Genomic DNA, 226,936 nt, shown 5'->3' with positions numbered 1-226,936 from the left:
CCCGCGCTGGTGCTGGCCCACTTTGCACCGCTGTTACCCAAGCAGGGGCGCGGCTTGCTGGCCGTGCTCTCGGCCAAGGTGGGCAGCATTGGCGACAACCGCCTGGGCGGCTGGTACAGCTACCGCGCCAGCAAGGCCGCGCTCAACATGCTGGTCAAAACGGCGTCCATCGAAGTGGCCCGCACCCACCCGCAGGCCGTGCTGGTGGCGCTGCACCCAGGCACCGTCAACTCAGCGTTGTCGGCCCCTTTCAATGGCGCAGAAATAGGCCGCCCGGCGGCGGATGCGGCGGGCGACATGCTGCGGGTGCTGGATGGGATCGCGCCCGAGGAGACGGGCAGCTTCTACGCCTACAGTGGCGCGCCACTCCCCTGGTAAGCGTGCCGCGCGGTGCTATGGTTTTGATACTGCTTGCGTACCAGCAGTAAGCGCTGGTAGGCCTTTTGCTCAAAGGCACGCCATGTGCCACTGTCCGTGCGCGACCGCCGTATTGCTGCATGCAGAATGCCGCATGCATTCAACCCCATCGCCCGACACAACACTGGTTGCCTCCCACACCACGGCCGCAGCCGCGTCTGTGGCGCAGTGGGTAGAGCGCCACTACGGCCTGTCCGTGCAGCAGTGCTACCTGATCCGCCGCAACCTCAATGACAACTACGCTGTGCGAACAGCGGGCGGCAGCCGTTACGTGGCAAGGCTCTGCGCCATCCGACCGCGCGGTCCGTTCAATGTGGATTTTGAGGTCGCACTGCTGGCGCATCTGGAAGCGCAGGGCGTGGGTGTGGCCTCTCCGGTGTTGGCTGCGAACGGCACGACCAGCGTGACCCTGTCGTTCCCGGAGGGCCCTCGAGTGCTGGTCCTCTTCCGTCACTGCGATGGCGCAGTGCCCGATACCCCCGAAGACCTGCACCTGACCGGCGCCACGCTGGCCCAGATTCACAGCGCCGCGCAAAGCTACACCGGCCCCGTAAGCCTGTACGTGCTGGACGGCCACCATCTGGCAGGCCGCACGCTGGACTACCTTGCCGCCCATCCCGAGCTGGCCCCATCCGTTCTGGATGTCTACCGTGAACTGACCCATCGCCTGCTGGGCCAGTTGGCGGATGTTGAAGACACCTTGACCCGCGTGATGTGCCACGGCGACACGCATGGGTTCAACAACCATGTGTACACCGATGCCGAGGGAGTGCGCCGGGCCGCCTTCTTCGACTTTGACGACGCCGGGCCGGGGTTCCTGGCCTATGACCTGTGTGTGTGGCTGTGGTCGAACCTGCCGCGCAAAGCCCCCATGGAGCCTGACGAAGCCTTGCTCCATCGTTGGCAGCAGTACCTGGCTGGCTACAGCGCAGGCGGCGGCCACGTCACCGATGCCGACCTCGCCGCCTTGCCGCTCTTTGTGCAGTTGCGGCACCTGTGGAACATGGGGGAGGGCGTGGCGCGCATCCACCACTGGGGTGCCAACATGATGTCGGCCGACTGGATCAAGAAGCAGCCGGAGGTGATGGCCGCCTGGGCCCGGCTGGATTTGCCCGATTGATGGGGCTTGTTCAGGCCCCTGTGGGTTGCGCAGGCACCCAGGCTCAGGTCATATGACGCGGGGCTGTGGGGTGCGTCAGCTGCTGCGCATCGCTGGGGTCCTGCTCCAGGCTGTAAGGCACTGAGACAAAGGCCACGCTCAACACAAAAAACAGCGTGGCGGATACGGCCCGGGCGATGGGGAGCACAAAGTTCTTGAGGTCGGTGTTCATGGTGTTTCCTGCTGCGGCAATAGGTGGAGAAGGGTCGGGGGTCACATGCCGCCTTGACCCTTGCCGCCATGTTGCCGGTGCCAGGCTGAACGGGTGCTGAACACGTGCTGAAAACGTGGCGAGCGGCGCTTGCTCATCACCTACTTGTAGTTCTCCCGCCGCTCCCCAAACTTTCTCACCCGCTTGCGCCACGCCCTGTAGCTGCCCGGCGCCAGGTGGGTGCGCATCAGTGCCTTGACTTCATCGTGGTGCAGGCCGTGGGCGGCGCGGATCTGCGCAAAGCTCACGTGGTCGCTCAGCGCCATCTGGATGATCTCGCCCACGGTAGCAGCGTCAAGTGAGGCGTGTGGCGGGTTCACGGCGTGCGGTGTCGTCATGTTCATCAGGGTGCTGGCGTTGTTGCGAGGGTAGTGCGCCCGCCTTCACCTTGCGCTGCGGTGGCCCTTTCTCCGTTGCCATGCTCGCCCTCCACAGGCGTCGGTGCGGGCGTTCAGCGGTCTACCGCCAGCCCCTCGGCCAGCGCCTCAAACACCACCCGAATCCGCCGTGATGTGCGCAGCTCGCGGTGCGACACCAGCCAGACGGGAAAGCGCACCGGCGCCACATCGTCCAGCACGCGGACGATGCCCGGCGTTTCGCGGGCGATCTCGTCCATCATGGCGCCGATGCCCATGCCCTGGCGCACCAGCGCCCAGTGGGTCACGGTGTGGTCTGCGTAGCAGGTGAAGTTGTCTTCGCTCAGGTTCAAGCCGTAGTGACGCAGGTAGGCAAGGTACCGGCCAGCGCGGTCTGAACCCACAAACTCCGCATTCACCGCGTCCTCCGCGCTGCGCGGGTGGCCGTGGGTCTGCACCCAGCTCTCCGATGCGTAAAAGCACGCCCGGGCCTCGCGCACCAGGCGGGCGATCAGTTCGGGCTGCTCGGGCTGCACGTGGCGGATGGCAATGTCGGCCTCGCGGCGTTGCAGGTCGCTCAGCGCGTTGGACGAGATCACTTCCACGGCAATGCCGGGCGCCTGCGCTCGCAGGCGTTGCAGGATGGGCGGCAGCAAGTGCGTCGCCACTACGTCGGTGGCCGACACCGACACCACGCCCCCCACTGCTTGCGACCGCCCGCTGGCAGCCAGGCCCAGGGCCTCTGCCGCAGTGCCCATGGCGCGGGCATGTTCCAGCAGATCCAAGCCGGTGGGCGTGAGCACCATGGCTTTGCCCACGCGCTCAAACAGGGTCACGCCCATCTGCTGCTCAATGGCGGCCACCTGCCGGCTCAGGGTGGGCTGGGTCAGGCCCAGCTTGCGTGCGGCGGCCGACAGCGAGCCGGTCTGCGCCGTTTGCAAGAACGCCTTCAGTTGGTTCCAGTCGAGGTTATCCATGCGTAAACGTATATCTTCACTGCAATTTATCGCAGTTTCCTGCGCTTCAATGCATGGATAGCATCTGTGTGTTGCTCATTGCACCTCTGTACTTCGCTGCTTCAGCACTTCACCCGGTCTGCACACCATGTCGTCTTCTGCCATTGCTCCCGCCTCCCGCGCATTGCCCTCCGCCGCCAACCCGTCGGCTGCGTCCGCCAAGGCACGGTTCTGGGACCGCATTGCACCCAAGTACGCCACCGACCCCATTGCCGACCTCGCTGGGTACGAGGCCACGCTGCAGCGCGTGCAGGGCCTGCTGTCGCCCCAGCATGACGTGCTGGAGATTGGCTGCGGCACCGGCAGCACGGCACTGCGCCTGGCGCCCTTCACCCGCAGCCTGCTGGCCACCGATGTGTCGTCGCAGATGATCGCCATCGCCCACCAGCGGCTGGCCGCGCAGCCGTCGCCCGCCTTGCGTTTTGCTGTGGCCGACGCCGAGGCCATGGCCCCGGGGCCCGAGGTGTACGACGCAGTGCTGGCCTTCAACGTGCTGCACCTGATGACCGACCTGGACGACGCGCTCAGGCAGCTGGCAAAGGTGCTGCGCCCGGGTGGTTTGCTGATCTCCAAGACCGCTTGCGTTGCCGAGATGAACCCGCTGATCCCCTACCTGGCCGTGCCCCTGATGCGCGCCATTGGCAAGGCCCCGCCGGTGCTGTGCTTTGACGAGCAGCGGCTGCGCTCGGCCATGGTGCAGCAGGGCCTGCAAATCGTCTGCACCGAGCGGCACGGCACGCGCGGCAAGGACATTCGCGCCTTCATCGTGGCCCGCAAGCCGGGCTGAGTTTTACCCACCCCCTGCACACAGGCTGGCGGCTTTGCAAGGCCGCCGGGCGGAGCTTTGCCTACGCATGCGCTAGCGGTCCCCTGCGCTTATCCCATGGACTGCAGAAGGGCGCCCTGACATTCGCCCTGCGGCGGCCCCGCCGTCATCACCTACCTGATTGCCCACACGGCCTCGCCCGCTCCCCCACCACCTCCCATCACTACCACCCACACCATGAACCATCGCAACCACCCCCTGTCTCTCACATCCGCCGCTGGCCTCGTCGCAGCCGTGGCATTCCTCACCGGCTGCGCGTCCACCCTCGACCAGGCGGGCCTGGAGCAGCGTACGGGGCAAGCCATTGGCCGCACGGCAGGCCAGTTCACCATCACCGACCGGCAAGAGGAAACCGGCGGCCGCATCAACTACACCGTCAACACCCGCGACGGCGCCAGCTACCGGTGCTACGTGTACGGAGTAACGGGCTTTCAGAAGGCCATGACCTTCGGCCAGACACCCCATTCCGACGCCATCTGCACCGCCATGGTGGGCAGCGCGGGCAACGGCGGCGCCCAGGCACCGGCAGCAGCCGCCCAGCCACAGGGCCGCGGTGCGGCCAAGGAATGCAATGCACTGCTGCGCACGGCAGGGCGTTGCTGAATGGCACCGTACCGCTTTGGCCTGCGGGCCGCACCCCTGTCTGCAACGGGCCTTGCACCATGATGCGATGGCACTGGGCCAGCCTGCTGCTGGCAGTCTGCTTGAGCGGTTGCGCCAGCTTGCCCGGCGCCACCACCGACACGGTGGACGGGCGCACGGTCGAATACGTGCAGGCGGGGCAGGGCACACCCGTGGTGGTGTTTGAGAACGGGCTGGGCGCCCGGCTGGACTGGTGGGCCAAGGTCTGGCCCGACACCGTGGCAGAAACCCGCGCGCTGGCCTACCACCGCGCGGGCTATGGCCGCAGCGATGCGTCGCCCCAGCCGCGCGATGGGGCGCAGGTGGTGCAAGAGCTGCGGGCCTTGCTCCGGGCCCGCCAGCTGCCGCCGCCCTACGTGCTGGTCGGCCACTCGCTGGGCGGCCTGTACATGCAGCTGTATGCGCGCCAATACCCCGCCGAGGTGGCCGCGCTGGTGCTGGTGGACTCCACCCACCCCGAGCAGATGCGAGGCGCGGGCAACCCCGACCTGTGGCCGACCTGGCTGAAAGTGGCCTTCCGCCTGGGCACCTCTGACGTGGTCAAACAAGAGCTGGCAGCGCTGGACGCCACCGGGCAGCGCGTTGCCAGCCTGCCGGTGGACCCATCGGTGCCCGTGTTTGTGCTCAGCGCACTGCAAACCCCGGGGGCTTCATCTGCGCTGGCCGAAGACGTGCGCCAAAAGCGCGCCGACTTCGCCCACCTGTACCCCGGCTCTACCCAGGTGTGGGTGGACAGCGGCCACGGCATTCCGCTGGAGAAGCCCGAGGCCGTGGTCAGCGCGATTCGCGCCGCACTGCAGGCAGCCCGCGCGCCTCGCTGAAAGCGGTGGCGGCCACGCCAGTGGCAATTTCATCGTGGGGTGGCGATCAAACTGCGTGCCAGAATGACCCGATGAGCACCACCACCTCCTCCTTCCAGTCCAACGCCGACGGCACCCGGGTCACCACCTACACCTGGGCCGAAACCCCGGGCCAACCAGTGGGCGTCGTGCAAATCTCCCACGGTCTTGCCGAGCATGGCGAGCGCTACGACCGCTTTGCGCGGGCCCTCATCGCCGCAGGCTTCATCGTCCACGCCGTAGACCATCGCGGCCACGGGCGCACAGCAGGTGGCAAGCTGGGTGACCTTGGCAGCGCAGGCTTCGGCGGTCTCATTGCCGATGTGGCCCAGTTCGGCGCACTGCTGCGTGCACAGCATGGGCCGCAGCAGCTCCCGCTCTTTCTGTTCGGCCACTCCATGGGCTCGTTCGCAGCGCAGGCGGCCATCCTCGACCATTCAGCCACCTGGTCCGGCGTCATCCTGTCAGGCTCCACCGCCCTCGACCTGTTCGCCGCCGCCATGGCCAACGCACCCTCTGACGCGCCCGCTGGGCTCGCCGCATTCAACGCAGGCTTTGAGCAACGCACCGGTTACGAATGGCTGTCGCGCGACGCTGCCGAGGTCGATGCCTACGTGGCCGACCCGTGGTGCGGCTGGGAGGTGCCGCCCGACGTGATCCCCTCTCTCTTCGCCCCCGCACCCCGCCTGGCTGACCCCGCACAACTCGCGCGCATCCGCAGCGACCTGCCCATCCTCATCGCATCCGGCGACGCAGACCCGCTGGCCGCGGGCGGGGTGTTGTTGGAGCAACTGGGGCAGCGGTATCGCGATGCCGGTGTGGCCGATGTGGCGGTCAAGCTGTACCCGGCCGCGCGGCATGAGATCTTGAATGAGACGAATCGGGATGAGGTGACGGAGGATGTTGTGGCGTGGCTGCGGGCGCATACGGGTCTGGCGTAGTCGGTACCCGATCCCTGTGAAATAGGCAGGTGTTGGGCAAGTAACCAGGGGGTAATGTCTGGCTGCTCCCGACCCAAAGCAGAAGATCACGTTTGCATCTTGAGCCGCCGGTAAGTAGCGGCGGCCAGCCGTTCGCGGCCTAACCGTCACATCAGGATGGGAGGATAGTGCGGCCTCGGTACTGTTTGAACCGGAAACGATGTACGTCGTACGAGTTCGGCGGGCGGCGAAGCAAACCGAGGCAACTTATCCATTAAAAATCGTGATGGCGCACAACACTCGGTAGACGCCATCGATTCACAGCTTCGCAAGATCGAAGGGCAGAGCCTTGGGTATAAAGCGGCTCGTTTCTTCGATCTGTTGGGGCGGTGATTTACGCGACCTGCAGTGTCGGATAGTTTGTATAGCCCTTGGCGCCACCTGTGTAGAACGTGTTGGAGTCAGGCGCGTTCAGCGGTGCCTTGGCCCTGATGCGTGCGGGCAGGTCCGGGTTAGCCAGGAAGGCGGTGCCAAAGGCCACAGCGTCAAGCTTACCTTCGGCAATCGCTGCCTCTGCCTCATCAGCGCTGTAACCCATATTGCCCACCAGCACACCCTTGAACTTTTCACGCGCCACGGGCATGACATCGGCCTTCTGCACGCCGAAGAAATCGGCGCGCATCACATGCAGGTAGGCCAGCTTGAAGGCATTGAGCCTATCGGCCAGGAAGCCGATGAGGGCCAGCGGGTAGCTGTCCTTCATGCTGTTGAAGCTGTTGAGGGGCGATAGGCGCAGACCCACACGTTCGGAACCGATCGCCTGGGTCACGGCAGTGAGTACCTCGAACAGCAAACGTGCACGGTTTTCCAGCGATCCGCCGTAAGCATCGGTGCGCTGGTTGGGCGTGTCGCGCAGAAACTGGTCAATCAGGTAGCCGTTGGCGCCGTGTACTTCCACACCATCAAAGCCGGCGGCAATGGCGTTGCGTGCGCCTTGAGCAAACGCAGCCACGATGCCGGGAATCTCTTGGGCGGTCAGGGCGCGGGGCACCGCGTGCGGCACCTTGCCTTGGGGCGTGTGGATCTCACCCTCAATGGCGATGGCGCTGCTGGAGACAATGGGGGCGCCATCGGCAGCGCCAGGGTAGGCTGCGCGGCCAGCGTGCCAGATCTGCATGAAGATGCGTCCGCCCTTGGCGTGCACCGCGTCGGCCACCTGCCTCCAGGCTGCAATCTGCGCGTCGTTGTAGATGCCAGGCTCATTGACGAAGGCCGATGTACCGGGCGCCACCATGGTGCATTCGGAAATCAGCAGGCCGCCGGTGGCACGCTGGCTGTAGTACTCGGCCATCAGCGCGTTGGGCATGTGGCCAGCGTCGGCGCGGGCGCGTGTCAGTGGTGCCAGAAGGATGCGGTTGGGCAGGGTGAGAGAACCTACTTGAAGTGGATTGAATAGCATCCGAATGAGAATCCAGGTTACTGGTTACTGGTTACTGGTTACTGGTTACTGGTTACTGAACAGAAAGCAGTGGTGAAGGTAACAGTTTCCCAATACTCAGACATTCGTAAGGTCACTGAAGACGGCTTTGGCACGGCTGGTGCTTTTGCACCCAACGCACGATGTAGTGGACACGGGTTGGGAAGGCTTTGCTACCGACAGTTTCGCGGCGGTCTACGGCCGTGCTGGCACCAAACGCCTTTGGTCATCCACCGCGTCGCAACTCCCTGACCCCCCGGCCCAGCTTGCGGCGCAACAGGGTGCGCAGGGTCACTCCATCCGAGTATCCGACCTGTGCGGCGACCTGATCGACGCTGGCGCTCCCGGTGCGCAAGAGATGGACGGCATGCTCCACGCGCAAGTCCTGGAAATACGACAGGGGTGTCTTGCCCAAAACGCTTTGCAGCCGCCGCGCCAAGGTGCGCTCGCTTGTGCCCGCGGCGCTGGCCGCCTCGGCCAGCGAGAAACCTTGCGCGAGCCGACGTCTGGCCCAGCACTCGAAGCGCTCTACCATCGGGTCGGCATGCGCAAGGTGGTCGGGAATCACGAACTCGGCTTGCGAACTGCGTGTCTCGACCAGCAGATAGCGTGCCACCAGGGCCGCCAGCGCCGGACTGCGCCCGCGGATGATGCGCAAGGCCAAGTCGACGTGGGCCAAAGCGGCACCCGCGGTGGTGAAGCGTGTCGAGTTCACGATCATGCGTGACTCGTCCAGCGTGACGTTCGGATAGCGCTGCCGAAACATCGGCCCCAGCCACCATGACGTCGTCGCACGATGCCCATCAAGCAGGCCACTCTCTGCAAGCAAGAAACTACCGGAGCAAGCGGCACCAAGGTGCGCGCCAGCGGTGGACCACTGCTGTAGAGCCGCGACCGCATCGGGCACATCGGGGCGTGTGAGCCGAGCCGAGAGCGTGTCAGGCATCTTGTCGCCAAACGCGGGCACGAGCACGACGTCAGGTTCGGGCACACCACGCGCAGTGACCACGGGCACCGTCAAGCCTTGCGCAGTTCGGATGCGACGCCGCACACCCACCAGCGTGAGCTCTATGTGCCCGGGAGCCTGTGGCAGCGAGCCCGCCATCGCATTGGCCAAGCCTATTGTGTCAGTGAGCGCCGCAAGCCCCAGATCAAACACGCCATCACAAATAAGGAGGTGGAGTTTCATGGCAACAATGATACCAATGTTGTCATTATTGCCACTTGAGATGTTTGTCATGAGGCCCTAGACTGCAGTCTCGTCGATCCCTTCATCCACTTTTCCATTTACCCAAAGGAATACAGCATGACCAAGCTCGCCTTGTTTGTTCGCCTCGAAGCTAAACCCGGCCAGGAGGCTGCGCTTGCCGACTTCCTGGCCAGCGCACTGCCGCTCGCCAACGCCGAGTCCGGCACCACTGCCTGGTTCGCATTGAAGTTTGGCCCTTCGACATTCGGTGTGTTCGATGCCTTCGCCGATGAGGCAGGTCGCCAGGCACATCTGAACGGCCAGATCGCCGCGGCCTTGATGGCCAACGCCGCGACCTTGCTGAGTTCTCCGCCCAATATCGAGAAGGTCGAACTGCTTGCAGCCAAACTGCCTGCATGACAACCCGGCCTTGACCCCATCAGGTCACGCTGCAGGATGGGTGTCACACGGCCCTGCGCGGTGCTACCCCTCGATTGACCGGTGGGGATCAAGGCATGGCCCAGGCTGCTCGTGGCGAAGGACTCAGTCCAGCGTTCGTAGCCGCTAACAAAACCATGTCACCGTCAAACACCTGATCGGCGTTTGACGCTGCATGGCGCGTAACAAAAACAATGAGGTCAGCGCAGCACTGTTGCCGCAGGAACTGGGCTTTGACAGCGGCATGACCTGCTGGCGGCGACTGCGCGATTGGCACGCAGCAGGTGTGTGGCACGAGTTTCACCTGACGGAAGCTGCTCGATGCACTGCGCAGGTCGAGAAGCTGGACTTCATCCGATTCAGCATATTCGGAGCCAGGGTACTCAGCCCCGCCCGGAGGACTGTACACCGACCCCAAACCGATGGATTGGGTCAAGCTGGGCAGCAAGCGTCACATCATCACGGAAACCCGAGGTATCGCCGTGATGCTCTGCGTCACCGGGTACAGTTTTCTCATCTGGTGACTCCAGTCGTACCTCGCAGCGTGTCCTGCGTGAAGTACGCCGCGGCTTTTTTGCGATGTCGCGCTCCATGCGAAGGCGAGCATTCTTAGCACGCAATTGGAGTATCTTCATCTGCTCGGGCGAGCGCCTGATGCTCTTGTCCCTACAGCCCGCACCGTCCAATTCTCCCTTGGCTGACACACGTACCCAGTTGCCCAGGCTGGCTTTAGGAATGCCCAGTACCTTGGCCATCACCACAATCGCCTAACCGGAGCGGACCTGCCGAACGGCCGCGTGATTGAACTCTGTCGTGTACTGCGCACGCACCTGCCGCGCAGACTCCTAATAGGTCTCCATCAGGCTCCGGAAAATTAATCGCCACTGTTAATGGCGCTCACCGTTACATGGGTCCGCACGCCAGCGCTCCGAACAGAGTTTTGCTGAATTGCAGGCCTCAGTAACTCCCCGACACTTTCCAAGGGATAGAACTCCGGGTATTGTTTAATCTGCAGGAGTTCGAACTTGTCCTCTGCGATAAAGATTTTTCAAGGCCGCTTCGGACGGGTCGCCCTTCTTGACATGGACGCCCCGCTGGTCGCGCACGCCCATCATCATTGCCATATTCTCATCAAGGCAGGAGGGGCTGACAGCGCCTTTATTGTCCGGGGGGAACGTGCGCCTATCACGGACGAGTTGGCCGTTCTGGTCAACGCTTGGGAGCCACACGCTTACGAGCATGTCGCGCCGACCGATGCGCACACGCTGATACTGGCGCTCTACATCGAGCCAGGCTGGCTCGCAGATCTGCAGCGCTCACTTGCTCTTTCAGCCCATCCACGATTTTTTCCGCAGCGCTGCGTACGCTTAAGTCCCGCAACCCGCAAGATGGTGGAGGAGTTCGTCCTGGAGCTTTGGTGGGACGACGAGGTTTCGCCTTCTCGGCTCGAAGACCTTTTGTTCAACCTCATCATTGCCGTGGTGGAGAGCTATACCGGCTGGCGTGACCTCTCCACCTTGCTGAAGAGTCGGCCGCCCGTCGCCATGGATCCGCGCGTACGCCGGGCAATTGCAATCATGCGTCAGGACGTTGCGCGAGAGCTTGATGTGGACATGCTGGCGACTTCGACAGGTCTGTCGCGGGCACACTTTTTCACGCTCTTTCAGCGCGATACGCAAGTCACCCCTCTGGTCTACGCCAACGTCTTGCGCTTTGAAGCAGCAATTCAACGGCTGACGAAGACGCAGGATGCCGTTGGAGACGTGTCTCACGAGTTGGGCTTTTCTGCGCCCAGCCATTTTTCGCGCTTCTTCCGCTCCCACCTGGGCATCACACCCACCGACTACCGTCGCAAAGTGAATCTTTTCGATCCCCCCTCCGACCGGCGCGTGGAAGAAATTTAGGTTCTATCGAAAAGTCACCAGACTATTTGGATAGTTACCCGACTGGCGGATCAATGGGTGGACTCAAGCGATAACGCTGAGCCGTCTCGTTTCCTGACACTGGCGCTGTAGAAAAAAAGCAGCTGCCAGACAGCTCAGGAGACAAAATTGCATGCAGACCCTTCACTCGCAGAGGCGGCCCGCCGGGCCTGGGTTGGTCAGCGTATCGAGCGCCTGGAAGATGACGCACTGTTGAACGGCAGAGGCGCTTTCGCAGATGACATCGGCGTTCGCCCCGGCACGCTCGAGGCTGCGGTTCTACGCTCTCCTCACCCCCATGCACGGCTGCTTAGGGTCGACGCAACCAAGGCTCTGGCACTTCCTGGCGTGCGCGCAGTTTTGACCGGAGAGGATGTCAAGGCGTGGGCACAGCCTTTCGTGGTGGGAGTGAAGCAACCCATGCAGCACTGGGTTCTCGCCGTGGACCGTGTGCGTCACGTCGGCGAGCCGGTCGCCGTGGTGGTGGCAGAAGACCGCTACATCGCTGAAGATGCGCTAGACCTCGTTCAAGTCGAGTATGAGCCACTGCCCGTGGTCTTGGAGATTGAACAAGCGCTCTCGGAGGCGTCTACGGTGCTGCATGAAGCCGTGGGCTCCAACGTCGTCTCGGACAGGGCGTTCCGATATGGCGACCCAGAGTCGGCGTTCAACGCGCCTGGTGTTCGCACCGTCGGCACCACGGTTCATTACCCTAGAAACACATGCGCTCCGATGGAGTGTGGTGTTGTCATCGCCGAGCACCTGCCGGGCGATGAGGGCTATGACGTCCTCTCCAATTTCATGGGACCGTTCTCCTTGCATGCGGTCATGGCGATGGCGTTGAAGGTGGCGGGCAACAAGCTGCGCCACCGCGTACCGCGCGACTCGGGCGGTAGCTTCGGCGTAAAGCAGGCTGTTTTCCCCTACGTCGTCATGATGTGCCTGGCATCCCGCAAGGCCGGCGCACCGGTGAAATGGGTGGAAGACCGGCTTGAACATTTGAGTGCGGCAACCTCCGCCACCGCACGGCTGACCCACATTGAAGCCGCGGTGACGCCAGAGGGGCGGATCCTGGCGCTCCGGTACGACCAGGCCGACGAGGTCGGGGCCTATCTGCGTGCGCCTGAGCCCGCCACGTTCTATCGTATGCACGGAGCGCTCACGGGTCCGTATGCCATCGACAACCTGTCCGTGCGAAACCGCGTTGTCGTCACAAACAAAACACCCACTGGGCTCGTTCGCGGCTTTGGTGGGCCCCAGGTGTACTACGCCTTGGAGCGACTGATGGACCGCGTCGCGGTGGCGCTCGCCATCGACCCGGTCGAACTGCGCCTTCGCAACTTCGTGCCATCCGATGCCTTTCCCTACACCGCTGCTGCAGGCGCGGTGCTTGACTCGGGTGACTACACACGCCTTGCGATGATGGCCATTGCCGAAGCGGATGTTCATCAGCTGCGAGAGCGACAAGCAGCCGCCCGTGCGGCGGGAAAGCTGTACGGGATTGGAGTGGCGGCCATCGTCGAGCCATCGGTGTCCAACATGGGCTACATCAGCACTGTTCTCACGCCCGAGCAGCGGGCCAAGGCAGGCCCGAAGAACGGCGCGATTGCCAGTGCCACGGTCGCCATCGACCTGCTGGGCGGGATAAACGTTACCATCGCGTCCGCCCCTGCAGGCCAAGGCCACATGACGGTGTGCGCTCAGGTGGTGGCCGACGTGTTTGGTCTCGAGCCGTCACAGGTGGTGGTTAATGTCGAGTTTGACACCGCCAAGGATGCCTGGAGTGTGGCTGCAGGCAACTACAGCAGCCGCTTTGCAGGCGCCGTTGCCGGAACCGTGCATCTGGCAGCTCAACGCCTTCGCGACAAGGTCTCTCGCATTGCGGCGGCAGGCTGGGGATGTCCCGCTGGAGATGTGTGCTTCGAAGGCGGACAGGTCTTCAATCGTGAGCAGCCATCGCAGAGGCAGCCGTTCACCCGCATTGCCGCCAGCCCGCACTGGGCACCGGGGCTACTGCCTTATGGCGTGGAGCCTGGTCTGCGGGAGACCGCGTTCTGGACGCCGGAAACCCTGCGTGCTCCTGACGCGCAGGACCGTGTCAACACCTCTGCCGCCTATGGATTCGTCTTCGACGTCTGCGGACTCGAAATCGATCCCAATACGGGTGCTGTCGTGGTCGACCGCTACATCACTGCGCACGACGCCGGCCGACTCCTGAATCCGGCACTGGCCGACGGCCAGATCCGTGGTGCCTTCACGCAGGGGCTGGGTGCTGCGTTGCTCGAAGAGTTCCGCTACGGTGCAGACGGCAGTTTTCAGAGCGGGACGCTGGCCGACTACCTGATGCCAACGGCCTGCGAGACGCCTGACCCGGTCATCGTCCACCTGGAGACGCCAAGCCCTTTTACCCCATTAGGCGCCAAAGGTTTGGGCGAAGGCAACAACATGAGCACGCCCGTTTGCATTGCCAACGCATTCAGCGACGCGCTGCGGCCCTTGGGCGATGTGGAGGATGTGAGGCTTCCGCTGACACCTGCTCGTGTTCTTGAGCACCTTCAAACGCCTGACCCAGAGTCGACGAATCCGCTGGCTCGCAAAGCGGCGCCAGCACCCGCTGCAGCTGGCGAGGGGTTATCGCTGTCCGCTCAGGGCACGGTGGAAATTGCCGCCACGCCTGAGCGTGTGTTCGCGGTGCTGCTGGACCCGGTTGCACTTGCTAAGGTCATTCCTGGCTGCCACGAATTGAAGACCGACGGGGAGGGTCGATATCGCGCAGACGTGACCGTCGGCATTGGACTCATCAAAGCCAGGTACGAGGCCCTCATCAAGCTGTCGGACATCCAACCGCCGCACAGCCTGCGTTTGGCAGGCAGTGGCAGCTCAAGCCTTGGCACAGGTGCGGGGGATGGCCTGGTTCGACTGGAAGCAACACCCACAGGCACCCTTCTGCACTACGACTACAGAGCGCAAGTCGGTGGAAAGGTCGCCATGGTGGGCAGCCGGATGCTTGAGAGCGCCGCCAGAGTCATCGTCGCTCAACTCTTCGAGTCGCTGGGTCGCCAGGCTTCGGGCGCGGGTGATGCAAACGTCTCATGGTGGCGTCGCCTGCTGATTCGCCTGGGAGTCACGAAATGAAACCACCACTCTTCGACTATGTCCGTGCCGACAGCGCTGAAGCTGCAGCGAAACTTCTGGAACGTTTCGGCGAAGGTGCCCGGATTCTTGCTGGCGGACAGTCGCTGATGGCTGTGCTGAACATGCGGCTTGCGCAGCCCTCTTTGCTGATTGACATCTCGCGCTGCGAATCCCTCTCGATGATTGAGGTCCGCTCCAGGGAAGTGAGGGTCGGTGCGGCAGTGACCCAGGCGCAGCTTCAGGCCCACCCGGATGTCCCCCCGCTGTTGAAGCTGGCCTTTCCCTACATTTCCCACTTTCAGATTCGAAATCGGGGAACGGTCTGTGGCTCGATTGCTCACGCAGACCCATCGGCCGAGCTGCCACTGTGCCTGCTCGCACTCAAGGGGGTTGTCCATCTGCTCAGCTCTCGTGGACGTCGCGACGTGCCTGCCTCCGAGTTCTTCACCGGGCTACTGAGCACCGCCCGCGCCAACAATGAACTGATTGAAGCGGTGAGCTTTCCGCGTCCGGCGGGCGGGCAAGGGTTTGGCTTTGCCGAACACTCGCGCCGCCATGGTGACTTCGCCCTTTGCGCAGTGGCTGTGGTGTCAGATGCAAAAGAACTGCGAGTGACCGTGGGAGGGCTTGGTGACAGACCTCACGCCGAAGTCATTCCTCAACTTGAGGGCGATGCACTTGACAAGGCGTTGAACGAGCTCGCCTGGTCTCTTGATGTGCGCGACGACCCGGCCACCCCAGCAGCGACGCGGCGCCATCTGTTACGTCGCCTGGCTGTCCAGGCCATCCAGCAAGCACGGAGACAAACATGAATACCCCAATTCTCGACAAGGGAGGTTTGCACCTGGTGCAGCTCACCCTGAATGGGCGGAGCCGCTCGGGCCGCGCACAACCTCGAACCCTGCTGAGTGATTTTCTACGCCACGAACTGGGCGCAACAGGCACGCACGTGGGATGCGAGCACGGGGTCTGTGGCGCCTGCACGGTCCGGATCGATGGCGTGGCAAGCCGCTCCTGCCTGACGCTTGCGGTGCAAGTCGAAGGTCGTCGTGTTGACACGGTCGAAGACTCGGAGAACCAAGATGATTACCTCGTTCGCCTCAAGGCTGCGTTCAAGCGACACCACGCGCTGCAGTGCGGCTTTTGCACCGCAGGAATTCTGATGTCCAGCGCAGATTGGTTGAAGCGTCAGCACGACGCTGGCCACCAACCCAGTGAGCATGAAGTACGCGACATGCTCAGCGGCCACATTTGCCGCTGCACGGGATACACCCCCATCGTAAACGCCGTCCTGGAGGTGTCCCGTGCTTGACCTTGGAAGAACCTTTTTGCAGAGCGTTGACCGCTCTGCCAACACGACAGCACTTGTCGACGGCTCAGTTCGGCTCACCTGGGGTGAGTGGGCCCGCGCCATCGGCGGCGTCCAGCGTGGCCTGGCAGCCCTGGGATTGCGTCATGGGGACCATGTCCTCAGTGTGCTGCAAAACCGGTACGAAGCGGCCACCTTGCACTGGGCCTGTCAGTTCTCTGGCCTCGTGATGACGCCACTGAACTGGCGCGCCAAGCCCGAGGAGGTTGACTACGTGCTGCGTGACTCCGAGGCACGTCTTCTGGTGTTCGAGGCTGCGTCGGAAGAGTCGCTGGAGAGCTCCGTTCTCGGCAAGACCGTCACGCGCATAGCCGTGGGCACCGTGCGTAGTGAGGCGCCCCGCTTTGATGACTTGCTCAAAGAACACCGAGACCCCACACCTTTGGCCCGCGCCGAAGACCTCTCCTTGATGCTCTACACGTCGGGAACAACGGGCGCGCCCAAAGGCGTCCCACGGCGCCAGCGTACAGAGAGGGTGGCGGCACTCGCCCATGTGGCTCAAAACCGCTACGCGTACGGCGAACGCACCCTTGGCGTGATGCCGCTGTACCACACCATGGGCGTGCGTTCTCTGCTGACGATGGCCCTTGTCGATGGGCGCTTTGTCTGCATGCCCCGATTTGATGCCGCCACGGCGCTGAGAGCCATCGAATCGGAGCGGGTGAGTCATCTGTACCTCGTGCCCACGCTGTACCACGACCTCCTTGCGCACCCAGAGTTCAAGCGAACTGACACCCACTCGGTGCGCAAGCTGGGCTTTGCCGGTGCTCCCATGCACGATGCGCTGCTGCTGCGGCTTCAGCAAGCGTTCCAGCCCGAACTCTTCGTCAACCACTACGGCAGCAGCGAGATCTACACATTCTCAATCAATCAGGACGCCGTGGGTAAGCCCGGCTCTGCGGGACGGGCAGGCATCAACACACGACTGCGTGTCATCAAGCTCGATGCCAAGAGCCCGGAAGACTTGGCAGCGCCTCTCGAAGAAGGCCAGATTGTGGCCGAGCTCCTCAGCGACGAAGCGTTCGAGGGTTATCACAAGCGCCCCGAAGCGAACGCGCGGAGCCTGCGTGACGGCTGGTACTTCACGGGCGACACGGGTTACCTCGACGCAGAGGGTGACCTCTTCGTGACCGGTCGCGTCGACGACATGATCATCAGCGGCGGCGAAAACATCTCACCCGTGGACATCGAGTCGGTGCTCTCTTTGCACCCCAGTGTCGATGAGGTGGCAGTAGCTGGCCTGAAGGACGAGCGATGGGGGCAGCGGGTGGTGGCGTTCGTGAAGACCCATGACGCCGTGGGGGCTGATGCCCTGGATGCCCACTGCCGCGCTTCTGACCTCGTGAACTTCAAGCGCCCTCGCGAGTACGTATTCGTTCGCGAAATCCCCAAATCCCCTGTCGGAAAGGTCCTGCGCCGCAAGTTGGTAGCAGGCGAATTTGAAGCAGCGCGACCTCCGCTGCCTCAGGTGCCACCCGCTTGATGCGCGTCCATCAATCCATTCACTTCTTCAAACCCTCTTCAACCAGTCGTAAAGGAAATCATGCAACTCAATGACCTCAACCATCCTGCGCTCACCCTGAGCTCCACCCTGGACGGCTACCGCGTGGAGATAGACCCATCGCGTGAACGCGCTGACATCGTTCTGTGCCGTCCCCCGTTCAACGTGATCTCCATGACACAGCGAGAGCAGCTGCGCATCACATTTGAAGCGCTGGATGCCAACGACAGCGTGCGCGTTATCGTCCTTCGCTCGGAAGGAGAGCACTTCTCCAGCGGCGGCAACATCAAGGGCTTCCTGGAGGCCTCTCCCGAGCACGTTAGCAAGCTCGCATGGAACGTTGCAGCACCCGCCCGCTGCAGCAAGCCTGTCGTGACCGCTGCCCGTGGCTACTGCTTTGGTGTGGGCTTTGAACTCTCCCTGGCGTGCGACTTCCGTCTCGTAACACCCACCACGCTGTATGCGCTGCCCGAGCAAAAGTTGGGCCAGATTCCTGGCTCCGGCGGCTCTGCACGTCTGCAGAAGATGGTTGGTATCACGCGCACGAAGGACATCGTGATGCGCAGTCGTCGCTTCACGGGCCCGCAGGCCTACGACTGGGGTGTAGCGACCGAGTGTGTGCCCGATGCGGAGCTGGAAGCAGCAACCGACGCACTGGTCGACGAGCTGCGTGGTTTCTCCCCACTTGCCCAACGCACTGCAAAGAAGCTGCTCAACGACACCGAGGACTCGCCCCTGTCGATTGCCATCGAACTGGAAGGCCACTGCTATTCGCGCCTGCGTAGCTCTGACGACTTCAGAGAAGGTGTCGAAGCATTCCATGACAAGCGTCGTGCGCGCTTCACGGGCACCTGAGTTTCCTGAATTCGTTCCCCAGCTTCCCCCTGCCGCTTGACCACCAATAACCCAACGAGGAGACATACGTGAAAACCAGAAACACTGCCATCGCCCTGGCGATTGCCTGTATTGCAAGCAGCGCTGCTGCGCAGAATCAGCCCATCCGCATCGGTGTCGTGACCCCACTGTCCGGTACCTATGCAGGCATTGGCCAGCAGGTGAGATGGGGCCTGGACCTTGCCGCGCGCCAAATCAACGCCGCCGGCGGAGTGGCCGGTCGACAGCTAGAGCTGATCTATGAAGACGAAGAAGCCAACCCGGCTGTTGCTGTGCAAAAGGCAGAGAAGCTCTTCCAGGTCAACAAGGTCGACTTCCTGACCGGCACGGTCAATAGCGGCGCCACCCTTGCTGTGGGTCAGGTAGCAGAGCGCAACAACCGCCTCATTGCAACCACCGTTTCATTCGCCGACTCGATCACTGGTGACAAGTGTTCACCCAATGTGTTCCGCGTGAACGCACGGGCAGGTATGCAGTCTGCTGCACTGGCCGACTGGATAGCTCGCACACGGCCCAATGCCAACGTCTTTTATCTCGGACCCGACTACGAAATGGGCCGTAGCACGGTGGCGGCATTCAAATCTGCTGCCGAAGCCAAGGGCGCAAAATCCGTGGGCGAGGTGTTTGCTCCGCTGGACAACAAGGACTACTCCCCGTTCTTCGGTCAGATGCGTTCGTCGCGTCCTGCCGTGATTTACACCTCGGTTGCAGGTAACGACACGGTGCGCCTGTTCTCCCAGATGGCTGAGTTCGGAATCAACCGCAACGTTCAGGTGGTTGGGGCCTCCGGCACCGTGACCTCGCAAAACCTGCCCGCCATCGGCAAGAACGCGGACGGCTTTGTGACCGGCGTGGGCTATGCAACGAGCATCGACAGCGCCGAGAACCGCAAGTTTGTAGCCGACTTCGAAGCCGCCAACAAGAGCGCACCGGACCTCTACGGCGCCGACAGCTATGGCGTGTTGTTCTTCTACAAGGCAGCGGTCGAGAAGGCAGGCAGCACCGACACCGACAAGGTGCGGGCCGCCATGCGTGGGCTGCAGTGGAGCACCCCTCAAGGCACAAAGACCATGCGTGCCGGTGACCACCAGGCCATGCAGGACATGTACGCGATGCGTGTGACCAACGGCAAGTTCGAGCTGGTGGGCCAGGTCAAGGCCGACGCGGCCATCGGCGCCGACGTCTGCACGCGATTCTGAAGCCACGACCGAGTCCAACACCATGAGCAACGCTATGGAATGGCTGCAGTTCGTACTGGCACCACAGATGATTAACGGCCTGTCCATTGGCGTGGCCGTGGTGTTGATGGCATTGGGCCTGACCATCATCTTCGGTCTGCTGGATGTCATCAACATGGCCCATGGCGAGTTCTACGCCATAGGAGCCTACCTTGCCGTCGCCTTGTTGGCGACGGGCATGTCGTTCTGGTGGGCTTTGGTCCTGACGCCGCTGCTGATGGCGGTGTTGGGCTTCGTCACCGAGAGAGGACTAATCCAGCGGGTGTTTCACAGCAAGGACCGTCACACGCTGACCCTGCTCCTTACCTTCGGCGTGGCGGTGGTGCTGGAAGACGCGCTCAAGATTGCGTTCGGCGCCAACCCCCTTCGCCTGGAGGCGCCCATCAGCGGCGCCACCGAGATGCTGGGATTGTTCTTTCCCAACTACCGTCTGTTTGTCATGCTGTTCGGGGGGGCGCTCATCGCTGGGGTGTGGCTGCTGGTCTTTCGCACCTCGCTGGGTGCGATCGTTCGCGCGGCCGCATATGACCGGAACATGAGCGCCTCGCTGGGTGTTCCGGTACAGCTCGTCTACGCGGGCACCTTTGCCTTTGGGGTGGCCCTGGCTGGTATCGCTGGCGTTTTGCTGGCCCCCATCTACTCGGTGTTTCCGACCATGGGCAAGGACTTCGTCCTGATCGCCTTCAGCGTGGTCATCATCGGCGGCATGGGTTCCATCAAGGGTGCTTTGCTGGCAGGCCTGTTGCTCACGCAGGTGCAGTCCATCTCCAGCCTTTACATCTCCCCGGTGTGGAGCGACCCCCTGCTGTTCGGCATCATGGTCCTCGTGTTGATGTGGCGCCCGCAAGGCTTGTTCGGAAAACTTGGGAGCGCCTGAAATGAGCACACCAGCATCTTCTTCGACGATTGGCCCACGTGGCGGCGCTTTGGCCACGGCGAGCAGCGAGCGGCCGCGCCGCTCTGCTGCCACCTGGCTTGCCATCCTGTTCTTCGCCGGTGCGCTGCTGTTTGGTGGCATCGCGCTGGCCCTGGGGGACGTCTTCTACCTGCGCCTGGCAACGGAAGCGCTGATTTTTGGAGGTCTGGCCCTGTCCGTGGACCTTCTGCTGGGCAGGGTTGGCCTGCTGCCGTTGGGACAAGCGCTGTTCTTTGGGCTAGGGGCATACGTCTCTGCGTTGGTGCTCAAGAACTGGAGCGATTCGTTCTGGCTGGCTTTGGGCGTCACCCTGGCTTTCAGTGCTGTGGCCGGTCTGATTGGTGGGCTGATTGCCATTCGCGCCAAGGGTGTCTACTTCGCACTCATCAGCTTCGGCCTCGCCCAGGTTCTGTCCAAAGTGGTCTACAACACCCGCGAGCTCGGTGCCTCAGACGGCATCATCGGCGTGCCCTCGGCCAACATCATGTGGGGCGTCAACTCGGCCACGCCATCGGGCTTCTTCCTGGTGGTGCTCGCCTTCATAGGTGCGCTCTACCTGGTGTTGCGCTATCTCATGGACACACCTGTGGGTCGCCAGCTCGACGCCATCCGAACCAACGAGCACCGAGTCTCCTTTCTTGGTGAGGACCCCTGGCGTTACAAGCTGGGGGCTTTCGTTGCAGCCGCGTGCATTGCCGGTTGCAGTGGTGCGCTCTATCCCATGCTGCGCGGCTTCGTCTCGCCTGAACTGATGTTCTTCCAGGTTTCTGGCAACGCGGTGATCAACGTCATCGTCGGTGGCACCGGCACACTTATCGGCCCGCTCTATGGGTCTGCCATCCTCACTGGCCTGCGCTCCGTGGTGGGCTCCTTCACCACGCATCACCACATCGTCATCGGCGTGTTGTTCGTGTTGGTGGTGATTCTCATGCCGCGCGGCCTCATCGGTTACGCGACACCCGCCCTACAACGCTGGCTAGATGCTCGACGCAACCAGAAGGAGAACCGTTGATGAACCCCATTCTGTCGGTCAAAGGCATCAGCGTTCAGTTCGGCGCCCTCAAGGCAGTTCAAGATGTGAGCTTTGAGGCTCAGCCGGGAAAAATCACGGCCGTGATTGGCCCCAACGGGGCTGGCAAAAGCAGCCTGTTCAACCTCATCAGCGGAGCCATACGTCCCTCTTCGGGGTCGGTGCGTTTCGATGGGGAGGATGTGACGGGCCGTGCGCCCCACCAACTTCTCAGATACGGCCTGTCCCGCTCGTTCCAGATTACCAATCTGTTCTTTGAGCTTCCGGTACGCGAGAACCTGCGCCTGGCAGCGCAGTTCCTTGAGCAGGGGCGCGGCCTGTTTCGCCCACTGGCCCGCAGCCAGACTGCTGCTGCGCGCGTGGACGAACTCCTTGGGCAGTTCGACCTTCGTAACAAGGCAGATGAGCTCGCTGGCTATCTGTCGCATGGAGAGCAACGTCGACTGGAAATTGCGGTTTCTCTGGCATCACGCCCGCGCATGCTGCTCCTCGACGAACCAACCCAGGGAATGAGCCACGGCGACACCCGCGAGACCGAATCACTGATTCGGGGGCTCTCCCACAACCATGGTCTTTCCATTTTGCTGGTCGAGCACGACGTGGACCTGGTGATGCAGTTGTCAGACTTTGTGGTGGTGATGCACCAGGGTCAGAAGCTCGCCGAGGGCACTCCGGCACAGGTGCGTGCCAATCCTGCGGTTCAGGCCGCCTACTTCGGGGAGAAGCTCTGATGTTGGAACTCAAAGGCGTTCACACCCATTATGGGCTGAGCCACGTTTTGCAAGGTATAGACCTGCAGGTGGGCCATGGTGAAGTGGTTGGCCTGTTTGGCCGCAACGGGGTGGGTAAAACCACGGTGATCAAGACGATTGCCGGCTGGGTCTCGCCCTCTAGTGGAGATGTCATCTTTAACGGCGAATCAATTAACGGCGTCGGCGCAGACCAAATCTGCCGCCGAGGCATTGGCCTTGTGCCTGAGGACAGGCGCATCTTTCCTGGTCTGACCGTTGAAGAAAATCTGCATCTGGGTCAGATGCAGTGCCCGTCGCGCAGCCGCTTGGACGCGCGCAGGCGAATGGAGGAAATCTACCAGCGGTTTCCGCGCCTTGCGGAGCGTCGGCGTCAGATGGGGACCACCTTGTCGGGCGGCGAACAACAGATGCTTGCTATTGCGCGGGTGCTCGTTGGTGAGCCAAAGCTGCTGCTCATCGATGAGCCCACGGAGGGTCTGGCGCCCATGATTGTGGATGAGTTGTTCACCTTGATTGGCAACTTGGCGAGCGAGGGGATTCCCATCGTCCTTGTGGAGCAGAACGTCCATCGTGCCATCGGCTTGGTCAACCGTTTCTATATGCTAGAGCGCGGCTCGGTAGTACTCGATGGTGGCGCGAATCAAGCGGACCGCTCTGCGCTAATGGAACGACTGGCAGTCTGAGCTCAAAGCCCATTGGGCTGCCGATCACTCCAGAGATGGCGTCAAGACAATGGGGAGGCATCCCTAGCGTCTCCGAACGGCGCGCCCCCTGCGCGCTGCCCCCGCCACCTGGCAGGCCCTCCGATACGCCCGCAGCGTCATCTCCGCCCGCTGCATCACCGTGTCTTCCACCGTGGCCGCGCCTCCGGCCAGGTCATCCGCCTGGGCCTGCAGCAACTCCGCCGGGCTCATGCCCGATGCCTCGCCCGTCAGCAGCGCAATCCCTTCGCTCACATGCCCCATGGTGTAGACGTGGAACAGCCCGCGCTCCACCGCGTCCAGCACGCTGCGGTCCAGCATCAGGTGGCGCTGGTTGCGGGCGGGGATCAGCACGCCTTGGGTGCCGTCCAGGCCCGCAGCCTGGCAGGCCTGGAACCAGCCTTCGATCTTTTCGTTGATGCCGCCCACGGGCAGCACTTCGCCGTGTTGGTTCAATGCGCCCGTCACCGCAATGCCCTGGCGCAGGGGCAGGCCTGACAGGCTGGACAGCAGCGCGTACAGCTCGGCGCACGAGGCCGAGTCGCCTTCCACGCCGCTGTATTCCTGCTCGAACACGATGGATGCATTGAGCGCCAGGGGCGCTACATGGCTGAACAGGGCGGTGAGGTAGCTGTGCAGGATGAGCACGCCCTTGTCGTGGATGGGGCCGGACATATCGACCTCGCGCTCGATGTTGAGCAGGCCCTCTTGCCCGGCGAAGGTGCGCGCGGTGATGCGTACCGGAAAGCCAAAGCGGTAGTCGCCCAGGTCGATCTGCGTCATGGCGTTGATCTGGCCGGTGATGGAGCCCTGCAGCGTGATCAGGCGCTCGCCTTCGGTGATGGATTCGTGCAGTTCTTCTTCGGGCTGGTTGTGGCGCAGGGTGCGGGCGGCCAGGGCGGCTTGCACGTCGGCGGCTTGCACCAGGGTGCCTGCGCGGGCCTGGCACAGCGCGGCGCTTTCGATGGCGAGTGCTTCGGTGTGGGCAAAGCGGGCGCTTTGGCGGCCTTGGTCGTCGGCCTCGCGGTGCGATTGCTCCAGCAGCAGGGCCACGGCGTCGGCGGCAAAGTGGGGCAGGCCGCGCTTTTTGCAGCAATGCGCGACCAGGATGGCCGAGGACTGGTGGGTGCCGGGGGTGGCGATGAACCGGTCTGAGAAGTCCACCTTCACACGAAAGCGGCGCGCGGCGTCGGGGTCGGCCTCTTGCAGGGCGTAGTACTCCTCCACCGATCCGATCAGCACGATCTTCACATCCACGTCCACCGGCTCGGGCTGCAGTGCCACGGCGCCGCCGGGTGCATGTGCGGGGCCGCCGCCACCGCTGCCGTCTTCGATCTGCAGGCGCCCGCAGCGCAGAAAGCGGCGCAGGCGCGGCCACAGGCCTTCTTCGGCGGCCAGGTCGTGCAGGTGCAGCAGGATGAAGCCGCCATGCGCCTTGAGCAGGCTGCCAGCCTGGATGCTGGCGTGGTCGGCCTGCACGGTGTCGGCGTCTGCGCCGTGTTCGATGCTGCCAAACAGGGTGCGGGCCGTGGGGTTGTCTTCCACCACCACCGGGGCGCTGGTGCGGCCGTGGTTGTCCACCACCACGTTCACCTGGCAGCGGGCCAGCAGGTCGTCCAGCGCGTCCTTGCGGTCGTCTTCGGCGTCCTGGCCTTGTTCAGCGTCACCTGGCTCGAACAGGTCGATGTGGTCCAGCACGGCGCGTTCCACCTGGTCCAGCCACTGCGTGAGCTTGACGGCGTCCTTGATCTGCTTGCGCAGGCCCTGGCGGATGCCGTGCAGGGCGTGCTCCACCAGGGGCTTGATGGTCTGGCGGCGCAGGGCGGCCAGGGCGTCGTCGCGCGTGCGCTCCAGCGGGCGGGTGGCTTCGAGAAATTTGGCGATCTCTGCGCGCAGCTCCAGCTCTGCGGCGTCGATTTCGGCGCGGCGCTCGCGGGGCAGGGCGCGCGCCTCGCCTTCGGTCAGCGGCTGGCCCTTGGGGCCGGTGAGGGTGAACACCATGTGCCCGGCCTCGCGGCTCAGGCGGAACTGGCGGGCCTCGGCAAATGCGTCCAGCGCTGCAAAGGCTTCGCTCTCTTGCGTTTGCCAGGTCTTCTCGATGCGCTCGGCCTCGGCCTTGAAGTCGGGGCTGGTCAGGCGCTTGGGGATCTCGGCCTGCAGGCTGCGTGCCATGTCGGCCAGACCCTGGCGCAGCAGGCGGCCCTCGCCTGCGGGCAGGCGCAGCGCGCGGGGGCGGTCGGGCTGGTCAAAGTGGTGCAGGTAGCACAGGTCGGGCGGCACCGCGCGTTTTGCGGCCTCGGCCTGCATGGCCTGGCGCAGCAGCGACGCCCGCCCGCTGCCCACTTCGCCCAGCACAAACAGGTGGTAGTCCGGCTGCTGCATCGCCAGACCAAATTGCGCAGCGGCCTGGGCACGCTCCTGCCCGATCCAGGGCAGGGGCAGGTCTTGCAGCTCGGCGGTGCTGGCAAAGCCCAGCGTGGCGGGGTCAATGGTCAGACGCAACTGGTGGGGGGCAAGGGCAAAAGCGGGCATTGATGTGGGTGTGGGAAGGGGCGGTGCGGAGTGCGTGGCAGGCAGCCGTGCAGCACCTGGCGACCAAAATATGAGCCAAAACGGGCAGATGCGCTAGTGCAATATGCCCTGGGTGCTATCAATAATGTAGTGATTGACCATGGGCGCGCAGGCCGCTCCGTGCCATTCGCTTTTGCGTTCGCATGCGTAATGGCATGGGCATGCGCATCAGTGCGCCACCGGGCATACCCCGGCAGGTGCACCACCGGCCAGCGCGTGGCTGCGCGCATCGGCCAGCGCGGCGGCGGTGGGGGCCTCGGTGGGCCAGCCCGCCAGGTGCTGTTGGGCCACGCGGCTCAGCGCAGTGATCCAGTGGTGGTTGTCGTTCAGGCAGGGGATGTAGTGAAACTCCTTGCCGCCCGCGTGCAAGAAGGCCTCGCGTACTTCCATGTTGATTTCTTCCAGCGTCTCCAGGCAGTCGCTGGTGAAGCCGGGGCACACCACGTCCACCCGCCGCGTGCCTGCTTTGCCCAGCGCCTCGATGGTGGGCTGGGTGTAGGGCTCCAGCCACTTGGCCTTGCCAAAGCGCGACTGGAAGGTGATGCGGTAGCGCTCCTCGCGCAGGCCCAGGCGCTCTGCCAGCAGGCGGCCGGTCTTGCGGGCCTCGCAGTGGTAGGGGTCGCCCAGGTGCAGCGTGCGCTCGGGCACACCATGAAAGCTCATCACCAGCTGGTCGGGCTGGCCGTGGTGCTTCCAGTGCGTCTCGATGGTGCGGGCCAGGGCGTCGATGTAGCCGGGGGCGTCGTGGTAGTGGTTCACAAACCGCAGCTCGGGCACGTTGCGCGTGGCGGCGGCCCAGGTGTAGACCGCGTCAAACACGCTGGCCGTGGTGGTGGCGGAGTATTGCGGGTACAGCGGCAGGATGAGGATGCGCGTGGCGCCATCGGCCTTGAGGGCATCGAGCTGGCTGGCGATGGAGGGGTTGCCGTAGCGCATGGCGTGGCGCACCAGCACCGCGTGGCCTGCCTCGCCCAGCCAGCCGCGCAGCAGCGTGGCCTGCTTGGCTGTCCAGTGCGCCAGGGGCGAGCCCTCGGGCGTCCAGATGCTGGCGTATTTGGCGGCCGACTTGGCCGGGCGGGTGCGCAGGATGATGCCGTGCAGGATGGGCATCCACAGCAGCTTGGGGATCTCCACCACGCGGTGGTCACCCAGAAACTGCGCCAGATACCGGCGCACGGCCGGGGCCGTGGGTTCGTCGGGCGTGCCCAGGTTGCACAGCAGCACGGCAGTGCGGTCGGCCTGGCCGTGGGTGAAAGGGGGTTCGGGGTGGAAGGAAGGCATGCGGCATTTTCACCCACGCGCCGAGCCAGTGCGGGCTGGGAGCCTATTTGCGGCGCGGCACACCACCGCCTGTGAGATCAGCACCGGGCATGCCGTCTTGATGCGTTTGCAGCCCCTTTTCGGGGTGCATCGGGTATTCCCTGATGTGATTATGAAACCGGTTTCATAAACTGGCGCCACTTTGGAATAACGACTGTCCACCGTGAATTACCAGTTCCAGTTCGATGCCGTGTTTGCCGCGTGGCCCTTGCTGCTCAAGGGCACGTGGATCACCGTGCAGCTGTCGCTCACCGCCACTTTGCTGGGGCTGGTGGTGGCCATCTTTTGCGCCTGGGGCAAGACCGGCGGGCCGGGCTGGCTGCGGTTTTTGATCAACGCGTACATCGAGGTCATCCGCAACACGCCGTTTCTGGTGCAGCTGTTTTTCTTCTTCTTTGCGCTGCCATCCATCGGCCTGCGCTGGTCGCCCTACACCGCGGCGCTCACCGCCATGGTGGTGAACCTGGGGGCCTATGCGGCCGAGATCGTGCGGGCGGGCATTGAGTCCATCCCCAAGGGGCAGATCGAGGCGGGCAAGGCGCTCAACCTCAAGCCGTGGGAGATCTTTCGGTTTGTGATCCTCAAGCCAGCGCTCAAGGCCATCTACCCGGCGCTCACCAGCCAGTTCATCCTGCTGATGCTCAGCTCGGCCGTGGTGTCGGTGATCTCGGCAGACGACCTGACCTCGGTGGCGGCCAACCTGCAGTCGCAGACCTTCCGCAGTTTTGAGATCTACATCGTGGTGACGGCCATCTACCTGGCGCTGGCGCTTTCGTTCTCGGCGCTGTTCAAGCTGATCTATCAGCGCGTCCTTAACTACCCCGACCGTCGCTAAGGAGACCGACCATGCGTACCTTCGGACTCTCCGAGTTTTTATTCATCGTGCAGGCCGCGCAGTGGACGCTGGCGCTGTCGGCCATTGCCTTCGTCGGCGGTGCGCTGCTGGGGCTGGTGGTGGCGCTGTCGCGCACCTCAGAGAATGCGGCGGCGCGCAATGCGGCGCGCGTGTTCATCCAGGTGTTCCAGGGCACGCCGCTGCTGCTGCAGCTGTTCCTAATCTTTTTTGGCGCGCCGGTGCTGGGGTTTGACATCAACCCCTGGGTGGCAGCGGGCGTGGCGCTGGTGCTCAACAGCGCGGCCTTTCTGGCTGAAATCTGGCGCGGGTGCATCGAGGCGGTGCCACGCGGCCAGTGGGAAGCCGCCCAGGCGCTGAACCTCAAGTACGTGGCCCGCATGCGGTTTGTGGTGCTGCCCCAGGCTTTCAAGATTGCACTACCGCCCACGGTGGGCTACATGGTGCAGATCATCAAGGGCACGTCGCTGGCCGCCATCATCGGCTTCACGGAGATCACGCGGGCGGGGCAGATCATCAACAACGCCACGTTTCAGCCGCTGCATGTGTTCACCACCGTGGCCGCGCTGTACTTCGTGATCTGCTGGCCGCTGTCGCTGCTGGCCGCACGCATGGAGCGCAAGCGCGCCCGTGCTCTGGCGCGCTGACCCACGCGCCGCAACCCTCTTTTTTCTTTCTGTTCTCGTTCACACCAACCACCAGGAGACATGCGATGACTTTTTCTTTGCAACGCCGCACCGCTACCGCCGCTTTGGCCGCCTTGGGCCTGGGTGCCGCCCTCACCGCGTTTGCGCCGCTGGCCTCGGCACAGTCTGTGGCCGACATCAAGAAGAAGGGCGAGATCACCATCGGCATGCTGGTGGACTTTCCGCCCTACGGCACCACCAACGCACAAAACCAGCCCGACGGCTATGACGCCGACGTGGCCAAGCTGCTGGCCAAAGACCTGGGCGTGAAGGCCAACATCGTGCCCGTCACCGGCCCCAACCGCATCCCGTTTTTGCTGACCAACAAGGTTGATGTGCTGGTGGCCTCGCTCGCCATCACGCCCGAGCGCTCCAAGCAGGTGCAGTTCTCGCAGCCCTACGCGGCCGCGACCATCGTGCTGTACGGCAAGACCGGCGCCAACATCAAGAGCGCTGCCGATCTGAAAACCGTGCGCGTGGGCGTGGCCCGTGCCAGCACCCAGGACGTGGCCGTGACCAAGGCCGCGCCCGAGGGCACCGAAATCCGCCGCTTTGACGACGACGCGTCGGCCATGCAGGCGCTGATCTCGGGCCAGGTCGATGCGATTGGCTGCTCGGTCACGGTGGCGGCGCAGATCGCCAAGCGCGTGCCCGCCAACACGTTCGAGAACAAGTTCAACCTGCTGCAGCAGGCCATGGGCATCGCCCTGCGCCCCGGCCAGGACGAGCTGACCAAGGCCGTGAACGACTTTGTGGCACGCAACACTGCCAATGGCGAGCTGAACAAGCTGTACCAGAAGTGGCTGGGCGCTGACCTGCCCAAGCTGCAGTAAGCCTGCCTGAACGATAAGGAGCCATTGATGAGCGACGCAGTCACGACCGCCCCCGGCACACCGCCGATCATCCGCATGGAAGGGGTCAACAAGTGGTACGACAGCTTCCAGGTGCTCACCGACATCAACCTGTCGGTGCGGCAAGGGGAGCGCATCGTGATCTGCGGGCCATCGGGTTCGGGCAAGTCCACGCTGATTCGCTGCATCAACCGGCTGGAGACGGTGCAAAAGGGCCGCATCGAGGTCGATGGCATCGACCTGACCGCAGGCGGCAAGAATGTGGACGCCGTGCGTGCCGAAGTGGGCATGGTGTTCCAGCAGTTCAACCTGTTCCCGCACCTGACCATTCTGGAAAACTGCACGCTGGCCCCCATGCGTTCACGCGGCATGAGCAAGGCCCAGGCCGAAGAAGTGGCCATGAAGTACCTGACCCGCGTGCGCATTCCCGAGCAGGCGCACAAGCACCCCAGCCAGTTGTCGGGCGGGCAGCAGCAGCGCGTGGCCATTGCGCGGGCGCTGTGCATGGCGCCCAAGGTGATGCTGTTTGACGAGCCCACATCGGCGCTCGACCCCGAGATGGTCAAGGAGGTGCTGGACACCATGATCAGCCTGGCCGAAGACGGCATGACCATGCTGTGCGTGACGCACGAAATGGGCTTTGCCCGCAGCGTGGCCGACCGCGTGATCTTCATGGCCGACGGCAAGATCCTGGAGCAGGCGCCGCCCCAGCAGTTCTTCGGCCAGCCGCAGCACGACAAGACGCGGCAGTTCCTGGGCCAGATCCTGACTTCCCACCACGCACATTGAGACCTGGCAGGTCGTGCGGTTGATGGCCTTTGCCCCGTGGGGGCGCGGCCTGAAAGAAACACATGAAGGTATTGATTTCCCTGTCCTCCTTCGGCGCGGCCGAAACCGGACGCCACGGCCAGCTGTGGTGCACCGAACTGGCCCAGCAAGCGGGCGCGGACGGCGTGGAGGTGCGTGGCGAGCTGCTGCGCGACGCAGCCACCGAGCTGCCCGCACTGGCAGGCCGGGCAGCGGTGTACTCCAGCCCCGAAGGCTTGTGGACCGCGCAGGGCGAGCTGGATGAAGCAGCCCTGGCGCGCGGCGTGCAGGCCGCCCAGGTGCTGCGTGCACCGCGCCTGAAGATGTCGATTGGTGGCTTTGGCGCAACCCTGCCGACATCGCATGCCTCGCTGCAACGCCTCCAGGCCCTGCTGCAGGCCGCCCCGCAGGTGGAGCTGGTGATCGAGAACGACCAGACCGCCACCGCCGGCACGCTGGCCGCCATGCAGGCATTTTTTGCAGCCCAGGCACAGGCGGGGCTCGGCCTGGGCATGACCTTTGACATGGGCAACTGGCACTGGCAGGGCGAATGCCCGCTGCAGGCCGCGCAGGCCCTGGCACCCTATGTGCGCTATGTGCACTGCAAGGGCGTGCAGCGCCTGCCCGCCAAGTGGGTGGCGGTGCCACTGGCCGAATCGGTGGCGCCCTGGCGCGCCGTGTTGCGTGCCTTGCCAGCCGATGTGCCGCATGCCATTGAATACCCGCTGGTGGGTGACGACCTGGTGGCGGTCACGCGCGAGCAAGTGGCCTTCATCCGCGCCGCACGGGAGGCTGCATGACCACCCCGGCTTTTGACGTGGCACTGTTTGGCGAGGCCATGCTGCTGCTGGTGGCCAACGAGCCCGGTCCGCTGGAGAACGCCACCGGCTTTCACAAGCGCACAGCCGGGGCCGAGACCAATGTGGCCATTGGCCTGGCGCGCCTGGGCCTGAAGGTGGGCTGGGCCAGCCGCCTGGGCACCGACTCCATGGGCCGCGCGCTGCTGGCCGCCATGCAGGGCGAAGGCATCGATTGCTCGCACGTGGTGTGTGATGCCATGCAGCGCACGGGCTTCCAGTTCAAGGAGCGCGTGATCGATGGCCGCGACCCGCAGGTCGAATACCACCGCAAGGGCTCCGCCGCCAGCCAGATGGGCCCCGCCGATGTGGACGAGCCCTGGCTTCGGTCTGCACGCCACCTGCATGCCACGGGCGTTTTTGCCGCCATCTCCGACACCAGCCTGCAGGCCGCCATCCGCACGCTGGAGGTGATGCGTGCTGCAGGCCGCACCATCTCGTTCGACCCCAACCTGCGCCCCACGCTGTGGTCGTCGCCCGAGACCATGCGCCACTGGATCAACACCCTGGCCACCTATGCCGACTGGGTGCTGCCGGGCATGGAAGAGGGCGTGTTTTTGACCGGAGAAACCACCCCTGAGGGTGTGGCGCGGTTCTACCGTGAGCGGGGCGCCAAGCTGGTGGTGGTCAAGCTCGGGCCCGAGGGCGCGTACTACGACAGCGACGTGGCCGGCACCGGCCGCGTGCCCGGCGTGCCCGTGGCCCAGGTGGTGGACACCGTGGGCGCGGGCGACGGCTTTGCGGTGGGCGTGATCAGCGCCTTGCTGGAAGGCCTGCCGGTGCCCGCCGCCGTGCGCCGTGGCGCCTGGATTGGTGCCCGCGCCGTGCAGGTGCTGGGCGACACCGAGGGGCTGCCCACCCGCGCCCAGCTGCAGGAGGCGGGCCTGTGAGCCTGGCGCTACCTTCAGCAAACGGCAGCACAAGCCCAGCGCGCAAACAGGTGCTGGTGTTTCGCGAGCTGCCGCTCGACCAGCTCGCGCGGTTGACAGCCGTGCACGACGTGACAGTGGCCGACCCGCGCAAGCCCGACGAGCGCGCGCGGTTTGACGCAGCGCTGGCGCAGGCGCACGGGCTCATCGGCTCCAGCTTTCCCATCGATGCTGCCGTGCTGGCGCGTGCGCCCTGGCTGCAGGTGGTGTCCAGCATTTCGGTGGGCGTGGACAACTACGCGCTGGACGTGCTGCAGGCGCGCGGCATCATGCTGTGCCACACCCCCGGAGTGCTCGACGAAACGGTGGCAGACTCGGTGTTTGCCCTCCTCATGGCCACCAGCCGCAGGCTGGTGGAGCTGTCGCAGCTGGTGCGCGAGGGCCGGTGGACAAAGAATATTGGAGAAGACCTGTTTGGCAGCGATGTGCATGGCAAGACGCTGGGCCTGCTCGGATTTGGCCGCATTGGCCAGGCCGTGGCGCGCCGCGCCGCACTGGGGTTTGGCATGCCCGTGATGTACCACGCCCGCCGCCCGGTGGACTTGGCGACCCAGGCCCCTGAGTTGCAGGGCAAGGCCATCCACACGCCGCTGCCCGCGTTGCTGGCGCAGTCGGACTTTGTGGTGGCCATGCTGCCCTTGTCGGACAGCACACGGGGCATGGTCAATGCCGAGCTGTTTGCGGCCATGAAGCCCGGCGCCATCTTCATCAACGGCGGCCGGGGTGCCACCGTGGTGGAACAAGACCTGTTGCGCGCATTGGACCATGGCCCCCTGCGTGCAGCGGGGCTCGATGTGTTTGCCACCGAGCCGCTGCCGCTGGCGTCGCCCCTGCGCACCCACCCACGCGTGACCCCGCTGCCGCACATCGGCTCGGCCACGCACGACACGCGCCATGCCATGGCGGCGCTGGCCACCACCAACCTGCTGCAGGCCCTGGCGGGCGAACGGCCCGCCGCCGTGTACAACCCCGTACCCGCATGAGCCCGCCGACACCCGCACCCTCCGCCACGCCGCGCGTCCGCCCCACCATCGCCGATGTGGCGGCCGAGGCCGGTGTGTCCAAGGCCACGGTGTCGCGCTACTTCAACCACCGTGAACGCCTGCTCAGCCCCGACATTGCAGCGCGGGTCGAGGCGGCCATCGCCAAGCTGGCCTATGTGCCCAGCCCCATGGCCCAGGCGCTGAGCCATGGCCGCTCGCGGCTCATTGGCCTGGTGGTGGCCGACATCACCAACCCCTATTCGGTGGCCGTGTTGCGGGGCGCCGAGAAAGCCTGCCAGGACGCTGGCTACCTGGTCATGCTGTTCAACCTGGGCAACGACCGCGAACGCGAGCGCGCGGCCATCGATGCGCTGGCCAGCTACCAGGTGGACGGTTTCATCCTCAACACGCTGGGGCAGGGTGAAGGACAGGCGGATGTGAACACCTTGCACGGCAAGCCCGCCGTGCTGGTGGACCGGCGCCACGCCGGGCTGGCGGCAGACTTCGTCTCGCTGGACAACCACGGCGCCATGCGCGAAGCCTGTGCCCACCTGCAGCAGCAAGGCTGGCAGCGCCTGCTCTACATCACCCAGCCCTTGTTGGGCGTGAGCTCCCGCATCGAGCGCACGGAGGCCTTCCGTGCGCTGGTGTCCTCCAAGCGCTCGGCGGTGCGCGGCGCGGTGCTGGAGCTGGCGGCGGAGCAGGGCGATGAGGTGCTGGACCAGGCACTCACCGATCTGCTGCGGCAGGCCCGGCCCGGCGAGCGCTGCGCGGTGGTGGCGGGCAATTCGGTGGTCACGCTGCGGGTGGCTGCAGCCGTCTCGCGCATGGGGTGGACTTTTGGACAACAGCTGGGCTTTGTGGGCTTTGACGACCCTGAATGGGCGTCGCTGATCCGGCCCGGCCTGAGCGCCGTGGCACAGCCCACCGATGCCATCGGGCAACGCGCGGCGCAGTGCCTGCTGGAGCGCATCAACGGCCTGGAAGGCCCTGCACGCGAGAGCCTGCTGCCGGGCCTGTTGGTGGTGCGCGGATCTTCGTTGGGGCCTGCGGGCGCTTTATCCACAGACTGAACGCGCTGCATCCCCGGGGACCCTCTGCACGAATCTCGCTGGCCAAGTGGGCGCAGCGGATCGGGAGGGGCTGCAAGGCGCAAAACGCAGCAATAGCCGTAGCTATTGCGAGTATTTGCAACGCGGCAGACCGCCCGAGCCCGCTGATGCACACGGCGCGCTGATTTGTGCAGAGGGTCCCTAGGGCCTGCGGTATGCTTTGCGGCCCTCGCCCTGGTGCATCGCCGGGTCTCTTTTTTCGCCTTCATCCTTCAGGTGCGCCCTGTGCCAAATCCCTCTCTGGACACCTCCCGCATCCGTGCGATCTCCATCGATCTGGACGACACGCTCTGGCCCATCTGGCCCACCATCACGCGGGCTGAGAGTGTGCTGCTGGACTGGCTGACCCACCACGCGCCTGCCACGGCGGCACTCTTCTCGGACACCGAGGCGCTGCGCGCCATCCGCAACCAGATGGTGACCCTGCGCCCCGACCTGAAGGGCGACCTGAGCGCGCTGCGGCGCGAGTCCATCCGGCTGGCGCTGACGCAGGCCGGTGACGAGCCCGCGCTGGCCGAACCGGCGTTTGATTTGTTCTTTGCCGAGCGCCAGCGGGTGGAGCTGTTTGACGATGCGCACGACACGCTGGCTTTCTTGTCAGCGCGCTACCCGGTGGTGGCGGTGTCCAACGGCAATGCCGATATTCACCGCATCGGCATCGGCCACTACTTTCGCCACAGCATCAGCGCGTCGGACTTTGGCATCGCCAAACCCGATGTGCGCATCTTCCATGCGGCCGCCACGGCCGTGGATGTGTTGCCCCACGAGGTGCTGCACGTGGGCGACGACGCCACGCTGGATGCGCAGGGCGCACTGAATGCAGGCATGCAGGCGGTGTGGATCAACAGTGCCAACCACTCCTGGCCGCACGACGACACACCGCCCCATGCCACGGTGGACAGCCTTACCGCGCTGTGCCGGCTGTTGGCCTGACCGGTTTCGCTGGGTTCGGTTTCTTGCCTCAGGTCAAGGTTTGGGCGCGCGGCGGTTGAAGCCGCTGCCCGATCAAGTCACACTCCATCGTCGCTCAGCGACCCCTCCCACCATGCCCCGTACTCCCCCCCCGTTGCCCGCCATCCGCACCATCGGCGTGATGCAGCCCATGACCTGGCTGGTGCTGGCCTGGCGCGACATGGCACGGGCGGGCTGGATCAGTTTTGCGCATGGCCTGGCGCTCACACTGTTTGGGGCCGCCATCTTTGCAGTGGCACACCACCGCTTCTGGCTGCTGGCGGGGGCTCTGTCGGGCTTTCTGGTGGTGGCGCCGGTGCTGGCCACCAGCCTGTATGCGCTGAGCCGCGCGCTGGAGCGTGGCGAAGCCGCCAACCTGGGCGTGGTGCTCAAGACCTGGCTCAACTGGCAGAACAGCCATGTGAACAAATGGGGCAGCGACTACTGGTGCATGCTGCAGTTCGGGGCCCTGCTGGCGCTGGCCGCCTCGGGCTGGGTCATGACATCTGCGGCGCTCATCACGCTGCTGGCGCCCGTGCCCATCGAGACGCCGCTCGACTTTCTGCGCCACGTGGTCATGGCGCGTGACGGCTGGTTGTTTGAAATCTGGCTGGCGCTGGGCAGCCTGATGGCCGCGCCCATTTTTGCGTCCAGCGTGGTGGCCATGCCCCTGCTGCTGGACCGCCGCGCCACGCTGCTGCAGGCGGTGCTCACCGGCTGGCAGGCGGTCATCACCAACCCGCTGCCGATGGCGTTCTGGGCCGCGATCATCCTGGGCTTTACCTTGCTGGGCCTGGGCTCCCTGCTGCTGGGCCTGATCGCTGTGATGCCCATGCTGGGCCACGCCAGCTGGCACGCGTACCGCGACCTGGTGGATGCATCCAGCCTGCCCGAGCGTGACCTGGTGGCCCCTGCTGTACCGGCGGCCCCTGTGCGTCGGCCTGGAGGGACATCGTGATTTTTGGATTTACCGAGGCGCAGATCTCGGGCTTCTTCCTCACCTACGGGGTGGGGGCGTTCATCGCCTACATGCTGTTCATCATCGGGCAGCTCGCGTGGGAATCGAAGGCCGGACGCTTTGGCACCTTCGTGCTCTTCCTGGGCCTTGGCGTGGGTTTTCTGGGTTTCCTGGCCAAGGTGGTGATTCAGTGGTGGCTGGAGCGGTAGCGGGCCACACGGCCCGTTGCTCAACGCCAGGCGCACCCAACCGCGATCTGTCCGGGGTCTGGCACTGAGACCTGCGCATTCATTTCTTTTCGTTGTGTTTTGTTTCCTGTAGAAACTAATTGCAATGGCAGGAGGTGGTTGTGATGCTGCGTAACTCCCTGATCGTCGCCCTGCTGGGGCTGCTGGCCGAGGCGGCGGAAGCCCTGTCCCTGGGCGCGCCGCAAGGCAAGGTGTGGCTGGGGCAGCCCATCGACCTGGGCTTCGAAGTCCAGCTGGACCCTGGCATGTCGGTAGACGCCTTGTGCCCGCAAGTGCGGCTGGTGTCCGGCGATGTGGCTGTGCCGGCGGGCCGTGTCCAGTTGAGCGTGCGGCCGGGCGACCAAGAGCGCAACCCGGTGCTGCGGGTGCAGTCCTCCCACTTGGCCGACGAGCCGGTGCTGACAGCCCAGGTCTCCGTGCATTGCACGGGCCGGGTGACGCGCGAATACACCTTTCTGGCCGATCTTCCCGCCACCGTTGCGGCCGGGCTGAAGCCAGTGGCGATTCCCTGGGAGGTGCCGTTGGCGGATGCCTCCCCCTCACGGGCGGCTGGGGTGGCTGCCGGAGAAGCGTCGTCTGTACCCGCAATGGGCCCCTCGCGGCCGCGCAAGGCGTCGGCCGCCAGCCGGGTAGAGCGCAAGGGCACGAAACTGGCCGCAAAGTCTGCCGGGGCTCCCGTTGCGCGCAGCCGGTCCGCTGACACAGCGGCAGTGGCTTCCGCGACCAGCACTGCGCAGACGGCGCCTCAGGAGCCAGCCAGCACCGCGCCCAGCATGGCGCCTGAGGCCGCAGCAGCGCCCCCCGCACAGGCGTCGGCATCGTCCACCGCCTCGGTGGCTCCAGCAGCGGCATCTGTTGCGCCTGGACCTTCCAAGCCCCGGCTGGTGATGGAGCCGTTGACGGCGCTGGTCACGCCGCCCGCTTCGGGCGAAGGGGCTCCGTCCGGCGGCGCAACATTGATGCCGGTGGCGGCTTCGGCTGCGGAGGTCAACGCGCCGGACGGCGCGGGATCCCCCGGGGCGCGCATGCAGGCCTTGCAGGTGGAAGTGGATCGCATGCGCGCGCAGGCCGAGCAAGACCATCAGGCCACGCTCGCATTGCTGGCCCGTGTGGAACAGCTGAATGCAGGGCATTTCCCGGCGTCCTTGGTGTATGGGCTTCTGGCTATGCTGGCCTTGACGGTCGGGGCAGCAGGCTGGCTGCTGGCGCGCATGCGACACGCCATGGATGCATCGAACGAAGAGTGGCGCAACACCCTGACGGCCTATGTGGTGCAGTCTTCCTTGCCCGCAGCGGGAGACGCCGAGGCCGAGCGCCGCACAGCAGTGCTACCTGCCGATGACCGGCCTGCTGGGTTGCCCGGACTACAAGGAGTGGGTGCCCTGCCCGCGTAGGGACGGTCAGCGGAACAATCGCTCAGGAGGTGGTGCGCAGCGCAGATCAACGCGGCCAGGACCGCAGCCCCAGATCCTGCGCCAGGCGGCGATAGTCGGCCAGGCTGCGTTGCACATAGTCGTCCAGGGCCGTGCCACTGAGCGCAAAGGGGTACAGCCCATGGCGGGCGCACAGGGCGCCGTATCCGGGTGCCGCCTGGGCTTCCTGCAGGGCGGTCGTCCAGGCGTGGGCAGCCGCGTCCGGCACGCTGGCTGCCATGTAGAGGCCGCGTACGGTGGTCCATTGCAGGTCAATGCCCTGCTCGCGTGCCGTGGGCAGGGCGGCCAGTGTGCCGGGCAGCCGCGCGGGTGCCAGCACCGCGAGGATGCGCACCGGCAGGCCTTCTGCAGCGGCCCGGGTGGCCTCGGCCGCGTCGCCGGTGAAGATGTCGATGTGGCGGCCGCCCAGCGCCTTGAGCGCTTCGCCACCGCCCTCAAACGACACAAAACGCATGCGCTTGTGGTCTTGCCCTGCTGCGCGCACCAGCAGCGCGGCCTTGACCCAGTCCTGGCTGCCCAGCGTGCCGCCGGCACCAAACACCACGCGGCCCGAATCTTTTTGCAAGGCGGTGACCACGTCCTGCAAGCGCTGGTAGGGGGCGTCGCGGTGCACAGCCACCACGCCGTAGTCGTTGCCCAGCGTCGCTATCCAGCGCACGGCGCTCACCGGGTGTGGGCCGAAGCGGCCCTGCGCCATGTTGAGCAGTGAGCCGCTGGAGAACGCCACCAGCGTGCCCGGCCCCCCCAGGCGGCCCGTGGCCACCTGGTCAAACGCCACCGCGCCAATACCGCCGGGCAGGTAACGGGTGCGCAGCGGCTTACGGCCAGGGCGCACGGCCTGCAGCGCTTGCGAGGCCAGACCACAGGTCAGGTCGAAGCCGCCGCCGGGGCGTGAGGGCGCAATGCACTCCGCCGGTTCACGGGATGCGTCCGCCGCTGCCGGGAAGGGAGCCAGGCCCGCGCCAGCGCTGGCGGCGGCTGCGAGCGTCTGCAGCAACTGGCGGCGGCTGCAAGGCGCGGTCAGCAGGCGGTGCGTGGTGGGCAAGGGCTGCGGCATGGGGTGTGGAGTTTCAGTGGTTCAGCGGGCTGCGTCAGGCGCGGGGCCACCAGAGTATCGCCAGAAGCCCTGGCCCTTCGGCGCGCGCCTGCAGCCGCAGGCTGCCCCGGTGCCGCTCGGCAATCGACCGCGCAATGGCCAGCCCCAGGCCGGAGCCGCCCGCCGTGGCCTGCGAGCCGCGCCGGTAGCGTTGGCCTAGTGCGTCGCGCTCCTCGGCGGGCAGACCGGGGCCGTTGTCCTCCACGCAGATGCTCCAGCCCAGGCTGTCACCCGCGGCCGACACGGTGACGGTGCCCTGCGCGGGGGTGTAGGCGATGGCATTGGCTGCCAGATTGGTCAGGGCCTCGCGCAGCAGGCCACTGTCGCCCACGGCCTCGATGCCAGCGGAGGGCGTGTGGATGCCAAAGTCGATCTGCTTGGCGCGCGCCTGGGGCAGCAGCTCCAGCGCCACCGTGCGCAGCAGCGCGGCCAGGTCAAAGGGCGTCAGCTCCACCGCCGCTGTGTCGCTGCGGCCCAGCGCCAGCAGTTGCTGGGTGCTGCGCGTGGCGCGGGCGATCTCGCCTCCGATGGCTGCCAGCGTGTGCTGCACCTGCGTGGTGTCGCCCTCGCGGCGTGCGTAGTCGATCTGCATCTGCAGCGTGGTGAGGTGGGTGCGCAGCTGGTGCGAAGCATCGTCCAGAAATTGCCGCTGCTGCGCCACCAGGTCTTGCGTGCGCGCCATCTGCTGGTTGACCGCGTCCACCAGCGGGCGGATGTCAGCGGGCAGGTCGTTGGATGCGAGCGGGGTCATGTCGTCGCCGCTGCGGGCCTGCACCTCGCGCGCCAGCCGCGCCAGCGGGCGCAGCGCCACAGCCAGCAGTGCCGCAGTGCCCAGCACCATCAGGGCCAGAACCAGCGCATCGCGCTGCACCGCGCGGCGTACAAAGCGGGCTGTGAAGTCCTCGCGCGACCGCGTGCTTTCGGCCACCTGCACCAGCACGGTGGATGCCGGCTCCGCACGGTCCAGCGCGCGGCGGTAGGCGGCCAGCCGCACGGACTCTCCAAAGTAGGTGGCGTCATAAAAACGCGGTACGCCGGGCTCCAGCGCGCCAGCAGGAAGGGGCAGGTCGGCATTGCCCAGCTCCACCAGCCCGTCGGACGACGCCACGCGAAAGTACACATTGCCGCTGGCCGTGAGTTCAAAGAATTCCAGCATGCTGTACGGCAGCTCGGCCGACAGGCCGCCCGAGGCGGTGGAGATGTTGGCGTCGATGGACTTGAGTGCCCCGAGCAGCGAGCGGTCGTAGGCCGCGTTGGCGGCCTCCAGCGCATCGTGCCGGGTCATCCACAGCTCCACGCCCGTCACCAGGGCCAGCAGCGGCAGCAGCAGCATGGCCAGCAGCCGCCACAGGCTGGCGCGGCGCAGTCGTGCGGTCAGGCCCATCGTTCAGTCTGCCTCCAGCGCATAGCCCAGGCCGCGCAGCGTGGTGATGCGCACACCGCTGCCATCCAGCCGCTTGCGCAGGCGGTGCACAAACACCTCGACGGCTTCGGGGTGCACATCGTCATCGTCGGTGAACACGCGGTCCAGGATCTGCTGCTTGGAAAACGGCTCACCACTGCGCTGCACCAGCACGCGCAGCACGGCGTGTTCGCGCGGGGACAGGGCCAGGGGCTCGCCGCGCAGGGTGAACTGCTTGCGGGCGCTGTCGTACACCAGCGCACCGCAGGCCTGGCGCTGGTGCTCGTTGCCGCGCGCGCGGCGCACCAGGGCGTGCAGGCGTGCCTCCAGCTCGGCCAGCTCAAAGGGTTTGGCCAGAAAGTCGTCGGCCCCCGCGTTGAGCGAGCGCACGCGCTCGTCCAGCGAATCACGTGCCGTCAGGATCAACGCGGGCAGGCGTTGGTCGCGGTCGCGCAGGCGTTGCAGCACGGCCTGCCCGTCCAGCCCGGGCAGGCCCAGGTCCAGCACCAGTGCGTCGTAGTTGTCGTGCTGCTGCAGCGCGCGGTCGGCCAGGCGGCCATCGTTCACCCATTCGACCTGGATGCCCGCATGCTCCAGCGCGCGGCTCAGCCAGGTGCCCAGGTTGTGGTCGTCTTCGGCCAGAAGGATGCGCATGGAGGGATGCTACCGTTTGTGCGGATGACGCAGGGCTTGCCTTCAGCATTGAGCCATTCAACGCGGAGCGGTCACGGCGCGCAAGCGCCAGCAGTCAGCTTGCGAGCACGCACTGCCCGGGCCAGGCAGCCGTGCAAGGGTCGCCCCGCCGCACTGGCTGCGTCCCCCTTCCCGACCCGCGCAGCGGGGCGAGAGAAAGGGGGAAGACGCGAAGCGGCTCAGGGGGTTAGTCTGGCTTCACCTTCGCGCGCAGCAGCACTTTCTTCCAGCGCTCTTGTTCGGACGCAATGAACTGCGCGAACTGCGCGGGCGTGCCGCCAATGGCCTCGGCAGCATCCGCGTTCAGGCGCTCCAGCGAGCCGGGGGCCTTGACGGCCTTGGCGGTTTCGGCCGCCAGCTTGTCGAGGTTGGCCGGGGCCAGGTTGGCGGGCGCCAGCATGCCGTACCACTGCGTCATCTCAAAGCCCGGAAAACCCTGTTCGGCCACCGTGGCCACGTCGGGTAGCTGGGGCAGGCGCTTGGCCGAGCCGGTGGCAATGCAGCGCACCTTGCCGGCCTTGATGAAGGGCAGCAGGGCGGCGGCGCCCACGGCGGCTGCATCAAGGCGGCCCGAGAGCAGGTCGGTCATCATGGGGCCGGTGCCACGGTAGGGCACGTGCAGCATGAAGATATCGGCGGTCATCTTGAGGTATTCAAACGCCAGGTGGCCCGCGCTGCCGTTGCCCGCCGAGCCATAGCTGAGCTTGGCCGGGTTCTTCTTGGCGTAGGCGATGAACTCCTTGAGGTTCTTGGCGGGCACGTCGGGGTGCACCACGTACAGGCTGGGCACCTTGGCCAGCAGGCTCACGGGCTTGAAGTCCTTGTTGGCGTCGTAGGGCAGCTTGTCGAAGATGAAGGGGTTGACGGCCAGTGTGCCGATGTGGCCCAGGATCAGCGTGTGCTGGTCGTCAGAGCGTGCCACTTCACCCATGGCGATGTTGCCTGCGGCGCCCGGCTTGTTGTCCACATACACGCTCTGGCCCAGCGTCTTGCCCAACTCGGCAGCGGTGGAGCGGGCCACGATCTCCGAGCTGCCGCCCGGCGCGAACGGCACCACAAACCGCACCGACTTGGACGGCCAGGCTGCCTGGGCCGAGGCACCAGCGGGCAGCAGGCCGCCCAGGGCCAGTGTGCCGCTGGCTCCCAGCAGATGGCGGCGGGTGGGGGACCAGAGGGCGGGGTGTTCGTGTGAAAGCATGGGGGGTGTCTCCGTTAAAACAAAAGGCCGAAAGGCCAGCGCGCCCAAAGGCGAACAAGGCGCATGCGGCATGCGAGTGGCGCCATGGTGCCTGGGTCGTGCTTTCGGAATGCTGTCAACGGGCTTGGTAGTTACCCGGGGGTGGTCTGCTGGCCCGGGTGGTGTTGTGTCAGCCCGCTGCCGCGCAGGCCGCCACGGCGGTGCCGCTGAGCACCGCGCCTTCCAGCGTCGCCGGGTAGGGGCCCTCGACATAGTCGCCGCAGGCCGTCAGCCCCGGCAGCACCTGCATGGCGGGCCGCCGCAGGCCGGGGGTGCATGCAAACGTGGCGCGCTTTTCGACCACGGTCTGCACAGGGCGCAGGCCCGGCAGGCCCAGCTGTGCAGCGGCTTGCTGCAGCACCTGTTGCTCGATGAGCGCCCGGTCGCCATCGCTGGCGCTCACCACAAAGGCCAGCAACCCCTGCTGGCCGTCGAGTTGGCCCCGGTCGAACACGAACTGCGCCGGGTGCTCTGCCGTGTTGCGCAGCGCCAGCATGGGCAGGGGGAGTTGTGCGCCGCTGGCATGGGCGTAAACGGTGGTGATGGCCTCAAACCGCAAGGCACTGGCGGTGGCGCTCCAGCGGGCGGCAGCGGCCAGGCCCGCCGTGCTGGCAAGGCCCTCGACCAGGCGCGCGGACTCCCACGAGGGGCAGGCCAGGGTGATGTGGTCGAAGGAGTCGGCTGCTTCGGCGCCCTGCGCTGTACCGACGGCGCCCACAGCCCCCACCAATTGCCAGCGCCCGCTGGCCAGGGGCACAAGCCGCTGGATGCGTTGGCCGGTGATCACCTGGCCGCCTTGCTGCACCAGCCAGCGCACCGCAGCCTCGGGGAACAGCGCGCCCAGGTCGGTGCGGGGCAGCAGCAGGTTGGAGCCACCGCGTCCGCTGAACAGGCTGTCCTGCAGCACCCGCAAAAACACCTGGCCGCTGGCCTCGCGTGCGGGGGTGTTGAGTGCCGACACGCACAGCGGGTCGATGAACTCGGCCATCAGCCGGGGCGTGAGCGGGGCACACAGGTCTGCCACCGAGGTGTGGGGCGCGCAGCGAAAGCCGCGCAGCTGCCAGGCCGTGGCCGTGCGCAGCAGGGCGACCTTGTCTTGCCAGCCCCAGCCTTTGGCGCGCGCGATGCCCAGCAGCGCATCCAGCGGCGGGGGCAGGTCGGGCAGTTGCAGGCCCTGGCCATCGGGAAACTGCAGGGTCAGCGGCAGGCGCAGCAGCGCGGTGGCAGGGTCCATGCCCACCAGGCGCATCAGGCGCAGGCTCTCGGTGTAGGCACCGATCAGGATGTGCTGGCCGTTGTCCAGCGTGGCCACTGTGCCATCGGGCAGCACGCCCGGCACGGTGCGGGCGCGGCCGCCCACCGTGCGCGCGGCCTCGAACACGGTGACCTGGCGGCCGGCCTGCCGGTGGGCGATGGCTGCAGCCATGCCGGCCCAGCCAGCCCCGATGACGGCGACTTTCTGCGGTGCCACGCCGGGCTACATCCTGCCCAGGGCTTGCATCTTCCAGGCCAGCCAGAACTTGCGCAGCGGCGTGAGGCGGATGCGCTGGTGCAGCACCTGGAAGTTTTCGTGCTCGATCTCGCGCAGCAGGGTGCGGTAGATGCTGGCCATCATCAGGCCGGGTTTTTGGGTGCGGCGGTCCGCGTCGGGCAGCATTGCAAAGGCCTCGTCGTACAGCCGGTGCGCACGCTCGGCCTGAAAACGCATAAGTGCGGTGAACCGGTCGGAGTACTGGCGCTTCAAGATCTCGTGCGCCTTCACATCGAACTGCTGCAGCTCGCTGACCGGCAGGTAAATGCGGCCCAGCATGGCGTCTTCGCCCACGTCGCGGATGATGTTGGTGAGCTGGAACGCCAGGCCCAGCCGGTGGGCGTATTCGGTGGTGCGCGGGTCGGTCTGGCCGAAGATGCGCGCCGCGACTTCGCCCACGACGCCCGCCACCAGGTGGCAGTAGCCCTGGAGGCCTGCAAAGTCGAGGTAGCGCGTCTGCTCCAGGTCCATCTGGCAGCCGTCGATCACGGCCTGCAGGTGGCGCTGTTCGATGCCGTAGTCGGCCGCCAGCGGCATCAGCGCCAGCATCACGGGGTGCGTGGGCTGGCCCGCGTAGGCCTTGCTCACTTCGGCCTGCCACCAGGCCAGCTTGGTGCGGGCGACGCCAGGGTCGCTCACTTCATCGACCACATCGTCCACTTCGCGGCAAAACGCATAGAACGCCGTGATGGCCGCGCGGCGCGGGGCAGGCAGAAAGAGAAAGGCGTAATAGAAGCTGCTGCCCGAGGCCACGGCTTTTTGCTGTACGTACTGCTGCGGTGTCATGGGGCGAGATTGTCCCATGGCGCACCGGGGCGGTCCGGTTGTCGGGGTTTGAGGTGTTTTCGGGCGGATGCGCTAGTGCAGCATGCCCTGGTTGCTATTCAAATAATAGCTTTATGGAGGTGTTGCGGAGGCGGCGGGTGCAGGGGCAGGCGCCTCGGGTTGCGACATCTCGCGCATCAGCGCATCCAGGTCGTCGCCCTGGATCGACATCTCGGGCAGCGTGGCGGGCGTGCTGCGCAGCCACTGCGTGGTGGCGGGCACGGCCATCACCAAGGCGATCACGCCAGCCAGGCAGAGCAGGTAGGGCGCCAGTGCACGCGCCACCGCGCCCATGGCGGGCCGGGGCGCCACCTGGGCGCGGGACAGCACCAGCGCGTAGCCCAGCGGCGGCAGCAGGAACCCCGCCTGCAGCACCAGCAAGGTGAGCGCGGCCACCCAGGCCGCGTCGTCCACCAGTGCCAGCAAAGGGGGCATGACGATGGGAATGATCAGAAAGATCAGCTCGAACGCATCGAGCACAAACGCCGAGCCCAGCAGCACGGCCAGCACCACCCCCATGGCCAGCAGGGGCTGGCCCTGCAGGGCACGCATCCATTCGGCCACCAGCACATCGGTGCCGTAGGCGCGCAGCACCAGCGAGAACGTGACCGCGGCCACCAGCAGCGCAAACAGCGCACCGGTGAGCGCCATGGCGTCGTCCAGCACCTGCGCCAGCCGCCGCAGCGTGAGCTGGCGCGACGCCACGCCCCACACCAGCAGCAGCACCCCGGCGGTGGCGGCGGCCTCCACCGCCCGCACGCGGCCGGTGGTGACCAGTGCCAGCAGGGCCACGATGAGCATGGGCACCACGCCCAGCGTCCAGCGCTCGCTGCGAGAAAGGGGCGCAGGTGCTGACGATGCGGCCCTTTGATCTGCGATGCCGCCAGAGCGGCGCTGGGCCAGCCACCAGGTCACGCCCATCCACAGCACCAGCAGCAAGGCGCCCGGCGCCAGGGCGGCCTGCAGCACATCCTGGGTATTGATGATGCGGGTGCCCGCGCGGGTGCTGGCCAGCCCCAGCTGCGTGGCCAGGGTCAGGCCCTCGGTGTGGGCGCGCAGCATGGCATCACCCAGCAGCAACAGCACCAGCGACGGCGGCACGATGATGCCCAGCGTGCTGGCCACGGCGACCAGGGCGGTGCGGCGGGCAGGCGGCATGCCTTCGTGGGCCCAGGCCTGCCCGGCGGTGTGCGACAGGGTCACCAGGCTGGCCCCCACCGATCCGTTCATGGGCGCCATGAGCATGCCCACGCCCAGGCCAGCCATATCGGGCGCGGCCCGTTGCCCCACCACGCGCGCCAGCAGCTTGCGCAGCCCGCTGTACAGGCCGTTGACCAGTGCCAGGTGGTTGAGCAGCGCACCCACCACGGCGTACAGCACCAGCGCTTGCAGCAGGTCATGTTCGAGCAGGCCCACCACGCGCTCCGGCAGGCTGCGCAGCACGGCGCCATCAAACGCGCCCAGCGCCAGGCCCGCCACCGCGCCCAGGGTGCTGACGCCCAGCAAAACGGCGTAGGTGGCCCAGCCGGTGGTCATCATCAGCACCAGGGCCAGCACCAGCAGCAACAGGCCGATGGCGTTCATGGGATGAGACTCATGCAGGGTCCGCCGGTGCGCCAGTGGGCGTGCTCAGGGTGTGCACGGCCCGCCACAAGTCGGCCAGTGCTTGCAGGGCCAGCAGCACGGCCAGCAGCAGCAAGGCCAGCTTGATGGCGAAGTAGCCGGGGTTGGCGGTTTCAGGAAAGCTCTCCAGCCCCCGCACCGACCGCCATACCGTAGGCGCGGCGGTGATGCACACAAACGCCGCCCAGGGCAGCACGGCCAGGGGTGCGCCCAGCAGGCGCATGGCGCGCACCGGGCCCCTGCCCGCATGGGCGAGGTCGGGGCGGCTGACCAGGTGGGCGCCGCGCCGGTCGGCATGGCGCAGGGCCACGGCCACATACAGCGCAAACAGCACCTGCGCGAGGTCGTTGGCCTGGCTGGACCCCGCGCCCCACCCGTCGCGCAACGGCCATTGCAAAAACAGCAGCAGCACGACCAGCAGCGCCAGCGGCATCACCAGTGTGCCCAGGCGGTTGAGCCAGCGCTCCAGTGGCAAGGGGGTGGGCAGGTCAGGCGGCAAATGCATGCAGATGGAGGGGCGGCGGAATGAGCTGCGAAACAGGCTGCAAAACGGGCCGCTGGGCGGCTCGGTTCAGCATTCGACCACATTCACCGCCAGCCCGCCGCGCGATGTCTCCTTGTATTTCACCTTCATGTCCGCACCGGTCTGCATCATGGTCTTGATGACCTTGTCGAGCGAGACCACGTGCTGCCCGTCCCCGCGCAGCGCCATGCGGGCGGCGTTGATGGCCTTGATCGCGCCCATGGCGTTGCGCTCGATGCAGGGGATCTGCACCAGACCGCCCACGGGGTCGCAGGTCATGCCCAGGTTGTGCTCCATGCCGATCTCGGCCGCGTTCTCCACCTGCTCGGGCGTGCCGCCCATCACGGCGGCCAGCGCGCCAGCGGCCATGGAGCAGGCCACGCCCACTTCGCCCTGGCAGCCCACCTCGGCGCCGGAGAGCGATGCGTTCTCCTTGTAGATGATGCCAATGGCACCTGCGGTGAGCAAAAAGGTGGCAATGCCGTCGTCGTTGGCCGGGATGGGGCCCTGCAGAAAGTTGACGTAGTAGTGCAGCACGGCCGGGATCACGCCTGCCGCACCGTTGGTGGGCGCCGTCACCACGCGGCCGCCAGCGGCGTTTTCTTCGTTCACGGCCATGGCGTACAGGTTCACCCAGTCCAGCATGGAGAGCGGGTCGCGCAGGGCGGCCTCAGGCGAGCGGCTCAGGCTCTTGTGCAGCTCGGCCGCACGCCGGCGCACATGCATGGGGCCGGGCAGCGTACCGGTGCTGGCGCAGCCGCGCTGCACGGCGCCCGCCATGGTCTGCCAGATGGCCAGCAGCTTGCGCCGCACCTCGGCCGGGCTGCGCCAGTGCTGTTCGTTGGCGGCCATGAGCTGGGCCATGCTCAGGCCCGTAGTGCGGCACTGCGCCAGCAGCCCGGCCCCGGTGCGGAACGGGTGTGGCAGGCCCTGGCCATGGCCTGCTATATCGGCGCCAGCGCTGGCGGGCGTGTTGAGCACGCGCTGGCCTGCTGCATCGATCACAAAGCCGCCGCCCACCGAGTAGTACTCACGCATGGCGATGTCGTTGCCCTGCGCATCCAGTGCATGGAACGCCATGCCGTTGGGGTGCAGCGGCAGGCTTTTACGGCGAAACAGCAGGTGGTCCTTTTCGACAAACGGCACGGCATGCTCGCCCAGCAACGCCAGCGTGCCGCTCTGGCGGATCTGTGCGATGGTGGGGGCGATCTGGTCGGGGTCGATGTGGTCTGGCTCGTGCCCGGCCAGACCGAGCAGCACGGCGCGGTCGGTGCCGTGGCCCACGCCGGTGGCTGAGAGGGAGCCGAACAGCTCCACGCTCACCTGGTGCACCGCCGCCAGGCCGACGGTGTCGCGCGCATGGCAGGCAAACTGCCGGGCGGCAATCATGGGCCCCACGGTGTGGGAGCTGGACGGCCCGATGCCGATCTTGAAGAGGTCGAAAACGCTGACGGACATAGTTGGGGGGTGACCCTGGGCTCAGAGAACCAGTGTTAAAGGTGCCCCTGCGCTTGTGGCGCGCGGGCACGGGCCGGCAGGGTGGGGGTGTTGGCCGCCGCCCTGCCACGGTGGCCGCGAGGCTAACCGGGTGCGGTGGCCGGGGCATGCTCGCTATCCCTGCCCCTGCCGGGTCAAGGGCGAGAGGCATCCCAATAAATTGCTATCAATTAAGTAGCTATTGGTGCATATGAATTATGCGCTACAGGCCGTTTTGGCACTGCGTGGTGCGCTGGCAGGCCAATGTGTGAGCCCGCCTTGTGGCCCATGAATCTTTCTTACATCACCAGCGCGCGGCCCAGCATCACGCACCAGTCCCAGCCACGGAGCTTGGGCCGGGTGTGCAGGCTGCCCCCTTTGAGGGCCTCGACCTTGTCGAGGATGCGCAGGCCGCCTTGCACCACCAGCCGCAGCTCCCAGCCGGCGCGGCCGGGCAGGCGGTCCACCAAGGGGGCGCCGCTTTGCATCGTGGTGCGCGCCCAGTGGGCGCAGTCGGCAATCAGGCGGGCGTTCTCGCGGGTGCTTTGCAGCGCCAGCAGCTCGGACTGGCAGGCGCCATACGCTACGCAGTCGGAGCGCGGCAGGTAGTGGCGGCCCCGGGGAATGTCCACGGACAGGTCCTGCCAGAAGTTGATGAGCTGCAGCGCCGTGCAGATGGCGTCGCTCTGGCGCAGCGCCTCGGCGTCGTGCACGCCATACAGGTGCAGCAGCAGCCGGCCCACGGGGTTGGCCGAGCGGCGGCAGTAGTCCAGCAGCTCGTCGCGGTCGGCGTAGCCCTCGCCGTCACGGGTTTTTTCGACGTCCTGGGCAAACGCACTCAGCAGGTCTTCCAGCAGTGGCATGGGCAGCTGGTGGCTGCGCAACACGCCTTGCAGCGGCAAAAACACGCTGGCCCAGCGGGGCGAGGGCGCCTGGCCCTGGGCAATCGCGCGCAGATCGGCCAGGTAGGCCGCCAGGTCAGCCAGCCGGGCGGCGGGCAGGGCATCGCCTTCGTCGGCAATGTCGTCGGCCGTGCGCGCAAAGCCGTAGATGGCGGCAATCGGCTGGCGCAGGCGGGGCGGGCACAGCAGGGATGCGACGGGGAAGTTTTCGTAATGGGTGACAGGAGGCGCCACCGCATCAGTCGCAGTGGGCTGTGGCGCGGAGGCTGCGCCGGGGTGGGGAGAGGGGCTGGGACGGTCGTTCACACCCCGGATTGTCGCTTGACAAGCTCAAGGGCTTCTCATAGATTACTAACCGGTCAGTCAGTAATCATAAAAACCAATCCAGTGGGGGACAAGGCGGCTGGCCCCTGCATCTGTTCACAAGCGCCCTGCATGGCTGCGGGTGGCGGGTGCCTGGTGTACTGTCGCTGCGCGGGCACTCCGGCCTGCGTCTTGCTTGCTGATCCTTGTGGCCCCTTCTTTTTTCACCGGATTTCCCATGCGCACATCCTCCGCCCTGCGGCCCTCTTCACGGCATTCCAGGCTTTTGCTGGTGCTGGCCACCGCTACCGTGCTGGCCGCCTGTTCGCGTCCCGCACCGCCTGAGGAGCCCGTGCGCTTCGTCAAGCTGATGACGGTGGGCGTGGGCGCGCTGCAGTCCAGCCTGGAGTATTCGGGCGAGGTGCGCGCGCGGGTGGAGTCGCGCCTGGGCTTTCGCGTGGCGGGCAAGATCGTTCAGCGCCAGGCCGAGCTGGGCCAGCGCGTGAAGGCCGGGCAGGTGCTGGCGCAACTGGACCCCAAGGACTACCAACTGGCGGCTGACGCCGCGCGTGCGCAACTGGCATCGGCCACCACGCAGCGTGATCTGGCGGCGGCGGACCTCAAGCGTTACCAGGCGCTCAAGGACCAGAACTTCATCAGTGGTGCCGAGCTGGAACGCCGTGAGGCCACGCTCAAAGCGGCCCAGGCCACGCTGGACCAGGCGCGCGCCCAGCTGTCGTCGCAGGGCAACCAGGCGGCCTACACCACGCTGGTGGCCGACGTGTCGGGCGTGGTGACGGGCATCGATGCCGAGCCGGGCCAGGTGGTGTCGGCCGGTGCGCCGGTGGTGCGCATTGCGCAAGACGGCCCGCGCGACGTGGTGTTTGCTGTGCCCGAGGACAAGGTGGCGCAGATCACGACGGGCTCCGAGGTGGCTGTGCGCGGCTGGTCTGGCGGCGCGACCCTGACGGGCCGCGTGCGCGAAGTGGCTGCGAGCGCCGACGCTGCGACCCGCACCTTCCAGGTCAAGGTGGCCATTGACGCTGCGGACGCCCCAGCGCTGGGCGCCACCGTGTACGCCACGCCCAAGGCACTGAGCCATGCCGGCGTTGCCGCCATCAAGCTGCCCACGAGCGCGCTGCGTCAGGAGGGTCAGTCCACCGCCGTGTGGGTGTACGACCCCGCGACCAGCACCGTCAAGTCGCAGGTGGTGCAGATCGCCACGGCCGACGGCAACGATGCCGTGGTGGCAGGGGGCCTGACCCCCGGCATGCGGGTGGTGGCCACTGGCGTGCATGTGCTGTCTCCCGGCCAAAAAGTGACGGTATACCAGCCAAAAGTGGCCCAGGCGCCAGTGAATAAAGCACAGACAGCTCCTGAATCTGTAGCAATGCCGGCGGTGCCATCGGCTCCGGCGGCCGCTGCTGCACCCGCCACCGCCACGGCCTCTGTCGCCAACTGAGGCCCGCCATGACGCAAATCCAACCCAAAGAGGGGTTCAACCTCTCCAAATGGGCGCTCGACCATCCTGCGCTCACCCGCTACCTCATGGTGGTGTTGATGCTGCTGGGCTTTGCCGCCTACTTCCAGCTGGGGCAGGACGAAGACCCTCCGTTCACCTTCCGTGCCATGGTGGTGCGCACCTACTGGCCCGGTGCCACGGCCCAGCAGGTGGCCGAGCAGGTCACCGACAAGATCGAGCGCACGCTGCAGGAAGTGCCGTACGCCGACAAGATCCGCAGCTATTCCAAGCCCGGCGAGTCGCAGATCATTTTCCAGATCAAGGACTCCTCCAAGCCCGGCGACGTGGCCAACGTCTGGTACAGCGTGCGCAAGAAGGTGGGCGACATGCGCTACACCTTGCCCCAGGGCATTCAGGGCCCGTTCTTCAATGACGACTTTGGTGATGTGTATGGCGTGATCTACGCGCTGGAGTCCGAGGGATTCAGCTACGCAGAGCTCAAGCAGTTTGCCGATGACGCGCGCCAGCAGCTGCTGCGCGTGCCCGATGTGGCGAAGGTCGAGCTGTTTGGCGTGCAGGACGAAAAGCTCTTCATCGAGATCTCGCAAAAGCGCCTGTCGCAACTGGGCCTGGACATGAACCAGGTGCTGGCCCAGCTGGGCCAGCAGAACGCAGTGGAAAGCGCGGGCACCATCCAGACGCCGCAAGACCAGGTGCAGGTGCGCGTGCAGGGCCAGTTCAACGCCATCGAGGACCTGCGCGCGATGCCGATCCGTGGCCCCTCGGGCGCGCAACTGCGGCTGGGCGATATCGCTGAAGTGCAGCGCGGCTATGTGGACCCACCGGGCGTGAAGGTGCGCCACCAGGGGCGCGAGGTGATTGCGCTGGGCGTCTCCATGTCCAAGGGCGGCGACATCATTGCGCTGGGCAAGGCCCTGCACACCACCACCGACCGCATCGCTGGCACGTTGCCGGCGGGCGTGAAACTGGTCAACGTGCAAGACCAGCCCAAGGCGGTGTCCACCTCGGTGAACGAGTTTGTCAAGGTGCTGATCGAGGCCGTGGTCATCGTGCTGGCGGTGAGCTTCATCAGCCTGGGCGTCCACAAGCGGCCCGGCAACAACCCGCTGTGGAAGCGCTGGTACATCGACCCCCGCCCGGGGCTGGTGGTGGGCATCACGATCCCGCTGGTGCTGGCCGTCACGTTCCTGGCCATGTGGTACTGGGGCATCGGGCTGCACAAGATTTCGCTGGGCTCGCTCATCATCGCGCTGGGCCTGCTGGTGGACGACGCCATCATTGCGGTGGAGATGATGGTGCTCAAGCTCGAAGAGGGTTATGACAAGGTGCGCGCCGCCACCTTTGCCTACGAGATCACGGCTATGCCCATGCTCACGGGCACGCTGATTACGGCGGCGGGCTTCTTGCCCATCGGCCTGGCCAAGTCCACCACGGGTGAATACACCTTTGCCATCTTTGCCGTGACGGTGATTGCGCTGGTGCTCAGCTGGTTCGTGTCGGTCTACTTCGTTCCTTACCTCGGCACGCTGCTGCTCAAGGTGCCGCCTCACGTCTTGGCCGCTCAGGCCAACAAGGGCATCACGGACGACCCGCACGAGGTTTTTGACAGCCCGTTCTACCGCAGCTTCCGCCGTCTGGTGGACTGGTGCGTGCAGCACCGCTGGCTGACCATTGGCGCCACGGTGCTGACCTTTGCCCTGGGCATTGTCGGCATGGGCAAGGTGCAGCAGCAGTTCTTCCCTGATTCCAGCCGGCCTGAGATTCTGGTGGACATCTGGTTCCCCGAAGGCACGTCGTTCGCAGGCAACGAGGCCGTCACCAAGCGCGTGGAGCAGCGCCTGCTGTCCGAGCCAGGCGTGAACACGGTGAGCACCTGGGTAGGCTCTGGCGTGCCGCGTTTTTATCTGCCGCTCGATCAGGTGTTCCCGCAGAGCAACGTGTCGCAGTTCATCGTGGTGCCCCAAGACCTGAAGGTGCGCGAATCGCTGCGTGTGAAGCTGCCTGCGCTGCTGGCGCAGGAGTTCCCGGAAGTGCGCGGGCGCGTCAAGCTGCTGCCCAACGGGCCGCCCGTGCCTTATCCCGTTCAGTTCCGCGTGGTAGGCCCTGATCCGCTGGTGCTGCGCGAGCGTGCGGACGAGGTCAAGGCCCAGCTGCGCCAGAACCCCAACATGCGCGGGGTGAACGACAACTGGAACGAGTCCGTGAAGGTGCTGCGCCTGGAAGTCGACCAGGCCAAGGCACGCGCCCTGGGCGTGACCAGCCAGTCCATCGCACAGGCGTCCAAGACCATTCTGTCGGGCACGCAGGTCGGCCAGTACCGCGAGGGCGACAAGCTCATCGACATCCTGCTGCGCCAGCCGCTGGATGAGCGCAACGCCATCACTGACATTGCCAACGCCTATCTGCCCACGGCCTCGGGCAAGTCGATCCCGCTCACGCAGATCGCCAAGCCTGTGTTCACCTGGGAGCCCGGCGTGATGTGGCGCGAAAATCGCGACTACGCCATCACCGTGCAGGGCGACGTGACCGAGGGCCTGCAGGGCGCCACGGTGACGGCGGCGCTGCTGCCATCCCTCAAGGAGATTGAGGCCAAGTGGCGGTCGGCGGGCCAGACGGGCTACCGCATCGAGGTGGCGGGCGCCGTGGAGGAAAGCTCCAAGGGCTCGGCGTCCATCGCGGCGGGTCTTCCCATCATGCTGTTCATCACCTTCACGCTGCTCATGCTGCAACTGCACAGCTTCAGCCGTGCCATGCTGGTGTTCCTGACCGGGCCGCTGGGGCTGGCGGGTGTGGCGGCAGCGCTGTTGCTGCTCAATCGTCCCTTTGGTTTTGTGGCGCTGCTGGGGGTGATCGCGCTCATGGGCATGATCCAGCGCAATTCGGTGATCCTGATCGATCAGATCGAGCAGGACCGCGCCCGGGGCGTGCCCGCCTGGGATGCCATTGTGGAATCGGCCGTGCGCCGTTTGCGCCCCATCGTGCTCACCGCCGCTGCCGCCGTGCTGGCCATGATCCCGCTGTCGCGCAGCGTGTTCTGGGGGCCGATGGCCGTTGCCATCATGGGCGGGCTGGTGGTGGCCACGGTGCTCACGCTGCTGGCACTGCCTGCAATGTATGCGGCCTGGTTCCGTGTCAAACGACCTGCGCCAGAGGTTCCTGGTGCTGCTTGACCGACAGGGCGTCCGCATCAGGTAAAATAGAAGGTTGACCGATTTCACACAGGCGGCAGCTGAGGTTGCCGCCTGTTTGTTTGTAGAACCGCGCGGGTGGCGAAATTGGTAGACGCACCAGGTTTAGGTCCTGACGCCAGCAATGGTGTGGGGGTTCGAGTCCCCCCCCGCGCACCACCCATGTGAGACTTTGCGGAACACGGCGCTGCTGCGCTGCAGCCAGCACGATCCACATTCATAAGAGGAATAGCCATGGCCGTTACTGTTGAAACCCTTGAGAAGCTCGAGCGCAAGATCACGCTGAGCGTGCCCGTCACCCTGATCCAGTCCGAAGTGGACACGCGCCTCAAGCGCCTGGCCCGTACGGTCAAGATGGACGGTTTCCGTCCCGGCAAGGTGCCCATGAACGTGGTGGCCCAGCGTTATGGCTACTCGGTGCAGTACGAAGTGCTGAACGACAAGGTGGGTGAGGCCTTTGCTGTGGCTGCGAATGAAGCCAACCTGCGTGTTGCTGGCCAGCCCCGCATCACTGAAAAGGAAGGCGCTCCCGAAGGCCAGGTGACTTTTGATGCCATCTTCGAAGTGTTCCCCGAAGTCAAGATCGCTGACCTGTCGGACGCCGAAGTTGAAAAACTGTCGTCCGAAGTGACCGACAGCGCCATCGACAAGACCATCGACATCCTGCGCAAGCAGCGCCGCAGCTTCGCCCAGCGCGCCATTGACGCCGCTGCGCAAGACGGTGACCGCGTGACCGTGGACTTCGAAGGCAAGATCGACGGCGAACCCTTTGACGGCGGCAAGGCCGAAGACTTCCAGTTCCTGGTCGGCGAAGGCCAGATGCTCAAGGAGTTCGAAGACGCGGTGCGTGGCATGAAGTCCGGCGAAAGCAAGACTTTCCCCTTGGCGTTCCCTGCCGAATACCACGGCAAGGACGTCGCTGGCAAGACCGCCGACTTCCTGGTGACCATCAAGAAGATTGAAGCGGCCCACCTGCCCGAAGTGAATGATGCTCTGGCCAAGTCGCTGGGCATTGCCGACGGTTCCGTGGATGGCCTGCGCGCCGACATCAAGAAGAACCTGGAGCGCGAAGTCAAGTTCCGCTTGCTGGCTCGCAACAAGGCCGCCGTGATGGACGCCCTGGTGTCCAAGGCCGAGTTGGACCTGCCCAATTCCAGTATCCAGGCTGAAATCGCCCGCCTGATGGAAGGTGCCCGCGCTGAACTCAAGCAACGCGGTATCAAGGACGCCGACAAGGCCGAGATCCCTGAAGACGTGTTCCGTCCCCAGGCAGAGCGCCGTGTGCGCCTGGGCCTTGTGCTGGCCGAGCTGGTGCGCGCCAATGAGCTGCAGGCCAAGCCCGAGCAGCTCAAGGCCCACATCGACGAGCTGGCCGCCAGCTACGAGAAGCCCGAAGACGTGGTGCGTTGGTACTTCGGCGACCGCCAGCGTCTGGCCGAAGTCGAAGCCGTTGTCATCGAAAACAACGTGACCGAATTCGTGCTGTCCAAGGCCAAGGTGGTCGAAAAAGCCATTTCCTTCGACGACCTGATGGCGCAGCAGGGCTGATAGGCCCTCGGGCCGGGTGGTCTGCCTCGTGCAACTACCCGGTTCTGGTTGTCAAGACACACCAGGGGCTTGTGCTTTCGTGCACAAGCCCCAATTCATTTCTGGGTACAGTACCTGCTTGACTGGAGAAATACATGAGCGCATTGGAAACACAAGGCCTGGGCATGGTCCCCATGGTCATCGAGCAGTCGGGCCGTGGCGAACGGTCCTATGACATCTACTCGCGCCTGCTCAAGGAGCGCGTGATTTTTCTGGTGGGCCCGGTCAATGACCAGACCGCCAACCTGGTGGTGGCACAGCTGCTGTTCCTGGAAAGTGAAAACCCGGACAAGGACATCTCGTTCTACATCAACTCGCCCGGTGGTTCGGTGAGCGCCGGTATGGCGATTTTTGACACCATGAACTTCATCAAGCCCGATGTCTCGACCCTGTGCACGGGCATGGCGGCCAGCATGGGTGCGTTCCTGCTGGCGGCGGGCGCCAAGGGCAAGCGTTTTGCGCTGCCCAACTCCAAGGTCATGATCCATCAGCCATTGGGCGGCATGCAGGGCCAAGCCACCGAGATCGAGATCCACGCCCGCGAGATCCTCAAGACCCGCGAGCAGCTCAACAAGATCCTTGCTGAGCGCACCGGACAGCCGCTGGAGAAGATCCAGCGCGACACCGAGCGTGACTATTTCCTCTCGGCCGACGAGGCCAAGGACTATGGTTTGGTCGATCAAGTGATCAGCCAACGCGCCTGATCGCCCGAGGGCGACGAAGCGGCGTTTTCCCGAGGGGAAGACGCCGTTTTTTATTTGGTTATCATCCCGACAACTTTCCGAAACAAGCAAGGCATTGCCCCCATGGCCGAGAAAAAAGGCTCTTCCAGCGAAAAAACCCTTTACTGCTCTTTTTGCGGCAAAAGCCAGCATGAAGTGAAGAAGCTGATCGCCGGTCCGTCGGTCTTTATCTGCGACGAGTGCATTGACCTGTGCAACGAGATCATCCGCGACGAACTGCCTGCTGGGGACTTGGCCCGCGAAGGCCGCAGTGACCTGCCCACGCCGGTCGAGATCAAGGCCAATCTGGACAACTATGTGATTGGCCAGGATGTTGCCAAGCGCACGCTGGCGGTGGCGGTGTACAACCACTACAAGCGCCTGCGCCATAAGGACAAGGCCCACAAGGACGATGTGGAGCTGTCCAAAAGCAACATCCTGCTGATCGGCCCTACGGGTTCGGGCAAGACATTGCTGGCGCAGACCCTGGCACGCATGCTGGATGTTCCCTTTGTGATGGCCGACGCCACCACGCTGACCGAAGCCGGCTATGTGGGCGAGGATGTGGAAAACATCGTCCAGAAGCTGCTGCAAAGTTGCAACTACGAAGTCGAGCGCGCCCAGCGCGGTATTGTCTATATCGATGAAATCGACAAGATTTCGCGCAAATCCGACAACCCCAGCATCACGCGCGATGTGTCGGGCGAGGGCGTGCAGCAGGCGCTGCTCAAGCTCATCGAGGGCACCATGGCCAGTGTGCCGCCCCAGGGCGGGCGCAAGCACCCGAACCAGGACTTCCTGCAGATCGACACAACCAACATCCTGTTCATCTGCGGTGGCGCGTTTGCAGGGCTGGAAAAGGTCATCGAGAACCGGACCGAGGCCTCAGGCATCGGCTTTGGCGCATCGGTCAAAAGCAAGAAGCAGCGCTCTCTGACCGAAGTGTTCACCGAGATCGAGCCCGAAGACCTGATCAAGTTCGGGCTGATTCCTGAACTGGTGGGCCGTATGCCTGTGGTGACTGCCTTGGCTGAACTGAGTGAAGATGCGTTGGTGCAGATCCTGACCGAGCCGAAGAACGCGCTGGTCAAGCAGTACAGCAAGCTCCTGGCCATGGAAGGCGTGGACTTGGAAATTCGCCCGGCTGCCCTGAAAGCCATTGCCCGCAAGGCGCTGGCCCGCAAGACGGGCGCGCGAGGTCTGCGTTCCATCCTGGAGCAATCGCTGATCGGCACGATGTTCGACCTGCCCAACACCAGCAACGTCGAAAAGGTGGTGGTGGACGAATCCACCATCGAAGAAAACAAGCCGCCGCTGCTCGTGTACCGCGAAGCGGCCAAGAAGGCCTGAGAAGACCGGAGCGGGCGCCATGTTGTCGCCCTTTGAACCATCAACCCTTGCGCCAGTACGGCTGCGTGCAAGGGTTGAAAATCCCCACATGTGGACCCACTTCCACAGAGCACTTTGAGGATTTCCATGTCCGGACATACCCCCCTGCCAGCCACCCCTATTGACCTGCCGCTGTTGCCTTTGCGCGATGTGGTGGTGTTCCCTCACATGGTGATCCCGCTTTTCGTGGGCCGCCCCAAGAGCATCAAGGCCCTTGAGATGGCCATGGAGGCTGATCGCCGCATCATGTTGGTGGCCCAAAAAGCTGCCGCCAAGGATGAGCCCTCGGTGGCCGACATGTTCGATGTGGGCTGTGTCTCCACCATCTTGCAGATGCTTAAGCTGCCCGACGGCACCGTGAAGGTGCTGGTGGAAGGCCAGCAGCGCGCTCTGGTGGCTTCCATTGAAGATGCCGAGACGCATTTCATGGCCACCGTGACACCGGTGGAGGCAACCCCCGACGCCAATAAGCCAAGTGAAATCGAGGCCCTGCGTCGCGCAGTGATGCAGCAGTTTGACCAGTACGTCAAACTCAACAAGAAGATCCCGCCCGAGATCCTGACTTCCATCTCCAGCATTGACGATCCAGGTCGACTGGCAGACACCATTGCTGCACACCTGCCTCTCAAGCTCGAGAACAAGCAGGTGGTGCTGGATCTTTCGGATGTAAAGGCGCGCCTCGAAAACCTGTTCGAGCAGCTCGATCGCGAAGTGGACATCCTGAACGTCGACAAAAAGATCCGTGGCCGCGTGAAGCGCCAGATGGAGAAGAACCAGCGTGACTTCTATCTGAACGAGCAAGTCAAGGCCATCCAGAAGGAACTGGGTGAGGGCGACGAAGGCGCCGACATCGAGGAGATCGAGAAAAAGATCAAGCTCGCCAAGATGCCGGCGGAGGCCCGCAAGAAGGCTGACGCCGAACTCAAGAAGCTCAAGCTGATGTCGCCCATGTCGGCCGAGGCGACGGTGGTGCGCAACTACATCGACGTGCTCACCGCGCTGCCTTGGAGCAAGAAGACCAAGATCAAGCACGACCTTGTGAATGCCGAGGGCGTCCTCAACGAAGACCATTACGGCCTCGACAAGGTCAAGGACCGCATCCTTGAATACCTCGCGGTACAGCAGCGCGTGGACAAAGTGAAAGCGCCCATCCTGTGCCTGGTGGGCCCTCCTGGCGTGGGCAAGACCTCGCTGGGGCAATCGATCGCCAAGGCCACCGGCCGCAAGTACGTGCGCATGGCCCTGGGCGGCATGCGCGACGAGGCCGAGATCCGCGGGCATCGCCGCACCTACATCGGTGCGCTGCCGGGCAAGGTGCTGCAGAGCCTGTCCAAGGTGGGCACGCGCAATCCGCTGTTCCTGCTGGACGAGATCGACAAGCTGGGTACTGACTTTCGGGGCGATCCGTCGAGCGCTCTGTTGGAGGTGCTGGACCCTGAGCAGAACCACACCTTTGGCGACCACTACGTCGAGGTGGACTTCGACCTGAGCGATGTGATGTTCGTCGCCACATCGAATTCGATGAACATTCCGCCGGCACTGCTCGACCGCATGGAAGTGATTCGCCTGTCGGGCTACACCGAAGACGAGAAAACCAGCATCGCCATGAAGTACTTGCTGCCCAAGCAGCTCAAGAACAATGGCGTGAAGGACGAAGAACTGCTCATCACCGAGCCTGCAGTGCGCGACATGGTGCGTTACTACACCCGTGAAGCGGGTGTGCGTTCGCTCGAGCGCGAGTTGTCCAAAATTTGCCGCAAGGTGGTCAAGGGCCTGCAGCTCAAGAAACTGGAGCCGCAGGTGGTGGTCACGGCTGACAACCTGCCGGACTTTTTGGGCGTGCGCAAGTACACCTATGGCCGTGCGGAGTTGCAAAACCAGGTGGGACAGGTAGTAGGCCTGGCGTGGACCGAGGTGGGTGGCGATCTGTTGACCATCGAGGCGGCCATCATGCCGGGCAAGGGTGTGATTACGCGCACGGGTTCGCTGGGTGATGTGATGAAGGAATCCGTGGAGGCTGCCCGTACGGTGGTGCGCAGCCGCGCGCGCATGCTGGGTATCAAGGATGAAACGTTCGAAAAGCGCGACATCCACATTCACGTGCCAGACGGTGCCACCCCCAAGGACGGCCCCAGCGCGGGGGCTGCGATGACTACCGCGTTTGTTTCTGCGCTCACGGGTATCCCTGTGCGCGGCGATGTGGCCATGACAGGCGAGATCACGCTGCGTGGCGAGGTGACGGCCATAGGTGGCCTTAAGGAAAAGCTGCTGGCCGCATTGCGCGGTGGCATCAAGACCGTGCTGATCCCTGAAGAGAACGTGAAGGACCTCGCCGAGATTCCGGACAACGTGAAGAGCGGCCTGGAGATCGTGCCCGTGCGGTGGATCGACAAGGTGCTGGAAGTTGCTTTGGAGAGCAAGCCCGTGCCGCTGACGGATGAAGAGGTTGCAGTGGCTGCTGCGGTGCCTGTGTCGACGGACAAGGCAGCGGTGTCGTCCGCCACGGCCGATGGATTGAAACATTGACGCAATTTTTTTGGGAACTCCCAAAAAATGCGCTACAATTCATTCCATCGCAGCAAACGTTGTACAATGTAAGGCTTCGGTAAATGCGGGAATAGCTCAGTTGGTAGAGCGCAACCTTGCCAAGGTTGAGGTCGAGAGTTCGAGACTCTTTTCCCGCTCCAATTTCCAAAAAAAGGGAAGCAGTTGCTTCCCTTTTTTGTCAGAGGAATGAGAGTTCCTGGCGCGGTAGCAAAGCGGTTATGCCCCGGATTGCAAATCCGGTTAGTCCGGTTCGACTCCGGACCGCGCCTCCAGATATGGTCTGCAGCAGTAAAGCGATGAAAGCCTCTGGGCCGAGACGCTCGCAGGGATCGTGTCGATGGATGGTAGTTGGATGGAAATTTTTTGGCTTGCAATCGAATACGGCCAAAAATAGTTATATAATTTGAGGCTTGCTGATAAGCACTAACGGAAACGTTAGGGAAATCAGAAAATGCGGGAATAGCTCAGTTGGTAGAGCGCAACCTTGCCAAGGTTGAGGTCGAGAGTTCGAGACTCTTTTCCCGCTCCATATTTGAAAAGGGAAGCTTAGGCTTCCCTTTTTTCTTGGTGGTTCGGAGCGTGCTGTTGTCAAACAGCGGTCCCGACCAGAGATGCGACAGGGCATTGCGCGCACGCGCTGCCCGGGTTACGCTGCAACGCAGGTATGCGCTCAGCAGCCGGCGCCCCGATGGTGAAATTGGTAGACACTGCGGACTTAAAATCCGCCGCTTTCCTGAAAAGGGGCGTGCCGGTTCGACCCCGGCTCGGGGCACCACTACGATTCAATCATGTCAAGTTACAACGCTCCCTTCGAAATCCACGTCCACGGACAGGTTCTCTTGCGCGCTGATGTCAGTTTTGACCAGCTCCAGGAGGCGCTCAAACCCCTGTGGAAGTACGCTGGAGCCCGTTCGCTGGCCGATGGCGCGGCCAGTGCCTATGAGGAAGAACCTGGCATCAAGTACGACGCGCAGGAGCACTTGCTGCAGATGTGCTGGACGGTACGGGGTGACGAGGATTTCCGCCAGTCGCTCGACGAGATGTGCATGAGCCTCAATGAGCTGGCGGAGCAAGGCGCGGCCATCGAGGTCACCTTCTACGACACCGACTTTGATGAAGACGAAGAAGAGCAGGGTGCCGAGTCGCGCGATGACTTCGTGATGCTTTTCGTCGGCCCCACGCCCGCTGCCATCATGCAGGTGCAGCGTGATCTGCTGGTGCAAGACGTGGTGAACATGATGGAGCGCCACTTTGATGGCGCCGAGTTAGGGGGGGTGGTCGCAGAGATCGACAAGCTGTTCAGTCAGCGTTTTGATGCCCTGGTGAACTCCCTGGAGATCGGCAAGCCCCCGCGTGGCCCCGGCGGCCCAGGTGGTGGTCACGGCGGTGGTGGTGGCCGTCGTCCGCGCCACTTGCACTGACCTGCGTGGGCGTGCTGCGCTGAGTGGTGGCGCACGCCTTTCCGTGCATCTCCCTCAGATATCTCCCAGGCATTGGATCAATTCTCCAAACGCTTCGATGCCTCTGTGTGGTCGCGCCACTCCATGCCCTGCGCGTCGCTGCCTTGTTGCCTATGAGCACTGATCTTCCGTATCTGCGTTCTTACCCCGCTTCGTTGCAGGACCAGGCGCGCGATCTGCTGGCACAGGGAAAGCTCGGGACGGTCCTGCTGCGCAAGTATCCGCAGGCGCATGCCGTGCGCAGCGACAGGGCACTCTACGACTATGCGCAGGAGCTCAAGGCACGCTACCTGCGCAACGCGGGCACGGTCAACAAGGTGCTGTTCGACAACAAGATCCACGTGGTGCGCCACGCGCTGGGCTTGCACACGGCGGTGTCGCGTGTGCAGGGCAACCGGCTGGCGGCCAAGCATGAGATTCGCATTGCCGCGATGTTCAAGCAGGCGCCCGAAGAGTTCCTGCGCATGATCGTTGTCCACGAGCTGGCCCACCTGCGCGAGAAGGACCACGACAAAGCCTTCTACCAGCTCTGCACCCACATGGAGCCGCAGTACCACCAGTACGAGTTCGACCTGCGCCTGTACCTCACCCACGTGGAGCTGGCAGGCACCCGGCTATGGGGCAGCGACGCGTCCTGATCGCACAGAGCCGCTACACCCAGTTGCTTCATAAATGATAGCAACTGGCGCATATGGATCATTCGCCAGAAGCAGATAGAGACTGAATCAGGGAACTGAAACGCTCCGGCACTGGCTGGGGGGCAGGTCCAGCCACCGATGGGCTGCTGCCTCCAGCATGGACACCGGGCCCGTGGTGAGCAATTGCACCGATGGGTTGCTCTGGAGGGGCGGCGGTTGATTGCCCGGGTTCGGTGGCTCGGGCACAGCGAGCAGGCCTGCGGTCTCCAGCAGCCGCCGCGTCTGGCGCGCCACGGGCTCTCCAGTCTCAATGAACTGGACGTCAGGCCCCACCAGTGCGCGCAACTCGTGGGCCACAAAGATGTAGTGGGTGCAGCCCAGCACCAGGGTGTCCATCTGCCCGGGGCCTGTGCCAAAACTGCCCATCGCCTGAAGATATCGTTCGCACAGTGCGCCAGTCTCCGTGGCACCGACAGGACTGCCGGGGGCGGCGGGTGGCAGGGCCACGCTGCGCTCGATGGCGTGCGCCAGACCATCGCAGGGCTGCACTACAAAGTGGGCCTGGTCAGCCAGTGAGGCCATGAGCTTGCCGAACTTGGCGCTGGTCAATGTGCCACGTGTGCCGATGACACCCACATGCCCTGTTTTCGTCACTGCAAGAGCGGGCTTGACGGCTGGCTCCAGCCCCACGAGGGGCAACTCCGGGTGGCTGCTTCGCACCTCATTAATGGCAGCCGCAGTGGCCGTGTTACACGCCACCACCAGGGCCTTGATGTGGTGCTGCTCGCACAGGTACTGGGTGATGGCATGGGTGCGGGCGGCCACATAGGCGTCGCCACGCTCGCCGTAGGGGGCGTGGCCGCTGTCGGCCAGGTACACGAAGCGCTCGTGGGGCATGGCGGCCAGCAGGGCACGCAGCACGCTCAGTCCGCCGACGCCGCTGTCAAATACACCGATAGGAGAAGAGGCCGACTGCATCAGGGAGCCCATGGTTGGACAAAAGGCTGGATTGTAGGAAATGAGCGTATGTCTGTAGCGTGTGCACCGGGGGCGCTGCGCTGGGACAAGACCATGGATTTTGACCATGAGTTCGGTGTTGTGCCGCCACATACGTCGCTGCAGAGCACAAGAGAAACCGGAGGGATCAGCGCGCGGGTGCGTTGGCCTTGCCGTTGCCACTGGGCGTTGCTTCTGCAACTTTCGGGTGCGACAGCAGGTAGTAGCGTTTGACCACGGCCTTTTGACCCTCTTGGCCCCCGGCGACCAGCTCGCTGCCGATGCTCACCAGCACGCCGGTGGCCTGGTTGAGTTGTGCGGCAAACGCGCACAGATACCAGGCAGCCTCTTCGCTCGCCAACTGTGCGGTATCGGTCTGCAGGATGTCGATGCCGTGCTCGCGCCCATACAGGCGCGTGAGCGCGCTGCCCGTGGCGAACGATTTGCGCTTCGGGTCTTTCAGGTCGGGCACGCGTTCAACGGCCTCCCATGCCCAGCGACGGCTTTCGGGCCACCACGTGCCCAGCAGCTCCGCATCGAACACCGTGCGCTTGCCGCCACGGAGCACGGTGAAGGTCTTGTGGAAAAAGTCCAGCGTGCGCAGTTGGCTGCCCGCCAGGTGCTGGCTGTTCAGCAGCTGTTGGCGTTCGATGTGGGATGCGAGGCTGGCGTCCAGCAGCGCTGCGTCGCGGGCGGGCAGTGCACCGCCAAAGGCGGTCTGTGCGTCGCGCTGCGGAACCATGGGCGGGTTGGCGCTGGCGGACAGGGGCAGGGCGCCGATCAGTGTGGCCAGCAGCAGGGCGTAGAGGGGCTGTCGAAGGGTCTGTGCAAACCCGTGGTTCAAAAGCATGGTTGGGGGTGGCAAACGCCGGAGAAGAGGAGTCGGGTCGAGCCCGTATTTTTGCCGAACCGGATGCAGGGATGTGCGTCGGGGCGGCCACAAAAAAACCGCCCGAAGGCGGTTCCTTGTCATTGCACCTTGTGGTGTGGCAGGCACCTCGCGGGCCCTGCCACACCCACGCGCATCAGGCGGCGGCGACGCCGATGCCCTTGAACTCGCCCGAGGCGATGCGCTTTTGCCACTCGGCCGGGCCCGTGATGTGGGCGCTGGTGCCACCGGCGTCCACGGCCACGGTCACGGGCATGTCCACCACGTCAAACTCGTAGATGGCTTCCATGCCCAGGTCTTCAAAGCCCACGACCTTGGCGGTCTTGATGGCCTTGGAGACCAGGTAGGCGGCACCGCCCACGGCCATCAGGTAGGCGCTCTGGTGCTTCTTGATGGCCTCGATGGCGACCGGGCCGCGCTCGGCCTTGCCCACCATGGCGATCAGGCCGGTCTGGGCCAGCATCATCTCGGTGAAGCCGTCCATGCGCGTGGCGGTAGTGGGGCCTGCAGGGCCCACGGCCTCGCCCTTGACGGGGTCCACAGGGCCCACGTAGTAGATGACGCGGTTGGTGAAGTTCACAGGCAGTTTCTCGCCCTTGGCCAGCATGTCCTGGATGCGCTTGTGCGCAGCATCGCGGCCGGTCAGCATCTTGCCGTTGAGCAGCAGCGTGTCGCCGGGCTTCCAGCTGGCCACTTCTTCCTTGGTCAGCGTGTCGAGGTTGACCTTCTTGCTCTTGTTGTAGTCCGGCGCCCAGTCCACGTTGGGCCACAGGTCCAGGCTGGGGGGCGTGAGGTACACGGGGCCCGAGCCATCCATCACAAAGTGCGCATGGCGTGTGGCGGCGCAGTTGGGGATCATCGCAATCGGCTTGCTGGCTGCGTGTGTGGGGTACATCTTGATCTTGACGTCCAGCACCGTGGTCAGGCCACCCAGGCCTTGCGCGCCAATGCCCAGCGCGTTGACCTTTTCAAACAGCTCCAGGCGCAGCTCTTCGACCTTGTCGAGCGCGGGGCCGCCGGTCTTGGCGGCTTCGGCCTTGGCCTGCAGTTCGTACATGTCCAGGTCGTCCATCAGGCTTTCCTTGGCCATGAGCACGGCCTTTTCGGCCGTACCGCCAATGCCGATGCCCAGCATGCCGGGTGGGCACCAGCCAGCGCCCATGGTGGGCACGGTCTTGAGCACCCAGTCCACCACGTTGTCGCCGGGGTTGAGCATGTACATCTTGGACTTGTTCTCCGAGCCGCCGCCCTTGGCTGCCACGGTGACGTCCACGGTGTTGCCGGGCACGATCTCGGTGAAGATCACGGCGGGGGTGTTGTCCTTGGTGTTCTTGCGGGCGAACTGCGGGTCGGCCACGACCGACGCACGCAGCGTGTTGTCGGGGTGGTTGTAGCCCCGGCGTACGCCTTCGTTGATGGCGTCGTCCAGGCTGCCGGTGAAGCCTTCCCAGCGCACATCCATGCCCACTTTCAGGAACACGTTGACGATGCCGGTGTCCTGGCAGATGGGGCGCTGGCCGGTGGCGCTCATCTTGCTGTTGGTCAGAATCTGGGCGATCGCGTCCTTGGCCGCCGGGCTCTTTTCGCGCTCGTAGGCGCGGGCCAGGTGGGCGATGTAGTCGGTGGGGTGGTAGTAGCTGATGTACTGCAGCGCGCCGGCAATGGATTCGATCAGGTCTTCTTGGCGAATGGTCGTCGTGGTCATGGCGGTGGGGGTTTGAGGGAAAACGCGAACCTTGAATTATCCCCCGCCGGGCTTGCGCGGTCCTGTCAGGGGCCATGGGGGGGGCAGGCGGGTGCTGGCGCGCCGTGGCCTAGGGTGGGTATGCTGCGGTCTGGTGTTTCGTTCCACCCCCCATTCGCTCGCTGAGCGGCAAGGCCCACCCGTGAAAACTTCCACCCCCGCCCCGACCGCAGTCCGCACCGAAAAAGACACCTTCGGCCCCATCGACGTGCCCGCCGATCGGCTTTGGGGCGCGCAGACGCAGCGCTCGCTGCACCACTTCGCGATCTCGGGCGAGCGCATGGCGCCTGAGCTGATCCGCGCGCTGGCCCAGGTCAAGCGGGCCAGTGCCTACGTGAACCATGCGCTGGGCCTGCTCGACGCGGCCAAGACCACGGCCATCGTGGCGGCGGCGGACGAGGTGATTGGTGGTGGCCACCTGCAGGAGTTTCCGCTGGTGGTGTGGCAGACCGGATCGGGCACGCAGACCAACATGAACATGAACGAGGTGCTGGCCAACCGCGCGAGCGAGCTGCTGGGGGGCCCGCGCGGCGAAGCGCGGCTGGTGCACCCCAACGACGAGGTGAATAAGAGCCAGTCGAGCAACGACGTGTTCCCCACCGCCATGCACCTGGCGGCGGTGGACGCGCTGATGCACCGCCTGCTGCCCGCGCTGCACGGCCTGCGCACCACGCTGGCGGCCAAGGCGAAGGCGTTCGACGGCATCGTGAAGATTGGGCGCACGCACCTGCAGGACGCCACGCCCCTCACGCTGGGCCAGGAGATCTCGGGCTGGGTGGCGCAACTGCAGCATGGCGAGCAGCATGTGCGCGCCGCGCTGCCCCACCTGGGCGAGCTGGCCCTGGGGGGCACGGCGGTGGGCACGGGGCTCAATGCCCCCACAGGCTATGCGCAGGCCGTGGCCAAGGAGCTGGCCGACCTGACCGGCCTGCCGCTGGTCACCGCCCCCAACAAGTTCGAGGCCCTGGCCAGCTGCGATGCGCTGGTGCATGCCCATGGCGCGCTCAAGACCCTGGCGGCCAGCCTGATGAAGATTGCCAACGACGTGCGCTGGCTGGCCAGCGGCCCGCGCAGTGGGCTGGGCGAGATCACCATCCCCGAGAACGAGCCGGGCTCGTCCATCATGCCGGGCAAGGTCAACCCCACGCAGTGCGAGGCGCTGACCATGCTATGCGCGCAGGTGCTGGGCAACGATGTGGCCATCAACATCGGCGGGGCCTCCGGCAACTTCGAGCTGAACGTGTTCCGCCCGATGGTGATCCACAACTTCTTGCAGAGCGTGCGCTTGCTGGCCGATGGCATGGCCAGCTTCAACGAGCACTGCGCCGTGGGCATCGAGCCCAACCAGGCGCGCATCAACGACCTGGTGGAGCAGTCGCTGATGCTGGTGACGGCACTGAATCCCCACATCGGCTACGACAAGGCGGCCTTCATTGCCAAGAAGGCGCACAAGGAGGGCACCAGCCTGCGCGCCGCCGCCGTGGCCTCGGGGCATGTGACGGGCGAGCAGTTTGACCAGTGGGTGGTGCCTGCGCAGATGGTGGGGCGCTGAGTCTGCAGGGCTGTTTGGTGGGATTACCGTGGCGTTTTTGAGCCAAATGCACCGGTAGCGCTAGTGCTGCATGCCTGAGTAGCTATTGAATTGATAGTTGTCGGCCCCGGGGGTGTCGCTGGCAGCCTGCCCGTCAGGCCGCTGGCGGGCCCTCGTGGTTCGGGTCCAGCGCAAAGCCTACGCCATACACCGAGCGGATCCAGTCGCTGCCGTCCGTGCTGGCGGCCTTGAGCTTCTTGCGCAGGTTCTTGATGTGGCTGTCGATGGCGCGCTCGTTCACGTCCAGCGTGTCGTCGTAGGCCTGGTCCAGCAGCTGGGCCCGCGAGAAGATGCGCCCCTTCTGGCGCGCCAGCACCTGCAGCAATTTGAACTCGCGCCGCGTGAGGCCCAGCGGCGTGCCATGCAGCATGGCCTGCCAGTGCGACTCGTCCAGCATCAAGGCGGCAAGTGGTGTGCTGGCGGAGGAAACCTCCTGCGCTGCGGCGGTGCGGCGCAGCACGGCCTTGACACGGGCCACCACCTCGCGCGGCGAAAACGGCTTGCAGATGTAGTCGTCCGCGCCCAGCTCCAGCCCGATGAGGCGGTCCACCTCTTCCACCCTGGCGGTGAGCATGATGATGGGGTGCTGCGTGTGGCGCCGCGCCTGGCGCAATATCTCCAGCCCGTCGATGCCGGGCAGCATGATGTCCAGCAGCGTGAGGTCGGGCGGCGTGGTGAGCATGCTCGCCAGCGCGGCGCGGCCCTCGGCCTGGTGCTCCACCGCATAGCCCGCGTGGCGCAGGTAATCCACCACGATGGCGGCGATGTCGGGTTCGTCTTCGACGACAAGGATGCGTGGGCTCATGGTGCCGGGTTGTCCAGAAGGGGCAAGTTCAGTGTGATGCGCAGCCCGCCCAGGGGCGAGGCCTCGGCCGTCAGCGTGCCGCCGTGGGCGAGCACGATGGCGCGGCAGATCGCCAGGCCCAGGCCTGATCCGCCGTGGTCGCGGTTGCGCGAGGTTTCAGCGCGGTACAGGCGCTCAAAGATACGGGGCAGCTCGTGCGCGGGCACGCCGGGCGCGCTGTCGTCCAGCTGCACCTGCAGCTGGGGGGCTCCATCGACCGGTGGCAGCAGGCGCGCCGCAATGCGCAGCAGGCCGCCCGCGTCGGTGTAGCGCAGGCTGTTTTCCAGCAGGTTCAAAAACACCTGGTGCAGCTGCTGCGCGTCGCCGCGCACCAGGGGGGCCGGCTGGGCGGCGCCTGGTGCGGCCAGGGCGTCCAGGCCGCTGGTGTCCACATCGATGCCCGCCTGCGCCAGGCGGGGGCGCATGGAGGCCAGCGCTTCGTTCAGCAGCGACAGCGGGTGCACGGGCACCTGGGCCGAGGGTGCGCTGGTGCCCTCCGCATCCAGGCTGGCGCGCAGGTCGCCCACCAGCTGGATCAGGCGCATCACCTGCTGGTGCAGGCGCAGCGCGGTCTTGTCGTCAAAGGGGCGGATGCCATCCTGCACAGCCTCGATCTCGGCGCGCATGGCGGCCAGGGGGGTGCGCAGCTCGTGGGCCACGTCGCCCAGCCATTGGCGGCGGCTGGCTTCGATGCTGCCCAGTTGTTCGGCCATGGTGTTGAAGGTGCGGGCCAGCTGGGCCAGTTCGTCATTGCCGTGCACGGGCACGCGGGTGTGCAGGTGGCCCTGCGCAATGCCGCGTGCGCCGGTGGCCAGGGCCTCGACCGGGGCCAGCCAGCGCCGTGCCAGCCAGCCCGACAGGACCAGCGCCAGCGCCAGGCCGACCAGGCCTGTCCACGCCACAAAGCCCAGGTGCTGGGCCAGAAAGGCCTGGTCGGCCTCGCTGCGCACGCCCTGCGGGGGCGCCAGCACCAGGTGCCCGATGGTCTGGCCACCGGCGCCACGCAACGCCAGGCGTGCGCCCCCCGGCTGGGGCGGTGTGCCTGCGACCAGCTGATCTTGTGCATCGAGCAGGCCCAGGCGGGGGTAGATGTCATCCGGGTGGCGCTGGGGTGGCGCTGGGCCCCGGTCCAGGGGCCGCAGGTCGCCGGGTGGGGGTGGGGGCGGGCTGTTGCCAAGGTCAGCGCCACGGCCACTGTCACTGGCATTGGCATTGGCATTGGCATTGGAAGGAGGGGGGTTGGCCGTGCCAGGAGGCTCCGACGAGAGGCCGGGCGGCGAGCCGCTGGGGGGGCGGGCGCCACCCGGCCCGCGTGGACCGCCGCCCGGGTGGGTCAGCCGTCCCCACAGGGACGACTGCCCCCGCAGGCTGTCCCAGCCGCCTGCCTGGGTGTGGTGGGCCTGCAGGCGCTCGGCCAGCCAGTCCATGCGGGCCAGCTCGATCTCGGCCACATACGGCCCCAGGCCCCGCTGCAGGCCCAGGCGCGAGAACCCCACAAAGATCAGCAACAACGCCAGCAGCAGGGCGGCCAGGGCGATGAAGGCTTTGCGGTGCAGCGTCAGATGGGGCACGGGGACGAGGGAGCGCAGGGGCGGCATGGTGGGTCAGCGGGCGGGGGGCGGGCCACCTGCGCCGGGGCCACCGGGCCCGCCAGCGGGCATGGCCACCAGGGTGCCGTCCATTGTGCGGCAAGTGCCTGCGAGGCTCTTGCCGTCGGGCATGGTCAGCGTGACGGAGGCGCCTTCGGTCTTGCCCTTGCAGGCGGCGTAGGCCTCAGGTGGCGGGGCGGGCGGCGTGCCGCGGGATGGCTGGGCGTGGCTGGGGAACGCTGCGGCGATGGATGCCAGGGCCAGTGCGGCCAAAAGGGTGTGGATCTTGAACATCGGGCGTCTTTCTGGTGATCGAAACAACAGGGTGAATGGAAGCAACGAGGGGCTCAGACCGCGATCGAAATCGTGATGCTGGCCGAGTAGCCGCCACCGGTGTTGGCCTGCATGGTGGTCATCTCCAGCGTGGTGCCATCGCTGAAGACGTTGTCCGTGGCAAACGACATGGAGGCCAGGTTGCGCACGCTGGCGCTGTAGCCCGAATTGCTGCTGTAGATGCTGCTGAGCAGTGCGGTGGGGAACGCCAGTTGCGTGGTCTTGATCTTGTTGGCGGCCTTGGTGGCCGATGCCAGCGTGGGGTAGATCTCCAGGTGCATGTGCGGCATGCGGCCCGCATAGCAGCCCGGAACGATGGTGGTGAAGGTCACGGTGCCGTTGGCGTCCGTGGCCTGCACGCCGCGCAGGTAGTTGTCGGCGATGTTGTTGGAGGTGTAGACCGAGTAGTTGCCGTCTTGCGTGCAGTGCCACAGGTAGATGGCGTAGCCCGACAGCGCCGCGCAGCTGGCGCTGGTGTTCGTCAGCGTGATGGTGATGGACAGCGGCACGCCGCTGACCTGGGTGGACGAACCCACTGAACTGCGGATGTCCGAGCGCACGATGCCGCTGAGCGCGAGCACGTTGTACGTGTTGTTGCTGGCCGTGGAGCCGTCGGCAGGGTAGGGCCCTGCGGTCTCCTCGGGGACTACGGAGCAGGTGGTGGTTGTGCCGGTGCCTGTTCCGGTGCCAGTGCCCGATCCGGTACCGCTGCCGGTGCCAGACCCGGAGTCCGTGCTGCTGCCAGAGTCGGTGCTGGTGCTGTCACTGCCGCCGCCGCACCCCCACAGGGAGGCGACGCCCAGCGAGCCGAGCGCGCTCAATGCCAGGCGGCGGCTGGTGGCGGTGTGTGTGGACGGGGAGGCTGCCGCAGCGGGTGCTGGCGCCGTCGCTGCGGTCGGGGAGAGAGAGGACAGAGGGGGCATGGATTTCTCCTTCGGGTGGGTCTGCACCGCACTGTGCCTACCGATTGAGGAGAAATCTGGGAGCGCCCAGGGCGCTGAATACCGAAGGGTGCTTACTTCAAATTTGATAGCTGCCAGCGCATATGCAACCGGCGCTATCGGCACTTTTGACGGATATTCTGGTCCCAGGGGCTCCCCCGGCGTTGCCGGGGAGCGTGGGGACCGTCGCCGTGCTCAGTGGCGGTCCGACGAGTGCGACATCAGCCGGTCGGTCAGCGCAATGGCCAGGGCGCTGAGCAGGAACACCACATGGATGATGGTTTGCCACATCAGCACCTTGAGGTCGTAGTTGGCGGCGTTGATGAAGGTCTTGAGCAGGTGGATGGAGCTGATGCCGATGATGGCGGTGGCCAGCTTGACCTTGAGCACCGAGGCGTTCACATGGCTCAGCCACTCGGGCTGGTCGGGGTGGTCTTCGAGGTGCAGGCGCGAGACAAAGGTCTCGTAGCCGCCGACGATCACCATGATCAGTAGGTTGGAGATCATCACCACGTCGATCAGCGCCAGCACCACCAGCATGATGATGGTCTCGTTGAGCGCGGTGACCTGGAAATCACTCTTGTAGCCAATGCTGGACACCAGGCTCTGCAGGGCCGCCGTGTTGCCAAACGCGGCTTCGATCAGGTGCACCAGTTCCACCCAGAAATGGAACACATACACCGCCTGCGCCAGGATCAGGCCCAGATACAGGGGCAGTTGCAGCCACCGGCTGGCGAAGATCATGGAAGGCAGGGGGCGCAGTGGCGCTGGGGGCTTGTGTTGGGGAGAGGACATGGCACTCGCAAAGGGTTGCAGGAGGCGCGATTTTAGGGGGGCAGCATGTCCCTGCGGTGGCAGGTGGGTCTGCGCAGCCGGTGGCCCGGCCCTTGGCGACAGGCGGGCCGCAATGGCGTACTCTGTAAGCTTCGCGCCAGTCAGTGGCCTGTAAGTGCCGCGCCCGACAGTACCGCCCAATTCCAATTCCCATTAGATCCAGGAGACAACACCATGAGTGCGCCCACATCCGCCATCGAGTCCGTGCTGGTTGAGAACCGCGTGTTCCCGCCCTCGGACGCCATCGTCAAAGCCGCGCGCGTGTCCGGCATGGCTGGGTATGACGCACTGTGTGCCGAGGCCGAGAAGGACTTCGAGGGCTTCTGGGCGCGCCAGGCACGCGGCAACTTGCAGTGGACCAAGCCTTTCACCCGCACGCTGGACAAGTCCAACGCGCCGTTCTTCCAGTGGTTTGCCGATGGCGAACTCAATGCCTCGGCCAACTGCCTGGACCGCCACATCGGCACAGCCACCGAGAACAAGACGGCCATCATCTTTGAAGCCGACGATGGCACGGTCACCAAGATCACCTACAAGGAATTGCTGGCCCGCGTGAGCCAGTTTGCCAACGCGCTCAAGGCCCATGGCGTGGCCAAGGGCGACCGCGTGCTGATCTACATGCCCATGACCATTGAAGGCGTGATTGCCATGCAGGCCTGCGCCCGCATTGGCGCCACGCACAGCGTGGTGTTTGGCGGCTTCAGTGCCAAGGCCGTGCACGAGCGCATCATCGACGCCGGTGCCGTGGCCGTGATCACCGCTAACTACCAAATGCGCGGCGGCAAGGAGCTGCCGCTCAAGGCCATCATTGATGAAGCCCTGGCCATGGGCGGTTGCGACACCATCCGCAACGTGTTTGTCTACCAGCGCACGGCCACGGCCTGCAACATGGTGGCGGGGCGCGACAAGACCTTTGCCGAAGCACTGGCAGGCCAAAGCACCGAATGCGCCCCGGTGGCCGTGGGTGCCGAGCACCCGCTGTTCATCCTGTACACCAGCGGCTCCACCGGCAAGCCCAAGGGCGTGCAGCACAGCACCGGCGGCTATCTGCTGTGGGCCAAGATGACCATGGACTGGACGTTCGACCTGCGCGCCGATGATGTGTTCTGGTGCACGGCCGACATTGGCTGGATCACCGGCCACACCTACGTGGCCTACGGCCCGCTGGCGGCAGGCGCCACACAGATCATCTTTGAAGGCATCCCCACCTTCCCGAACGCAGGCCGCTTCTGGCAGATGATCGAGCGCCACAAGTGCACCATCTTCTACACCGCCCCCACGGCCATCCGCTCGCTCATCAAGGCCGCCGAGTCCGACGAGGCGGTGCACCCTGCGCGCTCCAACCTGTCGAGCCTGCGCATACTGGGCAGCGTGGGTGAGCCCATCAACCCCGAAGCCTGGATGTGGTACCACAAGAACGTGGGTGGCGAGCGTTGCCCTATCGTGGACACCTTCTGGCAGACCGAAACCGGCGGCCATGTCATCACCCCGCTGCCTGGCGCTACGCCGCTGGTGCCCGGCAGCTGCACGCTGCCTTTGCCCGGCATCACGGCCGCCATCGTGGACGAGGTGGGCAACGACGTGCCTAATGGCGCCGGTGGCATCCTGGTCATCAAGCGCCCCTGGCCCAGCATGATCCGCACCATCTGGAACGACCCCGAGCGTTTCAAGAAAAGCTACTTCCCCGAAGAACTCAAGGGCTACTACCTGGCCGGTGACGGCGCGGTGCGCAGTGCCGACCGGGGCTACTTCCGCATCACCGGCCGCATTGACGACGTGCTGAACGTGTCCGGTCACCGCATGGGCACGATGGAGATCGAATCCGCCCTGGTCGCCAAGACGGATCTGGTGGCCGAGGCCGCCGTGGTGGGCCGCCCTGACGATGTGACCGGCGAGGCCATCTGCGCGTTTGTGGTGCTCAAGCGCTCGCGCCCCACCGGCGAGGAAGCCAAGCAGATCGCCAACGAACTGCGCAACTGGGTGGCCAAGGAGATTGGCCCCATTGCCAAGCCCAAGGACATCCGCTTTGGCGACAACCTGCCCAAGACCCGCAGCGGCAAGATCATGCGCCGCCTGCTGCGCAGCATTGCCAAGGGCGAGGCCATCACCCAGGACACCAGCACGCTGGAAAACCCCGCAATCCTTGATCAATTGGCCAAGGCCAATTGATCCAGAAGGCACCGTGCAACGGCGCCAGCGCGCAGCGCTTGCCGGATTTGGGGGCACTCATATCGCGCAGCGATGTGACGTGGCCCCAAAACCCGTTGATCATCACCCCGGTATGTGATCGAAACAGCGGGCCCGCTCACCCGGCGGGCTCGCAGCGCGCTTTGTAGGACGCAATCTCCAATTACTCCTCTGGAGCGTGTGAATCCCTGCGCATGCGTTACAACGACAGCATGGCGTGGCCGGTCATCGTGGCCGGGCGCCGCTGACCGGAGATTTCACATGCAACTGCGTTCCTTCGTTTTGCTGCTGACCGTGCTGGCCATCGCCGCACTGGCTGCCCTGAACTGGCCCACGCTGGCGGCTCCCTCCCTCGTATCGCTGGGCGTGGTGTCGTTTGAGGCACCCCTTGGCCTGCTGATGCTGGCCCTCACCACGTTGTTGGGCATCTTCTTTTTGGCGTACGTGTTGTCGCTGCAGGGATCGGTGCTGCTCGAAACCCGTCGCCACACCAAAGCGCTGCAGGCGCAACGCGAGCTGGCCGACAAGGCCGAGGCGTCTCGCTTCACGGAGCTGCGTGCCTTTCTGGAGGCCCAGCACAGCCAAGCCCATGCAGCCGTGCTGGCGCGTCTGGACCACCTGGAAGCCCGGCTCGCCGCGCGCGCCGAGGAATCTGACAACACCACGGCGGCTTATGTCGGGCAGCTGGAGCAGCAGCTGCGCTCCCGCCATGCGCTGGGGACGCCTGTCGTTTAGTCCCGCGCTACTGCAGGAACCGGCGCAGGTTCCTGCGCTCTTGGTTCCACCGCTGCAAAGCGTCCACGCACAAAAAAGCCGCGTCACATGGTGCGCGGCTTTTTTCATGGGTTTGACCCGTCCTACCCGGCGTTGACACATGGACCTTTCAAAAAGGGCATGTGTCATGGAATCAAGTGTCAAACGCACGCAGCGCGACTACACGCTGGCCTTTAAGTTGGCGGTGGTGGAGCAGGTGGAAAAAGGCGAGCTCACGTACAAACAGGCGCAGCAGCGCTACGGTATCCAGGGCCGCTCGACGGTTCTGGTCTGGCTGCGCAAGCACGGTCGCCTGGGCTGGAGTCCTGCGGCATCATCTGCAGCCATGCCGATAGACAAGAAGAACACTGGGGCTCTCACGCCCGAGCAGCAGATCAAGGCCCTGCAGGTGCAGCTCGCACAGGCGCAGGAGAAGGCCAGGCTATTCGAAGCCGTCATCGACGTGCTGCGCAAGGACTACGGGGTGCGCGTCGTAAAAAAGCCTTTGGGCAAGTCCTCGCGCAAAACCTTGTCACAGGGTTGAGCGTGAAGAGGGCTTGCCAGCACATGGGCCATAGCCGGCAGGCGTATTACCAGGGCAGGCGCCGCCAGGCCGATCGCCTCGCGAACGCGCAGGCGGTGGTGGAGTTGGTGCGCGAGCAGCGCATGCGTCGGCCACGCATCGGCACGCGTAAGCTGCACTACCTGCTGCAGGAGCCGCTGCAGCGCTGAGGCATCGACTTGGGCCGCGATGCAATGTTCGACGTCCTGCGCAACGCCAGGCTGCTGGTGGCGCCCCGGCGGGCGTACCACAAGACGACCGACAGCCACCACCGCTTCAGGCGCCACCCCAACCTGCTCAAAGCCGGGCCACAGCAGGTTCGCGCCAGCGCCAGCGAACAGGTCTGGGTAGCAGACATCACCTACTTGCCCACACACGGCAAGTTTGTTTACCTGAGCCTGGTCACGGATGCTTATTCCAGAAAGATCGTCGGCTGGCACGTGCATGAGAGCCTGCAGACCGAGGAGGTGGCGCAGGCCATGAAGATGGCGCTATTGGGGCGACAGAGCAGTCGGCAGCTGGTGCACCACTCCGACAGGGGTATCCAGTACTGCTCGACGTATTACCAGGCCCTGCACAAGCGCCATGGCGTGATCTGCTCGATGACGGACGGCTACGACTGCTACCAGAACGCGCTGGCCGAGCGGGTCAACGGCATTCTGAAGACCGAGCTCTTGTTGCAGCGCCCTGCGGATCTCGCCCAGGCCAGACGCATGGTCGAGCAGTCGGTGCGCATTTACAACTGCGAGCGGCCACACCTATCGCTGAAAATGCAAACGCCCGATGCGGTGCATCGGGCGTCGTTGGCCGGATAGTCCGGCTGGAGTTTTAAACCGTCCTGGGTGTCAACGCTATTCAGGACGGGTCAGTTCTATCGGGCATCAAACCCGGAACCCTTGGGCTGCAGCCAACTACTTCTGCGTCAGCACCCAGGCAGCCAGCTTCTTCGCTTCGGCGTCACTCACTTGCGCATTGGCGGGCATGGGTACTGGGCCCCACACGCCAGAGCCACCCTTGACGATCTTGGCAGCCAGCTTGTCCACGGCGTCCTTCTGACCAGCGTATTTGGCTGCTACGTCCTTGTAGGCAGGCCCCACCAGTTTCTTGTCCACTGCGTGGCAAGCCATGCAGTTCTTGGAGGTGGCCAAGGCCAGGTCGGCCATCGCGGGTGCCGCAACCGACAGCGTCAAGGCGAGTGTGATCAGGGAACGCTTCATGGTGGGAATTCCTGTGGTTGAGTTACAGTGCTTTTAATGCGATTGTAGTGACTTGGGTTGACACGCAGTTGTCCCTGGTCAATCCCGCTTTTCGCGGCATTCTTTGGAGAGAGCGATGTATCTGCTGGGTCTGTCCCTTCTCATGCTGGCACTGAAATATTTCGAGATCGGCCCCGTGGCCACGTGGTCGTGGTGGTGGGTGCTGGCACCCTTCGCGGCCACAGCGCTGTGGTGGGCCTGGGCTGATTCCACTGGCTACACCAAGCGCAAGGCCATGGAGAAGATGGACCAGCGCAAAAAGGACCGCATCAACAAACACAAGGAAGCCTTGGGCATTCGCCCACGCAAGCCGCGCTGACACTGGCCCTGGCCCCGCTGCAAGGGGCTCATGGTGGTTTGCGCGATGACTTGTTCTCGTCGTCTATTCAACAAAAAGCCCGCAGTACATCGCGTACTGCGGGCTTTTTGTTGTGAACCGACCACCAGGATAAAGACGTCCGCCGGAGCCTCAACCGTCTTCTCGCCACCCGCCGGTGCGCCGCCTCAGCGCGATCAATAGGCGTCCAGCACGGCTCCTTTGCTCGCGCTGGACGCGTTGAACGCAAACTTGGCTTGCACGCCCCGGGTGTAGCGCGGTGCAGGTGCCGTCCAGGCGGCGCGGCGCTTGGCGATTTCTGCCTCGGGCACGTTCAGCTCCAGCAGCAGCTGGCGTGCGTCGATGGTGATGCTGTCGCCCTCGTTGACGAAAGCAATCGTGCCTCCGGCTGCGGCCTCGGGCGCCACGTGGCCGACCACCATGCCCCAGGTGCCGCCGGAGAAGCGGCCGTCGGTGATCAGGCCCACGCTCTCACCCAAGCCTGCGCCGATCAGCGCACCGGTGGGGGCCAGCATTTCTGGCATGCCGGGGCCGCCCTTGGGGCCCAGGTACCGCAGCACCATCACGTCACCGGCCTTGATCTTGCCCGCCAGGATGGCTTCCAATGCCGATTGTTCGTCGTCAAACACGCGGGCCGGGCCGGTGATGACGGGGTTCTTCAGACCCGTGATCTTCGCCACCGCGCCTTCGGGGCTCAGGTTGCCCTTGAGGATGGCCAGGTGGCCTTGCGCGTACATAGGCTTGTCGATAGGACGAATCACGTCCTGGTCGGCGCGGGGCTCGTCCGGCACGTCCTTCAGCACCTCGGCGATCGTCTTGCCTTCGATGGTGAGGCAGTCGCCATGCAGCAGGCCCGCATTGAGCAAGATCTTCATGACCTGAGGGATGCCCCCTGCGCGGTGTAGATCCACCGCCAGGTACTTGCCGCTGGGCTTGAGGTCGCACAACACAGGCGTCTTCACGCGCACGCGCTCGAAGTCGTCGATGCTCCACTCCACGCCTGCCGCATGGGCAATCGCCAGGAAGTGCAGCACCGCGTTGGTCGAGCCGCCCGTGGCCATGATCACGGCCACGGCGTTCTCGATGGACTTCTTGGTCACGATGTCGCGGGGCTTCAGGTCCTTCTTGATGGCCTCGATCAGCACCTTGGCCGACTCCTTGGCCGAGTTCATCTTCTCGTCGTGCGGGTTGGCCATGGTGGACGAATAGGGCAGGCTGATGCCCAGGGCCTCGAACGCGCTGGACATGGTGTTGGCGGTGTACATGCCGCCACACGAGCCGGTGCCGGGAATGGCGCGTTTTTCGATCTCCTTGAGGTCGAAGTCGCTGAGCTTGCCCGCAGCGTTTTCGCCCACGGCCTCGAACACGCTCACGATGTTCAGGTCCTTGCCCTGGTAGTGGCCGGGCAGGATGGTGCCGCCATACACATAGATGGCAGGCACATTGGCGCGCAGCATGCCCATCAGGCCACCGGGCATGTTCTTGTCGCAGCCGCCCACCACCAGCACGCCGTCCATCCACTGGCCGCCCACGCAGGTTTCGATGCAGTCGCTGATGACTTCGCGGCTCACCAGGCTGTATTTCATGCCCTCGGTGCCCATGGCCATGCCGTCGCTGATGGTGGGGGTGCCGAACACCTGGGCGTTGCCGCCCGCTTCTTCGATGCCAGCAATCGCCGCATCCGCCAGCTTCTGCAGGCCGCTGTTGCAGGGCGTGATGGTGCTGTGGCCGTTGGCCACGCCCACCATGGGTTTGACGAAGTCGCCTTCCTCGTAGCCCATGGCGTAGTACATGGAGCGGTTGGGTGCGCGCGACTTGCCCTGGGTGATGTTGGCGCTGCGGCGGTTGATGGGTGCGGAGGGCTTGCTGGAGTCGGTCATCGTGGGGCGTCCTGGTCTCGGGGTTGGGGGGCTGGAGCGGAATGGATCATTCTGCCAGCGCCGTCGCAGCGCGTGGGGGCTGCCCCCGCAATCCCCAACGCCACCGCCCCGGGCGGGCCTGTGGGGCTGGGCGATAATTGACAGGTTTGCCCCCGGCACGGCTCAAGAGGTTGTTGCACGGGCGCGCGAGGGGCCTTTATGAGTCCGGCCCGCTTCCTTTTCAGCGATTTTCCAGAAGCCAGCACGATGCCCATCTACCGTTCCAAAACCTCCACCGCCGGTCGCAACATGGCAGGCGCGCGTTCCCTGTGGCGCGCCACCGGCATGAAAGACGATGACTTCAGCAAGCCGATCATCGCGGTGGTCAATTCGTTCACCCAGTTCGTGCCCGGCCACGTGCACCTGAAGGACCTGGGCCAGTTGGTGGCCCGCGAGATCGAAGCCGCCGGCGGCGTGGCCAAGGAGTTCAACACCATTGCCGTGGACGACGGCATTGCCATGGGCCACGACGGCATGCTGTATTCGCTGCCCAGCCGCGACATCATTGCCGACTCGGTCGAATACATGGTCAACGCGCACTGCGCCGATGCCATGGTCTGCATCTCCAACTGCGACAAGATCACCCCCGGCATGCTGATGGCCGCCATGCGCCTGAACATTCCGGTGATCTTCGTTTCGGGTGGCCCGATGGAAGCGGGCAAGACCCGCCTGGCCAACCCGGTCACCAAGGTCATGGAGTTCAAGAAGCTCGACCTGGTGGACGCGATGGTGATTGCCGCCGACACCAACTACTCCGACGCCGATGTGGCTGAGGTCGAGCGCTCGGCTTGCCCCACATGCGGTTCGTGCTCAGGCATGTTCACCGCCAATTCCATGAACTGCCTGACCGAGGCGCTGGGCCTGTCGCTGCCCGGCAATGGCACGGTGGTGGCCACCCATGCCGACCGCGAGCAGCTCTTCAAGCGCGCCGGCCGCCGCATCGTGGACCTGGCCAAGCAGTACTACGAGCAGGACGACGAACGCGTGCTGCCCCGCTCGGTGGGCTTCAAGGCGTTTGAAAACGCCATGACGCTGGACATCGCCATGGGTGGCTCCACCAACACCATCCTGCACCTGCTGGCGATTGCCAAAGAGGCCGAGATCCCCTTCACCATGGCCGACATCGACCGCCTCTCGCGCGTCGTGCCGCAGCTGTGCAAGGTGGCGCCCAACACCAACAAGTACCACATTGAAGACGTGCACCGCGCGGGCGGCATCATGGCCATCCTGGGCGAGCTGGACCGCGCGGGCAAGCTGCACACCGATGTGCCCACCGTGCACGCTCCTACGCTCAAAGACGCGCTGGACCAATGGGACATCGTGCGCACGCAGGACGACGCCGTGCGCACTTTCTACATGGCGGGCCCCGCAGGCATCCCCACGCAGGTGGCGTTCAGCCAGAACACCCGCTGGCCCAGCCTGGACCTGGACCGCGCAGAGGGTTGCATCCGCTCGTACGACCACGCCTTCAGCAAGGAAGGCGGCCTGGCCGTGCTGACCGGCAACATCGCGGTGGACGGCTGCGTGGTCAAGTCGGCCGGTGTGGACGAAAGCATCTTGGTGTTTGAAGGCACGGCCCACGTGACCGAGTCGCAGGACGAGGCCGTGGCCAATATCCTGGCCGACAAGGTCAAGGCCGGTGATGTGGTGATCGTGCGTTACGAAGGCCCCAAGGGCGGCCCCGGCATGCAGGAGATGCTCTACCCCACCAGCTACATCAAGTCCAAGGGCCTGGGCAAGGCCTGCGCGCTGCTGACGGATGGGCGCTTCTCGGGCGGCACCTCGGGCCTCTCGATCGGTCACTGCTCGCCCGAAGCCGCTGCGGGCGGTGCCATCGGCCTGGTGCAGAACGGCGACCGCATCCGCATCGACATCCCCAACCGCACGATCAATGTGCTGGTGAGCGATGAAGAACTGGCCAAGCGCCGCGAAGCGCAAAACGCCAAGGGCTGGAAGCCTGCCCAGCCACGCCCGCGCAAGGTGTCGGCCGCGCTCAAGGCCTATGCCAAGCTGGTGATGTCTGCCGACAAGGGCGCCGTGCGCGACTTGTCGCTGCTGGACGACTGAGGGGCAGCCTTGCAGGGCCAGGAGCCCTGCCGCCGCACCGAAGCCGCGCCTGGAGGGCGCGGCTTTTTTGTTTTTGCTCCACTTTTGATAGATGTCGGCACATGACGGACTAGCGCTTGCTCGGCTTTTTTCTCAGAAACGTGGTGTATAGCTCCAGCGGATCGCCCTGGCGCGGCTGCGGTCGCCCGGTGGTCCTGCTCGGGGCAGGCAGCCCTGGGTGCGGGGTCATCCCCAGCGCGGGCACAATACCCGCCACCATGTTGACCTATCCCCACATCGACCCCGTCGCCCTGCAGATCGGCCCACTGGCTGTGCACTGGTATGGCCTGACCTATCTTGCGGCCTTTGGCCTGTTCATGTTGCTGGGCATCCGGCGCTTGCGGCACCCGCCCTTTGCCTCCATCACGGGGCCCGGCGCCTGGACGCGCAAGGATGTGGAAGACATCCTCTTTCTGGGGGTGGCTGGCGTGGTCATTGGCGGGCGGCTGGGCTACTGCCTGTTCTACAAGCCGGGCTACTACCTGAGCCACCCGCTGGAAATTTTTGCCGTGTGGCAGGGCGGCATGGCCTTCCATGGCGGGCTGCTGGGTGTGGTGGTCTCCATGCTGTGGTTTGCCCATTCGCGCCGGCGCCCCTGGCTGCAGGTGGCTGACTTTGTGGCGCCCTGCGTGCCCACGGGGTTGGCGGCAGGGCGTGTGGGCAACTTCATCAATGGTGAACTGTGGGGCCGCTTTGCCAGCCCCGATCTGCCCTGGGGCATGGTGTTTGCGCACAGCGGCTCCATGCAGCCGCGCCATCCGTCGCAGGTCTACCAGTTCCTGATGGAAGGATTACTGCTGTTCATCCTGTTGTGGCTGTATGCCCGCAAGGAGCGTCGCCCCGGCCAGGTGGCGGCCGCTTTCCTGTTCGGCTACGGTGTGTTCCGCTTCATTGCCGAATATTTCCGCGAGCCCGATGCCTTCCTGGGCATCCTGTCGCTGGGCATGAGCATGGGGCAATGGCTGTGTGTGCCCATGATCGTGGGTGGCGCAGCGATGTGGCTGTGGGCGCAGCGGCAGCCGGTGGGGGCGCTGGTTTCGAGATAAAACGGGCGATAGCGCCGGTGTTTCATGCCCGAGCAGCTATCAAATTGGTAGTGATTGGACCGAGTGGCGGGTAAGCAGGCGGTCAATGCCGCGCATCACCCCGCCGCGCCATCGTCCACAGGGCGGCCCCCACGATGAGTGCACCGCCCACCCAGCCCGTGACGCTGAGCTGCTCGCCCAGCCAGAACACCGCAAACAGTGCGCCAAAGGCGGGCTCGCTGCTGGTCAGCAAGCCCACCCGCGTGGGCGAGCTGTGGCGCAGTACCCAGTTCTGGGCCACAAACGCAAACACCGTGCAGCCCGCCACTAGGTAGACGCAGGCCCACCAGAAAGCGCTGGCTTGGGTGAGCGACGGCAGCGGGGGCAGCTTGCCCGGCAAAGCCAGCGCCAGCAGCAGGCAGCCCACCCCGATCACGCCCGACTGCACCGCTGTGAGGGCCAGCACGGGCGCGTTGCGGCGGCGGGTGAGCCGCGTGGTCTGGCACACGGTGATCGCGCGCAGCGCGGCGGCCGCCAGCATCAGCGCGTCGCCCCAACCCCACTGGCCGGTGTAACCCCCGCTGAGCAGGGCTGCGCCGAGCAGCGAGACGGCGGCAAAACCAAACATCGCACGCTCGGGCCGCTGGCGCAGCAGCCACCACTCGGCAAACGGTGTGAACACCACGCACAGGCTGATCAAAAACGCTGCATTGCTGGCCTGCGTGAGCGCCAGGCCAAAGGTCTCGCACAGAAAGATGCTCAGCATCAGCCCACCCAGCGGCAGGCCGGCCACCAACGCATCGCGCCGCTCGGGCGCAGTGGCGCGCAGCAAGGCCGGGAGCAGCACCACAAAGGTCAGGAGGAAGCGCACGGCCAAAAAACCCAGCACCGGGTAGAACACCAGGGCCCCCTTGGCCACGCCATAGCTGGTGCCCCACACCACGGCGACCAGCAGCAAGGCCAGGTCAGAAAGGCGCGGGGCCAGCGGGGAAGGGGCGGACAGGGGCAGGGTGTGTGACATGGGGCGCAGATTGGGGGGGAGGCTGTGGGGCGCCGCGCGTGGCGGCGATGGGCTGGGGAAATTATCAATTTGCGTCCATGCATTGATAATCGCTGCCAAAGAACTGCACTTGTTCCTCATGCGCATCAATCAGCCTCTGGACAGCCTCCCCGACATGGCGGTGTTTGCGCGTGTGGTGGATGCGGGCAGCTTCTCGGCCGCCGCGCGGCAGCTGGGCATCACCCCGTCGGCGGTTAGCCGCCAGGTGGCTCGGCTGGAAGGGGCGCTGCGCGTGCGCCTGCTGGAGCGCACCACCCGCAAGCTGCGGCTGACCGACGCGGGCACGGCGGTCTACAGCCGTTGTCAGGACATGGTGTCTGCCGCCCGCGAGGTGTGGGCGCTGAGTGACACGCACTCTGCCGCGCCCTCCGGCATGGTGCGCATGAGCATGGCCAAGGCGGTGGGGCGCCAACTGGTGCACCCGCTGGTGCTGCCGTTTTTGCAGAAATACCCCCAGGTCGATGTGCAGCTGTTGATCACCGACCGCACGGTGGATCTGTTCGAGGAGCCCATCGACCTGGCCCTGCGCGTGACCGACACCCCGCCCCCGGGACTGGCCGGACGGCCGCTGGCCACGTTGCGCCATTTGGTTTGCGCCAGCCCGCATTACCTGGCTGAGCGGGGCCACCCCCAGCACCCGCGCGACCTGGAGCACCACGCCTGCATCACCCTGGGCGAGGACGAGCGCGACCGGCACTGGCGCTTCGAGCGCGCAGGCGAATCCGCCACGGTGGCCGTGCGCGGCCGCTATGTGGCCAACCACAGCGAGGTGCGGCTTGAGGCCGCGCTGAGCCACCTGGGCATTGCCAGCCTGCCGGGCTTTACTGCGCGCGCTGCGTTGGCGCGGGGTGACCTGGTGACCGTGTTGCCCGATTGGGAGCACAAGACCTCGTACGCGGGCACGGCCTGGGTGCTGTACCCGTCCCACCGGTTTCTGCCGGCCAAGCTGCGGGTGTGGATCGACCACCTGGTGGAAGGTTTTGCGGGCGTGGAGTGAAGCGGGGGAGGGACGCGAGGGCAGGGCGACCGTGCGGTGGGCGCAGCGGGTGCTGCGCCCTCGGCCGCTCATCTGGCCCTGGGCTGATCACCCAACGACGGTGCCTTGGGTCCAGCAGCAAAGTTCGCCACCCTTGCTGCTATGTGGCACGCAGCGTTGCGCAACCACCGCAGCAGCCGTCTTTTGTGTAACCAAAGTCTGCAAATCAGGGTTTACACCTTGTCATTTTGCGTAATTATGAGAAATTACGTACATGGCGAGGCAATCGCCACTGTTGTCAGCTGATAGAGGGGTGTTACAGGCATTCGGCCTGCGCAATCCACTAGGAGTTGGCTGCTGATGCCTCGCGGGTTGGTGCCCTGGAGCCTTGTTGTACATGCGTCCTGTCCCGAATTCACTGCACGACGAAGTCGCCTCCCGGCTGCGGGAGCAGATTTTTGCGGGCGCCTTGCCGCCCGGCAGCTTTCTGGACGAGGCTGCCTTGTGCGAGCGGCTGGAGATCTCGCGCACCCCGCTGCGCGAAGCGCTCAAGGTGCTGGTGGCCGAGGGGCTGCTGCGCCATGAGCCGCGCCGGGGTTGTTTTGTGGCCGAGGTCACCGAGAGCGATCTGGACAACATCTTTCCCGTCATCGCTTTGCTGGAGGGGCGTGCCGCACACGAGGCCACGCGCAAGGCCGTGGCGGCCGACATTGCCGCGCTGGAGCTGCTGCACGAGCGCCTGCAACAGTGCGCGGCCGACGGGCGCATGACCGACTACTACGAAGCCAACTACGCCATCCACGAGGCCTTCATCACGCTGGCGGACAACCGCTGGCTGGCCCAGGTGATTGGCGACCTGCGCAAGATCCTGCGGCTGGCACGCCACAAGACGCTGCATGCCCCCGGGCGCATGCAGCAAAGCCTGGCAGAGCATCTGGCCGTGTTTGCCGCGCTCAAGGCGCGCGACTGCGACGCGGCCGAGGAGGCCATGCGCACCCATCTGTTGCGCCAGCGCGATGCGCTGCGCGATGTAGCCCGCAACCAGCAATCGAGGTTGACCCCATGATCAACAGCACTCCCGAATGGATCACCCGCAGCGTGTCACGCCTGCGCACTGCCGCGCCTGCCGCCGACAAGGCGGGGGACAAGACCGCCGACAAGTCTGCCAAGGCCTCACTCGACAAAACCGTGACCGATGTGGTCGCCAAGGTCGCGGTGCCGCGTTCTACCAACGAGCGCCTGCAGGCCACCCTGCGGCGCGGCCAGGAGGCGTTGTCGCCCCGCGCATTGCGCCGTCTGCTGGCCGACCTGCAGGAGGTGGTGGCGCCCCAGGTGAGCGAGATCGAGGGCGGCCGCCGCGCCCAGGCCGTGGCCGACTGGTATGCGAAGGCCGAGCCCGAGGAAAGGCGCGACATGTGGCTGCTGATGTGCGAGCAGTTCGCACCGGATGCCACGCGCTTCAAGTCGGCCCGCCAGCGCTACGAAGCGGCGGCCGGCACGGCCGAAGAAGGGCAGGCCGAGATCAGCCTGCGCCGTGCGCTGGTATCACCCCGCACGCGGTTGCTGCAGCGGTTTTCGGCGTTCCCCGAGGGCATGCGTTTTCTGGTGGACATGCGCGCAGAAATCCTGCCGCTGCTCAAGGCCGACAAGCGCCTGCTGCCGCTCGATGCCGAGCTGGAGCACCTGTTTTCGACCTGGTTCGACGTGGCCTTCCTGGAGCTGCGCCGGCTGTCGTGGGACTCGCCCGCCTCGCTGCTCGAAAAGCTCATCAAGTACGAGGCCGTGCACGACATCCGCAGCTGGGCCGACCTGAAGAACCGCCTGGACAGCGACCGCCGCTGCTATGGCTTCTTCCACCCGCGCCTGCCCAACGAGCCGCTGATCTTTGTGGAGGTGGCGCTGGTGGACAAGATCTCGTCCAGCATCACGCCGCTGCTGGACGAGGCCGCTGCGCCCGTGGACATCACACGGGCCACCACTGCCATCTTCTATTCCATCAGCAACACGCAAACAGGCCTGCGCGGCGTGAGCTTTGGCGACTCGCTCATCAAGCATGTGGTGGAAACGCTCACGGCCGAGTTCCCGCGCCTGCGCACCTTTGCCACGTTGTCGCCCATCCCGGGTTTCCGCGCTTGGCTGGGCAAACATGCAGGGGCCATGCTGGACCGCCTGGACGACAAGCGCCGCAGCGAGCTGGGCCGCGCGGTGGGCTTCGAGCCGCCGCAGGCCACGCATTTGCTCGGGGCGGTGGACAAGGCGCTGGAGCTGGACGCCAAATCCCCCGTGCGCCAGATGCTGCTGGAATGCGCCGCGTACTATCTGGGCCGCGAGTTGCAAGAGGGTAAACCGGCAGACCCCGTGGCCCGCTTCCACCTGGGCAACGGCGCGCGGGTAGAGCGCCTGAACTGGGCGGGTGACCCGTCCAGCAAGGGGCAGAAACAATCGTACGGGCTCATGGTGAACTATCTGTACGACTTGAAGCGCATCGACAAGCATCGCAGCTTGCTTGCGCAGGGCAAGGTGCCAGTGTCGGGGGACATCGACAGCCTTTGCCGCGACTGACGGGGCGGCCGGCAAGATGCCGGGCGGACCAGTGACCGCGTATTTTTACAACGACAGGAGACAAGGAATGACTGATTTGCGAATCCAACGCCGGGGTGTATTGCTCGGCGCGGCGGCTGCAGGCCTGGGCCTGGCCAGCAGCAACAGCTGGGCCCAAAGCACCTGGCCCAGCAAGCCCGTGACGGTGGTGGTGCCGTTCCCCGCCGGTGGCGGCACCGATGCGTTTGCCCGGCCGCTGGCTGCGCAGTTTTCCAAAAGCACAGGCAAGACGCTGGTGATCGACAACCGGGGGGGCGCCGGGGGCACGCTGGGTGCCAGCATTGCGTCCAAGGCGGCGCCCGATGGCTACACGCTGTTCATGGGCGCCGTGCACCACGCGATTGCCCCTGCGATGTACCCCAAGCTCGACTACGACATCGAGAAAGACTTCATTCCCCTGGCGCTGCTGGCCAACGTGCCCCAGGTGTTGGTGGTCAATCCCAAGACGCCGTCCACCAACTTCAAGCAGTTTCTGGACTACATCAAGCGCAACCCTGCCAAGCTCAACTACGGTTCGGCCGGAGCAGGCACCTCGCACCATCTGGCGGGTGAGCTGTTCAAGCAGCAGACGGGCACCTTCATCACCCACATCCCCTACCGGGGCGCGGGCCCCGCGCTGCAGGATCTCATTGGCGGCAACGTGGACATGATGTTCGACGGTCTGGGCTCGTCAGCCAATCACATCAAGAGCGGCCGTATCAAGGCGCTGATGGTGTCCGGCGCCAAGCGCAACCCCGCATTCCCCGACGTGCCCTGCGCCTCCGAAGTGGGCCTGCCCGACTACACCGTGACCACCTGGTACGGCCTGTGGGCGCCCAAAGGCACAGCCGCCGACGTGCAGGCCCGCATCGTGGACGAGATCAAGCGCCTGGGCACCGCCGATGAACTCAAGGCCGTCTGGGCCAGCAACGGCGCGGACTACGGCGGCATGACGCAGCAGCAGTTTGGCGCGTTTGTGAGCAGCGAGGTCAAGCGCTGGGCGGCGGTGGTGAAGGCGTCTGGCGCAAAGCTTGATTAACCCCCAAGACGGTGCGAACAAACCCGCCATGCCCGATCGCTCCGCAAAAGCGCACACCGTAGTTGTTGCAAATGCTCGCCGTAGCCGGTGCTATGGCTGCGCTTTGCGCCATCTCCCGAGGGGGACGCCATCCGTGGCCTGGCAAAGCCAGTTCCACGGTGGCGCTGGCGATGGCATGGCGGGGTGAGAAGGTCGTGGGCGGTATGTGAAGGAAATGGATACCAGGATGCCGGGTGAAGTGTTGATGAATGCCGGTGAGGGCGGAGTGGTGCATGTCACCCTGCGCCACACCGGGCGGCTGAACGCCATGTCGCGGCCCATGTGGCGGCAGTTGCGTGCGGTGTTTGAAGACGTGCAGCGCTCTGCCGATGCGCGCTGTGTGCTCATCGCGGGCGAGGGCGGAGCGTTCTGTGCGGGCGGAGACATTTCGGAGTACCCCGGCTTCCGTTTTGACGCGGCAGCGCTGCGCGACTTTCATGAAAACGACGTGTGGGGCGGGCTCAATGCCATGCTCCAGTGCGACGTGCCCATCGTGGCCCAGATCAGCGGCGCCTGCATGGGCGCCGGCGTGGAGATTGCCAGCTGCTGCGACATCCGGGTGGCGGGCAATGGCGCGCGCTTTGGCGCACCGATTGCCAAGCTGGGCTTTCCGATGGCCCCGCGCGAGGCGCAGCTGGTGGCAGGTGCAGTGGGCGACGTGACCGCACGCCAGATGCTGCTGGAGGCCGCCACCTTCAGCGCCCCCGACATGCTGGCACGCGGCTTTTTGAGCCGCGTGGTGGCCGACGACATGGTGGCCACCGAAGCCCTGGGCAGTGCCCAGCGCATTGCCGCGCTGGCGCCCCAGGCCGCCCGCATGAACAAACAGACGTTTCGGGCGTTGAAAGCGCCTGTAGCGCTACAAAATCATGCCTTGTCTGCTATTGAAAACATAGTAAATGGCCCTGCCGACCCCTATGCCTACGCCGCCAGCGCCGAGCACCGCGAAGGGATCTCTGCCTTTCTGGACAAGCGCGCGCCGGTGTTCTGACTGGCGCCTCCGTCCCCGCTTTCTCCCATTCAGTCAGTCCCAACCTCTCAACCCAGCCACCCAGCCCATTGAAGTCTGAGCCATGAGCCAACACAACCTCTTCAGCGCCCTGCGCGCCTCGTTCCCGTCCGACCTGGACAGCACTGCCGTTGAGACCACGGCGGCAGACGGCACCCCGCTGTTCTACACCTGGCGCGATCTGGACCGCGCCAGCGCCCGCATCGCCAACCTGCTTGCGTCGCTCAAGCTGCCCGAAGGCAGCCGCGTGGCCGTGCAGGTCGAAAAGTCGGTCGAAGCCATGGCGCTGTACCTGGCCACGCTGCGTGCGGGCTACGTCTTTTTGCCGCTCAACACCGCCTACCAAAGCGCCGAGATCGAATACTTCATCGGCAACGCCGAGCCGGCCGTGGTGGTGTGCTCGCCCGGCAACTTTGGCTGGGTCAGCAAGATTGCCTTCACCCTGGGCACGCAGCATGTCTTCACCCTGGGTGACGACCGTACCGGCAGCCTGCTGGAGCGTGCAGCGCACCACGGCGACGAGCACCAGGCCGTGTCCCGCAGCGCCGACGACCTGGCCGCCATCCTGTACACCAGCGGCACCACCGGCCGCAGCAAGGGTGCCATGCTCACGCACGGCAACATGCTGAGCAACGCTGTGATGCTCAAGGACTACTGGGGTTGGACGGCTACCGGAGGGCCTGACGGCCGGGGCGATGTGCTCATCCACGCACTGCCCATCTTCCACGTCCACGGCCTGTTCGTCGCCATCCACGGTGCGCTCATCAACGGCAGCAAGATGATCTGGATGGCCAAGTTCGACCCCAAGGCCGTCATCGCCGCCATGCCCCGCGCAACAGTGTTCATGGGCGTGCCCACGCTGTACGTCCGCATGCTGGCCGAGCCGGGCTTGAATAAGGATGCCGTGAAGAACATGCGCCTGTTCATTGCAGGCTCTGCACCGCTGCTGATCGAAACCTTCAAGGAATGGCAGCAGCGCACCGGTCACACCATCCTGGAGCGCTACGGCATGAGCGAAACCATCATGCTCACCAGCAACCCCTACAGCGCCGACCAGCGCTACAACGGCCAGGACGAACGCCGTGGCGGCACTGTGGGCTTCCCCCTGCCGGGCGTGAGCCTGCGCGTGCAGGGCGATGACGGCAAAGACCTGCCCGTGGGCGAGATCGGCGGTATCCAGGTCAAGGGCCCCAACGTGTTCAAAGGCTACTGGCGCATGCCCGAGAAGACGGCGGAAGAGTTCACGAAGGATGGCTACTTCAAGACCGGCGACGTGGGCAAGGTCGATGAGCGCGGCTACGTGCACATCGTGGGCCGCAGCAAAGACCTGATCATCAGCGGCGGCTACAACGTCTACCCCGCAGAGATCGAGGGCTACATCAACGACATGACCGGCGTGGCCGAAAGCGCCCTGGTCGGCGTGCCACACCCTGACTTTGGCGAAGTGGGCGTGGCCGTGGTCATTGCCAAGCCCGGAGCCCAACTGGATGCCGATGCCATCGTGGCTCAACTCAAGTCACAGCTGGCCAACTTCAAGATTCCGAAGAAATGCTTTGTAGTGGCGGAGCTGCCGCGCAACACCATGGGCAAGGTGCAGAAGAATCTGCTGCGGGATCAGTACAAGGGGTTGTTTGCCTGAGCAATTGCGCAGCGCAATGCGCACAAAGACAAAAAGGGGCAAGTTGCCCCTTTTTTGTTGGCGGACGCAGACGCAAACTCAGGCGCTGCGTTTGCTCTTATTTTGATAACTTAAGGCGCTTTCCAATCAAGCGTCATCAGCATATTTGGGGCTGCTTTAGCAGGAGGTGGTCGCTTCAGCGCAGCACCAGCACCGGAATGTGCGAATGCGTCAGCACATGCTGCGTTTCGCTGCCGAGCAGCAAACGCTTGAGGCCCTTGCGGCCATGCGAGGCCATCACGATCAGGTCGCACTTGTGCTTCTTGGCGGCCGCAATCACGGCTTCGGCCACCAGATCGGACTTGGCGACGACAGCCTTCACGGTCACGCCTTGCGCGCCGCCCTGGGCTTTCACGCCGTCGACCATGGCCTGTGCGGCATCGCCCCACTGGGCTTCGATGCGTTTGACGTCGTTCATGTCCACCGGCATGCCGCCTTCAAAGTAGCTGCGGGGGTAGCGGGGCACCACCTTGAGGGCGACCACGGTGGCGCCTGACAGGGCGGCCAGGGACAGGCCATGTTCCACCGCTTTGTCCGACAGAGGGGATCCGTCTGTAGCGATCAGGATGCGTTTGTACATAAAAGGGCTCCTCAAAGTGATGGAACAAGCTTAGGATGAATCATGTTCCGGGGCTTGATCCAGGTCAATGTAGTTGTCATGCCCCACAGATAGGCTTGAACCATGTCCATGTTTCAACCCGGTGCGCCGGCTTCCTCTGCGGTGCATCCTTCTGACAGCGTGGCAGATCCGTTGCCGCCGCAGCGGGTAGAGCTGCTGGATGACCCCCAGGAATGGCTGGCGTTTGGCCGTCCCTGCACCCCTGCAGGCAGCCCGTTGCCAAGTGGTGCCGCTGACCTTGTCACGGCCGACGCCGCAGCCACCGCGTGGGACTCCCATGTGGTGCTGGAGGGCATGCACTGCGCGGCCTGTGCCCTCACGATCGAAGACGCCCTGCGGGCCGTGCCGGGCGTGTTGCAGGCCGATGTGAGCGCCGCCACGCGCCGGGCCCGCGTGGTGTGGCAGCCTGGCCAAGTGAAGCCGTCGCAGTGGATGGAAGCCGTACGCCACGCGGGTTACCGCGCCATGCCCGCCATGGATGCGTTTGCGCGCGACCAGCGCCTGCGCGAGAGCCGCCGCGCGCTGTGGCGCTGGCTGGTGGCGGGCTTTTGCATGATGCAGGTGATGATGTATGCGTGGCCCGCCTACGTGGCACAGCCGGGCGACCTGTCGGGCGAGATGGAGCAGCTGTTGCGCTGGGCCTCCTGGGTCATCACGCTGCCCATGGTGGTGTTTTCCTGTGGTCCATTTTTTACCAGCGCGCTGCGCGACATTCGCCTGCGCCGCGTCAGCATGGACCTGCCCGTGGCGTTGGGCATGGCCATCACGTTCGTGGTCAGCACCGCTGGCACTTTTGACCCTGCAGGCATCTTTGGCAAGGAGGTGTACTACGACTCCTTGACCATGTTCGTGTTCTTCCTGCTCACCGGCCGCTGGCTGGAGCTGCGCCTGCGGGATCGCACGGCGGGTGCGCTGGAGGCCGTGATGAACCGCCTGCCCGACAGTGTGGAGCGGCGCGCGGCGGATGGCAGCTTCATCCGCGTGGCCACGCGGCGCATTGCGGTGGGGGACACCATCCGTGTGCTGCCCGGCGAGGCGTTTCCCGCCGACGGCCGCATCACGGCAGGCAGCACCCACGCCGATGAGGCTCTTCTGACGGGCGAATCCACACCCGTTGCACGCCCTGTCGGCAGCACCGTGACGGCGGGCAGCTACAACCTGCAGGCGCCGGTCGAGGTGCTGGTGGAAGGCACAGGTGGGCAAACCCGCTTTGCGCAAATCGTGGCGCTGATGGAAAGCGCTTCACTGCAAAAGCCCCGGCTGGCGCAGCTGGCGGACCGCATCGCGCGGCCTTTCCTGGTCGCCGTGTTGCTGGCGGCGGCGCTGGCGGCTGCCTATTGGTGGCCGTCGGACCCCGGGCATGCGCTGATGGTGGCGGTGGCCGTGCTCATCGTCACCTGCCCGTGCGCGCTGTCGCTGGCCACCCCGGTGGCCATGCTCACGGCGGCAGGCACGCTGGCGCGCCACGGCGTGCTGGTGCGCAATCTGCAGGGGCTGGAGGCGCTGGCCCAGGTGGACACCATGGTGTTTGACAAGACCGGTACGCTGACCCGCGACGGCATGGCGCTGCAAGCGGTACATCCTGCGGGCGGTTGCAGCGCAGAAGAGGCACTGGACTTGGCCGCAGCGCTCGCGCGCCAGTCCATGCACCCGGCTTCGCGGGCCTTGGCTGCGGCGGCTTCTGCACAGCAGCTGCCGTTGGGGCGTTGGCAGGTGACGGGTCTGCAAGAGGATGCAGGGCAGGGGCTGACTGCTACCGTGGAGGACACCACCGGGGCAGCAATTGCTCGCACGATCCGCCTGGGCTCTGCCCGCCATGCGGGTGTTGCCAACGATGCAGGCGGTGCTGCGCTGCAGGTCGTGCTCTCTGAGCAATCGGCAGATGGAGTCTTGCGCGAACTGGCCCGCTTCGATCTGGTGGAAGACCTGCGGGCTGAGGCTTCGGCCGTGGTGCACGCCCTGCAGCAGGACGGTGTGGCCGTGCAATTGCTGTCGGGTGACCGTCGAGGCGCGGTGCAACGGGTGGCCACGCAGGCGGGCATTGCCCAGGCCCAGGGCGAGTGCACTCCGCAGGGCAAGCTGGCCGCGCTGCAGGCACTGCAGTCGCAAGGACACCACGTGGCCATGGTGGGCGATGGCCTCAATGACGGCCCGGTGCTTGCGGGGGCCCATGTTTCTTTTGCCTTTGGCCGTGCCGTGCCGCTGGCGCAGTCCCGGGCGGACTTTGTGGTGTTGGGCGACAGCCTGGCGCTGGTGCCGCAAACCGTGCTGCTGGCGCGCCGCACCCTGCGCGTGGTGCGGCAGAACCTGTGGTGGGCCGCTGCCTACAATGCGCTGTGTGTGCCGCTGGCAGTACTGGGCTGGATGCCGGCCTGGCTGGCCGGGCTGGGCATGGCGCTGAGTTCGCTGCTGGTGGTGCTCAACGCAGCGCGCCTGGCGCGCGACCTGCCTTCCTTGCCAGGCTCGCACAGCGCGCCGTTGCCAACAGCTGCTTTGCCTGCGCGCCCCGACATCACGGCTGGCGGCACGTCGCAGCCGCCCCTTGATCTTTCGAAGACCCCACTGGAGCCCGTCTGATGGACATCCTTTATTTGCTGATTCCTTTGTCCGTCATGCTGGTGCTCCTGATTCTGGGAGGCCTGTGGTGGGCGGTGTACCAAGGCCAGTTCGAAAGCGTCGAACAAGAGGGGGAGCGCATTCTCCGAGACGGTTGACTTGTGTCAATGCCCGATAGCCGCGACTGCAACAAACTCTTACTGCAATACAAAGAGGTGCCCGATGGATTTTCCAAAAACAAATGCTGCGCACTACAACGACACTGTCGTGCGGCAGTTCTCTATCCTGGCCGTGGTGGTGGGGGTGGTCGGCATGCTGGTGGGCGTCATCATCGCCGCCCAGTTGGCCTGGCCAGAACTCAACTTTGGCATTCCGTGGCTGAGTTATGGCCGCTTGCGACCTTTGCACACCAATGCGGTGATCTTTGGTTTTGGCGGTAGCGCGCTGTTTGCTACCAGCTACTACGTGGTGCAGCGCACCTGCCAGGTCCGGCTTTTTGCGGGTCCTCTGGCCGCATTCACCTTCTGGGGCTGGGTGCTGGTCATTGCGGCTGCGGTAGTCAGCCTGCCCATGGGCTACACCCAGGGCAAGGAATACGCTGAACTCGAATGGCCCATCGACATCCTGATCACGCTGGTGTGGGTGTCCTATGCCATCGTGTTCTTCGGCACCATTGGAACCCGCAAGGTCAAGCATATCTATGTGGCCAACTGGTTCTTTGGTGCGTTCATCCTGGCCGTGGCGCTGCTGCACCTGGTGAACAGCGCCGCCATCCCTGCGGGCATGATGAAAAGCTACTCGGCCTACGCTGGTGTGCAGGACGCCATGGTGCAGTGGTGGTACGGCCACAATGCCGTGGGCTTCTTCCTGACCGCTGGCTTCCTGGGCATGATGTACTACTTCATCCCCAAGCAGGCGGGCCGTCCGGTGTACTCGTATCGCCTGTCGATCGTGCACTTCTGGGCGCTGATCTTCACCTACATGTGGGCCGGCCCACACCACCTGCACTACACCGCGCTGCCTGACTGGACGCAATCGGTGGGCATGGTGTTCTCGCTCATCCTGCTGGCACCCAGCTGGGGCGGCATGATCAACGGCATCATGACCCTGTCGGGTGCATGGCACAAGCTGCGTGACGACCCCATACTGCGCTTCCTGATCGTGTCGCTGTCGTTCTACGGCATGTCCACGTTCGAGGGCCCGATGATGTCCATCAAGACCGTCAACGCCCTGAGCCACTACACCGACTGGACCATCGGCCACGTGCACTCCGGCGCCCTGGGCTGGGTGGGCCTGATCTCGATGGGTTCGCTGTACTACCTGGTGCCCCGTCTGTTCGGCAAGGACAAGATGCACTCCGTCAAGGCGATCGAGCTGCACTTCTGGATGGCCACCATCGGCATCGTGCTGTACATCGCTGCCATGTGGATTGCCGGCGTGATGCAAGGCCTGATGTGGCGCGCGGTCAACCCCGACGGCACGCTCACCTACACCTTCGTGGAAAGCGTGAAGGCGACCTATCCCTTCTACGTGATCCGCGTGGCCGGTGGTCTGCTGTACTTGGGCGGCATGCTGGTCATGGCCTGGAACGTGTGGCTGACTGCCATCTCGGGCCGTTCGGTCAAGGTGGCCATTCCTGCAGTGAACACGGCCCACGCCTGAGTCCGAAGGAGATCATTCATGTCTAACAACAACACATCTGCTTCGACCGGTTTCACCCATGAAAAGGTGGAGACCAACAACTTTCTGATGATCGTGCTGATCCTGATCGTGATCGCCATTGGCGGTCTGGTCGAGATCGTGCCCCTGTTCTTCCAGAAGTCCACGACCGAGGCGGTCAAGGGTGTCGAGCCTTACAACGCTTTGCAGCTGGCAGGCCGCGACATCTACATCCGCGAGGGTTGCTACAACTGCCACTCGCAGATGATCCGCCCCTTCCGCGCAGAGACGCTGCGCTATGGCCACTACTCGGTGGCGGGCGAGTTTGTGTATGACCATCCCTTCCAGTGGGGCAGCAAGCGCACGGGGCCTGACCTGCACCGCGTGGGTGGCAAGTACAGCGACGAATGGCATCGCATCCACCTGAACAACCCCCGCGATGTGGTGCCCGAGTCCAACATGCCCGCGTACCCCTGGCTCGAAAAGAACCAGGTGGACCCTGCAGTGATGGCGCCCCGCATGAAGGCCCTGCGCACCGTGGGCGTGCCTTACACCGACGAGCAGATCACTGCTGCGGCGGGCGAGGTCAAGGGCAAGACGGAGCAGGACGCGCTCATCGCCTACCTGCAAGTCATGGGCCGTGCGCTCAAGTAAGCAAAGGAGATATCCCATGGACATCACCACCATGCGCATCGTCGCCACCCTGGCATCGATGGCCTGCTTCATTGGCATCTGGGTCTGGGCCTACCGAGGCCGCAACAAGGCCCGGTTCGACGAGGCAGCCCAGCTGCCTTTCGAGACAGATTGACCTTCACCAGAACGAGAACACCCCATGAGTGACTTCACCAGCAATTTCTGGTCGGTCTTTGTGACCACGCTGACCCTGGTCGGCATCATCGCCTGCGGCATCCTGCTTTGGATGGCAGGCCGCAAGAAGGTGGTTGCCACCTCCGACAACACCACCGGCCACGTCTGGGACGAGGACCTGGTCGAAATGAACAACCCCCTGCCGCGCTGGTGGGTGTGGCTGTTCGTCATCACCATCGTCTTTGGCCTGGGCTACCTGGCTGCCTACCCAGGTCTGGGCAGCTTTACCGGCAAGCTCAACTGGACGCAAAAGGGGGAGTACGAAGCCGAAATGGCCAAGGCCAAGACGGAGCTGGAGCCCCTGTATGCCCGCTTTGTATCCATGAAGCCCGAAGACGTGGCCAAGGACCCGCAGGCCCATGCCATTGGCGAGCGCTTGTTCATGAACAACTGCGCGCAGTGCCACGGCTCGGATGCACGCGGCAGCAAGGGCTTCCCGAACCTGACGGACAACGACTGGCTGCATGGCGGCACACCCGAAAAGATCCGCGAGACGCTGGAGAAGGGCCGCATCGGCAACATGCCTCCCATGGCAGCGGCCGTGGGCACCCCAGAAGACGTGCGCAACCTGTCGCATTACGTGTTGAGCCTGTCGGGTAGCCCGCACGACTCGCTGCGTGCATCGCTGGGCAAGTCCAAATTTGCGGCGTGCGCGGCCTGCCACGGTATGGATGGCAAGGGCAACCAGGCACTGGGTGCACCCAATCTGACCGACGATATCTGGCTGCATGGCTGGGGCGAGGCTGCCATCACGGCCATGATCAACAACGGAAAGGTCAACCAGATGCCTGCACAGGCCGAGAAGTTGACCGAGGCGCAGATCGGCGTACTCTCTGCCTATGTGTGGGGCCTGTCGAACAAGCAGGTGGCTGCACGTTGATATGTCCACCGGGCGGTGTGCTTGAGGCGCTGCCCGGGTTTTCTTTTCAGAGTAAGCCTGTCCTCCGTTCATAAAGCGACACCATGAGCACACCCAGCGAGCCTGCTCGCAAGGTCATCCCGATTACGCCAGTCACCACCGATGCGTCCTCTGCGGGCGAGATCATCTCGCTGTACGAAGCGCAAAAGAAGATCTACCCGCGCTCGATCAGCGGATTGTTTGCGCGCTGGCGTTGGGGCATGGTGCTTTTGACGCAGCTGGTGTTTTACGGGCTGCCGTGGTTTGAATGGGGCCAGCGCCAGATGGTGCTGTTTGATCTGGGAGCTCGCAGGTTCTACATCTTTGGCCTGGTGCTCTATCCGCAGGATTTCATCTATCTCACCGGTCTTCTGATCATTTCGGCGCTGTCGCTGTTCCTTTTCACCGCCGTGGCAGGGCGCCTGTGGTGTGGCTTTGCCTGTCCGCAGACGGTGTACACCGAAATGTTCATGTGGATCGAGCACAAGATCGAAGGCGATCGCAGTGCCCGCCTCCGCCTGGACAACGGTCCCTGGACGTTCGAGAAGATCCGCAAAAAGTTTCTCAAGCAGGTGGTGTGGATCGCCGTGGCCCTGTGGACTGGGTTCACTTTCGTAGGGTACTTCGTGCCCATCCGCGAACTGGGCAGCGAGCTGCTGGCGTTTGAAGGCGGCTGGCAGATTTTCTGGGTGCTGTTCTACGGTTTTGCCACCTACGGCAACGCAGGCTTCATGCGCGAGCAGGTCTGCAAGTACATGTGCCCCTATGCGCGCTTTCAGAGCGCAATGTTTGATAAAGACACGCTCATCGTCACCTACGACCCTGAGCGTGGCGAGCAGCGCGGCCCGCGCAAGAAGAACATTGACTACAAGGCCCAGGGGCTTGGCGACTGCATTGACTGCTCGCTGTGTGTGCAGGTCTGTCCGGTGGGCATCGATATCCGCAAGGGCTTGCAATATGAGTGCATTGGTTGCGGGTTGTGTGTGGACGCCTGCAATACGGTGATGGACAAGATGCAGTACCCGCGTGGCCTGATCCGCTATTCCACCCAGAACGGCGTGGCCAAGCGCTGGACGCAGTCCCAGATGCTGCGTCGCGTGTTGCGTCCCCGTGTGCTGATCTACACCGCCGTGCTGGTAGCACTGTGCGTTGCCATGCTGGCCAGCCTGGTGGTGCGCACGCCGCTGAAGGTGGATGTCGTGCGTGACCGGGCCGCGCTCTCGCGCATTGTGGCGGGGGGCAAACTGGAGAATATTTACCGGCTGCAGATCATGAATGCCACGGAGGGCGAACAGCGCTACCGCATCAGTGCGCGTGGACTGGAGGGGCTGGAGGTGGCCTCCGAGGCCGAAGTGGATATTGGCGCAGCAGAGTCGCGCTGGGTGGCCGTGCGTTTGCAGATTCCGTATGGCTCCGCCACGTCGGGCTCGCATGCGGTTCAGTTTGACGTGCAGGCCGTAGGGGCAGCTGCCCACGTGACGGAAAAATCCGTGTTTCTTGTGCCGCGTTGAGCGGCATCCCGGTGGGGCCTTTCAGGGCCGCACTTTGACCGATATTGTTGAGGAGTAGAGCACCATGTCTTCAAACCCTGCCATCGCGACACCGGCAGTTCCCGTGCCCTGGTGGAAGTTCGGCCATGTGTGGCTGGTGATTGCCGGGCCTGCCATCGTGATCGTGGCTGGCTTTGTGACGCTATGGCTGGCGATTTCTCGGCCTGACCCGGTGGTGGCCGAGGATTACTACCGCCAGGGCATTGAGATCAACAAGACCTTGGTGGCGCCGGAGAAAAGCCTGGCACCGGCACTCAAGGCCCGCAACCATGCGGCCACCCCCGTGCAAGACCAACCACGCTGACAACCCGCCGGTCGCTGCCCCCAGCGACCCCAGGCAGCACCAGGAGACAGAACCGATATGTGGACGCAACGCCTGATGTGGATTGCATGGCCCGCCTTCTTGATGGCGGGCGTGCTGGAGATGCTGGTTTTTGCCATGGTGGACCCCCAGGACCTGCACTGGTTCGGCCAGCCCCTGGCGCTGTCACGGCAAGGGGTGTACACCCTCGCATTTTTTGTGTTTTGGGCCATCACCATGGCCACGAGCGCATTGACGACACTGCTGTCCATGTCTCCGTTCGAGGTCAACCGGTGCCCGGTGCCCGATGGGGAGCGCCCCGACGATTGCCGCAAGACTTCGTCCTGCCCCTGAACCCTTTTCGCCTGCTTGTCTGGGCATGCAATGCATGCCGTTTCGCAAGAGATGGTTGTACTTTGTGCGGAACTGACCCTTCCGCGTGGAAGTGGCTCGGTGTCAGTGTCGTCAGTGGCAGGTCTGCTGGCTGTTCACGATGCGTCGCAGGGCATCGGTGTCGAGAATGCGCACATGGCGCTGTTTGACTTCCACGATCCCTTCTTCCACAAACTTGGAGAAGGTCCGGCTGACCGTTTCGAGTTTGAGACCGAGGTAGCTGCCGATTTCTTCGCGCGTCATGCGCAACACCAGTTCCGACTGCGAGAAGCCCCGTGCATGCAGGCGCTGCACCAGGTTCAGCAAAAAGGCGGCCAGGCGTTCCTCGGCACGCATGCTGCCCAGCAGCAACATCACGCCGTGCTCGCGCACGATCTCGCGACTCATGATTTTGTGTACGTGGTGCTGCAGGGCTGTGACTTCGCGTGACAGCTCTTCAATGCGGTCGAAGGGCATGACACACACTTCGGCGTCTTCAAGTGCCACCGCATCACAGGTATGGTGGTCATTGACGATGCCGTCGAGCCCGATGATCTCGCCCGCCATCTGAAAGCCCGTGACCTGGTCGCGACCGTCTTCCGTGGCCACGCAGGTCTTGAAGAACCCGGTGCGGATGGCATAAAGGGACGTGAAGGACTCGCCATTGCGAAACAGCGTGCCTCCGCGTTTGACTTTGCGACGGACGGCAACCACCTCGTCAATGCGCTGGAGCTGCTCTTCGTTCAAGCCCACGGGCATGCACAGCTCGCGGAGGTTGCAGTTGGAGCAGGCGACTTTGATGGTGAGCGGGTTCATAGGCACATGGACTTGGGTTGTTGGTCGAGCATATCGTGCTTGCCGTACACGAACCTGAATACAGGGCGCGGGCGAGCGGCTGACCTTCATCAAATTGTCGCCGTATCGCTTGTTGGTTCACTTGATGCAGGTCAAGGACATGTCCCGGAGCCTACGGCACAGTCAAGGTGTACGCAAGGAAATTTCCCCATGACTGCTGTTTCGCCAGATCTTCTGCGCCGCTTTGACGTGCCAGGGCCCCGTTATACGTCCTATCCAACGGCCGACCGATTTGTGGAGGCCTTCGGTCAGGAAGATTATGTGCTGGCGCTGCAACAGCGCCGTTCGGGCACGCTGGCCAAGGCCATGCCGCTGTCCCTGTACGTGCACATCCCGTTTTGCGAATCCCTGTGCTACTACTGCGCCTGCAACAAGATCATCACCAAACACCATGACCGCGCCGAGGTCTACTTGCGCTACCTGAGCCGCGAGATCGACCTGCACACCGCGCACTGTGGCGTAGGACAGGTGGTGAGTCAATTGCACCTGGGCGGTGGCACGCCCACCTTCCTCTCAGATGCGGGCTTGCGGGAGCTGATGGCCATGCTCAAGCGCAGCTTCACGCTGGCGCCCGGGGGCGAATACTCGATCGAAGTGGATCCGCGCACGGTCAACTCCGAGCGTCTGGCGCTCCTGGCTGAATTGGGCTTTAACCGCCTGAGTTTTGGCGTGCAGGACTTTGATGCCGAAGTGCAAAAGGCCGTGCACCGCATTCAGCCTGCGGAGCAGGTTTTTGCACTGGTGGAGTCCGCCCGCTCGCTGGGCTTTGATTCGGTGAACGTGGACCTGATCTACGGCCTGCCGCGCCAGACGCCAGAGTCTTTTGACCGCACGCTGGCGCAGGTGGCGCAGCTGCGGCCTGACCGCATTGCGTTGTATGCCTATGCACACTTGCCGGAGCGTTTCAAGCCACAGCGTCGCATCATCTCCGCCGAATTGCCCACGGGCGCGAGCAAGCTGTCCATGCTCTCGCGCTCACTCGATGCGTTCATGGACGCTGGGTATGTCTATGTGGGTATGGACCACTTTGCTCTGCCTACCGACGCACTGGCTGTGGCCAAGCGCCAGGGACGCTTGCACCGCAACTTCCAGGGCTACAGCACGCAGCCAGACTGCGACCTGATTGGGCTGGGCGTATCGGCCATCGGCCGGGTCGGGGCGACTTACAGCCAGAACTCCAAGACACTGGACGAGTACTACGACTTCCTGGACCAGGGGCGGCTGCCTGTGGTCCGCGGGCTGGCCCTGACCCGCGACGACCTGGTGCGCCGCGCGGCCATCATGGCCCTGATGTGCCAGGGCGAGCTGCTGTTCGAGCCGATGGAGCAGGCGTGGTTGATCGATTTCCGCCAGTATTTCGCGGCGGAGTTGGCCCAATTGGAGGGCATGCAGGAGCAAGGGCTGGTGCGCGTTGGGCCAGAGGGCATTGAAGTGACTGCGACCGGTTGGTTCTTCGTGCGGGGCATCGCCATGGTTTTTGACCGCTATCTGCAGGCAGACCGCAACCGCGCCCGGTTTTCGCGCATCATCTGATACCTATGCTTGCCACGGTCGGCTGGACTGCTCTGCTCATGGGACTCGCTGGCGGGTCCCACTGCCTGGCCATGTGCTCCGCGCCCTGTGGAGCGCTCGTGGGGCAGGGCGGCGCGCCACTGGCGGAGGGCAGTGCCGAGCGGGTGGTGCGCTGGGCGCCGCGTGGCGGCGTGCTGCAGCGCACCGTGGCCTTTCATGCGGGGCGCCTGGTGGGCTATGCCAGCGCCGGTGCATTGGCGGCCTTGGCCATGGACAGTCTGGCATGGCTGACCCAGCAGACCACCGCGCTGCGTCCCGCCTGGACGCTGATGCACGTGGCGGTGATGGCCTGGGGGCTCATGATGATGGTGCAGTCGCGGCAGCCTGCCTGGGTGGAGCAGGCGGGCCGCTCCGTGTGGGCGCGTGTTCGTCCGCTGGTCGGGGCTCCGGGCGGAGTGATGGCGGCCGGGGTTCTGTGGGCCCTGATGCCTTGTGGACTGCTCTATTCGGCCCTGTTGGTCGCGGCGCTCAGCGGGGGGGCGCTGGAGGGGGTCCTCACCATGGCTCTGTTTGCCGTGGGCAGCGGGGTGTGGCTGGTGGGCGGCCCCTGGGCTTGGAGCAGCCTTCGCAACCGGCTGAACCTCGCGCGGGCGCAGTGGGGCACGAGGGCCGCAGGCGCCATGCTGTGCGCGGTAGCTGCCTGGGCGCTGTGGATGGATCTCATTTACAAGCCGTCGCTCTGGTGCCGCTGAGCGCGAGGCGCTGATCCGTCCACATCACCCCAGTCGCCCCGCGGCTGGAAGGTGGGCGATGCCTTTGTCGCGGGGACTGGGGTGGTCCAGCCAGGCCCGCTTTCAGTCAAGTGTTGCCGGATCGCTGCGCGGCCTGTCGGTTCTTCGCCACGTCACTGGAACTGGTGATAATCTGCGTAACTATTGGTGGCATTGATGTCGCCATGTATCGTGCGCCTGACGTGAACTCATCCATCCTCATCGACATCAGCCAACTGCGTGTCGGCATGTACATCCAGCTCGACGTGGGCTGGATGCATCATCCGTTCCCGACCAGCAGTTTCCGGGTGGCGTCGTCGGATCAGATCACCACCTTGCGGGAGCTGGGACTGACCGAGGTGCGTTACGTCCCCAAGAAGAGCGATCCTGAACTCCAGGAGCTGGTGCCGGCCGCCTGGAGCGTGCCTGAAATGACAGTGCCGCCGCCCAACGGCCTGGATGCGCCTGGGCCTGGCACGACCACTGTCGTGGACCCCGAGGCACAGCGTCGCCGCGAGCTGCTGGAAGCGCAAAACCGGGCCTTGGCTGCCTGCAACCAGCGTTTCTCGGAAGCCACGCGGCAGTACCAGTCCATGGAGCGCACGGTGTCAGAGCACCCGGACCAGGCCAGGGCCAAGGGGGAGGCGCTGGTCTCTGGATGCGTGACCGAACTGCTGGAAAACGGCGACTCCGTCATCCGGCTGCTGTCCGAGGGCGTGGGCGAGCGCAACGGGTTGCATCCGATCAATGTGATGGTGATTTCGCTGCTGCTGGGTCGGTCCCTGGGCATGAAGAGCGAGGAGCTGCACGATCTGGGTGTGGCAGCATTGATCCACGACATTGGCAAGCTCAAGCTTCCGCCCAATCTGCGCCAGCCCACCCCGTCCATGATCCCCATGGAGCGCACGCGCTACGAGACCCACGTGGTGGAATCCGTGGCCTTGGCCAAACGCATGGGGTTTGCCGATGCGGTGCTGACTGCAGTGGCCCGGCACCACGAGATGTGTGACGGTAGCGGGTTTCCCCAACGCTTGAAGGGGCCTGACCTGGGGCGCATGAGCCAGGTCCTGGCACTGGTCAATCAATACGACCGGATGTGCAACCCGGCCATGGGTGTGACGGCGCTGACCCCGCATGAGGCGCTATCCGTCATCTTTGCCCAGCTCAAGGCGCGGTTTGATTCCGTGGTCCTGGGGGCTTTCATTCGCATGATGGGGGTCTACCCGCCCGGCTCCATCGTGCAATTGGTCAATGACCGGTATGCCATCGTGGCCTCGGTCAACTCGTCGCGGCCGTTGCGGCCCAAGGTCATCGTGCACGACCCACGGGTGCCCAAGGAAGAGGCGCCGATCCTGGATCTGGAAACGGTCCCTGAATTGGGCATACGGCGCAGCCTCAAGCCCGCGCAGCTTCCGCGTGACGCGCTGGACTACCTGTCTCCCCGGCAGCGGATCTGTTACTTTTTTGAGCGAGCGGTTAGTCCCGGCCCTGACGAGGCTGCGGCGTGAACGATCTCCCATCGCTCGGGTGGCTGGACGGCCTGCAGGAGGCCGTGTGGCTCTTGGATGAGGCCAGCCAACACATCCTGCAAGCCAACGCAGGCGCCGAGCGCCTCACTGGATTGTCTGCCGTCGCCATGCGGGGGCGGTCTGTGCTGGACTTGGCCAGTACGCCCCAGGAGTTGGCGTTCTGGTCTGAGCCTGTCGATGTGATTGCGCAGGGCGTGACTGCCCATACGAGTTTGCTGCGTGCTGATGGCAGCCTGGTGCCGGTGCAGCGTTGTGTCCGGCGTGTGCCATGGGGAGAGGGGGGTAGCACGGTGCTGCTGCTGACCATGCTGGACCGCAGCCTTCAGGAGACCACCGAGCGTGAGCTGGAGACACTGTTGTCCGAGCTGCGTGCCACGCTGGACTCCGCCGCTGATGGCATGCTGGTGTGTGGACTGGATCGCCGTGTGCGCGCATTCAACCAGCGCCTGGCCCAGCTGTGGAACCTGCCGCGCCAGTTGCTGGTGGAGCGCGACGATGCGGCGGTGTACGCCTTCATGGCAGACCAGGTGTCGGACCCCCGTTTCTATGCCGAGCGCCTGGCAGCCATCGACCGCGAACCCATGCAGGAGAGCACCGACATCGTCGAGCTGCGCAACGGCGTGGTACTGGAGATGCGCACGGTGCCGCAGTTCAGCCAGGGCCGCGCAGTGGGCCGTGTGTATTCGTTCCGGGACATCACTCGCCAAACCGAGACTCAGGCGAGCCTGCGCTTGGCCGCGCGCGTGTTTGAGTCCAGCCTGGATGCGATCTTCATCGCCGACAGCCAGCACCGCATCATGCGGATGAACCCCGGGTGTGAGCGGCTGGTCGGCCCTACGGCCAAGGGTTTTGAAGGCTGCGTGGCTGCCTCGCTGTTTGGCGGGGGCTCGGATGCCTCCTTCATGGGGCAGGTACTGCAGGGCTGGGCCAAGGATGGCTTCTGGGAGGGCGAGTTGTGGCTGCCCCGTGACAACGGTGCTTACTGCGCGGTGCAACTGTCGTGGGTGGCCTTGCGTGATGATGAGGGGCGGCTGGTGCAGAGCATCGGTTTCATGCGGGACCTCACGCTGCAGCATGCCGCGCAAAAGCGCATTGAAGAGCTGGCCTACAGCGACGCGCTGACAGGTCTTCCCAACCGCCTGCTGCTCTCGCAGCGCGTGGATACCGCCATCCAAGGGGCGCGCCAGAGCGACACCGGCTTCGCGATCCTGTTCCTGGACATGGACCGCTTCAAGATCATCAATGACTCCCTGGGGCACCCTTTTGGAGACCGGGTGCTGCAGTTGGTGGCCGAGCGTCTGCAGACCTGCTTGCGGCAAACCGACATGCTGTGCCGTCTGGGCGGGGATGAATTTGTCATCTACCTGCATGGGGGTGATGCATCGGTGGCCGAAAGTGTGGCGCGCCGGATTCTGGACGACATGCTCAAGCCCTTCATGCTTGACAGCATGGGCTTCTCGATCCAGTGCAGTATCGGCATTGCGCTGTACCCGCAGGATGGCGCCACGCTAGATGACCTCATCAAGCAGTCCGACACCGCGATGTATAGGGTCAAGGAGCGTGGTCGCGGCAGCTATGGCTTTTACCAGCCGCAGATGAACGCCAACCTGCTCGCGCGCATGCAGATGGAGCACGCCATGCGCCAGGCACTGGGTCTGCAGCGCATGGCCGTGCACTACCAGCCCCAGGTCAATATGGCGACCGGTCGCATCACCGGGGCCGAGGCGCTGCTGCGCTGGACGGATGCAGAGTTCGGCGCCGTGTCGCCTGCCGTGTTCATTCCCTTGGCTGAAGAGTCGGGTTACATCGTGACGCTGGGCGCCTGGGTGATGGAGCAAGCGGTGCGCGAGGCCGCCCTGTGGATGCACAGCGGCACGCCCATCATGATTTCCGTGAACGTGTCTGCGCTGGAGTTTCGCCAGCCCGATTTTGTGGACCGCATCACGCGCCTGCTGGCGGTGCATCAGCTGCCGCCGACGTTGCTGGAGCTGGAACTGACAGAAACCATCCTGCTCCAGGACGCACAGGAGATGGAGCAGCGCCTGCGCGTGCTGGCCGACCTGGGCATTGGCCTGGCGATCGACGATTTCGGCACCGGCTATTCGAGCCTGGCCTATCTCAAGAAACTACCCATTCACAAGCTGAAGATCGACCAGTCCTTTGTGCGCGGCCTGCCCGACGACGACGGCGACCGTGCCATTGTCAGCGCCATCATCAGCATGGGCCGTGCCATGCACATCGAAGTGGTGGCCGAAGGGGTGGAGACTGAAACCCAGCAGGCGGTGCTGCAGCAAATGCAGTGCGAGCACTACCAGGGTTTTTTGTGTGCACCGGGTCTGCCGGCAGACCAGTTCCGAGCCATGCTGAGCCAACCCCTGCCGCTGAAGGCCCAGGGGCGTCACCGACCGCTGAGCACCTGAAGCTCCAGCGCTCAGCGACCGGAGGCTGCGGCTCGGCAGACGGCCGAGAGTTCGCCTCTGTGTCGGCCTTATGCGGCCGAAACGCCCTTCCACAGCATGTAGGCCGCCAGGCCAAACAGCAACGAGGCAAACACGCGCTTGAGCTGCTTGACGGGAAGATTGTGCGCCGCCTTGGCTCCCAGCGGGGCCGTCAGCACGCTGCAGCTGGCAATCACCCCCAGTGCCGGCAGCCAGATGTAGCCCAGCGATGCCGGTGGCAAGCCGCTCACGTTCTGTCCGCCAATGGCGTAGCCGATCACGTTGGCCAGCGCGATGGGAAAACCCAGAGCGGCGCTGGTGGCCACCGCGTTGTGGATGGGCACATTGCACCAGGTCATGAAGGGCACGCTGACAAAGCCGCCACCCGCGCCGACCAGACCCGACAGAAAGCCGATCACGCCGCCTGCCGCCACCTGGCCTGCGCCACCCGGCATCTGGCGCGTGGGCGCGGGCTTCTTGTCCAGAAACATCTGCGTGGCAGAAAAGCTCACAAACAGCGCGAAGAAGATCGCCAAAAACGAGCCCTTGAGCAGTGCAAACACACCCAGGCTGGCGACGAAACCACCCAGCACAATGCCGGGCGCGAGGCGCTGGACTACGTCCCACCGCACGGCGCCGCGCCGGTGATGGGCACGCACGCTGGAGATGGAGGTGAACATGATGGTGGCCATGGAGGTGGCAATCGCCATCTTCACCGCCAAGTCCGGCGCCACCTGACGAGCGCCCAGGATGTAGGTCAGGAACGGCACCAGCAGCATGCCGCCTCCAATGCCCAAGAGCCCCGCCAGAAAACCTGTGGCCAGGCCGAGCACACCGAGTTCAACAATCAGCAAGGGATCGAGCATGGCGGGATATCAGGCAACAAAGGACAACAGAGCACGCGGAGAGCCGCGAAAAATGCCCTGTCACGGACGCAGCAGCAAGTGCTTGCAATGACAGGGCATGGGGAAGAGGGTGTCTGCGAATACCACCGAACTCTCATCCTGAACCGGGGGTTCAGGTGGGCGAGGGCAGCCTGGCGTTGGGTTCATCTGACGCGAGATGATCACGCTCACCGGACGATGTACCAAGCCCGAGCTCAATGAGCATTGGTTCAAGGAAATATAAAGCCCGACAGCTTCGCAGACACGCCAATTGTAGGTGCTGCCAGCGGGCGCTGCGCGCTCGGGGTGATGTAAAGCCCGCAAGCGGCTGTGACGGACGGGCAAGAGGAGCGGTGTGCCTCAGCACACCAAGGACTAGAGAAGGCGTCCGTCGTCGCCCAGAGCGTCGTCCAGACGCTGTACCAGGCTTTGCAGGCGCTGTTGGTCGGTATCCGGCAGCAGGCTTTCCTGGTGTCCCACCACGGGAGCGCTGGCACTGGCAGATGGACTTGCCACGGGCTGTGCTGCAGCCGCAAGGTCTGCGGCTTCGCGGTCGGCGATCTCGAAGGCCAGGTTCAGCGCGGCCAGTACGGCGATACGTTCCCGCGCCCGGACCTTGCCCGCATCGCGGATGCGCGTCATCGCGGTGTCCACGCGCTCCACGGCGTCCAGCAGGCGGCTTTCGTGGCCCTCGGGGCAGGTCAGCAGATAGCTTTGCTGCAGGATCTGCACCTCGATTTGCTTCATTCGGCTTCTTTCGTGAGCGGCGCGGCGGCGGGCAGGCGTTCGAGCAGGGCATCCACCCGGGCGCGTGCTGCGCTCAAGCGGGATTTGAGCGAGTCGCGCTCCTGCGTCAGTGCCGCAACTTGATCAGCCAGCAGGGCATTGGTGCGCTGCAACTCCGCATGTCGCAGCAGCAGGCGCTCCACGCGCTCGGCGATCTGGTCGGTGGGGGACGGTATTGCCATACAGCCTTGGATTGTAGGCGGTGTGACGCCGAGCGGTCCCTGGCCCCAAGCTGCGTTGGTGTGCAATGCGCAACAGATACAAGTGCATTGTCGGCCGCGTGGGTGCCATGCGGAGTTGCCCGCTTGATCTGGCGCTCTGGGAGCAGCTTGTAAACGGTCGTAAAATCCCGACGTTGGTGCTCGCGGTGTGGTTCACATGCCGCAGTTCAACGGGAAGCAGGGAGGCGCCGTACCACCGGTACCCGCCCAGCCTGCGCTGCCCCCGCAACGGTCAGCGGACGAATCACCTGATTCTCTCTCCATCCATAAGCCACTGGGCGCCTTGAACAAGCGCCTGGGAAGGCATTGGGGGGGTGTTCCGCCAGCCCGGATACCGGCCAACACGGTGGCTGCGTGCGCCCTTTTTTTGGCGCTGCGCGGCTGTATCACCCACATGCTGGCGGGAGGCCGGCCCGGGTTGTTTGTTGACCTTGATCCCCATGAAAATCCGTACCCTTCGTGCGCGCCCTGTGGCGTCGTTGCGCCTGCCCGCCCCACGCCTGGCGCTGCTGTCACTGTTGGCTGGCAGCGCCTGCGGCGCTTTCGCACAGACCGCCCCGGCCACCGGCGAGCTGCTGGCGCAAAACCTGCGCGCACCGTCGTTGTCTGAAACGGTGGTGGCAGCCACGCGCACGCCGCAGCCGCTGGCCGACCTGGTGGCCGACATCTCCATCGTGGACCGCGAAACCATCGAAAGCAGTGGCGCCACCGGTCTGGCCGACTTGCTGGCCCGTCTGCCCGGTGTGGAGTTTTCGCGCAACGGTGGCCCTGGCACCACCACTGGCGTGTTTCTGCGTGGCGCGGAATCGCGCTTTACTGCGGTGTACATCGATGGGGTGCGCATCGACTCGCAATCCACCGGTGGCGCGCCCTGGGAGAGCATTCCGCTGGGCCTCATCGACCGCATTGAAGTGCTGCGCGGTCCGGCGGGTGCTGTCTATGGCTCGGACGCCCTGGGCGGCGTGGTGCAGATTTTCACCAAGCGCGGTGAAAACGGCACGGCGCCTTACGTGGGCGTGGGCGTGGGCAACCACAACACTACCAAGCTCGAGGCAGGGATCAGTGGTGCCAGCGGCACGCTGGACTACGCCCTGGGACTGGCGCGTGATGACAGCAAGGGCTTCAACGCGCGCCCCATCGCTGGACAGAACCCCGACCGTGACGGCTACCGCAGCACGGCAGGCCACGCGCGGGTAGGCCTGCAGGTGAACGCAGTGCATCGCCTCGAAGGCACCCTGATGCTGAACGACACCAACAGCGGCTACGACAGCGGCCTGGGCAAGGACGACCGTAACCTGCACACCATGCACGCGTTGGGCCTCAACTGGATCGCGCAGTGGAGCAGTGCCTACAAGACGCGCTTTTCCATCACCGACTCGCGCGACGAATACGAAACCCGCCCCTCGCCGTACCTGAGCGACACGCGCCTGCGCGGCTACTACTTCCAGAATGAATGGCGCCAGGGCGCGCACCTGGTCACGGCGGCCCTGGAGCGCCGTGAAGATCGGCTGGAGAACAAACCCATCGACGCCAAACGCTCGCAAGACGCGCTGGCGCTGGGCTATGGCTACAACGCTGCAGGCCACACGGTGCAGCTCAACCTGCGCCACGACTCGGACAGCGAGTTCGGTGGCAAGAGCACTGGCAGCGTGGCCTACGGCTACGCCATCACCCCGCAGTGGCGCGCCACGGCGTCGGTGGGCACGGCCTTCCGTGCGCCCACGCTGTACCACCGCTTCAGCGAATATGGCGTGGCCACGCTGCGCCCCGAAAGCAGCCGCAATGCCGAAGTGGCGCTGCGCTACGCCCAGGGCAACAGCACCTTCTCTGCCACGCTGTTCCGCAACCGTGTCAGCAACCTGATTTCGTTCTCTGGCCCAGGCACGTGCCTGTCGGACTTTGGCTGCTACGCCAACACGGCCCGCGCCGAATACAAGGGCGTGACGTTTGCGGGCTCGCACCGCGTGGGCGACGTGCAATTGCATGGCTCCATTGACCTGCAACGCCCGCGTGATCTGGACACTGGCAAGCAGCTGGCGCGCCGCGCCAAGCAACACGCCACCTTCGGCGCCGACACCCGCCTGGCGGGTTGGACCGTGGGCGCCGAAGTGCAGGCATCAGGCCGCCGCTTCGACACCGTGGCCAACACCAACGTGCTGGGCGGCTACGCGCTGGTCAACCTGTATGCCAGCACCCGCCTTGCACGCGACTACACGCTGCTGGCCCGCATCGACAACCTGGCCGACAAGGACTACCAGCTGGCCCGCACCTACGCCACCGCAGGCCGCACGGTGTACGTCGGTGTGAAGTGGGCGCCGCAGTGACCCTGGCGACGACCGCTGCTGCCCGCTGCCCCGCGTTGCTGATTGCAGCCCCGGCTTCCGGGCAGGGCAAGACCACCGTCACTGCCGCCCTGGCGCGCCTGCATGCGCGCCAGGGCCGGCGGGTGCGGGTGTTCAAGTGCGGGCCGGATTTCCTGGACCCGCACTGGCACCAGCTGGCCAGTGGTGCGCCGGTGCACCAGCTCGATTTGTGGATGAACGGTGAGGCCGACTGCGCGCAGCGCCTGCACGACGCTGCGCGCGAGTCGGACCTGATCCTCATCGAAGGCGTGATGGGTCTGTTTGACGGCAACCCCAGCGCAGCCGACCTGGCCCGGCACTTTGCGGTGCCGGTGCTGGCGGTGGTCGATGCCTCCGCCATGGCGGGCACGTTTGGCGCGCTGGCCTATGGCCTGCGCCACTACCGCCCGGGCCTGCCCTGGGCCGGTGTGCTGGCCAACCGCGTCGGCAGTGCTCGCCATGCCGACATGTTGCGTGACGGCTTGCACGATGTGGATGACTGGATGGGGGCGCTGATGCGGGTGCAGCCTGCTACGGCCTCTGCTGCAGGCAAGGCTGGCGCCGCGCTGCTGCCCGAGCGCCACCTGGGCCTGGTGGCCGCGCACGAGCTGGAAGACAGCCAACAGCGGCTGGACGCAGCGGCCGATGCCCTGGCCGCTACCCCCCTGGGCCAGATGACGCTGGAGGATATGCAGCGCTGGGCTGTGGACTTTCCGGCGCCCGCCTCGAAGATTGCTGCGCCATCGCTGCTCGCGGGCCGCACCGTGGCCGTGGGGCGTGACGCGGCGTTCTGTTTTACCTACGCCGCCAATGTGCAATGCCTGGAACAAATGGGCGCCCGCGTGGCGTTCTTCTCGCCCCTGCAAGACACGGCGTTGCCGGACTGCGATGCCGTGTGGCTGCCCGGCGGTTACCCCGAGCTGCACACCGCGCAGATCGCTGCCAACACCGGCATGTTGGCCAGCCTGCGCGCCCATGTGGCCGCGGGCAAACCCCTGTGGGCCGAGTGCGGCGGCATGATGGCGCTGTTCGATTCCATCACGCTGGCCGATGGCAGCGCGGCTCCGCTGTGGGGCCTGCTGCCGGGCCGCGTGACCATGCAAAAGCGCCTGGCGGCCCTGGGGCCGCAGCAGCTGACCGTGGCAGGACATACGCTGCGCGGCCACACCTTCCACTATTCGACCAGCGACAGCAGCGCTCCCGTGGTGTCCCGCACGGCGCGGCCCCACGAGGCGGTTGCGCCGGATGCGGGTGAGGCTCTGTACCAGCAGGGCAGCATCCATGCCAGCTATTTCCATGCGTGGTTCCCGTCCAGCCCCGAGGCGGTTGCGCATCTGCTGGGCGGCCAGAGCAAAGCATGACATCCGCGTCACACCCCATCACTACCGAGCTCATCCTGGGCGGTCAGAAAAGCGGCAAATCCCGCCGTGCTGAGCTGCTGGCACGCGACTGGCTGGCCCGGTCCGCCGACCACCGCGCCGTGCTGATCGCCACCGGGCAGGCCTGGGACGACGAGATGCGCGAGCGCATCGCCCGCCACCAGCGCGACCGCGCCGAGCGCGTGCCAGGTTTGCAGACGGTGGAAGAGCCGCGCGATGTGGCCGCTGCCGTTGTGCGGCACAGCGCGCCGCAAACCCTGGTGGTGGTGGATTGCCTCACGCTGTGGCTCACCCACTGGACCATGCCCCTGGGGTTCGAAACCATGGATTTGGAGCAAAAACAGGCGCAAGCGCTAGAGTGGAATGCCCAGGCTGCTATGTTTTTGGAAGCAATTCGGCAGTCCCCCGGGCCCGTTGTTCTGGTGGGCAACGAAATTGGCCTGGGGGTCATCCCGATGGGGCGCGAGGTGCGCGCCTTTGTTGATGCGCTGGGCATGCTCAACCAGCAGGTTGCGCAGGTGTGTCCACGGGTCACGTTGATGGCTGCCGGTCTGCCTCTCACTTTGAAAGAACCCTGCTGATGAAACCAACCCCCGTGCGCCGCATCCTGTGGGTCATCGCCATCCTGGTGCTGCTGGGCCTGCTGATGGCCGGCCTCGCGCGTGCGCAGCCGGTGCACATCCGGGACGACCGGGGCCGCGAGGTCTCGCTGCCCCGGCCCCCTCAGCGCATCGTCAGCCTGTTGCCCTCGTTGACCGAAAGCGTGTGCGAACTGGAGCAATGCCACCGTTTGGTGGGTGTGGACCGCTACTCCAACTGGCCGGAGGCTGTGATTGCCAAGCTGCCCAAGGTGGGGGGCGGGCTGGACCCGAGCATCGAGGCCGTCGTGGCACTCAAGCCCGATGTGGTGCTGATGTCCGTCAGCTCGCGCGCCAGTGACCGGCTGGAGGCGCTGGGCCTCACCGTGGTGCAGCTGGAGCCCAAGACGCATGCCGACGTGCGCCGCGTGCTGGGCACTGTCAGCGACCTGCTGGGCGTGCCCCGCGCGCAAGGCTCCGACCGCCTCTGGCGTGTGATCGACGCGGGCGTGCTGGCGGCTGCACAGTCCCTGCCGCCCAAGGCCAAAAATGTGCGTGTGTACTTCGAGGTGAGCCGTGGGCCCTATGCAGCGGGCGAGGCGTCGTTCATTGGCGAATCGCTCACCCGGCTGGGCGTGCGCAACGTGGTGCCAGCGTCGCTGGGGCCGTTTCCGCGCCTGAACCCCGAGTTCGTGGTGCGCGCCAACCCCGACATCATCATGATCGGCAACCGCAGCATGCAGGCCATGGTGCCGTACCCCGGCTGGGCTTCCATGCGTGCCATCCGCGAGAACCGGCTGTGCGTGTTTGGCCCCGGCGATTCCGATGTGGTGGTGCGCCCTGGGCCGCGCATGGCCGAGGCAGCCCGCATCATGGCGCGGTGTCTGGTGGACAAAGCGTCATGACCAGCATTCCGACCGACTGGCCCACGGGTTCCGCCAGCCGCCGCGCCGCATGGTGTGCCGCCTGGCTGTTGCTCGCCAGCGCGTTGCTGGCGGTGTGTGGCGCCAGCGTGGGCAGCACGGGCTTTGACAGCGTGCTGCGCATGCACGGCGACCCTGTGGCCTGGCAGATCGTGTGGGACATCCGCCTGCCGCGCACGGCGGGTGCGTGGCTGGCGGGGGCGCTGCTGGGCCTGTCGGGCGCGGTGGCGCAGGGGTTGTTTCGCAACCCGCTGGCCGATCCGTACCTGCTGGGCAGCGCCTCGGGCGCAGCGCTGGGTGGGGCTGTCGCCATGGCGCTCTTCGGGGTGTCGCCGGTGGCGGCGCAGTGGATGGCCCGCATCGGCATCACGGGCATGGCATTTTTGGGCGCGGCGGGGGCGGTGGTGCTCACGCTGCTGCTCGCCAAGGGCGTGCAGCACACGCTGCGCTTGTTGCTGGCGGGGGTGATTGTGGGCGTGGTGCTGGGTGCGCTGCGTGACCTGGTGGAACTGGCCTCGCCCGACATCCTGCAGGCCATGCAGGCCTTTACGCTGGGCAGCACGGCTTTTGTGGGCTGGGCGGCCTGCTTGCTCATGGCCGTGGCCTGGGCGCTGTGCTCGGTGGTTGCCTGGATGCTGGCACGTGCGCTGGACGGCCTCACGCTGGGCGAGGCCACGGCCGCCAGCCTGGGCCTGCCACTCATGCCCATGCGTGTGGGGCTGGTGGCTGCCATGGCGCTGGCCACAGGCACGGCGGTGGCGCAGACGGGGCTCATCGCCTTTGTGGGGCTGGCGGCTCCGCACCTGGTGCGTTCCATCGTGCGCGTGACACACGAACGGCACATCGTGCTCTCCAGCCTGATGGGCGCGGTGCTGCTCATGGCGGCCGACATCCTGGCGCGCTGGCTGCTGGCGCCGCAGGAGCTGCCCGTGGGCGTGCTCACGGCGGCCCTGGGCGGCACCTATCTGCTGTGGCTCATGCACCGGCGCACCTCGCAAGGGGGTGCACTATGAAATCAATAGCTATCAGTGCAAATGGAATAAGCGCCAGCATCGGGAATCGCTCGATATTGCAGGGCATTGACCTGCAATTGCCCGCCGGGCGCTGGACGAGCATCGTCGGCCCCAACGGCGCGGGCAAGTCCACCCTGCTCAAGGTGCTGGCGGGCCTGCTGCCGCGTGTGGCGGTGCAGGGCGACGTGTTGTTGCTCGGCCGCCCGCTGGTGCAGATTCCTGCGCGCGAACGCGCCCGCCAGCTCGCCTGGCTGGGGCAGAACGAAGGCTCGGCCGACGACCTGACCAGTTATGACGTGGCCATGCTCGGCCGCCTGCCGCACCAGGCCTGGCTGGCGCCGCCGGGTGCGGCCGACCATGCAGCGGTGGAGCAGGCGCTGCGCACCACGCAGGCCTGGGACTGGCGCCACCGCCCGCTGTCGCAGCTGTCGGGCGGCGAACGCCAGCGCGTGCTGCTGGCCCGCGCTCTGGCGGTGCAGGCGCAGGTGCTGCTGATGGACGAGCCCCTGGCCAACCTGGACCCGCCGCACCAGACCGACTGGCTGCACACCATGCGTGCACTGGTCGATGCGGGGGGCACGGTGGTCAGCGTGCTGCACGAGGTGTCGCTGGCACTGCAATCCGACGACATGGTGGTGATGGCACAGGGCCGCGTGCTGCACCAGGGCGCCTGCGATGCACCCGCCACGCACGCGGCGCTGGAGAGCGTGTTTGACCACCGCATCCACGTGCGGCATCTGGATGGCATGTGGATGGCGCTGCCATCGATGCAGCGCAAGCACAGCCAATGAAACAACACATGGATTGAGGGAGTGGAAGCATGAACATCGAATCGGGTTTCTCGCAGGTCGCGCAGTCGTTGCTGTGGCCGGTGCTGGTGCTGGTGGGGCTGGCGTTTGTCTACGCGTTGTGGTCGGGCGGCGCCACGCTCATGGAGGCGTGGCAGCGCTGGCGCCAGCCGCAGTACCGTTCGCTGCGCGTGGCCCCTGGCTTGTCGATGGAAGAGCTGGAGCTGCAACTGGTGCGCCAGGTGGAACCCGTGCGCCTGCTCAGCCGCCTGTCGCCCATGCTGGGGCTGATCGCCACGATGATCCCACTCGGCCCCGCGCTGCAGAGCGTGGCGGCGGGCAACGGCCAGCAGGCCCTCGCCGTTTTCAGCGGCGCCTTTGCGGGCGTGGTGCTGGCGCTGGCCGCCGCGTCGGTGGGCCTGGTGGTGTACTCGGTGCGCCGCCGCTGGCTGCTGGCCGAGCTGCTGGTGGTGCGCAAGGAGCGCGGGGTGGCGCAATGAGCGCCGCGCCGGGCCGCCCCAAGCAAGCTGCACAACGCAGCGCGCAGCGCGGAGGTGTCTCATGAGCCTTCGCCACTTGAACGTCCTGGCCGAGGACGACGACGATCCGATGCTGTCGGCCGTGAACCTGGTGGATGTGTTCCTGGTGCTGGTGGTGGCGCTGCTCACGGCCGTGGCCGTGCAGACCCAGACCAGTGCCAATGAAAGCGTCACCATCATCCGCAACCCCGGCCAGCCCGATATGGAAGTGGTCGTGCGCGAGCAGGGCAAGGAAGTGCGCTTCAAGGGCGCTGGCAGCGCAGCGCAAGGGCAGGGCGTGCGCGCGGGCGTGGCCTACAAGCTGGAAGACGGCAATATCGTCTACATCCCTGAAACGGGCGCTGCTCCTGCCAGCGCTTCGGCCGGTGGCGCGGGTGGCTCCGCCACGCCGGCACCCGCCAAGCCATGACGGCGCTGATCCTGCGCGCGGCACTGTGGTGCCTGCTGCTGGCTGCGCCGCTGGTGCAGGCCGCACAGTCTGCGCCCGTGTTGCTCTGGCTCACGTCCGACATCACCACCGCCCCGCGCACGGCCATGGTGCAGCGCCTGGCCTCCGACGCGGGCCTGGGCTTTGTGCACATCGACTACCCGCTGGCCGGCCCGGCGGTACTGGACGCGGCCCAGGCCCAGACGCTGGAGCGCGCACTGGCAGGCGCCGCCATGGTGTGGGTGGATGCGCCGCATGCCAGCGTGGAGGCGCGCTTGCGCCGCATGGTCGGCGCGCAGCTCGATGCCCGCGCCGCACGCGCCCCGGGCCGCGTGGTCTGGGTGCCTGCGGGCACGCCTGCTGTGGACCTGTCTGCGCTGGAGGCTCCTGCCCGCATGGTGGCTTACCTGCAAGCGGGCGGCCCGCGCAATCTCAAGAACGCCATCGCCCTGGCGCGCGCCACGGTGGCGGGTGTTGCGATGCCGACTTTGCCCGCGCCCGACATCCTGCCCCCCCGGGGCATCTACCACCCCGACGCGCCCCGCCTGCTGCCCAACGCCCCCGCGCTGGAGGCCTGGCGCCAGGGCCAGCCCGCGCTGCGCAGCCTGCCCGCCGTGGCCGTGCTGGTGCACCGCCACCACTTCATCGACGGCAGCACGGAGTGGCTCGATGCCTGGCTGCGCACCTTCCGCCAGCAGGGTCTGTTCGCTTATGCGGCCTTTGGTCAGCAGGTCACGGCGCAGACCCTGGCCGAGGTGCTGGAGCTGCCCCCCGAAAGCGGCACCGGCCCGGGCCGCCTGCATGCCTCTGCCCTGGTGCTGCACCAGCTCGTGCCTCAGGCCGCCGCGCTGCAGCCGCTGCTGGCCCGCTGGGGCGTGCCGCTGCTCGGCACGCAGCCCTACCGTGCGGGTGATGCCGCTGCGTGGGAGGCCAGCGACACGGGGCTGTCGCTGTCCGATGTGCCGTTTTACCTGGCGCAGCCCGAGGCGGCGGGCGCCATCGATCCGGTCCTGGTCGCCGCCCACGGCGCCGAGGGGCAAGACTTTCGCCTCATCGAGCGCCAGGCCCAGGCCGTGGCCGCCAAGGCGCGGCGGCTGATCGCACTGCAGACGAAACCCGCCGCCGACAAGCGCCTGGTGGCCATGGTCTACAACTACCCGCCGGGTGGCACCAACTTCGGCGCCTCATTCCTCAACGTGCCGCGCAGCCTGGAGCAGGTCTCCGGCGGGCTGGCGCAGGCAGGCTACCGCACGCAGCAGGTGCCCGAGCAGGGCTGGATCGATGGGCTCAAGCCGCTGCTCGCCGCCTATTACCCCGGTGCTGATGCGCGCGCGCTGCTGCAAAACGGACAGGCCGCCGCGCTGCCACTGGCGCGTTATGAGCAGCACCTGGCCACGCTGCCGAAGGCCGTGCGCGAGCGTATGAACGCGCACTGGGGCGCGCCCGAAAAGAGCCGCTACGTGGTCGAGTGGCAGGGCGAAAAGGTGTTCGCCATCCCGCGCCTGCAGGTGGGCAAGCTCTCGGTATTGCCCCAACCCCCGCGCGAGGAAACACTGCGCCTGGGCCAGAACCCGTTCATGCACAAGAGCAAGGCGCCGCTGTCGCACCATTACCTGGCGGTGTACCTGTGGGCGCAGCTGGAGGCCGATGCGTTGATCCACTTCGGCACCCACGGCACGCAGGAGTGGGCCGGTGGCAAGGCGCGTGCGCTGGATGTGCACGACGACGCGCTGCTGCCCCTGGGCGACCTGCCCGTGGTCTACCCCTACATCGTGGACAACCTGGGCGAGGCCCTCACGGCCAAGCGCCGGGGCCGCGCCGTGCTGGTGAGCCACCGCACGCCGGTGTTTGCCCCGGCGGGCTTCGAGGCGCGCATGGCCCACATGCACGAGGTGATGCACGAGTGGGAAACGGTGGACGAAGGCCCCACGCGCCGCGCGCTCGAAAAGCAGCTGGTGGCGCAGTTTGTAGAACACCAGTTGCACCGCGACCTGGGCTGGAGCGCCGAGCGCATCGCGGCTGACTTCCACGGCTTTCTTGAAATCCTGCACCCCTACCTGGACCAGCTCGCGCAAAGCTCGCAGCCCAAGGGCCTGGCCGTGTTCGGCCGCGTGCCCGCGCCCGAGCAGCGGCGCGAGACCATCCTGCAGGCGCTGCGCAAGCCACTGATCGAGGCGCTGGGTGAGGACATCGATGAGGCCTTTCTCATCAAACACGATGCGGTGCTGGCTGCACGCCCCGCGCGCTGGCTGGAAGTGGCCTTGAAGGATGCGCAGGCCGCCAGCGTGCTGGACCTGCGCCCCGCGCTGCCTGACACGGCGCCCGCACAGGACGGCCTGGTGCGCGCCGAAGACCATGTGCCCAACCGCGCCGCGCGCCAACCCATCGACACGCCCGCGCTGCTGCAACTGGCCCAGCGCGCGCAGGAGCTGGAGCGCTTGCTGGCCACCGAAGGCGAAATGCCCGGCCTGCTCGCGGGGCTGGAGGGCCGCTTCCTGCCCGCAGCCTACGGTGGCGACCCCATCCGCAACCCCGAGAGCCTGCCCACGGGCCGCAACCTCACGGGGCTGGACCCGAGCCGCTTGCCCACGCGCCAGGCCTATGCCGTGGCGCAGACGCTGTTCAACGACTGGTTCAAGGACTACCAGGCGCGCCATGGCGGCCAGGCGCCAGAGCGCATGGCGCTGTCGCTGTGGGCGGGTGAAACATTGCGCCACCAGGGCATCATGGAAGCGCAGGCGCTGGTGGCGCTGGGCGTGCGCCCGGTGTGGGATGACTCGGGCCGCCCGGTGCGCGTCGAGACCATTGCCGCAGAAGAGCTCAAACGCCCGCGCGTTGATGTGCTCATGAGCATCACCGGCTCGTACCGTGATCAGTTTCCCGCGCTGATGGCGCTGCTGGACCGTGCGGTGGCCCAGGCCGCCACGGCCGAGCCCGGCAACGTGATCGCTCGCAATACTGCGCAGATCGGCCAGGAGCTGCGCAAGCAGGGCGTGCCCCGCGCGCAGGCCGAGCAACTGGCGCGCGTGCGCTCGTTCGGCAATGCGGTGGGCGACTATGGCACCGGCCTGTCGGACGCGGTGCAAAGCGACGGCCTGCAAACCAACGATGCGCGCCTGGGCCAGATGTTCCTCGAACGCATGAGCCAGCCTTATCTGGAGGGCGAACCGGTGACCGGCGTGGCGGGTGGTGTGGCGGCCCAGGCATTGGGTGCCCACCTGCGCCGTACCGATGCCGCCATCCTGTCGCGCAGCTCGCACCTGTATGCCATGGTCAGCTCGGACGACCCGTTCCAGTACCTGGGCGGCCTGTCGGCCGCAGCCCGCGTGGCGGGGCGAGCACAGGGGCTGGAGCTGCATGTGGCCCAGCTGCAGGATGCAGGCGAGCCCACCACCGAGACCGCGCAGCGCGCCATTGCGCTGGAGATGCAGTCGCGCTACCTGCACCCTGGCTGGCTCCAGGCGCAGAAGGCCGAGGGCTATTCGGGCACGCTGCAGGTGCTCAAGGCCGTGCAGTTCGCCTGGGGCTGGCAGGCCGTGACGCCCGACACGGTGCGCAGCGATCATTGGCAAAGCTTTTATGACGTGCTGGTGCGCGACAAGCACCAGCTGGGCCTGCCCGAGTGGCTCAAAGAGCATCCGCAGGCCTATGCCCAGTCGCTGGAGCGCCTGGTGCAGGCGCAGCGCCAGGGCTATTGGCAGGCCGATGCCGACACCCAAAAACAACTGGCGCAGATGTACCAGGAGCTGACGCGTGCCGCGCCTCTGGCGGCCGAGCTGCCCAGCGTGCGCCGCTGGGTGGAGCGAGCGGCTCGTGGTGAGTCCGTAGAGCTGACACCGCCTGCAGGCATGGCCATTGCCGCGCCGCTGTCGCCAGCCCTTGCAGCGCCACAGCCCGCGCCCCCCACCGCTGACCTGCCCGCGCCGCCCGCCCAGGCAGAAGCACCACCTTCCGCACCCGCCGTGCCTACCATGGGCGTATTGCTGGAGCGGCAGCCCGAGCCAGCCCCTTCTGACAGCGCCACCGAGCCCAGCCCCGTGGAGCGCATGGCCGGCATCGTGGCCCTGCTGGTCATGGCCCTGGTGGCGATGGCGGGTGCCGCGTGGCAGGCGCGCCGTCCGTCCTCGCTGTCTTCCCCGTTGCAACCCGCCGGCGTGTGATGCCTGGCCTCTCTGAAAGAATCGACACCATGCAGATCGAAACCCCGCCCACCGAAAAACGCTACGAAAAGCCCGAGGGCGAACGCCGGGGCCTTGTTATCGTCAACACCGGCGACGGCAAGGGCAAAAGCACGGCCGCCTTTGGCCTGGCGCTGCGCGCCCATGGCCGGGGCAAAGCTGTGAAGATCTTCCAGTTCATGAAGGTGCCCACCGCGCGTTTTGGCGAGCACCGCATGTTCGAGCAGATCGGCCTGCCCATCGAAGGCCTGGGCGACGGCTTCAGCTGGAAGAGCAAGGACCTGGAGCACTCGGCCCAGCTCGCGCGCGACGGCTGGGAAAAGGCGCGCGCCGCCATCCTGTCGGGCGCGCATTTTCTGGTGGTGCTGGACGAGATCACCTACCCGCTGATCTACGGCTGGCTGCCGCTCGACGGCGTGTTGCAGACCCTGCGCGATCGGCCCAAGGACGTGCACGTGTGCCTCACCGGCCGCCGCTGTCCCCCCGAGATCATCGAGCTGGCCGACACCGTGACCGAGATGCAGCTGATCAAGCACGCGTTCAAGGCGGGCATTCCCGCGCAGCGCGGCATCGAAGACTGAGCCACTGTGTCCGAGCACTGGTCCTTGCTACTGCTCCCTGGCCTGGGCTGGCCTGCGGCAGCGGTGTGGATGGGCGTGCCGCTGCTGGCACTGGCCATTGACTGGTGGTTGGGGGAGCCGCCCGCCCGCTGGCACCCGGTGGTGTGGATGGGCACGGCCTTGCACTGGGGGGGCGAGCGGGTGGCCCCGCTGACGCCTGTGGCACAGGACTTTCGGCGTTTTTGGTTGGGGGCGCTAGTGTGGATTGCCTTGGCTGCTATTGTTTTGATAGTTTCCTGGTGGTTGCAGCACCTGGCGTTGACGCTGATGGGTTGGCTTGCCCTCGGCATGCTGGCGCTGCTGCTCAAGCCCCTGCTGGCCTGGCGCATGCTGCACGACGAGGTGCTGGCGGTGGAGGTGGCGCTGGGCCAGTCGCTGCCCGCCGGGCGCGCGCAACTGGCCCGGCTGGTGAGCCGGGACGTGAGCGCTCTCACCGCCGTGCAGGTGCGCGAGTCGGCCATCGAGTCGCTGGCCGAGAACCTCAACGATTCCGTGGTGGCGCCGCTGTTCTGGTTTGCGCTGCTGGGTCTGCCGGGGGCTGCGCTGTACCGCATGGCCAATACGGCCGACGCCATGTGGGGCTACCCCGGCATGCGCAGCGGGCGCTACTGGCAATGGGCGGGCAAGTGGGCCGCGCGGGCGGACGATGTGCTGTCTTGGGTGCCGGCCCGCATCACCGCCTTGTTGCTGGCGGTGGTCGCCAGGGGACTGCCGTTTTCCACGCTGGCCCGCCAGGCGCGCAAGACGCCATCGCCCAACAGCGGCTGGCCCATGGCGGCCATGGCACTGGCGTTGAACGTGCGCCTGGCCAAGCCCGGGGTGTACACACTGCACAGCAAGGGCCGCCGGGCGGGGCCGCTCGATACGCGGCGCGCTGCACGCCTGGGCACGCAGGTGGTGCTGGCCATGGTGCCCGTGGTGGCGGGCCTGCAGTTGCTGGTGCTGGTGGTGTTTGCTTGGGCGCATGCATGAGCTCGCCGCGTCGTTTCTCTGTGCCCACGCCGTTGCACGGTGGCCCGGACGCCGCGGGCGTTCCGGTGTTTGATTTCTCGACCAACAGCAACGCCTGCGGGCCATGCCCCGAGGCGCTGCACGCCGTGCAGGCGGCCGACGCCACGCGCTACCCCGACCCGGCCTACACGGCGCTGCGCGAGGCCCTCGGCGCCTTCCATGGCGTGGTGCCGGGGCGCATCGTGCTGGCGGCCAGTGCCAGCGAGTTCATCCACCGCATCACCGCGCTGGCCGCACAGCAGGGCGCGGTGCAGGTAGCTGTGCCGCCACACAGCTATGGCGACTACGCCCAGGCCGCGCAGGTGCGCGGGCTGGAGGTGCTGCGGGGCGGCGGCGCCGCAGCGGGCCTGCAATGGGCGTGCGAGCCCTCCAGCCCCCTGGGTGTGGAAGATTCCTCGTTGCGCGGTTGGCGACAAAGCGATGCCGACGTTGCCTGGCGTGTGCTCGACTGCGCGTATGTCCCCCTGCGGCTCGGCGCGGAGGGCGCATGGGCTGGCGCGCCGTCGCCGCTCATGCCCTCGGCCTGCTGGCAGCTCTGGACCCCCAACAAGGCCCTGGGGCTGACGGGTGTACGTGCCGCCTATGCGATTGCGCCGCCAGACTGTGAAGAGCAGGCGCTGGGGCTGACGGCCCTGGCGTCTTCCTGGCCTGTGGGTGCCCACGGCGTGGCACTGCTGCAGGCGTGGACGCAGGCCACCGTGCAGCAATGGCTGGTGCACAGCCTGCGTACTCTGGGCGATTGGAAGGCGCGCCAGCAGACGCTGTGCACCGACCTGGGCTGGGCTGTGCACGCGGGCAGCCTGGCCAACTATTTCTGCGTGCAGCCTGCTACCCACACGTTGCAGAGCGATCTGGCTGCGCTGCGCGCCCGTGGCATCAAGCTGCGCGATGCGGCGTCGTTCGGCCTGCCCGGCACCGTGCGCCTTGGGGTGCTGGCCCCCGCCGCACAAGATGCGCTGCGGGCCGCATGGCAGGCCGTCTTGGGCCCTGCGGGCCGTACCATCCCGCATTCCATCGGATCGAGGGAGACCTTGTGAGAACCATCACCGTCAATCGCTACGTCACGCCGCTGCGTGAAGGTGGCTCCATGCCCGCCATCGTCGAGGGCGACGACCTGGGCACCTACGTGCTCAAGTTCCGTGGCGCAGGGCAGGGCGTGCGCGCCCTGCTGGCTGAAATGATTGCGGGTGGCATCGCCCGTGCGCTGGGCCTGCCCGTGCCCGAGATCGTGCTGGCCCAGCTCGACCCCGCCCTGGCGCAGACCGAGCCCGACCCTGAGATCCAGGACCTGGTGCGCGCCAGCGGTGGCCTGAACGTGGGGCTGGATTACCTGTCGGGCGCGCTCAATTTCGACCCGGCGGTGGATGTCGTTTCGGATGATTTCGCATCACGCCTCGTGTGGTTCGACGCGCTGGTGGGCAATGTGGACCGCACTGCGCGCAACACCAATCTGCTGATGTGGCACCGCCAGCCCTGGCTCATCGACCACGGTGCGGCACTGACCTTTCACCACGCCTGGAACGGCACGGTGGCCTTGCCCGCCAAACCTTTTGCGCCCATTGCCGACCATGTGCTGCTGGCCCGGGCCACGCTGCTCGCGCAGGTGGATGCCGAGCTGGCCGCCCGCCTTACGCCCGAGGTGGTGGCGGGCATCCTGGCCGAGGTGCCCGACGAGTTTTTGGTGCTGGCCGGTGCAGATCACGAAGAAGGCCTGCTGACCGCTGCCCTTACCCACCGCCAGGCCTATGTGGACTACTTCTGCGCCCGCCTGGCCGGGCGCGCCACCTGGGTGAATCCACTGAAGGAGGCCGCCGATGCACGTGCCTGAGGTGTATGACTACGCCATCGTGCGCGTGGTGCCGCGCGTGGAGCGCGAAGAGTTCATCAACGCGGGCGTGATCCTGTCGTGCCAGCGCACCGGCTTTCTCCAGGCTGCCATCGCGCTCGATGAAGCGCGCCTGCTGGCCATGGACCCGCACGCCGACATCGATACCGTGCGCCGCCATCTGGCCGCCATCGTGGCCATCTGTGCGGGCGACGAAGGCTGTGGCCCCATTGCGCGCCTGCCGTACCGCCAGCGCTTTCACTGGCTCACCGCCAAACGCAGCGCCATCATCCAGACCTCTCCCGTGCACACGGGCCGCTGCACCGATGCGGCTGCAGCACTTGAACACATCATGGACCGCATGGTCCGCCCACTGCCGTGACTTTCTCCACCTCTTCCCCACGAGCCCGCTGCGTGATGGTGCTGGGCACCACCAGCGGCGCCGGCAAAAGCTGGCTCACCACTGCACTGTGCCGCTACTACAGCAACCTGGGCCTCAAGGTGGCGCCGTTTAAGGCGCAGAACATGAGCAACAACGCGCGCGTGGTCTCCGGTCCAAGCGGTAGCGTGGGCGAGATCGGCAGCGCCCAGTATTTCCAGGCGCTGGCTGCGCGTGCCGAGCCTGAAGTGCGCATGAACCCGCTGCTGCTCAAGCCCGAGGCCGACACGCACAGCCAGGTGGTGTTGATGGGGCAGGTGAGCGCAGAACTCACTGCCATGCCCTGGCGCGGCCGCAGCGAAAAGGTGTGGCCGAAGATCGCCGCAGCCCTCGATGCACTGCGCGCCGAAAACGATGTGGTCGTGATCGAGGGCGCAGGCTCGCCCGCAGAGATCAACCTGCACGCGAGCGACATCGTGAACATGCGCGTGGCCCGCCATGCCAATGCACGCTGCCTGCTGGTGACGGACATCGACCGGGGCGGTGCGTTCGCCCACCTGTACGGCACCTGGGCGCTGCTGCCCGAGGACGAGCGCGCGCTGATCCGTGGCTTTGTGCTCAACAAGTTTCGCGGTGATGCCAGCCTGCTGGCGCCTGCGCCGCAGATGCTGCAAGACCTCACGGGTGTGCCCACCGTGGCCACCATCCCCATGCAATGGCGCCACGGCCTGCCCGAGGAGGACGGCGTGTTTGATGACCGCACCTTGTCAGCGGGCGCGGTCCACACCACCGTGGCCGTCATCGCCTACCCGCGCATCAGCAACCTGGACGAGTTCCAGCCGCTCAAGAACGTGCCCGGCGTGCGCCTGATCTGGGCGCGCAGCCCGGCCGACCTGGCGGGGCTCAAGCCCACCGACTGGGTGGTGCTGCCGGGCTCCAAGTCCACCGCTGCCGACCTGGCCTGGCTGCGCGCGCAAGGGCTTGACCAGGCCATTGCCCATCACGCGGGGCAGGGCGGCACGGTGCTGGGCGTGTGTGGCGGCCTGCAGATGCTGGGCGAGGCGCTGATTGATACGGCGGGCATCGACGGCAATGCGCCAGGCCTGGGCCTGCTGTCGCTGGTCACCACCTTCGAGGTCGCCAAGACCGTGCAACGCACGCAGGCGCAGTTTGGTGCCATGCAGGGCGCCTGGGCTGCGTTGGCCGGCGTACCCGCCACCGGCTACGAAATCCACCACGGCCAGACGGCCCAGCACCCGGCCATGGCCGCCAAGGGTGATGTGGCGCGCGAGGTCATCCCCGGCATCGCCTGGCAGAACCCGGCGGGCAATGTGCTGGGCGTGTACCTGCACGGCTTGTTCGAGGATGCTGCGGTGCTGCACGCGCTGTTTGGCGCGCAGGTGCCCACGCTGGACAGCGTTTTTGACGGACTCGCAGGCTTCCTGGGCACCAGCTTCACACCGGGCGTGCTGGATGCGCTGGTGGCGCCTTAGCACGCCGGATACCGTGGCGCCATTCAGCCTCTCACACCCGTTCGCAGTGGCAGGCGAGGGTGGTGTACGGAAAGCGCACGGTGTCCTGCCCGCGCAGCGAGGGGTGTCGGGCTATCAAAGCCTCGATCTGGGCACGCACCGCAGCGCGTTCAGCATCTGGCAGGGCCGCGATAAAACTGATCGACATGAAACGGTCCACGATGACCTGCTGGGGTGGCCCCACATGCTCGTGGGTCAGCCGGGTCTCGACCAATGGGCCGAAACCGGGGTGTGGAAAGGGTTTGCGCCAGTCGCCCTTGTAGAAGCGCGGGGCATCGCCCTCGTAGGGCGTGATGATGGTGGTGAGCTCGGCCACCCAGTCCACCGACTCATCGCGCACGTTCCACACCAGTCCCAGCTTGCTGCCCGGCCGCAGCACGCGGTGAAATTCGTCCAGGGCTTCGCGGGTGGCAAACCAGTGGAAGGCCTGTGCACAGACCACGGCATCCAGCGTGCCGGACGGCAGTGGAATGGCCTGTGCCGTGCCCGCCACGGCGCGCACCGTGGGCAGTTGCAAGGCTTCGATCTTGGCGCGCATAGCGTCCACGGGCTCCACGCCCACCACCGTGGCCCCGGTGGTTGCGAGCAGCGCGGTGAACTTGCCGGTGCCCGCACCCACATCGGCCACCTCGCGGCCGGGACCCAGGCCCAAGGCCTGTGCCAGCCAGGCCGACAGCGCCGCCGGGTAGTCCGGCCTGCCGCGCGCGTAGGCCTGCGCTTCTTTTTCAAAACCTTGCCGTGCCGCTTTGTGTACGGCGTTCTTTGTGTTTTCCATCACCATGACCTCACCTTTCGTACTTCCATCCGTTGCTGACCTGCATGATGCCGCGTTGGCCAACCGCCTGCAGCACGTCATTGACCACAAGACCAAGCCCCTGGGCTCGCTGGGCCTGCTGGAGCGCCTGGCGCTGCGCCTTGGTGTGATCCTGGGCACCGAATCCCCCGTGCTGCATGCCCCCCAGATGCTGGTGTGCGCGGGCGACCATGGCCTGGCCGCGCGGGGTGTCTCGGCGTTCCCGAGCGATGTGACCTGGCAGATGGTGGAGAACTTTTTGGCGGGTGGCGCGGCCGTGAGCGTGCTGGCTCGCCAGCATGGCCTGGGCCTCACGGTGGTGGACTGTGGCGTGGCCAAGCCCATTGCTGCGCGCGATGCAGCACCCGGCCAGCCGCGCCTGTTGCTGCGCAAGGTGGCACCGGGTACGCAAGACGCCTCCGTCGGCCCGGCCATGAGCGCCGAGCAATGTGCCCAGGCGCTGGCCAACGGGGTGGAGGTGGTGCGTGGGCTGCCGGGCAACGCCTTGCTGCTGGGCGAGATGGGCATTGCCAACACCTCGGTGGCATCGCTGCTGCTGGCGCGCCTGGCGGGGTTGCCGCTGGCCGAGGTGACGGGCGCGGGCACCGGGCTGGATGCTGCAGGCATCGAACGCAAGCGTGCGGTGCTGCAGCAGGCGCTGGACGCCAATGCGGGCGCCACCAGTCCGTTGGAGGCCCTGGCTGCCCTGGGGGGCTACGAGGTGGCCACGCTGGTGGGCGCAGTGCTGCAGGCAGCGGCCGAGCGGCGCGTGATTGTGGTGGACGGTTTCATCACCAGCGCGGCCGTGCTGGTGGCCAGCCGCATTGCGCCGCAGGTGCTGCAGCGCTGCGTGTTTGCCCACCGTTCGGGCGAACGGGGCCACAGCCTGATGTTGGCGCAGATGCAGGCCGAGCCCTTGCTGGACCTGGGCCTGCGCCTGGGCGAGGGGTCGGGCGCGGCGCTGGCCTGGCCGTTGCTGCAATCGGCCTGCGCCGTGCTGCGCGAGATGGCGAGTTTTGAATCGGCTGGCGTGGCGACGCAGACGGCCTGAGCCGCCCTGCTTGGGCAGGCTCTAGCCCACCACGGTCTGGTTGCGGCCTTCTTCCTTGGCGCGGTACAGCGCGGCGTCGGCGCGGGAGAGCATGGCGTCCAGGGTCTCGTGTGACCCGGACCAGCTGGTCAGCCCGATGCTCACCTCGCAGTCCAGCGGGTGCCCCGAGGCCAGCGTGGCGTGGATGCGCTGGGCCACGGCCAGGGCCGCTTGCGCGTCGGCTCCCGGCAGCAGCACCAGAAATTCCTCGCCCCCGTAGCGGCCCAGGCGGTCGGCGCGGCGCAGCACCTGGCGGGTGCGCTCGGCAAAGTGCACCAACACCGCATCGCCGTGCTGGTGGCCGCGCGTGTCGTTCACCGCCTTGAAGTTGTCCAGGTCCACCATCATGATGGACGGACCGCCGCCGTAGCGCTGCGCGCGCTCCAGCTCGTCCTCGCAGCGCTGCAGCAAGGCACGGCGGTTGAGGGTTTGGGTCAGCGAGTCATAGGTGGCCAGGTGCTCCAGCTCGGTGCGCAAGCGGTCTGTGGCCATCAGCACCGCGCCGATGGACAACATCAACACGGTGAGCGCATAGGCACCGATGTACAGGGTCTGGAACAGCGAGGGCTCCATCAGGTCGTTGCCCGCGTGCCCAGCCAGGATGGAACCCAGCCTGACCCCCAGTACCAGCATGTGCAGGCCCAGCATCACCTCCACCAGCCGCACCGGGAAGTTGCGCCCCCCGTGGCGCAGCATGAAGCGCAGTTGCGCGGCGTACAGCGCCCCCATCACCACGGTGAAAAACCCCACCCGCACGGCATAGTTGGGCCACCCGTAGGTCAGCCAGGCAAACACCACCGTGGTGCCTGCCATCACCCAGTTCCAGGTGCGCCAGGTGGCGGGCTGGCCCATGAACTGGCGGGTGCCCATGTAATAAGTGACCGAGCCCAGCACCAGCAGCTGGTTGGCCAGCACCAGGCCCAGCCAGTCGGGGATGGCGCCACGCGCGCCAAACAGCACGGTGGACAGCAGCCACAGCAATGGCGCCGCCGCCCATCCGCCCACGCCCCGGATGCTGGGCGGGTAGTGCCGCCGCATGAACAGCAGCACCAGGGCCATGACGGCAGACATGAAGCCCGCCAGGGCGATCATGGAGCGCGGGTCGAGGTTCGTCATGCGGCAGGCAAGAGGAGGGGGAGGGACGTGCCGACGTAATAAATTGTTTCAAAGGCGAAGCCAGTATAGCCACGCACCCGCACGGCTCAGCGCTGTTTCGGTGCATGGTTTGCCCGAGGTTGGACCAGGGGCAGCGCGGGTGTGGACCGGTATGGGGCGGCAATGTGCGCCGTGTTGGTGCATTTTGTATGCAAAGTTCATAAAACATTGTGTACAAAGTTGGCATGGGCCTTGCGTAGGGCATACGCCATGCAAAGCACCCACCCTGCGCCCACCTCCGCCGCCATTGAAATCGTGGCGCTGACCAAACGCTACGCCCAAGGCAAGCCCGCCGTGGATGCGATCAACCTGCGCATTGCCAGCGGCAGCTACTGCTGCCTGCTGGGGCCTTCGGGCTGCGGCAAGAGCACCACGTTGCGCATGATCGCTGGGCACGAATCGGTGACGAGCGGCGACATCCTGCTGGAGAACCGCAACATCACCGACCTGCCCGCCGCTGCACGCGGCACGGCCATGATGTTCCAGAGCTTTGCGCTGTTCCCGCACCTCTCGGCGCTGGACAACGTGGCCTTCAGCCTGAAGATGAAAGGCGTGGCCAAGGCCGAACGCCAGGCCAAGGCGCGCGACCTGCTGGAGCGCGTGGCCCTGGGGCACCTGGCCGAGCGCAAGCCCGCAGAACTCTCCGGCGGGCAGCAGCAGCGTGTGGCGCTGGCGCGTGCGCTCATCACACAGCCGCGTGTGCTGCTGCTCGACGAGCCGCTGTCCGCGCTCGACCCCTTCCTGCGCATCCAGATGCGCGCTGAGCTGCGCCGCTGGCAAAAAGAGCTGGGCCTGACCTTCATCCATGTGACCCACAGCCAGGAAGAGGCCATGGCCTTGGCCGACACCATGGTGGTGATGAACCACGGCGTGATCGAGCAGGTGGGCAGCCCGCACGAGGTCTACAACCGGCCCGCCAGCGAATTCGTGGCGCGCTTCATGGGTGGGCACAACGTGATTGACACGCCCGAAGGCAAGGTGGGCGTGCGCACCGACCACTTGCAGATCGCCCCCGCCCACGCCGAGCTGCCCTGGGGTGCCCAGCGCATGCAGGCCGTGGTGACCGACGTGGAGTACCAGGGCACTTACGTGCTGCTCGGCCTGCAAAAGCAGGGCGTGGCCTTGTCGGCCAACGCCACGGCGGCGTATTCGGTGATGGTGTCTGAAGCCGCCTTTGCTGCGCAGCCCTACCAGGTGGGGCAGGGCGTGCAACTGCACTGGACGCTTGACCAGGCACACCCGCTCTCCCAGCCTGCTGTCGCATCACTGGCGGTGCCCGCTCCCGCAGTGGCCGTCGCCGCCTGACCGCGCCGCCGCTTTACCTCTTTTTCCACCCGTCCCCTTCCGCAACCCAAGGAGTTTTCCCATGTCCGATGCTTCCCGTGCTGATTCCCCTGTTGTTGTCTCCGATGCCACTGGAGTGGCGCGCCGCTCGCTGCTCAAGGGCACGGCGGGCATCCTGGCCGCTGGCATGTTCCCGGCCGTGCATTCGCAAGAGAAGATCGTGCTGCGCTACCTGGGCACGGCGGTGAACCAGGACAAGGCGATTGCCGAGAAGTTCAAGGCCGACACCGGCATCGAGATCCAGTACGTGGCCGTGACCACCGACGACGTGACCAAGCGCGCCGTGACTGCGCCCAACAGCTTTGACCTGATCGACACCGAGTATTTCTCGCTCAAAAAGATCGTGCCCACGGGCAACCTCAAGGGCATTGATACCAAGCGCATCAAGAACGCCGACAAGATCACCACGCTGTTCACCACCGGCCAGGTGGCCGGCAAAGCCGTGGGTGACCAGGGCACCGCGCCCAAGAAGGTGATCTACCTGGAAGGTGAAAAGTCCAAGAAGTTTGCGACGGCGCCCACGCAGTTCATGAGCCTGATCCCCACCGTGTACAACGCTGACACGCTGGGCATCCGCCCTGATCTGATCAAGCGCCCCATCAACTCCTGGGCCGAGCTGCTCAACCCCGAGTTCAAGGGCAAGACCGCCATCCTGAACATCCCCTCCATCGGCATCATGGACGCCGCCATGGTGGTCGAGGCCATGGGCATCTACAAGTACCCCGACAAGGGCAACATGACCAAGAAGGAGATCGACCTCACGATCAAGACCCTGATCGAAGCCAAGAAGCAGGGCCAGTTCCGCGCGCTGTGGAAGGACTTCAACGAGTCGGTGAACCTGATGGCATCGGGCGAGGTGGTGATCCAGTCGATGTGGAGCCCGGCTGTGACGGCCGTGCGCACCAAGGGCATCGCCTGCAACTTCCAGCCCCTGAAGGAAGGCTATCGCGCCTGGGCCGCCGGCTTTGGCCTGCCCGCCACGCTGAGCGGCCGCAAGCTCGATGGCGCGTACGAGTTCATCAACTGGTTCCTCGACGGCTGGGCCGGTGCCTACCTGAACCGCCAGGGCTACTACAGCGCCGTGCTGGAGACCGCCAAGTCCAAGATGGAAGCCTACGAGTGGGCTTACTGGATGGAAGGCAAGCCCGCCACGCAGGACATCAAGAGCCCCAATGGCGACGTGCTGGCAAAGGCAGGTGCAGTGCGCGACGGCGGCAGTTATGAGTCGCGCATGGGCGGCATCGCTTGCTGGAACGCGCTGATGGACGAGAACAACTACATGGTCCAAAAGTGGAATGAGTTTGTAGCGGCGTAGAGGTTGCACCCCCTGAGGCGCTGCGCGCCTTCACCCCTCTCTCGACCCGCTGCGCGGTTCGGGAGGGGGACGCTCCCGGCGCGGCGGGGCGGCCCTTGCGCGGGAGCACTGGCATTGGGCCGCGACGGTTTCAACAGCTGGCTGCGAAGCACAGCCCGCTAGATATTTGATTGCAAACACCATGAGCACGACCACCACACCGTCCTTACCTGCTGCAGCTGTCCCCGGCCGCAGCATTGCCGCCTGGTGGCAGGCTGCGCCGTTCACGCTGGTGTTCGCGCTGTTTTTCCTGATTCCGCTGGCGCTGATCGTGATGGTCAGCTTCTGGGACTTCAACGAATACGAGCTGCTGCCAGGCTTCACGTTCAAGAACTACGTGTCGATCTTCGCGGGTTGTGGCGATGCGTCGGAGGGCCTGTGTGTCACGCTCAAGACGTACTACTCCACGCTCAAGTTCAGTTTTCTCGTGTGGCTGATCACGCTGGTGATTGGCTTCACTGTGGCCTACTTCCTGGCCTTCCATGTGCGCTCGTCGGGCATGCAGACCCTGCTGTTCGTGCTGTGCACCATCCCGTTCTGGACGTCGAATGTGATCCGCATGATCTCGTGGGTGCCGCTGCTGGGGCGCAATGGTTTGGTCAACCAGACCTTGATGGGCATGAACCTCATCGAGACACCTGTGGAGTGGCTGCTGTTCTCGGACTTCTCGGTGGTGCTGGCGTTCGTGCACCTGTACACCATGTTCATGATCGTGCCCATCTTCAACAGCATGATGCGCATCGACCGCAGCCTCATCGAGGCGGCCAGCGACAGCGGGGCTAGTGGCTGGCAGACGCTGTGGAACGTGATCGTGCCGCTGTCGCGCACCGGCATCATCATCGGCTCGATCTTTGTGATCACCATCGTCATGGGCGACTTCGTGACCATCGGCGTGATGGGCGGGCAGCAGATCGCATCGATTGGCAAGATCATCCAGGTGCAGACGTCTTACCTGCAGTTCCCGCTGGCGGCGGCCAATGCCGTGATCCTGCTGGCCGTGGTGCTGATGATCATCTGGGGCCTCACGCGCCTCGTCGACATTCGCAAGGAGCTGTGAGATGAAAGTCCGTGAATCTCGTCCCGCCAGCTTCTGGCCCCTGGCCATCTTCTTTGCGCTGTTCGTGCTGTTCATGTACGGGCCCATGTTCGTCATCTTCATCCTGAGCTTCCAGGGCCCCGAGGGTGGGCTCACTTTCCCCATGCGCGGTGTGTCGCTGCACTGGTTCTCCAAGCTGGCCGAAGGGCTGGGCGTGGTGGACATTGGCGCGGCGCTGTGGCGCTCGCTCGGCCTGGGCGTGGCGGTGATGCTGTGCACGGTGGTGTTGTCGGTGCTGGCCGGTCTGGCGTTTCGCAAGCGGCTGGCTGGGGGCAACACGCTGTTCTTCATCGTGGTGGCCAGCCTCATCATGCCGTCCATCATCGTCTCGCTGGGCATTGGGCTGGAGTTCCGGCTCATCGACAACGGCATCAAGGCGGCGCTGGAATGGCTGGGCATGGAGAGTGCGCTGGAGGGCTATGGCACGTCGCTCGGCCTTTTCACCTCGGCCCTGGGCGCCCATCTGACCTGGACGCTGCCGTTCGGCCTGCTCATCATGTTTGCGGTGTTCAACCGTTTCAACCCCGCGTACGAAGAAGCCGCACGCGACCTGGGCGCCACGCCCTGGCAGGGCTTTGCGCATGTGGTGCTGCCGCTGATTGCGCCCTCGGTCGTGGGCATTGGCATGTTCGGTTTCACGCTCAGCTGGGACGAGATCGCCCGCACCTCGCAGGCCATTGGCGACGTGAACACGCTGCCGCTGGAGCTGCAGGGCCTGACCAGCACGGTGACCACGCCGTCCATCTACGCGCTGGGCACGCTGACCACCGTGGTGTCGTTCGTCGTCATGGGCATCACGCTGGCGCTGGTGTGGGCATTGGGCTGCAGGCGCAAGGGCCGTTCGGGGTAAAAACGGCACCCTTATGACGACCACCCTCCCCAAGCCCCGGCGCGCGCGCGCTGCGGTCACCGAACCGCCCGTGCAGCCCGACACGACCGGCCAGCTCAGCGACAACGACATGTACGACCGCATGGTGTCGGCCATCCTCGACCACCGTCTGCCGCCCGGCACCAAACTGGTGGAGGACAAGCTGGCGGCTGCCTTTGGCGTGTCCCGCACCCGCGTGCGGCCTGTGCTGGTGCGGCTGGCCAACGAGCAGGTGGTCACGCTCACGCCCAACCGGGGCGCATCCATCGCCCAGCCCACGCCGCAGGAGGCGCTGGAAGTGTTCGAGGCCCGCCGCCTGCTGGAGCCGCGCCTGGTGGAGCTGTTCATCGCCAACGCCACCGACGCTGACATTGCCGCGCTGCGCACCTGCATCGACGACGAAGAGGCCGCCCGCGCCAGTGGCGACATGCGGCGTGCCATCCGCCTGTCGGGCGACTTTCACCTGCACATCGCGCAGGCAGCAGGGCACCAGACGCTCGGGCGCATCCTGCGCGAGCTGGTGTCGCGCACCTCGCTCATCCTGATGACCTACAGCCCCAGCCACGCCCAAACCCGCGAAGAGGCTACAGCCTGCGGCTGCCGCGAACACCGGGCGCTGATCGACGCCATCCGCCTGCGCGACGCGCGCGAGGCGCCCCGGCTGATGCTGACCCACCTGGCGCGGATCGAGTCGCAGCTGGAGTTCACGCCGCCTGCGGCAGAGGCGCCCGATCTGGCGCGGTTGCTGGGCGGGGTCTGACGGTTTTTTCACACGCTTGCCCATGCGCCAACTGCTCGTCATCAACCCCAACATGTCGGCCCATGTCAGTGCCTTGCTGCAGCGGCATGTGCAGGGGGCTGCGGGTTCGTATGTGGCGGTGCGCACGGCCACGGCCCGCTTTGGCGCACCGTACATCGCGTGCGAGGCGAGCTACGCCGTGGCGGCCCACGCCGCGCTCGATGTGTGGGCGCATGAGATCGCACAGCCGCAGACCGCGCCCGACGCGGTGCTGATCGGCTGCTTTGGCGACCCCGGCCTGATGGCGCTGCGCGAGAGCAGTCCGGTGCCCGTCACCGGCCTGGCCGAAGCGTCATTCATCGAGGCTGCGCGCCACGGCCGCTTTGCCATCGTCACCGGCGGCGAGCGCTGGGGCCCCATGCTGCAGCGCCTGGCCCAGGCGCTGGGCCACGCCCACGCACTGGCAGGCATTCACACCGTGGCGCCCACCGGTGCGCAACTGGCGGCTGACCCCGAAGCAGCCCGCGCCTTGCTGGCCCAGGCCTGCCGGGATGTGGTGCGGCAGATGGGGGTGCAGGCCGTCATCCTGGGTGGGGCGGGGCTTGCAGGCATGGCTGCTGCCGTGCAGCCGCAGGTGACTGTGCCCGTGATCGACAGCGTGGTGGCCGGTGCCACCTGGGCGCTGCGCGCGCACCCCGTGCCGCCGGAGCGCAAGGTGGCGGGGTTTGATGTGGCCTGGGTGGGGGTGTCGCAGGAAATGGCGGCGTTGGGCACCCGCTGCGTTGCCTGACCCGGCCTTGCAGGCTGGCGGTTGCGCAAGGGCTCGAAATCTCTGCCAGAGCGCAGGTTTTGAGTGTTTTTGGCTGGATGCGCTAGAAGAATATGCGCTGGTTGCTATGAAATTTGAAGCGCTGTGCTTTCTGCGCGTTAGGGCGCCAGCGTCTTCGGCCGGTAGTCGCAATACTCGCTCACCACACATTCCCAGCAGCGCGGCTTGCGCGCCTGGCACACATAGCGGCCCAGCAGGATGAGCCAGTGGTGCGAGTCCACCGCATAGGCGGCGGGCACGCGCTTCATCAGCTGCAGCTCCACCGCCAGCGGGTTCTTGCCCGGTGCCAGGCCTGTGCGGTTGCTCACGCGAAAGATGTGCGTGTCCACCGCCATCGTGGGCTGGCCAAAGGCCACGTTCAGCACCACGTTGGCCGTCTTGCGGCCCACGCCGGGCAGGGCCTCCAGCGCCTCGCGCGTGCGGGGCACCACACTGCCGTGCTGCTCCACCAGGATGCGGCAGGTCTCCATCAGGTTCTTGGCCTTGGTGCGGTACAGGCCGATGGTCTTGATGTAGCCCTCCAGCCCCTCCAGTCCCAAATCCAGGATGGCCTGGGGCGTGCCTGCCACGGGGAACAGCTTGCGCGTGGCCTTGTTCACACCCACGTCAGTGGCCTGGGCCGACAGCAGCACGGCGGCCAGCAGCTCGAACGGGGTGGTGTATTCCAGCTCCGTGTTGGGCATCGGGTTGGCCGCCTTGAGGGTGGCGAAGAAGGGCTCGATCTGGGCGGTTTTCATCATCATCGTTGGCGGGGTGGGGCAGGGGGCTGGCTTCTTTTGGCGGGCGTGGCCGGTGGCGCATTGTCCCGCAGCTGCGCCTGCAGGAACTCCAGGAACATGCGCACGGCAGCGGGCAGGGTGCGGCCGCTCAGGGTCTGCAGCTCGGCGGCGCGGGCGCTCATGCCGGGCTCGCGGATCTGGGCGGCATGCATTTCGCCGCGCTGCACCCGATCGCGCACCGTCACCTCGCCCGAGATGGACAGGCCGCCGCCATGCAGCACAAAGTGCATCAGCGTCTCGAAGTGGTTGCACACCAGCGCGGGCTCAAAGACCAGGCCCCGCTGGCTGCAGCCAATGTCGAACAGCTGGCGCACGGTGTTGTCGCGCTCGGGCAGGGCGATGGGGTAGGCGTGCATCTGCGCCAGCGTGACGGAGTGGGCGCGTGCCAGCGCGTGGTCAGGCCGCATGATGGCAATGACGGGCGCGGCCTGGCGGTGCTGCACGGTGATGTCCCGCTCGGCGGAGCGGCTGTAAGTCAGGCCAATGTCCGCATCACCGTTGAGCACCGCCACGGTCACAGCTGCGGGGCTGGCCACGCGCAGGTGAAACTGGATGCCGGGGTACTGCAGGCGGAACTGCGCCATCACGCGGGGCAGGAACTCGATGGCAAAACCCGCAGAGCTGCAGATGCGCACCAGCCCCGTGCGCAGGCCCTGCAGCGCCTGGATGTCGGAGACCACGCGGTCGGCCTCCAGCGCGCCGCGCCGGGCATGGGCGGCCAGCAGCTCGCCCGCCGCGCTGGGCGCCATGCCGCGCGGGCGCCGGTCAAACAGCGGCACGCCCAGCAGGTCTTCGAGGGCGGCGACTTGGCGGCTCACGGCCGAAGGCGACACATTGAGGCGCGCGGCGGCCTCGCTGACCGAGCCGCTGCGCACCACCTCCAGAAAGTAGCGCAGCGCCGTGTCCTGCAAGCGGCTGGAAAGCATCGGGGGCCTTTCGGGATGTGAATTGCGTAAAACGCAAAGATAACCCCAGAAATCGTTGATTGTCGAAACGCAGCGGGCTGCTTATGCTGACTCACCAATGACACATTCACCGGCCCCAGCCCCCATGCCTTCTGCAAACAGCGTCACCCCGGGTGGGACCCCCAGCCCCATCGTGGACTACACGGCCACCGAACTGTCGCGCGCCATCCATGCACGGGAGGTCTCCTGCACCGAGGTGCTGGACGCCTACCTGGCCCAGGTGGACCGGCTGAACCCCGTGGTGAATGCATTGGTGGCGATGGCGGACCGCAACGCCCTGCGCACGCAGGCGTCAGAGCGCGATGCGCAACTGGCGCGTGACGAGAGCCTGGGCCCGCTGCATGGGTTTCCGCAGGCGCCCAAGGACATCATGCCCGCCGCAGGCATGGTCACCACGCGGGGCTCGCCCATCTTTGCCGGGCAGGTGTCGGCCACCGACGCCGTGGTGTTCGAGCGCATGCGCGCAGGCGGCGCACTGTTCATCGGCCGCAGCAACTCGCCGGAGTTTGGCCTGGGCGGCCACACCTACAACCCCGTTTATGGCACCACACGCAACGCCTGCAACCCGTCTGTGTCGGCGGGGGGCAGCAGCGGCGGCGCAGCCGTGGCGGTGGCATTGCACATGCTGCCCGTGGCCGATGGCTCGGACATGATGGGCTCGCTGCGCACGCCCGCGGCGTTCAACAACGTATACGGCCTGCGCACCTCGTTCGGCCTGGTGCCGCACGGGCCGACGGAGGAAGTGTTCTTCCAGCAGTTCAGCGTGGCCGGGCCCATGGCGCGCAACATCCCGGACCTGGCGCTGCTGCTGTCGGTGCAGGCGGGTTTTGATGCGCGCCTGCCGCTCACGCGCCGGCACGAGGATGTGGCCCTGCTGGGCCAGCCGCTGGAGCGCGACTGGCGCGGTGCCCGCATCGGCTGGCTGGGTGACCTGGGTGGCCATTTGCCCACCGAGCCTGGCGTGCTGGCCACCTGCGAGCAGGCGCTGGAGCACTTTCGCACCGTGGGCTGCGCAGTGGAGGCCGTGGTGCCCGCGTTCGACCTGAAGCAGCTGTGGAACGCCTGGATCGACCTGCGCAGCTTCAGCGTGGCAGGGGCCAATGCGGCCCTGTATCGCAACCCGGCCACGCATGCACTGCTGAAGTCCGAGGCGGTGTGGGAGATCGAGCGTGGCATGCGCCTCACGGCCTTGCAGGTGTACGACGCGGCCCGCGTGCGCAGCGCGTGGTACCAGGTGCTGCGCGGCCTGTTCGAGCAATTCGATTTTCTTGTGTTGCCCGCTGCGCAGGTCTTCCCGTTCGATGCCGGGCTGGACTGGCCCCACGAGGTCGGTGGCCGCACCATGGACACCTATCACCGCTGGATGGAGACCGTGGTGCCCGCCACCATGGCCGGCCTGCCCGCGCTGGCAGCCCCCGCAGGCTTTGGCCCCGGCGGCCTGCCTGCGGGGCTGCAGATCATCGGCCCGGCACAGTCTGACGCCGCCGTGCTGCAGATCGGCCATGCCTACGACCAGGCCAGTGGGTACGCGCGTCAGCGCAGCCCCTTGCTGGGGTGACCTGGGCCTCGCTGCGCGCCATTCCGTCTCCCACCGTGAACCCCCGCTACCCCCCGCTTTTGTCAACGTGCTTTCTGGAGAGCTTCACCATGCTGCGTTCCCGCTTCGTATCGAGTCTTCTGCTCTGCGCCCTGGTGCTGGGCACGCCCGGCCTGGCGCAGGCACAGACTTACCCCGACCGGCCCATCAAGCTGGTCGTGCCTTTTGCCCCAGGCGGAGCCACCGACATCCTGGGACGTTTGCTGGCTACGGCCCTGGGGGAGCGCCTGGGGCAGCCCGTGGTGGTCGAGAACCGGCCCGGCGCGGGCACCGTGGTGGCGGCGTCCATGGTGGCCAAGGCGCCCGCTGACGGGTACACGCTGCTGCTCGGGTCCAACACCACGCTCACCATGAACCCGGCCATCCGCACCAACCTGCCGTACGACCCCATCAAGAGCTTCACGCCCCTGGCCCTGGTGGCCGACATGGGGCTGCTGCTGGTGGCCCACAACGACACCCCGGGGCAGTCGCTCAAGGACATCGTGGCCCAGGCCAAGGCCGCGCCGGACAAGTTCTCGTACGGCTCCTATGGCACGGGCTCGTCGGTGCACTTTGGCGCCGAGATGCTCAAGACCACTGCAGGGTTTCCGATGATGCATGTGCCTTTCAACGGCAGCTCGCCCAGTCTCACGGCGCTGATGGGCGGGCAGGTGCAACTGGCGGTGGACACCGTGGTGGCATCCACCCCGCTCATCAAGTCCGGCAAGATCAAGGCGATTGCGGCGCTCAGCCCGCAGCGCCTGGCCTTGCTGCCCAACGTGCCCACGGTGGCCGAAAGCGGCTACCCCGGCTTTGACATGGGTTCCTGGTTTGCTTTTGTGGGGCCCGCAGGGCTGCCCGCACCCGTGCAGAAAAAGCTGGAAAAGGCCCTGGCCGAGACCATGGCCTCGGCGGAGTTCAAGAAGAAGATGGTGGACATCGGCCTGACGCCGCTGGGTGGCAATGGCGACGCGCTGCGCGCGCGCATTGAGCGCGAGCTGCCACTGATGCGTGCCGTGGCGGCACGGGCGGATATCCGGGTGGATTGACGGTCGGCGCTGAAAAGGGCTACCCGGCCCGTCAGCGCAACCCCATGGGATTCAGCGCGTCCGCTTGACCGGAATACACAGCCAGCACGGAAAGCGCCCCGTGGCCGGGTCCACCGCAAAGTCCTCGTCGTAGATCTCCAGCGCAGCGCGGGGCTCCCATTCCCAGCCGTCGGGGATCTGGCCCGGCGTGCCCATTTGCGCCCAGGCGGCGGCAATCTCGGGTCCCGTGCCCACAAAGTGCATGCAGGCGTAGTCGCCGCCTTCGTAGTCCATCACCTGCACATCGGGCCCGGTGCGCAGGCCCACGCCAATCTGCACCGCTGCGTCATAGCGGCACTGCTCGGGCGGCGTGCAGCCCGGGTCGTCGTGGCTGAAGCCATAGAACTTGGGGCGCGGATCATTCAGCCGATGGGCGGCACACCAGCTGCCAAAACGCTCCCACAACTCGGTCAGGCCCGGGTGGCCGTAGGCGCCGGTGTGGCGCATGGTGGCAAGGCGCATGCGGGGCAGGGTGCGGAGGGTCAGGGTCATGGCGGGCAGGGCAGTGGCGGTGGACGGAAAACCCAGTTTAGAGCCTCTTGGAAAGACACCGCATGAATCCTGCGTCGCAATTGGCGACAATGCAGAGTTTGTTGCCAACCACTTCTGTCCACGCCATGCAATTTGCCGACCGCCTGAACAACGTAGAAACCTCCGCCATCCGCGAGCTTTTCAAGCTGCTGGGCAAGCCCGGCATCATCAGCTTTGCGGGTGGCTTTCCGGACAGCGCGATGTTTGACGTGGAAGGCATCCGCGCAGCCAGCAACGCCGCCCTGGCCGAAGAGCCCGGCGCCGCATTGCAATATGGCGCCACCGAGGGCTACAACCCGCTGCGCGAGCAACTGGCCGCCTTCATGACCAGCAAGGGCGCCGGGGATGTCGCGGCCGACCACCTCATCGTCACCACCGGCAGCCAGCAGGCGCTGGATCTGCTGGGCAAGACCCTCATCAGCCCCGGCGACAAGGTGATTGTGGAAGGCCCGACCTTCCTCGCCACCATCCAGTGCTTTCGCCTGTACGGCGCCGAACTCATCAGCGCGCCCATCGATGGCAACGGCGTGAAGACCGACGAGCTGGAAAAGCTGATCGCCGAGCACAAGCCGAAATTCGTTTACCTGATCCCCACCTTCGGCAACCCCAGCGGCGCCATGCTGAGCCTGGAGCGCCGCAAGGCCGTGCTGCAGATGGCGGTGAAGCACAACACCCTGATCGTCGAGGACGACCCCTACGGCGACCTGTACTTTGGTGACGCGCCACCCCCCAGCCTGCTCAACCTGTCGGCCACCGTGCCCGGCAGCCGCGAGCTGCTGGTGCACTGCGGCAGCTTGAGCAAGGTGCTGTCGCCCGGCCTGCGCGTGGGCTGGATGATTGCCCCGGCCGAGTTGCTGGGCAAGGCCACCATGTGCAAGCAGTTCAGCGATGCACACACCAGCACCTTTGCCCAGGCCACGGCCGCGCAGTACCTCAAGGCCGGCCGCATGCCTGGCACGCTGGCCCATGTGCGCAAGGTGTATGCCGAGCGCGCCCAGGCCATGGGCGATGCCCTGCGCAAGGAGCTGGGCGATGCCATCGAATTTGTGCAGCCCCAGGGCGGCCTGTTCGTGTGGGCGCGCCTCACGGGGGCAGGCGGCAAAGTGGCCGATGGCAACGTGCTGGCCAAGCGTGCGATTGAAAAGGGCGTGGCCTTTGTGCCCGGCACGCCGTTCTTCTGCGCCAACCCGGACCACGCCACCTTCCGCCTGTCGTTTGCCACGGCCGATGTGGACAAGATCCGCGAAGGCGTCGCGCGCCTGGGCCAGGCGATCTGACGCCTCCATGTCTGACACCAACGATCTCGCCAACGTTCTCCAGCGTCTCGAAAGCCTGGAGATCAAGGCCAGCTTTACCGAAGACCTGCTGGACCAGCTGAACATGACCATCTACCAGCAGCAGCAACTGATCGATCGGTTGACGCACGAGGTCATCCAGCTGCGCCAGCAGGCGCCCGAAGGCGGCTCGAACGGCCCGCGGAACCTGCGCGACGAGCTGCCGCCGCATTACTGATCTAGAGATCTAGGCTTTCACGGACCGCCAGGCTGCGTCCGCCAGTTCTGTGCGGTAGGTGGTGGGCGACGGCAAACCGCCCTGGGCCACATTGCCCGACAGCCAGGCCCTGCAATAGCTCTGCACCGGCCCCATCACCAGCGATGGCATCAGCTCGCACGGCAGGTCGCGCAGCGCGCCCGACCGGCGGTGCGGCTCGAACCAGGCCACCAGCGCCTGGTTGCGGCGCCGTGCGGCCTCGGCCAGGTCGGGCGTGCGCGGGCCCGCTGCCACTGCGCTGCGCGCCTGGAACATGAACCGCGCCCGTTCGGGCTGCGCCACCACCCAATCCAGGTAGCCCGTGACCAGGGCCAATACGCCCGCCTCCACGCCCTGGGCGGCATCGAGGTGCGCCTGCAGGCTGCGCGACTGGTCGTGAAAGATCTCGAAGAACAGCGCTGCCACGATGCCGTCGCGGTTGCCAAAGTGGTGATAGATGCTGCCCACGCTGGCCCCGCAGCGCGCCCGCACGCCGTCGATGGTGACTGCATCCACGCCGCCTTCGGCCGCGCAGGCCAGGGCGGCGTTCAGGATGTCCTGGCGGCGGTCAGTGGTTGCTTCGGCAGGGGATGAGGTGGGGGGCGGGGAATTGCGGCTTGCCATGGAATGGGATTCTAGAATAAAGTTCTAGAAAATACTTCTAGTCCGCGATCCTTCCATGCATTCCTCTCCCATTGCCGCCCGTGCTGCCGCTGCCTCCATGCCCGGCACTGCCTTGTACCCGCACCTGCTTGCCCCGCTCGATCTGGGCTTCACCACCCTCAAGAACCGTGTGCTCATGGGCTCCATGCACACCGGGCTGGAGGACGGGCGTGACCTGTCTCGCATGGCGGCGTACTTCCGCGAGCGGGCAGAGGGGGATGTGGGCCTGATCGTGACGGGTGGCTTTGCGCCCAACATCGCGGGCTGGGCCAAACCGTTTGCGGGCACGCTCGCGACCTCGGGCGCGGCCAAGCGCCACCGCGTGGTGACCGAGGCCGTGCACGAGGCGGGCGGCAAGATCGCACTGCAAATCCTGCACACGGGCCGCTATGCCTACCACCCGCTGGCGGTGGCGCCATCGCGGCTGCAGTCGCCGATTTCGCCGTTCACGCCGTTCGCGCTGTCGGCGAGCGGGGTGGAGCGCCAGATCCGCGCCTTCGTGCGCTGCGCGGTGAAGGCGCGCGAGGCGGGCTACGACGGCGTGGAGGTGATGGGCTCGGAGGGCTATTTCATCAACCAGTTTCTGTCGCAAGCCACCAACCTGCGGCGCGATGCCTGGGGCGGCGACTACAGCCACCGCATGCGGCTGCCGGTAGAGATTCTGGCCCGCATGCGCGAGGCCGTGGGGCCGGACTTCATCATCATCTACCGCCTGTCCATGATTGACCTGGTGCCCGGCGGCAGCGCGTGGGACGAGATCGTCACCCTGGGCAAGGCCGTGGCCACGGGCGGGGCGAACATCGTCAACACCGGCATTGGCTGGCACGAGGCGCGGGTGCCCACCATTGCCACCAGCGTGCCGCGCGCAGCGTTTGCCTGGGTCACGCAAAAGATGAAGGCCGAGTTTGCAGCGGCAGGCATCACCACGCCGCTGGTCACGTCCAACCGCATCAACACGCCCGAGGTGGCCGAGCAGGTGCTGGCCGATGGCTGCGCCGACATGGTGTCCATGGCGCGGCCCCTGCTGGCCGATGCGGCGTTTGTGAAGAAGGCTGCGCAAGGCCGGGCCGACCGCATCAACACCTGCATCGCCTGCAACCAGGCCTGCCTGGACCATGTGTTCCAGAACAAGACCAGCAGCTGCCTCGTCAACCCGCGTGCTTGCCATGAGACGGAGCTGGTCTATCGCCCGATTGCCACGCCCGCATCGCGCAAGCGCATCGCCGTGGTGGGCGCGGGGCCTGCAGGCCTCACCGCCGCCACGGTGGCTGCTGAGCGTGGCCACGAGGTCCACCTGTTCGACGCGGCGCCCGCCATCGGCGGCCAGCTCAACATGGCCAAGGTGATTCCGGGCAAGGAAGAGTTCCACGAAATGCTGCGCTACCTGGCCACGCGCGTGGAGGACACAGGCGTGCAACTGCACCTGAACGAGCGCGTGTTGGCCGCCGACCTGGCGGGCTTTGACGAGGTCATCGTCGCTACCGGTGTGGAGCCGCGCGACCCGAAGATCCCCGGCCAGGACCACCCCAAGGTGCTGAGCTACATCGATGTGCTGCGCCACGGCAAGCCGGTGGGCGAGCGCGTGGCCATCATCGGCGCGGGCGGCATCGGCTTTGATGTGGCCGAGTTCCTCACGCACGGCGAGCACCCCTCCACCACGCTCGATTTGCCCGCCTGGAAGGCCGAATGGGGCATCACCGACCCGGCCGAGGCGCGCGGTGGCCTGGCCGCCGGCGGCCCGCGCGTGACGCCCCCTGCACGGCAGGTGACGCTGCTGCAGCGCAAGAAGGGCAAGCTGGGCGGCGGCCTGGGCAAGACCACGGGCTGGATCCACCGCACCGTGCTGAAGATGAAAGCGGTGGAGATGGTGGGTGGCGTGAACTACGAGCGCATTGCCGACGAAGGGCTGCTGGTCTCGTACGGCGAAAAGCGCGAAGACCCGACCTGGATCCCTTGCGACACCGTGGTCCTGTGCGCGGGCCAGGTGCCGTTGCGCAGCCTGGCGCAGGAACTGGAGGCCCAGGGCCGCAAGCCCCACCTCATCGGTGGTGCGCTGGAGGCCGGCGAGCTGGACGCCAAGCGCGCCATCGACCAGGCGGCGCGGCTGGCAGCCCGGCTGTAGGTCGGTGCGTACATCGCCTGCAGGGGCTCACAGGGTTTCACAGGGCCTGTCAGGCGTGTTGTTGAGGTTTTTTTGGCTGGTAGCGCTAGTGGAATATGCCTGAGTAGCTATATTTTTGATAGTGAATATAGGATGGCGACTGCCGTGATGGGTCACGGAGGCTGTGCTGTCCTTGTCCCTCAGGCGGACAGATTCAGGGCGTTGAACACCCGCAGCGCTGCCCACGCGTCGTTGGCCGCGTAGACCAGCTGGGCCTCGCTCAGCCGGGCGTTGGCCCAGTTGGAGGTGGCGGCTTTTTTGGACTTGATGAAGCGCCGGTTGAACAGCACCGCCACAGCCCCTTTCACGCCCATGTCCTTGCGGTAGCCGCGTTGGCGGAACACGGTGTTCAGCTCCAGCACATCGGCTGGTTGCACGCCCAGCTTGTGCTGGATGCGCTTGGTGTCGTCACCCAGCCCAAAGCCCGCCTTGGTCACACCCTGCAGGGCCAGCAGCTCGGCCACGCGCGCTCGGCAGCCGGGGTCGTGCAGCTGGAACACCCAGGCCCGCTCCAGCGTAGCCAGTTGCACGATGTGCGGCCCGTCCGACGGCTCATCGCGCACAAAGGTGGGTTTGGATTCGGTGTCAAAACCCCAGGCACTGGCGCTGGCCAGCGCCTGGCAAGCCTGGTCGGCCTGTGCAGGCGTGGCGACCAGCGCAATGCGGTCCATGCCCAGGCGTTCAAAGGGTTCCAGCAGCGCGATCTGGTCTTTGTCTGGCGTGGGGCGCTGGGTGGTGCGCGCCGAGGGGTGGCGGGGCGCGGAGGGCGGCTGGCGCCGCGAAGGAGGAGAGGCCGTCATGCGGGCCATTGTGCCGTGTGGGTGTCCCTTCAGCGTTTGCCGGTTTTGCGCAATCGGGGGGCTTCCTCCATCTGGCCCAGGGCTTGCTCACAAGCCGCCACCGACTGGGCCTGCCGCCCCGCCAGCCAGCCTGCGCCAAACCAGGCCTTCAGGTCGCCGGACTCTGCAAGCTCGCGGTACAGCGCTGCCGCCACACGCTCGTCATTGAGGCGGCCCAATGCCGACAGCGCTGGCTGCAGGCTGTCCAGAAACCGGGCGCTGTGTGCATCCAGCGCGGGCGCCACAAACTCGGTGAGGTAGCGCAGGCGTTTGAGGCGTTTGCGCAGCCGGTGCTGTGCCTGGGGCGTGCGCGTGGCAAAACCCCGTGCGCCTTTTTGCACCTGGGCATGCAGTGCGCGCAGGCGCTGCTGCAGCAGGCGGCGCGTGGCACGGGCGTCCAGGCCTGCTGCGGCGTCGCCCGTGGCGTCCAGCCCTGGGGTGGTACAGGCCATCAGATACACCAGCGCTCCCTGAAAGGCCGCATAGCGCACGGTCTGTTGTGCGGCCTGGGCCACCAGCGCGGTGTTGTCGCCCTGGTGGGTGGACAGGGGCGGCGCTCCGGCGGCCTGCAGTTCGGCACCGATGCGTTGCATCACCTGGCTGCGGTCCCGCAGGTGGCCGAGCTGCTGGAACACATGGACCAGGGGCGGCTCCCAGGCGGGGTCAAAGTTGCCTGGGGCCAGCGGCGCCAGCTCGCGCAGGGCGGTGCGCAGGCGGCGGATGCCGATGCGTAGCTGGTGCAGCTGCTCCTCATCACTCGCACCTTCGGCAATGTCGCTGGCGGGGCCCAGGATCTGCTGCAGGCACTGCGCCACCACGGCGCGTTGCAGGGCCTGCCCGGCGGGCAGTTGCTGGTACAGGGGGGACCGGGGTCGGGCCTTGCGGGGCGAACCGCCGCCGGAAGGGCCGTCAGATGGAATGGGAATGCCCGATGGACTGCCAGCTGCTGCCAGCAGGCGCTCGCCCCGTTCGGCCTTGGACACGGTGCTCAGATACAGCCCGTGCCGCGTGGCCCACTGCGCGGCGAGCGCTGCCAGGCCCGCCACCGGCCCGGCCTTGAGTTCCAGCTCCAGCTCGCAAATGAGGGCCTCGGCCTGCTGGGCTGTGCCCCGGTGGGCCACCACCCGGCCGGTGTCCAGCGCCAGCTCGACCACCGTTCCCTGGCGGGTGATATCGCGTGTCAGCCGGTCCATCTCGGTGCCATAGGTTTCGACGAGGGGGCCACCAGCGGCTTGCAGGGCCTGCTGCAGCCGGGCGCCTGCCACGGTGCCACTGTGCAACTGGGGCAGGGGCCCGGGCGCGATGCCTTCTATGGCGGGGCCGCGTGCGACGTTGTGCTCCTGCCGGTCCAGCGAGCCATCGCCCAGCGCCTTGACGGTTTGCACCCACTGGTCACCCTCGCGCCGCAGGCGAAACGCAATGCCGCGTGACGCCAGTGCGCCGTCGGGCGTGTCGAAGTAGCGGGCCTCCATGCGGATGGCGACACACCGGCCCCGGCGCACTGCCGCTTGCACGGCAGCCAGACGGTCGGGCGGGATGCAGAACTTGAATTCGATTTCCATGGTGGCGGCATTATCCCGTGGTATCCCCATCGCAGGGCCGCGCCGGATGAAGGGCGTGCAGAGGTTATTCGCAAATAATGGAAAATCAATGATTCAAGTGAGGGTGTATTGATTATGAAGGGCGATTGAAGGAGGATATCAAACTCATGCCCAGTGGTTTTCCTTGATTATCCCGGATGGAGGTGATGATTTTGAATGCCGAGGCCTGAACCCGGTCTGGCAGGCGGACAAAATTATTTTCTTGCACCAAGGTGTCGCCATTGAGAAACGACCAGAGGATGAACCGGAGCGCCTGGGCTGTCTGGTCGGGGTTCTGCGTGACCTTGGGGAACACCACAAACGTGCCCATGGTGATGGGCCAGGCCGATTTACCGGGCCGCTGCGTCAAGGTGCTGTGGAAAACTCCGGTGGCCGACCAATCGCTGTTGGCCAGTGCCGCCTTGAAGGCATCGATGGAGGGTTTGACATAACTGCCGTCGGCATTTTTCATCTGCACGGTGGTCAGGCCGTATTCGGCCACATAGCCGTGGTCCACATACCCGATGGCGCCCACCGTGTCGCGCACGCCCTTGGCCACGCCGTCGCTGCCCTTGAAGGCCAGCACACCCACAGGCCAGGCGATGCTGGTTTTGGCGCCGTACGATGATTTCCATTGTGGGCTCACCTTGCCCAGGTAGTCTGCAAAGTTGTAGGTGGTGCCCGACCCGTCGGCCCGCACCACCACCTTGATCGGCAGGTCGGGCAGGGAGACATCGGGGTTCAGTGCGGCGATCTCTGCCGCGTTCCAGCGGGTAATCTCGCCCATGAAGATGCGGCTGAGAGCCTCACCCGTCAGGCGCAGCTGGGTGTTTTGCACCTTGGGCAGGTTGACGATGGGGCTGATGCCGGTGATGGCCACGGGCAGCGCCAGCAGGCCGTGCTCCAGCAAGTCCTTCTCTGCGGGGTACACGTCCGTCGCGCCAAAACCGACGGCCTGTTGCTGGATTTTTTTCATGCCCGCGCTGGAACCCACCGGGTCGTAGTCCACCGCGCTGCCAGTGGCCTTGGCATAGGCCTTGGCCCAGCTGCGGTAGATGGGCGCCGCCGCCGACGAACCAGCGCCCGTCACGGTCTGTGCGCTCGCCAGGCCCGCCTGCACGAGGGCCACGGTCACCAGCAAAAGAAAGTAAATATATTTCATGTGTTTTATGTAATGGTTTTTATGAATAACGATATGCCATGCACGATTTCAGGTGCAGTGAAATCCACGCGTGTTCATTGAGAGGACAGGCAGATTTCGGTGCCGATCCTAGCAAAATGACAGCGATTTGAAGCATTGGCCTGAACGGCGAAGGTTTCTCGCGGAGTCACTAATCTGTCATTTGAAACAATTAGTATCTTTCGCATTCCATCGGGGGCTTGGTGCACGGCGGGTGGTTGGCTTACCCCCCGCAGCAACACGCGTTCGCTCCCACAAGGCGGCGGCGCCCTGGTGGACCTTCACGAAAGATTCAGATGCTTCAAAAAATGAAAATTGGTACCCGCCTGGCCCTGGCCTTTGCCGTGCTGCTGTTGCTGATATCGGCCCTGGCGGCCGGTGGCATCAGCGGGGCCAAGCGGTTGACCGAGCGCAGCGCTGCCCTGTATGGCGACCGTACCGTGCCCATGGGCGTGCTGGCCGAGATCAGCCACCTGACGCAGCGCAACCGCGTGCTGGTGATGGACATGCTGATGGACCCCGGCACCAGCAACCTGGAGGCCAGCCACGCGGCCCTGACCGCCAATGTCGAGCGCATCCAGGCCCTGTGGAAGGAGTACGCCGCCAAGCCCCTGGGGGCCGAGGAGCAGGCCCTGGCGCAGGCCTTTGCCGATGCCAACGCCACCTATCTGGACAAGGGCCTGATCCCGGCGTCGGCCGCGCTGGTGGCCGGCAAGTACGACGATGGCTCGGAGCTGTACATCACCCAGATCCGCCCCAATGCGCTCAAGGTGCAGGACGCCATCGAGCGCCTGGTGGCGCTGCAGATCAACGTGGCTGCGGCAGAGTTTGCAGGGGCGCGCGCCATGAGCGACACCATCCACTGGTGGATGCTGGCCGCCACCGCCCTCGCATTGCTGGCAGGTGCTGCGATGGCCTGGGTCATCACCCGTTCGATCTCGCGGCCGCTACGCCAGGCCGTGGTGCTGGCACGCACCGTGGCCGGGGGCGACCTGACGGCGCAGATCGATGTGCGTGGCAACGACGAGACCGCCGAGCTGCTGGGGGCCCTGCGTGAGATGAACCACCAGCTGGTGCGCGTGATCACCGAGGTGCGCGCCAGCACCGAGACGGTCGCCCACGAGGCCGTGGTGATGGCGGGCGGCACCGAAGACCTGGCACGCCGCACCGAGGTGCAGGCATCCAATCTGCAGGAGACGGCCGCGTCGATGGAGCAGTTGACCATCACGGTGCAGCACAACACCGACAACGCCCAGCGTGCCACCGCCCTGGCGCAGGAGGCCAGCAGCGTGGCCAACGAAGGCGGCAGCGTGATGCGCGATGTGATCGCCACCATGCAGGAGATCAAGACGCAGTCGCAAAAGATCACGGACATCATCAAGGTGATCGACGACATCGCCTTCCAGACCAATCTGCTGGCGTTGAATGCGGCGGTGGAGGCCGCGCGTGCGGGTGAACAGGGCCGGGGCTTTGCGGTGGTGGCTGGCGAGGTGCGGGGCCTGTCGCAGCGCAGCAGCATGGCGGCCCGGGAGATTCGCGGCCTGATCTCGGCCAGCGTGCAGGGTGTGGAGCGCGGGTCCACCCTGGTGGGGCAGGCGGGCGAGCGTGTGGCCAACACCGTGCACCATGTGAACCAGGTGGTGTCGCTCATCACCGCCATCAAGGATGCCGGGCAGGAGCAGGCCCGGGGCATTGCCCAGATCGGAGAGGCCGTGCGCCAGCTGGACGCGGCCACGCAGCAGAACGCTGCGCTGGTGGATGACAGTTCGTCTGCCTCGACCGGCATGAAGAATCAGGTAAGGCGCCTGCTGGAGGTGATTCACCAGTTCCGCCTGTCGCCGGATATGCCCCTGCCTGCTGCAGGCGCACCCTTGCTGGAAACGGCAGGGTTGCCCCCTGCTGTGGCTCTGGAGGGCGGGGCTGGCAGTCGCGCGCAACTGGCCATCTCGGCCCGCTAGACCGGCGGCGGCGTGGTCTCGGCATCGCGTGGCCTATGCCGCCAATGACCGAGGCATTGCCACCCACCACGCCAAGACCTGCGCCATGAACCGCACCGACGTATTGATCGCGATTGCCGAGGTGGCGCGCAGTGGTGGCGCTGCCGCCCCCGAAGACGCCATCTCCCAGCTGGCGATGCTAATTGATGATCTGGAGCTGTCCTGCAGCGGCTCGGAGCAGGTGATGGAGATGCTGCTGCGCATCGCCGCCTGCCTGTGGAACCTGCAGCAGGAACGCATGCGCCTTTGAACAGGTGCCTTGGCATGCTGCATGGCCCTGATCTCTCACCGATCAGGGCGACTGAATGATCACTCGTCCAGCGTCTCGAGCGAAGCCACCTGGTTGCGCCCCCGGTGCTTGGCCAGGTACAGCGCCTGGTCGGCACGGTCGAGCATGTCGCGCAGGCTGCGATCGCTCTGGCGGAAGGTGCCCACACCCAGGCTGGTGGTGACTCGGTAGCTGTGGCCTGCATCGTCCGTCAGCTCCAAGGCGCGAATGCTGTGCAGCATGCGCGTGGCCACCTCCAGGCCCTCGGCCAGTGTGGTCAGGGGCAACAGCACGCCAAACTCTTCGCCGCCCAGCCGGCCCACGGCATCGCTGGCGCGCAACTGGCCCTTGATGGCCTGCGCAAATGCCATCAGCGCCCGGTCGCCTTCCAGGTGGCCAAAACGGTCGTTGATGGCCTTGAAGTGGTCCAGGTCCAGCATCAGCAAGGTCAGCGGCTCGCCGTTGCTGCGTGAATGGGCATAGGCCGACTCGGCGCATTCCAGAAACGCGCGGCGGTTGGCAATGCCCGTCAGCATGTCGGTGGTGGCCAGGCGCTGCAGCTCGCGCTCCAGGTTCTTGCGCTGCGTGACGTCGCGGTAGATGCCTTCGACCCCCGCAAAATTGCCTGCATGGTCGTACAGCGCATGGCTGCTGATGGAGATGTCGATCACCGTGCCATCGCGCCGCACCATCTGGCCCGGAAAGTCCGACACCTCACCGTGTTCCATGATCGCGGCCTTGAACGCGTCGCGGTCTTTGCTTTGGGGGTAGTACGACTCGGCCGTGCGGCCTTCGATTTCGTGGGGCTCGTAGCCCAGCACCCGGCGCACGCCCGGGCCCACATGCTGCACGGTGCCCTGCGCATCGGTGCGGTAGTACACGTCCTGCATGTTCTCGAACAGGCGCCGGAAGTTCTGCTCGCTCTCGCGCAGCTGGGCCTCGATCTCGCTCTGGTGTGTCATGTCCATGCCGCACATGAGCACGGCGGGTGCACCGTCCCATTCAATGGCCACACTGCTGATCAGCACCATGCGCAAGTTGCCGCGCTCGGTGCGGATACGGAACTCGGAGGATTTGTTGGGCCGCCCGGCCTGCTCGGGCACGGCTACTTGCTGGATACGGTTGGTGGAGCGCACCTGGTCCAGGGGGTGCACAAAGTCGCCAGACAGCCGCCCGATCAGGCTGTCGATACTGGGCGCCTCCAGCAACTCCATGCTGGCGGCGTTGGCAAAGCAGATGGCGCCCTGTTGTGTGACGAGCACAGCCGCTGGCAACAGGTGCAGCAGGCGCAGGTCGTGGTTCATGGGCTGGTGGTAACCAAAAGTAATGCACCATTGTGGCACCTCGATGCGCAGGTGTGAAACGGCACCTGTCGCAGGCGGTACTATCGCCCATGAGAAAAACTTTCCAACTCCACGTTGAAGGCAAGAACCGCGATCGCGTTCTGGATGCCGTCAAGCACGAAATCCGCAAGTACATCAAGCGCGAACGGCGCCGCGACCTGCCCGAAGGCGCCGATTTCTGGGACTTTGACTGCCAGTTTGGCCGCACCAAGGAAGACGCCGCCGTGGCGCACCTGGCCGCCTTGACCGGGCTGATCAACGGCGTAGCCGCCGAGGGCGGCGCCCAGTTCTATGTGGAAATTCTGGCCAAGCCCGGCAAGCGCACACCCCGTCTGGCTGGTGAGGCTTCACACACCGGGCCAGATGGCCTGGACGTGGACGACGAAGAAGGCGCGTAAGCCCTAGCGCTGGGTGGATGCCACCCCGCTCACCCTCAGTCACGCACTGCAGGCCCCTTTCAGGGGCCTTTTTTGTGGGCAGCGGGGGCATCGGCTGCCTGCGCCGCTGCTGCGCGCAGCTTGTCCTTTTTGCTGGGGCGTTTGCCTTTGATGCCGCCGGTGCCCCCGGGGTCGGTGGATGGTGCGGGCGCGGGAGCCTCGGTGGGTTCAAAGCCCGCAATCTGCTCGCGTGGGATGGTGAGGTGCTGGCGTTTTTCGATCAGCCGGAAATGCGCCTCGGTATCGGCGGTCACAAAGCTCACGGCCATGCCGCTCTCGCCCGCCCGGCCGGTGCGGCCGATGCGGTGCACATAGTCCACGGCCGATCGGGGCAGGTCGTAGTTCACCACGGCAGGCAACTGCGCAATGTCGATGCCGCGTGCTGCGAGGTCGGTGGTCACGACCACCTGCCAGCGCTCATCCTTGAACTCCCGCAGCACCTGGTTGCGCGCGCCCTGGCTCAGGCCGCCGTGGAAGGGAGATGCAAAAATGCCCGCCTTGTACAGCTTCTCGGCCACATGCTCGGCCGCGTATTGCGTGGCCACAAACACCAGCACGCGCGACCAGTTGTGCTCCTTGACCAGGTGGCGCAGCAACTGGGTGCGGCGGCTGGCGTCCACCGCAATGGCGCGTTGTTCGATGGCGGGCTCGTTACCCGGCGTGTGGGGCACCTCCACGCGCACCGGCTGCTTCAGCAGGCCATCGGCCAGCGCCTGCACTGCGGCTGGGAATGTGGCCGAGAAAAACAGGTTCTGCCGCCGGGCTGGCAACAGCGCCAGCACGCGCTGCAGTTCCTCGGCAAAGCCCAGGTCCAGCATCCGGTCTGCTTCGTCCAGCACGAGGTGTGCCACGGCCGACAGGCGCAGCGCGTTGTGGTCCACCAGGTCCAGCAGGCGGCCCGGCGTGGCCACCACAATGTCGGCGCCGCCGCGCAGGCCCAGCATCTGCGGATTGATCGACACGCCGCCGAACACGATGGCGATCTTGAGCGGTTGCTGAAGGTGCTGCGCCAGGCTGCGCAGCACTTCTCCCACCTGCGCTGCCAGTTCACGGGTGGGCACCAGCACCAGGGCGCGCACCCGGCGCGGGCCGCCAGTGGCGCTGAGCTGCAGCTGCTGCAGCAAGGGCAGGGCAAATGCCGCCGTCTTGCCCGAGCCCGTCTGTGCGGCACCCAGCAGATCTACCCCCTGCAGGATGGCCGGAATGGCGCCCGCCTGAATGGGCGTGGGCGCCACAAAGCCCGCCTGGGCGGCGGCATGGACAAGGGCGGGGGACAGACCGAGGGAGGCAAAAGGCATGGAAAGGCGCTGGGAATGCGTTGAGGAGGGCACGCAAGGCAGCGCGGACAAAGCAGTAATGGCCCGCATTGTCGCCGCGTTTGCCCGATGCCCTCTTGCCCGGTGCCTTCTCACAGGCCAGCAATGCGCGCCTTGCACCTGCAAGATTGCAGGGAATGCGAGTGCTCGGCCCCAGCGTTGGGCAACCGATAATCGGGCCGCCCCGTTTTTCGTTGACAGTTTTCCCGGACCCGAACCCCATGGCTTTGCCCCTAGATACCTCCGCCATCACCCACGGCATCCAGCTGGCGGTGGCGCCCGTGTTTTTGCTCACTGCGGTGTCCGGCATGATCGGCGCGGTGGCCGGCCGCCTGGCCCGGATCATCGACCGGGCGCGTGTGGTGGAAGACCGCGCGCGCGTCAATGCCGAACCCGAATTTCTGGCCCGTGCCTACAAGGAGCTGGCGGACTTGCGTTTGCGTGGACGGCTGGCCAACGGTTGTATTGCGCTGCTGACGTTTTGTGCCTTCCTCATTGGCACGACCATCATCCTGCTGTTCCTGGGCGAAACCACCGACTTTCAGTCCAGCCGCCTTGCGGTGGGCGGGTTTCTGGCGGGCGTTGCGTGCTTTTTGCTGGCGCTGGTGTGTTTTCTGACCGAGACGCTGCTGGCCACGCGCCTGCTCGACTTTCACATGCTGCAGCAAGAGGTGGAAGGGAAGAAACCATGAAGTCTCTGGCAGACCTGGGCGGCCTGGTGTATTCCACCGAGGCGGGCCGCATGTGCCCCACCTGCCGCCAGCCGGTGGCGCAGTGCACCTGCAAGCAGAACAAGCCCCTGCCCACGGGTGATGGCATCGTGCGCGTATCGCGCGAGACCAAAGGGCGCGGCGGCAAGGCGGTCACCCTGGTCAAAGGCGTGCTGGTGGACGAGACTGCGCTGGAGCAGCTGGGCAAGCAGCTCAAGGCCGCCTGTGGCAGCGGCGGCACGGTGAAGGACGGCGTGATCGAGGTGCAGGGCGACCATGTGGAGCGCGTGATGGCCGCGCTGCAGAAGCTGGGCCACAAGGTCAAGCGCGCGGGCGGCTGAGCGAGGCGAGGGAATGGACGCAGACAAACTGCAGCGCCTGGTCACCACCGAGATGCCGTACGGCAAGCACAAAGGCACGCTGCTGGCCGACCTGCCGGGCAATTACCTCAACTGGTTTGCGCGCGAAGGGTTTCCCAAGGGCGAGCTGGGCCAGTTGCTGGCGCTGATGCACGAGATCGATCACAACGGGCTGTCGGACCTGCTGCGGCCCTTGCGTGGGCGTTGATTTTTCCCCTGTGCCTGCGCCGCATCCGGCGCCGGCCACAGGCCGCTGGAGCGCCACAGCATGGTGATGATCATGGCCAAGGCAATCAGCAGCGGGCGCATCACGCCCGCATCCAGCAGCCCGTGCGTTGCAGTCTGCAGGGGGCCCACCACATAGCGCAGCAGCTCTGGAAGAGCTGCGAGCAGTACGGCTCCCAGGATCACCCCGGGGATATGCCCCATGCCGCCAAACACCACCATCGCGACGATGAGCACAGACTCCTGCAGGCTGAAGGCCTCGGGGGACACAAAGCCCTGAAAAGCCGCAAACATGGCGCCAGTCACTCCGCCAAAGCTGGCGCCCACGCCGAAGGCCAGCAGCTTGAGGTTGCGGGTATTGATGCCCATGGACCGCGCTGCGGTTTCGTCGTCGCGGATGGCCATCCATGCGCGGCCGATGCGGGAGTGCTGAAGGCGCTGGCAGACAACGATGGTGAGCGTCACGAGCGCCAGGAACAGGTAGTAGTACAGCGTGACCGACGCCACCTCATGGCCCGCCACCACCAGGGGGCGGCCCAGGTCCACCCCCAGAATGTGCACCGGGTCAATCAAGCCCAGACCCTGGGCGCCCTGGGTGATGTTGACGGGGTGGCTCATGTTGATGACCAGCAGGCGCACGATTTCGCCAAAGCCCAGGGTGACCACGGCCAGGTAGTCCCCCCGCAGCTTGAGGGTAGGGGCTCCCAGCAGCATGCCGAGGAGGGCCGCGCATGCTGCGCCCAGAGGGATGGTCACCCACCAGGGGGCGTGCAACCCCTGCGGGAACAGCGCAGCGATCCACGCAAAGTGGTCGGTCAGGTGGGGTGAGGTCAGCAGGGCAAACAGGTAGGCACCCAGTGCGTAGAAGGCCACATACCCCAGGTCCAGCAGGCCTGCATAACCCACCACCACGTTCAGGTCCAGTGCCAGCATGACGTACAGCAGGCTGACGTCAGCAACGCGCACCCAGTGGTGGCCGAAGGGTTGCAGTACCAGGGGCAGCAGGAGCACTGCGAGGACCAGGCCTGCTTGCGTGCTACGCCGTTCGAAGATCGTGCTCATGGGTGATGCCGTGGCTGGGGCGGTGGATGGGACGCTGCATGAAGCGCCAGTGGTTGTGCAGTGCCAGCGGCACCTCGGTGCCTTCGTAGGCCGCGCAGTCGGCGTAGCCGTGGGCTTCGTACAGGCGGTGTGCTGCCTGCATGAAAAGGGCGGTGTCCAGGCAAATGCGGGTGTAGCCCGCCTGACAGGCATCTGCGTACAGCTTGCGCAGTGCCGACGAACCGAGATGCAGGCCCCGGTAGGCGGGGCGGACGTACAGGCGCTTGACTTCGACGGTGCCTGCGCCCAAGGGCCGCAGGCCACACATGCCTGCGGCTACGCCATTCACGGCGATCAGGTAGTACGCGCTGTTTGGCCGGTTTCCGGTCTGTGAGACCTTCAATCCGGGCAGGTCCTCCGGTGGCAGCGACAAGCCGGCACGCGGGGAGAGGGCCGGAAAGCACCGGGCTATTTCGCCATGCACCCAGCGCAGATATTCAGCCTGCAAACCCATCAGCGACTTTCGGGTTTCGCAGGTGCTGGCGGAGTCGGCGCGAAGGAATGACGGGTTCGGCATGGCGTGGATGTGTGGAAGTGCAAGAAGGTTAGACTGGATCGAATCAGCCAAAAAGTGGCTTTTATTCCTTTTATTACGGAATAAAAAGATTGAATCGGCCGTGCTCAACCGGAGTAAACAACGCAGATGGACAAGCTCAGTGGCATGTTGGCCTTTGTGAAAACAGCAGAGCTGGGCAGCTTTGTGGCCGCCGGACGGGCGCTGGAGATATCGGCGTCTGCGGTGGGCAAGGGCGTGGCGCGGTTGGAGCAGGAGGTGGGCGTGCGCCTATTGCAGCGCAGCACCCGGCGCATCCAGCTGACGGCAGAGGGGCGCCTGTTCCATGAGCGCTGCCGGCGCGTGCTGGACGACCTGGACGACGCGCAGGCCATGCTGTCGCTCTCGCGGGAGACCCCACGGGGAAAGCTGCGGGTGAGTGCGCCCATCGTGGGCTACCACTTCCTGATCCCCTTGGTGCCGGAGTTTCTGGCGCGCTACCCCGAGGTGGAGCTGGACATCACGTTCAGCGACCGAGCGATCGACTTGATCGACGAAGGCATTGACGTGGCGATTCGCAGTGGCGACCTGCGCGATTCACGCCTGGTGTCGCGGCCCTTGCAGACCTTTCGGCTGCTGCTGTGCGCTGCGCCCAGCTACCTGGAGCGCCACGGCACGCCCGCTGCACTGCGCGACCTGGAGCGGCATGCCTGCGTGCGCTTTCGCCACCCGGATTCCGGCAAGCTGCTCGACTGGCCGTGGCGCGAGGACCTGGCCAGCGACGAACCACGCCTTCGCACGGTGCTGGCCTGCAACAACATCGAAGCCGTTCTGGGTGCCACCCTGCGGGGGATCGGTATTGCCTGTATGCCCGACTTTCTGGTGCGCAATGCCCTGGCTGAGGGGCGACTGGTGAGCGTGCTAGAGCCGCACCTGGGCCCGGCCCGCCAGTTCCGGGCACTGTGGCCCTCCAGCCGCCATCTGTCGCCCAAGGTGCGCGTGTGGGTGGATTACCTGGGCGCGCAGTTGTCCAGCCCGCCATAATCGCGGCCATACCAACAACCACACCGAGGGAATGCACATGAAGGGCAATATCGCTGCGATCGTTCTGGTCGTGCTGGGCGTGTTTTTTCTGCTGACCAACCTGGGACTGATCAGCATCAGCCTTCGCGAGCTGCTGCGGGTGTGGTGGCCTGTGGCACTGATAGCAGTGGGTCTGGCGCTGTTCTTCACGCCGGGCAACAAGGGCAAATAAGCCAGAAGCGGGCGCTGGCGACCGCGTTGCCAGTCGGCAGTCTTCAACCTCGCTGGGTTTCTCCGCTGTCCTGGTGGCGGGCGCCGTGCCCATCGCGCCCATCGTGCCCATGGTCCTCGTCGCGGGGCTGCACAAAACCGGGGTCGTTCGCAAAGTAGCCCCGGAACAGGTTGCGTGCAATGCCATGGGCCGCCACCTGCAGGTCGCGCGCCACCTCGGGTGCAAACAGGCGGCTGGTGTGTTGTTGCCACAGCCCCACCCAGGCCGCAAAGTGGGCAGGGGTGACGCCCTCCAGCGCCATGTGTTTGCCGAAGACATCGCCCTTGAAGCTGCGGGTGCCCAGCGCGACGGTGCTCCAGAAGTCCACCAGCCGCTGCAGGTGGGCGTCCCACTGGCCGTGCAGTGCCTTTTCAAACACCGGGCCCAACAGCGGGTCGCGCCGCACATCCCCATAAAAGCCGTGCACCAGCTGCGTGATGCTCTCCACGCTGGGGGCGATCTGGCTGGTGGGCTGTGTGTGGGTGGCTTCGTCGGTCATGGCGGCAGTGTGCCCGCTCACTGGCAACCGCAGGCTGACGTGGCACAAGCTTGGGCGGGAGCAGCGCTGGCTTCGAACCGCGGAAACAGCACGTTGTTTTCCAGGTGGATGTGGTTGATGAGGTCGTCGCCCAGCTGGGCAATGCCTGCGTAGAGCGCGCGCCAGGTGTTGCATGCGCCTTGGGGGGGCGTGGCGTCATTCGTCAGCGCGTTGAGCTTGTCCAGCGCTTCGCCATGGTCCACGTGTTCGGCGCGCATCATGCCGATGGGCTGACCCACAAAGGGATTGCCGCCGTTCTTGAGCATGGGGAACAGCACCTGTTCTTCCTTGAGCATGTGCGACAGCAGCTCTTCGTGCATGGCCTCCAGGTGGTCGGCCAGGCCGGCCGGCACCTGCGGGTGGTCGCGGTGCACAGCCTCCACGCGGCGGGCCATGCGGATCAGCTCGGGCAACTGCTGGCGGTGCACCTCGTGGTAGCGCGCCAGGATGTGGTCGATGAGCGCACTGGGCGACGCTGCCTCGGGCACGGCGTCGCTGCGCTGCAGGGCCGCCAGCTCGGCCAGCACGGCGTCGGCGTCCAGCCCCTTGTCGGCGGCCGCCTTGGCCAGACTCACCTGGCCGCCGCAGCAAAAGTCCAGCTTCAGGCGCCGAAACACCGCCGTGGCGCCCGGCAACTGCACGGCGATCTGGCCGATCTGCTGCTCGGCGCTCAGTGGCAGCGGGGTGGTGGGGGCTGTGGCGTGCAGGGTGTCGATGCGGGCGTTCATGGTGGTCCTTTAAAGATTCATATCGTGTGAATATTTTAGCGAATAAAATTCAGGCTGTATGCATCTTTTTGATTGATCTGCGGCAAACCCATGCGACTGACCCAATGGACCGACTACACGCTGCGCGTGCTGATGTACTGCGCTGCCACCGAGGGGCGGGCGCAGCCCGTCACCATCACGGAGGTGGCCGAGGGCTACGGCATCTCGCGCAGCCACCTGATGAAGATCGTGCAGCAGCTGTCAGCCCAGGGTCTGCTGGAGACCACGCGCGGGCGGGGTGGTGGCATGCGACTGATGGTGCCGGCCTCGTCCATCCACATTGGCGCGGTGGTGCGTGCCACCGAGACGGACTTCAACCTGGTGGAGTGTTTTGACCCCGCCTCCAACCAGTGCCGCCTGAGCAGCCACTGTCGGCTGAAAGGGGTGCTGGGCCAGGCCATGCAGGCCTATCTAGCGGTGCTGGATGGCGTGACGCTGGCGGACCTGCTGGCGCCCACGTCACCGCAGGGTGTGGCGCTGCAGGCCACGGTGGCGGCCCCGCGTCCAGGCAGTGCCCGCCGCAAGACCGCGTTGGTGCCCGGATTGCCCGATGTACCTGGTTTTGAATAAAAACGGCGTGATGCGCCGGTGCTACATGCCTGGATAGCTATAAAATTGATAGTATCCTGTTGCGCCCTTTAGGTATTGAGGCGCCACGCCGCTCAGCGCAGCACTTCGAGCAGGCGGTCCAGCCCGCCCTGGTTGATGGCCACCTTGGCCTGTGCACGCACGGCGGGCTTGGCGTGGTAGGCCACGGACAGGCCGGCAACGCCCATCATGGGCAGGTCGTTGGCGCCATCGCCCACGGCAATCGCCTGCTGCGGCGAAATGCCCATCAGCGAGGCCACTTCCAGCAGCGTGCGGCGCTTTTCGGCTCCGTCGCAGATGTCGCCCCAGGCCTGGTCCACCATGCGGCCCGTCAGCTGGCCGTTCTGCACTTCCAGCATGTTGGAGCGCGCAAAGTCGATGCCCAGGCCCGCCTTCACGCGGTCGGCAAAGAAGGTGAAGCCGCCCGAGACCAGCAACGTGGTCAGGCCTGCGGCCTTGGCGGCGGTGATCAGCTCTTTGGCGCCGGGGTTGAAGCGCAGGCGCTCGGTGAACACCTGCTCCATGTGCTGCACCGTCACGCCCTTGAGCAGTGCCACGCGCTGGCGCAGGCTCTCCTTGTAGTCGGTGATCACGCCCTGCATGGCCGCCTCGGTGATGGCGGCCACCTCGGCCTTGCGGCCGGCGGCATCGGCGATCTCGTCCACGCACTCGATGTTGATGAGGGTGGAGTCCATGTCAAAAGCGATGAGCTTGTAGGCAGACAGGGACAGCGGAGGCTCGATGCCCTGGATGACGAGGCCAGGGGCGAATTCGGTTGCGTGGGTCATGGCAGAAAAAGGGGGAACAAATGCGGGGTAAGAACCCGCAATGGTATCCCTGGCAGGCTTTTGTTCCCGCCGTGCCCGCCATGCTCGCTCCAGGCGCTACCCCGGGGACTGGGCGACAGGGGCCGCGCCCCGCGCTGGGGCTCTCGTCAGATCCTGTGCCTCAGCGAGGATGCGGCAGGTTCTGGCCGCCGCCTTTGAGGGCCTTGGTGGCCGTGTTGGGCTGGGGCGGCTCGTTCATCTTGACCAGGAACATGCGCACAAAAAATGCGGCCATGCAGATCATGAACCCGATGCCGATGATGCTCATCAGGCCGTAGTCGGTAGAAAACAGATCGTTCAGCAGCTTCATGGAGACCCTCCTTGTGGTGGTGTTCACCACTATCGGATGGTCCCTGCGGCGGCTGCTTGTGCTGTGTCAAAGACTGCGGCGTGCGGGCAAGATGCAGGTCAAACCAAGGCGGGATAGCGGCCAGTGCCTTCGGGCCAGGGCGTGAGCACTTCAAACCCGTCGGCCGTCACGGCCACCATGTGTTCCCACTGGGCAGAGAGCGAGCGGTCGCGGGTGACCACGGTCCAGCCGTCGGCCAGCTCCTGCGTATCGCGCTTGCCGGCGTTGATCATGGGCTCGATGGTGAAGACCATGCCTTCCTCCAGCCGCAGGCCCTGGCCGCGCTGCCCGTAGTGCAGCACCTGGGGCTCGTCATGGTAGATCTGCCCGATGCCGTGACCGCAGTATTCGCGCACCACGCTGAACCGCTCGCGGTGGGCCACCGTCTGTATGGCATGGCCCACATCGCCCAGCGTGGCGCCGGGGCGCACCTGGGCAATGCCCGCGCACATGGCTTCGTAGGTGGTGTCCACCAGGCGGCGTGCCAGCGGGCTGGGTTCGCCCACAAAGTACATGCGGCTGGTGTCGCCAAACCAGCCATCCTTGATGATGGCCACATCGATGTTGATGATGTCGCCCGCCTTGAGCACCTGCCCGGGCGACGGAATGCCGTGGCAGATCACGTGGTTGACCGAGGTGCACACCGTTTTGGGATACCCCAGATAGCCCACGTTGGCGGGGGTGACCTGCAGTTCGTTCACGATGTAGTCGTGGCAGAGCCGGTCCAGTGCCTCGGTGCTGACGCCGGGCTGCACGTGCGGCGTGATCATGTGTAGCACGCGGGCGGCCAGGCGGCCGGCCTCACGCGCCTGGGCGATTTCGGCGGGGGAGCGCAGGGTGACGCGGGACGATTTCATTGAACACGCCGCCCACTGTGGCCCGGCTTGGCGGCCACGGAGGCCGCCACCGTGTCCAGATCGAAGCCCCCGGCCTGTTCGGCGCGGATCAGCAGCTGGCAGATGTCGCTGTGGTCGAGGTTGGGATGCAGCTCGGCCAGCATGCCGATGCGCATCCAGTGTTCTGCCTGTGCGTTGATGGAGCGAGACAGGGCGTTGCTGGCAACGCGCAGGTTCTCGTGCATTTGGTCTGAAATTTTGACAATACCCATGCAGCGAATTGTATGCGAAACATATACGTTTCGTATCGCTGCGTGTCTGCAGTCCCTGTGGTGCGCGTTGGCAACACTGCGCTGATGCCCGGCAGCGTTACTGCGGAGGGCGCTTCAGATAGAGCTGGTCCGACCAGGTGGCCAGCCACTCGGGCTTGAAGGCCACAAAAATCGCGGTGAGCATGCCCGTCACAAACCCGTCGCCCCAGGCCATGAGCCAGCGGGCCACCAGAGACAGTTCGTTGCCCACACCGGGCAACAGGTGCCCGGTCCATTGCGACAGCACACCGGCAGCAAACACGCAGGCCACGGTGCCCAGAAACGCGCGGCCCAGCACGTACACAAATGGCTGCGTACCGACAAAGCGCCGGACCAGCGCGCCCAGCGCCAGGGCCAGCGTGGCGGGCACCACGCCCAGCCAGATGGCGGCGCCCAGCGCATCGGCCCAGTCCAGGGCGGGTGAAAGCAGGCCCGCAATGGCGCCCACCGCCAGCAGCACCGGGATGGCCAGCGGCCAGCCCAGCATCAGCACCACCAGACACGCGCCCGACCACTGCAGTTGCAGCGGCATCGCATGCAGGGTGGGCAGGGCCCACAGCCAGGGCAGAAACACCAGCGTGGCCAGCAACGGCGTCCACAGCGGGGACGCTGCACCGTGGGACTCATGCACCAGCGGCTTGCGGCTGGCCAGCAGGCGCCAGGGCCGCGTGGCCAAGGCGGCCGTCAGCGCCACCAGCGCGAGAAGAGACTCCAGCCACATTGTTTGCTTCTCTTTTGATAGCTGTCAGCGCATGATTCACTAGCGCTTGCAGCCTCTTTGGCTTGTAAAACGCTATGCAGCCACCACGGGTTGCCCCAGGCTGCGCAGAATGTCCCGCACCATCTGCGCGCGGTCCTTGGGCTCCTTCAGTTCGCGCTCGATGCGCAGCTTTTCGTTGCCCGCCAGCTTGATGTGCTTGTTCTTCTGGATCAGCTCGATGATGCGCATCGGGTCAATCGGCGGTTGGGGCTTGAAGGTGATGTTGATGACGCCCGGAGCGGCATCGACCTTCACCACGCCGTAGGGCTGGCTCAGCACGCGCAGGCGGTGCACGTCGATCAGCGTCTGCGCCTGCGGCGGCAGCTTGCCGAAGCGGTCCACGATCTCTTCGAGCAGGCCGTCGATCTGGTCGGGCGTCTTGGCGGTGGCCAGCTTTTTGTAGAACGACAGGCGCAGGTGCACGTCGCCGCAGTAGTCGTCGGGCAGCAGGGCGGGGGCGTGCAGGTTGATGTCGGTGGTGACGCTCAGCGGGCTGAGCAGGTCCGGCTCCTTGCCGGCCTTGAGCGCCTTGACGGCTTCATTGAGCATCTCGTTGTACAGCTGGAAGCCCACCTCCAGCATGTTGCCGCTCTGGTTTTCGCCCAGCACCTCGCCGGCGCCGCGGATCTCGAGGTCGTGCATGGCCAGGTAGAAGCCGCTGCCCAGTTCTTCCATCTGCTGGATCGCATCGAGCCGCTGCGCGGCCTGCTTGGTCAGGCCCTCGGTGTCGGGCACCATGAGGTAGGCATACGCCTGGTGGTGGCTGCGGCCCACGCGCCCGCGCAGCTGGTGCAGCTGCGCGAGGCCGAACTTGTCGGCGCGGCTCATGATGATGGTGTTGGCCGTGGGCACGTCGATGCCGGTCTCGATGATGGTCGAGCACAGCAGGATGTTGTAGCGCTGGGCGACGAAGTCGCGCATCACGCGCTCCAGTTCGCGCTCGGGCATCTGGCCGTGGGCCACGGCGATGCGGGCCTCGGGCAGTATTTCTTCGAGCTTCTGGCGGCGGTTCTCGATGGTCTCCACCTCGTTGTGCAGGAAGTACACCTGCCCGCCGCGCTTCAGTTCGCGCAGCACCGCCTCGCGGATCACGCCCGTGCCCTCGTTGCGCACGAAGGTCTTGATCGCCAGGCGCCGCTGCGGGGCGGTGGCGATGACCGACAGGTCGCGCAGGCCTTCGAGCGCCATGCCCAGCGTGCGCGGGATGGGCGTGGCCGTGAGCGTGAGCACGTCCACCTCGGCGCGCAGGGCCTTCATCTGCTCCTTGTGGCGCACGCCGAAGCGGTGCTCCTCGTCGATGATGAGCAGGCCCAGGTTGTGGAACTTGGTGGACTCAGACAGCAGCTTGTGCGTGCCCACCACGATGTCCACCGTGCCGTCGCCGATGCCCTTGATGGCGGCGGTGATCTCCTTGCCCGAGCGAAAGCGCGACACCTCGGCCACCTTCACCGGCCACTTGCTGAAGCGGTCTACCAGCGTCTGGTAGTGCTGCTCGGCCAGCAGCGTGGTGGGCGCGAGGAAGGCCACCTGCTTGCCGCCCGTGACGGCCACGAAGGCCGCGCGCAGCGCCACCTCGGTCTTGCCGAAGCCCACGTCGCCGCAGACCAGGCGGTCCATGGGGCGCGGGCTGATCATGTCCTGGATGACGGCGTGGATGGCGGCGTTCTGGTCGGCCGTTTCTTCAAAGCCGAAGTCGTTGGCAAAGGTCTCGTAGTCCTGCGGGCTGTAGCGGAAGGCGTGGCCTTCGCGCGCCGCGCGGCGGGCATAGATGTTGAGCAGCTCGGCCGCGCTGTCGCGCACCTGCTCGGCGGCCTTGCGCTTGGCCTTTTCCCACTGGCCACTGCCCAGCTTGTGCAGCGGCGCCTCGTCGGCGCTCACGCCGGTGTAGCGGCTGATCAGCTGCAGCTGGCTCACGGGCACGTAGAGCACGGCCTTGTCGGCGTATTCCAGATGCAGGAACTCCTGCATGGCGGGCGTGCCGTCGGGGTTCTTGTTGCCCACGTCCATGTTGACCAGGCCCCGGTAGCGGCCGATGCCGTGGGCGCTGTGCACCACGGGGTCGCCCACGTTGAGCTCGGCCAGGTCCTTGATCAGCGCCTCGACGTCGCTCACCTGCTCCTGCTTCTTGCGCCGGCGTGTGGTGGGGCCGGCGGCGAAGAGTTCGGTCTCGGTGACGAAGTCGATGCCGTCCTCGATCCAGCTGAAGCCCACGGTGAGGCCGGCGGTGGCGATGCCCACCTTCTCGTCGTCCGCGCCCTGGAACTCGGCCAGCGAGTCGAAGGCCGGCGGGTTCACCCCGCTGGCGCGCAGAAAGTCGAGCAGGCTCTCGCGGCGGCCATCGCTTTCAGCCAGCAGCAGCACGCGGTGTTGCGTGTTGCGGATGTGGGCGTGCAGCCGGGCCAGCGGGTCTTCGGCACCACGCACCACCGACAGGTCGCCCAGCTTCTGGAAGTGCGGGTTGTCGGCAATGTCCTCCACGCCGGGGCGGATGGACAGCTGGGCATGCTCCTTGGCGCGCGTGTAGAACTGGTCGGCCGACAGGAACAGCGCCTCGGGTGGCAGCACCGGGCGCTCGGGGTCGCCCTGCACCAGGCGAAAGCGGTCTTTCGTGTCCTGCCAGAAGCGCTGGAAGGCGGGCTCCAGGTCGCCGTGCAGCACTACGGTGGCTTCGCCGCCCAGGTAGTCGAACACGGTGGCGGTCTCGTCAAAGAACAGCGGCAGGTAGTACTCGATGCCGGCCGTGGCCACACCCGCGCCCATGTCCTTGTAGATGCGGCTTTTGGTCGGGTCGCCCTCGAGCATCTCGCGCCAGCGGCTCCTGAACTTGGCGCGCGCGTCGTCGTCCATGGGGAACTCGCGCCCGGGCAGCAGGCGCACCTCGGGCACGGGGTACAGGCTGCGCTGGCTGTCGGGGTCGAAGGTGCGGATGCTGTCGATCTCGTCGTCGAAGAGGTCCACGCGGAAGGGCACGAGCGAGCCCATGGGGAACAAGTCGATCAGCCCGCCGCGCACGGCGTATTCGCCAGGGCTCACGACCTGAGATACATGCGAGTAACCGGCCAGCGTGAGCTGGGCCTTGAACTTGGCCTCGTCGAGCTTTTGTTTGACCTTGAAGTGGAAGGTATAGCCCGCCAGGAAGGACGGCGGCGCAAGGCGGTACAGCGCCGTGGTGGCAGGCACCAGCACCACATCGGCCTCACCTTGCGAGATACGCCACAGCGTAGCCAGCCGCTCGCTGATCAGGTCTTGGTGCGGGCTGAACGTGTCGTAGGGCAGCGTTTCCCAGTCGGGAAACAGCGCGCAGCGCAGGCCGGGCGCAAAAAAGGCCATCTCGTCGATGAGCCGCTGCGCGTCGGTGGCGTCGGCCGTGACGATGGCGGTAGTGTGGCCAGAGGCCTTGTCGCGCTCGGCCAAGCGGGCTAGCAGCAGGGAGTCGGCACTGCCCACGGGGCGGGGCAGGGCAAAGCGTTTTCCGGGGGAGAGTTTGGGGAGTTCCATGCGGACGGTGTCGTCAGTGGGCCCGCCGCATCCCCAGGGGCGCGAAACACGCACGGGCTGGATCGGGGGCAACGGGAGATTTTAGAATGAGCGCTCCATGACTGCTCCTCTGTTGCACCCTTCGCTCACCCCCTTGTCGGCCCAAGGGCGTTTTTGGGCCTTGGTGCCCTGTGCAGGGGTCGGGTCGCGGGCCGTGCCGGCAGGCGCAGGCATGGCCCCTTCAGCACAGCCTGTGCAGGCATCGACCGTGGCGGCTTTTTCGCCCACCTCAGCGCTGTCTGCCAATGCACCCGTGGCGGTTGCCCCGTTGCCCAAGCAATACCACCTGGTGGCAGGCCATCCGATGGTGCTGCACACACTGGCTGCGTTTGCCGGAGTCGGGCGCTTGCTGGGTACGCTGGTGGCCGTGGCGCCGGGGGATCACTTTCTGGATGCCCATGCCCATCCCGCATTTTTTGTGGTGGAGTGTGGTGGCCCCACGCGTGCCGACACGGTGCTGGGTGGCCTCAAGGCGCTGCTGGATCGTGGTGCCCAGCCTGGCGACTGGGTGCTGGTGCATGACGCAGCGCGCTGCCTCGTGACCTCAGAGCAGATCGATGCGCTCATCGACCAATGCGCGGGCGACAGTGTGGGTGGCCTGTTGGCGCACAAGCTGGCCGACACGCTCAAGACTTCCATCGACGGCCCGGGGGGCGTGCGCGTGGCCTCCACCGTGGACCGCAGCGACAAGTGGCTGGCGCAGACGCCGCAGATGTTCCGCATCGGCCCGCTGATGGAGGCCATCGACAAGGTGGGCTCCAACGTGACCGATGAAGCCAGTGCGATGGAGGCCCTGGGTTTTCACCCCCGGCTGGTGCCCGGCGGGGCACAGAATTTCAAGGTCACTTACCCGGACGATTTCGCGCTGGCGGCTGCGGTGCTGGCCCAGCGTGCGCACAGCACCACGCTGGAGCGCTTTGGCGGGGAGCGGGGGCAGGTGAGTACGGCCCCTGGCAAGAAGAATCTTTTTTAGTCCGCTGCGCATGGCGCTGCCGGCATCACTGGCGCGCTGGCTGCGTTGCTCATCGGGGGAAACCGTCCGACGTTCCCCGCGACTCCTCACACAAACCTTCACAAAGGCAGACAAATGAATTTCAGGATTGGAGAAGGCTGGGACGTACATGCGCTGGTACCCGGCCGCCGCCTGGTGATTGGTGGGGTGGAGATCCCTCACCCGACAGGCCTGCTGGGCCACTCGGACGCCGACGTACTGCTGCACGCCATCACTGACGCGCTGCTGGGCGCGGCGGCACTGGGAGACATTGGCCGCCATTTCCCCGACACCGATGCCGCGTTCCGGGGCGCAGACTCGGGCGTGCTGCTGGCCGAGGCGGCGCGGCGGGTGCGCGCAGCGGGCTTTGAGATCGGCAACATCGACAGTACGGTTGTCGCCCAGGCCCCACGCCTGGCGGCGCACATCCCCGGCATGCGGGCCGCCATCGCCCGCGCGGTGGGTGTGGCAGAGGACCAGGTCAATGTGAAAGCCAAGACGGCCGAGCGCCTGGGCCCGGTAGGGCAGGGGCTGGCCATGGAGGCTCGGGCCATAGCGCTGGTCTACCGGGCGTAAGCCGCTGGGGATTGGCCCGGCCTTTGCCGCAGGGTCTTGCAGCGCTCAGCTGCTGCTGCGCTCCACGATGGAAAAGCCGATGTCCACCACGGGCTGGGCGACTGCCTTGCCCTCGGCCCGGTCGGCAATCCACTGAGCTGCTGTCTGGCCCATGCGTGTGCCGTCGATGCGCACGGTGGAAAGAGCCGGGCTGACGGTCGCGGCAAAGTCGATGTCGCCAAACCCCATCACAGCGAGTTGCTGAGGCACTGCGATTGCGCGGGCCCTGGCTTCGGTGAGCACGCCCAGGGCGAGCATGTCGGAGCTGCAGAACACTGCGTCGATATCGGGCACGTCGGCCAGCAGGGCTGCGAGCCCGGCACGGCCATCGGCGTGGGTGGTGGGTGATTTACCCAGTCGCACGGCGGGCGGGCGCAGACCCAGGTGCGCGGCGGCGTCGGCAAAGCCCTGAGCGCGCCGCGCCGCGCGCTCGTCTCCGCCACTGAGCAGCGCCAGCCGTCGCCGTCCCCTGGCGAACAGGTGCTCGCACACGGCGGCGCCCAGCGCTTCGTGGCGCAGGCCGACCAGCATGTCGATGGGGGTGTCCGTGAAGTCCCAGGTTTCCACCACCGGAATGCCCGAGGCCATCAGCAACCGCCGCCCCTCGGGTGAGTGCATGACCCCCGTGAGCACGATCCCGTCGGGCCGCCGGCCCACGATGGCGCGCAGCAACTCGTCTTCGCGTGAACGGGCATAGCCCACCTGGCCCACCATGACCTGAAAGCCGCTTAGTTCCAGCGCATCGGTGAGGGCCTGCACCATTTCACCAAACAGTGGCCCCGTGAGCGTGGGGACCAGTGCCGTCACCACATGGCTGCGCGCCGAACGCAACCCGCCTGCCACCAGGTTGGGCACATAGCCCAAGGCGGAAACGGCTTCCTGAACCCGTTGCCGTGTGCGCTCAGACACCTGCTGCGGCGTGTTGATGGCGCGCGACACGGTAATCATCGACACGCCTGCCCGTTCGGCCACCTCGCGCAGCGTGACCGCCGAGCGGTCGCGGCCGGAGGGTGGGGCAGTGCGGGCCGGATCTGGAGCTTGCATGGTGGTGGAGTCTAAAGGGCGCGTGACTTCGGGCTGGCACCGTGCACGCTCCTGTGCGACGGCACTCCAGTGAAATTCGTCAATATAAGGGTTTTTACTATGTTGTCTGATGATGTTAACGTTAACATTTGCATAAATCGCAGAAATTTCCCCTTTTAGAGCAGAAATTCTGTGACTTGTACGACCTTCGAGGACCTCTTACCCAACGCCCGCTTTTCACCATGACCCCGCAAGAACTCAAAACCATCATGGGCTCCGGCCTGCTCTCGTTCCCCATCACCGACTTCGACGAGCAGGGCAACTTCCGCCCCAAGACCTACATCGAGCGCCTGGAGTGGCTCGCCCCCTATGGCGCCAGCGCCCTGTTCGCCGCCGGTGGCACGGGTGAGTACTTCTCGCTCTCGGGCCCCGAATACAGCGAGGTCATCAAGACGGCCGTGGATACCTGCCGGGGCAAGGTGCCGATCATTGCCGGGGCCGGTGGCCCCACCCGCACGGCCATTGCCCATGCCCAGGAGGCCGAGCGCCTGGGCGCCCATGGCATCCTGCTGTTGCCGCATTACCTGACCGAAGCTGGCCAGGAAGGCCTGATCGCCCATGTGGAGCAGGTCTGCAAGAGCGTGAAGTTCGGTGTGATCGTCTACAACCGCGACCGCACCAAGCTCACGGCCGAGTCCCTGTCCATCCTGGCCGAGCGTTGTCCGAACCTGGTGGGGTTCAAGGACGGTGTGGGCAACATCGAGACCATGTCTTCCATCTACATGAAGATGGGGGACCGCTTTTCGTACCTGGGCGGTCTGCCCACGGCGGAGGTGTATGCCGCTGCCTACAAGGCGCTGGGCACGCCGGTGTATTCGTCGGCGGTGTTCAACTTCATCCCCAAGACGGCGATGGAGTTCTACAAGGCGGTGGCCAGCGATGACACGGCCACGCAGCACCGGCTGCTCAAGTCGTTCTTCATGCCGTACCTGGCCATCCGCAACCGGGTGGAGGGCTATGGCGTGTCGATCATCAAGGCGGGGGCACGCATCGTGGGCCATGACGGCGGGCCGGTGCGGGCGCCGCTGACGGACCTCAAGCCCCATGAGATGGAAGAACTCAAGGCACTGATTGACAAGCTCGGGCCGCAGTGAACGCGGCCGACTGATTCCTTCCTTTTCTCATCCACCCCCGAGGCCCCGCAGAGGGCCTGCCATCACTACTTTCGGAGACACCCTCATGTTCGTTGCCAAGAAACTGTTGCTTGCTGCTGCCGCCTGTGGCCTTGTCTTTGCCGCATCTTCGCAGACCGCCGCGCCCGCCGCCGCCACCTGGCCCGATAAGCCCGTGACCATCGTCGTGCCGTTCCCGGCCGGTGGTTCCACCGACATGGTGGCCCGCGCCATGGCCCAGCACATGGGCGACAAGCTGGGCCAGAACTTCGTGGTGGACAACCGCCCCGGTGCCACGGGCACGCTGGGGGCGGGCATGGTCAAGCGCGCGCCAGCCGATGGCTACACGCTGCTGGTGTCGTCGCTGGGCGCCTTTGTCGTGGCGCCGCACTTGCTCAAGACGGTACCGTACGACGCCCTCAAGGACTTTGACTACATCACCGTGCCGGTACAGGCGCCCAACGTGCTGGTGGCCGCCCCCGGCCAGAAGGCGCGCACCGTGAAGGAGGTGATCGCCCAGCTCAAGGCCAACCCGGGCAAGGTGAGTTTTGCCAGCTCGGGCAACGGTTCGTCGGACCACCTCTCGGCCGAGGTGTTCTGGCAGCAGACCGGCACGGAAGGCCTGCACATCCCCTACAAGGGTGGCGCACCGGCCATCAACGACCTGCTGGGCGGGCAGGTGGAGTTCTCGTTCCAGAACGTGAACGCCGTGTTGCAGCACATCCGTGCGGGCAAGCTGCACGCCATCGCTGTGACGGGCGACAAGCGCAGCCCTGTGCTGCCGGATGTCCCCACCTTGGCCGAAGCGGGCGTGGCCGGTGCTGAGGTGTACTCCTGGCAGGGCATGGCCGCACCCAAGGGCCTGCCGACTGCACTCAAGAAGAAGCTCGCGGACGCCGCCATCGCAGCCATCAACGACCCTGCCGTGAAAAAGCGCATGCTGGACCAGGGCCTGGAGATTGTCGGCAGCACGCCCGAAGCCTTCACCGCCTACCAAGCGCGCGAATTTGCCCGTTGGAAGACCGTGATCGAGACCCGAAAAATCACCGCTGATTGAGCCCTGCCACGAGGCGCCGGGCGCGCCTCATCCTCGTTTTCTGACCACCATGACCAACTCTTCCAATCCATCTGCCACCAGCACCCCCGTTATCACCGAGCTGCGCGTGGTGCCTGTGGCGGGCCACGACAGCATGCTCATGAACCTGAGCGGCGCGCACGGTCCATTCTTCACGCGCAACCTGCTCATCCTGCGTGACAGCGCGGGCAACACGGGAGTGGGCGAAGTACCCGGCGGCGAGAAGATCCGCCAGACCATCGAAGATGCGCGACCGCTCATCGTGGGCCAGCCCGTGGGTCACCACAACGCCGTGCTCAATGCCATGCGCGCCCAGTTTGCCGACCGCGATGCGGGCGGGCGTGGCCTGCAGACCTTTGACCTGCGCATCACCATCCATGCCGTGACGGCGGTGGAGTCGGCCTTTCTCGATCTGCTGGGCCAGCACCTGGGCGTGCCCGTGGCCGCGCTGCTGGGCGACGGCGTGCAGCGCACATCGGTGCAAATGCTGGGCTACCTGTTCTATGTGGGCGACCGCACAAAGACCGATCTGGCCTACCGCACCGAGCCCGGCGCCGACAACGACTGGTTCCGCCTGCGCAACGAAAAGGCGATGACGGCTGAGGATATCGTGCGCCTGGCCGAGGCCGCTTACCAGCGCTATGGCTTTGCCGACTTCAAGCTCAAGGGTGGTGTGCTGCGTGGCGAGGAAGAGGTCGAGGCCATCCGCGCGCTGCACGAGCGCTTCCCCGAAGCGCGCGTGACGCTGGACCCCAATGGCGGCTGGCTGTTGAAAGACGCCATCCGCCTCACGCGCGACCTGCATGGCGTGATGGCCTATGCCGAAGACCCCTGCGGCGCAGAAGGAGTGTTCTCGGGCCGCGAGGTGATGGCCGAGTTCCGCCGCGCCACCGGCCTGCCCACCGCTACCAACATGGTGGCCACCGACTGGCGCGAAATGGCGCACAGCCTGGCGCTGCAGTCGGTGGATATTCCGCTGGCAGACCCGCATTTCTGGACCATGGCCGGATCAGTGCGTGTGGCGCAGATGTGCCAGGCCTTCGGCCTGACCTGGGGCTCGCACTCCAACAACCATTTCGATGTTTCTCTGGCCATGTTCACCCACGTGGGCGCCGCTGCCCCGGGCCGCGTGACCGCGATCGACACGCACTGGATCTGGCAGGACGGCGAGCGCCTGACGAAGCAGCCGTTCCAGATCAGGAATGGTTTCATTGACCTGCCCGAGAAGCCCGGCCTGGGGGTAGAGCTGGACATGGACGAGGTTGAGCGCGCCCACCACCTGTACCTGCAGCACGGCCTGGGGGCACGCGACGACGCGATTGCGATGCAGTACCTGATCCCCGGCTGGAAGTTCAACAACAAGTCACCTTGCATGGTGCGCTGAGGCGGTTCAAAAACACAAAGCCCTCCAATGGAGGGCTTTGTGTTGGTGGCAGGGCAGGGGATCAGGCCATCCGGTCTTCCGCCCGTCGCCGGGGCAGCTGGCGCTTGACGGATGGGCGCTGCAGGCGCTGCTTGGGGTCCACGCCTTCGGGCAGGCTGGTGGCGCGCTGCAGTTGCAGGTGGGCCACCAGGCCTCCGGTGCTGGAGTTGGCCAGCGCAAAAATGCCGCCCATGCGCTGCACCGTCTTGTCCACAATCGACAGCCCCAGGCCTGCACCTGCCGCCGCCGTGCGTGCCGAGTCGCCCCGGAAGAACGGCTTGGTGAGGTTGGACAGCTGCTCAGGCGGCACGCCAGCGCCGTGGTCGCGCAACTTGATCAGCACCCAGTTTTCGCGGCTCTTGGCAGCGATGTCCACGTTGGTGATGCCCGTGTCCTCGTTCTTGCCGTAGCGCCGGGCGTTTTCCAGCAGGTTGGAGATCACACGGGCCAATTCCACCTCGTCTGCCAGCACGTTCAGGTCCTCAGGCACCGCCATGGTGATCTGCAGCTCGCGGTGGTCCTGCACCGCGTACACACACGACGACACCACCGCATGCAGGTTCACCGGGGTCAGCGTGACGTGGTCGGGCCGTGCGTAGTCCAGAAACTTGTCGATGGTGGCGTCGAGCTGCACGATGTCGGCCACCATGTGCTCGCGGGCCACTTCGTCGGTCACGCTCATTTCCGTTTCCAGCCGCAGGCGCGCCAGCGGCGTGCGCAGGTCGTGCGAAATGCCTGCCAGCATCACGGCGCGGTCCTGTTCCAGCTTGGCCAGCTTTTGGGCCATGCGGTTGAAGCCGATGTTCACCTCGCGGATTTCGCTGGTCACCACTTCTTCGTCGAGGTGGCTGGCGGCAAAGTCACCGTCTTTGACGCGGTTGGCCGCATAGGACAGCTGTTTGAGCGGGCGGTTGATCAGCCGTGCAATGGCCGCGGCACCGGCCAGCGACAGCGCAGCGGCCGTGATCAGCCAGATCAGCCAGGTGCGTCCCCCTGCCGGGCTGAAGCGCGAGCGGTCCATCAACAGCCAGTTGGGGTCGCCGTTGATGTTGAAGCCGACCCACAGGCCGTTTTCCCCGTTCACGCTTTGCGCCACGATGGTGTCCGGGCCCAGGCGCATGGTCAGCTCGTCGGTCAGGCGGTTGCCCAGGGCCGTCGGGTCGAGCAGTGCGTACTTGTCCTTGGGCTCGCGCGGCAGGATGCGCACCCCCTCCTGGTCGGCCATGGTCTTGATGAGCGACACGCGCGCGATGGCGTCGGAGTGCACCAGCGCGGCGCGGCTCAGGTTGACCAGCGATGCAATCTGCTGCGCGGTCTGCAGCGTGCGCGGTTCAAACTCCAGCGCGCGCAGGGTTTGCAGCCACGCCAGGATGCTGCCCACCAGCAGCAGGGCCAGCAGAAAAAACGTGCGCCAGAAAAGGTTCAGACCGACGCGCGCACGCTGTTCCCGCGCCCGCCGAATGGCCTCCAGCGGGGCAGGGCTGGTGGCGTCGGAGGGGGCGGTGACAGACTTGCGGGACGAGGATCTCGGCTTGCCCTCAGTGTTGGCCATGAACTATCAGCTCGTTCCGTCCGGCACAAACACGTAGCCCACGCCCCAGACGGTCTGGATGTAGCGGGGCGCAGCGGCGTCCACTTCCACCAGCTTGCGCAGGCGAGAGACCTGCACGTCCAGGCTGCGGTCGAAGGGCTCGAACTCGCGGCCGCGGGCCAGCAGAGCCAGCTTTTCGCGCGACAGGGGCTGGCGCGGGTGGCGCACCAGGGCCTTGAGCATGGCGAATTCGCCGGTGGTCAAAGGCAGTTCTTCGCCATTGCGCTGCAGTGCGCGCGTGCCCAGGTCGAAGGTGAAGGGGCCAAAGGTGACGACTTCGTTGTCGCCCGATGGGGCGCCTGGGGCTTCCTGGGCGGGGCGGCGGCGCAGCACGGCGTGGATGCGGGCGAGCAGCTCGCGCGGGTTGAAGGGCTTGCCCAGGTAATCGTCGGCGCCCACTTCCAAGCCCACGATGCGGTCCACGTCCTCGCCTTTGGCAGTGAGCATGATGATGGGGGTGCGGTCGTTGGCGGCACGCAGGCGGCGGCAGATCGACAAACCGTCTTCGCCGGGCATCATCAGGTCCAGCACGATGATGTCCACTGTCTCGCGCAGCAGCAGGCGGTTGAGGGCCTTGCCGTCTTCGGCAACCATGACTTCAAAACCCTCTTGGGTGAGGTAGCGGCGCAGCAGGTCGCGGATGCGGGCGTCGTCGTCCACTACCAGAACTTTGTCGGTGCGATTGGGTGTTGTGGCCATGTTGATCTCAAGTCCAATTTGTAACAGAGCCAATTCTGACCAGTTGGAACGCCGAAGTTCGGGTTTGGAGGCCGGGTTTGACCAACTGTTACAAGTTTTGCCCAGCTTCGCACCTCGTGCGACATGGCTTTGTCAAGGGTGTCGCGCACTGCGGTTAAGGTGGTGTCCCGCACCCCTGGCAACCGGGGCGTGCACCAATGACAAGGACCGTGTGATGATGAAAAAAACTACCAAATTGATAGCTGCCAGTGCACTGATCGCCTGCGCAAGCGCCGCTTTTGCCCAAAATACACCGGCCCCTGAGCTGCGCAACGTGGTGCAGCTTTCGGCCACGGGCACGGTGGAGGTGCAGCAAGACCTGCTGGTGCTTAACCTTGCCACCAGTAAAGAGGCCGCCGATGCCGCTACCGTGCAAACCCAACTCAAGCAGGCGCTGGATGCTGCACTGACCGAGGCCAAGCGCAATGCGCAGCCCGGACAGCTGGACGTGCGCACCGGTCCGTTCGGGCTGTACCCGCGCTACGGCAAGGACGGCAAGATCAACGGCTGGCAGGGCCGGGCGGAACTGGTGCTGGAGGGCCGTGACTTCGCGCGCATCACGGCCACCGCCGGCAAGATTCAGACCTTGGCGATCAGCCAGGTGGCGTTTGGCCTGTCGCGCGAGGCCCGCGCCAAGGTGGAGTCCGAGGCCCAGACCCAGGCCATCGAGCAATTCAAGGCCCGTGCGGCCGAACTGGCCAAGGGCTTTGGATTTGCGAACTACAGCTTGCGCGAAGTGGCGGTGAACAGCAATGAAATGTCGCCCGGCCCCCGGCCCCGCATGATGGCCGCCGAGGCCAAGGCGGCGTCGTTCTCGGACTCAGCCGTGCCGGTGGAAGCGGGCAAGGCCCAGGTCACGGTGAACGTGTCGGGCTCGGTGCAGATGCGCTGAGGTCTCTGAGCACCCTGAGTCGCTGGGTGTGCCCTGTTTGAAATAAAAACGGCTGCAAGCGCTAGTGCAATAAGCGCTGGCAGCTATCAAAAGCAGAGCGATTGCTCAGCGCCGGCTTACTGAGCAGCCCAGCCGCCGTCCATGTTCCACGCCACGCCACGCACGTTGTTGGCGGCGGGGGAGCAGAAGAACACAGCCAGCTCGCCCAACTCCTCGGGCGTGGTGAACTGCATCGAAGGCTCCTTCTCGCCCAGCAGCAGCTTCTTGGCTTCTTCATTGGAGATGCCGTGTTCGGCGGCCTTGGCGTCCACCTGCTTTTGCACCAGTGGCGTCAGCACCCAGCCGGGGCAGATGGCGTTGCAGGTCACGCCGGTGGTGGCGTTCTCCAGCGCAGTGACCTTGGTCAGGCCCACGATGCCGTGCTTGGCGGCCACATAGGCGGACTTCTGGGCCGATCCCACCAGGCCGTGCACCGACGCCACGTTGATGATGCGGCCCCAGTTGGCGCTCTTCATCGCGGGCAGGGCCAGGCGCGAGGTGTGGAAGGCACTGGTCAGGTTGATGGCGATGATGGAGTCCCAGCGTTCGACGGGAAAGTTCTCCACATTGGCCACGTGCTGGATGCCTGCGTTGTTGATCAGGATGTCCACGCGGCCAAACTGGCTGGCGCTGTACTTCATCATGTCTTCGATGTCGGCCACACGGCTCATATCGGCGCCGTGGTAAGCCACCTGGGCGCCCGCAGCCTCGCCAGCTGCCAGCACCTCGGCGCGGGGGCCATCCACATCGCCAAAGCCGTTGAGCACGATGTTGGCACCCTGGCGCGCCAGGGCCTTGGCGATGCCAAGACCAATGCCGCTGGTGGAGCCGGTGACGAGGGCAGTTTTGCCTTTCAGCATGGGAGTCTCTCCGAATGAATTACGATGCGACGACAAGAAAAAGTCGGCACTCAGGGGCAAGCGATGGGTGCCAACGACCACAGCATTATCGAGCGCTGCCCCCGGATTTCGCACCCATGATTGAACCTACGCTGAACTACGTACTGTGCCCAGGCCCCGCGGCCTCGCCGGAGACTCCAGACCGCGCACCCGCTCCCGCACAGCAGCACCGCATGGCGTATTGGGAGTGGAACGCCACCGGCAACCCGGCGCACCCGCACGTCATCGTCTGCGTGCACGGCCTGTCCCGCCAGGGGCGCGATTTTGATACCTTGGCCCGCGTGCTGAGCCAGCATGCACGGGTGATCTGCCCCGACGTGGTGGGCCGGGGACGCAGTGACTGGCTGGCCGACCCCATGGGCTACCAGATTCCCCAATATGCGGCGGACATGCTGGCATTGCTGGCGCAGTTGCACCAGCAAGCCCCCATCACCACGCTGGACTGGGTGGGCACGAGCATGGGTGGACTCATCGGCATGGGCATCACCGGCCAGCCCGGCCTGCCCTTGCCGGTGCCTGTGCGCCGGCTGGTGTTGAACGATGTGGGGCCTGTCATCCAGTGGCAGGCGCTGCAGCGCATCGGGCAGTATCTGGGGCAGCCCGCGCGGTTTGCATCGCTGCAGCAGGCGGCCGATGCAATGTGGGCCATCTCCACCAGCTTTGGCCCCCACACGCCCGTCCAGTGGCTGGACCTGTCGCGCGCCATGGTGCGCGAGCTGCCGCAGTCCGCCGGAGGCGGCCTCGCGCTGCACTATGACCCTGCGATTGCGGTGCCGTTCAAGACGTTGACGCAGGAGGCTGCGGCGGCGGGCGAGGCGGCGCTGTGGCAGCTGTATGACCACATCACGGCCCAGACGTTGCTGTTGCGCGGTGCGCAGTCCGACCTGCTCTCGCGCGATACGGCGCAGGCCATGGCGCAGCGCGGGCCCCGGGCCCGCGTGGTGGAGTTCGACGGTGTGGGCCACGCGCCCACGCTGGTGGCGGAAGACCAGGTCGCCGCAGTCGCGAGTTTCCTGCTGGCGGCAGAAGGTGCTGTGGCCGGATGAAAACCAACCCTCCTGCACCAGCGTCTCTCACCCCCCAGGCCGACGCTGTCCCCCAGCTCATCGCCGCCACGGCGCACACCCTGCCGGAGCAGGTGAACGCACTGGCCCGCGCGCGCGCTTTTGCCGAACCCCTGATGGCGGGCGAAACGCTCGACTCCGGCGAGAACACCCTGGCCCATGCCGATGCCGTGGCCGCCATCCTCAAGGGCATTGGCGGTTCCGAAGCCATGCAGGCGGCCAGCTATCTGGTACACGCCTGCATCCATCTGAACAAACCCGAGGAGGTGATCGCCAAGGCCTTTGGCGCCAACTTCGCGGCGCTGGCGGTGGAGACCACCAAGCTGATGCGCGTGCAGCAGCAGGCCCGCGCGGCTGCACCGCTGGACGACCCGGCCGTGCAGACGGAGAACGTGCGCAAGATGCTGCTGGCGTTCTCGCGCGACCTGCGGGTGGTGATGCTGCGGCTGGCCTCGCGCTTGCAGACGCTCCGTTTTCATGCGGCCAGCAAGCGCCCCGTGTCGCCCAGTCTGGCGCGCGAGTCGCTGCAGGTGTTTGCGCCGCTGGCGAACCGCCTGGGTATCTGGCAGGTGAAGTGGGAGCTGGAGGACCTGTCCTTCCGCTTCCTGGAGCCCGACACCTACAAGGAAGTGGCCCGCCTGCTCGACGAAAAGCGCGGCGAGCGCGAGGTCTACATGGAGCAGCTGCGCGCGCGGCTCGAATCCGACCTGCGTGCGCGCAGCATCAGCGCCACCGTGGCGGGCCGCCCCAAGCACATCTACAGCATCGTCAAGAAGATGCGTGGCAAGTCGCTCAACTTCGACCAGGTGTTCGACATCCGCGCGCTGCGTGTGGTGGTGCCCACGGTGAAGGACTGCTACGCCGCCCTGAGCTGGGTGCACGAGCAGTTCAAGCCCATCGTGGAGGAGTTTGACGACTACATCGCCAAGCCCAAACCCAACGGCTACCAGTCCCTGCACACCATCGTGCGGGACGACAACGGCAAGCCCATCGAGATCCAGATCCGCACCCAGGCCATGCACGAACACGCCGAGCATGGCGTGGCCGCGCACTGGGCCTATAAGGAGGCCGGGGCCAAAGGTTATGCGGGTGTGTCTGCAACGGGCGAGTACGACGCCAAGATTGCCGTGCTGCGCCAGCTGCTGGCGTGGGAGCGGGACCTGGCGGGCGCGTTGCCCAACCGGGGCTTGTTCGAGGACCGCATCTACGTGTTGACCCCCGATGCCGCCGTGGTGGAGCTGCCCCAGGGCGCCACCCCGGTGGACTTTGCCTACTCCGTCCACACCAGCCTGGGCCACCGCTGCCGGGGCGCCAAGGTCGATGGTGTGATGGTGCCGCTCAATACCCCGTTGCAAAACGGGCAGACCGTCGAAATCTCCACGGTCAAGGAAGGGCGCCCCTCGCGCGACTGGCTCAATGCCGAGCTGGGCTATCTCACCAGCAACCGCGCCAAGGCCAAGGTGCGTGCCTGGTTCAACGCACAGGCCACGCACGAGACAGTGGCCCGGGGCCGCGAGGCGGTCGAAAAGCTGTTGCAGCGCGAGGGCAAGACCGCCATCAAGCTCGACGATCTGGCGGTGCAACTGGGCTTCAAGTCGGCCGACGCGCTGTTTGAGGTGGTGGGCAAGGACGAGTTTTCGCTGCGCAACATTGAAACCGTGCTGCGCCCGCCCGAGCCCGTGCTGCAGCCCGACGACTATCTGCTGCTCAAGAAAACACGCACCAACGACTCGGCCCCCAAGGGCGGTGTGCTGGTGGTGGGCATCGACTCGCTGATGACGCAGCTGGCCAAGTGCTGCAAGCCCGCACCGCCGGACACTATCCGTGGGTTTGTCACGCGCGGCAAAGGGGTGAGCGTGCACCGTGCCGACTGCAGCAACTTCCGCGAGATGGCGGCACGCAATGCCGAGCGTGTGATCGAAGTGGAGTGGGGCGTGCCCAAGCCATCGGCATCCACGGCGGTGTACCCGGTGGACGTCGCGGTGGAGGCCGCCGACCGCCAGGGCCTGCTGCGCGACATCTCGGAAGTGTTTGCCCGCGAAAAAACCAATGTGATCGGTGTGCAGACCCAGTCCGTCAAAGGCACGGCGTGGATGACGTTCACGGTAGAAGTGTCCGACTCAGGCCGCCTGAACAAGGTGCTCGGCATCGTGGCTGGGGTGCAGGGCGTTCGTTCTGCCCGCCGTCGTTGAGGCGAGACGCGCGCGGGCCTTGCCTGTGAGCCCGCTTCGCGCGCGTTGTGTGATTTGTAGCGCGTCGTGCCCGAGGGGCAGATTTTTATGGCTATAATCGTGGTCTTGATAACGACAGGCGCGTAGCTCAGCTGGTTAGAGCACCACCTTGACATGGTGGGGGTCGTTGGTTCGAGTCCAATCGCGCCTACCAAGTTTTTCTGAAAGACACCAGCTTTCAGTGAAAAGAACTTGGCAACAACACCGCAAGCGGTGTTCATGCAGCAAGCCACCGTAAGGTGGCTTTTTTGTTTTTGCTTCATTCTTTCGCTTCACGCGCTGTTGCCGGGCTGTGGTGTGTGGTGCAGGAAGCGCCACGACACACAGCGCAGGACCTATCAGTCACACGCGCGACACTCGGTTGTCCTGCGTCCTCAGGGTATTCCTTTGCCGCAGCGGCGCAGCAGTCTCCCTAGAATGTGCTGCACTGCAATACATGGGTTTTGAGCCCGAGGAGTTCGTTGTGTCCGAACCGAAAACCGCTGCGTCCAAATCGACCCAGCGCGTCATCAAGAAGTACCCCAACCGCCGTCTGTACGACACAGACACCTCCACCTACATCACCCTGGCCGAGGTGCGCCAGCTGGTGATGGACCACCAGAACGTGGTGGTGCGCGACGCCAAGACGGGCGAAGACCTCACACGCAGCATCCTGCTGCAGATCATTTTGGAAGAGGAGGCGGGCGGCGCCCCGATGTTCACCGAGGCGGTGCTGGCCAACATCATCCGCTTCTACGGCCATGCCATGCAGGGGTTCATGGGTGCGTATCTGGAGAAGAACGTCCAGGCCTTTACCGATGTGCAGGCCAAGCTGGCTGAGCAGTCGCAAAGCGTGACGCCCGAGATGTGGTCGCAATTCATGAGCCTGCAGTCGCCCATGCTCAAGGGCATGATGGGCAACTATGTCGAGCAGTCGCAGACCATGCTGGCCCAGATGCAGGAGCAGATGCAAAAGCAGACGGAGCAGATGCTGGGTGCATTTGGACTGAAAAGATAGCCCCCGAGGCGCCTGCGGCGCCTTGCCCCCGGGCGGCGCCGCTAGAGCGGTGGTGCTGCCTTTGAATGGTGGCTGCGGGCTGGTGCAGCACCGGTTGCGCAGGTTGCGGCAGGTGGCAAACCTTGCGATGAATCGGCAATCCTGACCGCTCAACGCCGGAACTGGGACAATACGGGGATATGAGCGAAGCAATTGCCCCCACCAAAACACCCAAAGTCGGATTCGTCAGCCTGGGATGCCCCAAGGCGCTGACCGATTCCGAGCTGATCCTCACGCAGCTGAGCGCCGAGGGTTACGAAACCTCCAAGACCTTCCAGGGCGCAGACCTGGTCATCGTCAACACCTGCGGCTTCATTGACGATGCCGTGAAAGAAAGCCTGGACACCATTGGCGAAGCGCTGGCCGAGAACGGCAAGGTCATCGTCACCGGCTGCCTGGGCGCCCGCACGGGTGACGATGGCGGCAACATGGTGCGCCAGATGCACCCCAGCGTGCTGGCCGTGACCGGGCCGCATGCCACGCAAGAGGTGATGGATGCGGTCCACCTGAACCTGCCCAAGCCCCACGACCCGTTCGTGGACCTGGTGCCCGGCAGCTTCGGCATCGCGGGCATCAAGCTCACGCCCAAGCACTACGCTTACCTCAAGATCAGCGAAGGCTGCAACCACCGTTGTACCTTCTGCATCATCCCGTCCATGCGCGGCGATCTGGTGTCGCGCCCCATTGGCGACGTGCTGAGCGAGGCCAAGGCCTTGTTTGAAGGTGGTGTGAAAGAGCTGCTGGTGATCAGTCAGGACACCTCGGCCTATGGCGTGGACGTGAAGTACCGGACGGGCTTCTGGGACGGCAAGCCCGTCAAGACCCGCATGCTGGAGCTGGTGCAGACGCTGGGTGAGATTGCCGAGCCCTATGGTGCCTGGGTGCGCCTGCACTACGTGTACCCGTACCCCAGCGTGGACGAGGTGATCCCACTCATGGCCACGGGCAAGGTGCTGCCGTACCTGGACGTGCCTTTCCAGCACAGCCACCCTGATGTCCTGAAGCGCATGAAGCGCCCCGCCAGCGGCGAGCGCAACCTGGAGCGCATCCTGCGCTGGCGCGAAGCCTGCCCCGAGCTGGTCATCCGCAGCACCTTCATTGCGGGCTTTCCGGGCGAGACGGAAGAAGAGTTCCAGCACCTGCTCGACTTCGTGCGCGAGGCGCAGATTGACCGTGCGGGCTGCTTTGCCTACAGCGATGTGAATGGCGCTGCGGCCAACGAGCTGCCCGGCATGCTGCCGATGGAAGTGCGCGAAGAGCGCCGTGCCCGCTTCATGGCGGTGGCGGAAGAGGTCTCGATCGCCAGACTGCAGCGCCGGGTGGGTGCCACCATGCAGGTGCTGGTGGACCATGCCCCTGCCCTGGGCCGCAAAGGGGGTGTGGGCCGCACTTATGCGGATGCGCCCGAGATCGACGGCACCGTGCAGCTGCTGCCGCCCGAGAAGATCAGCAAGCAGCTCAAGGTGGGGGAGTTCACCAAGGCACGTATCGTGGGCGTGCAGGGACACGACCTGGTGGCGCAACCTATCTGATTGCTATTTAATTCATAGCGTTAGACCCTTGCAGCACTAGCGCATTGGCTCTGAATCATAAAAAAAGGCTTCCCGAGGGAAGCCTTTTTCTTTGGGGGATCTCCTGGGAGGGAGAGGGGGCAGCGAGCCCTTGCCGCCCTTAGACGCGCTTGCGGTATTCGCCAGTGCGGGTGTCGATTTCGATCTTGTCGCCTTGGCTGACGAACAGGGGCACGGGCACTTCGAAGCCGGTGGCGATCTTGGCAGGCTTCATGACCTTGCCGGAGGTGTCGCCCTTGACGGCGGGTTCCGTCCAGGTGATTTCGCGCTCGACGCTGGTGGGCAGTTCGACCGAGATGGCCTTGCCGTCATAGAACACCACTTCCACCGTCATTCCGTCTTCCAGGTAGTTCAGCGAGTCGCCCATGTTTTCGGCTTCCACTTCGTACTGGTTGTACTCGGTGTCCATGCACACGTACATGGGGTCGGCAAAGTAGGAGTAGGTGCACTCCTTCTTGTCCAGGATCACGTTGTCGATCTTGTCGTCGGCCTTGAACACGACTTCGGTGCCGAAGTTGCCGATCAGGCTCTTGAGCTTCATGCGCACGGTGGCTGCACCGCGGCCGCCGCGGGCGTATTCGGTCTTCAGGACCACCATGGGGTCCTTGCCGTGCATGATGACGTTGCCGGCGCGGATTTCTTGAGCGATTTTCATAGCAAGTTGCTTGGGTTGGGGCCGCTCAACGCGCGGGCTGGCAAACCATCTGGTTTGCGCGCCGGTGCATGTTCTGCGGCGAAAGTGCGCGGGGAGCAGGCACTGACATGCCGCACCTGATTTGCGCAAAGCCTCGGATTTTACCGTTTTTCGGCGACAAAGCCCAAAAGTTGTGCGACGAGGTTGTCCTGCGTCAGCAGGCGCGCACGGGCAGCCTGGGTGCAGGCGGTCCACTCTGCCAGCGTGTTGTCGTCCGGCCATTGCAGCGGCGCGCCGTCCAGCCCGTTCCAGGTGGCGTGGAACTGCCGCAGTGACGCAGGCGCCTGCAGCCAGTCCAGAAAGGCCCAGAGCTTGTCGTGGTGGGCGTTGTCGTGCTGCGGGTAGATCTGCCAGACAAAGGCTTGACCCGCCCACAGCGCACGCACCAGCGAGTCCTCGCCCCGCACCGCATTGAAGTCGCAGGCCCACAGCATCTCATCAAACGCTGGCTGGGGGCGGTGGGGAAGGTAGGACAAGGACAGCAGTCCCCGCTGGTCATGCGCTTGCGGACCTCCTTGGTTCCCGGAGGGCTCGGCCAGTGTCGCCCGCACAGCAGCAGCCGGGCGGCCAGGCGTGACCAGCAGCTCGGTGGGTTGTCGCGCACACTGTTGCAGCAGGTGGGCCAGCGCCGGGGGCTCGTAGCAGAACAGCGACACCCAGCGGCTGCCCGTTATATCTTCGCCCCTGCCAAACATGGCCCGGTGCTCCGTGCGCCAGGCGCTGCGGTCAAAAGCCGCGCGCCGCGCCATCAGATGGGGCTCGCGCAGGAGGCCGCCGGTGCCGGTGGTGAAGCCGGGGTAGAAAAACCAGCGCGTCCACCCCGATGCCGGGCCGGACAGGATGGGGGACGGCAGGCGGTGGGTGCGTGCGACGTAGGCCTCTGCAGACAGGTATTCCAGGTTGATCCAGACAGGTTTGGAGCGATTTTGGCTAGAAGCGCTAGTGGAATATGCGCTATACGCTATGAATTCAGGAGCAATATCGCAGCCGAAGGCCTCCACCATCACATCGGGTGGCGGCTCGTTGGGCCCCGGCGGCGGCGCGCCCCAGGGCCTCACCTCCACCCCGGCGCAGCCCCCAGGGGCCATCCATTGCAGCGCCGAGGCGTCGTCCACCCACAGGCGCACGCGGTGGCCCAGTGCGGCCAGCTGCGCCACCAGACGCCAGCACACGCCAATGTCGCCAAAGTTGTCGATCACGCGGCAGAACACATCCCACTGCAGGGGCTGGCGGTCGGGGGTCATGGTGTAGAGGGCTGCGTGCGCAAGTGGTCCACCAGCAGCCGGGCCACGGTGGAGAGGGATTCTTCCGACCGCACGCACAGCGACAGGCGGCGGTGGGCCCAGGGCTCGTTCAGGGTGACGGTGCGGATCTGCAGCGCGCCCTGGTACAGCCGCGCACTGCCGCGCGGCATCACGCCCACACCCAGCCCGGCGTTGACCATGAGGCACAGCGCGTCGTAGCTGGTGACCTGCATGCGCAGTCGAAGCGGAAGGCCTGCCTCGGCGGATGCGCGGGTGAGCTGGTTGTTGATGGCGCTGTTGGGGTGCGCGCCCACAAAGTCATAGGGCAGGGCGTCTGCCAGCCGCACGGACTTGCGCCGCGCCAGCGCATGGCCGGTGGGTACCACCAGCACCAGCTCGTCGGTGCGGTAGGGCAGCAGCGTCACCCGCTCGCCGTAGTGGCCTTCGTTCAGGATGCCCACGTCGGCCGCGTTCTCGGCCACGGAATGCGCAATCGCGCTGCTGATCTGCTCCTGCAGCCGCACATCCACCTGCGGGTGTTGTGCCAGAAAGCTCTGCAGTTCCTCCGGCAAAAACTGCGTGATGGCCGAGATGTTGGCCACCACGCGCACGTGGCCGCGCACTCCGGTGCCATATTCGCGCATCTGGGTGGCGATGCCGTCCAGGTCATTCAGTACGCCGCGCGCCAGGTTCAGCAGGGCAAATGCGGCGGCCGTGGGCTCGGTGCCCTTGTTGCTGCGGGTGAACAGGGCCACGTGCAACGCGTCTTCCAGGTCGGCCAGGCGGCGGCTCACGGCCGAGGCGGCCAGGTGCTCGCGCGCGGCGGCGGCAGCGATGGTGCTTTCTTCCATCACGGCCACAAACAGGCGCAGGGAGACGGGATCAAGTTTCATGGGGGCCTGATGGTAACAAGCTGCCATGCCGGTTTGCGATGGCATCTTGTTGCTTGAGCGATTTACGGCCCCGCACACCCTGCGCATCATTCGCCCCGAGCCGCCCCGGCGTGGGGCTGGCCGCAGGAGATAACCCCACCCATGGATTCCATTGCTTCCCCCGCCGCGTTGCAAGGCGTGCGCGTCATCGAAATGGGCCAGCTCATTGCCGGGCCTTTCTGCGGCAAGACGCTGGGCGAGTTTGGCGCCGATGTGATCAAGATCGAGGCGCCCGAGACCGGCGACCCGCTGCGCAACTGGCGCCTCATCAAGGAAGGCACTTCTGTCTGGTGGCAGGTGCAGTCGCGCAACAAGCGCTCGGTGGCGCTGGACCTGCGGCAAAAGGAGGGGCAGGACATCGCTCGCCAGCTGATTGCAGAAGCCGATGTGCTGGTCGAGAACTTCCGCCCCGGCACGCTGGAAGGCTGGGGCATGTCGCCCGAGGAACTGCACCAACTCAACCCTGGCCTCGTGATGCTGCGCATCTCTGGCTACGGCCAGACGGGGCCATACCGCGACCTGCCAGGCTTTGGCGCCATCGGCGAAGCCATGGGCGGCCTGCGCCACCTGACGGGCGAGCCCGGCCGCGTGCCGGTGCGCGTCGGTGTCTCGATTGGTGACACGCTGGCGGCGCTGCACGGCACCATCGGCGTGCTCACGGCGCTGTACCACCGCAAGGTCAACGGCGGCCAGGGCCAGGTGATTGACGTGGCGCTGCACGAGGCGGTGTTCAACGTGATGGAAAGCCTGATCCCCGAATACAGCGCCTTCGGCGCCGTGCGCGAGGCCGCAGGCAGCGCGCTGCCGGGCATTGCACCGAGCAACGCCTACCCCTGCCAGGACGGCTGGGTGCTGGTGGCGGGCAATGGCGACAGCATCTTCAAGCGGCTGATGGATGCGATTGGCAGGCCCGACCTGGGCACTGCGCCGGACCTCGCCAACAACACCGGCCGCGTGGCCCGGGTGGAAGAGATCGACGCTGCGATTGGCGCCTGGAGCGCGCAGCGCACTGTGCAGCAGGTGCTGGATGCATTGGGCGCTGCCCGCGTGCCAGCGGGCAAGGTCTACACCGCCAAAGACATTGCCGAAGACCCGCACTACCGCGCCCGCGACATGCTGCTGACGCAACAGACGCGCGACGGCTACAGCGTAGAAGTGCCCGGCATCGTGCCCAAGCTCTCGGCCACGCCAGGCACCATCCGCAGCAGCGCGCCGCACCTGGGCGACGACACCGATGCGGTGCTGGCCGAGGCAGGGCTCACGGCCGAACAGATTGCGCTGCTGCGCAGCAAGGGGGTGATTCAATGAGTGCATCCAACATGGTGTGGCAGGGCGCAGGCCGCCGCATCCACATGCAGGAAGTCGGCTTGCGCGACGGCCTGCAGATGGAAAAGGCCTTTGTGCCCACGGCCGACAAGATCGCGCTGTGCAATGCGCTGTCGGCGGCGGGCCTGTCCAAGATTGAGGTGACCTCGTTCACCTCGCCCACGGCCATCCCTGCGCTCAAAGACGCCGAGATCGTGATGCGCGAGATCACGCGAAGCCCGGGCACCGTCTATACCGCGCTGGTGCCCAATCTGCGCGGCGCCGAGCGCGCCATCGAGTCGCGCACGGACGAGCTGAACCTGGTGATGTCGGTCAGCGCCACCCACAATCTGGCCAACCTGCGCATGACGCAGGAACAGTCGTTCGCGGCGCTGGCGCAGGTGGTGGCCCTGGCGCAGGGCGCCAACGTGGCGGTGAATGTGTCTCTGTCCTGCGTGTTCGGCTGCCCCATGGAGGGCGATGTGGCCCAGGCCGATGTGTTCGGCTGGGTGCAGCGCTTTGTGGACTTGGGTGTGCGTGGCATCACGCTGTGCGATACCACGGGCATGGCCTACCCCACGCAGGTGCACCAGCTCACGGCGGCCGCCCGCGCGCGCTGGCCGGGGGTGGAGTTCACCCTGCATTTCCACAACACGCGCGGCATGGGGCTAGCCAATGTGCTGGCCGCCATCGACGCCGGGGCTGACCGTTTCGATGCCTCGCTGGGCGGCCTGGGCGGCTGCCCCTATGCACCCGGTGCCAGCGGCAATGTGTGCAGTGAGGAGATCGTGCATGCGCTGGCGCTGATGCGCTATGACACGGGGGTGGACTTGGCACAACTGGTGGCGGCGGCGCAGCGACTGCCTGCGTTGATCGGCCACGATATTCCCAGCCAGATCGCCAAGGCGGGCCCGCGCCTGGCGCTGCACCCGGTGCCTGCCGATTTCGAGGCGATCCGCGAAAGGGCGCTGGCCCGCTGAATGCGGGCGAGCCTGCATTCACCCATAACACCAGGAGACAAAAGCCATGACATTTCAAACGACGCTGTCCCGCCGCATCTTTACCGCCGCCGTGCTGTGCTCCGCTGCTTTGGCTGCGGGCGCGCAGGACAAATACCCCTCCAAGCCCATCACCGTGGTGGTACCCCAGGCTGCGGGTGGCGCCAACGACGCCATTGCGCGCGTGGTGGCGCAAAAACTCAGCGAGCAGCTGGGCCAAGGCGTGATCGTGGACAACCGCCCTGGTGCGGGCGGCACGCTGGCCACAGGCGCCACGGCCCGCGCGCGCAATGATGGCTACACCCTGCTGCTGACAGCCGACAGCGCCCATGTGATCGGCCCTGCGCTGTACAAGAACCCGGGGTTCGATCCGGTGAAGGACTTCGCACCCGTGGCGCCTGTGGCCACGGCGGGCTATGTGCTGGTGGCGCATCCATCCTTCCCGGCCAACACCGTGGCCGAAATGGTGGCTTTGGCCAAGGCCAACCCCGGCAAATATGCGATTGCCTCGGCGGGCAACGGCACGCTGAACCACCTGATTGGCGAGATGCTGCAAAAGGCGGCGGGCATCCAGCTGCAGCACATTCCGTACAAGGGTTCGGCTGCAGCCGCCACCGACGTGGTGGGCGGGCAAGTGCCGCTGTCGGTGCAAAGCCTGCCGTCAGCCATTGCGTTCATCAAGGCAGGCAAGCTCAAGGTGCTGGGTGTGGTCAATGAAAAGCGCGTGGCCGCGCTGCCCGATGCGCCCACCATCGGCGAGACGATCAAGGGCTTTGGCCAGGCACCCTGGTATGCGCTGTTTGCCCCGGCCGGCACGCCCGCGCCCATCGTGGCGCAGTTGCAGGCCGAGGTGGCCCGTGCGCTGGAGCACAAGGACGTGGTGGACAAGCTGGCCACCGTGGGCTGCGAGCCCTTCAAGGGTACGGCGGCGCAGCTGGCGGCGCTGGTGCAGTCCGACCTGCCCAAGTGGAGCCGCGTGGTCAAGGACACGGGCGCCACGGTCGATTGACCAGGCGCTTTCTCAGTGCCTTCCTGCTTCTCGCAACTCAGATTTTTTGACAACAACGACAACGACGGAGACATCCCTTTCATGAAAACCACCCGCAAGCAGTTCACCACCCTCGCCCTGGCCGCACTGGCCACCGGCTTCATCGGCCACGCAGCGGCGCAGGGCGCCTACCCGTCCAAAAACGTGACCCTGGTGGTGCCCACCGCCGCAGGCGGCACCACCGACCTGTCGGCCCGCATGCTGGCGCAAGCCCTGGCGCCGGTGCTGGGCCAGTCGGTCATCGTGGACAACAAGGGCGGGGGCAACGGCAACATTGCTGCCAGCGCCGTCAAGCGGGCCGAGGCCGATGGCTACACGCTGCTGATGCAGTACTCGGGCTACCACGTCATCTCGCCCCACATCACCAAACAAAAGCAGTGGGAGCAGGGTGACTTCCAACCCGTGGCTAACGTCATCTCGGCCCCGCAGATCATCGTGGTGCGTGCCGACCTGCCGGTGAAAACGCTGCCCGAGCTGATCGCCTACGCCAAAGCCAACCCTGGCAAGCTCAACTACGCCTCGTCGGGCAACGGCTCGCTGCAGCACGTGACCGGTGCCATGCTGGAGCAGCAGGGCGCCATCAAGATGGTCCATGTGCCCTACAAGGGCACGGGCCCCGCGCTGCAGGACCTGCTGGGCGGCCAGGTGGACCTGACCTTTGGCACTGCACCGCCGTTCATGCCCCACATCGCCAGCGGCAAGCTGCGCGTGCTGGCCGTGACGGGCAAGCAGCGCCTGCCCAGTCTGCCTGATGTGCCCACCACAGCCGAGGCGGGCTACCCCAAGGTCGATGCCACCTCGTGGTTTGCGGTGTTTGCCCCCGCCGCCGTGCCCAAGGCCGTGGTGGACAAGCTCACGGCCGACATCCGCACCGTGGTGCAGAACCCGGCCTTCCAGCAAAAGGCGCAGGAGCAGGGCGCCACGGCCGACTACCAGACCCCGGCGCAGCTGGGTGACAAGGTGAAGGCCGATCTGGCTAACTGGGCGCAGGTGGTGAAGACCTCGAAGATCGAGGCGGAGTGACCGGGGTACGGTGCTTTTTTGATCAAAATGGCTGCAAGCGCTGGTTGAATATGCGCTGGTAGCTATTTTTTTGATAGTGAACCGGCAGGCTGCGCACGGGGCCACAATACGCGCCATGTCTGATGTGCATTCCGAAGAACTCCTGGCGCAGGTGGCTGCGCTGCCCGCGCTGCCGGGTGTGTACCGCTATTTCGACGCGCAGGATGCGCTGCTGTATGTGGGCAAGGCGCTCAACCTCAAGCGCCGGGTGTCCAGCTACTTCCAGAAGAACCATGGCGGCACCCGCATCGGCCACATGGTCAGCAAGATCGTGCGCATGGAGACCACGGTGGTGCGCTCCGAGGCCGAGGCGCTGCTGCTGGAAAACAACCTCATCAAGACGCTGAACCCCAAGTTCAACATCCTGTTTCGAGACGACAAGAGCTACCCCTATCTCAAGATCACCGGCACACCGGGCGCCCACACGCGGAGCGATGCGCCGGGCCAGGTGTTTCCGCGCATGGCCTACTACCGGGGTGCGGTGGACAAGAAGCACCGCTACTTTGGCCCGTACCCCAGCGCCTGGGCGGTGAAGGAAACCATTCAGCTGCTGCAAAAGGTGTTCCGGCTGCGCACCTGCGAAGACACGGTGTTTGCCAACCGCACACGGCCCTGCCTGCTGTACCAGATCAAGCGCTGCACCGGGCCCTGCGTGGACTTGATCTCGCCCGAGGCCTATGCGGCTGACGTGCAGCACGCGGAGGCGCTGCTGCGCGGCGAAACGCAGGAGCTGCTGCAGGCGCTGGAGGCGCGGATGATGGCGCATTCGGACAAGCTGGAGTTTGAGCAGGCTGCCGAGGTGCGCAACCAGATCCAGGCGCTGTCGCGCGTGCTTCACCAGCAGTCCATCGAGACGGTGGATGACAAGGATGTGGACATCCTGGCGGTGCGCGTGCAAGGTGGACGCGCCTGCGTGAACCTGGCCATGGTGCGCGGTGGCCGCCACCTGGGCGACCGGCCGTACTTTCCAGTGCACGTCGAGGACGCTGCGGCGGTATTTGAAGAAGAGGGCGGGGACGGTGCGGATGAAACGGTGGCTACCCCGTCTCGTCCGGTTCGCCCCGTGGAGGCCCTGGTGCTGGAGGCCTTCATTGCCCAGCACTACATCGGTGTGCCCGTGCCACCGCTGCTGGTGACCAGTGTGCCGGTGGACAAGGCCTTGCTGGACGCGCTGACCGAACAAAGTGGCTTGCGCGTGAACGCTATCCACCAGCCACGCGAACAGCGCCGCGCGTGGCTGGACATGGCGCAGAAAAACGCCGATCTGCAACTGGCCCGTCTGCTGGCCGAGGAGGGCTCGCAGCAGGCCCGCACCCGCGCGCTGGCCGAGGCGCTGGACCTGCCGCCCGAAGACCTGGACCAGCTCACCATCGAGTGTTTCGACATCTCGCACACGGCGGGTGAATCCACCCAGGCGTCGTGTGTGGTGTTTCACCACCACAAGATGCAGAGCAGCGAATACCGCCGCTACAAGATCGAAGGCATCACCGGCGGCGACGACTATGCCGCCATGCGCCAGGTGCTCACGCGCCGCTACAGCAAGGTGGTGGAGGCGCAGCGCGAGGAGGGCGGCATCGACTATGCGCAATCGCCCGAGGCGCAAGCCGCAGCCCGGCCCAAAGGCCAGGCGCGTTTGCCGGACCTGGTGCTCATCGACGGCGGCAAGGGCCAGGTGGGCGTGGCGCGTGAGGTGTTCACGGCACTGGGGCTGGACCTGACCCGCATCGTGGGGGTCGAGAAGGGCGAGGGCCGCAAGGTGGGCCTGGAAGAGTTGGTGTTCGCCGACGGGCGTGAGAAGGTCTACCTGGGCAAGGATTCGGCCGCGCTCATGCTGGTGGCGCAGATCCGCGATGAGGCGCACCGCTTTGCCATCACCGGCATGCGCGCGGCACGGGCCAAGGTGCGCGTGGGGGGCGGGCAACTGGAAGAAATTGCGGGGGTGGGGCCCAAGAAGCGAGCGCGCCTGTTGCAACGTTTTGGCGGGGTGCGTGGTGTGGCATCCGCGAGCGTGGAGGACCTGGCCACCGTGGATGGCATCTCGCATGAATTGGCAGAAGAAATTTACAAGGCATTGAGATAAGCCCCATGTGCCGTTCCACGGCCGCGCCGTGACACAATCGCCGCCATGTTCTGGACTATCCCCACCTTGATGACCTGGACGCGCATCGTCGCGATACCTTTGATCGTGGGGGTGTTCTACGCACCGCTGGACCCGGCCACGCGCAATCTCATTGCCACCGTGATGTTCGTGGTGTTCGCGGCCACCGACTGGCTGGACGGCTACCTGGCCCGCAAGCTCAACCAGACCTCGTCTTTCGGTGCTTTCCTGGACCCGGTGGCCGACAAGTTTCTGGTGTGTGCGTCGCTCCTGGTGCTGGTGCACCTGCAACGTGCCGACGTGTTTGTGGCCCTCATCATCATCGGCCGCGAGATCGCGATCTCGGCCCTGCGCGAGTGGATGGCGCAGATCGGCGCCAGCAAGAGCGTGGCCGTGCACATGATCGGCAAGGTCAAGACCACGGTGCAGATGCTGGCCATCCCCTTTCTGCTGTACGACGGGCGCCTGTTTGGCGTGATCGATACCGGCGTGTGGGGCACCTGGCTCATCTGGGCCTCGGCGGTGCTCACCGTCTGGTCGATGGTGTACTACCTGCAGAAGGCGTTGCCCGAGATCCGGGCACGCGTCAAATAGTTTTCAAGTCTTTGATGCCTGGAGCGCTTGATATATAAGCGCAGGCAGCTATATTTTCAGGAGCATCTGAATGGCGAAGCATCGCATTGCAGTCATTGCCGGTGACGGCATTGGCAAAGAGGTCATGCCCGAGGGCCTCCGCGTTCTGGACGAGGCCGCCCGCAAGTTTGGCATTGACCTGCATTTCGACCACTTCGACTTTTCGAGCTGGGACTACTACGAAAAGCACGGCAAGATGCTGCCCGACAACTGGAAGGACCAGATCGGCGGCCATGAGGCGATTTACTTTGGCGCGGTGGGCTGGCCCGAGAAGATTGCCGACCATGTCTCGCTCTGGGGCTCGCTGCTGCTGTTTCGCCGCGAGTTCGACCAGTACATCAACCTGCGCCCCGCGCGCCTCATGCCCGGCGTGATTGCCCCCGTGGTGCGGCGTGATGGGTCACCACGCCTGCCGGGCGAGATTGACATGTTCATCGTGCGCGAGAACACCGAGGGCGAATACTCCAGCATCGGTGGCCGCATGTACGAAGGCACCCCGCGCGAGATCGTGATGCAGGAGACAGTGATGTCGCGCCACGGCGTGGACCGTGTGCTGAAGTTCGCGTTTGAACTGGCCCAGTCGCGCCCCAAGAAGCACCTGACCAGCGCCACCAAGTCCAACGGTATCGCCATCACCATGCCCTACTGGGACGAGCGCGTGGCCGAGATGGCCAAGGCCTACCCCGATGTGACGGTGGACAAGTTCCACATCGACATCCTCACCGCCCACTTCGTGCAGCGGCCCGACTTCTTTGATGTGGTGGTTGCCAGCAACCTGTTCGGCGACATCCTCTCGGACCTGGGACCTGCGTGCACCGGCACCATCGGCATCGCGCCCAGCGCCAACCTCAACCCCACGCGCACCATGCCGTCGCTGTTTGAGCCGGTGCATGGCTCGGCGCCCGACATCGCGGGCAAGGGCATCGCCAACCCCATTGGGCAGATCTGGTGCGGCGCAATGATGCTGGACTTCCTGGGTTACCGCGCCGCGCACGACGCCGTTTTGGCCGCTATCGAAGCCGTGTTGCAACCCGGCAGTGGTGCTCCGCGCACCCCGGACCTGGGCGGCACGGGCAGCACGCAGGATGTGGGCAAAGCCATCGCTCAGGCACTCGCTGCTCGTTGAGTACGGCTGGCTGCGGGGTGTCAATACGGAGTGCTGCCGATACGGCGTGTTTGAGACAAAAACCCCCGCCAAGCCCTGTCGCAGCGTGAAATACGACTAGAATTCAAAACAACGCTGACGCAAAACAGCGTGTTGTATTGACACTCTGAAACTCGATGGCTTTAATCTGATGCAGCAGCCACTGCTGTGTATGCCAGTCATTCCCCCGCCTGTTCTCCACCAGCCCACGGCTGTGCTTTCAGGCGTGTGAAGACCAGATATCCTCGAGACATTCCATTAACTCTTTTCCGAGAGGCTTCTTGTGAACAAAACCGAATTGATTGAGCACATCGCTACCAACGCCGACATCTCCAAGGCCGCTGCTGCGCGTGCCCTGGAATCCACGATCGAGGCTGTCAAGAAGACTCTCAAGAAGGGCGGCACCGTGTCGCTCGTCGGTTTCGGTACTTTTGCCGTGGGCAAGCGTGCTGCCCGCACCGGTCGCAATCCCCGCACTGGCGCTACGATTAAAATCAAAGCTGCTAAAGTTCCAAAGTTCCGTCCTGGCAAGGCATTGAAAGACGCCTTGAACTGAGGATCAGTTTAGGTAGGGTCCTTAGCTCAGTTGGTAGAGCGGCTCCTTTACACGGAGTAGGTCGGCGGTTCGAGACCGTCAGGACCCACCATCACCGAACAAAGGCGAACGCAAGTTCGCCTTTTGTTTTTTGCCTTCTGAAAGATCGACCATGTTTGAATCCATCCGCAAGCACTCCAAGATCGTGATGATCTTCTTGTTCTTGCTGATCATTCCTTCGTTTGTGCTGGTAGGCATCGACCGCAACTATTTCTCTGAAAAGAGTCCTGTGGTAGCCCGTGTCGATGGCAACAACATCAACCAGACGGACTGGGACAATGCCCATCGCATGGAGACAGACCGCATTCGCGCCCAGTCTCCCTCGGTCGATCCCAAGTTGCTGGACGCTCCCAGCGCCCGGTATGCCACGCTGGAGCGCCTGGTGCGTGACCGTGTGCTGGCGGCTGCCGCGCAGAAGATGCACCTCGTGACCAGCGATGCGCGCCTGGCCCGTAGCCTGCAGGAGATTCCCGCCATTGCTGGACTCAAGCGCCCGGACGGTACGCTGGACGCCGATGCGTATCGCGCACTGGTCGCTGCTCAAGGCCTGACCCCCGAAGGTTTCGAAGCCAATGTGCGCCGCGACATCTCGGTGAACCAAGTGATGGGTGGCGTGATGAGCTCCGCGTTTGGCTCTGATGCGCAGGTCAAACTTGCGCTCGACGCTTTGTACGAGCGCCGCGAGATCCAGGTGGCCCGATTCAACGCTGCCGACTTCGCCAGCAAAGTCACCCCGACTGATGCAGACCTGGAGGCCTACTACAAGGCCCATCCCGCCCTGTTCCAGCAACGGGAACAGGCAGCCATCGAATACGTGGTGCTGGATCTCGACAGCGTGCGGGCGTCCATCACCCTGGGTGAAGACGACCTGCGTACTTACTACAAAGAGAATGTGGCTCGCATGACGGCGAAGGAAGAGCGCCGCGCCAGCCACATCCTGGTAAACGCTCCCAAGGATGCATCCGCCGCGGACCGCGAGAAGGCCAAGGCCCGTGCCACTGAACTGCTGGCCCAGGTGCGCAAGGCTCCCGGCAGCTTTGCTGATGTGGCCAAGAAATCCTCTGACGACAAGGGCTCGGCCGTTGCGGGCGGAGACCTGAACTTCTTTGCCCGGGGTGCGATGGTCAAGCCCTTTGAAGAAGCTGCGTTTGCGCTGAAAAAGGGCGAAATCAGTGATCTGGTGGAAACCGAGTTTGGTTATCACATCATCCAGCTCACCGACATCAAGACACCCCGCCAGCCCAGCTTTGAAGAACTGCGCCCCACCATGGAAGCAGAGCTCAAGCAGCAGCAGGCGCAGCGCAAGTTTGCCGAGGTGGCAGAGTCCTTCACCAACGGTGTGTATGAGCAGGCAGACAGCCTCCAGCCCGTGGCCGACAAGCTCAAGCTGAAGATCCAGACTGCCAAGGGTGTGACCCGGACCCCTGCCGCAGGTGCCAAGGGCCCTCTGGCCAACGCCAAGTTCCTCGAAGCACTTTTTGCTACCGACTCGCTGCAAAACAAGCGCAACACAGAGGCGGTGGAAGTGGGCCCCAGCCAGATGGCTGCCGGTCGTGTGACCACCTACACCCCTGCATTGACACTGCCCTACGACGAAGTGAAGGCCCGTGTTCGCACCTTGTATGTGGCTGAGAAATCTGCCGAACTCGCACGCAAGGAGGGCGAGGCCAAGCTCAATGCATGGAAGGCTGCCCCATCTTCTGCCACAGGCTTGGCCGCAGCGACCGAAGTCTCCCGCGAACAGACCCAGAACCTGCCGCGTGCCCTGATCGACGCCGCACTGCGGGCTCCCTCCGAAACGCTGCCAGGCTGGACGGGGGTGGATTTGGGCGCTGCGGGTTATGTCGTGGTCAAGGTCAACCGCGTCGTGCCGCGCCAGGCACCGGATGCGCAGCGTGCGCAGCAGGAGCGCCAACAATACGTGCAGTGGTTGGCCACGGCCGAAGGGCTGGCGTACTATGAACTGCTCAAGCAGCGCTTCAAGGTGCAGATCAAGGCACCACGTCCTGAGGCAGCGCCAACAGTGACTGCAGAAAATTAAGCGATTTGATGTCCGGGGCCAAAATCCCGGGCTATAATACAAAGCTACGGTGGCTGTAGCTCAGTTGGTAGAGTCCAGGATTGTGATTCCTGTTGTCGTGGGTTCGAGCCCCATCAGCCACCCCAAAATAGCAAAGCGCTGCAGCAGAAATGTTGCAGCGCTTTTTGCTTTGGGGCTGTATGGAATCTCGCCTTGCGCATGCCCCCCCTGTGCAGCGTTGTGCGTCAAGGGGGGTTTCTCACCATCAGAGCCCCGCCTCTCGCTCACCACAGCCCCACACGGCGCATACTGCATGCTCCACTTTTTGGGAGTTTCTGATGAGCCTTGTGATTCGCGACGCGTCGCCCAGTGAAAAGCGCGGCAACGCCATGTCTGCGGCCTTGGCCAAAGAGCAACTTCAATACGCGGTCCAGATCGTGCGCGACGTGTTGCCGCAGAGCGCTGGCGATGCAGCATTGATTGGCGCCGTGGTGCAGGCCATTGCCATGAATTACGCTGCTGTGCCGCAGCCCAATCGTTAGGGTTGGGGCTGTACGCGACGAGGTGCTTGATCCACATCCGTCATCCAGCCCGCGCGCGCATTGCTTGGCTGTTCCACACTCGTCAGAATGGATCGATTGGTATGAGTGGGGAGATTGAAAGCTACCAGCTGGGCCCGGAGGGACTCGAACCCCCGACCTATAGCTTAGAAGGTAGCTGATATTTGTTGAGTTTTCACCTTTTAAATCAACAAGTTACGATGATTTTCTGATACGATAAAACCCTAATATCTCACAAAAATCTCTCCGACGTGTGGAGAATCTTGAAAGATTACGATGGGTTCTATCAAGAAACGGGCGCTTAAAGACGGCAGCTCCGTCTATGACTGCCGCATCAATCGGGGAGTTGCTGGGACCCTGAGCAAGACCTTCAAGAGGAAGGATGAAGCCGAAAGCTGGGCCCGTGCTATCGAGGGAAAAATTGATCGCGGCGAGAACATCAGCCGCAAAGCGCAGACGACTATGTTTACGGTCGCCTGTGCTGAATACATCAAGCACTACAAGCCCTTGAAAACCAAAGAAAGGGTGCTGACGCCGGGCGAAATCATGGCAGTCCAAAGCTTGAACCAAGATTTCAAGAAATTTGCCATTAGCGAAATCACGAACCAACTGATACAGGCATGGATTGACCGGTTCTTGGAGACAGAGGTGGCCACGCAGCCTCGCAAGAAAGTTCACCCGTACTACAACGGTGGGCTCGACAAGAACGGCAAGAGGAAGACGTACAGCGAGAGTACCGTGCGTCGGCACTTCTTTGTGCTTAAAAAGATCCTGGTTTGGTATTCAGTGCGCGAGGACTTCGTCCTTCCAAGCAATCTCTTCTTGCAGCTCCAAATCCCGCGTGCATGGGCAGGCAAGCGCAAGCGCCGATTGGAAGCGGGAGAACTGGAACGCCTGCATGAGGCCGCAGTTAGGGGATACGATCACAAAGTAGAGTGGCCGTTGCTGATCGACTTTGCGTTGAACACGGCGGCGCGAATGCAGGAAATCCTCAAAACCAAGTGGAGCGATCTCAACTTGGAAGGGCGAAGCTGGACCATCCCGCCAGAGAACGTCAAGACGTCCACTTTCCGCACGGTACCGCTGTCGAAAAAGTCGCTGGCCATTCTCGAAAAAATGGCGACTCTTCGGGTCAAGGGTGAAGACCGCGTCTTCCACATGTGGCGCGATAGTGCGACGACCAGTAAGGGATTCAGGCGGCTGGCGGTACGCGCGGGCATCGAAGATTTCCGCTTTCATGATCTGCGACATGAAGGTGTCAGCCGCTTGTTTGAGACCACTGACCTGACTGATAGCGAAATCATGAGCATCACCGGACACACCTCGTCCGAAATGCTCAAAGCCTACTCTGCACTTCGCCCCAACGCGCTCGCGCGCAGGCTTGACGGCGAAAAACGGTAGTTGGTGCGGCTCGTTAGCCATCCTGTGCCTATGGCGGGTTACTCGAATGCTGCTGCCGGATCTACGGCATTGGGAAAGAGCCGAGACCATTCCAGTCGGGCGCATTGATCGGCATCCCCCAGTTGTTCTGATTCTCGTATTCTGGCGCACTAGGCGCATGCTGCACGCCTACGCACGCGCCCACCTTATGCCCCATGGCTTGCCCCTCGCATGCCGCCTTGGCTGCTGCTTCCAGCTGAATGGGATGACGTTGCATTACCCAGTCAGCGGCTTTTTCCGCTTCTGCGAATGCAGTCATGAGTGCCTTGGGATCGTCAAGAATCGCTTGGCGCCACGAACTCAAATATGCTGCGGTTCTGGCCATAGTCTCCGTAGATGTGGCGGCACAAGCCAACCCAGCTTCCGAAAGTAGGAAGCAGCTAGCCGTCTCCGCGACCAGCTCTTCTCTCTGGTATGAGGGTGATCCATGTACCCCACTCATGGGGCGCGCAAGGCGATGCTTGGCGCCAGTGGCGTGGGATACTTCGTGCAGCAACACTGAAAGGTATTTGTCGCTCGCCGCCTCGATTACATGGCCGCTGGCGTCCACTGTGTCCTTAAACTGCGCGCGCGCGGGGATCGTGATCGAGTCCGTAGTGATGGAGTAGTACGCGCGATTGCCAGGCGTGTGTCTGACGGGCACCCCCATTTTTTCGATCAGCTCTTCCACTTGCGAGCGCACTGCCCACACCGGCTCTGGCTCTGTCGCGGGTAGCTGCGGCATGTTCGCGATGGCACTGGCTGGAAAGACCGTGTAAGACCGCAAGTAGGGACGCCCACGCACAATGTCGAAGATGGGCTTGCCATCGCCGTCCATCCGGGGACGGCCCGCAGCATCCAGAGCGGGCGTCTTCTTCTCCACAAAGCCGAACTTGTAGATGGGCAAGCCGCGCGCTCCTGCTTTGACATGCGGTAAATCCTCTGGCTTCACTCCTTCATTGGCCATGCTCGCCGCCATGGCCTGTACCTGGCGGTACGTTATGAATCGCGCATCGGTCCATCCGTTGGCGAGCATCTCGCACATCAAGCTGAATCGGTTGAACCCCGAGAACGGCAGGCCGCTATGTGCGCTGTATGGTCGTGAATGGCCGCGTGGCGCCACCCACGGCTTTTGCCATATAGAGTTGCCAGCATCCATGAGTGCCACGATGCGTTCCGCAGCATCGCGGTATATCTGGTTGGTGATCTGCTCCATCGTCTTTTTCTTGGAAGCTGTGGGCGCACCAGCCTCCGATTCCGCAAGGGTGGCACCTGTGTCGGGCGTCGATTCGTCAGCTGGTACGGCGGGGGATCTGGCAGGCTTTGGTTTGGGCCTGCGCGGTCTTGGTTTCTTCCTTGATGCCACGGGGGCGGTGGTCTTCCTTGGCTTCTTGGGTTTTTCTTCTGCGACAGCGCTGAATGCCAGTGCGTCGATATCGGCGTCGTTGTCCATGTGGTTCTCCTGGGGTGGGTTGACCGTCCCAAGCTAGCGAACGCCGATATGAAGATCCACCAATTCGCATGTGCTGCGGGCGACGAACGGTATGCGTGTCGCTTAGCCAAAAAGGCGTTGACGCATCACTGCACACACAGCAGGCCTGGGAGCTGATGCAGGGCCTCCGGTAGCGTGCGTTTTGATGCCTGCGATCTGGAAGAACGCCACAGCGGCCCAGCACAAAAACAGGGCCAAGTGGTGAACGCGGACTTTCGCGGTGGATGTGGGGCGGTCGCATAAGTGCATGGTGTCGGTCCTTCGCCCATGACAGGACCGAACCATGAACTGACCGCACAATGTTCAACGCGCTGTCTCCCGCACCATGCCTACAACTCAAAGCAATCAGCATGACGCGAGCATGCGAATGGCGTGATGGATGCGAAGTTGAGAGGCACGAAGAGACCTATTTGCTTTTGGCCGCTTCCACCGTTCTGAGGACGGCGAAGCCGCGTAAGGCAATGTTTTTTTACAGCTCAAACGTACCGATGGCTGTGTCATCTCTTTGCTTTGCAAGAGTGGCTTTTTCAGCTGCCTGCCGTAAATTTTCGGCTTCTTTGGATTGCATCGCAGCACTGCGGGACTGCACTTCTGATTGCGATTGCTGAGCCACCGCTGCCCAATGCGCGGATGTCCAGTCAAACGCAGAAACCTTGTGGGGCTGCACTTCGGCGAACAAGGGCTGTAACAGTCGCTTGACCCATGCCCACAAAAACTGCTCCATAGCGTGCGCCATCAAATCACCGCCGCCAGTGGCAAGTTCACGTTGAGCGCGGCCAGATGAGGAATGCCCACGTTGATGTTGAGCACGTTGAGGAGCGGTGCTTCGGCTTGCGTTGAGCCGCCAGACATCGTGTTGCCGGGCGCTGTCGGCGGCTCCCCCTCGGTGATCGACAGGGTTAGGGCGGGGTTTTTCCCGGCCATTGCGATGCGAATGGGTGCGTCATCGCCCTTGATGACTACGTTGCTGACAGTGAAGGTGTCGTCGCCGAACACAATACCGCTGGCCAGCCGCAGTCCCAAGGGCTTGTGCAGCAACGTCATGGGATGCGTCTCTGCCAATACCGCCTGTCCCGGACCATAGAAGAACGCGACAAACACGCGCCTTTGTCTGGTGCTCGCTGATGGCGGTGCAACGAGATAGCCGATAGACCTAATTGGGGCCGGGGTGGGGGGCACCACGTAATGCAGTGCGCGCTGCGAGTTGCCCCAGTCAGCGTACCCGTCCAGCGCATTGAACGGCGCGTAAGAGAAACTCATCTGCTTGCCCAGGTTCATAACCTCAGGGAAGCTGCCATTGGGGGAGGGACTGTTTGCCAGCCGATCCCAAAACTTGCTGTCTGGAATGCATTGCACCCGGAAGGCCTTATCTGACATATTGAACTCCTTGAAAGCACGCGAACGATCAGCGTGCGCGCGCTTTCAAGCTAGCAGTAGGTGCTCTGGCCAGACAAGCATTTATGCCGTTGCACCCGGCGTTGCGCCGTTGTCGCGCGCAGCGGGATTAACGTGCCATGGATTTGGCAGGTGTTCGGTTGTCAGATGCGCAGGATAGATGCAGCCAATAGCCTCGCTTTGTGAGGGCTCGGGCGTAGCCGCTTTGGGGCCACGCAGGTCGCGCGTCATCGACATCGACGGGTTGGGGTCATGGGCAGCAAGGGAATACTGCTGGGAACGACGCAGTGCGAACCAAGCTGGTAAGTGCTTGCGGAAGGCCGCCAGCTCACGGCCTTGCAACGTCACTTGCTTCTCCTGCCACCATGCTGTCTGCCATCCACTGTGATGCTGCGCATGGCGCTGGATGTCCCGTTGGAATTCGCTCCACAGGTATTCCTTGCCCATCGCCTTCATTGCGATACACCGTATTGGATAGTCGGCCAGCTGCCAGTCGCTGAGTGCCATCCGCACATTGCATTCGGCCTGCACTTCCATCTGGGCTTGTGCAGGCAGTGCACGCGATGCCACGGCATGGCCCGCATCCACCACGCAAGCACCCAGCACCGATGCAACAACGTGCTCAAAATGACTGCGGTGATCAGGTGGCACAGCATTCAGTGCGTCGGCAAGTTTGTGCTGCCGACGTTTGGCCGCGAAGACAATTTCGCCAGTGATCAGCGCATCCAACAATTGGGCTTGGTTGGCTGGCCAGGTATCACCCGCCAGCAGTCGGTTTATGCGCTTGGCCAGGATGTCTGGGGATATCTTTTTTTCGATGCTGCGCGCGACCTGCTGACAGGTTCCCACCAGCGCGGCCATATCGGTAATGAGATAGGCCAGTGGTGTGAAAGCATCGGCGTAACTCAGAAAATCGGGCTCCGGCGAAGCGCCGCTCGCGGGCATAGCTTGCTTGTCCGAGTCATTCGGCGAAGCGGCAGCCGCACCGGCCACCATGCTATCTATGAGATGCAGCACTTCGGGCTGAGATGAATGCGCCCACGCTCTGGCGGCTGTCGCAATGTTCGCCATGCGCGAGCGCGGCACCAGCTTGCCAAACTCCGAGATCTGCTCGGGCGACCGGCTAACGACCCAAATCAATTCCTTGACTAACAGCGCGTCGAGCACGTCGCCGCCAGATTTTTTATCCAAGCGCTTGTATTGGGCAGCGAGTGTGGGCCAGTTCCACTGCCGTCCCAATCCTGCGCGAACCCGTCCCATTGCCAAGAATATTTCGTCGGCACCCGGCAGCTCCGTATGCAGGTCGTTATATGCCGCCAGCGCTTCGACCGACGTTGACGGAGGGGTCGGTGCAGCGGCGGCTTGGCGCGATTCTCCAAGCTGATAGTGCAATGCCGTCATCAGCTTTCCCGCCTGCACACCGGCCACCAGGCCATTGCGCGCTTCCGCACGCCGACGCTTGCTGCGTTGTTGGTAGACGGTTTTGATGCGCCGGTTGTTGCGCAGGCGGCCTTCGCGTTTGGCTTGGTAGGGTGAGTCGTGGTTGCCTGAATGCTCGGGCCCAACATGCTTCGTGGGCTCTCTGTCTATCCCTAGATCGGCATACGACTTGTGCGTTACGCGCTGAGGCAGACCAGCTTTTTCTAACGCGGTGTTGATGTGCTCGGCTAAGCACTCGCGCGTTTTGTAGAGCAACGCGCGCTGCCGCCAGCGGTTGTTCTTGGCCCCGAATTGGTCCCCCTCGATGTTGCGCGTGGTGGCCATGGCGTGGAAGTGCCTGTTGCCAGGTTTGTCGTGCAAGGCCCAAGTTACGATCATGCCCTCGCCCACCAAATCGTTGACGAACGCGGAAGCGATAGCGATGCAGGCATCAAGGTCCAGCTGGTTTGGGACGGCACCCTCCCACTCAGCAAACAAGACGGCATCCTTGCGGGTTTCCCTCCGTTCAATGTTCTCCCAGAGCGCTAACGGATCGCGCATCCAAGCGGGTGCGTTGGGTGGTGCTACCGTCTCCGAATGAACCACTTCCGTTTTGTTCGTGGAGTTGTAGACCCGGTTGTTCAACGGGTCGAAGACCCTGGCCCCTGCGCGATAAGCGTATGCGCGCAGTGCTCGCAGTTTTTTGTTCTTCTTACGGGTGTGCCATTTGGCCGTGAGGTGGAAAATCGCCATGGGTATCAACCCGCGCTGCTCGCGCACCCGTTTGGCCGACCCCGGCCAATGCGGGCAAATTGACACATGCAGTCCGCCCTCGGACAGCATGCGGGAGCCGTGGGGACGCAGGACAGCACGGGGCGAAGCCCACAACAGAAGTTGACCCGACAGGGGCCAACTTCTAAGTGCGCTTGGTATCCAGGTACTGGATAGTGAATGGCGTCTTGGAAGTCCCATGCACCCAAGGTACATGGCGCAACCGAAATTGCAAACAATTGGGAGGTAGCAATGCCGGGTGTCCGGCAGCTCTGATTCAGCATGTCAAGAAGTTCGTCGTCAATGCGCCCTCCAATCGAAGAGCTATCGTTGGGCTATCGACGGTGTTCTCCGAAAAACTCAACAACCTTGCTCAACTTCAAGACTCAAAAAAGTTACTGACCGGCGTGTTGGCATCAACACATTTTCAAAACATCGTCGTTTAAACGCCATCATGCCGCCGTCCGTCTTCGCAGCCAACGCAAAGCAGATCTAAGCTGCGTGCCGCAAAGAACTGTCAATGTTGTAGCCCGCCAGCCAGTCGGCCCACACTTTTAGAAATTCGACGAATGCAGCCTCTTCCACGATAATTACTCGGTAAGCGTCAGTGCCGCGCCCATCCGCAACAAACGCCATGTGGGTGACGCGCCTGCCTGGTGCTTCGTCACCTTCTTCGTTCAGATACACCACATTGCCATGCGCCAGCGCATGCCGCAGCGTCATCAACACGTTTTCAACGGTCTGCGCTCTGATGTCGTTACGGGCACCAGGCCGCATGGGGTGCCGGTCCAGGGAATCGCTCCACTGCGATGGATGGTCAATCCGTCTGGTGATTTCCGTGAACCTCCACCTTCGCAGTAGGTCGGGTTCACGCAAAAACGTCTCCCAAAACAGGCCTCGTTTGAGCTGACGCAATGCCCGCACAAAGGGCTGCGCGGTGTCCACTTCGCTAATCGCATTGGTTGGCTCACCCCTATAAGTGGCGGTGCGCTCCAAGGGGATCATCAACAGTGGCATCGCCACCATCAGCGCGAAACTGGTGGTCAGGTCTTGCTCCTGTGCCACCGGATACATTGCATCCAAGAGCCGCCTCATGCGTTGCGGCACCTCCGTGCAAAAGCGCTCAGGTGTCATGGTCCGCCCCAATACAACCACTCATATGACACCGCCTTTGAAAACTTCGCTGCGATGCCAGTCCAAATAGGGCGCATGCTGCGGGTGCAATTTGATCGCGATGGCTGCAAGGCCAATCGGACCACCCAAAATTTGCAGAGCTCTTGGCGGTAGTCTCGGGCTGGCCTTCAACGTTCCGTTGGCCTCCACGGTCACCAGTCCAGCATCAAATGCAGCGTCCCAATGCGCAGCCAGCAGCATGCCGTTGAAAACGTCAAGCCGCTCGACATCGGTACTGTCTGCCCATGGCTTGGCGTGACTCGCGCGAAGCATTTCAGGCACGTCCAAACCCGTAATGGCGCACTTGCCTCCCCACAGTGTCATCAAGCCTTCGCGAAACAGGCCTTGGCCGACTCGCTGCTTTACGGTTGCCTCACGTTCGGTCGCTCCGATTTCCTGCATCGCCTTTTCAAACCGTTGCTCCAATGCATTGGGCAACGCACGGGACAAGTTCCAAGCCTGATTCAGAAACTGCTCCAAGGCTGGCGCGTCTGGAATCGAAAACAAGGCGGCCATCGTCGGGAGCCCGGTAGGCATAGACGAAGGCAGCGCCGCTGCATGGGCAACACCAAGCGTTGCCACCACGCTGGGCATTGAGAGCGAAACTACAAAGCCGCCCGCTTGACTAGCCCACGCACCACAAACTAGCGGCGCATGGCTGCTGCGGCACAACACAGCTTGGGCCATGTCTTCCAACACGTCAAACCCAGCCTCGCGCGCGGCCTTGCGCACATAGTGCCGCACCAGCAGTGGCAACGTGGGGGCAATTGGGAACTGGGTCATGCCAACTGCCCTGCCTCCATATGGTCCCAGGCCTCCATCACCAGCTGCCGCGTGCGGTACACCCCGAACTCGCGTTCCTCGGCCCTGCGCAGGGCGGCGAAAGTCTCAGCGGTGCAGTCGGGGCCGAGCACGTCGCGCGGTTCCAGCAGGTACCGCATCTCGTCCCGCGCCAGGCCAAACAGGTCCCGAGCCACCACCACGTTCAGCTGAGCCGCCAAGCGTGCGCGCTCTTCGGGGTCGTCTGATGGCGTCAGGTTTAGCCCTGCTAGCGCTGGCTCACGCTGAAGAGCTCGGAGGAAGTCGTTCATCTCGGTGCCGGCGCAGGATAGGCGCGCAGCGAGGGCACACGCATTTGCCGCGAAGTCGCCGACTGGAACGTGACGCGGGAAAGGCAAGGAGGCAAGAATCGACATTGACATCGTCAGCGATACCTTCATGCGCACTACGAAGTCCATTGCGAGTGAGTTAGCAACGCCCAGCCAGAGCATCATCACCGAGGAATCGGCGGGCTCGAACTCGATGGTGGGTACCTTGTGCCCACACACCGTGTTGGGTGGAATAAGCGCCGCCATCAGGCTGCGCTGGTCGTCGGCACGAGCCACATCGCAGAAGCCAATTCGGTATCGACGGACTCGGTCACCAACCTTGTTCGGTAGCTGATCCGGCAACACGCGCCACTGCGGCCGGATGCTCTTGGCTGGTGAACCGAACGCCAGCGGCTCCCAGGTGACGTTGCGTCCGTGCCCGGACAGGTAGCCTTTGGCACGGTAATCATGGTGCGTAACCATACTGCCCTGGTAGAGAGGCCAGCCGCGTGCGTCGGTTGTGAACAGCGCATTGTCGTTACCCATGTGGACTTCGGCCGCAGGAACCCACGTCGGGAGGCCATCAATCTCGTCGCCCAGCCGTGGAAATCGCGAATACATCTTGCGCGCGATATCGATCTCGAGCTGGTTTGAGAATTCCATCACCGCCAGCGCCTCGGGCGAGAACTCACGCAGAAGCGCAACCGGCAATCGCAATGGCCGCTCCCGCGCCGCCTGAAGGCGTACTTCGGAATTGATGGCGAATGCCGCCGGGAACTCCGCTGTCGCACCGCCGCGCCAGGCGCAGTAGAGGGTGAATTTCATTCGAGTGTCGATCCCGGCAAACCACACGCGACGGGTGTTCTCGAACCCGTACAGTGCGCTGACACGGAACTCATCAAATAGCGCAGCACGGATGCCTGATGCGTTGGCACCGTTGTAGAAGTTCTCGGGCACGATCTGCGCTGCCACGCCGTCAGGCGCCGCAAAGCTCAGCGCCAGCTCGGCGAACTGCCGGTATACGTTGAAGTCGCCCTTGCCAAGGTTGCCTGCCGCGAACATGCGGTATCGCCCACTCTCCTTGATGAAGCGGACGGCTGCATAAAGCTCGCGGCTATGGCGCTCCCAGTCGTCGCAGATGCCGGGTAGGTTCAGCAGCTCTGCGATGCACGCATGCTGCTCGGGCGGGCTCATGCTGGCGATGTCGGGTGCGTGCTTAGAGAAGAACTCCTTGGCGTCCGGGCTCATCGTTTCCCACGGCGGATTGCCAAGCACCAATGAGAACCCGCCGCGCTTGAACACCTCCGGAAATTCCAGCGGCCAGTGAAAGAAACGGTACTGACGGCACAGGGCCTCGGTTTCCTCGGCAACATGGGGCTGAATGCTTGCCGGGTCGGCCAGGAAGCGCCAGACAACGTCCGACGTCGGCGTGCGTTCCCGACCCTGGCGCTCGACCGACCTCTTGACGCTGAAGAACGCTGCAGTCCAGAGGTCGCATGCGCGCAGCAGACGCCAAGCCATCGTGCCGTCGGCACGCGCCTGCTCGAAAAGTTGCCGTTTAACCTCTACGTCGGCAAGACCGTGGTCGTCACTGCTGAGACGGGCGAGCACAGCGTCCAATTCCTCGGGGATGCCAAGGTTTAGTCCGGCCAGTGGCAGCGTGGGTCTGGCGCGCTCACCTGCGTTACGCCGTTTAAGCGCAGATGCTGCCTCACGGTCGTCCACCAACGCGCCAGTGATGCCGGTGTCTGCCAGCACGTCCTTCATCGGTGAGAAAGCCTCGGCAGGTATGCCAGAGCGCAGTACCGACAGATCGTGCACGCCCAGCAGTGCGTCGCCGCAACGCAAGTGTGCGTCGAGGAATCCGAGCGGCCGCCCGGGCTCGACACCTTCAAGCCATAGCGCCACTTTACATAGCTCGATCGCCATGGGGTTGCGGTCAACTCCGTATACGCAGTGGGCGATGACTTGGCGCAGCGCATGGCGATAGTCAGCCGGGCTCGGCTGGCCGTTGCCGTTCATTTCTGCTGTGATGCGGGCTAGGTGCTTGGCAATGCGTCGTGCTGCGCCGAGGAGAAAGTGGCCGCTGCCGCATGAGGGATCGACCACGGTTAAGGCCAGCAAGGCGTCGATGGCGCCCTGTCCGCTTGGGTGTGCTGCTAGTACAGGCGCAATGAGGGGTTCCAGCGCTTCGTCCAACAGCAATTCCACCAAAGTATCGTGGGTATAGTGACTGGCACTGGTCTTGCGAGCGTTTCCACGGGTGGCTGCACCTGTCTGGAAACTGAACTGTCGATGCTCATTGCTGAGATGGGGCACCAATTCCAGCAAACTTTCGTAAATGCTGCCCAGCTCCTCCGGCCCCATGTCGCGCCAGTTAACGCGAATCAGTGGGGCATTTGCACTTTCGCGCAGCCAGGTCAGGTTAAATAGCGCTAACAGCAAGTGCCTGTTTTCCAAACGGCAAGCATCAAGAGTGGGACACTGCGTCGATTCAAACAAGCCTCCTAACGGGGGCAACGCGAGGAGAGGTTCGCCCACAGCGAGCCCTTGCCACACCTGATTCATGGCCTGCCATAAATCGCTGTGGCGATCATGGGCGCTGCGACGCACCGAGCGCTCGCGCAAGCGCCGCAGGCTATACCCTTCGGCGTATAGAGTTACGGCATCTGTATCTGCATCTGCGCGGTGCAGAACCTGCCGCTCTTCCACGGTTAGTAGAAAAATCTGACGGTATACCAACCGCAGCAGCTCCCGCAGGTAGTCCTGTGGACTCAATTTACCGCTGGCCAGCGCCTCGCGCAGCGCTGTGTTACCGGGATGGCTGACAAAGCCTTGGCCAAGCGCTAGAAGGGCGGCCTCCACGCCGCTGCGCAATGTTTCACGGGCTCGGGTGCCCTGGTCTCGACAGGCATTGCGCCACTGCTCCAATGCACAATCCAGCGAGGCCGTTCCTTGGGCACCAAAGCGGCTGGCATGTAGCAGCAGCCACAGCACCGAAAAGTCAGCGTAGCGGTCTTCGATGAACAAGCGTTCCAAGTCCACTTCTACCCAGGCAGGGCGGGTCAAACTGGCGTTGTCGCGCGCAATACGCAGTTGCAATCCGTTGATGGCCACACCCCACAACGAGTCTGTCATAGCGTTTAGGCTCTCTTGCAGCAAGCCAAAGGCACTGCGGCGGCGTATGCGTTCGCCGGAGTTGTCCCCCAAGCGGTTATGGGCGGTATCCAGCGCCTTGGCTTCGTCATACGCCGACACCACGACGGGCACCCGGCCATTCAATGCGCTGTAAGGCACGGGGTAGTTGCGCTCGTCTACCACCACGGGCGCGGTGTGCTGAGTGAGCTGAAAGGCAAAGCACTGGCGAAGCAGCTCGGTAGACCATTGCTGAGTAATGCCCCAGGCATCGTGGCCAGGCAGATTGCGGGCTTGGTCGAACTGCCGCCACAGACTCTGTGCTGAGCGCCAAGCCAGGCCGATCTCCTCCCGCACGTTGAAGCCAGCGCGCACGGCATAGTCAGCGTCAGATTGAACCGGCGCTTGTTGGGAGGCTACCTTGCCCAACCATTCGGCGGTAAATAGGCCGCCCTCTATCGAGAGGGTGTCGGTGTTCAGTGAAGATGTGTTCTGCGGCATAGCTCAGATATCCAGTGGGGGCAGCAACACGAACACGCCAATCACGTCCACCGGCAGCAAGGGGGTCACCTCATAGCGGCCACGCGACCGGGCGGCTTCGCGCACGCGGCGGTGGTCCGTCAATAAGGCATTGGCACGTTCGCGGGCGAAGGCTTCCAAAGTGGGTTGCCACTGCGCCCATTGGCCCAGAGCACTCATCACGCGGGCTTCGCGGGCGCGGTCGTCCAAAGTTTCGGCAGGTGGGGCAGCGAGCCAACTTAACGGCTCGTCACCGGCAGTGATATCAAACCGCTGGCCGCCATCGGCGGAGCACAGGGCGACGGCGGCGGCTTCTTCCACCAGCAAGGTGTCTCCCCCACGCGCATCCACGCTACTCAATTGGTGGCGCAAGCGCAGCAACAGAATGGTGGTCTGCACGGTAACGGCAGAGCTGACCCAGCAGCCAGTGCGGCCCAGCATGGCGGCATCGCTATTGGCGGGGTCGGCATCCAGCCCGGCTTCGGCCAGCGTACGCTCCAATAGGCCTTCGGCCAATGTGCTGATCAGCGGGTGGCTGCGGTGCACAAAGCGGGTGCCCACGGGCGGTGGCAGGGTAAAGCTTAGACCCACCATGCCTTGCAGGCCCTCGCCAATCAGTCGCTCCCGCAGGTCTTCCGGCAAAGCAGCAAGTGGCGTGCGCCAACCACGGTCAGCCTGGGCACTGCGTGGCTCCAATGCGGAACCCAGTCTGCGCAGGGCACGGCGGGCAAAGCGCTGCACATCCTCCGGGTCACCCAAAGCGGCTTGCATCTTCTTCCACTCGGGAAGCACTTCCTCGGGTTTGATACGGTTTTGGGCAAACACGGCGCGGTTGCGCTTGGCGCGTTCTGCCATGTCGGTCCAAGCCACGTCCATCTGTTTGACCTCTGGCATGTCCTCGAAGTCGAACAATTCCATGTTCTTGTTGCGACGCGAGCCCAACACAGCATGCATGAGGGCCTGCGTCAACGAGTGGTCGTCATCCGGCAGGGGTACTGATACGCCCAGCTCTTCCTTGATTTTCTTGGACTTGCGCAGGATGACGCGCAGCACCACGGCATCCACCGGGTTATTGCGGCCATACATCAGCGTGGCGCGCACCACGCGGCGCTCTTGGCCAAAACGGTCTACACGGCCTTCACGCTGCTCGTGGCGCGTGGGGTTCCAGCTCAGGTCATAGTGCACCACGGCACTGAAATGCTCTTGCAGATTGATACCTTCGGACATGCAGTCGGTGGCAATCAGCATCGGGCGGTCGGCCTCGCCCAAAGCCATCACAGCGGCCTTGCGTTCTTCGGGTGCCAGTTCGCCGGTCACAATGCCCACCGTGACACCGGGATAGCGGCTTTTGAGGTGTTCGTACAGGTAGTGCGCAGTGGCGATGTAGCGGCAGAAAACCACGGGTGCAAAGCCGGGTTTGAGCAAGTCTTTTTCGAGGTGAGTGCGGAGGGCCACCAACTTGGGGTCGCCGCCGTCAGCGGCCAGGCGCTGGGCTTGGGTAATCAGGTCTGCCAGTGCAGGCTCGGCGTTGTCGGCAGGTAGCTCGGCATCGTCGTCCGGCATGGCGTCTTCTGCGCCGTCAAACACGCGGTCACGCAAGGACTCTTCGTCGGCTTCGGTGATCTGGTTAGACATACGCGTGCGCAGGGACTGCAATGCCGCCGCTGGGCTGCTGGAAGCGCTACGCATCAGCGCCAAGGTGCCCCAGAAATTGAGACGCTGGCGACGCTGGTCGGTGCCCGCACGCTCCACGATCTCGGAGCAATAGTCCAATACCGAGTCGAAAAAATGGGCCCACGCGCCGTCTAGCGAGTAGGGCAAGTCTGAGGTCTCGCGGCGGGGGAACACACCCTCGTCGTTCCACTCAGCAATATCTGGCCGTCTGCGTTGCACGAAGTGCAGCGCCAGGCGGGCGCGCAATGCCTCACGGGCGCTGCCAGCAAGCGTGGCAAGCTGCAAGAAGTCGGGGTGCAACAGGCCCAGCAGGTTGTTGAAACTGGCTTCATCGCCGGAATGCGGGGTGGCCGTGAGAAATAGCATGTGCCGCTCGGCATCCGCAGCCAGTAGCCGCAGCAAGTCGTAACGCTGGTGGCGGCCTGCGCCATTGCCTGCGCATGTGTGGGCTTCATCCACGATCACCAACTCAGGGCAACGGGTAGCGAAGTCGCCACGACGGCGGTCACTCTTGATGAAATCCAGACTCACCACGGTGTGCGGGTGCACCGTGAATATGTTGTCAGTGACGGGCAAACCACGCTCCAAGCGGGCTGCGCTGGCAGCCGTGACGGCCACCGCCTTGATGTGAAAACGCTCGTCCAACTCTTGCACCCACTGCTCCACCAAGTGGGGTGGGCACAGCACGGCGAAGCGCTTTATCTCGCCCCGGTCCATCAGCTCACGGGCAATCATGCCTGCTTCGATGGTTTTTCCGATACCCACGTCATCTGCAATCAGGAGGCGCACCACTTCCTGTTTGAGCGCCATCAGTAGCGGAACCAACTGATAGGCGCGCGGCTGGAATGCCAGATGCCCAAAACTGCGGAAGGGACCAGCGCCACGGCGCAAGGACATCAGCAGGGCATCGCGCAGCAATAAGGCGTCTTCATGGCTAGCAGCCTGCGCAACCGATGGCGGCGGGAAGTTGGCGGCCACCACGGGGTCGTGCACAGCTTCCAAGCGAGGGGACACAACGGCCACATCCGCTTCACTGCCAGATAGGGGGCGCAAGCGCAGCCGGTCGGGACTGCTGCCAGGCAACACTATCCATTCACGGCCACGGGCACGCACCAAGGCCCCAGGGGGGAAGTGCGAGCCCAAGGGCTCAGACATCACAGCACTCATCAGTACGAATCCTCAGGATAGTTTTTGGGCCAACTGTGCAACCACAGCGGCTTGGGCCTGCGCGTCATCCGCAGGCCATACGAATACTTCAAGCCCTCGATCACGCAACGGGGCAGGATCAACGTTGTGACCGACCAAGGCAACACGCTGGGCACGCCAGAGTGCCAGCACCTCGGTGGTGTCGATGGGCTTGCCCACCGCAGTAGGCTCCGGCAGACCATGCGCTGCGGCATTGAAAACGCCCTCTGGCAACGCGACGGGTGTAGCGTCAGTCGGGTTGCCACTGGCCAGGGGAGCCGTATCGGCGTTGGTAGTGCTCGCGAGCTCATCAGATGCGGGCATCAAATGGGTACGCACCACTGCAAGCCGCAGCAGCAATGCACGGGCGGCAGCGTCACGGCGGTCAATCACCGGGTGGTCTGGCTGGTTGTAATAGGACAGCACACAGCGGTAGCACCCCGCGACACACTGGGTGCCTGGCACATCATGCAGCTCATCAAGCGCGGGAAGTGGCTGCCCAGCGAGGGGAATATCGAAGTGCATGACCTTCAAAGCGGCCCGTGCCACATTGGCCAGGGCATTTTCGTCATGGACCAATCGCGTCAATACCCCTGCGCCACCTTCGGTTGCTTCGTACAGCAGCACGCCTTTGCGCGTCTTGCGGTCAGGCAAGGGCTCGGCCAGCAACTCGGATTCTTCCAACTGATAGACCGCCTCAACGCCACGCTTGATAGCGTATTGCAATGTGGCAATGGTGACCTCGGAGGCCCCTTCCTCGGCAAGCTGAAACAACAGCGCATTCTTGCGGTCCATCACCCATGGAACGATGGGTTGATTCGGTGTGACAGTGGGGTCTGCATCGCGCCCGTCATCCTCGTCCATCTTGGCCCATGAGCCATTGAGCGGATTAACCATAAAACCGTGCTGCGTCGGGTCGGCACGGCGGCGCAAGCCCTTGTTCAAACGGCTGATTTCAGCACCTGGTCCGTAGCGGAGCGTAGCCACAGAGCCTTCCGCATCTTGGGCACGCACCACGCGGACATCCTGCTGCCCCCCCTCTCGGCGTGCCCACCGGAAGATGGTTTGCAAGTCAAACCCTTGGCGCTGGCGCTCTTCGTCATTGACTGTGATGCGTTCAGCGGGTGAAGTACGGACATTTTCAATGCGGTAGAGGTTGAGCACCAAGTCGCTGTTGTCCATCAGCAAGGCACCGCAGGCACGACAATGGCTGCGGCCCTTGTCCGCCGGGTCAGAACGAAAGTGGGCACCCCCACAACTGCGGCAGATCACGGCAGTGTCGGTGTTGAGCAAGCCACCAGGCGCGGCACCTTCGCCTCGTGTTGAAAGCTGAGCCGCAGTGACGCGATATGCCCGACCCTCGTGGTAGACCAAACTGCGGGGGCCAAATTCGGACAACGCCAGGAACCGGGGGCGCTGCAAATAGGCCCCCTTGGTACCTCGCTCACCACTGCCAGGAATGAAGGCTGTCAATGGGAGGCGTGGGAAGTTGTAACCAGGCAAGAATGCTTCGGTCGCAAGATACCGGTAGGTGTAGAAGTCACTGGACAGGCTCTCTGAGCCGCGCTGCAACAGATTAAGCTGGTCAATAGCCTGAGCGTGTAACACTCGGGCGGCATCGCGCTCCCGCTGCGGCAGGTTGTGCGTGTCCATGGTGCGGCGGGATTGGTCGCGCTGGCGGGCAGCGCTGCGGAACAATTCGCGCCAGCGGTCAAACGCATCATCAAAGCGGGTAACTGCTTTGTCCACAATATCAGCGGTAAGCGCATCTGTACCGTGGAACCAAGGCGCATCCTCCGGCGTGAGGTCATCTGCCAGCAATGCCAAAACCTGTTTGATCCGCTGCACGGCAATGGGTGGGGTAGCCGGGTCAGACAACGAGCTCACCACGGTGTCATAGAGTGGCAGATCTTTCTGCTCGTTAGCCTCCACCACTTCGGCAATGGCAGCACTCAACGGTGCGTTGGTGGCCGCAAGCCACACGGCCTGCAAATGGCTACGCACTAACTCTTCATTGCCCAGGTCCAGCGTGGGCGCGCGAACCTCGCCATGCACCATGGCGGGTGGGTCGGCAAAGAAATATTGGTCATGTGGACTGCGTGCGGCGCAATAAGTGAGCACCAGCGCGGGCATGCCGCTGCGTCCAGCACGGCCACTGCGCTGAGCGTAGTTGGCAGGCGTGGGAGGCATATTGCGCAAGTACACGGTGTTTAGCGCTGAGATGTCCACGCCCAACTCCATTGTGGGCGAGCAAAAGAGCACCGGGAGGAAGCGGCCACGCTCTCCCAACTCGGCGAGTTGCCGCGCGTTGGTGGCCAAGCGCTGTTGGTCTTCGTCACCGAAGCGAAAGCGCATTTCACGCGCTTCGCGGCGGTCTTTGTCCACCTGGGCTGTGTGCTCGCGGGCTTCAAAGCCGAAGTAGTGGTAGTCCGAGTTGATGGCAGCGGCCAGGCTCTCATACAGAGCTTTGTAGAAGGCGTTATCCATGCCACCACGGGCTGGCCGTCCGGTGCCTACATGGAACTCAATGCAGGCGTTTTTGAGGTGCCAGCCCAGGGAGGTGCCAAATGGTGTGGGGACCTCGGCCACCAAACCAGCCTTGGCCGCTGCGCGCAACATGTGGCCCAACAGGACCTGATAATCACCATGCCGAAGCTGGCGCGCCTCGGAGCGCCCGCCCCATAGATCAGGCTTGCGTAACTCCCGACCAATTCCTGAAAGAAAACCAGCGCGCAAGAGCTTGTCTTCGTCGGCCATTGAGTTGTCGCGGCGGGCTGGCGGCGTCAACATCAGGTAGCGGGCGCTGCGCAGCTGCTCTTCACGACCAAAGCCCCATGGGGCGCGAAGCGTATTTATCGAGCGTCCCCGCAATGTGTCTTGCTCGGACGGGTCCAGTACTTCGGGGTCCAATGCAAGCGCTTGGCGCATAGCATCCAGAATGATGCGGTAGACGTTCTTGCGGATCTGCGGAGAGGCGCCTTTCAAAAGCTGCGGAGCATCGGCAAAGCGGGCCTCATTGGCACACAAGTCGTCAAGACCCACGTACTCCACGCGCACAAGTGCGAGCTGTTCGAGGTTCGGGTTGGTAAAACGCCAGCCCTTACGCTGGTCGAACCATGCGCGATAGGCCAGCACTTGGCGCATGGCTTTTTGCGCGTTAATGAAGTTGGCCCCTTCCAACTCAGGGTCCATCAGCCATTCTTCGCGCAAACCCTGAGCGCCTGGTCTATCGAAGCCCAACGACTTGAAGACAGCTTGCCCTAAGCGGTCGGCAGACAATCCTTCCGGCCCCGCTGCGCGCACGGCACCGAGGAAAGCCGAGCGAAACAGACTCACAAATAAAAAGTCGTTGAAGTGCCCTGCCTGCAAGGCCGCATCTTGGCGGTTATCACTGAACCCCAGCATCTTGCGCCTGGTTGCAGGTATGGCCTCCTGCGAGTGCATCCAGCGCAACACCGAATGGGTCAACAGCGTGGTGGCCGAAGATCGTCCTTCGGATGACAGCGCGGCCAATCTGTTGTTGTCTTTGCCCTGTGCTGAATGGACTGCCTTGCACATCAAACAAAAGCGGAATTTGCCAGGCATGAACCACGCATAAGTACCCGCACCCACACGGCCCGTGGGATCAACAGCAATGCGTTCCGCTCGATTCTTGCGAGCATCCGCTTTGAGACGGATGGTTCCGTGCTTGTCCTCTTCCAGCCAAGAGTCCGGATAGTCCTCGTCGTTCCCGGAAAAATCTAACGACCCATCCGTGGGCTCTGGCATCAAAAAGCCATACTTTGGTCGGTCAGGCGCCTGTTCCTCGGCATCGCGGTCCAATTTGGGTGGCACATCGTCGATTTCGCGCGGCAGAACGGTATGGCCGCCGTCTTGTTGCAAAAAGACTGGGTGGTATTCTTGCCCGCAATCGCGACAGAAGTGAACGGGGTAGAGTCGCTTTTCAGGGGCGCTCGGCAGGTATTGCTGGGCGTTGACGGTTACCGTGCGGGTACCCGCCGGGTCAATGGTGGCGTATGCGGAACCGGCACCGGATATGAACTGGTGCAGCTTGAAGGCAAAGAAGCCGCGCTTGCCGCTGTTGTGACCCGCAAGGCGGTCTTCCTCGGCCATCGAGGAAATGAGCAGGAAATTGCGCAACAGCTCCGCACATTTGTCTAACGGCTGACCGGTATCGTCTGACAGCCATTGCGTGGCGGTTTGCAGCGTTTGGGGTCTGGCACGGACCCATTTGGCACCTTCCCAGGTAATGCCAAGGCGGGTTTCAATCCATATGGCCAGCGGGTGCTCTGCCAGCTCGGCATCCGTGATGGTGGCGGATACGCCATTGTTGACCACTCGCACGAGCGGCCCCAACACCGTGCCTGAGTGAAGTTCAGGTGATGTGGCGCGAATCAGCGTCTCGCCAATCACGTCCGACGGCAGCACAGCCGTGCCAAACAACTTGCTGGCGACTTTGGCCACGGCGGAACGGCGGTCTTCATCAGAACCGCTGGCCATGGTGGCGGACGTGCCAATGCACTGCAATCCGCTTGGTGCCAGCAATGCCCGTATGCGGCGCACCAACAGCGCAACGTCTGCACCCTGGCGGCCACGGTAAGTGTGCAGCTCGTCGAGCACCAAGAACTGCAAGTTCTGGCAGTGGCCGATGACCTTCCGATCTGTCTCATCCTGACGTGTCATCAGGTATTCCAGCATCATGAAGTTGGTCAGCAAGATGTCGGGCGGGTTCAATGCGACATCGCGGCGGGCTTCCTCCCCCTCCTGGCCCGTATAGCGCGCAAAAGTGATGGGCTGTGCGGGAGCGAGGTGTTTGAGAAACTTGTCCAGCTCCTCCATCTGGCTGTTGGCCAGTGCGTTCATCGGGTACACGATGATGGCGCGCGTGCGCTCGGTGCTGTCGGTCTTCTTGGCGCGCAGGATGGCGTCAATGACGGGTATGAAAAAACACAGTGATTTGCCCGAGCCAGTGCCAGTGGTCACGACGTAGCTGCGCCCATGCTTAGCGGCGGTCAATGCCTGAACCTGGTGTGTGTAAAGGTTCAGCGGCTGCGCAGGTGCATCAGGAATTCGAAAAATCTGAGCAGTGGTGGGATTTATGGATCCATCTGCCGCCAGAGCATCCACATTGCCACCGGGCTCATAGTAAGGCGTGATTTGGAGCAACGGCTCAGGCCAGAATTTGTCCTGGGCGTAAATGGCGTCTATCTGGGCCTTCAAGTCGGCGGCACGTATTTGGGTAAAGGAGCGCGCAAAACTTGCGTAGTCCTCAACTACCTGCTGCCTCAGGTCAAAGACATCCATGAACTCTCCCTCTTAGTAGTCTCCGGGAGACTTATGAACAAACGGCGGCAGAGCGCAGGCACAGTTGGCCCTGTCGATGGGGTTCGTGCTCTTTTCCCGCCACTCTTTGGTTACATCTTATCGGAGTAGCGTGCGCAGCTAGCCAAGGAAATTGCAGGCGCGGCTAGCCTAGGCCATCACGATCCGTGTTGGCCAGTTTTGGGATGAGCCATGCGGCAAAGGGGTGTTGTGCCTGGCAGATGCGTGGTGGCGCGCCTCGGGGGCGTGTTTCGCGACTGGCGGGGACAACTTCCCTTTTTGAGCGGGTACTTTCTCAGTCCAGGTCCAGCAGTCCATCCAGCGCGAAAGCTTCGGATGTCTGGACGCCCGACAGAACGTTACCGATGTGTTTAGAGATGTCTTCACCGGAGGTGCCAAGGCTGTCGGCGTTTTCCAGCAGAAATGCGAGACCTGGAAAAAGCGTGCTGGCTTTTTCGAGTGCTTCCTCGGTGATTTCCGCGTGTCCTGAGTGCAAATAGGCATACGACAATACGCGCAGGATGAAGTCGGCCGGAACAGTGTCATAGTCAAAGAGAGGGCTGAACCTTCCCCATCTAAACATTTGACGGCCTTGCCAGAACCAGCCGCTATTCCAGTAGGGACTGGGCATTCTGTATGGGATATCCACCACATCGAGCGCTGGGCCATCTTCTCGGTGCATTAAGCCTCGCTGGAACCACATGTTGACATCGAACGACATGACTGCGGGACCGCCATCACGGTGTCGCAAGCCGTGTTGCCACCACTCATCACATGCTTGATCTCCTTCGCCATAGTTGATGACGGCGGCAGCACCCTCGCGATGAATGAATCCGTCTTCGCACCAAACATGCGTGTTAGGTCGGAGATCCAGGATCTCATGGAAGCTGCACCCGTTCCATGAGGCAACCTTGACTTTGCATGAATTCGATTCCGCGACATACAGAGCGGGGCTATCTTCCGTGCTTTGCAAGCGACCATGCACCCAATGCTCCTCAGCGCCATCATCAAAGCGCAAGGCTGGCTTACCTACCGCGTGCAGCTTGCCGTGCGCGTTCAATTCTCGGCTCGTTACTGAGGAGGGTGAAAACAGTCTCTTCCCAAGCGAGAAGAGGCGACGCGGTTTGGGCAACTGGATATCAGGATTGAGGCTCTTCATTTCAGGCAACCTTCCTCTCTGCGGTCAGATTACCGACCTGATTGCCAAACATGGTCCAGCCTTTGCGCTGTGCGCGACTGAACAGCTCAATGCGGCTCACGGCGGGGTACAGTGCTTCCAATCGCTCATGCACTACGGTGGGTTTGGCGCTGTGCACTGTTACCGGTGCGCTGAAAACGGATGATTCCCTCGCCTTTTTGTCCAGGATGGTCAGTCCCGCGCCACGCTTGCCAACCAATAGCAATTCGTGATGGATGGTCGCCGTGCCACCACCGCAATTGAGTTTGCCGCCGCTTTTGTGCCATACCCAGTTCGTGGAGTAGTCGAACCCCCAGGCTGCCATGACTTTGAGGCCGTCGGGCAGCAATGAAGCCGGGCACCACATGAAAAGCATGGCATCGTCCGCCGCAATCTCTTCGACCCCCATGTCACAGATAGCCGCAACGGTCATCGTCGGATACTGATTGTGCGGAATGACTCTGCTGTGTGATCGGTCAGCAGCCATGCCATAGTCCCAGGGAGGATCAGCCAAAACGATGGAATGGCGTGCACCGGTAGGCAGTGCCAAATTATTGGCACTTGTGGACGCTTGTTTGACCAAGCGCAAGTTACGAGATTCTTCGCCTAGCCGTTCCTTCACGCCAGCAGCTACATGCAGCGCCTCGCGTTCTTTCTCTGTCGTCTTGGCTCGCAAGCCCGTTTTGCCAGTCTTAGCTGTTACATAGGCCTCATTGAGCGTCATGCTGCCGTTGTGAACACTGTCCAGCAGAGCAGTGTGATTACCAAGGATCAGATGGCATGCCTTCTGGACGGCATCTCGCGTTACGCCAAACAAAGCCGCAGCTTCTGCTTGGGAAAGAACGGCCCCAACATGCTTGGCTGCTTTAGTCTGGCCCGGCTTGCGGGTTGCGAGTTGCGCGGCCAGCAGAGCCAGCTGTCCCGTCCCTAATTGGCGGCGATTGATGTTCGCGGCGAAGGTCGCACTGACAGCCTGCGCGTAGTCGCAGCTCAATCGCTTGAACACTGGTTCAAGGCCCAGTTCTTGGCATGCTTTGAGCCGGTGGCGGCCATCCACAATGCGGTCGTTCCATACGATGATGGGCTCTTGCTGACCGTTTCGTTGGATGCTAGCTTTCAGCCCCAAGAATTCGTCGTGCCGCATCGGCGGGAACTCTTCGCAGCAGGGATCGAGGGTCAACGCAGTGTGCGTCTTGTCAGCGGCTACCGCTGAGACGCATTGGCCAGCGGAGGGAGTGTTTTTTTGTGTCGAAACGACAGGGTTTTGGCCGCGATTGGCCAGAGAAGAAGTTCGCATGAAAGTGCTCCAAATGGGTTAAACCCCCGCTTGCGTTGGCAAGCGGAATGAAGCGGCGAAACTGGGTGAGGTTTGGCCGCGTTAGAGCGGCCGTATGCGCGCAGACGTAGTCTGGCGAGGGAAATGTGAGGTAGAAATGGAGAGCGAAAAACTCATGCCGGTAATGTAGCTTTTCGCGCCCCGAACGTCAAGCGATTTTCATGCCAGCTAGTTTTCATGTCGCTGCTGCCGGATGTCAGGTGGCAGAGCGCAGAACGAGGGGATCTCCACGCCCATGGCCGTAGCATGGCATCAAATTGATATCACCCTCTATCCTTGGCTAGTAACGTTTTATCCCCCAAGATGCGGCGTTTCATCAGGGGGGGATGCCTCGGCGCTCATCGTAGCGACGGGGCTTCGCCCCACACCACCATGGTTCGTCTTACTCTCTCCTTGGTGGTCTTAGAGAGAGAACACAAGCTCATCAGAATCCAAGCTGGGCGTGGCTTCCAGCGAATCGGCGGTGGGTGTGGCAGCGACCGGGGTGGCCGTTGCAGCAGTTTCGGTGGGCGTTGCAGCGGCTTTGGTGGGCGTTGCAGCGGCAGGCACAGCAGCAGTCAAATCCTCCTTTGCGGCTGGTGAGGGCGTCGAGTGCTCGGCCTGCGCGGCAGTACCCGCAAACAGGGGCTTGCGCACTAACAGGTGCCGCCCGTCCTCACTCAATGCGCAAGACCAGCCCACCAGTTGGCCGACCTCCTGAATGGCCTTGCGCAGCGTGCGCATCCTGTCTTTGCGGATGGCAGGCGTTGCGGGCGGCTCGCCCCATACATTGATCAGCAGTTTGTCGAGCGCTACCAGCTTGTGCTCCCTGAATGAGGCCCAGGCCGTGAGCCAGGCATGCAGGCGCTTGGCAGGCTTGCTGGGCAGGCTGCGGTGCTCGCGCATGTTGACCCAGGCCACGCCCTCGTGTTGGTGGGCGTGTAGCCCGGATTCGAGGTTCAGGACGACCCATACGTCGGTGTCAAAGCACAGTAAACCCAGGAACCTGCTGTGGCCTTCCTCTGCCACGGCTCCTGCCTCGAACGTCTGGCGTTGCAGGGTGGTGCACGATAGTCGGGCAAGGGAAGCCAGCATGGCCTTGGCGTTGGTGCCGGTTCGGGTCAGACCAGTGCCTGCGGCGAGGTCTGCGGGCTTGACGCGAACCACCGGCAGCGGGGAGTTTGCCCACATGCCGCTCAGCCCCAGCGCTTTCTTGAAGGCTGCATAGTTCTCGTGGCCGGGCGCTAAAAGGTGCTTGCTCTGTGCCATGAGCTGGCACAGGTGAAAGTACACGGCCTGGTCGGTCATATTGAGCGCTTGTGGGCTGCGCGCCACGTAGTGCATCTGGGAGCCCTGAATCTTGGAGGTGAAGTGCACTTCCAATGGCTGGGCCGGGGCGCCGTTTTGTGTGGGCCTGAACAGACCCCGCGCGAAGATGGGCGCTTGCCAGACTGGCGCGTGATCCATGTAGTCCACGGCATAGCGCATGGTTCTTTTTGCTAGACGCCTCTGGTCGATGGGGCGATTGCGCGCGTGGGTAGTTTTGCTGGGTTGGGATGGTTTCATGTGGCTCCTTGAAGTGAGTGAGCCACCAACCTAGCAAACGGGTGGGCGTTTGAGCAAGTGAATGGGGGGGGCAGCCTGAGTTCAGGTAGCAGTCCTTGCCGAAGTCCCGGGTGATGCGCGGGCCTTGTTCTCGTCTCAGTTGTCGCCCGCATCCGAAGATGAGAACAGCGCAAAGAGCGCGATGGCGCCCATTTCTAGCATGCTTTTTGACTTTCCCCTCCTGGGGTGGATCAGTCGGCCATGCGGCCAGTGCCTTCCCACCACGGCGTGCGGTGCGAAGCGGATGCAGGCATGGAGGGCGTTATGAGCGGAACGCCATTGTCGTCAGTGGCAGGCGGAGACTTGCCGAAGGCCTCAGGGTTGTGAATGGAGAAAGAGGGCGCTGTGGGTGGCTCAGACTGCGTGGAACAAGCAGAAAACGCGAAGGCTAAGGCAAGGATTGCCAGATTTTTCATGAGTGATGTCCTCGTAGATGATGGCGGCACTGTGCCGGTATCGACATGGATCGTACATCAATTAGTCGCGTTACGACTATTCCTGAGGCGACTTAAAGATGGGTGTATGTCTATATCCCTGTACCACGCCGATTACGCCGGGTTGCGCGCCCTATTGAAGGACGTGCGAGTCAAAGGTGGCCTCACGCAGGTGCAAATGGCCGAAGCACTGGGCGTCGGCCAGTCCTATGTTTCTAAGCTCGAAAGAGGTGAAAACTTCGTGGACGTGCTGCTCTTTGTGCGTTGGTGTCAAGCATGCGGCATCCCGGCTGGGCAAACATTGGACAAGCTGCTTCCGGTGGATAACTGACCGATAGGGGGCGGCACAAACGCGTAGTGCAGGTACCATTCGTGGTAGTTGTCCGAGCGGCCCTTCCCCATGTCTCTTTCCCCCCGTGCGCGTGCCGACTTCCTGTTGCTGGGGCCTGCAACGGAGCAACGGTGTTTGGAGGCTTTTGCGACAGCAGAAGGTGTATTGCTGTATGCCAGGTACCCGAACATCGTGAGCAAGGCTACGTGGGTTTTTCGCGAGTTACCCGCTCTGATGGACAAGGGGCTACCCCCAGAACTGGTTGCGGTGCAGGTGTGCCGCTTTCTGGACGGGGGATACGCGGCACTCGAAGTGCCTGAGACTATCTCTATCGACGGTCTGATCCCCGACTAGATGCGTTGAAGGATAGCCACGCGCTCATCTTCCACACGGGCGGCGGTTCCCGGTGCAACTGCCTCTGCACGGCGTAACCACTCCATGCGGATAACTTCACTTTTCCAGGGCTTTGCCAAAGCAGCAGTCCACGTTAGCCACTCTAAATCCACCTCATCGCCTTGCGGCTCAGCTTCTTCATCGGGACCATAAGTTAGGACAAGCCCGCTGGCCTCGACAAAAAATAGGTCTGGTTGGTCATCAAAAACAGCCAGACTAACGGTGTGGACTGGGCTAGCGCCCTCTTGTTCGAGCTGGTGCTGAATAGCCACTTCGAGGTCGGCGAGAAACTTCCGTTGGGCATGTACCTGCAAGAGGAAGCCGGACATGTCCGCCCTGTGTCTCTTCGGCTCGGGAACTGGAACTTCCGCTTCCTTCTGCGGCTTCGAGCGCGCTGTTTTTGGTGTGTTTCCCGCAAGCCAATCCGCTACGTCATAGATCGACACGGCCAAGCGTCCGCCCACTTTGAAGCAGGGCACCGGCAAGGTGCCGCGTGATTTAAGGGTGTAGATAGCGCTGGTGGTCCGGTGCAACGCTATGGCCAACTCCTCGGCGTAAAGCACGGCCTTTCGGGCTCCAAACTGTTCACGCAAATCGGCGAGGATGATGGAAGAGTCCATGCAGAGGTTTGGTTGGCCAGCCAGGAGGGACTCGAACCCCCTACCCACGTCTTAGAAGGACGTTGCTCTATCCGGATGAGCTACTGGCTGGTGTGTCGATTCTAAACGGGAGCAGTGTCAGCCCAGAATTCCTGTCGCAACTGTCTTGGCAACAGTTTCATCTCACAAAAATCTCTCCGGAAAGTGCAAAAAGCTGCGAAAGTTTGACAAATTCAACTTTAACTTAAATCTGTAAGTTGTTGATTTGTAATGATTTTTTCGGTCTAAAAAATTCAAGAAATTCGGATTGCACTTGCTTAGAAGGCTATTGCTCTATCCAGTTGAGCTACGGGCAGATGGATGTTGGCCGGCTGTGTGGCCGGACGGGCTTGCGGAGTGTCCGCATCTGCGTAACGCAGGACGCTAATCATACCCGCCCTGGCCCGTGCTCTTGGCGCTGCTGCAGGGGCGATTTTGCTGCCGGGATGGTGATGCGGTTATAACCTGGCCATCCCCCTTGACTGCCCGCCTCACTGGAGCATTTGCCCATGCCACACAGCGTCACGCTGATCCACACCATTGCTGCCGCCTTGGGCCTGGCGTTGGTGCTGGGCTTTCTGGCCGCCCGTCTGCGGCTGCCAGCATTGGTGGGGTACTTGCTGGCAGGGGTGGCCATCGGCCCGTTCACTCCCGGTTTTGTCGCAGATGCGGCCCTGGCCAGCCAGCTGGCGGAGATTGGTGTGATGCTGCTGATGTTTGGCGTGGGCCTGCATTTCTCGTGGGGCGACCTCCTGGCCGTGCGCAAGATTGCCGTGCCGGGTGCTGTGGTGCAGATGATCGTGGCGACGTCGCTGGGTATGGCGTTGGCCCTGTGGTGGGGCTGGGGCATGGGTGGTGCCCTGGTTTTTGGTCTGGCACTGTCGGTGGCCAGCACGGTGGTGCTGTTGCGTGCGCTGGAGACCCTGGGGATTCTGGACAGCTACACCGGACGCATCGCAGTGGGCTGGCTGGTGGTGGAGGATCTCGCCATGGTGCTGGTACTGGTGCTGCTACCCCCGCTGGGAGGATGGCTGGGAGGCGGCACCGGGGCCGACCTGGATGCTGCGCAGCTCTGGCGCACGCTGGGTTGGACCCTGCTGCAGGTCGGAGCGTTTGTGGTGCTGATGCTGCTGGTCGGGCGCCGGCTGTTTCCTTGGCTGTTGTGGCAGGTGGCTCGCACAGGCTCGCGTGAGTTGTTCACGCTGTGCGTGGTGGCCGCAGCGGTGGGCATTGCGTTCGGGTCGGCTGCGCTGTTTGGCGTATCGTTTGCGCTCGGGGCCTTCTTTGCCGGCATGGTGATGCGCGAGTCCGAGTTCAGCCACCGCGCTGCGCATGAGTCGCTGCCTTTGCGCGATGCCTTTGCCGTACTCTTTTTCGTGTCGGTAGGCATGCTCTTCAACCCCGCCGTCTTGTGGGAGCGCCCACTGCAAGTGTTGGCAGTGGTCGCCATCATCATGCTGGGCAAGACGGTGGCCGCTGCGGGCCTGGTGCTGGCGTTCCGTTACCCGCTCAACACAGCGCTCACCGTATCGGCCAGTCTGGCGCAGATTGGGGAGTTCTCGTTCATTCTGGTCGCACTGGGTTCTTCGTTGGGGCTGCTGCCGCCAGAGGGGGCCAGCTTGGTATTGGCGGGGGCCCTGTTCTCCATGGCGCTCAACCCGTTGTTGTTCCATGCCATTGCGCCGTTGCAGGGCTGGCTGCGCGCCCGATCCGCGCTTGCGCGGCGGCTGGAGCAGCGGGATGACCCTTTGGCCGAACTGCCCACCAGCACCGATTCGCGTTACCTCGCGCGGCAGGTGGTTCTGGTGGGGTACGGCCGGGTAGGGCGGCGTGTGGCGGCAACGCTGGCGGCCAACGATATTCCGTTTGTGGTGGCGGACCAGAACCGGGAGCTGGTGGAAGCCTTGCGGGCCGATGGCGTGGCCGCCGTGTTTGGTGACGCGGTGGAGCCTGCCGTGCTGATCCAGGCCCACATTGCGCGGGCCGCCATGCTGGTGGTGGCCACCCCGGACGCGCTGCAGGTGCGCCAGATGATCGAGACGGCGCAGACCCTGAACCCGGGCATCGACATCGTGGTGCGCAGCCACAACGAGGACGAGGCCCAGCGGCTGGTGCAGGAATGCAGCCATGCCCAGGTGTTCCTGGCAGAAGATGCCTTGGCACAGGCGATGGCACGCCATGTGCTGGAGCGTGCCCGGGACCGCCAGACCCGCGCCACGCGGCCTGCGCCACTGCATGGATCGGCATGATTTGAAAGAAATCTGCCTGTGGCGCTAGAAGAATATGCCTGGGAGGCTATAAAATTGATAGCAATAGTGCGTCCGCAGCCACAGTCGCAGCGCGGCATCCGGGCAGCGCCCTCACGGAGCGTCCCACCTGACCCCGCCAAGAACGCAGACCTCAGCCTCGCGCCATGCAGCGACCTGCCGCAAGGCACGGATCAATCTGTTTCTTCAAACACCAGCGATGGCACTGCCATCACGCGGGCGCTTTGGCCCAGGTCCTGGATCAGGTGGTTGGCAAAGTAGCTGTTCTGCGTGTCGGGCTCCAGCGCTGCCACGGCCAGATTGGCACGCGGCTGGTTCAGGGGCACATAGAAGCTGCCAGCAGGTGCATCAATGGCGCTGCGTACGGCAGACACTTGCACACGTACGATGTCGCCACCACCGGCAATGGTGCCGATCACGTCCTGGCGGTTGCCGGTTTCGCGTGCGGTTTCGCGGTAGCTCTCGGCCAGGACAGAACCTGGCTCTGCCACCCGCATGACCTGGATGCCCAGCTGGCGAAGGCGTTCCACTGCACCGCTGGCGTCTGCCGACAGCCAATAGCCGCAGGGCCGCGCGCGCACCTTGGTGTTGCGCAGCGTCACCGATGAGTTCCAGTCCACGCGAATGCTGCGATCGGCGCCGGTCTCGGGGTCCAGAAAATCCAGGTCGCGCTGGGTGGGCGTGGCCTCCGCTTCAATGACCACCTGGTCGCGGCAGGCCAGGGCGCTGACGTCGCGGGCCACGAACGAGCGTACCTGCTCCAGGTTGGCCGCCCGCTCGGCGGTGGTTCGCAGCGCGCTGGTGATGGCGGTGACCTGGGCATGCACGCGGCGCTGGATGTGCATTCGGCCAATGCCCACCCCACGGGTCTCGATCAGCAGGCTGACCGTGTTCTTGAGGCCATGGACGTTGCGCCCCGTGTCGGGCTGGGTGCCCCCCATGGAGATGCGCTTGTCCTGCAGGTTGGTCGAGGTGGTGTAGTACCAGTCACTCGTCAGGCCCTGGGCCTTGAGGGCCGCCACCATGGGCTGGTGAAACCATTCCTGCGATGCCTTGGTGAGGAACTCCGGATAGTTGGCAGTGGTGGTGTATTGCAGCAGTGCGTCGTAGCGCTGGATGGCGTTGAACTTCTGCAGGTAGCGGCCCACCACGGTGTATTCATGGGCGTCCACGACCAGGATGGGGCGGTAGTCGTTGATGACCTGCGCAATGGCGCGGGCCTCGGGCGTGTTGAGCAACAGGTGGTCGCGGTTCAGGTCCACGCCATTGGCGGTGACGCGGGTGCCCACCTCGGCGCCATCGGGGTTGGCGCGAGGCACCACCACCACGTTGATGCGGTCCAGCAGCGGCTCGAGCAGGCCCTGGGCCAGCTCACGGCTGATGACCAGCAGTGCCTCACTGCCTGCGGGTTCGTCGCCATGCTGCTGGCCGATCAGCACAACGGTGGGGCGGCCGCTCTTGTCCAGGCTGGCAGGGTCTGTGCCTGGGGCACGGGTGAGCAGCAG

General features: G+C 64.7%; 198 protein-coding genes, 9 tRNA genes, 2 pseudogenes and 1 riboswitch (2 of these 210 running past the window's edge). Of the genes and pseudogenes, 132 read left to right on the top strand and 77 right to left on the bottom strand.

The window, feature by feature from the left end; genetic code table 11:
• Both C8C95_RS02190 and C8C95_RS02185 read left to right on the top strand, forming a co-directional pair.
• Nucleotides 1-378, top strand: the 3' portion of a protein-coding gene (locus tag C8C95_RS02190) for an SDR family NAD(P)-dependent oxidoreductase (protein ID WP_116747485.1). Its footprint begins 360 nt before the window's first position; only the last 378 of its 738 coding nucleotides appear in the window; its start codon lies off the left edge, out of view; it ends in the stop codon at nt 376-378.
• A gap of 133 nt (nt 379-511) precedes the next feature.
• On the top strand, nt 512-1,537 hold the full coding sequence (locus C8C95_RS02185; protein WP_116747484.1) for a phosphotransferase: 1,026 nt from the start codon (nt 512-514) through the stop codon (nt 1,535-1,537).
• 43 nt (nt 1,538-1,580) lie between these two features.
• Here the strand turns inward: C8C95_RS02185 and C8C95_RS23630 are convergent, their stop codons facing one another.
• The 3 genes from C8C95_RS23630 to C8C95_RS02175 form a co-directional block, all read right to left on the bottom strand.
• Complete coding sequence (locus tag C8C95_RS23630; protein ID WP_165836504.1) at nt 1,581-1,748, bottom strand: hypothetical protein; 168 nt, start codon at nt 1,746-1,748, stop codon at nt 1,581-1,583.
• A gap of 140 nt (nt 1,749-1,888) precedes the next feature.
• Entirely contained in the window at nt 1,889-2,125 is a 237-nt protein-coding gene (locus C8C95_RS02180; protein ID WP_116747483.1) for a DUF2805 domain-containing protein, read from the bottom strand.
• Between the two features lie 113 nt (nt 2,126-2,238).
• Complete coding sequence (locus C8C95_RS02175) at nt 2,239-3,120, bottom strand: LysR family transcriptional regulator (protein ID WP_116747482.1); 882 nt, start codon at nt 3,118-3,120, stop codon at nt 2,239-2,241.
• Nucleotides 3,121-3,247: 127 nt separating this feature from the next.
• Between C8C95_RS02175 and C8C95_RS02170 the strand changes: the two genes are divergently transcribed.
• From C8C95_RS02170 to C8C95_RS02155, 4 genes are all read left to right on the top strand, one after another.
• Nucleotides 3,248-3,946: a class I SAM-dependent methyltransferase gene (locus C8C95_RS02170; RefSeq protein ID WP_015014930.1), complete on the top strand. Its 699-nt coding sequence runs from the start codon at nt 3,248-3,250 to the stop codon at nt 3,944-3,946.
• Between the two features lie 216 nt (nt 3,947-4,162).
• Nucleotides 4,163-4,588, top strand: a complete 426-nt coding sequence (locus C8C95_RS02165) for a hypothetical protein (RefSeq protein WP_116747481.1) — start codon at nt 4,163-4,165, stop codon at nt 4,586-4,588.
• A 59-nt stretch (nt 4,589-4,647) separates the two neighbouring features.
• Complete coding sequence (locus C8C95_RS02160; RefSeq protein ID WP_116747480.1) at nt 4,648-5,448, top strand: alpha/beta hydrolase; 801 nt, start codon at nt 4,648-4,650, stop codon at nt 5,446-5,448.
• A gap of 71 nt (nt 5,449-5,519) precedes the next feature.
• On the top strand, nt 5,520-6,407 hold the full coding sequence (locus tag C8C95_RS02155) for an alpha/beta hydrolase (protein WP_116747479.1): 888 nt from the start codon (nt 5,520-5,522) through the stop codon (nt 6,405-6,407).
• Nucleotides 6,408-6,780: 373 nt separating this feature from the next.
• Here the strand turns inward: C8C95_RS02155 and C8C95_RS02150 are convergent, their stop codons facing one another.
• Both C8C95_RS02150 and C8C95_RS02145 read right to left on the bottom strand, forming a co-directional pair.
• Nucleotides 6,781-7,845, bottom strand: a complete 1,065-nt coding sequence (locus C8C95_RS02150; protein WP_116747478.1) for an alkene reductase — start codon at nt 7,843-7,845, stop codon at nt 6,781-6,783.
• Nucleotides 7,846-8,089: 244 nt separating this feature from the next.
• On the bottom strand, nt 8,090-9,052 hold the full coding sequence (locus C8C95_RS02145) for a helix-turn-helix domain-containing protein (protein ID WP_116750105.1): 963 nt from the start codon (nt 9,050-9,052) through the stop codon (nt 8,090-8,092).
• 117 nt (nt 9,053-9,169) lie between these two features.
• Here C8C95_RS02145 and C8C95_RS02140 point away from each other — a divergent pair, with 117 nt between their 5' ends.
• Complete coding sequence (locus C8C95_RS02140) at nt 9,170-9,472, top strand: antibiotic biosynthesis monooxygenase (protein WP_007182542.1); 303 nt, start codon at nt 9,170-9,172, stop codon at nt 9,470-9,472.
• A gap of 511 nt (nt 9,473-9,983) precedes the next feature.
• On the opposite strand, the pseudogene C8C95_RS02135 reads toward C8C95_RS02140, so the two are convergent.
• Nucleotides 9,984-10,320: pseudogene (locus C8C95_RS02135) on the bottom strand (transposase); the annotation flags it as partial.
• 195 nt (nt 10,321-10,515) lie between these two features.
• On the opposite strand from C8C95_RS02135, the gene C8C95_RS02130 reads away from it, so the two are divergent.
• The 11 genes from C8C95_RS02130 (at nt 10,516) to C8C95_RS02080 (ending at nt 22,930) form a co-directional block, all read left to right on the top strand.
• Nucleotides 10,516-11,394, top strand: a complete 879-nt coding sequence (locus tag C8C95_RS02130; protein WP_015014923.1) for an AraC family transcriptional regulator — start codon at nt 10,516-10,518, stop codon at nt 11,392-11,394.
• 147 nt (nt 11,395-11,541) lie between these two features.
• Nucleotides 11,542-14,547 carry a molybdopterin cofactor-binding domain-containing protein gene (locus C8C95_RS02125; protein ID WP_116747477.1) on the top strand — a complete coding sequence of 1,002 codons (3,006 nt, stop codon included), beginning with the start codon at nt 11,542-11,544 and terminating at the stop codon, nt 14,545-14,547.
• Nucleotides 14,544-15,359, top strand: a complete 816-nt coding sequence (locus C8C95_RS02120; RefSeq protein ID WP_060985427.1) for an FAD binding domain-containing protein — start codon at nt 14,544-14,546, stop codon at nt 15,357-15,359. The genes C8C95_RS02125 and C8C95_RS02120 overlap by 4 nt, the downstream gene beginning before the upstream one ends.
• Nucleotides 15,356-15,859, top strand: coding sequence for a (2Fe-2S)-binding protein (locus C8C95_RS02115; protein WP_015014920.1), 504 nt, complete (start codon nt 15,356-15,358; stop codon nt 15,857-15,859). Before C8C95_RS02120 ends, C8C95_RS02115 begins: the two co-directional genes overlap by 4 nt.
• Nucleotides 15,852-17,399: an AMP-binding protein gene (locus C8C95_RS02110; RefSeq protein WP_116747476.1), complete on the top strand. Its 1,548-nt coding sequence runs from the start codon at nt 15,852-15,854 to the stop codon at nt 17,397-17,399. The genes C8C95_RS02115 and C8C95_RS02110 overlap by 8 nt, the downstream gene beginning before the upstream one ends.
• Nucleotides 17,400-17,459: 60 nt before the next feature.
• Nucleotides 17,460-18,272 (top strand): enoyl-CoA hydratase/isomerase family protein, encoded by an 813-nt coding sequence (locus C8C95_RS02105; RefSeq protein WP_116747475.1) that lies wholly within the window; start codon nt 17,460-17,462, stop codon nt 18,270-18,272.
• A gap of 68 nt (nt 18,273-18,340) precedes the next feature.
• Nucleotides 18,341-19,510, top strand: coding sequence for an ABC transporter substrate-binding protein (locus tag C8C95_RS02100; RefSeq protein ID WP_116747474.1), 1,170 nt, complete (start codon nt 18,341-18,343; stop codon nt 19,508-19,510).
• 22 nt (nt 19,511-19,532) lie between these two features.
• On the top strand, nt 19,533-20,426 hold the full coding sequence (locus C8C95_RS02095) for a branched-chain amino acid ABC transporter permease (protein ID WP_108499321.1): 894 nt from the start codon (nt 19,533-19,535) through the stop codon (nt 20,424-20,426).
• A gap of 1 nt (nt 20,427) precedes the next feature.
• Entirely contained in the window at nt 20,428-21,477 is a 1,050-nt protein-coding gene (locus C8C95_RS02090; protein ID WP_243415611.1) for a branched-chain amino acid ABC transporter permease, read from the top strand.
• Nucleotides 21,477-22,226: an ABC transporter ATP-binding protein gene (locus tag C8C95_RS02085; RefSeq protein WP_116747473.1), complete on the top strand. Its 750-nt coding sequence runs from the start codon at nt 21,477-21,479 to the stop codon at nt 22,224-22,226. Before C8C95_RS02090 ends, C8C95_RS02085 begins: the two co-directional genes overlap by 1 nt.
• On the top strand, nt 22,226-22,930 hold the full coding sequence (locus tag C8C95_RS02080; RefSeq protein ID WP_015014913.1) for an ABC transporter ATP-binding protein: 705 nt from the start codon (nt 22,226-22,228) through the stop codon (nt 22,928-22,930). The genes C8C95_RS02085 and C8C95_RS02080 overlap by 1 nt, the downstream gene beginning before the upstream one ends.
• Before the next feature lie 63 nt (nt 22,931-22,993).
• Here the strand turns inward: C8C95_RS02080 and C8C95_RS02075 are convergent, their stop codons facing one another.
• Both C8C95_RS02075 and hemH read right to left on the bottom strand, forming a co-directional pair.
• Nucleotides 22,994-25,480 carry an ATP-binding protein gene (locus C8C95_RS02075; protein ID WP_116747472.1) on the bottom strand — a complete coding sequence of 829 codons (2,487 nt, stop codon included), beginning with the start codon at nt 25,478-25,480 and terminating at the stop codon, nt 22,994-22,996.
• A gap of 207 nt (nt 25,481-25,687) precedes the next feature.
• Complete coding sequence (gene hemH / locus C8C95_RS02070) at nt 25,688-26,800, bottom strand: ferrochelatase (RefSeq protein WP_116747471.1); 1,113 nt, start codon at nt 26,798-26,800, stop codon at nt 25,688-25,690.
• A 202-nt stretch (nt 26,801-27,002) separates the two neighbouring features.
• Here hemH and C8C95_RS02065 point away from each other — a divergent pair, with 202 nt between their 5' ends.
• From C8C95_RS02065 to C8C95_RS02010, 12 genes are all read left to right on the top strand, one after another.
• Complete coding sequence (locus C8C95_RS02065) at nt 27,003-27,674, top strand: amino acid ABC transporter permease (protein WP_015014910.1); 672 nt, start codon at nt 27,003-27,005, stop codon at nt 27,672-27,674.
• Between the two features lie 11 nt (nt 27,675-27,685).
• The gene (locus C8C95_RS02060) at nt 27,686-28,339 is read left to right on the top strand and encodes an amino acid ABC transporter permease (RefSeq protein ID WP_015014909.1); all 654 of its coding nucleotides are present in this window, start codon (nt 27,686-27,688) and stop codon (nt 28,337-28,339) included.
• Between the two features lie 65 nt (nt 28,340-28,404).
• A complete protein-coding gene (locus C8C95_RS02055) occupies nt 28,405-29,211 on the top strand; it encodes a transporter substrate-binding domain-containing protein (protein ID WP_056747112.1) in 807 nt (268 codons plus the stop codon).
• A gap of 27 nt (nt 29,212-29,238) precedes the next feature.
• Complete coding sequence (locus C8C95_RS02050) at nt 29,239-30,018, top strand: amino acid ABC transporter ATP-binding protein (protein WP_116747470.1); 780 nt, start codon at nt 29,239-29,241, stop codon at nt 30,016-30,018.
• Nucleotides 30,019-30,080: 62 nt separating this feature from the next.
• Complete coding sequence (locus C8C95_RS02045) at nt 30,081-30,836, top strand: TIM barrel protein (RefSeq protein ID WP_116747469.1); 756 nt, start codon at nt 30,081-30,083, stop codon at nt 30,834-30,836.
• The gene (locus tag C8C95_RS02040) at nt 30,833-31,783 is read left to right on the top strand and encodes a sugar kinase (RefSeq protein ID WP_116747468.1); all 951 of its coding nucleotides are present in this window, start codon (nt 30,833-30,835) and stop codon (nt 31,781-31,783) included. Before C8C95_RS02045 ends, C8C95_RS02040 begins: the two co-directional genes overlap by 4 nt.
• A complete protein-coding gene (locus C8C95_RS02035) occupies nt 31,780-32,805 on the top strand; it encodes a D-glycerate dehydrogenase (protein WP_116747467.1) in 1,026 nt (341 codons plus the stop codon). Before C8C95_RS02040 ends, C8C95_RS02035 begins: the two co-directional genes overlap by 4 nt.
• Entirely contained in the window at nt 32,802-33,878 is a 1,077-nt protein-coding gene (locus tag C8C95_RS02030) for a LacI family DNA-binding transcriptional regulator (protein WP_116747466.1), read from the top strand. The genes C8C95_RS02035 and C8C95_RS02030 overlap by 4 nt, the downstream gene beginning before the upstream one ends.
• Before the next feature lie 264 nt (nt 33,879-34,142).
• Entirely contained in the window at nt 34,143-34,850 is a 708-nt protein-coding gene (locus C8C95_RS02025; RefSeq protein WP_116750103.1) for an HAD-IA family hydrolase, read from the top strand.
• A 112-nt stretch (nt 34,851-34,962) separates the two neighbouring features.
• Nucleotides 34,963-35,826, top strand: a complete 864-nt coding sequence (locus C8C95_RS02020; protein WP_116747465.1) for a DUF2189 domain-containing protein — start codon at nt 34,963-34,965, stop codon at nt 35,824-35,826.
• Entirely contained in the window at nt 35,823-36,035 is a 213-nt protein-coding gene (locus C8C95_RS02015) for a DUF2788 domain-containing protein (RefSeq protein WP_056064510.1), read from the top strand. The genes C8C95_RS02020 and C8C95_RS02015 overlap by 4 nt, the downstream gene beginning before the upstream one ends.
• Nucleotides 36,036-36,178: 143 nt before the next feature.
• Nucleotides 36,179-37,468 carry a hypothetical protein gene (locus tag C8C95_RS02010; RefSeq protein WP_116747464.1) on the top strand — a complete coding sequence of 430 codons (1,290 nt, stop codon included), beginning with the start codon at nt 36,179-36,181 and terminating at the stop codon, nt 37,466-37,468.
• A gap of 46 nt (nt 37,469-37,514) precedes the next feature.
• Here the strand turns inward: C8C95_RS02010 and C8C95_RS02005 are convergent, their stop codons facing one another.
• The 10 genes from C8C95_RS02005 to hpnC form a co-directional block, all read right to left on the bottom strand.
• Complete coding sequence (locus C8C95_RS02005) at nt 37,515-38,564, bottom strand: tripartite tricarboxylate transporter substrate-binding protein (RefSeq protein ID WP_116747463.1); 1,050 nt, start codon at nt 38,562-38,564, stop codon at nt 37,515-37,517.
• Between the two features lie 34 nt (nt 38,565-38,598).
• The gene (locus C8C95_RS02000) at nt 38,599-39,987 is read right to left on the bottom strand and encodes a sensor histidine kinase (protein WP_116747462.1); all 1,389 of its coding nucleotides are present in this window, start codon (nt 39,985-39,987) and stop codon (nt 38,599-38,601) included.
• 3 nt (nt 39,988-39,990) lie between these two features.
• Nucleotides 39,991-40,659 (bottom strand): response regulator, encoded by a 669-nt coding sequence (locus C8C95_RS01995; protein WP_015014896.1) that lies wholly within the window; start codon nt 40,657-40,659, stop codon nt 39,991-39,993.
• A 226-nt stretch (nt 40,660-40,885) separates the two neighbouring features.
• Complete coding sequence (locus C8C95_RS01990; protein ID WP_116747461.1) at nt 40,886-41,896, bottom strand: tripartite tricarboxylate transporter substrate binding protein; 1,011 nt, start codon at nt 41,894-41,896, stop codon at nt 40,886-40,888.
• 169 nt (nt 41,897-42,065) lie between these two features.
• Complete coding sequence (gene hpnE, locus C8C95_RS01985; protein ID WP_116747460.1) at nt 42,066-43,406, bottom strand: hydroxysqualene dehydroxylase HpnE; 1,341 nt, start codon at nt 43,404-43,406, stop codon at nt 42,066-42,068.
• 6 nt (nt 43,407-43,412) lie between these two features.
• On the bottom strand, nt 43,413-44,252 hold the full coding sequence (gene hpnD / locus C8C95_RS01980) for a presqualene diphosphate synthase HpnD (RefSeq protein WP_116747459.1): 840 nt from the start codon (nt 44,250-44,252) through the stop codon (nt 43,413-43,415).
• Between the two features lie 111 nt (nt 44,253-44,363).
• Nucleotides 44,364-45,875, bottom strand: coding sequence for a TRAP transporter large permease subunit (locus C8C95_RS01975; protein ID WP_116747458.1), 1,512 nt, complete (start codon nt 45,873-45,875; stop codon nt 44,364-44,366).
• A 10-nt stretch (nt 45,876-45,885) separates the two neighbouring features.
• Nucleotides 45,886-46,419 carry a C4-dicarboxylate ABC transporter substrate-binding protein gene (locus C8C95_RS01970; RefSeq protein WP_116747457.1) on the bottom strand — a complete coding sequence of 178 codons (534 nt, stop codon included), beginning with the start codon at nt 46,417-46,419 and terminating at the stop codon, nt 45,886-45,888.
• 66 nt (nt 46,420-46,485) lie between these two features.
• Nucleotides 46,486-47,895, bottom strand: a complete 1,410-nt coding sequence (locus tag C8C95_RS01965; protein WP_116747456.1) for an L-serine ammonia-lyase — start codon at nt 47,893-47,895, stop codon at nt 46,486-46,488.
• Between the two features lie 317 nt (nt 47,896-48,212).
• Nucleotides 48,213-49,049 (bottom strand): squalene synthase HpnC, encoded by an 837-nt coding sequence (gene hpnC / locus C8C95_RS01960; RefSeq protein ID WP_116747455.1) that lies wholly within the window; start codon nt 49,047-49,049, stop codon nt 48,213-48,215.
• A 307-nt stretch (nt 49,050-49,356) separates the two neighbouring features.
• Here hpnC and C8C95_RS01955 point away from each other — a divergent pair, with 307 nt between their 5' ends.
• From C8C95_RS01955 to C8C95_RS01895, 13 genes are all read left to right on the top strand, one after another.
• Nucleotides 49,357-50,580, top strand: coding sequence for an efflux RND transporter periplasmic adaptor subunit (locus C8C95_RS01955; protein WP_116750102.1), 1,224 nt, complete (start codon nt 49,357-49,359; stop codon nt 50,578-50,580).
• Between the two features lie 8 nt (nt 50,581-50,588).
• Nucleotides 50,589-53,771, top strand: coding sequence for an efflux RND transporter permease subunit (locus tag C8C95_RS01950; protein WP_056064492.1), 3,183 nt, complete (start codon nt 50,589-50,591; stop codon nt 53,769-53,771).
• 90 nt (nt 53,772-53,861) lie between these two features.
• A tRNA-Leu gene (locus C8C95_RS01945) sits at nt 53,862-53,948 on the top strand.
• A gap of 75 nt (nt 53,949-54,023) precedes the next feature.
• Nucleotides 54,024-55,337, top strand: a complete 1,314-nt coding sequence (gene tig, locus C8C95_RS01940) for a trigger factor (protein WP_056064489.1) — start codon at nt 54,024-54,026, stop codon at nt 55,335-55,337.
• 134 nt (nt 55,338-55,471) lie between these two features.
• Nucleotides 55,472-56,080, top strand: coding sequence for an ATP-dependent Clp endopeptidase proteolytic subunit ClpP (gene clpP / locus C8C95_RS01935; protein ID WP_015014885.1), 609 nt, complete (start codon nt 55,472-55,474; stop codon nt 56,078-56,080).
• 102 nt (nt 56,081-56,182) lie between these two features.
• On the top strand, nt 56,183-57,448 hold the full coding sequence (clpX, locus tag C8C95_RS01930) for an ATP-dependent Clp protease ATP-binding subunit ClpX (RefSeq protein ID WP_056064485.1): 1,266 nt from the start codon (nt 56,183-56,185) through the stop codon (nt 57,446-57,448).
• A gap of 126 nt (nt 57,449-57,574) precedes the next feature.
• On the top strand, nt 57,575-60,013 hold the full coding sequence (gene lon, locus C8C95_RS01925) for an endopeptidase La (protein WP_056064482.1): 2,439 nt from the start codon (nt 57,575-57,577) through the stop codon (nt 60,011-60,013).
• A gap of 85 nt (nt 60,014-60,098) precedes the next feature.
• Nucleotides 60,099-60,174 (top strand) — tRNA-Gly (locus C8C95_RS01920).
• A gap of 58 nt (nt 60,175-60,232) precedes the next feature.
• A tRNA-Cys gene (locus tag C8C95_RS01915) sits at nt 60,233-60,306 on the top strand.
• 181 nt (nt 60,307-60,487) lie between these two features.
• Nucleotides 60,488-60,563: transfer RNA gene (locus C8C95_RS01910), tRNA-Gly, on the top strand.
• Between the two features lie 153 nt (nt 60,564-60,716).
• Nucleotides 60,717-60,809: transfer RNA gene (locus C8C95_RS01905), tRNA-Leu, on the top strand.
• A 13-nt stretch (nt 60,810-60,822) separates the two neighbouring features.
• Nucleotides 60,823-61,455, top strand: coding sequence for a DUF6806 family protein (locus C8C95_RS01900; protein WP_056064478.1), 633 nt, complete (start codon nt 60,823-60,825; stop codon nt 61,453-61,455).
• A 152-nt stretch (nt 61,456-61,607) separates the two neighbouring features.
• Nucleotides 61,608-62,132, top strand: a complete 525-nt coding sequence (locus C8C95_RS01895; protein ID WP_116747454.1) for a M48 family metallopeptidase — start codon at nt 61,608-61,610, stop codon at nt 62,130-62,132.
• An 87-nt stretch (nt 62,133-62,219) separates the two neighbouring features.
• Here the strand turns inward: C8C95_RS01895 and murI are convergent, their stop codons facing one another.
• The 3 genes from murI to C8C95_RS01880 form a co-directional block, all read right to left on the bottom strand.
• A complete protein-coding gene (gene murI, locus C8C95_RS01890; protein WP_116750101.1) occupies nt 62,220-63,110 on the bottom strand; it encodes a glutamate racemase in 891 nt (296 codons plus the stop codon).
• Nucleotides 63,111-63,276: 166 nt separating this feature from the next.
• Entirely contained in the window at nt 63,277-63,978 is a 702-nt protein-coding gene (locus C8C95_RS01885; RefSeq protein ID WP_116747453.1) for a DUF6882 domain-containing protein, read from the bottom strand.
• A 175-nt stretch (nt 63,979-64,153) separates the two neighbouring features.
• Nucleotides 64,154-65,722, bottom strand: a complete 1,569-nt coding sequence (locus tag C8C95_RS01880) for a fumarate hydratase (protein WP_116747452.1) — start codon at nt 65,720-65,722, stop codon at nt 64,154-64,156.
• Between the two features lie 181 nt (nt 65,723-65,903).
• Between C8C95_RS01880 and fumC the strand changes: the two genes are divergently transcribed.
• Complete coding sequence (gene fumC / locus C8C95_RS01875) at nt 65,904-67,313, top strand: class II fumarate hydratase (RefSeq protein ID WP_116747451.1); 1,410 nt, start codon at nt 65,904-65,906, stop codon at nt 67,311-67,313.
• A gap of 133 nt (nt 67,314-67,446) precedes the next feature.
• Here fumC and C8C95_RS01870 read toward each other — a convergent pair whose 3' ends face one another.
• The 5 genes from C8C95_RS01870 to C8C95_RS01850 all read right to left on the bottom strand — a co-directional run bounded on the left by C8C95_RS01870 (nt 67,447) and on the right by C8C95_RS01850 (nt 71,854).
• A complete protein-coding gene (locus C8C95_RS01870) occupies nt 67,447-68,157 on the bottom strand; it encodes a response regulator (RefSeq protein ID WP_116747450.1) in 711 nt (236 codons plus the stop codon).
• Nucleotides 68,154-69,794 (bottom strand): ATP-binding protein, encoded by a 1,641-nt coding sequence (locus tag C8C95_RS01865; RefSeq protein ID WP_116747449.1) that lies wholly within the window; start codon nt 69,792-69,794, stop codon nt 68,154-68,156. Before C8C95_RS01865 ends, C8C95_RS01870 begins: the two co-directional genes overlap by 4 nt.
• Nucleotides 69,795-69,800: 6 nt before the next feature.
• Nucleotides 69,801-70,079 (bottom strand): hypothetical protein, encoded by a 279-nt coding sequence (locus C8C95_RS01860; RefSeq protein WP_099730670.1) that lies wholly within the window; start codon nt 70,077-70,079, stop codon nt 69,801-69,803.
• 53 nt (nt 70,080-70,132) lie between these two features.
• Complete coding sequence (locus C8C95_RS01855; protein ID WP_116747448.1) at nt 70,133-71,041, bottom strand: intradiol ring-cleavage dioxygenase; 909 nt, start codon at nt 71,039-71,041, stop codon at nt 70,133-70,135.
• A gap of 213 nt (nt 71,042-71,254) precedes the next feature.
• Nucleotides 71,255-71,854 carry a TIGR00645 family protein gene (locus C8C95_RS01850; protein ID WP_056064456.1) on the bottom strand — a complete coding sequence of 200 codons (600 nt, stop codon included), beginning with the start codon at nt 71,852-71,854 and terminating at the stop codon, nt 71,255-71,257.
• Nucleotides 71,855-72,067: 213 nt separating this feature from the next.
• Between C8C95_RS01850 and acs the strand changes: the two genes are divergently transcribed.
• The 3 genes and pseudogenes from acs to C8C95_RS01835 all read left to right on the top strand — a co-directional run bounded on the left by acs (nt 72,068) and on the right by C8C95_RS01835 (nt 76,210).
• Complete coding sequence (acs, locus tag C8C95_RS01845; RefSeq protein WP_116747447.1) at nt 72,068-74,062, top strand: acetate--CoA ligase; 1,995 nt, start codon at nt 72,068-72,070, stop codon at nt 74,060-74,062.
• Nucleotides 74,063-74,341: 279 nt separating this feature from the next.
• A complete protein-coding gene (locus tag C8C95_RS01840; RefSeq protein ID WP_116747446.1) occupies nt 74,342-74,815 on the top strand; it encodes a LapA family protein in 474 nt (157 codons plus the stop codon).
• Between the two features lie 166 nt (nt 74,816-74,981).
• Nucleotides 74,982-76,210 (top strand): annotated as a pseudogene (locus C8C95_RS01835) (IS3 family transposase).
• Between the two features lie 96 nt (nt 76,211-76,306).
• On the opposite strand, the gene C8C95_RS01830 reads toward C8C95_RS01835, so the two are convergent.
• A complete protein-coding gene (locus C8C95_RS01830; RefSeq protein ID WP_056747133.1) occupies nt 76,307-76,612 on the bottom strand; it encodes a c-type cytochrome in 306 nt (101 codons plus the stop codon).
• Between the two features lie 115 nt (nt 76,613-76,727).
• Here C8C95_RS01830 and C8C95_RS01825 point away from each other — a divergent pair, with 115 nt between their 5' ends.
• Nucleotides 76,728-76,970: a TIGR04438 family Trp-rich protein gene (locus C8C95_RS01825; RefSeq protein ID WP_056747134.1), complete on the top strand. Its 243-nt coding sequence runs from the start codon at nt 76,728-76,730 to the stop codon at nt 76,968-76,970.
• Between the two features lie 194 nt (nt 76,971-77,164).
• Here the strand turns inward: C8C95_RS01825 and ilvD (C8C95_RS01820) are convergent, their stop codons facing one another.
• Nucleotides 77,165-78,868 carry a dihydroxy-acid dehydratase gene (gene ilvD / locus C8C95_RS01820; protein WP_116747445.1) on the bottom strand — a complete coding sequence of 568 codons (1,704 nt, stop codon included), beginning with the start codon at nt 78,866-78,868 and terminating at the stop codon, nt 77,165-77,167.
• Nucleotides 78,869-79,114: 246 nt separating this feature from the next.
• On the opposite strand from ilvD (C8C95_RS01820), the gene ilvD (C8C95_RS01815) reads away from it, so the two are divergent.
• Both ilvD (C8C95_RS01815) and lgt read left to right on the top strand, forming a co-directional pair.
• Nucleotides 79,115-80,974: a dihydroxy-acid dehydratase gene (ilvD, locus tag C8C95_RS01815; protein ID WP_015014824.1), complete on the top strand. Its 1,860-nt coding sequence runs from the start codon at nt 79,115-79,117 to the stop codon at nt 80,972-80,974.
• Between the two features lie 257 nt (nt 80,975-81,231).
• Entirely contained in the window at nt 81,232-82,059 is an 828-nt protein-coding gene (lgt, locus tag C8C95_RS01810; protein WP_056747142.1) for a prolipoprotein diacylglyceryl transferase, read from the top strand.
• 82 nt (nt 82,060-82,141) lie between these two features.
• On the opposite strand, the gene C8C95_RS01805 is transcribed toward lgt, so the two are convergent.
• Nucleotides 82,142-83,059, bottom strand: coding sequence for a DMT family transporter (locus tag C8C95_RS01805; RefSeq protein ID WP_116747444.1), 918 nt, complete (start codon nt 83,057-83,059; stop codon nt 82,142-82,144).
• Between the two features lie 118 nt (nt 83,060-83,177).
• On the opposite strand from C8C95_RS01805, the gene C8C95_RS01800 reads away from it, so the two are divergent.
• The 6 genes from C8C95_RS01800 (at nt 83,178) to C8C95_RS01775 (ending at nt 90,380) form a co-directional block, all read left to right on the top strand.
• The gene (locus C8C95_RS01800; RefSeq protein WP_116747443.1) at nt 83,178-84,095 is read left to right on the top strand and encodes a LysR family transcriptional regulator; all 918 of its coding nucleotides are present in this window, start codon (nt 83,178-83,180) and stop codon (nt 84,093-84,095) included.
• A gap of 376 nt (nt 84,096-84,471) precedes the next feature.
• Nucleotides 84,472-85,140 carry a GntR family transcriptional regulator gene (locus C8C95_RS01795; protein WP_056064427.1) on the top strand — a complete coding sequence of 223 codons (669 nt, stop codon included), beginning with the start codon at nt 84,472-84,474 and terminating at the stop codon, nt 85,138-85,140.
• Nucleotides 85,137-86,636: a malonyl-CoA decarboxylase gene (locus C8C95_RS01790; protein ID WP_116747442.1), complete on the top strand. Its 1,500-nt coding sequence runs from the start codon at nt 85,137-85,139 to the stop codon at nt 86,634-86,636. The genes C8C95_RS01795 and C8C95_RS01790 overlap by 4 nt, the downstream gene beginning before the upstream one ends.
• A gap of 67 nt (nt 86,637-86,703) precedes the next feature.
• Entirely contained in the window at nt 86,704-87,693 is a 990-nt protein-coding gene (locus tag C8C95_RS01785) for a tripartite tricarboxylate transporter substrate binding protein (RefSeq protein ID WP_116747441.1), read from the top strand.
• Nucleotides 87,694-87,919: 226 nt separating this feature from the next.
• Nucleotides 87,920-88,723: an enoyl-CoA hydratase/isomerase family protein gene (locus C8C95_RS01780; RefSeq protein WP_116747440.1), complete on the top strand. Its 804-nt coding sequence runs from the start codon at nt 87,920-87,922 to the stop codon at nt 88,721-88,723.
• Between the two features lie 82 nt (nt 88,724-88,805).
• On the top strand, nt 88,806-90,380 hold the full coding sequence (locus C8C95_RS01775) for a malonyl-CoA synthase (protein ID WP_116747439.1): 1,575 nt from the start codon (nt 88,806-88,808) through the stop codon (nt 90,378-90,380).
• 175 nt (nt 90,381-90,555) lie between these two features.
• Here the strand turns inward: C8C95_RS01775 and C8C95_RS01770 are convergent, their stop codons facing one another.
• Entirely contained in the window at nt 90,556-90,999 is a 444-nt protein-coding gene (locus C8C95_RS01770; RefSeq protein WP_015014815.1) for a universal stress protein, read from the bottom strand.
• Nucleotides 91,000-91,107: 108 nt separating this feature from the next.
• Here C8C95_RS01770 and C8C95_RS01765 point away from each other — a divergent pair, with 108 nt between their 5' ends.
• The 9 genes from C8C95_RS01765 (at nt 91,108) to C8C95_RS01725 (ending at nt 99,223) form a co-directional block, all read left to right on the top strand.
• The gene (locus C8C95_RS01765; RefSeq protein ID WP_243415760.1) at nt 91,108-93,615 is read left to right on the top strand and encodes a cation-translocating P-type ATPase; all 2,508 of its coding nucleotides are present in this window, start codon (nt 91,108-91,110) and stop codon (nt 93,613-93,615) included.
• Entirely contained in the window at nt 93,615-93,752 is a 138-nt protein-coding gene (gene ccoS / locus C8C95_RS01760; RefSeq protein ID WP_116747438.1) for a cbb3-type cytochrome oxidase assembly protein CcoS, read from the top strand. Before C8C95_RS01765 ends, ccoS begins: the two co-directional genes overlap by 1 nt.
• Before the next feature lie 64 nt (nt 93,753-93,816).
• A complete protein-coding gene (ccoN, locus tag C8C95_RS01755; protein ID WP_110961118.1) occupies nt 93,817-95,256 on the top strand; it encodes a cytochrome-c oxidase, cbb3-type subunit I in 1,440 nt (479 codons plus the stop codon).
• 18 nt (nt 95,257-95,274) lie between these two features.
• Nucleotides 95,275-95,907: a cytochrome-c oxidase, cbb3-type subunit II gene (gene ccoO / locus C8C95_RS01750; RefSeq protein WP_060987389.1), complete on the top strand. Its 633-nt coding sequence runs from the start codon at nt 95,275-95,277 to the stop codon at nt 95,905-95,907.
• A 16-nt stretch (nt 95,908-95,923) separates the two neighbouring features.
• Nucleotides 95,924-96,061, top strand: a complete 138-nt coding sequence (locus C8C95_RS01745) for a CcoQ/FixQ family Cbb3-type cytochrome c oxidase assembly chaperone (RefSeq protein ID WP_015014811.1) — start codon at nt 95,924-95,926, stop codon at nt 96,059-96,061.
• 24 nt (nt 96,062-96,085) lie between these two features.
• Nucleotides 96,086-97,000 carry a cytochrome-c oxidase, cbb3-type subunit III gene (gene ccoP / locus C8C95_RS01740; protein WP_056064389.1) on the top strand — a complete coding sequence of 305 codons (915 nt, stop codon included), beginning with the start codon at nt 96,086-96,088 and terminating at the stop codon, nt 96,998-97,000.
• A gap of 83 nt (nt 97,001-97,083) precedes the next feature.
• Complete coding sequence (ccoG, locus tag C8C95_RS01735; RefSeq protein ID WP_116747437.1) at nt 97,084-98,529, top strand: cytochrome c oxidase accessory protein CcoG; 1,446 nt, start codon at nt 97,084-97,086, stop codon at nt 98,527-98,529.
• A 64-nt stretch (nt 98,530-98,593) separates the two neighbouring features.
• Nucleotides 98,594-98,872 carry a FixH family protein gene (locus C8C95_RS01730; protein WP_056064383.1) on the top strand — a complete coding sequence of 93 codons (279 nt, stop codon included), beginning with the start codon at nt 98,594-98,596 and terminating at the stop codon, nt 98,870-98,872.
• A gap of 57 nt (nt 98,873-98,929) precedes the next feature.
• Nucleotides 98,930-99,223, top strand: a complete 294-nt coding sequence (locus C8C95_RS01725; protein ID WP_056064380.1) for a hypothetical protein — start codon at nt 98,930-98,932, stop codon at nt 99,221-99,223.
• A 111-nt stretch (nt 99,224-99,334) separates the two neighbouring features.
• Here the strand turns inward: C8C95_RS01725 and fnr are convergent, their stop codons facing one another.
• Complete coding sequence (fnr, locus tag C8C95_RS01720; protein ID WP_015014806.1) at nt 99,335-100,057, bottom strand: fumarate/nitrate reduction transcriptional regulator Fnr; 723 nt, start codon at nt 100,055-100,057, stop codon at nt 99,335-99,337.
• A gap of 189 nt (nt 100,058-100,246) precedes the next feature.
• On the opposite strand from fnr, the gene hemN reads away from it, so the two are divergent.
• From hemN to C8C95_RS01700, 4 genes are all read left to right on the top strand, one after another.
• The gene (gene hemN / locus C8C95_RS01715) at nt 100,247-101,629 is read left to right on the top strand and encodes an oxygen-independent coproporphyrinogen III oxidase (RefSeq protein ID WP_056064378.1); all 1,383 of its coding nucleotides are present in this window, start codon (nt 100,247-100,249) and stop codon (nt 101,627-101,629) included.
• 5 nt (nt 101,630-101,634) lie between these two features.
• Nucleotides 101,635-102,360, top strand: a complete 726-nt coding sequence (locus C8C95_RS01710) for a sulfite exporter TauE/SafE family protein (protein WP_116747436.1) — start codon at nt 101,635-101,637, stop codon at nt 102,358-102,360.
• Nucleotides 102,361-102,581: 221 nt separating this feature from the next.
• Entirely contained in the window at nt 102,582-103,886 is a 1,305-nt protein-coding gene (locus C8C95_RS01705) for an HD-GYP domain-containing protein (RefSeq protein WP_243415610.1), read from the top strand.
• A complete protein-coding gene (locus tag C8C95_RS01700; protein ID WP_116747434.1) occupies nt 103,883-106,327 on the top strand; it encodes an EAL domain-containing protein in 2,445 nt (814 codons plus the stop codon). Before C8C95_RS01705 ends, C8C95_RS01700 begins: the two co-directional genes overlap by 4 nt.
• Before the next feature lie 68 nt (nt 106,328-106,395).
• On the opposite strand, the gene C8C95_RS01695 is transcribed toward C8C95_RS01700, so the two are convergent.
• From C8C95_RS01695 to C8C95_RS01685, 3 genes are all read right to left on the bottom strand, one after another.
• On the bottom strand, nt 106,396-107,211 hold the full coding sequence (locus C8C95_RS01695; protein ID WP_116747433.1) for a sulfite exporter TauE/SafE family protein: 816 nt from the start codon (nt 107,209-107,211) through the stop codon (nt 106,396-106,398).
• Nucleotides 107,212-107,604: 393 nt separating this feature from the next.
• The gene (locus C8C95_RS01690) at nt 107,605-107,976 is read right to left on the bottom strand and encodes a cell division protein ZapA (protein WP_056064363.1); all 372 of its coding nucleotides are present in this window, start codon (nt 107,974-107,976) and stop codon (nt 107,605-107,607) included.
• Nucleotides 107,973-108,197 carry a hypothetical protein gene (locus C8C95_RS01685; RefSeq protein ID WP_015014799.1) on the bottom strand — a complete coding sequence of 75 codons (225 nt, stop codon included), beginning with the start codon at nt 108,195-108,197 and terminating at the stop codon, nt 107,973-107,975. The genes C8C95_RS01690 and C8C95_RS01685 overlap by 4 nt, the downstream gene beginning before the upstream one ends.
• Before the next feature lie 157 nt (nt 108,198-108,354).
• Nucleotides 108,355-108,594, top strand: a riboswitch (cobalamin riboswitch).
• Nucleotides 108,595-108,676: 82 nt separating this feature from the next.
• Here C8C95_RS01685 and C8C95_RS01680 point away from each other — a divergent pair.
• The 15 genes from C8C95_RS01680 to C8C95_RS01610 all read left to right on the top strand — a co-directional run bounded on the left by C8C95_RS01680 (nt 108,677) and on the right by C8C95_RS01610 (nt 125,731).
• Entirely contained in the window at nt 108,677-110,560 is a 1,884-nt protein-coding gene (locus C8C95_RS01680; protein ID WP_116747432.1) for a TonB-dependent receptor, read from the top strand.
• Nucleotides 110,557-111,939, top strand: a complete 1,383-nt coding sequence (locus tag C8C95_RS01675) for a cobyrinate a,c-diamide synthase (RefSeq protein ID WP_116750099.1) — start codon at nt 110,557-110,559, stop codon at nt 111,937-111,939. Before C8C95_RS01680 ends, C8C95_RS01675 begins: the two co-directional genes overlap by 4 nt.
• Entirely contained in the window at nt 111,936-112,538 is a 603-nt protein-coding gene (locus C8C95_RS01670; protein WP_116747431.1) for a bifunctional adenosylcobinamide kinase/adenosylcobinamide-phosphate guanylyltransferase, read from the top strand. The genes C8C95_RS01675 and C8C95_RS01670 overlap by 4 nt, the downstream gene beginning before the upstream one ends.
• The gene (locus C8C95_RS01665) at nt 112,538-113,440 is read left to right on the top strand and encodes a helical backbone metal receptor (RefSeq protein ID WP_116747430.1); all 903 of its coding nucleotides are present in this window, start codon (nt 112,538-112,540) and stop codon (nt 113,438-113,440) included. Before C8C95_RS01670 ends, C8C95_RS01665 begins: the two co-directional genes overlap by 1 nt.
• Entirely contained in the window at nt 113,437-114,471 is a 1,035-nt protein-coding gene (locus C8C95_RS01660; protein ID WP_116747429.1) for an iron ABC transporter permease, read from the top strand. Before C8C95_RS01665 ends, C8C95_RS01660 begins: the two co-directional genes overlap by 4 nt.
• On the top strand, nt 114,468-115,262 hold the full coding sequence (locus C8C95_RS01655) for an ABC transporter ATP-binding protein (protein ID WP_116747428.1): 795 nt from the start codon (nt 114,468-114,470) through the stop codon (nt 115,260-115,262). Before C8C95_RS01660 ends, C8C95_RS01655 begins: the two co-directional genes overlap by 4 nt.
• 29 nt (nt 115,263-115,291) lie before the next feature.
• Nucleotides 115,292-115,759 (top strand): hypothetical protein, encoded by a 468-nt coding sequence (locus C8C95_RS01650; RefSeq protein WP_008906167.1) that lies wholly within the window; start codon nt 115,292-115,294, stop codon nt 115,757-115,759.
• Nucleotides 115,760-115,820: 61 nt separating this feature from the next.
• Nucleotides 115,821-116,207 carry a DUF2149 domain-containing protein gene (locus C8C95_RS01645; RefSeq protein ID WP_116747427.1) on the top strand — a complete coding sequence of 129 codons (387 nt, stop codon included), beginning with the start codon at nt 115,821-115,823 and terminating at the stop codon, nt 116,205-116,207.
• Entirely contained in the window at nt 116,204-120,385 is a 4,182-nt protein-coding gene (cobN, locus tag C8C95_RS01640; RefSeq protein WP_116747426.1) for a cobaltochelatase subunit CobN, read from the top strand. The genes C8C95_RS01645 and cobN overlap by 4 nt, the downstream gene beginning before the upstream one ends.
• A 29-nt stretch (nt 120,386-120,414) precedes the next feature.
• Nucleotides 120,415-120,984 carry a cob(I)yrinic acid a,c-diamide adenosyltransferase gene (gene cobO / locus C8C95_RS01635; RefSeq protein ID WP_056064339.1) on the top strand — a complete coding sequence of 190 codons (570 nt, stop codon included), beginning with the start codon at nt 120,415-120,417 and terminating at the stop codon, nt 120,982-120,984.
• A 69-nt stretch (nt 120,985-121,053) separates the two neighbouring features.
• The gene (gene cbiB, locus C8C95_RS01630; protein ID WP_099732161.1) at nt 121,054-121,995 is read left to right on the top strand and encodes an adenosylcobinamide-phosphate synthase CbiB; all 942 of its coding nucleotides are present in this window, start codon (nt 121,054-121,056) and stop codon (nt 121,993-121,995) included.
• Nucleotides 121,992-123,071: an aminotransferase class I/II-fold pyridoxal phosphate-dependent enzyme gene (locus C8C95_RS01625; RefSeq protein ID WP_116747425.1), complete on the top strand. Its 1,080-nt coding sequence runs from the start codon at nt 121,992-121,994 to the stop codon at nt 123,069-123,071. Before cbiB ends, C8C95_RS01625 begins: the two co-directional genes overlap by 4 nt.
• The gene (locus C8C95_RS01620; RefSeq protein ID WP_116747424.1) at nt 123,068-123,862 is read left to right on the top strand and encodes a HipA family kinase; all 795 of its coding nucleotides are present in this window, start codon (nt 123,068-123,070) and stop codon (nt 123,860-123,862) included. The genes C8C95_RS01625 and C8C95_RS01620 overlap by 4 nt, the downstream gene beginning before the upstream one ends.
• Nucleotides 123,849-124,241, top strand: coding sequence for a DUF3037 domain-containing protein (locus C8C95_RS01615; RefSeq protein ID WP_116747423.1), 393 nt, complete (start codon nt 123,849-123,851; stop codon nt 124,239-124,241). Before C8C95_RS01620 ends, C8C95_RS01615 begins: the two co-directional genes overlap by 14 nt.
• A 35-nt stretch (nt 124,242-124,276) precedes the next feature.
• The gene (locus tag C8C95_RS01610; RefSeq protein ID WP_116747422.1) at nt 124,277-125,731 is read left to right on the top strand and encodes a cobyric acid synthase; all 1,455 of its coding nucleotides are present in this window, start codon (nt 124,277-124,279) and stop codon (nt 125,729-125,731) included.
• Nucleotides 125,732-125,762: 31 nt separating this feature from the next.
• Here the strand turns inward: C8C95_RS01610 and C8C95_RS01605 are convergent, their stop codons facing one another.
• Nucleotides 125,763-126,551, bottom strand: a complete 789-nt coding sequence (locus tag C8C95_RS01605; protein WP_116747421.1) for a class I SAM-dependent methyltransferase — start codon at nt 126,549-126,551, stop codon at nt 125,763-125,765.
• On the opposite strand from C8C95_RS01605, the gene cobT reads away from it, so the two are divergent.
• Nucleotides 126,550-127,614 carry a nicotinate-nucleotide--dimethylbenzimidazole phosphoribosyltransferase gene (cobT, locus tag C8C95_RS01600; protein ID WP_116750098.1) on the top strand — a complete coding sequence of 355 codons (1,065 nt, stop codon included), beginning with the start codon at nt 126,550-126,552 and terminating at the stop codon, nt 127,612-127,614. The two genes, C8C95_RS01605 and cobT, sit on opposite strands and share 2 nt — an antisense overlap.
• A 21-nt stretch (nt 127,615-127,635) precedes the next feature.
• Here cobT and C8C95_RS01595 read toward each other — a convergent pair whose 3' ends face one another.
• A complete protein-coding gene (locus C8C95_RS01595) occupies nt 127,636-128,769 on the bottom strand; it encodes a GGDEF domain-containing protein (RefSeq protein WP_233584229.1) in 1,134 nt (377 codons plus the stop codon).
• Nucleotides 128,770-129,018: 249 nt separating this feature from the next.
• Between C8C95_RS01595 and C8C95_RS01590 the strand changes: the two genes are divergently transcribed.
• The 6 genes from C8C95_RS01590 to C8C95_RS01565 all read left to right on the top strand — a co-directional run bounded on the left by C8C95_RS01590 (nt 129,019) and on the right by C8C95_RS01565 (nt 134,999).
• Nucleotides 129,019-130,113 carry an ABC transporter ATP-binding protein gene (locus tag C8C95_RS01590; RefSeq protein ID WP_116747420.1) on the top strand — a complete coding sequence of 365 codons (1,095 nt, stop codon included), beginning with the start codon at nt 129,019-129,021 and terminating at the stop codon, nt 130,111-130,113.
• A gap of 61 nt (nt 130,114-130,174) precedes the next feature.
• Entirely contained in the window at nt 130,175-131,467 is a 1,293-nt protein-coding gene (locus C8C95_RS01585) for a PotD/PotF family extracellular solute-binding protein (RefSeq protein WP_116747419.1), read from the top strand.
• Between the two features lie 181 nt (nt 131,468-131,648).
• Nucleotides 131,649-132,563 (top strand): ABC transporter permease, encoded by a 915-nt coding sequence (locus C8C95_RS01580; protein WP_116747418.1) that lies wholly within the window; start codon nt 131,649-131,651, stop codon nt 132,561-132,563.
• Nucleotide 132,564: 1 nt separating this feature from the next.
• The gene (locus C8C95_RS01575; protein WP_116747417.1) at nt 132,565-133,452 is read left to right on the top strand and encodes an ABC transporter permease; all 888 of its coding nucleotides are present in this window, start codon (nt 132,565-132,567) and stop codon (nt 133,450-133,452) included.
• Between the two features lie 13 nt (nt 133,453-133,465).
• Nucleotides 133,466-134,230 (top strand): GntR family transcriptional regulator, encoded by a 765-nt coding sequence (locus tag C8C95_RS01570; protein WP_116747416.1) that lies wholly within the window; start codon nt 133,466-133,468, stop codon nt 134,228-134,230.
• Nucleotides 134,231-134,252: 22 nt separating this feature from the next.
• The gene (locus C8C95_RS01565; protein ID WP_116747415.1) at nt 134,253-134,999 is read left to right on the top strand and encodes an aspartate/glutamate racemase family protein; all 747 of its coding nucleotides are present in this window, start codon (nt 134,253-134,255) and stop codon (nt 134,997-134,999) included.
• A 137-nt stretch (nt 135,000-135,136) separates the two neighbouring features.
• Here C8C95_RS01565 and nth read toward each other — a convergent pair whose 3' ends face one another.
• Entirely contained in the window at nt 135,137-135,775 is a 639-nt protein-coding gene (nth, locus tag C8C95_RS01560) for an endonuclease III (RefSeq protein ID WP_056065129.1), read from the bottom strand.
• Between the two features lie 2 nt (nt 135,776-135,777).
• Nucleotides 135,778-136,743 carry a LysR family transcriptional regulator gene (locus tag C8C95_RS01555; protein ID WP_056747174.1) on the bottom strand — a complete coding sequence of 322 codons (966 nt, stop codon included), beginning with the start codon at nt 136,741-136,743 and terminating at the stop codon, nt 135,778-135,780.
• 124 nt (nt 136,744-136,867) lie between these two features.
• On the opposite strand from C8C95_RS01555, the gene C8C95_RS01550 reads away from it, so the two are divergent.
• Nucleotides 136,868-138,340: an amidase gene (locus tag C8C95_RS01550; protein WP_116747414.1), complete on the top strand. Its 1,473-nt coding sequence runs from the start codon at nt 136,868-136,870 to the stop codon at nt 138,338-138,340.
• An 89-nt stretch (nt 138,341-138,429) separates the two neighbouring features.
• Nucleotides 138,430-139,407, top strand: a complete 978-nt coding sequence (locus C8C95_RS01545; protein WP_116747413.1) for a tripartite tricarboxylate transporter substrate binding protein — start codon at nt 138,430-138,432, stop codon at nt 139,405-139,407.
• Between the two features lie 51 nt (nt 139,408-139,458).
• Here C8C95_RS01545 and C8C95_RS01540 read toward each other — a convergent pair whose 3' ends face one another.
• Nucleotides 139,459-139,938 carry a GyrI-like domain-containing protein gene (locus C8C95_RS01540; RefSeq protein ID WP_056064295.1) on the bottom strand — a complete coding sequence of 160 codons (480 nt, stop codon included), beginning with the start codon at nt 139,936-139,938 and terminating at the stop codon, nt 139,459-139,461.
• Between the two features lie 125 nt (nt 139,939-140,063).
• Here C8C95_RS01540 and C8C95_RS01535 point away from each other — a divergent pair, with 125 nt between their 5' ends.
• Both C8C95_RS01535 and C8C95_RS01530 read left to right on the top strand, forming a co-directional pair.
• On the top strand, nt 140,064-141,254 hold the full coding sequence (locus tag C8C95_RS01535) for a PLP-dependent aminotransferase family protein (RefSeq protein WP_116747412.1): 1,191 nt from the start codon (nt 140,064-140,066) through the stop codon (nt 141,252-141,254).
• 7 nt (nt 141,255-141,261) lie between these two features.
• Nucleotides 141,262-141,489: a SlyX family protein gene (locus C8C95_RS01530; RefSeq protein WP_008906148.1), complete on the top strand. Its 228-nt coding sequence runs from the start codon at nt 141,262-141,264 to the stop codon at nt 141,487-141,489.
• 9 nt (nt 141,490-141,498) lie between these two features.
• Here the strand turns inward: C8C95_RS01530 and C8C95_RS01525 are convergent, their stop codons facing one another.
• Nucleotides 141,499-142,131: a TetR/AcrR family transcriptional regulator gene (locus C8C95_RS01525; protein WP_116747411.1), complete on the bottom strand. Its 633-nt coding sequence runs from the start codon at nt 142,129-142,131 to the stop codon at nt 141,499-141,501.
• Between the two features lie 97 nt (nt 142,132-142,228).
• Here C8C95_RS01525 and C8C95_RS01520 point away from each other — a divergent pair, with 97 nt between their 5' ends.
• Nucleotides 142,229-144,292, top strand: coding sequence for an NADPH-dependent 2,4-dienoyl-CoA reductase (locus C8C95_RS01520; protein ID WP_116747410.1), 2,064 nt, complete (start codon nt 142,229-142,231; stop codon nt 144,290-144,292).
• A gap of 179 nt (nt 144,293-144,471) precedes the next feature.
• Here C8C95_RS01520 and C8C95_RS01515 read toward each other — a convergent pair whose 3' ends face one another.
• From C8C95_RS01515 to pstS, 3 genes are all read right to left on the bottom strand, one after another.
• The gene (locus C8C95_RS01515) at nt 144,472-145,131 is read right to left on the bottom strand and encodes a 3'-5' exonuclease (RefSeq protein WP_165836503.1); all 660 of its coding nucleotides are present in this window, start codon (nt 145,129-145,131) and stop codon (nt 144,472-144,474) included.
• A 29-nt stretch (nt 145,132-145,160) separates the two neighbouring features.
• Nucleotides 145,161-146,732 carry a CYTH and CHAD domain-containing protein gene (locus C8C95_RS01510; RefSeq protein WP_116747408.1) on the bottom strand — a complete coding sequence of 524 codons (1,572 nt, stop codon included), beginning with the start codon at nt 146,730-146,732 and terminating at the stop codon, nt 145,161-145,163.
• Nucleotides 146,733-146,844: 112 nt separating this feature from the next.
• Nucleotides 146,845-147,912: a phosphate ABC transporter substrate-binding protein PstS gene (pstS, locus tag C8C95_RS01505; RefSeq protein ID WP_116747407.1), complete on the bottom strand. Its 1,068-nt coding sequence runs from the start codon at nt 147,910-147,912 to the stop codon at nt 146,845-146,847.
• Between the two features lie 326 nt (nt 147,913-148,238).
• On the opposite strand from pstS, the gene C8C95_RS01500 reads away from it, so the two are divergent.
• A complete protein-coding gene (locus C8C95_RS01500) occupies nt 148,239-149,888 on the top strand; it encodes a methyl-accepting chemotaxis protein (RefSeq protein ID WP_243415609.1) in 1,650 nt (549 codons plus the stop codon).
• An 85-nt stretch (nt 149,889-149,973) separates the two neighbouring features.
• A complete protein-coding gene (locus C8C95_RS01495; protein WP_056747226.1) occupies nt 149,974-150,177 on the top strand; it encodes a hypothetical protein in 204 nt (67 codons plus the stop codon).
• A gap of 59 nt (nt 150,178-150,236) precedes the next feature.
• On the opposite strand, the gene C8C95_RS01490 is transcribed toward C8C95_RS01495, so the two are convergent.
• Complete coding sequence (locus tag C8C95_RS01490) at nt 150,237-151,499, bottom strand: sensor domain-containing diguanylate cyclase (RefSeq protein WP_116747405.1); 1,263 nt, start codon at nt 151,497-151,499, stop codon at nt 150,237-150,239.
• A gap of 89 nt (nt 151,500-151,588) precedes the next feature.
• Here C8C95_RS01490 and C8C95_RS01485 point away from each other — a divergent pair, with 89 nt between their 5' ends.
• Nucleotides 151,589-151,936 carry a DUF6172 family protein gene (locus C8C95_RS01485; RefSeq protein WP_116747404.1) on the top strand — a complete coding sequence of 116 codons (348 nt, stop codon included), beginning with the start codon at nt 151,589-151,591 and terminating at the stop codon, nt 151,934-151,936.
• Nucleotides 151,937-151,995: 59 nt separating this feature from the next.
• Here the strand turns inward: C8C95_RS01485 and C8C95_RS01480 are convergent, their stop codons facing one another.
• Entirely contained in the window at nt 151,996-153,273 is a 1,278-nt protein-coding gene (locus C8C95_RS01480; RefSeq protein ID WP_116747403.1) for a DEAD/DEAH box helicase, read from the bottom strand.
• Nucleotides 153,274-153,512: 239 nt separating this feature from the next.
• Between C8C95_RS01480 and C8C95_RS01475 the strand changes: the two genes are divergently transcribed.
• Genes C8C95_RS01475 through C8C95_RS01465 form a run of 3 tightly spaced genes read left to right on the top strand, consistent with a single transcriptional unit; the run spans nt 153,513 to nt 154,568 of the window.
• Nucleotides 153,513-153,983 carry a DUF2721 domain-containing protein gene (locus C8C95_RS01475; protein WP_056064262.1) on the top strand — a complete coding sequence of 157 codons (471 nt, stop codon included), beginning with the start codon at nt 153,513-153,515 and terminating at the stop codon, nt 153,981-153,983.
• Nucleotides 153,980-154,342 carry a translation initiation factor Sui1 gene (locus C8C95_RS01470; RefSeq protein ID WP_116747402.1) on the top strand — a complete coding sequence of 121 codons (363 nt, stop codon included), beginning with the start codon at nt 153,980-153,982 and terminating at the stop codon, nt 154,340-154,342. Before C8C95_RS01475 ends, C8C95_RS01470 begins: the two co-directional genes overlap by 4 nt.
• Before the next feature lie 13 nt (nt 154,343-154,355).
• Nucleotides 154,356-154,568 (top strand): DUF3820 family protein, encoded by a 213-nt coding sequence (locus C8C95_RS01465; protein ID WP_056064258.1) that lies wholly within the window; start codon nt 154,356-154,358, stop codon nt 154,566-154,568.
• On the opposite strand, the gene C8C95_RS01460 is transcribed toward C8C95_RS01465, so the two are convergent.
• Nucleotides 154,523-155,647: an ABC transporter ATP-binding protein gene (locus tag C8C95_RS01460; protein WP_116747401.1), complete on the bottom strand. Its 1,125-nt coding sequence runs from the start codon at nt 155,645-155,647 to the stop codon at nt 154,523-154,525. The two genes, C8C95_RS01465 and C8C95_RS01460, sit on opposite strands and share 46 nt — an antisense overlap.
• Nucleotides 155,622-156,203 carry a GNAT family N-acetyltransferase gene (locus tag C8C95_RS01455; RefSeq protein ID WP_116747400.1) on the bottom strand — a complete coding sequence of 194 codons (582 nt, stop codon included), beginning with the start codon at nt 156,201-156,203 and terminating at the stop codon, nt 155,622-155,624. The genes C8C95_RS01460 and C8C95_RS01455 overlap by 26 nt, the downstream gene beginning before the upstream one ends.
• A gap of 126 nt (nt 156,204-156,329) precedes the next feature.
• On the opposite strand from C8C95_RS01455, the gene C8C95_RS01450 reads away from it, so the two are divergent.
• Together C8C95_RS01450 and C8C95_RS23620 are read left to right on the top strand one after the other, a co-directional pair.
• Nucleotides 156,330-157,223 (top strand): LysR family transcriptional regulator, encoded by an 894-nt coding sequence (locus C8C95_RS01450; protein ID WP_116747399.1) that lies wholly within the window; start codon nt 156,330-156,332, stop codon nt 157,221-157,223.
• 37 nt (nt 157,224-157,260) lie between these two features.
• Nucleotides 157,261-157,434 carry a DUF5668 domain-containing protein gene (locus C8C95_RS23620; protein ID WP_165836502.1) on the top strand — a complete coding sequence of 58 codons (174 nt, stop codon included), beginning with the start codon at nt 157,261-157,263 and terminating at the stop codon, nt 157,432-157,434.
• Nucleotides 157,435-157,477: 43 nt separating this feature from the next.
• Here C8C95_RS23620 and C8C95_RS01445 read toward each other — a convergent pair whose 3' ends face one another.
• Together C8C95_RS01445 and ytfE are read right to left on the bottom strand one after the other, a co-directional pair.
• A complete protein-coding gene (locus tag C8C95_RS01445) occupies nt 157,478-157,972 on the bottom strand; it encodes a group III truncated hemoglobin (RefSeq protein ID WP_116747398.1) in 495 nt (164 codons plus the stop codon).
• 17 nt (nt 157,973-157,989) lie between these two features.
• Nucleotides 157,990-158,739, bottom strand: coding sequence for an iron-sulfur cluster repair protein YtfE (ytfE, locus tag C8C95_RS01440; RefSeq protein WP_060985960.1), 750 nt, complete (start codon nt 158,737-158,739; stop codon nt 157,990-157,992).
• A 90-nt stretch (nt 158,740-158,829) separates the two neighbouring features.
• Here ytfE and C8C95_RS01435 point away from each other — a divergent pair, with 90 nt between their 5' ends.
• A complete protein-coding gene (locus C8C95_RS01435) occupies nt 158,830-159,348 on the top strand; it encodes an Rrf2 family transcriptional regulator (protein WP_116750095.1) in 519 nt (172 codons plus the stop codon).
• Nucleotides 159,349-159,440: 92 nt separating this feature from the next.
• On the opposite strand, the gene serB is transcribed toward C8C95_RS01435, so the two are convergent.
• The 6 genes from serB to mfd all read right to left on the bottom strand — a co-directional run bounded on the left by serB (nt 159,441) and on the right by mfd (nt 165,947).
• Complete coding sequence (serB, locus tag C8C95_RS01430) at nt 159,441-160,154, bottom strand: phosphoserine phosphatase SerB (RefSeq protein ID WP_110961161.1); 714 nt, start codon at nt 160,152-160,154, stop codon at nt 159,441-159,443.
• 160 nt (nt 160,155-160,314) lie between these two features.
• Entirely contained in the window at nt 160,315-160,503 is a 189-nt protein-coding gene (locus tag C8C95_RS01425) for a DUF3149 domain-containing protein (RefSeq protein WP_116747397.1), read from the bottom strand.
• Between the two features lie 98 nt (nt 160,504-160,601).
• A complete protein-coding gene (gene map / locus C8C95_RS01420; protein WP_116747396.1) occupies nt 160,602-161,399 on the bottom strand; it encodes a type I methionyl aminopeptidase in 798 nt (265 codons plus the stop codon).
• The gene (locus C8C95_RS01415) at nt 161,396-161,650 is read right to left on the bottom strand and encodes a ParD-like family protein (RefSeq protein WP_015014749.1); all 255 of its coding nucleotides are present in this window, start codon (nt 161,648-161,650) and stop codon (nt 161,396-161,398) included. Before C8C95_RS01415 ends, map begins: the two co-directional genes overlap by 4 nt.
• Nucleotides 161,651-161,747: 97 nt before the next feature.
• On the bottom strand, nt 161,748-162,410 hold the full coding sequence (locus C8C95_RS01410) for a hypothetical protein (protein ID WP_116747395.1): 663 nt from the start codon (nt 162,408-162,410) through the stop codon (nt 161,748-161,750).
• 72 nt (nt 162,411-162,482) lie between these two features.
• A complete protein-coding gene (gene mfd, locus C8C95_RS01405; protein WP_116747394.1) occupies nt 162,483-165,947 on the bottom strand; it encodes a transcription-repair coupling factor in 3,465 nt (1,154 codons plus the stop codon).
• A 97-nt stretch (nt 165,948-166,044) separates the two neighbouring features.
• Between mfd and C8C95_RS01400 the strand changes: the two genes are divergently transcribed.
• Nucleotides 166,045-166,959, top strand: coding sequence for a 2-C-methyl-D-erythritol 4-phosphate cytidylyltransferase (locus C8C95_RS01400; RefSeq protein ID WP_082522473.1), 915 nt, complete (start codon nt 166,045-166,047; stop codon nt 166,957-166,959).
• Between the two features lie 114 nt (nt 166,960-167,073).
• Complete coding sequence (gene ispF, locus C8C95_RS01395; protein ID WP_056064230.1) at nt 167,074-167,553, top strand: 2-C-methyl-D-erythritol 2,4-cyclodiphosphate synthase; 480 nt, start codon at nt 167,074-167,076, stop codon at nt 167,551-167,553.
• A 45-nt stretch (nt 167,554-167,598) separates the two neighbouring features.
• Here the strand turns inward: ispF and C8C95_RS01390 are convergent, their stop codons facing one another.
• Entirely contained in the window at nt 167,599-168,636 is a 1,038-nt protein-coding gene (locus C8C95_RS01390; protein WP_116747393.1) for a LacI family DNA-binding transcriptional regulator, read from the bottom strand.
• A gap of 221 nt (nt 168,637-168,857) precedes the next feature.
• On the opposite strand from C8C95_RS01390, the gene kdgD reads away from it, so the two are divergent.
• From kdgD to gudD, 3 genes are all read left to right on the top strand, one after another.
• Nucleotides 168,858-169,769 carry a 5-dehydro-4-deoxyglucarate dehydratase gene (gene kdgD / locus C8C95_RS01385; RefSeq protein ID WP_116747392.1) on the top strand — a complete coding sequence of 304 codons (912 nt, stop codon included), beginning with the start codon at nt 168,858-168,860 and terminating at the stop codon, nt 169,767-169,769.
• 85 nt (nt 169,770-169,854) lie between these two features.
• Nucleotides 169,855-170,844 carry a tripartite tricarboxylate transporter substrate binding protein gene (locus C8C95_RS01380; protein WP_116747391.1) on the top strand — a complete coding sequence of 330 codons (990 nt, stop codon included), beginning with the start codon at nt 169,855-169,857 and terminating at the stop codon, nt 170,842-170,844.
• 49 nt (nt 170,845-170,893) lie between these two features.
• A complete protein-coding gene (gene gudD / locus C8C95_RS01375) occupies nt 170,894-172,246 on the top strand; it encodes a glucarate dehydratase (RefSeq protein WP_116747390.1) in 1,353 nt (450 codons plus the stop codon).
• Between the two features lie 61 nt (nt 172,247-172,307).
• Here the strand turns inward: gudD and C8C95_RS01370 are convergent, their stop codons facing one another.
• Nucleotides 172,308-173,837, bottom strand: coding sequence for a sensor histidine kinase (locus C8C95_RS01370; RefSeq protein ID WP_056064216.1), 1,530 nt, complete (start codon nt 173,835-173,837; stop codon nt 172,308-172,310).
• Between the two features lie 6 nt (nt 173,838-173,843).
• Nucleotides 173,844-174,575, bottom strand: a complete 732-nt coding sequence (gene ompR, locus C8C95_RS01365; protein ID WP_015014739.1) for a two-component system response regulator OmpR — start codon at nt 174,573-174,575, stop codon at nt 173,844-173,846.
• A 217-nt stretch (nt 174,576-174,792) separates the two neighbouring features.
• Between ompR and C8C95_RS01360 the strand changes: the two genes are divergently transcribed.
• Nucleotides 174,793-175,506, top strand: a complete 714-nt coding sequence (locus tag C8C95_RS01360; RefSeq protein ID WP_056746745.1) for an SIMPL domain-containing protein — start codon at nt 174,793-174,795, stop codon at nt 175,504-175,506.
• A gap of 116 nt (nt 175,507-175,622) precedes the next feature.
• On the opposite strand, the gene C8C95_RS01355 is transcribed toward C8C95_RS01360, so the two are convergent.
• On the bottom strand, nt 175,623-176,405 hold the full coding sequence (locus C8C95_RS01355; protein ID WP_056064213.1) for a 3-hydroxybutyrate dehydrogenase: 783 nt from the start codon (nt 176,403-176,405) through the stop codon (nt 175,623-175,625).
• A gap of 116 nt (nt 176,406-176,521) precedes the next feature.
• Between C8C95_RS01355 and C8C95_RS01350 the strand changes: the two genes are divergently transcribed.
• From C8C95_RS01350 to rimO, 5 genes are all read left to right on the top strand, one after another.
• Nucleotides 176,522-177,490, top strand: a complete 969-nt coding sequence (locus C8C95_RS01350; RefSeq protein ID WP_116747389.1) for an alpha/beta hydrolase — start codon at nt 176,522-176,524, stop codon at nt 177,488-177,490.
• Nucleotides 177,487-179,700, top strand: a complete 2,214-nt coding sequence (locus C8C95_RS01345; RefSeq protein ID WP_116747388.1) for a bifunctional (p)ppGpp synthetase/guanosine-3',5'-bis(diphosphate) 3'-pyrophosphohydrolase — start codon at nt 177,487-177,489, stop codon at nt 179,698-179,700. Before C8C95_RS01350 ends, C8C95_RS01345 begins: the two co-directional genes overlap by 4 nt.
• Nucleotides 179,701-179,816: 116 nt before the next feature.
• Nucleotides 179,817-179,893, top strand: a tRNA-Val gene (locus C8C95_RS01340).
• Nucleotides 179,894-180,175: 282 nt separating this feature from the next.
• Nucleotides 180,176-180,736 (top strand): polyhydroxyalkanoate synthesis repressor PhaR, encoded by a 561-nt coding sequence (phaR, locus tag C8C95_RS01335; RefSeq protein ID WP_116747387.1) that lies wholly within the window; start codon nt 180,176-180,178, stop codon nt 180,734-180,736.
• Nucleotides 180,737-180,915: 179 nt separating this feature from the next.
• Nucleotides 180,916-182,307, top strand: a complete 1,392-nt coding sequence (gene rimO / locus C8C95_RS01330; protein WP_099730612.1) for a 30S ribosomal protein S12 methylthiotransferase RimO — start codon at nt 180,916-180,918, stop codon at nt 182,305-182,307.
• A 139-nt stretch (nt 182,308-182,446) separates the two neighbouring features.
• On the opposite strand, the gene efp is transcribed toward rimO, so the two are convergent.
• The 3 genes from efp to C8C95_RS01315 form a co-directional block, all read right to left on the bottom strand.
• On the bottom strand, nt 182,447-183,001 hold the full coding sequence (gene efp, locus C8C95_RS01325) for an elongation factor P (RefSeq protein ID WP_008906801.1): 555 nt from the start codon (nt 182,999-183,001) through the stop codon (nt 182,447-182,449).
• 140 nt (nt 183,002-183,141) lie between these two features.
• Complete coding sequence (gene earP / locus C8C95_RS01320) at nt 183,142-184,284, bottom strand: elongation factor P maturation arginine rhamnosyltransferase EarP (RefSeq protein WP_116747386.1); 1,143 nt, start codon at nt 184,282-184,284, stop codon at nt 183,142-183,144.
• Nucleotides 184,281-185,177, bottom strand: a complete 897-nt coding sequence (locus tag C8C95_RS01315) for a LysR family transcriptional regulator (protein WP_116747385.1) — start codon at nt 185,175-185,177, stop codon at nt 184,281-184,283. The genes earP and C8C95_RS01315 overlap by 4 nt, the downstream gene beginning before the upstream one ends.
• A 141-nt stretch (nt 185,178-185,318) precedes the next feature.
• On the opposite strand from C8C95_RS01315, the gene C8C95_RS01310 reads away from it, so the two are divergent.
• From C8C95_RS01310 to C8C95_RS01250, 13 genes are all read left to right on the top strand, one after another.
• On the top strand, nt 185,319-186,524 hold the full coding sequence (locus C8C95_RS01310; protein WP_116747384.1) for a CoA transferase: 1,206 nt from the start codon (nt 185,319-185,321) through the stop codon (nt 186,522-186,524).
• Nucleotides 186,521-187,501 carry a hydroxymethylglutaryl-CoA lyase gene (locus tag C8C95_RS01305; protein WP_116747383.1) on the top strand — a complete coding sequence of 327 codons (981 nt, stop codon included), beginning with the start codon at nt 186,521-186,523 and terminating at the stop codon, nt 187,499-187,501. Before C8C95_RS01310 ends, C8C95_RS01305 begins: the two co-directional genes overlap by 4 nt.
• Before the next feature lie 46 nt (nt 187,502-187,547).
• Complete coding sequence (locus tag C8C95_RS01300) at nt 187,548-188,528, top strand: tripartite tricarboxylate transporter substrate binding protein (protein ID WP_116747382.1); 981 nt, start codon at nt 187,548-187,550, stop codon at nt 188,526-188,528.
• An 81-nt stretch (nt 188,529-188,609) separates the two neighbouring features.
• Nucleotides 188,610-189,590, top strand: a complete 981-nt coding sequence (locus tag C8C95_RS01295; RefSeq protein ID WP_116747381.1) for a tripartite tricarboxylate transporter substrate binding protein — start codon at nt 188,610-188,612, stop codon at nt 189,588-189,590.
• 115 nt (nt 189,591-189,705) lie between these two features.
• Entirely contained in the window at nt 189,706-191,709 is a 2,004-nt protein-coding gene (gene uvrC / locus C8C95_RS01290; RefSeq protein ID WP_116747380.1) for an excinuclease ABC subunit UvrC, read from the top strand.
• A 45-nt stretch (nt 191,710-191,754) separates the two neighbouring features.
• Nucleotides 191,755-192,321, top strand: coding sequence for a CDP-diacylglycerol--glycerol-3-phosphate 3-phosphatidyltransferase (gene pgsA, locus C8C95_RS01285; protein ID WP_026436902.1), 567 nt, complete (start codon nt 191,755-191,757; stop codon nt 192,319-192,321).
• 70 nt (nt 192,322-192,391) lie between these two features.
• The gene (locus C8C95_RS01280) at nt 192,392-193,486 is read left to right on the top strand and encodes a tartrate dehydrogenase (protein ID WP_116747379.1); all 1,095 of its coding nucleotides are present in this window, start codon (nt 192,392-192,394) and stop codon (nt 193,484-193,486) included.
• Between the two features lie 301 nt (nt 193,487-193,787).
• Nucleotides 193,788-194,060, top strand: a complete 273-nt coding sequence (locus tag C8C95_RS01275) for an HU family DNA-binding protein (RefSeq protein ID WP_008906675.1) — start codon at nt 193,788-193,790, stop codon at nt 194,058-194,060.
• 15 nt (nt 194,061-194,075) lie between these two features.
• A tRNA-Val gene (locus tag C8C95_RS01270) sits at nt 194,076-194,151 on the top strand.
• A 60-nt stretch (nt 194,152-194,211) separates the two neighbouring features.
• Nucleotides 194,212-196,140 carry a SurA N-terminal domain-containing protein gene (locus C8C95_RS01265; protein WP_116747378.1) on the top strand — a complete coding sequence of 643 codons (1,929 nt, stop codon included), beginning with the start codon at nt 194,212-194,214 and terminating at the stop codon, nt 196,138-196,140.
• Between the two features lie 49 nt (nt 196,141-196,189).
• A tRNA-His gene (locus C8C95_RS01260) sits at nt 196,190-196,265 on the top strand.
• A gap of 192 nt (nt 196,266-196,457) precedes the next feature.
• On the top strand, nt 196,458-196,661 hold the full coding sequence (locus C8C95_RS01255) for a hypothetical protein (protein ID WP_056064167.1): 204 nt from the start codon (nt 196,458-196,460) through the stop codon (nt 196,659-196,661).
• Between the two features lie 294 nt (nt 196,662-196,955).
• Complete coding sequence (locus tag C8C95_RS01250; RefSeq protein WP_116747377.1) at nt 196,956-198,080, top strand: site-specific integrase; 1,125 nt, start codon at nt 196,956-196,958, stop codon at nt 198,078-198,080.
• A 61-nt stretch (nt 198,081-198,141) separates the two neighbouring features.
• Here the strand turns inward: C8C95_RS01250 and C8C95_RS01245 are convergent, their stop codons facing one another.
• From C8C95_RS01245 to repC, 12 genes are all read right to left on the bottom strand, one after another.
• Nucleotides 198,142-199,551: a zincin-like metallopeptidase domain-containing protein gene (locus tag C8C95_RS01245; RefSeq protein WP_116747376.1), complete on the bottom strand. Its 1,410-nt coding sequence runs from the start codon at nt 199,549-199,551 to the stop codon at nt 198,142-198,144.
• Nucleotides 199,552-200,059: 508 nt separating this feature from the next.
• Nucleotides 200,060-200,314, bottom strand: a complete 255-nt coding sequence (locus tag C8C95_RS01240; protein WP_133246203.1) for a hypothetical protein — start codon at nt 200,312-200,314, stop codon at nt 200,060-200,062.
• A gap of 11 nt (nt 200,315-200,325) precedes the next feature.
• A complete protein-coding gene (locus tag C8C95_RS23465; RefSeq protein ID WP_133246202.1) occupies nt 200,326-200,967 on the bottom strand; it encodes a hypothetical protein in 642 nt (213 codons plus the stop codon).
• Nucleotides 200,968-201,048: 81 nt separating this feature from the next.
• Nucleotides 201,049-203,247 carry a MobA/MobL family protein gene (locus C8C95_RS01230; protein WP_165836501.1) on the bottom strand — a complete coding sequence of 733 codons (2,199 nt, stop codon included), beginning with the start codon at nt 203,245-203,247 and terminating at the stop codon, nt 201,049-201,051.
• Nucleotides 203,248-203,667: 420 nt separating this feature from the next.
• The gene (locus C8C95_RS01225) at nt 203,668-204,309 is read right to left on the bottom strand and encodes a hypothetical protein (RefSeq protein ID WP_133246201.1); all 642 of its coding nucleotides are present in this window, start codon (nt 204,307-204,309) and stop codon (nt 203,668-203,670) included.
• A gap of 21 nt (nt 204,310-204,330) precedes the next feature.
• The gene (locus C8C95_RS01220; RefSeq protein WP_207780556.1) at nt 204,331-205,131 is read right to left on the bottom strand and encodes an HNH endonuclease; all 801 of its coding nucleotides are present in this window, start codon (nt 205,129-205,131) and stop codon (nt 204,331-204,333) included.
• Entirely contained in the window at nt 205,128-209,072 is a 3,945-nt protein-coding gene (locus tag C8C95_RS01215) for a restriction endonuclease (RefSeq protein ID WP_116747371.1), read from the bottom strand. The genes C8C95_RS01220 and C8C95_RS01215 overlap by 4 nt, the downstream gene beginning before the upstream one ends.
• A gap of 3 nt (nt 209,073-209,075) precedes the next feature.
• Nucleotides 209,076-211,778, bottom strand: a complete 2,703-nt coding sequence (locus tag C8C95_RS01210; protein WP_347707478.1) for a helicase-related protein — start codon at nt 211,776-211,778, stop codon at nt 209,076-209,078.
• A gap of 165 nt (nt 211,779-211,943) precedes the next feature.
• On the bottom strand, nt 211,944-217,253 hold the full coding sequence (locus C8C95_RS01205; protein WP_116747369.1) for a DEAD/DEAH box helicase: 5,310 nt from the start codon (nt 217,251-217,253) through the stop codon (nt 211,944-211,946).
• A gap of 313 nt (nt 217,254-217,566) precedes the next feature.
• Nucleotides 217,567-218,430 (bottom strand): hypothetical protein, encoded by an 864-nt coding sequence (locus C8C95_RS23460; RefSeq protein WP_133246200.1) that lies wholly within the window; start codon nt 218,428-218,430, stop codon nt 217,567-217,569.
• A 1-nt stretch (nt 218,431) separates the two neighbouring features.
• The gene (locus C8C95_RS01195; RefSeq protein ID WP_116747367.1) at nt 218,432-219,745 is read right to left on the bottom strand and encodes an MT-A70 family methyltransferase; all 1,314 of its coding nucleotides are present in this window, start codon (nt 219,743-219,745) and stop codon (nt 218,432-218,434) included.
• A gap of 441 nt (nt 219,746-220,186) precedes the next feature.
• Entirely contained in the window at nt 220,187-221,329 is a 1,143-nt protein-coding gene (gene repC / locus C8C95_RS01190) for a replication protein C, IncQ-type (protein ID WP_116747366.1), read from the bottom strand.
• Between the two features lie 561 nt (nt 221,330-221,890).
• Here repC and C8C95_RS01185 point away from each other — a divergent pair.
• Both C8C95_RS01185 and C8C95_RS01180 read left to right on the top strand, forming a co-directional pair.
• The gene (locus C8C95_RS01185; protein WP_116747365.1) at nt 221,891-222,133 is read left to right on the top strand and encodes a helix-turn-helix transcriptional regulator; all 243 of its coding nucleotides are present in this window, start codon (nt 221,891-221,893) and stop codon (nt 222,131-222,133) included.
• A 69-nt stretch (nt 222,134-222,202) separates the two neighbouring features.
• A complete protein-coding gene (locus C8C95_RS01180) occupies nt 222,203-222,487 on the top strand; it encodes a hypothetical protein (protein ID WP_133246199.1) in 285 nt (94 codons plus the stop codon).
• On the opposite strand, the gene C8C95_RS01175 is transcribed toward C8C95_RS01180, so the two are convergent.
• Complete coding sequence (locus C8C95_RS01175; protein ID WP_133246198.1) at nt 222,484-223,146, bottom strand: hypothetical protein; 663 nt, start codon at nt 223,144-223,146, stop codon at nt 222,484-222,486. The genes C8C95_RS01180 and C8C95_RS01175 overlap by 4 nt on opposite strands.
• A 13-nt stretch (nt 223,147-223,159) precedes the next feature.
• Nucleotides 223,160-223,236: transfer RNA gene (locus C8C95_RS01170), tRNA-Arg, on the bottom strand.
• Nucleotides 223,237-223,673: 437 nt separating this feature from the next.
• Here C8C95_RS01170 and ybaL point away from each other — a divergent pair.
• A complete protein-coding gene (gene ybaL, locus C8C95_RS01165) occupies nt 223,674-225,413 on the top strand; it encodes a YbaL family putative K(+) efflux transporter (protein ID WP_116747362.1) in 1,740 nt (579 codons plus the stop codon).
• A 191-nt stretch (nt 225,414-225,604) separates the two neighbouring features.
• Here ybaL and C8C95_RS01160 read toward each other — a convergent pair whose 3' ends face one another.
• A protein-coding gene (locus tag C8C95_RS01160; protein WP_207780555.1) for a M14 family zinc carboxypeptidase crosses the window boundary here: on the bottom strand, nt 225,605-226,936 show its 3' portion. Its footprint extends 543 nt past the window's final position; the window shows 1,332 of its 1,875 coding nt (coding positions 544-1,875); its start codon lies beyond the right edge, outside the window; it ends in the stop codon at nt 225,605-225,607.

It is taken from the genome of Acidovorax sp. 99 (genome assembly GCF_003096455.1).
GTDB lineage: Bacteria > Pseudomonadota > Gammaproteobacteria > Burkholderiales > Burkholderiaceae_C > Acidovorax > Acidovorax delafieldii.
The sequence above is the reverse complement of the archived record's forward strand: the minus strand, read 5'-3'. Positions and strand labels throughout refer to the sequence as shown.

Bases quoted from the DNA above. Each gene is read 5' to 3' on its own strand.
- C8C95_RS02185 (WP_116747484.1), top strand. From the start codon at position 512: ATGCATTCAACCCCATCGCCCGACACAACACTGGTTGCCTCCCACACC.
- C8C95_RS23630 (WP_165836504.1), bottom strand. From the start codon at position 1,748: ATGAACACCGACCTCAAGAACTTTGTGCTCCCCATCGCCCGGGCCGTA.
- C8C95_RS02180 (WP_116747483.1), bottom strand. From the start codon at position 2,125: ATGACGACACCGCACGCCGTGAACCCGCCACACGCCTCACTTGACGCT.
- C8C95_RS02175 (WP_116747482.1), bottom strand. From the start codon at position 3,120: ATGGATAACCTCGACTGGAACCAACTGAAGGCGTTCTTGCAAACGGCG.
- C8C95_RS02170 (WP_015014930.1), top strand. From the start codon at position 3,248: ATGTCGTCTTCTGCCATTGCTCCCGCCTCCCGCGCATTGCCCTCCGCC.
- C8C95_RS02165 (WP_116747481.1), top strand. From the start codon at position 4,163: ATGAACCATCGCAACCACCCCCTGTCTCTCACATCCGCCGCTGGCCTC.
- C8C95_RS02160 (WP_116747480.1), top strand. From the start codon at position 4,648: ATGATGCGATGGCACTGGGCCAGCCTGCTGCTGGCAGTCTGCTTGAGC.
- C8C95_RS02155 (WP_116747479.1), top strand. From the start codon at position 5,520: ATGAGCACCACCACCTCCTCCTTCCAGTCCAACGCCGACGGCACCCGG.
- C8C95_RS02150 (WP_116747478.1), bottom strand. From the start codon at position 7,845: ATGCTATTCAATCCACTTCAAGTAGGTTCTCTCACCCTGCCCAACCGC.
- C8C95_RS02145 (WP_116750105.1), bottom strand. From the start codon at position 9,052: ATGAAACTCCACCTCCTTATTTGTGATGGCGTGTTTGATCTGGGGCTT.
- C8C95_RS02140 (WP_007182542.1), top strand. From the start codon at position 9,170: ATGACCAAGCTCGCCTTGTTTGTTCGCCTCGAAGCTAAACCCGGCCAG.
- C8C95_RS02120 (WP_060985427.1), top strand. From the start codon at position 14,544: ATGAAACCACCACTCTTCGACTATGTCCGTGCCGACAGCGCTGAAGCT.
- C8C95_RS02115 (WP_015014920.1), top strand. From the start codon at position 15,356: ATGAATACCCCAATTCTCGACAAGGGAGGTTTGCACCTGGTGCAGCTC.
- C8C95_RS02105 (WP_116747475.1), top strand. From the start codon at position 17,460: ATGCAACTCAATGACCTCAACCATCCTGCGCTCACCCTGAGCTCCACC.
- C8C95_RS02095 (WP_108499321.1), top strand. From the start codon at position 19,533: ATGAGCAACGCTATGGAATGGCTGCAGTTCGTACTGGCACCACAGATG.
- C8C95_RS02090 (WP_243415611.1), top strand. From the start codon at position 20,428: ATGAGCACACCAGCATCTTCTTCGACGATTGGCCCACGTGGCGGCGCT.
- C8C95_RS02085 (WP_116747473.1), top strand. From the start codon at position 21,477: ATGAACCCCATTCTGTCGGTCAAAGGCATCAGCGTTCAGTTCGGCGCC.
- C8C95_RS02080 (WP_015014913.1), top strand. From the start codon at position 22,226: ATGTTGGAACTCAAAGGCGTTCACACCCATTATGGGCTGAGCCACGTT.
- C8C95_RS02075 (WP_116747472.1), bottom strand. From the start codon at position 25,480: ATGCCCGCTTTTGCCCTTGCCCCCCACCAGTTGCGTCTGACCATTGAC.
- hemH (WP_116747471.1), bottom strand. From the start codon at position 26,800: ATGCCTTCCTTCCACCCCGAACCCCCTTTCACCCACGGCCAGGCCGAC.
- C8C95_RS02060 (WP_015014909.1), top strand. From the start codon at position 27,686: ATGCGTACCTTCGGACTCTCCGAGTTTTTATTCATCGTGCAGGCCGCG.
- C8C95_RS02055 (WP_056747112.1), top strand. From the start codon at position 28,405: ATGACTTTTTCTTTGCAACGCCGCACCGCTACCGCCGCTTTGGCCGCC.
- C8C95_RS02050 (WP_116747470.1), top strand. From the start codon at position 29,239: ATGAGCGACGCAGTCACGACCGCCCCCGGCACACCGCCGATCATCCGC.
- C8C95_RS02045 (WP_116747469.1), top strand. From the start codon at position 30,081: ATGAAGGTATTGATTTCCCTGTCCTCCTTCGGCGCGGCCGAAACCGGA.
- C8C95_RS02040 (WP_116747468.1), top strand. From the start codon at position 30,833: ATGACCACCCCGGCTTTTGACGTGGCACTGTTTGGCGAGGCCATGCTG.
- C8C95_RS02030 (WP_116747466.1), top strand. From the start codon at position 32,802: ATGAGCCCGCCGACACCCGCACCCTCCGCCACGCCGCGCGTCCGCCCC.
- C8C95_RS02020 (WP_116747465.1), top strand. From the start codon at position 34,963: ATGCCCCGTACTCCCCCCCCGTTGCCCGCCATCCGCACCATCGGCGTG.
- C8C95_RS02010 (WP_116747464.1), top strand. From the start codon at position 36,179: ATGCTGCGTAACTCCCTGATCGTCGCCCTGCTGGGGCTGCTGGCCGAG.
- C8C95_RS02005 (WP_116747463.1), bottom strand. From the start codon at position 38,564: ATGCCGCAGCCCTTGCCCACCACGCACCGCCTGCTGACCGCGCCTTGC.
- C8C95_RS02000 (WP_116747462.1), bottom strand. From the start codon at position 39,987: ATGGGCCTGACCGCACGACTGCGCCGCGCCAGCCTGTGGCGGCTGCTG.
- C8C95_RS01995 (WP_015014896.1), bottom strand. From the start codon at position 40,659: ATGCGCATCCTTCTGGCCGAAGACGACCACAACCTGGGCACCTGGCTG.
- C8C95_RS01990 (WP_116747461.1), bottom strand. From the start codon at position 41,896: ATGCTTTCACACGAACACCCCGCCCTCTGGTCCCCCACCCGCCGCCAT.
- hpnD (WP_116747459.1), bottom strand. From the start codon at position 44,252: ATGACACCGCAGCAGTACGTACAGCAAAAAGCCGTGGCCTCGGGCAGC.
- C8C95_RS01975 (WP_116747458.1), bottom strand. From the start codon at position 45,875: ATGAACGCCATCGGCCTGTTGCTGCTGGTGCTGGCCCTGGTGCTGATG.
- C8C95_RS01970 (WP_116747457.1), bottom strand. From the start codon at position 46,419: ATGCATTTGCCGCCTGACCTGCCCACCCCCTTGCCACTGGAGCGCTGG.
- C8C95_RS01965 (WP_116747456.1), bottom strand. From the start codon at position 47,895: ATGTCCGTCAGCGTTTTCGACCTCTTCAAGATCGGCATCGGGCCGTCC.
- C8C95_RS01955 (WP_116750102.1), top strand. From the start codon at position 49,357: ATGCGCACATCCTCCGCCCTGCGGCCCTCTTCACGGCATTCCAGGCTT.
- C8C95_RS01950 (WP_056064492.1), top strand. From the start codon at position 50,589: ATGACGCAAATCCAACCCAAAGAGGGGTTCAACCTCTCCAAATGGGCG.
- tig (WP_056064489.1), top strand. From the start codon at position 54,024: ATGGCCGTTACTGTTGAAACCCTTGAGAAGCTCGAGCGCAAGATCACG.
- clpP (WP_015014885.1), top strand. From the start codon at position 55,472: ATGAGCGCATTGGAAACACAAGGCCTGGGCATGGTCCCCATGGTCATC.
- clpX (WP_056064485.1), top strand. From the start codon at position 56,183: ATGGCCGAGAAAAAAGGCTCTTCCAGCGAAAAAACCCTTTACTGCTCT.
- lon (WP_056064482.1), top strand. From the start codon at position 57,575: ATGTCCGGACATACCCCCCTGCCAGCCACCCCTATTGACCTGCCGCTG.
- C8C95_RS01900 (WP_056064478.1), top strand. From the start codon at position 60,823: ATGTCAAGTTACAACGCTCCCTTCGAAATCCACGTCCACGGACAGGTT.
- C8C95_RS01895 (WP_116747454.1), top strand. From the start codon at position 61,608: ATGAGCACTGATCTTCCGTATCTGCGTTCTTACCCCGCTTCGTTGCAG.
- murI (WP_116750101.1), bottom strand. From the start codon at position 63,110: ATGCAGTCGGCCTCTTCTCCTATCGGTGTATTTGACAGCGGCGTCGGC.
- C8C95_RS01885 (WP_116747453.1), bottom strand. From the start codon at position 63,978: ATGCTTTTGAACCACGGGTTTGCACAGACCCTTCGACAGCCCCTCTAC.
- C8C95_RS01880 (WP_116747452.1), bottom strand. From the start codon at position 65,722: ATGACCACGACGACCATTCGCCAAGAAGACCTGATCGAATCCATTGCC.
- C8C95_RS01870 (WP_116747450.1), bottom strand. From the start codon at position 68,157: ATGAGCCCACGCATCCTTGTCGTCGAAGACGAACCCGACATCGCCGCC.
- C8C95_RS01865 (WP_116747449.1), bottom strand. From the start codon at position 69,794: ATGCCGCCCCTGCGCTCCCTCGTCCCCGTGCCCCATCTGACGCTGCAC.
- C8C95_RS01860 (WP_099730670.1), bottom strand. From the start codon at position 70,079: ATGTTCAAGATCCACACCCTTTTGGCCGCACTGGCCCTGGCATCCATC.
- C8C95_RS01855 (WP_116747448.1), bottom strand. From the start codon at position 71,041: ATGCCCCCTCTGTCCTCTCTCTCCCCGACCGCAGCGACGGCGCCAGCA.
- C8C95_RS01850 (WP_056064456.1), bottom strand. From the start codon at position 71,854: ATGTCCTCTCCCCAACACAAGCCCCCAGCGCCACTGCGCCCCCTGCCT.
- acs (WP_116747447.1), top strand. From the start codon at position 72,068: ATGAGTGCGCCCACATCCGCCATCGAGTCCGTGCTGGTTGAGAACCGC.
- C8C95_RS01840 (WP_116747446.1), top strand. From the start codon at position 74,342: ATGCAACTGCGTTCCTTCGTTTTGCTGCTGACCGTGCTGGCCATCGCC.
- C8C95_RS01830 (WP_056747133.1), bottom strand. From the start codon at position 76,612: ATGAAGCGTTCCCTGATCACACTCGCCTTGACGCTGTCGGTTGCGGCA.
- C8C95_RS01825 (WP_056747134.1), top strand. From the start codon at position 76,728: ATGTATCTGCTGGGTCTGTCCCTTCTCATGCTGGCACTGAAATATTTC.
- ilvD (WP_116747445.1), bottom strand. From the start codon at position 78,868: ATGACCGACTCCAGCAAGCCCTCCGCACCCATCAACCGCCGCAGCGCC.
- ilvD (WP_015014824.1), top strand. From the start codon at position 79,115: ATGCCCATCTACCGTTCCAAAACCTCCACCGCCGGTCGCAACATGGCA.
- lgt (WP_056747142.1), top strand. From the start codon at position 81,232: ATGTTGACCTATCCCCACATCGACCCCGTCGCCCTGCAGATCGGCCCA.
- C8C95_RS01805 (WP_116747444.1), bottom strand. From the start codon at position 83,059: ATGTCACACACCCTGCCCCTGTCCGCCCCTTCCCCGCTGGCCCCGCGC.
- C8C95_RS01800 (WP_116747443.1), top strand. From the start codon at position 83,178: ATGCGCATCAATCAGCCTCTGGACAGCCTCCCCGACATGGCGGTGTTT.
- C8C95_RS01795 (WP_056064427.1), top strand. From the start codon at position 84,472: ATGCGTCCTGTCCCGAATTCACTGCACGACGAAGTCGCCTCCCGGCTG.
- C8C95_RS01790 (WP_116747442.1), top strand. From the start codon at position 85,137: ATGATCAACAGCACTCCCGAATGGATCACCCGCAGCGTGTCACGCCTG.
- C8C95_RS01785 (WP_116747441.1), top strand. From the start codon at position 86,704: ATGACTGATTTGCGAATCCAACGCCGGGGTGTATTGCTCGGCGCGGCG.
- C8C95_RS01780 (WP_116747440.1), top strand. From the start codon at position 87,920: ATGCCGGGTGAAGTGTTGATGAATGCCGGTGAGGGCGGAGTGGTGCAT.
- C8C95_RS01775 (WP_116747439.1), top strand. From the start codon at position 88,806: ATGAGCCAACACAACCTCTTCAGCGCCCTGCGCGCCTCGTTCCCGTCC.
- C8C95_RS01770 (WP_015014815.1), bottom strand. From the start codon at position 90,999: ATGTACAAACGCATCCTGATCGCTACAGACGGATCCCCTCTGTCGGAC.
- C8C95_RS01765 (WP_243415760.1), top strand. From the start codon at position 91,108: ATGTTTCAACCCGGTGCGCCGGCTTCCTCTGCGGTGCATCCTTCTGAC.
- ccoS (WP_116747438.1), top strand. From the start codon at position 93,615: ATGGACATCCTTTATTTGCTGATTCCTTTGTCCGTCATGCTGGTGCTC.
- ccoN (WP_110961118.1), top strand. From the start codon at position 93,817: ATGGATTTTCCAAAAACAAATGCTGCGCACTACAACGACACTGTCGTG.
- ccoO (WP_060987389.1), top strand. From the start codon at position 95,275: ATGTCTAACAACAACACATCTGCTTCGACCGGTTTCACCCATGAAAAG.
- C8C95_RS01745 (WP_015014811.1), top strand. From the start codon at position 95,924: ATGGACATCACCACCATGCGCATCGTCGCCACCCTGGCATCGATGGCC.
- ccoP (WP_056064389.1), top strand. From the start codon at position 96,086: ATGAGTGACTTCACCAGCAATTTCTGGTCGGTCTTTGTGACCACGCTG.
- ccoG (WP_116747437.1), top strand. From the start codon at position 97,084: ATGAGCACACCCAGCGAGCCTGCTCGCAAGGTCATCCCGATTACGCCA.
- C8C95_RS01730 (WP_056064383.1), top strand. From the start codon at position 98,594: ATGTCTTCAAACCCTGCCATCGCGACACCGGCAGTTCCCGTGCCCTGG.
- C8C95_RS01725 (WP_056064380.1), top strand. From the start codon at position 98,930: ATGTGGACGCAACGCCTGATGTGGATTGCATGGCCCGCCTTCTTGATG.
- fnr (WP_015014806.1), bottom strand. From the start codon at position 100,057: ATGAACCCGCTCACCATCAAAGTCGCCTGCTCCAACTGCAACCTCCGC.
- hemN (WP_056064378.1), top strand. From the start codon at position 100,247: ATGACTGCTGTTTCGCCAGATCTTCTGCGCCGCTTTGACGTGCCAGGG.
- C8C95_RS01710 (WP_116747436.1), top strand. From the start codon at position 101,635: ATGCTTGCCACGGTCGGCTGGACTGCTCTGCTCATGGGACTCGCTGGC.
- C8C95_RS01695 (WP_116747433.1), bottom strand. From the start codon at position 107,211: ATGCTCGATCCCTTGCTGATTGTTGAACTCGGTGTGCTCGGCCTGGCC.
- C8C95_RS01690 (WP_056064363.1), bottom strand. From the start codon at position 107,976: ATGAAGCAAATCGAGGTGCAGATCCTGCAGCAAAGCTATCTGCTGACC.
- C8C95_RS01685 (WP_015014799.1), bottom strand. From the start codon at position 108,197: ATGGCAATACCGTCCCCCACCGACCAGATCGCCGAGCGCGTGGAGCGC.
- C8C95_RS01680 (WP_116747432.1), top strand. From the start codon at position 108,677: ATGAAAATCCGTACCCTTCGTGCGCGCCCTGTGGCGTCGTTGCGCCTG.
- C8C95_RS01670 (WP_116747431.1), top strand. From the start codon at position 111,936: ATGACATCCGCGTCACACCCCATCACTACCGAGCTCATCCTGGGCGGT.
- C8C95_RS01665 (WP_116747430.1), top strand. From the start codon at position 112,538: ATGAAACCAACCCCCGTGCGCCGCATCCTGTGGGTCATCGCCATCCTG.
- C8C95_RS01660 (WP_116747429.1), top strand. From the start codon at position 113,437: ATGACCAGCATTCCGACCGACTGGCCCACGGGTTCCGCCAGCCGCCGC.
- C8C95_RS01655 (WP_116747428.1), top strand. From the start codon at position 114,468: ATGAAATCAATAGCTATCAGTGCAAATGGAATAAGCGCCAGCATCGGG.
- C8C95_RS01650 (WP_008906167.1), top strand. From the start codon at position 115,292: ATGAACATCGAATCGGGTTTCTCGCAGGTCGCGCAGTCGTTGCTGTGG.
- C8C95_RS01645 (WP_116747427.1), top strand. From the start codon at position 115,821: ATGAGCCTTCGCCACTTGAACGTCCTGGCCGAGGACGACGACGATCCG.
- cobN (WP_116747426.1), top strand. From the start codon at position 116,204: ATGACGGCGCTGATCCTGCGCGCGGCACTGTGGTGCCTGCTGCTGGCT.
- cobO (WP_056064339.1), top strand. From the start codon at position 120,415: ATGCAGATCGAAACCCCGCCCACCGAAAAACGCTACGAAAAGCCCGAG.
- cbiB (WP_099732161.1), top strand. From the start codon at position 121,054: ATGGGCGTGCCGCTGCTGGCACTGGCCATTGACTGGTGGTTGGGGGAG.
- C8C95_RS01625 (WP_116747425.1), top strand. From the start codon at position 121,992: ATGAGCTCGCCGCGTCGTTTCTCTGTGCCCACGCCGTTGCACGGTGGC.
- C8C95_RS01615 (WP_116747423.1), top strand. From the start codon at position 123,849: ATGCACGTGCCTGAGGTGTATGACTACGCCATCGTGCGCGTGGTGCCG.
- C8C95_RS01610 (WP_116747422.1), top strand. From the start codon at position 124,277: ATGGTGCTGGGCACCACCAGCGGCGCCGGCAAAAGCTGGCTCACCACT.
- cobT (WP_116750098.1), top strand. From the start codon at position 126,550: ATGACCTCACCTTTCGTACTTCCATCCGTTGCTGACCTGCATGATGCC.
- C8C95_RS01605 (WP_116747421.1), bottom strand. From the start codon at position 126,551: ATGGTGATGGAAAACACAAAGAACGCCGTACACAAAGCGGCACGGCAA.
- C8C95_RS01595 (WP_233584229.1), bottom strand. From the start codon at position 128,769: ATGACGAACCTCGACCCGCGCTCCATGATCGCCCTGGCGGGCTTCATG.
- C8C95_RS01590 (WP_116747420.1), top strand. From the start codon at position 129,019: ATGCAAAGCACCCACCCTGCGCCCACCTCCGCCGCCATTGAAATCGTG.
- C8C95_RS01585 (WP_116747419.1), top strand. From the start codon at position 130,175: ATGTCCGATGCTTCCCGTGCTGATTCCCCTGTTGTTGTCTCCGATGCC.
- C8C95_RS01580 (WP_116747418.1), top strand. From the start codon at position 131,649: ATGAGCACGACCACCACACCGTCCTTACCTGCTGCAGCTGTCCCCGGC.
- C8C95_RS01575 (WP_116747417.1), top strand. From the start codon at position 132,565: ATGAAAGTCCGTGAATCTCGTCCCGCCAGCTTCTGGCCCCTGGCCATC.
- C8C95_RS01570 (WP_116747416.1), top strand. From the start codon at position 133,466: ATGACGACCACCCTCCCCAAGCCCCGGCGCGCGCGCGCTGCGGTCACC.
- C8C95_RS01565 (WP_116747415.1), top strand. From the start codon at position 134,253: ATGCGCCAACTGCTCGTCATCAACCCCAACATGTCGGCCCATGTCAGT.
- nth (WP_056065129.1), bottom strand. From the start codon at position 135,775: ATGAAAACCGCCCAGATCGAGCCCTTCTTCGCCACCCTCAAGGCGGCC.
- C8C95_RS01555 (WP_056747174.1), bottom strand. From the start codon at position 136,743: ATGCTTTCCAGCCGCTTGCAGGACACGGCGCTGCGCTACTTTCTGGAG.
- C8C95_RS01550 (WP_116747414.1), top strand. From the start codon at position 136,868: ATGCCTTCTGCAAACAGCGTCACCCCGGGTGGGACCCCCAGCCCCATC.
- C8C95_RS01545 (WP_116747413.1), top strand. From the start codon at position 138,430: ATGCTGCGTTCCCGCTTCGTATCGAGTCTTCTGCTCTGCGCCCTGGTG.
- C8C95_RS01540 (WP_056064295.1), bottom strand. From the start codon at position 139,938: ATGACCCTGACCCTCCGCACCCTGCCCCGCATGCGCCTTGCCACCATG.
- C8C95_RS01535 (WP_116747412.1), top strand. From the start codon at position 140,064: ATGCAATTTGCCGACCGCCTGAACAACGTAGAAACCTCCGCCATCCGC.
- C8C95_RS01530 (WP_008906148.1), top strand. From the start codon at position 141,262: ATGTCTGACACCAACGATCTCGCCAACGTTCTCCAGCGTCTCGAAAGC.
- C8C95_RS01525 (WP_116747411.1), bottom strand. From the start codon at position 142,131: ATGGCAAGCCGCAATTCCCCGCCCCCCACCTCATCCCCTGCCGAAGCA.
- C8C95_RS01520 (WP_116747410.1), top strand. From the start codon at position 142,229: ATGCCCGGCACTGCCTTGTACCCGCACCTGCTTGCCCCGCTCGATCTG.
- C8C95_RS01515 (WP_165836503.1), bottom strand. From the start codon at position 145,131: ATGACGGCCTCTCCTCCTTCGCGGCGCCAGCCGCCCTCCGCGCCCCGC.
- C8C95_RS01510 (WP_116747408.1), bottom strand. From the start codon at position 146,732: ATGGAAATCGAATTCAAGTTCTGCATCCCGCCCGACCGTCTGGCTGCC.
- pstS (WP_116747407.1), bottom strand. From the start codon at position 147,912: ATGAAATATATTTACTTTCTTTTGCTGGTGACCGTGGCCCTCGTGCAG.
- C8C95_RS01500 (WP_243415609.1), top strand. From the start codon at position 148,239: ATGAAAATTGGTACCCGCCTGGCCCTGGCCTTTGCCGTGCTGCTGTTG.
- C8C95_RS01495 (WP_056747226.1), top strand. From the start codon at position 149,974: ATGAACCGCACCGACGTATTGATCGCGATTGCCGAGGTGGCGCGCAGT.
- C8C95_RS01490 (WP_116747405.1), bottom strand. From the start codon at position 151,499: ATGAACCACGACCTGCGCCTGCTGCACCTGTTGCCAGCGGCTGTGCTC.
- C8C95_RS01485 (WP_116747404.1), top strand. From the start codon at position 151,589: ATGAGAAAAACTTTCCAACTCCACGTTGAAGGCAAGAACCGCGATCGC.
- C8C95_RS01480 (WP_116747403.1), bottom strand. From the start codon at position 153,273: ATGCCTTTTGCCTCCCTCGGTCTGTCCCCCGCCCTTGTCCATGCCGCC.
- C8C95_RS01475 (WP_056064262.1), top strand. From the start codon at position 153,513: ATGGCTTTGCCCCTAGATACCTCCGCCATCACCCACGGCATCCAGCTG.
- C8C95_RS01470 (WP_116747402.1), top strand. From the start codon at position 153,980: ATGAAGTCTCTGGCAGACCTGGGCGGCCTGGTGTATTCCACCGAGGCG.
- C8C95_RS01465 (WP_056064258.1), top strand. From the start codon at position 154,356: ATGGACGCAGACAAACTGCAGCGCCTGGTCACCACCGAGATGCCGTAC.
- C8C95_RS01460 (WP_116747401.1), bottom strand. From the start codon at position 155,647: ATGAGCACGATCTTCGAACGGCGTAGCACGCAAGCAGGCCTGGTCCTC.
- C8C95_RS01455 (WP_116747400.1), bottom strand. From the start codon at position 156,203: ATGCCGAACCCGTCATTCCTTCGCGCCGACTCCGCCAGCACCTGCGAA.
- C8C95_RS01450 (WP_116747399.1), top strand. From the start codon at position 156,330: ATGGACAAGCTCAGTGGCATGTTGGCCTTTGTGAAAACAGCAGAGCTG.
- C8C95_RS23620 (WP_165836502.1), top strand. From the start codon at position 157,261: ATGAAGGGCAATATCGCTGCGATCGTTCTGGTCGTGCTGGGCGTGTTT.
- C8C95_RS01445 (WP_116747398.1), bottom strand. From the start codon at position 157,972: ATGACCGACGAAGCCACCCACACACAGCCCACCAGCCAGATCGCCCCC.
- ytfE (WP_060985960.1), bottom strand. From the start codon at position 158,739: ATGAACGCCCGCATCGACACCCTGCACGCCACAGCCCCCACCACCCCG.
- C8C95_RS01435 (WP_116750095.1), top strand. From the start codon at position 158,830: ATGCGACTGACCCAATGGACCGACTACACGCTGCGCGTGCTGATGTAC.
- serB (WP_110961161.1), bottom strand. From the start codon at position 160,154: ATGACCCACGCAACCGAATTCGCCCCTGGCCTCGTCATCCAGGGCATC.
- C8C95_RS01425 (WP_116747397.1), bottom strand. From the start codon at position 160,503: ATGAAGCTGCTGAACGATCTGTTTTCTACCGACTACGGCCTGATGAGC.
- map (WP_116747396.1), bottom strand. From the start codon at position 161,399: ATGAAATCGTCCCGCGTCACCCTGCGCTCCCCCGCCGAAATCGCCCAG.
- C8C95_RS01415 (WP_015014749.1), bottom strand. From the start codon at position 161,650: ATGGGTATTGTCAAAATTTCAGACCAAATGCACGAGAACCTGCGCGTT.
- C8C95_RS01410 (WP_116747395.1), bottom strand. From the start codon at position 162,410: ATGTGGCTGGAGTCTCTTCTCGCGCTGGTGGCGCTGACGGCCGCCTTG.
- mfd (WP_116747394.1), bottom strand. From the start codon at position 165,947: ATGGAACTCCCCAAACTCTCCCCCGGAAAACGCTTTGCCCTGCCCCGC.
- C8C95_RS01400 (WP_082522473.1), top strand. From the start codon at position 166,045: ATGACTGCTCCTCTGTTGCACCCTTCGCTCACCCCCTTGTCGGCCCAA.
- ispF (WP_056064230.1), top strand. From the start codon at position 167,074: ATGAATTTCAGGATTGGAGAAGGCTGGGACGTACATGCGCTGGTACCC.
- C8C95_RS01390 (WP_116747393.1), bottom strand. From the start codon at position 168,636: ATGCAAGCTCCAGATCCGGCCCGCACTGCCCCACCCTCCGGCCGCGAC.
- kdgD (WP_116747392.1), top strand. From the start codon at position 168,858: ATGACCCCGCAAGAACTCAAAACCATCATGGGCTCCGGCCTGCTCTCG.
- C8C95_RS01380 (WP_116747391.1), top strand. From the start codon at position 169,855: ATGTTCGTTGCCAAGAAACTGTTGCTTGCTGCTGCCGCCTGTGGCCTT.
- gudD (WP_116747390.1), top strand. From the start codon at position 170,894: ATGACCAACTCTTCCAATCCATCTGCCACCAGCACCCCCGTTATCACC.
- C8C95_RS01370 (WP_056064216.1), bottom strand. From the start codon at position 173,837: ATGGCCAACACTGAGGGCAAGCCGAGATCCTCGTCCCGCAAGTCTGTC.
- ompR (WP_015014739.1), bottom strand. From the start codon at position 174,575: ATGGCCACAACACCCAATCGCACCGACAAAGTTCTGGTAGTGGACGAC.
- C8C95_RS01360 (WP_056746745.1), top strand. From the start codon at position 174,793: ATGAAAAAAACTACCAAATTGATAGCTGCCAGTGCACTGATCGCCTGC.
- C8C95_RS01355 (WP_056064213.1), bottom strand. From the start codon at position 176,405: ATGCTGAAAGGCAAAACTGCCCTCGTCACCGGCTCCACCAGCGGCATT.
- C8C95_RS01350 (WP_116747389.1), top strand. From the start codon at position 176,522: ATGATTGAACCTACGCTGAACTACGTACTGTGCCCAGGCCCCGCGGCC.
- C8C95_RS01345 (WP_116747388.1), top strand. From the start codon at position 177,487: ATGAAAACCAACCCTCCTGCACCAGCGTCTCTCACCCCCCAGGCCGAC.
- phaR (WP_116747387.1), top strand. From the start codon at position 180,176: ATGGGTTTTGAGCCCGAGGAGTTCGTTGTGTCCGAACCGAAAACCGCT.
- rimO (WP_099730612.1), top strand. From the start codon at position 180,916: ATGAGCGAAGCAATTGCCCCCACCAAAACACCCAAAGTCGGATTCGTC.
- efp (WP_008906801.1), bottom strand. From the start codon at position 183,001: ATGAAAATCGCTCAAGAAATCCGCGCCGGCAACGTCATCATGCACGGC.
- earP (WP_116747386.1), bottom strand. From the start codon at position 184,284: ATGACCCCCGACCGCCAGCCCCTGCAGTGGGATGTGTTCTGCCGCGTG.
- C8C95_RS01315 (WP_116747385.1), bottom strand. From the start codon at position 185,177: ATGAAACTTGATCCCGTCTCCCTGCGCCTGTTTGTGGCCGTGATGGAA.
- C8C95_RS01310 (WP_116747384.1), top strand. From the start codon at position 185,319: ATGGATTCCATTGCTTCCCCCGCCGCGTTGCAAGGCGTGCGCGTCATC.
- C8C95_RS01305 (WP_116747383.1), top strand. From the start codon at position 186,521: ATGAGTGCATCCAACATGGTGTGGCAGGGCGCAGGCCGCCGCATCCAC.
- C8C95_RS01300 (WP_116747382.1), top strand. From the start codon at position 187,548: ATGACATTTCAAACGACGCTGTCCCGCCGCATCTTTACCGCCGCCGTG.
- C8C95_RS01295 (WP_116747381.1), top strand. From the start codon at position 188,610: ATGAAAACCACCCGCAAGCAGTTCACCACCCTCGCCCTGGCCGCACTG.
- uvrC (WP_116747380.1), top strand. From the start codon at position 189,706: ATGTCTGATGTGCATTCCGAAGAACTCCTGGCGCAGGTGGCTGCGCTG.
- pgsA (WP_026436902.1), top strand. From the start codon at position 191,755: ATGTTCTGGACTATCCCCACCTTGATGACCTGGACGCGCATCGTCGCG.
- C8C95_RS01280 (WP_116747379.1), top strand. From the start codon at position 192,392: ATGGCGAAGCATCGCATTGCAGTCATTGCCGGTGACGGCATTGGCAAA.
- C8C95_RS01265 (WP_116747378.1), top strand. From the start codon at position 194,212: ATGTTTGAATCCATCCGCAAGCACTCCAAGATCGTGATGATCTTCTTG.
- C8C95_RS01255 (WP_056064167.1), top strand. From the start codon at position 196,458: ATGAGCCTTGTGATTCGCGACGCGTCGCCCAGTGAAAAGCGCGGCAAC.
- C8C95_RS01250 (WP_116747377.1), top strand. From the start codon at position 196,956: ATGGGTTCTATCAAGAAACGGGCGCTTAAAGACGGCAGCTCCGTCTAT.
- C8C95_RS01245 (WP_116747376.1), bottom strand. From the start codon at position 199,551: ATGGACAACGACGCCGATATCGACGCACTGGCATTCAGCGCTGTCGCA.
- C8C95_RS01240 (WP_133246203.1), bottom strand. From the start codon at position 200,314: ATGGAGCAGTTTTTGTGGGCATGGGTCAAGCGACTGTTACAGCCCTTG.
- C8C95_RS23465 (WP_133246202.1), bottom strand. From the start codon at position 200,967: ATGTCAGATAAGGCCTTCCGGGTGCAATGCATTCCAGACAGCAAGTTT.
- C8C95_RS01230 (WP_165836501.1), bottom strand. From the start codon at position 203,247: ATGCTGTCCGAGGGCGGACTGCATGTGTCAATTTGCCCGCATTGGCCG.
- C8C95_RS01225 (WP_133246201.1), bottom strand. From the start codon at position 204,309: ATGACACCTGAGCGCTTTTGCACGGAGGTGCCGCAACGCATGAGGCGG.
- C8C95_RS01220 (WP_207780556.1), bottom strand. From the start codon at position 205,131: ATGACCCAGTTCCCAATTGCCCCCACGTTGCCACTGCTGGTGCGGCAC.
- C8C95_RS01215 (WP_116747371.1), bottom strand. From the start codon at position 209,072: ATGCCGCAGAACACATCTTCACTGAACACCGACACCCTCTCGATAGAG.
- C8C95_RS01205 (WP_116747369.1), bottom strand. From the start codon at position 217,253: ATGGATGTCTTTGACCTGAGGCAGCAGGTAGTTGAGGACTACGCAAGT.
- C8C95_RS23460 (WP_133246200.1), bottom strand. From the start codon at position 218,430: ATGAAGAGCCTCAATCCTGATATCCAGTTGCCCAAACCGCGTCGCCTC.
- C8C95_RS01195 (WP_116747367.1), bottom strand. From the start codon at position 219,745: ATGCGAACTTCTTCTCTGGCCAATCGCGGCCAAAACCCTGTCGTTTCG.
- repC (WP_116747366.1), bottom strand. From the start codon at position 221,329: ATGAAACCATCCCAACCCAGCAAAACTACCCACGCGCGCAATCGCCCC.
- C8C95_RS01185 (WP_116747365.1), top strand. From the start codon at position 221,891: ATGTCTATATCCCTGTACCACGCCGATTACGCCGGGTTGCGCGCCCTA.
- C8C95_RS01180 (WP_133246199.1), top strand. From the start codon at position 222,203: ATGTCTCTTTCCCCCCGTGCGCGTGCCGACTTCCTGTTGCTGGGGCCT.
- C8C95_RS01175 (WP_133246198.1), bottom strand. From the start codon at position 223,146: ATGGACTCTTCCATCATCCTCGCCGATTTGCGTGAACAGTTTGGAGCC.
- ybaL (WP_116747362.1), top strand. From the start codon at position 223,674: ATGCCACACAGCGTCACGCTGATCCACACCATTGCTGCCGCCTTGGGC.